General features: G+C 62.5%; 174 protein-coding genes, 1 tRNA gene and 3 riboswitches (1 of these 178 running past the window's edge). Of the genes, 79 read left to right on the top strand and 96 right to left on the bottom strand.

What is annotated here, in order from left to right; all coding sequences use genetic code 11:
• Positions 1-133 precede the first annotated feature (133 nt).
• Positions 134-1,111: an N-acetylmuramic acid 6-phosphate etherase gene (gene murQ / locus CXQ94_RS09890; RefSeq protein WP_104089247.1), complete on the top strand. Its 978-nt coding sequence runs from the start codon at positions 134-136 to the stop codon at positions 1,109-1,111.
• Here the strand turns inward: murQ and CXQ94_RS09885 are convergent.
• Together CXQ94_RS09885 and CXQ94_RS09880 are read right to left on the bottom strand one after the other, a co-directional pair.
• Complete coding sequence (locus tag CXQ94_RS09885) at positions 1,050-2,552, bottom strand: serine hydrolase (protein ID WP_104089243.1); 1,503 nt, start codon at positions 2,550-2,552, stop codon at positions 1,050-1,052. The genes murQ and CXQ94_RS09885 overlap by 62 nt on opposite strands.
• Before the next feature lie 47 nt (positions 2,553-2,599).
• Positions 2,600-3,913 (bottom strand): M20/M25/M40 family metallo-hydrolase, encoded by a 1,314-nt coding sequence (locus CXQ94_RS09880; RefSeq protein ID WP_104089240.1) that lies wholly within the window; start codon positions 3,911-3,913, stop codon positions 2,600-2,602.
• A gap of 167 nt (positions 3,914-4,080) precedes the next feature.
• Here CXQ94_RS09880 and CXQ94_RS09875 point away from each other — a divergent pair, with 167 nt between their 5' ends.
• The 12 genes from CXQ94_RS09875 (at position 4,081) to CXQ94_RS09825 (ending at position 16,023) form a co-directional block, all read left to right on the top strand.
• Complete coding sequence (locus tag CXQ94_RS09875; RefSeq protein ID WP_104089237.1) at positions 4,081-5,943, top strand: ABC transporter substrate-binding protein; 1,863 nt, start codon at positions 4,081-4,083, stop codon at positions 5,941-5,943.
• Positions 5,944-5,946: 3 nt separating this feature from the next.
• The gene (locus CXQ94_RS09870; RefSeq protein ID WP_104089235.1) at positions 5,947-6,981 is read left to right on the top strand and encodes an ABC transporter permease; all 1,035 of its coding nucleotides are present in this window, start codon (positions 5,947-5,949) and stop codon (positions 6,979-6,981) included.
• Complete coding sequence (locus CXQ94_RS09865) at positions 6,978-7,907, top strand: ABC transporter permease (protein ID WP_104089233.1); 930 nt, start codon at positions 6,978-6,980, stop codon at positions 7,905-7,907. The genes CXQ94_RS09870 and CXQ94_RS09865 overlap by 4 nt, the downstream gene beginning before the upstream one ends.
• Complete coding sequence (locus tag CXQ94_RS09860) at positions 7,907-9,589, top strand: ABC transporter ATP-binding protein (RefSeq protein ID WP_104089230.1); 1,683 nt, start codon at positions 7,907-7,909, stop codon at positions 9,587-9,589. Before CXQ94_RS09865 ends, CXQ94_RS09860 begins: the two co-directional genes overlap by 1 nt.
• On the top strand, positions 9,586-10,503 hold the full coding sequence (locus tag CXQ94_RS09855; RefSeq protein ID WP_104089227.1) for an LD-carboxypeptidase: 918 nt from the start codon (positions 9,586-9,588) through the stop codon (positions 10,501-10,503). Before CXQ94_RS09860 ends, CXQ94_RS09855 begins: the two co-directional genes overlap by 4 nt.
• A complete protein-coding gene (locus CXQ94_RS09850; RefSeq protein ID WP_181034158.1) occupies positions 10,500-11,591 on the top strand; it encodes a serine hydrolase in 1,092 nt (363 codons plus the stop codon). Before CXQ94_RS09855 ends, CXQ94_RS09850 begins: the two co-directional genes overlap by 4 nt.
• Before the next feature lie 26 nt (positions 11,592-11,617).
• The gene (locus CXQ94_RS09845; protein ID WP_104089221.1) at positions 11,618-12,430 is read left to right on the top strand and encodes a serine hydrolase; all 813 of its coding nucleotides are present in this window, start codon (positions 11,618-11,620) and stop codon (positions 12,428-12,430) included.
• Positions 12,431-12,563: 133 nt separating this feature from the next.
• The gene (locus tag CXQ94_RS09840) at positions 12,564-13,916 is read left to right on the top strand and encodes an MFS transporter (RefSeq protein ID WP_104089219.1); all 1,353 of its coding nucleotides are present in this window, start codon (positions 12,564-12,566) and stop codon (positions 13,914-13,916) included.
• A gap of 158 nt (positions 13,917-14,074) precedes the next feature.
• A complete protein-coding gene (locus tag CXQ94_RS22595; RefSeq protein ID WP_181034157.1) occupies positions 14,075-14,212 on the top strand; it encodes a hypothetical protein in 138 nt (45 codons plus the stop codon).
• Positions 14,202-14,909: a hypothetical protein gene (locus CXQ94_RS09835; RefSeq protein ID WP_104089216.1), complete on the top strand. Its 708-nt coding sequence runs from the start codon at positions 14,202-14,204 to the stop codon at positions 14,907-14,909. Before CXQ94_RS22595 ends, CXQ94_RS09835 begins: the two co-directional genes overlap by 11 nt.
• Positions 14,910-15,001: 92 nt before the next feature.
• Positions 15,002-15,304: a hypothetical protein gene (locus CXQ94_RS09830; RefSeq protein ID WP_104089213.1), complete on the top strand. Its 303-nt coding sequence runs from the start codon at positions 15,002-15,004 to the stop codon at positions 15,302-15,304.
• Positions 15,305-15,399: 95 nt separating this feature from the next.
• Positions 15,400-16,023 (top strand): DedA family protein, encoded by a 624-nt coding sequence (locus tag CXQ94_RS09825; RefSeq protein WP_181034156.1) that lies wholly within the window; start codon positions 15,400-15,402, stop codon positions 16,021-16,023.
• Here the strand turns inward: CXQ94_RS09825 and purN are convergent.
• The 3 genes from purN to CXQ94_RS09810 all read right to left on the bottom strand — a co-directional run bounded on the left by purN (position 16,020) and on the right by CXQ94_RS09810 (position 18,355).
• Positions 16,020-16,586 carry a phosphoribosylglycinamide formyltransferase gene (gene purN, locus CXQ94_RS09820; protein WP_104089207.1) on the bottom strand — a complete coding sequence of 189 codons (567 nt, stop codon included), beginning with the start codon at positions 16,584-16,586 and terminating at the stop codon, positions 16,020-16,022. The genes CXQ94_RS09825 and purN overlap by 4 nt on opposite strands.
• A gap of 33 nt (positions 16,587-16,619) precedes the next feature.
• Entirely contained in the window at positions 16,620-17,930 is a 1,311-nt protein-coding gene (locus CXQ94_RS09815) for a DUF6350 family protein (protein WP_104089204.1), read from the bottom strand.
• Positions 17,931-18,151: 221 nt separating this feature from the next.
• Positions 18,152-18,355 (bottom strand): cold-shock protein, encoded by a 204-nt coding sequence (locus tag CXQ94_RS09810; protein ID WP_038467205.1) that lies wholly within the window; start codon positions 18,353-18,355, stop codon positions 18,152-18,154.
• A gap of 438 nt (positions 18,356-18,793) precedes the next feature.
• Here CXQ94_RS09810 and CXQ94_RS09805 point away from each other — a divergent pair, with 438 nt between their 5' ends.
• The 3 genes from CXQ94_RS09805 to CXQ94_RS09795 all read left to right on the top strand — a co-directional run bounded on the left by CXQ94_RS09805 (position 18,794) and on the right by CXQ94_RS09795 (position 20,946).
• Positions 18,794-19,180, top strand: a complete 387-nt coding sequence (locus CXQ94_RS09805) for a hypothetical protein (protein ID WP_146070268.1) — start codon at positions 18,794-18,796, stop codon at positions 19,178-19,180.
• A 222-nt stretch (positions 19,181-19,402) separates the two neighbouring features.
• Positions 19,403-20,104, top strand: coding sequence for a DsbA family protein (locus CXQ94_RS09800; RefSeq protein ID WP_104089198.1), 702 nt, complete (start codon positions 19,403-19,405; stop codon positions 20,102-20,104).
• Positions 20,104-20,946, top strand: coding sequence for a cytochrome c biogenesis CcdA family protein (locus tag CXQ94_RS09795; RefSeq protein WP_104089195.1), 843 nt, complete (start codon positions 20,104-20,106; stop codon positions 20,944-20,946). The genes CXQ94_RS09800 and CXQ94_RS09795 overlap by 1 nt, the downstream gene beginning before the upstream one ends.
• A gap of 83 nt (positions 20,947-21,029) precedes the next feature.
• Here the strand turns inward: CXQ94_RS09795 and CXQ94_RS09790 are convergent, their stop codons facing one another.
• From CXQ94_RS09790 to CXQ94_RS09770, 5 genes are all read right to left on the bottom strand, one after another.
• Complete coding sequence (locus CXQ94_RS09790) at positions 21,030-22,694, bottom strand: acyl-CoA dehydrogenase family protein (protein ID WP_104089192.1); 1,665 nt, start codon at positions 22,692-22,694, stop codon at positions 21,030-21,032.
• A gap of 67 nt (positions 22,695-22,761) precedes the next feature.
• Entirely contained in the window at positions 22,762-23,790 is a 1,029-nt protein-coding gene (moaA, locus tag CXQ94_RS09785) for a GTP 3',8-cyclase MoaA (protein WP_104089189.1), read from the bottom strand.
• A gap of 281 nt (positions 23,791-24,071) precedes the next feature.
• Entirely contained in the window at positions 24,072-24,752 is a 681-nt protein-coding gene (locus CXQ94_RS09780; protein ID WP_104089349.1) for an alpha/beta fold hydrolase, read from the bottom strand.
• A 36-nt stretch (positions 24,753-24,788) separates the two neighbouring features.
• On the bottom strand, positions 24,789-25,427 hold the full coding sequence (gene pcp / locus CXQ94_RS09775; RefSeq protein WP_104089186.1) for a pyroglutamyl-peptidase I: 639 nt from the start codon (positions 25,425-25,427) through the stop codon (positions 24,789-24,791).
• Positions 25,428-25,597: 170 nt separating this feature from the next.
• A complete protein-coding gene (locus CXQ94_RS09770) occupies positions 25,598-26,179 on the bottom strand; it encodes a helix-turn-helix domain-containing protein (RefSeq protein ID WP_104089182.1) in 582 nt (193 codons plus the stop codon).
• A gap of 95 nt (positions 26,180-26,274) precedes the next feature.
• Between CXQ94_RS09770 and CXQ94_RS09765 the strand changes: the two genes are divergently transcribed.
• Positions 26,275-27,201, top strand: a complete 927-nt coding sequence (locus CXQ94_RS09765; protein WP_104089345.1) for an NAD(P)/FAD-dependent oxidoreductase — start codon at positions 26,275-26,277, stop codon at positions 27,199-27,201.
• A gap of 189 nt (positions 27,202-27,390) precedes the next feature.
• On the opposite strand, the gene CXQ94_RS09760 is transcribed toward CXQ94_RS09765, so the two are convergent.
• A complete protein-coding gene (locus CXQ94_RS09760) occupies positions 27,391-28,902 on the bottom strand; it encodes an acetyl-CoA hydrolase/transferase family protein (protein WP_104089179.1) in 1,512 nt (503 codons plus the stop codon).
• Between the two features lie 162 nt (positions 28,903-29,064).
• Between CXQ94_RS09760 and CXQ94_RS09755 the strand changes: the two genes are divergently transcribed.
• The 3 genes from CXQ94_RS09755 (at position 29,065) to CXQ94_RS09745 (ending at position 30,332) form a co-directional block, all read left to right on the top strand.
• Complete coding sequence (locus CXQ94_RS09755; protein WP_104089175.1) at positions 29,065-29,427, top strand: hypothetical protein; 363 nt, start codon at positions 29,065-29,067, stop codon at positions 29,425-29,427.
• 26 nt (positions 29,428-29,453) lie between these two features.
• Positions 29,454-29,849 carry a hypothetical protein gene (locus tag CXQ94_RS09750; protein WP_104089172.1) on the top strand — a complete coding sequence of 132 codons (396 nt, stop codon included), beginning with the start codon at positions 29,454-29,456 and terminating at the stop codon, positions 29,847-29,849.
• 207 nt (positions 29,850-30,056) lie between these two features.
• A complete protein-coding gene (locus CXQ94_RS09745; protein WP_104089169.1) occupies positions 30,057-30,332 on the top strand; it encodes a hypothetical protein in 276 nt (91 codons plus the stop codon).
• A gap of 97 nt (positions 30,333-30,429) precedes the next feature.
• Here the strand turns inward: CXQ94_RS09745 and CXQ94_RS09740 are convergent, their stop codons facing one another.
• The 4 genes from CXQ94_RS09740 to CXQ94_RS09725 form a co-directional block, all read right to left on the bottom strand.
• Complete coding sequence (locus CXQ94_RS09740; RefSeq protein WP_104089165.1) at positions 30,430-31,314, bottom strand: hypothetical protein; 885 nt, start codon at positions 31,312-31,314, stop codon at positions 30,430-30,432.
• A gap of 141 nt (positions 31,315-31,455) precedes the next feature.
• Positions 31,456-32,178, bottom strand: coding sequence for a glycosidase (locus CXQ94_RS09735; RefSeq protein ID WP_104089343.1), 723 nt, complete (start codon positions 32,176-32,178; stop codon positions 31,456-31,458).
• 103 nt (positions 32,179-32,281) lie between these two features.
• Entirely contained in the window at positions 32,282-33,133 is an 852-nt protein-coding gene (locus CXQ94_RS09730; protein WP_104089162.1) for an SDR family NAD(P)-dependent oxidoreductase, read from the bottom strand.
• A gap of 59 nt (positions 33,134-33,192) precedes the next feature.
• On the bottom strand, positions 33,193-36,348 hold the full coding sequence (locus CXQ94_RS09725; RefSeq protein WP_258066934.1) for a DUF3427 domain-containing protein: 3,156 nt from the start codon (positions 36,346-36,348) through the stop codon (positions 33,193-33,195).
• Positions 36,349-36,979: 631 nt separating this feature from the next.
• Here CXQ94_RS09725 and CXQ94_RS09720 point away from each other — a divergent pair.
• On the top strand, positions 36,980-40,186 hold the full coding sequence (locus CXQ94_RS09720; protein ID WP_104089159.1) for a glycoside hydrolase N-terminal domain-containing protein: 3,207 nt from the start codon (positions 36,980-36,982) through the stop codon (positions 40,184-40,186).
• A gap of 231 nt (positions 40,187-40,417) precedes the next feature.
• On the opposite strand, the gene CXQ94_RS09715 is transcribed toward CXQ94_RS09720, so the two are convergent.
• The 6 genes from CXQ94_RS09715 to CXQ94_RS09690 are packed head-to-tail and all read right to left on the bottom strand — an operon-like array spanning position 40,418 to position 46,602.
• Positions 40,418-40,747, bottom strand: a complete 330-nt coding sequence (locus tag CXQ94_RS09715; RefSeq protein WP_104089156.1) for an L-rhamnose mutarotase — start codon at positions 40,745-40,747, stop codon at positions 40,418-40,420.
• Between the two features lie 14 nt (positions 40,748-40,761).
• Complete coding sequence (locus CXQ94_RS09710) at positions 40,762-42,282, bottom strand: sugar ABC transporter ATP-binding protein (RefSeq protein WP_104089153.1); 1,521 nt, start codon at positions 42,280-42,282, stop codon at positions 40,762-40,764.
• Positions 42,279-43,325: an ABC transporter permease gene (locus tag CXQ94_RS09705; protein ID WP_104089150.1), complete on the bottom strand. Its 1,047-nt coding sequence runs from the start codon at positions 43,323-43,325 to the stop codon at positions 42,279-42,281. Before CXQ94_RS09705 ends, CXQ94_RS09710 begins: the two co-directional genes overlap by 4 nt.
• Complete coding sequence (locus CXQ94_RS09700; RefSeq protein WP_104089147.1) at positions 43,322-44,440, bottom strand: ABC transporter permease; 1,119 nt, start codon at positions 44,438-44,440, stop codon at positions 43,322-43,324. Before CXQ94_RS09700 ends, CXQ94_RS09705 begins: the two co-directional genes overlap by 4 nt.
• Positions 44,437-45,525, bottom strand: a complete 1,089-nt coding sequence (locus CXQ94_RS09695) for a mandelate racemase/muconate lactonizing enzyme family protein (protein ID WP_104089144.1) — start codon at positions 45,523-45,525, stop codon at positions 44,437-44,439. Before CXQ94_RS09695 ends, CXQ94_RS09700 begins: the two co-directional genes overlap by 4 nt.
• A 30-nt stretch (positions 45,526-45,555) precedes the next feature.
• Positions 45,556-46,602 (bottom strand): substrate-binding domain-containing protein, encoded by a 1,047-nt coding sequence (locus CXQ94_RS09690; RefSeq protein ID WP_104089142.1) that lies wholly within the window; start codon positions 46,600-46,602, stop codon positions 45,556-45,558.
• 101 nt (positions 46,603-46,703) lie between these two features.
• On the opposite strand from CXQ94_RS09690, the gene CXQ94_RS09685 reads away from it, so the two are divergent.
• The 4 genes from CXQ94_RS09685 to CXQ94_RS09675 all read left to right on the top strand — a co-directional run bounded on the left by CXQ94_RS09685 (position 46,704) and on the right by CXQ94_RS09675 (position 49,700).
• Positions 46,704-47,444, top strand: a complete 741-nt coding sequence (locus CXQ94_RS09685) for a GntR family transcriptional regulator (protein WP_219817020.1) — start codon at positions 46,704-46,706, stop codon at positions 47,442-47,444.
• 74 nt (positions 47,445-47,518) lie between these two features.
• Positions 47,519-48,571, top strand: a complete 1,053-nt coding sequence (locus CXQ94_RS09680) for a hypothetical protein (protein WP_104089139.1) — start codon at positions 47,519-47,521, stop codon at positions 48,569-48,571.
• A gap of 32 nt (positions 48,572-48,603) precedes the next feature.
• Positions 48,604-48,768, top strand: a complete 165-nt coding sequence (locus tag CXQ94_RS22590; protein WP_181034155.1) for a hypothetical protein — start codon at positions 48,604-48,606, stop codon at positions 48,766-48,768.
• Between the two features lie 158 nt (positions 48,769-48,926).
• Positions 48,927-49,700: a FadR/GntR family transcriptional regulator gene (locus CXQ94_RS09675; protein WP_181034154.1), complete on the top strand. Its 774-nt coding sequence runs from the start codon at positions 48,927-48,929 to the stop codon at positions 49,698-49,700.
• Between the two features lie 97 nt (positions 49,701-49,797).
• Here CXQ94_RS09675 and CXQ94_RS09670 read toward each other — a convergent pair whose 3' ends face one another.
• Both CXQ94_RS09670 and CXQ94_RS22170 read right to left on the bottom strand, forming a co-directional pair.
• Positions 49,798-50,697, bottom strand: a complete 900-nt coding sequence (locus CXQ94_RS09670; protein ID WP_104089132.1) for a dihydrodipicolinate synthase family protein — start codon at positions 50,695-50,697, stop codon at positions 49,798-49,800.
• Between the two features lie 77 nt (positions 50,698-50,774).
• On the bottom strand, positions 50,775-50,942 hold the full coding sequence (locus CXQ94_RS22170) for an MHS family MFS transporter (RefSeq protein WP_146070267.1): 168 nt from the start codon (positions 50,940-50,942) through the stop codon (positions 50,775-50,777).
• Positions 50,943-51,049: 107 nt separating this feature from the next.
• Between CXQ94_RS22170 and CXQ94_RS09665 the strand changes: the two genes are divergently transcribed.
• Both CXQ94_RS09665 and idi read left to right on the top strand, forming a co-directional pair.
• On the top strand, positions 51,050-52,894 hold the full coding sequence (locus CXQ94_RS09665; RefSeq protein ID WP_104089129.1) for a hypothetical protein: 1,845 nt from the start codon (positions 51,050-51,052) through the stop codon (positions 52,892-52,894).
• Positions 52,895-52,929: 35 nt separating this feature from the next.
• Complete coding sequence (gene idi / locus CXQ94_RS09660) at positions 52,930-53,478, top strand: isopentenyl-diphosphate Delta-isomerase (protein WP_104089126.1); 549 nt, start codon at positions 52,930-52,932, stop codon at positions 53,476-53,478.
• Between the two features lie 21 nt (positions 53,479-53,499).
• Here idi and CXQ94_RS09655 read toward each other — a convergent pair whose 3' ends face one another.
• The 3 genes from CXQ94_RS09655 to CXQ94_RS09645 form a co-directional block, all read right to left on the bottom strand.
• The gene (locus CXQ94_RS09655; RefSeq protein ID WP_104089123.1) at positions 53,500-54,321 is read right to left on the bottom strand and encodes an SDR family NAD(P)-dependent oxidoreductase; all 822 of its coding nucleotides are present in this window, start codon (positions 54,319-54,321) and stop codon (positions 53,500-53,502) included.
• Positions 54,322-54,391: 70 nt separating this feature from the next.
• Entirely contained in the window at positions 54,392-57,334 is a 2,943-nt protein-coding gene (locus CXQ94_RS09650; RefSeq protein WP_104089121.1) for a glycoside hydrolase family 2 TIM barrel-domain containing protein, read from the bottom strand.
• A gap of 42 nt (positions 57,335-57,376) precedes the next feature.
• The gene (locus tag CXQ94_RS09645; RefSeq protein ID WP_258066930.1) at positions 57,377-58,021 is read right to left on the bottom strand and encodes a hypothetical protein; all 645 of its coding nucleotides are present in this window, start codon (positions 58,019-58,021) and stop codon (positions 57,377-57,379) included.
• Positions 58,022-58,335: 314 nt separating this feature from the next.
• On the opposite strand from CXQ94_RS09645, the gene CXQ94_RS09640 reads away from it, so the two are divergent.
• Complete coding sequence (locus CXQ94_RS09640) at positions 58,336-58,905, top strand: NADPH-dependent FMN reductase (protein ID WP_104089112.1); 570 nt, start codon at positions 58,336-58,338, stop codon at positions 58,903-58,905.
• A gap of 9 nt (positions 58,906-58,914) precedes the next feature.
• Here the strand turns inward: CXQ94_RS09640 and CXQ94_RS09635 are convergent, their stop codons facing one another.
• Positions 58,915-59,658 (bottom strand): TetR/AcrR family transcriptional regulator, encoded by a 744-nt coding sequence (locus CXQ94_RS09635; protein WP_104089109.1) that lies wholly within the window; start codon positions 59,656-59,658, stop codon positions 58,915-58,917.
• A 93-nt stretch (positions 59,659-59,751) separates the two neighbouring features.
• Between CXQ94_RS09635 and CXQ94_RS09630 the strand changes: the two genes are divergently transcribed.
• Both CXQ94_RS09630 and CXQ94_RS09625 read left to right on the top strand, forming a co-directional pair.
• Entirely contained in the window at positions 59,752-61,386 is a 1,635-nt protein-coding gene (locus CXQ94_RS09630) for a beta-N-acetylhexosaminidase (protein WP_104089106.1), read from the top strand.
• 69 nt (positions 61,387-61,455) lie between these two features.
• Complete coding sequence (locus CXQ94_RS09625) at positions 61,456-62,523, top strand: hypothetical protein (protein WP_104089103.1); 1,068 nt, start codon at positions 61,456-61,458, stop codon at positions 62,521-62,523.
• A gap of 76 nt (positions 62,524-62,599) precedes the next feature.
• Here the strand turns inward: CXQ94_RS09625 and CXQ94_RS09620 are convergent, their stop codons facing one another.
• From CXQ94_RS09620 to CXQ94_RS09575, 10 genes are all read right to left on the bottom strand, one after another.
• Entirely contained in the window at positions 62,600-63,607 is a 1,008-nt protein-coding gene (locus CXQ94_RS09620; protein ID WP_104089099.1) for a hypothetical protein, read from the bottom strand.
• Positions 63,608-63,834: 227 nt separating this feature from the next.
• Complete coding sequence (locus CXQ94_RS09615) at positions 63,835-64,581, bottom strand: FMN reductase (protein ID WP_104089096.1); 747 nt, start codon at positions 64,579-64,581, stop codon at positions 63,835-63,837.
• Between the two features lie 94 nt (positions 64,582-64,675).
• Positions 64,676-66,217, bottom strand: coding sequence for an amino acid permease (locus CXQ94_RS09610; protein ID WP_104089093.1), 1,542 nt, complete (start codon positions 66,215-66,217; stop codon positions 64,676-64,678).
• 48 nt (positions 66,218-66,265) lie between these two features.
• The gene (gene aspA / locus CXQ94_RS09605) at positions 66,266-67,711 is read right to left on the bottom strand and encodes an aspartate ammonia-lyase (protein WP_104089091.1); all 1,446 of its coding nucleotides are present in this window, start codon (positions 67,709-67,711) and stop codon (positions 66,266-66,268) included.
• 58 nt (positions 67,712-67,769) lie between these two features.
• Entirely contained in the window at positions 67,770-68,732 is a 963-nt protein-coding gene (locus CXQ94_RS09600) for an asparaginase (RefSeq protein WP_104089089.1), read from the bottom strand.
• A complete protein-coding gene (locus CXQ94_RS09595) occupies positions 68,729-69,436 on the bottom strand; it encodes a FadR/GntR family transcriptional regulator (RefSeq protein WP_104089087.1) in 708 nt (235 codons plus the stop codon). Before CXQ94_RS09595 ends, CXQ94_RS09600 begins: the two co-directional genes overlap by 4 nt.
• Positions 69,437-69,586: 150 nt before the next feature.
• Positions 69,587-71,575 carry a DUF5107 domain-containing protein gene (locus CXQ94_RS09590; protein ID WP_258066928.1) on the bottom strand — a complete coding sequence of 663 codons (1,989 nt, stop codon included), beginning with the start codon at positions 71,573-71,575 and terminating at the stop codon, positions 69,587-69,589.
• Positions 71,576-71,702: 127 nt separating this feature from the next.
• Positions 71,703-73,235 (bottom strand): DUF2079 domain-containing protein, encoded by a 1,533-nt coding sequence (locus CXQ94_RS09585; protein ID WP_181034153.1) that lies wholly within the window; start codon positions 73,233-73,235, stop codon positions 71,703-71,705.
• Positions 73,236-73,413: 178 nt separating this feature from the next.
• Positions 73,414-74,100 (bottom strand): response regulator transcription factor, encoded by a 687-nt coding sequence (locus CXQ94_RS09580; protein ID WP_104089083.1) that lies wholly within the window; start codon positions 74,098-74,100, stop codon positions 73,414-73,416.
• The gene (locus CXQ94_RS09575) at positions 74,093-75,313 is read right to left on the bottom strand and encodes a sensor histidine kinase (protein ID WP_258066947.1); all 1,221 of its coding nucleotides are present in this window, start codon (positions 75,311-75,313) and stop codon (positions 74,093-74,095) included. The genes CXQ94_RS09580 and CXQ94_RS09575 overlap by 8 nt, the downstream gene beginning before the upstream one ends.
• Before the next feature lie 267 nt (positions 75,314-75,580).
• Between CXQ94_RS09575 and CXQ94_RS09570 the strand changes: the two genes are divergently transcribed.
• Positions 75,581-76,720, top strand: a complete 1,140-nt coding sequence (locus tag CXQ94_RS09570; RefSeq protein ID WP_258066927.1) for an alanine racemase — start codon at positions 75,581-75,583, stop codon at positions 76,718-76,720.
• A 14-nt stretch (positions 76,721-76,734) separates the two neighbouring features.
• On the opposite strand, the gene CXQ94_RS22585 is transcribed toward CXQ94_RS09570, so the two are convergent.
• The 3 genes from CXQ94_RS22585 to CXQ94_RS09560 all read right to left on the bottom strand — a co-directional run bounded on the left by CXQ94_RS22585 (position 76,735) and on the right by CXQ94_RS09560 (position 78,497).
• Positions 76,735-76,893, bottom strand: coding sequence for a hypothetical protein (locus CXQ94_RS22585; RefSeq protein WP_181034151.1), 159 nt, complete (start codon positions 76,891-76,893; stop codon positions 76,735-76,737).
• A gap of 63 nt (positions 76,894-76,956) precedes the next feature.
• Positions 76,957-77,850, bottom strand: coding sequence for a TIGR01777 family oxidoreductase (locus CXQ94_RS09565; protein WP_104089078.1), 894 nt, complete (start codon positions 77,848-77,850; stop codon positions 76,957-76,959).
• A complete protein-coding gene (locus tag CXQ94_RS09560; RefSeq protein ID WP_104089075.1) occupies positions 77,847-78,497 on the bottom strand; it encodes a TetR/AcrR family transcriptional regulator in 651 nt (216 codons plus the stop codon). Before CXQ94_RS09560 ends, CXQ94_RS09565 begins: the two co-directional genes overlap by 4 nt.
• 162 nt (positions 78,498-78,659) lie before the next feature.
• Between CXQ94_RS09560 and CXQ94_RS09555 the strand changes: the two genes are divergently transcribed.
• Both CXQ94_RS09555 and CXQ94_RS22580 read left to right on the top strand, forming a co-directional pair.
• Positions 78,660-79,124, top strand: a complete 465-nt coding sequence (locus CXQ94_RS09555) for a GNAT family N-acetyltransferase (protein WP_104089072.1) — start codon at positions 78,660-78,662, stop codon at positions 79,122-79,124.
• A 47-nt stretch (positions 79,125-79,171) separates the two neighbouring features.
• The gene (locus CXQ94_RS22580; protein WP_181034150.1) at positions 79,172-79,360 is read left to right on the top strand and encodes a hypothetical protein; all 189 of its coding nucleotides are present in this window, start codon (positions 79,172-79,174) and stop codon (positions 79,358-79,360) included.
• Here CXQ94_RS22580 and CXQ94_RS09550 read toward each other — a convergent pair.
• From CXQ94_RS09550 to speB, 3 genes are all read right to left on the bottom strand, one after another.
• The gene (locus CXQ94_RS09550) at positions 79,350-79,970 is read right to left on the bottom strand and encodes a hypothetical protein (protein WP_104089069.1); all 621 of its coding nucleotides are present in this window, start codon (positions 79,968-79,970) and stop codon (positions 79,350-79,352) included. The genes CXQ94_RS22580 and CXQ94_RS09550 overlap by 11 nt on opposite strands.
• A gap of 110 nt (positions 79,971-80,080) precedes the next feature.
• Entirely contained in the window at positions 80,081-81,739 is a 1,659-nt protein-coding gene (locus CXQ94_RS09545; protein ID WP_104089065.1) for a thiamine pyrophosphate-binding protein, read from the bottom strand.
• On the bottom strand, positions 81,736-82,815 hold the full coding sequence (gene speB / locus CXQ94_RS09540) for an agmatinase (RefSeq protein WP_104089062.1): 1,080 nt from the start codon (positions 82,813-82,815) through the stop codon (positions 81,736-81,738). The genes CXQ94_RS09545 and speB overlap by 4 nt, the downstream gene beginning before the upstream one ends.
• 264 nt (positions 82,816-83,079) lie before the next feature.
• Between speB and CXQ94_RS09535 the strand changes: the two genes are divergently transcribed.
• Positions 83,080-85,059 (top strand): APC family permease, encoded by a 1,980-nt coding sequence (locus CXQ94_RS09535; protein ID WP_104089060.1) that lies wholly within the window; start codon positions 83,080-83,082, stop codon positions 85,057-85,059.
• 72 nt (positions 85,060-85,131) lie between these two features.
• On the opposite strand, the gene CXQ94_RS09530 is transcribed toward CXQ94_RS09535, so the two are convergent.
• Positions 85,132-85,716: a cupin domain-containing protein gene (locus CXQ94_RS09530; protein ID WP_104089057.1), complete on the bottom strand. Its 585-nt coding sequence runs from the start codon at positions 85,714-85,716 to the stop codon at positions 85,132-85,134.
• A gap of 217 nt (positions 85,717-85,933) precedes the next feature.
• On the opposite strand from CXQ94_RS09530, the gene CXQ94_RS09525 reads away from it, so the two are divergent.
• Positions 85,934-87,433: a sodium:solute symporter gene (locus tag CXQ94_RS09525; protein ID WP_104089327.1), complete on the top strand. Its 1,500-nt coding sequence runs from the start codon at positions 85,934-85,936 to the stop codon at positions 87,431-87,433.
• A 115-nt stretch (positions 87,434-87,548) separates the two neighbouring features.
• Here the strand turns inward: CXQ94_RS09525 and CXQ94_RS09520 are convergent, their stop codons facing one another.
• Entirely contained in the window at positions 87,549-88,244 is a 696-nt protein-coding gene (locus CXQ94_RS09520; protein ID WP_104089054.1) for a hypothetical protein, read from the bottom strand.
• 128 nt (positions 88,245-88,372) lie between these two features.
• A riboswitch (SAM riboswitch) is annotated at positions 88,373-88,486 on the top strand.
• Between the two features lie 17 nt (positions 88,487-88,503).
• Between CXQ94_RS09520 and CXQ94_RS09515 the strand changes: the two genes are divergently transcribed.
• Complete coding sequence (locus tag CXQ94_RS09515) at positions 88,504-88,785, top strand: hypothetical protein (RefSeq protein ID WP_146070266.1); 282 nt, start codon at positions 88,504-88,506, stop codon at positions 88,783-88,785.
• Positions 88,786-88,908: 123 nt separating this feature from the next.
• Here CXQ94_RS09515 and CXQ94_RS09510 read toward each other — a convergent pair whose 3' ends face one another.
• The gene (locus CXQ94_RS09510) at positions 88,909-89,139 is read right to left on the bottom strand and encodes a biotin/lipoyl-containing protein (protein WP_104089324.1); all 231 of its coding nucleotides are present in this window, start codon (positions 89,137-89,139) and stop codon (positions 88,909-88,911) included.
• Between the two features lie 186 nt (positions 89,140-89,325).
• Here CXQ94_RS09510 and CXQ94_RS09505 point away from each other — a divergent pair, with 186 nt between their 5' ends.
• A complete protein-coding gene (locus CXQ94_RS09505) occupies positions 89,326-90,420 on the top strand; it encodes a VIT1/CCC1 transporter family protein (protein WP_104089049.1) in 1,095 nt (364 codons plus the stop codon).
• Here the strand turns inward: CXQ94_RS09505 and CXQ94_RS09500 are convergent.
• From CXQ94_RS09500 to CXQ94_RS09490, 3 genes are all read right to left on the bottom strand, one after another.
• Positions 90,417-91,562 carry an LOG family protein gene (locus CXQ94_RS09500; RefSeq protein WP_104089321.1) on the bottom strand — a complete coding sequence of 382 codons (1,146 nt, stop codon included), beginning with the start codon at positions 91,560-91,562 and terminating at the stop codon, positions 90,417-90,419. The two genes, CXQ94_RS09505 and CXQ94_RS09500, sit on opposite strands and share 4 nt — an antisense overlap.
• 149 nt (positions 91,563-91,711) lie before the next feature.
• Positions 91,712-92,539, bottom strand: a complete 828-nt coding sequence (locus CXQ94_RS09495; RefSeq protein WP_104089045.1) for an aldo/keto reductase — start codon at positions 92,537-92,539, stop codon at positions 91,712-91,714.
• A gap of 25 nt (positions 92,540-92,564) precedes the next feature.
• On the bottom strand, positions 92,565-93,761 hold the full coding sequence (locus tag CXQ94_RS09490) for an MFS transporter (RefSeq protein ID WP_104089042.1): 1,197 nt from the start codon (positions 93,759-93,761) through the stop codon (positions 92,565-92,567).
• A 152-nt stretch (positions 93,762-93,913) separates the two neighbouring features.
• Between CXQ94_RS09490 and CXQ94_RS09485 the strand changes: the two genes are divergently transcribed.
• On the top strand, positions 93,914-94,372 hold the full coding sequence (locus tag CXQ94_RS09485; RefSeq protein WP_104089039.1) for a MarR family winged helix-turn-helix transcriptional regulator: 459 nt from the start codon (positions 93,914-93,916) through the stop codon (positions 94,370-94,372).
• Between the two features lie 167 nt (positions 94,373-94,539).
• On the opposite strand, the gene sucD is transcribed toward CXQ94_RS09485, so the two are convergent.
• The 4 genes from sucD to CXQ94_RS09465 all read right to left on the bottom strand — a co-directional run bounded on the left by sucD (position 94,540) and on the right by CXQ94_RS09465 (position 100,392).
• A complete protein-coding gene (gene sucD / locus CXQ94_RS09480; RefSeq protein ID WP_104089036.1) occupies positions 94,540-95,442 on the bottom strand; it encodes a succinate--CoA ligase subunit alpha in 903 nt (300 codons plus the stop codon).
• Positions 95,443-95,455: 13 nt separating this feature from the next.
• Complete coding sequence (gene sucC, locus CXQ94_RS09475; RefSeq protein WP_104089033.1) at positions 95,456-96,625, bottom strand: ADP-forming succinate--CoA ligase subunit beta; 1,170 nt, start codon at positions 96,623-96,625, stop codon at positions 95,456-95,458.
• A 248-nt stretch (positions 96,626-96,873) separates the two neighbouring features.
• Positions 96,874-99,480: a DNA helicase PcrA gene (gene pcrA / locus CXQ94_RS09470; protein WP_258066945.1), complete on the bottom strand. Its 2,607-nt coding sequence runs from the start codon at positions 99,478-99,480 to the stop codon at positions 96,874-96,876.
• A gap of 75 nt (positions 99,481-99,555) precedes the next feature.
• Positions 99,556-100,392: an inositol monophosphatase family protein gene (locus tag CXQ94_RS09465; RefSeq protein ID WP_104089030.1), complete on the bottom strand. Its 837-nt coding sequence runs from the start codon at positions 100,390-100,392 to the stop codon at positions 99,556-99,558.
• A gap of 32 nt (positions 100,393-100,424) precedes the next feature.
• Here CXQ94_RS09465 and CXQ94_RS09460 point away from each other — a divergent pair, with 32 nt between their 5' ends.
• The 5 genes from CXQ94_RS09460 to CXQ94_RS09440 all read left to right on the top strand — a co-directional run bounded on the left by CXQ94_RS09460 (position 100,425) and on the right by CXQ94_RS09440 (position 102,954).
• Positions 100,425-101,051: a hypothetical protein gene (locus tag CXQ94_RS09460; protein ID WP_104089027.1), complete on the top strand. Its 627-nt coding sequence runs from the start codon at positions 100,425-100,427 to the stop codon at positions 101,049-101,051.
• 60 nt (positions 101,052-101,111) lie between these two features.
• Positions 101,112-101,183 (top strand) — tRNA-Arg (locus CXQ94_RS09455).
• Between the two features lie 73 nt (positions 101,184-101,256).
• Positions 101,257-102,150: an EamA family transporter RarD gene (rarD, locus tag CXQ94_RS09450; RefSeq protein ID WP_104089024.1), complete on the top strand. Its 894-nt coding sequence runs from the start codon at positions 101,257-101,259 to the stop codon at positions 102,148-102,150.
• Positions 102,151-102,153: 3 nt separating this feature from the next.
• On the top strand, positions 102,154-102,489 hold the full coding sequence (locus CXQ94_RS09445) for a YnfA family protein (RefSeq protein ID WP_104089021.1): 336 nt from the start codon (positions 102,154-102,156) through the stop codon (positions 102,487-102,489).
• A 51-nt stretch (positions 102,490-102,540) separates the two neighbouring features.
• Positions 102,541-102,954 (top strand): NUDIX domain-containing protein, encoded by a 414-nt coding sequence (locus tag CXQ94_RS09440; RefSeq protein ID WP_104089018.1) that lies wholly within the window; start codon positions 102,541-102,543, stop codon positions 102,952-102,954.
• A gap of 87 nt (positions 102,955-103,041) precedes the next feature.
• On the opposite strand, the gene CXQ94_RS09435 is transcribed toward CXQ94_RS09440, so the two are convergent.
• The 4 genes from CXQ94_RS09435 to CXQ94_RS09420 form a co-directional block, all read right to left on the bottom strand.
• A complete protein-coding gene (locus CXQ94_RS09435; RefSeq protein WP_104089015.1) occupies positions 103,042-104,232 on the bottom strand; it encodes a M20 family metallopeptidase in 1,191 nt (396 codons plus the stop codon).
• Between the two features lie 36 nt (positions 104,233-104,268).
• Complete coding sequence (locus tag CXQ94_RS09430; protein ID WP_146070265.1) at positions 104,269-105,630, bottom strand: MFS transporter; 1,362 nt, start codon at positions 105,628-105,630, stop codon at positions 104,269-104,271.
• A gap of 153 nt (positions 105,631-105,783) precedes the next feature.
• Entirely contained in the window at positions 105,784-106,389 is a 606-nt protein-coding gene (locus tag CXQ94_RS09425; RefSeq protein ID WP_258066924.1) for a TetR/AcrR family transcriptional regulator, read from the bottom strand.
• A gap of 167 nt (positions 106,390-106,556) precedes the next feature.
• Positions 106,557-108,464, bottom strand: a complete 1,908-nt coding sequence (locus tag CXQ94_RS09420) for an ABC transporter ATP-binding protein (RefSeq protein ID WP_104089007.1) — start codon at positions 108,462-108,464, stop codon at positions 106,557-106,559.
• A 316-nt stretch (positions 108,465-108,780) separates the two neighbouring features.
• On the opposite strand from CXQ94_RS09420, the gene CXQ94_RS09415 reads away from it, so the two are divergent.
• The 6 genes from CXQ94_RS09415 (at position 108,781) to CXQ94_RS09390 (ending at position 112,554) form a co-directional block, all read left to right on the top strand.
• Positions 108,781-109,590: an amino acid ABC transporter substrate-binding protein gene (locus CXQ94_RS09415; protein WP_104089004.1), complete on the top strand. Its 810-nt coding sequence runs from the start codon at positions 108,781-108,783 to the stop codon at positions 109,588-109,590.
• Positions 109,591-109,628: 38 nt separating this feature from the next.
• Positions 109,629-110,288 carry an amino acid ABC transporter permease gene (locus CXQ94_RS09410; protein ID WP_104089001.1) on the top strand — a complete coding sequence of 220 codons (660 nt, stop codon included), beginning with the start codon at positions 109,629-109,631 and terminating at the stop codon, positions 110,286-110,288.
• Complete coding sequence (locus CXQ94_RS09405; RefSeq protein ID WP_104088998.1) at positions 110,275-111,090, top strand: amino acid ABC transporter ATP-binding protein; 816 nt, start codon at positions 110,275-110,277, stop codon at positions 111,088-111,090. Before CXQ94_RS09410 ends, CXQ94_RS09405 begins: the two co-directional genes overlap by 14 nt.
• 153 nt (positions 111,091-111,243) lie before the next feature.
• Positions 111,244-111,639, top strand: coding sequence for a hypothetical protein (locus CXQ94_RS09400; RefSeq protein WP_146070264.1), 396 nt, complete (start codon positions 111,244-111,246; stop codon positions 111,637-111,639).
• Positions 111,640-111,689: 50 nt separating this feature from the next.
• The gene (locus tag CXQ94_RS09395; RefSeq protein ID WP_104088992.1) at positions 111,690-112,103 is read left to right on the top strand and encodes a hypothetical protein; all 414 of its coding nucleotides are present in this window, start codon (positions 111,690-111,692) and stop codon (positions 112,101-112,103) included.
• A 46-nt stretch (positions 112,104-112,149) separates the two neighbouring features.
• Positions 112,150-112,554: a hypothetical protein gene (locus CXQ94_RS09390; RefSeq protein WP_104088989.1), complete on the top strand. Its 405-nt coding sequence runs from the start codon at positions 112,150-112,152 to the stop codon at positions 112,552-112,554.
• A gap of 21 nt (positions 112,555-112,575) precedes the next feature.
• Here CXQ94_RS09390 and fdhD read toward each other — a convergent pair whose 3' ends face one another.
• Positions 112,576-113,409, bottom strand: a complete 834-nt coding sequence (gene fdhD, locus CXQ94_RS09385) for a formate dehydrogenase accessory sulfurtransferase FdhD (RefSeq protein WP_104088986.1) — start codon at positions 113,407-113,409, stop codon at positions 112,576-112,578.
• 65 nt (positions 113,410-113,474) lie between these two features.
• Here fdhD and CXQ94_RS09380 point away from each other — a divergent pair, with 65 nt between their 5' ends.
• A complete protein-coding gene (locus tag CXQ94_RS09380) occupies positions 113,475-115,802 on the top strand; it encodes an FdhF/YdeP family oxidoreductase (RefSeq protein WP_104089315.1) in 2,328 nt (775 codons plus the stop codon).
• A 154-nt stretch (positions 115,803-115,956) separates the two neighbouring features.
• On the opposite strand, the gene CXQ94_RS09375 is transcribed toward CXQ94_RS09380, so the two are convergent.
• From CXQ94_RS09375 to CXQ94_RS09365, 4 genes are read right to left on the bottom strand one after another with little or no spacing between them, the layout of a single operon-like run.
• On the bottom strand, positions 115,957-116,811 hold the full coding sequence (locus CXQ94_RS09375; protein WP_258066921.1) for an alpha/beta fold hydrolase: 855 nt from the start codon (positions 116,809-116,811) through the stop codon (positions 115,957-115,959).
• Between the two features lie 2 nt (positions 116,812-116,813).
• Complete coding sequence (locus CXQ94_RS09370) at positions 116,814-118,019, bottom strand: molybdopterin molybdotransferase MoeA (RefSeq protein WP_104088980.1); 1,206 nt, start codon at positions 118,017-118,019, stop codon at positions 116,814-116,816.
• A gap of 6 nt (positions 118,020-118,025) precedes the next feature.
• Complete coding sequence (locus CXQ94_RS22870; protein ID WP_219817019.1) at positions 118,026-118,322, bottom strand: DUF6457 domain-containing protein; 297 nt, start codon at positions 118,320-118,322, stop codon at positions 118,026-118,028.
• 33 nt (positions 118,323-118,355) lie between these two features.
• Complete coding sequence (locus CXQ94_RS09365; RefSeq protein WP_219817018.1) at positions 118,356-119,024, bottom strand: molybdenum cofactor guanylyltransferase; 669 nt, start codon at positions 119,022-119,024, stop codon at positions 118,356-118,358.
• A gap of 182 nt (positions 119,025-119,206) precedes the next feature.
• Between CXQ94_RS09365 and CXQ94_RS09360 the strand changes: the two genes are divergently transcribed.
• Both CXQ94_RS09360 and CXQ94_RS09355 read left to right on the top strand, forming a co-directional pair.
• A complete protein-coding gene (locus tag CXQ94_RS09360) occupies positions 119,207-119,845 on the top strand; it encodes a TetR/AcrR family transcriptional regulator (protein ID WP_181034149.1) in 639 nt (212 codons plus the stop codon).
• Positions 119,846-119,925: 80 nt separating this feature from the next.
• The gene (locus tag CXQ94_RS09355; protein WP_104088975.1) at positions 119,926-121,557 is read left to right on the top strand and encodes an MDR family MFS transporter; all 1,632 of its coding nucleotides are present in this window, start codon (positions 119,926-119,928) and stop codon (positions 121,555-121,557) included.
• A 228-nt stretch (positions 121,558-121,785) separates the two neighbouring features.
• Here CXQ94_RS09355 and CXQ94_RS09350 read toward each other — a convergent pair whose 3' ends face one another.
• The 3 genes from CXQ94_RS09350 to CXQ94_RS09340 all read right to left on the bottom strand — a co-directional run bounded on the left by CXQ94_RS09350 (position 121,786) and on the right by CXQ94_RS09340 (position 124,761).
• Positions 121,786-122,547, bottom strand: coding sequence for an NlpC/P60 family protein (locus tag CXQ94_RS09350; protein ID WP_104088972.1), 762 nt, complete (start codon positions 122,545-122,547; stop codon positions 121,786-121,788).
• A gap of 3 nt (positions 122,548-122,550) precedes the next feature.
• Positions 122,551-122,729: riboswitch (cyclic di-AMP (ydaO/yuaA leader) on the bottom strand.
• Between the two features lie 154 nt (positions 122,730-122,883).
• Positions 122,884-123,693 carry a M23 family metallopeptidase gene (locus tag CXQ94_RS09345; RefSeq protein WP_306418895.1) on the bottom strand — a complete coding sequence of 270 codons (810 nt, stop codon included), beginning with the start codon at positions 123,691-123,693 and terminating at the stop codon, positions 122,884-122,886.
• A 2-nt stretch (positions 123,694-123,695) separates the two neighbouring features.
• Positions 123,696-123,922, bottom strand: a riboswitch (cyclic di-AMP (ydaO/yuaA leader).
• A 143-nt stretch (positions 123,923-124,065) separates the two neighbouring features.
• Positions 124,066-124,761: a metal-dependent transcriptional regulator gene (locus CXQ94_RS09340; protein ID WP_104088970.1), complete on the bottom strand. Its 696-nt coding sequence runs from the start codon at positions 124,759-124,761 to the stop codon at positions 124,066-124,068.
• Between the two features lie 224 nt (positions 124,762-124,985).
• Between CXQ94_RS09340 and serC the strand changes: the two genes are divergently transcribed.
• Positions 124,986-126,113, top strand: coding sequence for a phosphoserine transaminase (serC, locus tag CXQ94_RS09335; RefSeq protein ID WP_104088967.1), 1,128 nt, complete (start codon positions 124,986-124,988; stop codon positions 126,111-126,113).
• A 94-nt stretch (positions 126,114-126,207) separates the two neighbouring features.
• On the opposite strand, the gene CXQ94_RS09330 is transcribed toward serC, so the two are convergent.
• Positions 126,208-126,711 (bottom strand): DUF3027 domain-containing protein, encoded by a 504-nt coding sequence (locus CXQ94_RS09330; RefSeq protein WP_104088963.1) that lies wholly within the window; start codon positions 126,709-126,711, stop codon positions 126,208-126,210.
• An 11-nt stretch (positions 126,712-126,722) separates the two neighbouring features.
• Positions 126,723-127,103 carry a cold-shock protein gene (locus tag CXQ94_RS09325; RefSeq protein ID WP_104089309.1) on the bottom strand — a complete coding sequence of 127 codons (381 nt, stop codon included), beginning with the start codon at positions 127,101-127,103 and terminating at the stop codon, positions 126,723-126,725.
• A gap of 201 nt (positions 127,104-127,304) precedes the next feature.
• Here CXQ94_RS09325 and CXQ94_RS09320 point away from each other — a divergent pair, with 201 nt between their 5' ends.
• Both CXQ94_RS09320 and CXQ94_RS09315 read left to right on the top strand, forming a co-directional pair.
• Entirely contained in the window at positions 127,305-127,544 is a 240-nt protein-coding gene (locus CXQ94_RS09320) for a hypothetical protein (protein WP_104088960.1), read from the top strand.
• Between the two features lie 204 nt (positions 127,545-127,748).
• Positions 127,749-128,558 (top strand): class I SAM-dependent methyltransferase, encoded by an 810-nt coding sequence (locus CXQ94_RS09315; protein ID WP_104088957.1) that lies wholly within the window; start codon positions 127,749-127,751, stop codon positions 128,556-128,558.
• Here the strand turns inward: CXQ94_RS09315 and CXQ94_RS09310 are convergent.
• From CXQ94_RS09310 to CXQ94_RS09300, 3 genes are all read right to left on the bottom strand, one after another.
• The gene (locus CXQ94_RS09310; protein ID WP_146070262.1) at positions 128,555-129,355 is read right to left on the bottom strand and encodes a maleylpyruvate isomerase family mycothiol-dependent enzyme; all 801 of its coding nucleotides are present in this window, start codon (positions 129,353-129,355) and stop codon (positions 128,555-128,557) included. The genes CXQ94_RS09315 and CXQ94_RS09310 overlap by 4 nt on opposite strands.
• An 11-nt stretch (positions 129,356-129,366) precedes the next feature.
• Complete coding sequence (locus CXQ94_RS09305; RefSeq protein ID WP_104088951.1) at positions 129,367-129,993, bottom strand: TetR/AcrR family transcriptional regulator; 627 nt, start codon at positions 129,991-129,993, stop codon at positions 129,367-129,369.
• A gap of 63 nt (positions 129,994-130,056) precedes the next feature.
• Entirely contained in the window at positions 130,057-130,896 is an 840-nt protein-coding gene (locus CXQ94_RS09300) for a sugar phosphate isomerase/epimerase (RefSeq protein ID WP_104088948.1), read from the bottom strand.
• 203 nt (positions 130,897-131,099) lie between these two features.
• Here CXQ94_RS09300 and CXQ94_RS09295 point away from each other — a divergent pair, with 203 nt between their 5' ends.
• Together CXQ94_RS09295 and CXQ94_RS09290 are read left to right on the top strand one after the other, a co-directional pair.
• Complete coding sequence (locus tag CXQ94_RS09295) at positions 131,100-132,575, top strand: sulfatase-like hydrolase/transferase (RefSeq protein WP_104088945.1); 1,476 nt, start codon at positions 131,100-131,102, stop codon at positions 132,573-132,575.
• A 128-nt stretch (positions 132,576-132,703) separates the two neighbouring features.
• Positions 132,704-135,076: a polysaccharide lyase 8 family protein gene (locus CXQ94_RS09290; protein ID WP_104088942.1), complete on the top strand. Its 2,373-nt coding sequence runs from the start codon at positions 132,704-132,706 to the stop codon at positions 135,074-135,076.
• 88 nt (positions 135,077-135,164) lie between these two features.
• Here CXQ94_RS09290 and CXQ94_RS09285 read toward each other — a convergent pair whose 3' ends face one another.
• Together CXQ94_RS09285 and CXQ94_RS09280 are read right to left on the bottom strand one after the other, a co-directional pair.
• Positions 135,165-136,178 carry a Gfo/Idh/MocA family protein gene (locus CXQ94_RS09285; protein ID WP_258066919.1) on the bottom strand — a complete coding sequence of 338 codons (1,014 nt, stop codon included), beginning with the start codon at positions 136,176-136,178 and terminating at the stop codon, positions 135,165-135,167.
• On the bottom strand, positions 136,175-137,326 hold the full coding sequence (locus tag CXQ94_RS09280; RefSeq protein ID WP_258066918.1) for a substrate-binding domain-containing protein: 1,152 nt from the start codon (positions 137,324-137,326) through the stop codon (positions 136,175-136,177). Before CXQ94_RS09280 ends, CXQ94_RS09285 begins: the two co-directional genes overlap by 4 nt.
• Positions 137,327-137,587: 261 nt before the next feature.
• Here CXQ94_RS09280 and CXQ94_RS09275 point away from each other — a divergent pair, with 261 nt between their 5' ends.
• The 7 genes from CXQ94_RS09275 to CXQ94_RS09245 all read left to right on the top strand — a co-directional run bounded on the left by CXQ94_RS09275 (position 137,588) and on the right by CXQ94_RS09245 (position 145,080).
• Positions 137,588-138,895, top strand: a complete 1,308-nt coding sequence (locus CXQ94_RS09275) for an ABC transporter substrate-binding protein (RefSeq protein WP_104088933.1) — start codon at positions 137,588-137,590, stop codon at positions 138,893-138,895.
• Entirely contained in the window at positions 138,896-139,867 is a 972-nt protein-coding gene (locus tag CXQ94_RS09270) for a carbohydrate ABC transporter permease (protein WP_258066917.1), read from the top strand. It begins immediately after the preceding gene.
• Positions 139,868-139,876: 9 nt separating this feature from the next.
• On the top strand, positions 139,877-140,800 hold the full coding sequence (locus tag CXQ94_RS09265) for a carbohydrate ABC transporter permease (protein ID WP_104088930.1): 924 nt from the start codon (positions 139,877-139,879) through the stop codon (positions 140,798-140,800).
• A complete protein-coding gene (locus CXQ94_RS09260; RefSeq protein WP_104088926.1) occupies positions 140,800-142,236 on the top strand; it encodes a sulfatase in 1,437 nt (478 codons plus the stop codon). Before CXQ94_RS09265 ends, CXQ94_RS09260 begins: the two co-directional genes overlap by 1 nt.
• Before the next feature lie 195 nt (positions 142,237-142,431).
• Positions 142,432-143,142 (top strand): response regulator transcription factor, encoded by a 711-nt coding sequence (locus tag CXQ94_RS09255; protein WP_104089306.1) that lies wholly within the window; start codon positions 142,432-142,434, stop codon positions 143,140-143,142.
• Positions 143,143-143,147: 5 nt separating this feature from the next.
• Positions 143,148-144,680 carry a cell wall metabolism sensor histidine kinase WalK gene (locus CXQ94_RS09250; RefSeq protein WP_104088923.1) on the top strand — a complete coding sequence of 511 codons (1,533 nt, stop codon included), beginning with the start codon at positions 143,148-143,150 and terminating at the stop codon, positions 144,678-144,680.
• Between the two features lie 106 nt (positions 144,681-144,786).
• Positions 144,787-145,080, top strand: coding sequence for a WXG100 family type VII secretion target (locus CXQ94_RS09245; protein ID WP_104088920.1), 294 nt, complete (start codon positions 144,787-144,789; stop codon positions 145,078-145,080).
• Positions 145,081-145,096: 16 nt separating this feature from the next.
• Here the strand turns inward: CXQ94_RS09245 and CXQ94_RS09240 are convergent, their stop codons facing one another.
• The 3 genes from CXQ94_RS09240 to CXQ94_RS22575 form a co-directional block, all read right to left on the bottom strand.
• The gene (locus CXQ94_RS09240; protein WP_104088917.1) at positions 145,097-146,068 is read right to left on the bottom strand and encodes a ribonuclease HI family protein; all 972 of its coding nucleotides are present in this window, start codon (positions 146,066-146,068) and stop codon (positions 145,097-145,099) included.
• A gap of 296 nt (positions 146,069-146,364) precedes the next feature.
• A complete protein-coding gene (gene groL, locus CXQ94_RS09235; protein WP_104088914.1) occupies positions 146,365-147,993 on the bottom strand; it encodes a chaperonin GroEL in 1,629 nt (542 codons plus the stop codon).
• 197 nt (positions 147,994-148,190) lie between these two features.
• A complete protein-coding gene (locus CXQ94_RS22575) occupies positions 148,191-148,358 on the bottom strand; it encodes a hypothetical protein (protein WP_181034147.1) in 168 nt (55 codons plus the stop codon).
• 52 nt (positions 148,359-148,410) lie between these two features.
• Between CXQ94_RS22575 and CXQ94_RS09230 the strand changes: the two genes are divergently transcribed.
• Entirely contained in the window at positions 148,411-148,971 is a 561-nt protein-coding gene (locus CXQ94_RS09230; RefSeq protein ID WP_104088911.1) for a TM2 domain-containing protein, read from the top strand.
• A gap of 102 nt (positions 148,972-149,073) precedes the next feature.
• Here the strand turns inward: CXQ94_RS09230 and CXQ94_RS09225 are convergent, their stop codons facing one another.
• Together CXQ94_RS09225 and CXQ94_RS09220 are read right to left on the bottom strand one after the other, a co-directional pair.
• Positions 149,074-149,679, bottom strand: coding sequence for a LytR C-terminal domain-containing protein (locus CXQ94_RS09225; RefSeq protein ID WP_104088908.1), 606 nt, complete (start codon positions 149,677-149,679; stop codon positions 149,074-149,076).
• 43 nt (positions 149,680-149,722) lie between these two features.
• Positions 149,723-150,025: a DUF3263 domain-containing protein gene (locus CXQ94_RS09220; protein WP_258066915.1), complete on the bottom strand. Its 303-nt coding sequence runs from the start codon at positions 150,023-150,025 to the stop codon at positions 149,723-149,725.
• A gap of 242 nt (positions 150,026-150,267) precedes the next feature.
• On the opposite strand from CXQ94_RS09220, the gene CXQ94_RS09215 reads away from it, so the two are divergent.
• Positions 150,268-150,963: a uracil-DNA glycosylase gene (locus CXQ94_RS09215; RefSeq protein ID WP_104089303.1), complete on the top strand. Its 696-nt coding sequence runs from the start codon at positions 150,268-150,270 to the stop codon at positions 150,961-150,963.
• 152 nt (positions 150,964-151,115) lie between these two features.
• Positions 151,116-151,901: a siderophore-interacting protein gene (locus CXQ94_RS09210; protein ID WP_258066943.1), complete on the top strand. Its 786-nt coding sequence runs from the start codon at positions 151,116-151,118 to the stop codon at positions 151,899-151,901.
• 35 nt (positions 151,902-151,936) lie between these two features.
• Here the strand turns inward: CXQ94_RS09210 and CXQ94_RS09205 are convergent, their stop codons facing one another.
• Positions 151,937-153,664 (bottom strand): L-aspartate oxidase, encoded by a 1,728-nt coding sequence (locus CXQ94_RS09205; RefSeq protein ID WP_104089297.1) that lies wholly within the window; start codon positions 153,662-153,664, stop codon positions 151,937-151,939.
• 83 nt (positions 153,665-153,747) lie between these two features.
• Here CXQ94_RS09205 and CXQ94_RS09200 point away from each other — a divergent pair, with 83 nt between their 5' ends.
• A complete protein-coding gene (locus CXQ94_RS09200; protein WP_104088904.1) occupies positions 153,748-154,683 on the top strand; it encodes a LysR family transcriptional regulator in 936 nt (311 codons plus the stop codon).
• A 60-nt stretch (positions 154,684-154,743) separates the two neighbouring features.
• Here the strand turns inward: CXQ94_RS09200 and CXQ94_RS09195 are convergent, their stop codons facing one another.
• Together CXQ94_RS09195 and CXQ94_RS09190 are read right to left on the bottom strand one after the other, a co-directional pair.
• Entirely contained in the window at positions 154,744-156,171 is a 1,428-nt protein-coding gene (locus CXQ94_RS09195) for a threonine/serine exporter ThrE family protein (protein ID WP_104089294.1), read from the bottom strand.
• 161 nt (positions 156,172-156,332) lie between these two features.
• Positions 156,333-157,406 carry a peptidoglycan bridge formation glycyltransferase FemA/FemB family protein gene (locus CXQ94_RS09190; RefSeq protein ID WP_104088900.1) on the bottom strand — a complete coding sequence of 358 codons (1,074 nt, stop codon included), beginning with the start codon at positions 157,404-157,406 and terminating at the stop codon, positions 156,333-156,335.
• Between the two features lie 159 nt (positions 157,407-157,565).
• Between CXQ94_RS09190 and CXQ94_RS09185 the strand changes: the two genes are divergently transcribed.
• Positions 157,566-159,020 carry an ABC transporter permease gene (locus tag CXQ94_RS09185; protein WP_104088898.1) on the top strand — a complete coding sequence of 485 codons (1,455 nt, stop codon included), beginning with the start codon at positions 157,566-157,568 and terminating at the stop codon, positions 159,018-159,020.
• A 3-nt stretch (positions 159,021-159,023) separates the two neighbouring features.
• The gene (locus CXQ94_RS09180) at positions 159,024-159,713 is read left to right on the top strand and encodes an ABC transporter ATP-binding protein (RefSeq protein WP_104088895.1); all 690 of its coding nucleotides are present in this window, start codon (positions 159,024-159,026) and stop codon (positions 159,711-159,713) included.
• On the opposite strand, the gene CXQ94_RS09175 is transcribed toward CXQ94_RS09180, so the two are convergent.
• Together CXQ94_RS09175 and CXQ94_RS09170 are read right to left on the bottom strand one after the other, a co-directional pair.
• Positions 159,710-161,431, bottom strand: a complete 1,722-nt coding sequence (locus CXQ94_RS09175; protein ID WP_104088892.1) for an MDR family MFS transporter — start codon at positions 161,429-161,431, stop codon at positions 159,710-159,712. The genes CXQ94_RS09180 and CXQ94_RS09175 overlap by 4 nt on opposite strands.
• Positions 161,428-162,051, bottom strand: coding sequence for a TetR/AcrR family transcriptional regulator (locus CXQ94_RS09170; protein ID WP_104088889.1), 624 nt, complete (start codon positions 162,049-162,051; stop codon positions 161,428-161,430). The genes CXQ94_RS09175 and CXQ94_RS09170 overlap by 4 nt, the downstream gene beginning before the upstream one ends.
• Positions 162,052-162,269: 218 nt before the next feature.
• Between CXQ94_RS09170 and CXQ94_RS09165 the strand changes: the two genes are divergently transcribed.
• From CXQ94_RS09165 to CXQ94_RS09145, 5 genes are all read left to right on the top strand, one after another.
• Positions 162,270-163,037, top strand: a complete 768-nt coding sequence (locus CXQ94_RS09165; protein WP_181034146.1) for an IclR family transcriptional regulator — start codon at positions 162,270-162,272, stop codon at positions 163,035-163,037.
• Between the two features lie 13 nt (positions 163,038-163,050).
• Positions 163,051-164,046 (top strand): formimidoylglutamase, encoded by a 996-nt coding sequence (gene hutG, locus CXQ94_RS09160; protein ID WP_104088883.1) that lies wholly within the window; start codon positions 163,051-163,053, stop codon positions 164,044-164,046.
• 6 nt (positions 164,047-164,052) lie between these two features.
• Positions 164,053-165,561, top strand: coding sequence for an ABC transporter substrate-binding protein/permease (locus CXQ94_RS09155; protein WP_104088880.1), 1,509 nt, complete (start codon positions 164,053-164,055; stop codon positions 165,559-165,561).
• Entirely contained in the window at positions 165,561-166,292 is a 732-nt protein-coding gene (locus CXQ94_RS09150; RefSeq protein WP_104088877.1) for an amino acid ABC transporter ATP-binding protein, read from the top strand. Before CXQ94_RS09155 ends, CXQ94_RS09150 begins: the two co-directional genes overlap by 1 nt.
• A 276-nt stretch (positions 166,293-166,568) precedes the next feature.
• Positions 166,569-167,051 carry a GNAT family N-acetyltransferase gene (locus CXQ94_RS09145; RefSeq protein ID WP_104088874.1) on the top strand — a complete coding sequence of 161 codons (483 nt, stop codon included), beginning with the start codon at positions 166,569-166,571 and terminating at the stop codon, positions 167,049-167,051.
• A gap of 342 nt (positions 167,052-167,393) precedes the next feature.
• Here CXQ94_RS09145 and CXQ94_RS09140 read toward each other — a convergent pair whose 3' ends face one another.
• Genes CXQ94_RS09140 through mmsB form a run of 4 tightly spaced genes read right to left on the bottom strand, consistent with a single transcriptional unit; the run spans position 167,394 to position 171,894 of the window.
• Positions 167,394-168,239: an enoyl-CoA hydratase/isomerase family protein gene (locus CXQ94_RS09140; RefSeq protein WP_219817017.1), complete on the bottom strand. Its 846-nt coding sequence runs from the start codon at positions 168,237-168,239 to the stop codon at positions 167,394-167,396.
• Positions 168,236-169,480, bottom strand: coding sequence for a CaiB/BaiF CoA-transferase family protein (locus tag CXQ94_RS09135; RefSeq protein WP_104088868.1), 1,245 nt, complete (start codon positions 169,478-169,480; stop codon positions 168,236-168,238). The genes CXQ94_RS09140 and CXQ94_RS09135 overlap by 4 nt, the downstream gene beginning before the upstream one ends.
• A complete protein-coding gene (locus tag CXQ94_RS09130) occupies positions 169,473-170,966 on the bottom strand; it encodes an aldehyde dehydrogenase family protein (RefSeq protein WP_104088865.1) in 1,494 nt (497 codons plus the stop codon). The genes CXQ94_RS09135 and CXQ94_RS09130 overlap by 8 nt, the downstream gene beginning before the upstream one ends.
• A 10-nt stretch (positions 170,967-170,976) precedes the next feature.
• On the bottom strand, positions 170,977-171,894 hold the full coding sequence (gene mmsB / locus CXQ94_RS09125; protein WP_104088862.1) for a 3-hydroxyisobutyrate dehydrogenase: 918 nt from the start codon (positions 171,892-171,894) through the stop codon (positions 170,977-170,979).
• 179 nt (positions 171,895-172,073) lie between these two features.
• On the opposite strand from mmsB, the gene CXQ94_RS09120 reads away from it, so the two are divergent.
• Positions 172,074-172,985 (top strand): LysR family transcriptional regulator, encoded by a 912-nt coding sequence (locus tag CXQ94_RS09120; RefSeq protein WP_104088858.1) that lies wholly within the window; start codon positions 172,074-172,076, stop codon positions 172,983-172,985.
• Positions 172,986-173,252: 267 nt separating this feature from the next.
• Here CXQ94_RS09120 and CXQ94_RS09115 read toward each other — a convergent pair whose 3' ends face one another.
• The 5 genes from CXQ94_RS09115 to CXQ94_RS09095 all read right to left on the bottom strand — a co-directional run bounded on the left by CXQ94_RS09115 (position 173,253) and on the right by CXQ94_RS09095 (position 179,540).
• The gene (locus CXQ94_RS09115; protein WP_104089291.1) at positions 173,253-174,017 is read right to left on the bottom strand and encodes a 3-hydroxybutyrate dehydrogenase; all 765 of its coding nucleotides are present in this window, start codon (positions 174,015-174,017) and stop codon (positions 173,253-173,255) included.
• A 4-nt stretch (positions 174,018-174,021) separates the two neighbouring features.
• Positions 174,022-175,425, bottom strand: a complete 1,404-nt coding sequence (locus CXQ94_RS09110) for an MFS transporter (protein ID WP_258066911.1) — start codon at positions 175,423-175,425, stop codon at positions 174,022-174,024.
• 281 nt (positions 175,426-175,706) lie between these two features.
• Entirely contained in the window at positions 175,707-176,426 is a 720-nt protein-coding gene (locus CXQ94_RS09105; RefSeq protein WP_104088854.1) for an ATPase, read from the bottom strand.
• Positions 176,427-176,429: 3 nt separating this feature from the next.
• On the bottom strand, positions 176,430-177,062 hold the full coding sequence (locus CXQ94_RS09100) for a helix-turn-helix domain-containing protein (protein ID WP_104088851.1): 633 nt from the start codon (positions 177,060-177,062) through the stop codon (positions 176,430-176,432).
• A 207-nt stretch (positions 177,063-177,269) separates the two neighbouring features.
• The gene (locus CXQ94_RS09095) at positions 177,270-179,540 is read right to left on the bottom strand and encodes an alpha-galactosidase (RefSeq protein ID WP_258066909.1); all 2,271 of its coding nucleotides are present in this window, start codon (positions 179,538-179,540) and stop codon (positions 177,270-177,272) included.
• Positions 179,541-179,587: 47 nt separating this feature from the next.
• Between CXQ94_RS09095 and CXQ94_RS09090 the strand changes: the two genes are divergently transcribed.
• Positions 179,588-180,619: a LacI family DNA-binding transcriptional regulator gene (locus CXQ94_RS09090; RefSeq protein WP_104088845.1), complete on the top strand. Its 1,032-nt coding sequence runs from the start codon at positions 179,588-179,590 to the stop codon at positions 180,617-180,619.
• A gap of 26 nt (positions 180,620-180,645) precedes the next feature.
• On the opposite strand, the gene CXQ94_RS09085 is transcribed toward CXQ94_RS09090, so the two are convergent.
• From CXQ94_RS09085 to CXQ94_RS09070, 4 genes are all read right to left on the bottom strand, one after another.
• Positions 180,646-182,403 carry a beta-galactosidase gene (locus tag CXQ94_RS09085; protein WP_104088842.1) on the bottom strand — a complete coding sequence of 586 codons (1,758 nt, stop codon included), beginning with the start codon at positions 182,401-182,403 and terminating at the stop codon, positions 180,646-180,648.
• 77 nt (positions 182,404-182,480) lie between these two features.
• Positions 182,481-183,821: a sugar ABC transporter substrate-binding protein gene (locus tag CXQ94_RS09080; RefSeq protein ID WP_104088840.1), complete on the bottom strand. Its 1,341-nt coding sequence runs from the start codon at positions 183,819-183,821 to the stop codon at positions 182,481-182,483.
• 51 nt (positions 183,822-183,872) lie between these two features.
• Positions 183,873-184,679 (bottom strand): carbohydrate ABC transporter permease, encoded by an 807-nt coding sequence (locus tag CXQ94_RS09075; RefSeq protein ID WP_258066942.1) that lies wholly within the window; start codon positions 184,677-184,679, stop codon positions 183,873-183,875.
• Between the two features lie 158 nt (positions 184,680-184,837).
• Positions 184,838-185,788, bottom strand: coding sequence for a carbohydrate ABC transporter permease (locus CXQ94_RS09070; RefSeq protein ID WP_104088834.1), 951 nt, complete (start codon positions 185,786-185,788; stop codon positions 184,838-184,840).
• A 150-nt stretch (positions 185,789-185,938) separates the two neighbouring features.
• Between CXQ94_RS09070 and CXQ94_RS09065 the strand changes: the two genes are divergently transcribed.
• Complete coding sequence (locus CXQ94_RS09065) at positions 185,939-188,014, top strand: DUF5054 domain-containing protein (RefSeq protein WP_104088832.1); 2,076 nt, start codon at positions 185,939-185,941, stop codon at positions 188,012-188,014.
• A gap of 54 nt (positions 188,015-188,068) precedes the next feature.
• Positions 188,069-189,211: a metallophosphoesterase gene (locus CXQ94_RS09060; RefSeq protein ID WP_181034145.1), complete on the top strand. Its 1,143-nt coding sequence runs from the start codon at positions 188,069-188,071 to the stop codon at positions 189,209-189,211.
• Here the strand turns inward: CXQ94_RS09060 and CXQ94_RS09055 are convergent.
• Positions 189,208-189,232: the end of an alcohol dehydrogenase catalytic domain-containing protein gene (locus tag CXQ94_RS09055; protein ID WP_104089288.1), read on the bottom strand. It continues 1,097 nt past the right edge of the window; only the last 25 of its 1,122 coding nucleotides appear in the window; its start codon lies off the right edge, out of view; its stop codon occupies positions 189,208-189,210. The two genes, CXQ94_RS09060 and CXQ94_RS09055, sit on opposite strands and share 4 nt — an antisense overlap.

Raw genomic sequence — 189,232 nt, 5'->3', positions numbered from 1 at the left:
CGCAAACCAAAGAGAAAAAAAAACAAAAAAAAAAAAATTTTTTTTTTTACAAAAAAAAAGAAAAAAAAAAAAAAAAATAAAAAAAGGGGTCCCCCCAATTCCCCCCCCCCCCCCCCCCCCTCGAAAGGTCTCCGTGAACAACCAAGACGCGACCGCCGCCCTGCGCGCCGAGCTGGAGACTCTGACCACGGAGTCCTCCAACGACCTCTATCCAGACCTTGCGGTCCTTGACACCACGGAACTGGTCGCGGCAATGAACGGCGAAGATGCCCTCGTCCCTGCCGCAATCCAGGGTCATCTGCCCACCATCGCAGCCATCATCGATGAAATTGCCAAGCGGATGCGCGACGGCGGACGCCTCATCTATGTGGGTGCCGGAACCCCCGGCCGGATGGGCATTTTGGACGCCAGCGAATGCCCGCCCACGTTCGGCACGGACCCATCGTTGGTGGTGGGGGTCATTGCCGGAGGGCGCCAGGCCGTGAATCAGGCGGTCGAAAACGCCGAGGACAGCGAGGCCGCCGGGGTAGCCGACATGGATGCCCTGGATCTTACGAACAACGACACAGTGGTCGGCATTGCCGCATCCGGCCGAACCCCCTACGTCATCGCTGCCATCAAGGCCGCCAAGGCCCGTGGCGCCTACACTGTTGGGTTTGCCTGCAACAACGGTTCCCCGCTGGGTGCTGCCGCGGATACCGCCCTGGAAATCGAGGTGGGCCCCGAATTCCTCAGCGGCTCCACCCGGCTGAAGGCGGGCACCTGCCAAAAACTGGTCCTGAACATGATCAGCACCATCGTCATGGTCCGCTTGGGCAAAACCTACAAAAACGTCATGGTTGACCTGCGCGCCACAAACGCCAAGCTCCGGGCCCGCAGCGAACGCACGCTCATGCGCGCAACCGGCTGTGATGCCCCCGCGGCCGCGGCCGCCTTGGCCGCCGCGGACGGCCATGTGAAGGCAGCCGTTCTGGCGATTATGACGGGGTTGCCGGCCCAGGCCGCCGCGACGCTTTTGGCAGAACATGGCGGCTACCTCCAGGAGTCCATCACTGCCGGGAGCCAATCTCAAGCAGCTGCACCCGCGGCGGGTGAACCGGTGTCATCGTAATCCTCAGCGTCAGGGCGCCGTCCCGCGCCGGGAGCTCCCATTCCACGGCCGCTGGCGTCGCCCATTTTGCTTGCAAGTTCCCGGGCTCGGAGCGTTCGGGCTCAAGGAGCGGCCCGACGACGGCGAGCGCAGCATCCAACGCTGCCTGTCGTTCGGGCCATGGCTTGTCCAGCCCGACGTTGGTGCTGAAAACCTCATCGTCCTTGGTCAGCTCAGCGTTCCGGACGAGTGCTTCCACTGCTTCCATGGCCTGTAGGGTTTCCGGCCAGGGCGTGCCGGCCGGCCGCTGGTCCTTGGATGGTTGCGGACTTTCGGAGGCACTGGTTGCGGGGGCGGCACCTGCTTCCCGAGTCAAACGGGCTTCCAAAAGTTCCCGCACAGGGATCCCCACATTCGAGTAGGTGGCGTTCTCAAAGCCGACCACGACTAATTCCTGTCCGGGGTGCCAACGCATATGGGAGCTGAATCCCGGATAGCCACCCGAGTGCCCCACCACCGTCCCATGGACGGCGTGGTGTTGGACAACCAGTCCGTAGCCATAACCGTCTACGGTGCCGTCCGTGTCAGGTTCACCGGCTATCTGGTGCTGGGTTTGCATCTCCCTGCGCGTTGCACGGCTCAACGGACCGTGCCCGGGCTCATCGTCACCGGCGAACGCCTCCGCCAACCAGTCACCCCACCGTCCCAGATCATCCAAGGTGCTAAAGAGCCCGCCGATGGCCGAAAAGGCCCCGGGCTTACTCGTGGCCAGCTCGGTCCATTCGGAATCCAGGCCCGCAGCTATCAAGGCATTCTTGCGGTAGCCAGTGGCTACTCCGGTGGCTGTTGATCGACCGCCGTCAATCCCCGCCAGCACCTCGTCACGGCTGAAGACCGTCCCGGCCATGCCCAGCGGTGCCAAGATTTCTTGCTCGACAAACTCCCTGTAGGGGGATCCGGAGACAACTTCCACCACGCGCCCGAGCATTGCATAGCCCAGGTTGGAATACTCGTAGCCGCTGCCGGGCTGGCGAACCAACCGAACGCCGTCGGCCAGCAACTGACTAAAGTCCGCTTTGGTAGTGCTCTCCTGTCGATCAGCCCAGGGGTCATCGGTGGGGAGCCCCGAAGACATGCTCAGGAGCATGCGCAGCGTGAGTACAGATTCACCAGGTTCTTCACCCCACCCCGTGACCCTGAGCTCGGGCAGGTAGCCTGCTACGTCATCGTCCAGGTCAAGGGCACCACGGTCACGGAGCAGCAGGACCGCTGCGGCGGTGAAGGACTTGGTGCAGGAGGCAATCCTGAAGGCCGTGGTGGTTGCCGGTTCGGTGCCCTCGCCGTCAATCCGCCCCGCCAACCCTTGTCCCACCCTGGTTCCCCGGGAGTACGCGGCTAGTGCTGTGGCGGGGGCACGGCCCTCCCCTGTCCTGGCGCGCGCGCAATCCTGGAGTTCGATCATTGTTTTCACTTACTTTCGTAGTCGGCTAACCCGGAGTGGAATCTCGCTCAGACGGCGCTTAAGAAGTCTGCCAAAATGAGCTGGCCGGTGATCAGGCTGTGCACGGGAACTCGTTCATCAACGCCATGGACGCCAGCCACGGTCCTGCCGTCGGGGTCTGCTCCGAGGGGCGAGAATCCATAGCAAGAGATACCCAAGGGGGCGAACGCCTTGGCGTCGGTGCCCCCTCCCATGCAGAAGGGAACCACTACCGCGGCGGGGTCGTGGCGCTGCAGGGCCGCTGTCATGGCGGTGAACCAGGATGAATCCGGCGAGGATGAGGTGGGCGGCTGGTAGGAGAGGAACTCCCGGGTGATCCCCTCTCCGAGGAGCCCGTCAATGGTGGCGAGCGTTTCTTCCTCCGTACCAGGGAGTGCCCTGATGTCGATGTCGGCCTCTGCTACCCCTGGAATGACATTAACCTTGTAGCCCGCGCGCAGGACCGTGGGCGTTGAGGAGCAGCGCAGGGTCACTGACGCCACGGTTCCGGCCTCTCCCATGGCGTCGACAGCGGCCTGCACGCCCTCTTCGCTGGTGAGGTCGGCGCCGAAGCCAAGTGCCGCCGTCGTGCCTTCAATGTAGGCGCGAACCACGGGGGTGATGGTCAGCGGCCAGCGGTAATTACCCACCCGGTCCAGGGCGGATATCAAGGTCTTGACGGCATTTTTGTCCACGGGCCGCGAGCCGTGTCCCGAGGTTCCGGTGGCGCGCACCCGGATGTGGAGGGTTCCGCGTTCGGCCACAGCCACCGGGTAGAGGTGCACCGGGGAGCCGTCGACGGCGGTCAGAATGGTTGCGCTCCCACCGGATTCACCGATGGCGGCTTCCACCCCGGCAAAGAGTTCCGGATGCTCCGCTGCCAGCCACAGGGCGCCGTAGTCTCCCTTGTCTTCCTCATCGGCCACGAACGCCACAACGATGTCACGCCGGGGCCGTGTGCCGGTGTCCGCCCAGTTCAGCAGCGTCACCAGTGTCATGGCCACCATGTCCTTCATGTCCGAGGCCCCTCGACCGTAGACGTAGCCGTCCTTGACAAGCCCGGCGAAGGGGTCGAAGCTCCATTGCTCCGGTTCGGCAGGAACCACATCCAGGTGCGCATGGACCAAGAGGGCCGGCAGAGACGGCTCGCTGCCAGCTACCCGGACCACCACCGATGACCTTTGCGGATCCGGGCCCAGCAGCACCGGGTCATAGCCGGCATCCCGCAGCAACCCATGGATGAACGCGGCTGCTTCGTTCTCGCCCCGGCTATTGCCTTCACCAAAGTTTGTCGTGTCAAAACGAATGAGCTGGGCACAGAGTGCTGCCACGTCGTGCTTCATGGGTTCTCCTAACGGTTTTGCATCAAGAATGAATCTCCTCTAGGAATCGTAAGTGATTTGCATTACGTTTGGGGAGTTCGTAACTCATTTACATCATTCGCTTGACAAGCTCGGGGCCGTCGCCGCTTTGCGCCGACCCACACGTTGCACAGCTGAGGGGAAAAGTAATGGCATTTCACGAGACCACTGAAAAACTGACGCCGCATTCCGGAGCGAAAGGCAAACCCCGCCGAAGGCTTGCGGCAGCCGTCCTGGCCGTTTCCCTGGCCATGGCCCCTCTTGCGGTGGCCCCAGCAGCCAACGCTGCCACCGAAACCCCGGGCACCGGCACCATCTTGAAGCTGGCCCTGACAGGCGACATCGATTCCTTGAACCCGTTCAAGGCAATCCTGGCCTCTAGCACCAGCATCCTGGGCCTTGAATACCAGAGCCTGGTGGCCTACGGACCCAAGAACAACGAAGAGATTCCGGGCATGGCCGACAAGTGGGAGACCTCTCCTGACGGCAAGGTCTGGACCTTCCACATGCCCAAGGACCGCAAGTGGAGCGACGGCGAGCCCATCACCGCCAAGGACGCCGAATGGACGTTCAAAGCCATTCAGACCAACGACGCATTGAAGCAGGCCAACGGTGGGTTGCTTGAAAGCGTCGCATCCGTCCAGGCGACCGATGACGAAACATTGATCTTGACGCTCAATGAGCCCCAGGCCCCCAACCCGGGCACGCAGCTGCCCATCATGCCCGCCCATATCTGGTCCAAGGTCCCGGATCCGGCCACGTTCACCAACGAAAAGGACAGCGTGGGCTCGGGCCCGTTTGTCATCTCCAACTACGACAAGACCTCCGGTGTCACGCTCAAGGCCAATCCCAACTACTGGCAGGGCAAGGCAAAGATTGCCGGCATCACCTACGTCCCGTACAAGAACACCGACGCTGCCGTCCAGGCACTGAAAACCGGCGAGATTGACATTGTCAGCAGCCTGACACCGGCACAGTACAACGCCCTGAAGAACGTTGACGGCATCACCACCAACGCTGGGGCGGGCCGCCGCTACCAGGCGATCGGCATCAACCCGGGCACCCAAACCCACGATGGAACCCCCATGGGTGACGGCAACCCTGCCCTGCATGACCTCAAGGTTCGCCAGGCAATTGTCATGGCCATCGACAACAAGACGCTGCTGGAAAAAGTCATGCAGGGGCTCGGGCAGCCGGCCACCGGTGAAGTCCCGGCCGCCTACCCCCTCTACCACTGGGACACCAAGGACTTGCCGCTGAAGTACAACGTCACGGCAGCCAACGCACTCCTCGATGAAGCCGGATACGCCAAGGGCAGCGACGGAATCCGCGTCGACAAGCAAGGCGCCCCACTGAAACTTCGCCTCATGGGCCGCAACACCGATCCCACACACCAGCAGATGGCCGACTACATCAAGCCATGGCTGAAAGAAATCGGAATCGATGTCTCCACCGTCATGAAATCCTCCGCCCAGGTCAATGACGATTCAACCGTGGGCAACTTCGATCTGTACTTCACCGGCTGGGGCATGGGCCCGGATCCGGACTTCCAGCTCTCCATCAACACCTGCGCCTCCCGCCCCAATGCCGACGGCACCGGCGCCACCAGTGAGAACAACTTCTGCGATCCTGCCTACGACGCCATTTACAAGGCACAGCACGTGGAACTGGACCAGACCAAGCGCAGCGCCTTGGTCAGCCAGGCCCAGGAAATGATCCACAAATCAGCCGTCAACGACGTCATGTACTACGCCAACTCACTTGAGGCCTACCGCTCGGACAAGTTCGCCCCGTTCACCACACAGCCCGAATTGGGCGGTGTAATCACCAGCCAGAACGGCCCGTGGAGCTTCTACTACGCAACCCCGATGGCGGATGTCTCGTCAACGAATGCGACCTCCGGCGGATTCAACGCAGCCTTTGTAGTGGTTCCCCTGGTGATCGTGCTGCTCGCCGGTGGCGGATTCGTCCTGTACCGTCGCCGTCGCACAACCTCCGACGAGCGCGAGTAGCCCATGTCGGCGTCACAACTGGTAGGGGCTGAGACAGCCAAAGACCTGGATGAGCCGGGCCGCGGAACATCATGGCTGCGTTATGTGGCCATGAAGGCTGGCGGCTCGCTGTTCTCCTTGGTCATGGTGGTGCTGCTGGGCTTCTTTGCCTTCCGAATCTTGCCCGGTGACCCGGTACGGTCACTGGCCGACGGCAGGCAGGTCACAGCCGAACAGATGGACATTCTGCGCAAACAGTACGGTCTTGACCAGCCGGTCATTGCCCAGTTCTGGCGTTACCTGACCGATCTGTTCCGCGGAAACCTCGGCGATTCGTACACCTACAATCGCCCGGTCATGGAACTGATCCTTGACCGGCTCGGCCCCACCCTGTTGTTGACCGGAACCGCAGCCGCGCTGTCCGTTGTGCTGGGCCTTTGGCTTGGCCAGCGGACGGCGTGGCGCCGCGGCAGCATGTTCGACAAGGCACACACCGGCATCGCGCTGACTCTTTGGTCGGTGCCCACGTTTTGGCTTGGCCTGCTCATGCTCCTGATATTTGGTGGAACCCTGCATTGGTTCCCGACCGGGGGCATGGTCACGGCCGGCAGCACCGCCACCGGTTTGGCCTATGTTTGGGACGTTGCCCGGCACCTGACGTTGCCCATGCTGACCATGGTGGCTGTGGTCTATGCCCAATACCTGATGGTGATGCGCGCATCCCTCCTGGAGGAGATGAGCGCAGATTACCTGGTCACGGCCCGAGCCAAGGGCCTGCGTGAGGATCAGGTACGGCGCAAGCACGCGGTCCCCAACGCGCTGCTGCCCACTGTCACCTTGATCTTCCTGACCTTGGGCGGTCTGATCGGCGGCGCCGTGACAGTGGAGACGGTCTTCTCCTGGCCTGGGCTCGGCTACCTGACCTTCCAAGCTCTTTCAGCCCCCGATTTCCCGCTCCTGCAGGGAACCTTCGTCGTCTTTTCATCGATTGTGATCATCATGAACTTCTTCGCAGACATCTTGTACCGAGTCCTTGACCCCCGGCTGCGTACAGCATGAGCGCGCCGTCCGGGCAGGAAACCCTGCCAACAAACAAGGCACCCAAGATCAACGTGGCGGCAGCAAGGCGACGCCAGCGAGCTGGGGAGGTATGGCGCGAGTTTTGCTCCAACCGTTCCGGACTGATTGGCCTGGTAGTCCTGGCAATCGTCATTGGACTCGCCCTGCTGGCACCCATTTTGGCACCGGCAGAAACGCTCGACGTCACCCGGATTACCGCCGGCCAGAACGAGCCCCCGTCCTGGGCCAACCCCCTCGGCACCGATCCCTCCGGGCGCTCGGTGCTGGCCATGCTCATTTGGGGAGCCAGGGTTTCCCTGCTGGTCGGTTTTAGCGCTACCGCCGTATCCATGGTCATTGGCACCGTGGTGGGCATGGCCGCAGGTCACTTCACCGGCTGGACCCAGGCGGCGTTGATGCGGTTGATCGACTTCTTCCTGGTAGTCCCTGGACTGGTGCTAGCAATCGTTCTGTCCTCCATCATCGGCCCCGGTGTCACCACCATCATCGTCGCCATTGGCATCACCTCATGGGCGGGAACGGCACGCATCGTCCGCTCCCAGACACTGACCGTGGAATCCAGGGCCTACATCGAACGCAGTTGGGCCTTGGGCGCCTCCAACGCGCACATCATCCGCAAGCATGTCCTGCCAGCCGTCATGCCTCTGGTCTTGGCCAACACCACCCTGACCGTGGGATCGGCAGTCATCGCCGAATCCACGCTGTCCTTCCTTGGCCTCGGCGATCCCAGCAGCATCTCCTGGGGCTCCATGCTGAAGATGGCCCTGGACACCGGCGCCGCAACAGGCGGTTTCTGGTGGTACGTCCTCTCCCCCGGACTTGCAATCGTCGGCGTCGTGCTTTGCTTCACCCTGGTGGGTCGCGCCCTTGAATCAGTCATCAATCCAACGTTGAGAGGCCGCTAATGCCCCGCCTGGAATTTGTGGATCTGTCAGTCATCTACCGTACTCAGACAACGGTCGGCCCAGGTGAATTAACAGCGGTCGACGGCGTCAACCTAGTAGTGGAGCCCGGCTCCACTCTCGGCCTGGCTGGCGAATCGGGCTGTGGAAAGTCAACCCTGGCCATGTCGGTTCTGCGGCTGTTGCCGGCCAACACCCGCACCACGGGAAAAATCCTGTTGGGCGAGGAAAACGTCCCCGACCTGGGATGGGGCCGCCTGCGGGCGGTGCGGTGGACCGAAGCGGCCATCGTTTTCCAGGGCGCCATGCACTCTCTGAACCCCGTGCGCAAGGTCCGGGACCAGATCGGGGAGGCTTTACTGATCCATGCCTCCGGTGACAGGGCAAAATACAAGGAAGAGAAGGTCCGTGACTCCCGCGTCGCTGAACTGCTCAAACTGGTGGACCTCTCCCCCGCGAAGGGCAACAGCTACCCGCACGAGCTGTCCGGCGGGCAAAAGCAACGCATCATGATCGCCATGGCCCTGGCATGCGAGCCCGAGCTGATTATCGCGGACGAGCCCACAACTGCCCTTGACGTTGTGGTGCAAGCACAGGTCTTGCAGGTCTTGGGCGATCTTGTGGCCTCCCGGGGGCTGTCCTTGATCATGATTAGCCACGACCTCTCGGTTCTTGCGGCAACCTGCGAACGCATTGTTGTCATGCAGCGCGGAAAGATCGTTGAGGACGGCCCGTCCGCCGAGATCATGCGCAACCCCCAGCACCCGCACACCCAGGCCCTGGCCTCCGCCTTTCCGCTGATTGGCGATCCCGCATCCCGGCTGCGCCTGCCCTCATACGCCGCACCCGAGCCCTCGGGCACCACCTCAGGTGGGCAGGCCCAAGGACACGCCAACGACGTGGTCCTTGAGGCCCGCAATCTCACCGTCACCTTTGGCGGGCGGGGCGGCGCCACCAACGCCGTGGACAACGTCAACCTCAGCTGCCGGCGTGGCGAAATTACCGCACTCGTGGGCCAGTCCGGCTCCGGCAAGACCACCTTGGCTCGGACCATGCTGGGTCTGCAACGGCCCACCTCCGGCGCCGTGTACTACGACGGAAATCCGCTCAAGCACCGGCGCAAGGATCTGAAGTCGTACCGGAAGGCAGTGCAGTTTGTGCTGCAGGACCCGTCGGCGGCGCTCAATCCCAAGCACACCGTGTACGAGGCCGTCGCCGAGGGCCCCCGCCTGCACAAATTGCCCGGCGATGAGCGGGAGATCGTGTCCCGGGCGTTGCGCCGGGCAGAACTGAACCCGCCCGAACGCTACCTGGCCACCATCCCGCAGGAACTCTCCGGCGGGCAGCGCCAACGCGTGGTGATCGCCGGGGCCCTGGCACTTGACCCGGAATTCCTGGTCGCGGATGAGCCGGTGGCCAGCCTGGACGCCTCGGTACGCGCAGACATTCTGGCGCTCTTGTTGAAGCTGAAGTGCGAATCCGGGGTTGGCGCCCTGGTTATCACCCACGATTTGGGTCTCGCCTGGAACATTGCCGACCGGGTGGTGGTCATGTATCAGGGAAAGATTGTGGAGGAAGGACCCGTGGAACAGGTTTTGCTTGATCCCCAGCACGAGTACACGAAAAAGCTCCTCAGTGTGGTGCCAACGGCCCAGGTGGCGGCCGATCTGGACGGTGCCAAATGAGCGCCGTTCAGCTCCCCGGTCCCTTGCACGCCGGGGACCGGGTGGCACTGATCTCCACCTCAGGAACTCCCAGCAGCGAAAACCTGGACCGGGCCATTGCCCTCCTGGAATCCTGGGAGCTGGTGCCGGTGCCGGGCGACAACGTCCTGGCCACCCATCCCCGGGCCAAGTACCTGGCCGGAACCGACCAGCAGCGTGCCGCGGACCTGCAGCAGGCGTGGTGTGATGACTCCGTGGCCGGGGTCTTCATTGTGCGCGGCGGCTACGGCACGGTTCGGCTACTGGATCACCTGGACGTCCCGGCGTTGCGCGCCGCACGAGCCAAGCCGTTGTATGGCTCTTCCGATGTCACCGGAGTCCATGAATTCTGGGCTGCCGAGCTGGGCGTACCCACCTGGTTCACCCCGATGATTGCCACCACCTCCCTGCTGGATGACCCCGGCGCCGTGGACAGCCTGAAGCACGCCGTTTTTGAACCGGCCGCAGGCCGCGCCTTCACAGCCGCCACGGCGCAGACACTGGTGCCGGGAACAGCCCACGGGGTGACGGTGGGCGGCAACCTGAGCCTGCTTGCCATGACCATGGGTGCCCACGGCAACAACAAGCCCTCCAACCAAGGCAAAATCGGCCTGTTGGAGGACGTCACCGAGGACATCTACAAACTCGATGGCCTCCTGCACACGCTCCTGCGCGCCGGCTGGTTTGAGGGCCTGACCGGCCTCGCCTTGGGTTCCTGGAAAGACTGCGGCGAACTGGCCGACGTCCGCGAGCTCTGTGAGGAGCTACTGGTCCCCCTGGGCATCCCGCTGGTATGGGAACTGGGTTTTGGCCACGACACGGGCGCCCACAGCATCCCGCTGGGAGTCCCCGCCACGCTCATTGCCGACGAATCCCCACGGCTGGTGCTGCAATGACACCACCTCCAGTTTCCGGCCTTGCCGCTGAATTGCAGGGGATTCTTGAGCGCGCCGTGGTTGGAGGAATCACGCCATCGGCGAGCTGCGCCGTGGTCAGCAACGGCGTCCCCTTGCCGGTCATCACCGCGGGGGACGCCGTACCGTCAACGTATTTTGATTTGGCATCCGTCACCAAGGTCTTCACGGCCATCACCGCCTTGTCACTGGTAGACAGCGGAATCCTGGACCTCGACGAACCGGTGTCCGCCTGGCTGGAACCGTATGCCAACGGTGGAAAATCTGCGGTGACACTGCGCCACCTGCTGACCCACACCTCCGGGCTCCACGGCACCTGGGATGGCTGGCGAACGGCACTTGCCGCCGGCGCGGGCTTCAACCGTGCGGCCCTGCTGGATGACCTTTTGTCCACCGACCTTGCGGCGCCTGCCGGGACGCGCTTTGAATACTCCTGCGTTGGCTACAACACGGTGATGGCCCTAGCAGAACGGGCCACCGGACTGCCCTGGGCCCAGTTAGTGACGGAACGTGTGCTGCACCCGGTGTCTGAACAGCAGCCGGGAACCGGTGTGTTGGAACTGACCGGCACACCGGAGGCTGCACGCTGTGCCCCCACCGAGTTCCAGCCCGAATACGGTCGCGGCATGGTGTGCGGGGTGGTCCATGACGAGGCCGCATGGTCGCTGGGCGGGCTTTGTGGCAATGCTGGCATGTTCGGCACGGCAGAGGCACTGGCAATTTTCGGCGAGGTCGTCCGGACAGGGCTTGCGGATATCCTGAGCCCGGCACTTGCCGCCGAAATGTGGCAGGACCAACTACCCGCTGTCTTGGGCAGCAATCTGGAATCCGGCGGACCCGGCTATGGCCATGGTCTAGGTTTGCGGATCGGGCAGGAGACGTGGATGGGCGCCCATTTCCAGGCCCGCGGCCACAACGGATTTACCGGAACGTCGCTGCTGATGGACAAGGAATCCGGTATCACCGCCGTCCTGCTCACGAACAGGGTTCACCCCAGCCGCACGCTCTCGGATGTCACCGAACTGCGCCACACCATCTCGGATGCGATCTACACCGCCGCCGGCCACTAACTTCATACCGCCAGGAAGGCCCAGCCATGTCCCTCGTCTCTGACTACAGCGACGGCACACCCGCCATGTCCTACCAGCTCATCAATCTAGCCGGTGACGTCCTAGCTCAACGACATGCCGACACAACGTTCTACTCCGCCAGCACCATCAAGCTGGCCGTCCTTGTAGCCGCCATCCAGGCCGTGGAGCAGGGGCAGTTGTCACTGGAGCAGCAGCTTCTTTCCACCCACACCTTCACCAGTGGCGCGCCCGGGCACCGTCCCTTCAGCTTTGAGCCGGAGGAGTACGACGCCGGGCTGCCCCAGGAGGGCAGCGCCATGAGCCTTCGCGAGGTGTTGGGACGGATGATCACCGTTTCCTCCAACGAGGCCACGAACATGGTGGTGGAGCTGGTGGGCTTCCCCGCCGTCAATGCGGCCCTTGCCTTCTGTGGTGCCGGGCATTCGGTCATGGAACGGCTCATCGGCGACATCGAGGCGCTGCATGCCGGACTTTCCCACCGTGTCAGCGCCCGCGACCTGACCCGCATCATGCATGCGATCGTTAGCGGCCGTACAGCCGGAGAAGAATTGACCGAACTCATGATGGGATGGCTGCGGGCCCAGGAATTTCATGTCATTGGGCTAGAAATCCAGGCGGCGGATCCGGGGGCCGATTGGGGAAGTAAGTCCGGCTGGGTCACCGGAATCCAGCACGACGTCGCCTTCGTGGTTCCCCGGGACGGGCACCCCGGAGATGGCTACATTCTGGCTGTCTGCACCCGCGCCTATCCGGACGCGGACGCCACCGAAGCCATTCGGACAGTCACGGCCATGGCCCACGTCCTGGCCGCCAGCTAGGCGGCCGCCAACCCTAGGTGCTGGCCAGGAACTGAACATTTCCTGGCCTCATGTTCTCATGCGACTTGGGCGTGATTGTGGCGGCTACAGCCGCTAGTGTTTACGTCAGAGAATCCCCGCTTCGGAAGGCAGCATGAGCACCACTACGGCAATGAAGACCGGCGATGCGGTGGTCCAGGACTTGCCCTGGCGCTGGCGCGTGCAGGGCAGCATCTTCCTCATTGGCGGACTTGGCTTCATGTTCGATGCCTGGGATGTAACCCTCAATGGCTTCCTCATCCCCTTGCTGTCCAAGGAATGGGGCCTGGAGCCCGGGCAGGCTGCCTGGATTGGCACCGCAAACCTGATTGGCATGGCCGTAGGCGCGTTCGCATGGGGCTCCATCGCCGACGTCATTGGTCGCAAGAAGGCCTTCACCCTGACGTTGCTGATCTTCTCCGTCTTCACGGTGCTCGGCGCCCTCTCCAATGACTTGACCATGTTTAGCGTGTTCCGGTTCCTGGCCGGTTTCGGCTTGGGCGGTTGCATCCCCGTGGACTACGCGCTGGTGGGCGAATTCACCCCGCGTAAACACCGCGGGCGTGTGCTCACGGCCATGGATGCGTGGTGGCCCATTGGGGCCTCCCTGTGCGGGGTAGTCTCGGCCGTTTTGATGGCCACCTTTGGCGACTGGCGGCTCCTGATGCTGGTCATGGTGCTGCCCGCCCTGCTGGTCTTTTGGGTGCGTGTAGGCGTTCCGGAGTCGCCCTTGTTCCTGGTGCGTTCCGGAAAACCGGTGGAGGCCAAGAAGGTCATTGATGATCTCATCCGGCGCACGGGCGCCGTGGTGGGACCGTGGAAACTCCCGGAGCCAGCCGATGTACCCAAGCTGTCGCTGGGCAAGGTCACCGACCAGCTGGCCGGCCTGTGGCGCTTCAACTGGCGAATCACCGGCATTGCTTGGTCCTTGTTCCTGACCATCTTGCTGGTGTACTACGGGGCATTGACGTGGATGCCGTCCATATTGGTGTCCACCGGGTACGTACAAAGCAAAGCGTTCATGGCCACCGCCGCCATGACGGGCATCGGCCTGCTGGGCGTGGTGGCGGCGGCTCTGCTGGTGGAGCGAGTGGGACGGAAATGGATTCTGGCGATCACCGGCCCGCTGGCCGCCCTGTCCCTGGTGATCTTTGCCCTGGTACTGGACGCCCCCGTAGCCGCGCAGATCTGGCTTCTCGTTTTTGGCTTTGTCATCCAGGTAGCCATCCCGGTCCTGTACACCTATGTATCGGAGCTGTACCCGACGCATCTGCGGGCCACCGGCTTCGGCTGGGCCTCGACCATTTCGCGCGTGGGCGCCGGGCTGGTTCCGCTCATCTTCGGCTCCCTGCTGTGGCCGGTATTGGGGCTCCCGCTGACTTTCGCGCTGACAGGCGGGCTGGTCCTGCTGGCCGTGCTGTGGATGGCCGTCTCTGCCCCGGAAACCAAGGGCGCAGCACTGCAGTAGCCTGCTCCCAGCAATCATCCACTTTGGCCCATCCGGCGCCGATTTGGGCCGAACAATGCGAGGTTGCGGGACCGGGCGACGGCACCACGGGGAGTTGTGCCCATTGAGCCAGCCCATGGGGTGCCCCTAGGCTGGGGAACCTACTGACAAGGGGTGACATGTCCGATTTTCCCAGTGCCGACACTGCACCCATGCCGGAGCCGTCCAAGGTGTCCGCGCAGCTCAAGTCCCAGGGATGGGATTCCCCCCTGAAGCAGATCGTGGTGGGCGATGAGAATCCCTTTCATGGCAAGTAACCGCCGCCCACTAGCGTTGATCGTCCTGGCCCTGTCCACCGCGCTGGCCCTTGCATCATGTTCCCTGCCGCTCCCAAAGCATCCCAACACCACAGAGGAGACTTCCGCGGGCACCGGCACCTCCATGATGGACAAGGCCGGAATCAAGAAGATCAAGCACGACGGCGTGGGCCGGTTCGACTTGACCTCCACCTCCGTTCCAAAAGAGTCCGTGGGACTGGCCCCCGGGGTGAACGACGTGGCCTACCTTGCCACGGACATCAACGAGCCCGTGGAGATCACGCTCGAACTCCCACAGGACACGCTGACCGTCAAAACCAGGGACTTCAAGATGTCCACCGCCGCGGCCAACAGCTATGTTGACACGGTCACCTGGTTTGAAGCCGTGGACGGCCTGGTTGCACTGGACGCCGCCGTGGCCGCCGCCCATGAACGGTTTGGCTTCGCAGCAACAAAGCTGGCCGCATGGGACGCCAAGGACTTCATGTCTGGTGGCAGCAAAGGCAAACAGAGCCTTGGTATGGGGGTCAAGAACGGCACCGCCATCTACCTGAAGGTCTATTGGAAAAAGGACTCCCCCGTACAGGTCCTGCAGTTCTCTGCAATGATCGCCCCCGGCTACTACGACACGGATGTCCAGGCAGAGATTGCCCAATACGGCCGCGCACCCATCGGATTCAAGCTCGAGGACAGGTAGGCGCAGCACTGCAGTAGCCTGCTCCCAGCAATCATCCACTTTGGCCAGGTAGTCTGTGGCCGAAACCCGCTTCTCGAACGTCAAGGAAAACCATGAGCGCCCTGCTTCCCACCGTTATGACCACAGCCGGCTTACTTGGCGGCTACCAAACCGCCCGTGCCACCAAGAACCGCCAGTTGGGCGGTGCCGTCCTGGCGGCAGCCGGTGCAGCCGCGTTTGTAGGCTGGAAGAAGAATGCCGGAACGGGGGCGGCCGTAGCCCTGACGGCCACCTATGTGCTGGCTTTTGGTGCCTCCCATCCCCTGGCCAAGAAGATGGGCGCCTGGCCGGCCGTTTACACGGTGACCGGTGCCACGGCACTCGCCTCCTTGGTGTTTGGCCGAGCCCGCAACTAGCCGCCAATTCTTGGGGGTGGCGGGCCTCCCCGTAAGCTGGGGGTGGCGGAAGCATTCAGCTCCGCATGGACTTCACACCCTCAAAAAGGCACTTCATGGACTTAGCGTCCGACTCCTCAGCAATCCTCGGCAGCCTCTGGATCTACCCTGTGGGCGCCGTCTTCGTCATGCTCTCCGCGCTCATCCCGCCCATTCCCAGCACCACGGTGTTCGTTGCCCTGGGCGCTGTGGCCGGGCTCGACGGCGGACCCAAGGCGGTGCTGTTGGTGGCGGCCATGATGGTTGGGGCCTTGGCCGGTGACCTGGCCACGTATTGGTTGACCAAGCTGTTTGGTCACACAAAATGGGGTACCACGCGCGGTCCTCGCCGCCAGCGTGCGGTGGATGCTGCCACCCGGAGGCTGCAACAGCGGCCCTACATGTTCATACTGACGTCCCGGTTCATTCCCCTGGGCCGGCTCTCCTCCAACATCGCCGCCACGGTGGCAGGTTTTCCCTTGCGGAGTTTTGTTGGTTACTCACTGATGTCGGCGCTGGTGTGGTCTTTGTATTCGGTGGGCGTGGGCATCTGCACCAGGTTCTGGCCGGGCATCTCCACCCAGGCGGCGGTGATTGTGGCCATCATCGCCTCCATCATCCTGGGCTGGTTGCTGGGCAAGGTCTCCACCTGGTTCCTGGACCGCAAGAACTCAAAGCAGGCCGCCGCCGTCGCCTCTTAGGAGTTGCGTGCCAGCTCTGCCAAAACCTCGATCAGCAGTTCGCGCTCGGCAACCTTGATGCGCTCGTGGAGGGTTTCCTCGGTGTCCCCGGGCAGTACTGCTACGGGGGTTTGGGCGATGATGGGGCCGGTGTCCACGCCTGCGTCGGCAAAGTGGACGGTGCAGCCGGTCACCTTGACACCGTAGTTCATGGCGTCGCGGACGCCGTGGGCGCCCGGGAAGGACGGAAGTAGCGCCGGGTGCGTGTTGACGTAGCGGCCGGGGAAGGCGTCAATGAAGGATGGGGCAACAATGCGCATGAACCCGCTGGAGACCACGTAGTCGGGCTTATAGGCGGCGACGGCGTCCAGCAAGGCGGCGTCCCACTCGGCCCGGGTGGTGTAGTCCTTGAAATTGACCACGAACGTCTCAAGACCTGCGCTGGAAGACCGCTCGATGCCGAAGGTGCCGGGGCGATCCGCGCCCACAGCGGCGATTTCCACGGGCAGCTCACCGGCGGCAACGGCGTCGATCACTGCTTGCAAATTGGAGCCGGTCCCAGATACTAAAACAACTATGCGCATGGGGACAATTTTAGTAGGAACTTCCCGTGCACCCTATTCGCCGCGTCGCAGCAACGGCACGGCCGCCTTGTCATATTCGATCCAGGGGGCCAGCAGGGCGCCAAGTACGACCCCGATCCCCACCTCCGCGCCCAGCCAGAGTGCAGCAAAGAGTGGGTCCGGCCCGATTTCCGTCAAACGTCCCAGGCCGATGGAACCGCTGGAAAGCCAGAAAAGTATCGCGGCGAAGAACGCGGCAACCGCGCCCACAATTGCCCCCAGGGCCAGTGTGGACAGGGGCAAGGAAAGCCAGCGCAGCCGAACTTTCAGGGAGAGCCACTCATCGAGGTGGTTTTCGCCGGCCCGTACAAACCACCAGCCGGCCAGTGCCCCGCCGATCACCGGAATGATCAGGGCGGCAAAGCCCCAGGTCAGGTTGCCGGCTGGCAGCGCTGCCAGCAGCGGAATGGCAGGAACGGGGGCCACAGCAGTTTCCAACGGGCTGACGGAGGACCCCACACCCAAGACGAAACCGGAACCGCTTGACCAGGCCAGGGACCAGGCTGCCAGATTCGGCATGTAGCCAAGTTGGGCAAGCGTCAGCGCGGCACCGCCCACGGCGCCCGCCTTCAGGCCCTGGTAGACGCTGACGATGTCCGCCCAGCGCACGGCAATGTTGACGGCCAGCAGGAAGGACGACAGGGCCAGTGCCGACACCATGGCAATGAAACCGGAGCGAACCACCGTCCAGGCATACGATCCGGCCCATCGTTGATCCTGGCTTGTCTTGGAGATCCAATCGGCGGCGTTGACACCGATGAGTCTCCCCCAGGAACCTGCCTCGCGCCGTGAACCGATAATCAGCCCCAAGGCTGCAGGTACCAGCGGAATCAACATGCTCGGCAGCAAGGCGGCCTGCACTTCGGGGGTGCTGCAAACAAATCCGGTGGCAAGACCTGCGGCACCGTAAACCACAATGGCACCGAACAGGGGCTGCCACAGCTGGTCGGTGTAGGAGGCGCGCGCCAGCCTTCGCCCCGCCCGCCAGGACAGGAAGAACGGGATGAGAATTAGCCCCAAGGGCAGCAGGTTGAAAACTCCTGTTTGTACGGAGGCGGAGCTGGGGCCCGTGGTCACGCTCAGATGCAGTGGCACCCCGTGTATGGCCAACCAAATCTGACCGGCCAGCCGGGCCATGGCGGACAGATCCTTCTGTGCAAAACCGTTGGAGAGCCAGACGGCGGCCAGTGGAATCAACACCACCAAGGCGGAAATGACGACGACTTGGGCGGCCTCAAAGGCGCCCTGCAGGCCCAGCGGCATGGGAAGTCCGTCGCGTTGGCCGCGGGCAGCTTTGGTATTCATCGTCTTCCATGGTGCCACACCCAACCCATTCCGGCGGTGTGAAGCGCCGGTGCCCTCGGGCACAGGGGCAGGCAAGGGCACATTGCGGGGCCCGAGGACCGGCGTCGTGCCCGGAATATGGCCGTTAACCACAAATAGGGCCCCGGAATCCGGGACCCTATTCGCTCCAGCCTGTAAAGACTAAAGAATTTGCACGGTTACCCGCACGGTTTCTTTAGAAATTAGATAGCCTGGATGTTTACTGCCTGAGGACCCTTCGGACCCTGCTCAACATCGAAAGAGACCTTCTGGTTCTCTTCGAGGGAGCGGTAGCCGGAGGAGTTGATCGCGGAGTAGTGCGCGAAAACATCCTGGCTCTGGTCATCCGGGGAGATGAAGCCGAAGCCCTTTTCAGCGTTGAACCATTTGACGGTACCTGTAGCCATTATTTCTATTTCCTTCTGAAGTTGGAGATTCCGCCCGACCTTCGGGCCTCCGATTTACGGTGTAAGTCCGCTTCTCCAGAAAAGCGACGGTCCCCCGAAAGGGTGTCGTCGCTTCAACTACAAAAAACGCAACACTACAACTACGTCCAAGTATACATACCTATTGCGGGAATGCCAGTATTTTCTGAGAGGTGCGTCACTTTTCTATTCTGCGTTCTCATTTTATTGAAGCAAATCGACTACTTCTGGCGGTTTTACGCGGCAGTTGACGTGACGCGTCACTCAATGAGACCTCAGTGTTCACTACAAGTTTCCTGAACGTTACGTGGTGCTCGGCATTTTTTGGGTCCGGAGGCGGCCCGGCTGGCCGTTGTAGCGCCGACGTATAGTGGAACGGATGTCCGTTGGAGAGCTGGTGCGATGCGTAGCAAGGGTGTGGTGAGGCGATTAGTCGTCCGCGCCGCCATGATGGCGCTTCTGGCGCTGGCCCTTGTTTCCGTGGGCGCACTCACCGCAAGCAACCTCACCACGGCCGCCGTCACAGTTTCTGCCAACGCTTTGAGTGTTGCACCCGCACCGGCCGTTTCGGCTCCTGATGTTGTCGTATTGAGTGCGGAAAAGGGCACCACCTGCAACCCCGGCCGCGGCAATCTGCATATGCAGGCAAGCGCCTCTCCCCCGGGCCCGTCGCTGGCACTGCTGGCACCTGGTACTGGTTCAGGCAGCGCCTATCGATGGTCGCCCTCCGATTTTTCGCTGGTGCAGGCCTTGGACCGGACACCGGCGGCACTGACGCACCTGGATCTCGGGATCTGCAGAACGTAGAACACGGCCGGCCCGGGCCGCCTTCGGCCTGCCACTACCTTCTTCCCTTGCATCACCGTTGCCGGCGCACCATTGCGGTGCCGCGGCTATGGAGACACTGCGGTTCTCAGTGCTGTGCTTCCGCGCGCTGCACGCCCGAGCGCCCCCGTCCTGTGGCCAGCAGTCGTGCCTGTGCCGACGCCTGCCGCTGTGATGCCCCCTTGAACCCGAAAGCACCTTTTCATGACTACGAAAAAATCCCGAGCCATTTGGCTCTCCCTCGTCGCGGGCGCAGTGTTGATTCTGGGCGTGATTGTCATTGGGGCAATGGCCCAGGACAAACGCCTCCAAGCCTCCACCGATTCAGCCCACCCAAGTAGCACCGCGGCATCGCTCAATCTCGAAAGGCGGGTGGAAGCAGACCCCACAGCCATGGGCAAGGTCGATGCCCCTGTTGTCATGGTCGAGTATTCCGACTATCGGTGCCCGTTTTGCGGAGTTTTTGCCAGGGAGACCCTGCCCGAGCTTGTCAAGGAGTATGTCGATTCCGGTCAGCTTCGTATTGAGTGGCGAGACCTTCCTGTCCTCGGCGTGGAATCATTGGGCGCCGCTGTTGCCGGCCGCGCGGCTGGCGAGCAGGGAAAGTTCTGGGAGTTTAACGAAGCCGTCTACGCGGCTGCCCCGGCACGCGGGAAGGCTGCCTTGTCGGAGCCAGATTTACTGAAGATCGCCGAGCAGATCGGCGTCCCTGACATGGCGACGTTCGCCAAGGATCTCCAGAGCCCCGAACTTGCCGCGCGGGTTCAGCAGGACCTGCGGGAGGGGATGCAGCTGGGGATGAACAGCACCCCCGTCTTTGTCATCAACGACCAGCCCATCGCGGGCGCGCAACCCCTAGACGTGTTCCGCTCCACCATTGATGCCGCCTTGGCCAAGGCCAAATAATGGTCGACATTGGTTATGCTGGCGCGTTCATTGGCGGCATTCTGACATTGCTCAGCCCCTGCTCGGTGATGCTTCTGCCAGCGTTCTTTGCCTACGCCTTTGCTAGTCCCACCAAGCTGCTGGGCCGGACTGCGCTGTTTTACGCCGGCCTGCTGACCACCTTGGTGCCTTTGGGATTGTTGGCGGGGACATTGGGGTCGCTGCTGAGTGAGAACCGAGCGGTGATGGTCACCGTGGCCGCCTTGGTGGTCATGGCCATAGGGGTGCTGCAGATTGTCGGCGTTGAATTCCCCGGGTTTAGTAGGGGTGCCAGGGGCGACGGCACCTCAGCCGTTTCGGTGTTTGTTCTGGGCTCCGTTTATGGCGTGGCCGGGGTGTGTGCCGGGCCGATCCTCGGCTCGGTCCTCACGGTGGCCGCAGCCGGAGGCAGTCCACTTTACGGCGGGATCATGCTGGCCATTTTCGCTTTCGGCATGGCCCTGCCGCTCGGGATCCTCTCCCTCTTGTGGTCCCGGCTGAGGCTTGGCGAGCGCGGCTGGCTGAAACCGCGACGCTTCCGGCTAGGCCCGTGGGAAAACTCCATCTGGATGGTGGTCTCGGGCGTGCTTTCCCTGGGAATTGGCGTCTTGTTGCTAACCACCCAGGGAACGTCTTCGCTGGGCGGCATCCTGAGCATCGACGCCCAGTACCAGGCTGAATCGTGGGTGGTCCATGTATCCCGGCAGGTATCCAACGTGTGGTTCGGTGTGGCCGCGCTAGCTGTGCTTCTCGCAGCCGGCGCCCTGTATGCGTGGCGGTCCTCCCGAGTGGCCAAGGAACGTAAAGGTGTGGGAAACCGCTAACCCAGTAATCGTCGCAGACCAGCCAGGCCGTCGTCGTGCCCTAAAGTACGACGGCGGCGGGCCGGGACGGGCGAGGGCTTGCGCTATGTCCGGGCCAGGATTCCTTCGAAATCGGATGCCGCTGGCAGGTTGCCATAGTTAAAGGAACGGTCCTCGCCCAGCCGGGCGGCGGTGAACGCGTCCGCGACAGCTGCCGGGGCGAAGCGGATCAGTAGCGAGGCCTGCAGCGCCAGTGCCATTTTCTCCACCACGTTCCTGGCCTGCCCGGCGTAGTCCAGGGGCTCCTGCCCCATGGCGGAAACCTGTTCGCGCAGCCGCGCTGTGAAGTCGTCAAAGGTGCGACTCTCCCCCGCGGCCAGTCTGAGTTCGGCAAAGAATGCGTCCACCGATTCCGGCTCAGTGGCCATGGCCCGCAGCACATCCAGGGCGATGACGTTGCCCGTTCCCTCCCAAATCGCCATGACCGGCTGCTCCCGGTACCGCATCGCCAAGGGAAAATCTTCGGTGTAGCCGTTGCCGCCCAGGCATTCCATGGCCTCGTAGGCGTGGTTCGGCCCGCGCTTGCAGACCCAGTACTTGGTAACCGCCGTCGCCAACCGGCGGAACGCGCGTTCGGAGGGCCCGGCGTCGTGGTCAAAGGCGCGGGAAAGTCGCATGCTGACCACGGTTGCTGCCTCGGATTCCAGGGACAGGTCGGCCAGCACGTTTGTCATGGCCGGCTGGTCAATCAGTCTGGCACCAAAAGCGCGCCGATGCCGGGCGTGCCAGACGGCCTCGGCCACTGCCTGGCGCATTCCCGCGGCCGAACCCAGGACGCAATCCAGGCGGGTTTGGCCCACCATCCCCATGATGGCCCTCACGCCGCGACCGGGATCGCCGATCCGCCAACCGACAGTGTCAGCGAATTCCACTTCCGAGGACGCGTTGGAGCGGTTGCCCACCTTGTCCTTCAGGCGCTGGAGCAAGAACACATTGCGGCTACCGTCCAGCAATACCCGCGGAACCAGGAAGCAGCCCAGCCCGGCGTCGTCATGGGCCAGGACCAGGAATGCGTCCGACATCGGCGCTGAGCAGAACCATTTGTGACCGGTGAGTTGGAAGTGGTCACCTTGGGCCGCAGCGACCGTGGTGTTGGCCCGCACGTCGGAGCCGCCCTGCTTTTCCGTCATGGCCATGCCAACAAGCGCTCCCGGCTTGTCCGCCACCAAGTCCGGGTTGTAGCTGCGCGAATACAGCCGGGGCAGCCACGTCGCGGCGAGATCCGGTGCCAGCTGCAGGGATTCGACGGCGGCGTGGCTCATGGAGATTGGGCACGCATGGCCCGGCTCTACCTGGGCAAACAGCATGAACGTGGCGGCCCGCCTTGCATTAGCCCCAATGTCCGGCCGCGCCCAGGCCGAAGTGTGTGCGCCGGCGGTCACGGCCTGCCCCATGATCCGGTGGTAGGACGGGTGGTATTCCACCTCGTCGATCCGTTGCCCGTATTTGTTGTGGGTGTGCAGGATGGGCGGGTTTTTGTGTGCCAGCCGGGCGTCCTCCTGGAATTGTGCCGAGCCGACGACGGCGCCCACGGCCTCCAGTTCGCCGGTGGCACTTACGCCGGCCTCACCAACAGAGTGTAGATACTGGAGCAGTGGAATGTTGGCCGTGTACTCGTTGATCCCCACCCGTGGAGGAGGCTGATTCACCACGTGGTGGCTGGGTTGGCTGGCAAGCGATTCGGCGGGTCCGGCGTCGTTGGCGGTCATGGCTACAGGCTACGCCCGCGGTCAAGGGGTCCGGCACCTGGCCCCGCCCTAGCCCGCGCCGCAAGCCTTAGCCGCCGATGTACGACATCTCGATCTTTTTCAACCCCGGAGTATTGGCGCCGCGCAGCTCAGAGTACCTGTCTGAGCGGGCACCCCACAGCGCAGACAGCGCATCAGTGAGTTCCGCGTCCGTGGCACCGCCGCGCAGCAGCGCCCTTAAATCATGGCCCTTTGTGGCGAACAGGCAGGTGAAGAGTTTCCCGTCGGCGGACAGGCGGGCGCGCGTGCACCCGCTGCAGAAGGCCCGGGTGACGCTGGAGATCACACCGAACTCGCCGGCACCGTCGGCATACCGCCACCGCTGCGAGGTCTCACCCCGGTAGTTGGGATCCAGCGGCTCCACGGGGAAAACCCTGTTGATCCGTTCCACCACCTCAGCCGACGGCACCACCTGATCCATCTTCCACCCGTTCGAGGAGCCCACATCCATGTACTCGATGAACCGCAAGATGAAGGGCGTGCCGCGAAAATGACTGGCCATGGACACGATGTCCTGATCGTTGAGCCCGCGCTTGAGTACCATGTTGATTTTGACCGGTCCCAGCCCGGCTGCCTCCGCGGCGTCGAGGGCGTGCAGGACCTTGGCCACGGGGTAGGCGACGTCGTTCATGGCCTGGAAAACGGCGTCGTCCAGGGAATCCAGCGAGACGGTGACCCTGTCCAGGCCAGCAGCCTTGAGTGCCACAGCCTTCTGCGCCAGGGCCGTCCCGTTGGTGGTCATGGCCAGATCCGGCGGTTCACCCTCGGGGGTGCGCAGCGCAGCGAGCATGGCCACCAGGTCCTCGATGCCCTTGCGCAGCAGTGGTTCCCCGCCGGTCAGCCTGATTTTGCGGACGCCGTGGGCCATGGAGATTGCGGCCAGCCGTGTAATTTCCTCAAAGGAAAGTAGTTGGTCCTTGGGCATAAACGCGAAGTCACGGCCAAAGACTTCTTTGGGCATGCAGTAGACGCAGCGGAAGTTGCAGCGGTCGGTGACGGAGATTCGTAGGTCGCGCAACGGCCGCCGTAGTGTGTCAGTCACCTGTTGTGTGGCCATGGGTGAACCCTCTTCATGCGGCCTGGTGAGAACCGGGCCCTTACCTTCCAGCCTAGGCCGGTCCGACGTCGGCGTCGAGGCTTGGGGTGGGCCTGTCCACTTCCCTTATGTTCTGGGACGCCTGCGAGTACTGTGCATGGCCTCATTCCACTTCCTTTATGCGCAACGGCGGACCCCCGAGCCTGCGCCACTGGACAAGTTGCGCAACGCCGAGCCCCTGGGCCTGCGCATAAAGAAAGCCCAGCATCGCCCGCGCCGCGACTCCGCTTGGCACAGGAAATTTAGCCCAGCGCCGCGCACGCCCTATCCAGGAACTGGGCAACTTCGCGTGGGCGCGAGAGCAGGGGCGCGTGGCTGGAGGCGATTTCGGTGATGGTGGCACCCATCCCTTGCGCCATTTCGCGCTGCAGTGCGGGTGGAACGGCACAATCCTCGTTAGCCAGCAGGTAGTGCACGGGTAGGTCCAGCCATGCGGGACGGCCCACCGTGTCACGGTCAAGACCGATCTTGACCATTCTCTGAGCCGCTGCAGCGTTGGCAATATCCTCGGCGGCAGCGTCACCGGCTATGACCTCACCAAAGTGGTCCCTGTTTATGTACGTGTGACCCTCGGAAACCACCACGTGAACCGGAATCAGACTCCCGGAATGCCGTTTGGATAGTTCGCTGACGGATTCACCCTCGGCCGGGGCAAACCCTGCCAGATAGGCCAACGCCTGCACGGCGGGAGTATCGCGGGCGGCCTCGCCGATCACGGCACCGCCATAGGACCACCCTGCAAGCAGGACCGGCCCAGCAACGGTGGCAAGGGTCCGGCGAACGGAGGCAACGTCGTCGGCAAATGACTCCAGCCCCAATTGGGCTGCCACAGGATCATGCCCCAGCGCCCGCAGTTCCGTCATGACCTTGGACCAACTCGATCCGTCCGACCACAGCCCATGAACCAAAACGATTCTCGCCATCATGCCCACCTCACATTGGGGTTTTGCCCCAATGTATCAGTGGGTGGTCCCGGCCCCCAGCTTCAGGTCCTTCTCGGTGGCAAGCGAGGTGCGCACCATGAGTTCCAGTCCGCGCGCCACCTGGGCAACGTCCATGCTGGGGTGCTTTCCGTCGGTGACCTGTTCGGGCGAATACGGAACATGAAGGAACCCGCCACGAACCCCCGGCATATCCGCCAGCGCGTTCATCAAGGCGTAAAAGATGTGGTTGCAGACGTAGGTGCCCGCCGATTGCGACACACGGGCCGGAATTTCCGCATCCTGCAGTGCCTGCAGGCACGCCTTGATAGGCAGCGTGCTGAAATAAGCGGCCGGTGCGCCCGCGACCACCGGTTCATCCACCGGCGAGTGTCCAGCATTGTCGGGGAACAGGGCATCGTCGACGTTGATCGCGACGCGTTCTAGCATCAGTGTGCCGTACCCACCCGCCTGGCCCACGGCAATCACCAAATCAAAGGGATCGGTGGCCAGTGCCCGGCGGAGGACGTCCGCGGAGGTACCAAATTCGACGGGCAGCTGAAGTGCCCTGGCTGGCAGGCCGGACGCCGTGAGGGACGCGGCGGCCTGTTGCGCGGCTGCCCACGATGGATTGAATGATTCGCCGCCAAAGGGCTCGAACCCAGTAAGAAGGATCATGGCCCCACTCTATTCGTCGCGGCTTGGCGGGCTTGGTTATTTGTCGCGGCGTGGCGGTCCGGTAGGACCAGGTTGTTCAGGAAGCTGCACGTGGACGAGGTGGCCATGGACATCGGCCGGGCGCCCACATGGTGGCGGAGCAGGTTCTGAGCGATCTGGAGCAAGCTGCCCTACCTGGCCGGGGCCGCCTTAACGTGCATGCGCTCACCCTGAGGTCCAAAGAGTGTCAGGAATTCCACGCTTTCCGTGGTGGCGCGGCCAAACCAGTGCGGGGTGCGGGTATCGAACTCCGCAGCCTCTCCCTGCTTCAACACGAAGTCCCGTTCCCCAAGCACCACCCGCAGCTGCCCGCGGAGCACGTACATCCACTCGTACCCTTCATGGACTTTGGGCTCAGGTTGAGGCAACGACGTGCCTGCGGGCAGCAAATGCTTAAATGCCTGCAGCCCGCCGGCACCTCTGCTCAGCGGCACAATAGTTTGTCCGTTGCGCTTCATGGGCCGCAGGTGGATGCGCGGATCCCCCGTGGCCGGTGCACCCACCAGCTCATCCAGCGGAACCGCGTAGGCCCTGGCCAACGGCAGCAACAGTTCCAGGTTGGGCCGGCGCAATCCGGACTCCAGCCGCGACAACGTGCTCACGGAAATCCCAGTGGCCTCAGCAAGATCGGCCAGCGTCCGGTTCCGCTGGAGCCGCAAGGCCTTGAGTCGTTGCCCAACGCCGGAAATCACTTCCTCGGTTTCTTCGCCCATAGTCCGAGTTTGCCACTTCGGCAACAAAGATTGCTACCTGGCACTGCCGCGACGCACGCTTGAAGGACAAGGAAATCGAGCAAAAGGTGGAGACAATGCAAGACGTAATTATTATTGGCGGCGGTGCGGCGGGCCTCAGTGCGGCACTCCTATTGGGCAGGTCGCGGCGTTCGGTTCTGGTGATCGATTCCGGACAGCCTCGAAATGCCCCTGCGGCGGGCGTACACGGCTTCTTAACGCGCGACGGCGTTGCTCCCCTTGAGCTGACCCGGCTGGGCAGAGCGGACCTGGAGCCTTACCACGTACGCATCGAAGACGGCACAGTAGTCAGTGCCGAGCGAACGGCCAGCGGGTACCGCCTTTCCCTGGAGAACGGTTCCGTGTTTGAGGCCCCTCGCATCCTTGTAACCACGGGCCTGGAGGATGTACTGCCAGACATTCCGGGGCTGAGCGAACGGTGGGGCAAGGACCTTGCGCACTGCCCGTATTGCCACGGGTGGGAAATTCAGGACCAGGCAATTGGTGTGATTGGCAACGGATCCTTTGCCGTGCACCAGGCGCTGCTGTTCCGGCAGTGGTCGGCGAACATCACCTTGTTCCTCAACGACTCGATGGACCCCTCCGAGGCGGAGCTTACTCAGCTAGCGGCCCGCGGAATTCCGGTGGTCACCGGTCACGTGGCCCGGATTCACAGCACCAATGGTGCGGTGAGCGGCGTCGAGCTGGCGGACGGCACGGAGTATTCGGTGGAGGCGTTGACGGTGCAATCAAGGGTCGTCGCTCAGGCCGGGTTCCTGGCGGGGCTTGGCCTTGAAGCCACTGCCAACGCATTCGGCGCCACAGTCGAAACCGATGAGACGGGCCTGACCGCCATTCCCGGCGTCTGGGCAGCCGGCAATGTCACGGATATGAAAGCCACAGTCCTGGGAGCGGCCCAGGGCGGCGCCAATGCCGCTGTTGCCATCAACATGGACATGATGGCTGAAGAACTGGCGAACGCCGTGGAGGCGCACACCGCATAACCTGCCCGCATCTCCGGGTGCGGCGCTACCCCGGGACGTGAGGACGGCGCCAACTCGCCCTGACGGCGTATCTTTGACGGCACTTGACGAGTTGGCGCCGTCTTCGCGGAATCTGCTTAGCAGGAGCGCAGAAAAGCCCCGTTCTCGCCTCCCATGTGGGCGCGGGAACGGGGCATTTTCGCAACGAAACTACAGACGCATGTCACCGGTTTCGATGTAGCGCTGGTGCCAGGAAAGCGCCTCGCCCATCAGGTGCGGGGTGTGCTTGCCGTAGGAGTCGCGCGACGCACGCGCGAAGTAGTCCTCGAGCATCGGCTTGTAGTCCGGGTGCGCGCAGTTTTCAACGATGACGCGGGCGCGCTGCTTCGGCGCAAGGCCGCGGAGGTCTGCCAGACCCTGCTCGGTGATGATGAGCATGGTGTCGTGCTCGGTGTGGTCAACGTGGCTGGCCATGGGAACGATGCCTGAAATCTTGCCGCCCTTTGCCGTCGACGGGGACATGAACGCGCCGAGGTAGCCGTTGCGGGCGAAGTCGCCGGAGCCGCCGATGCCGTTCATGACGTGCGAGCCGACCACGTGCGTGGAGTTCACGTTGCCGTAGATGTCCGCTTCGATCATGCCGTTCAGGGCAATGCAGCCCAGGCGGCGGATCAGCTCGGGATGGTTGGAGATCTCCTGGGTGCGGAAGACGATGCGCTCACGGTAGAAGTCAACGTTGCGGTTGAACTCCTCGATGCCTGCCTCGGACAGGGAGAAGGAGGTTGCCGAAGCGAACGCCAGAGTGCCGTCCTTGATGAGCTCCAGCATGCCGTCCTGGATGACCTCGGTGTACGCCTTCAGTCCGCGGTATCCGCCGCGGGACAGCCCGGCCAGCACCGCGTTGGCAATGTTGCCCACGCCTGACTGCAGGGGCAGGAGCTTGTCGGTCAGTCGGCCAGCCTTGATCTCGACGTCGAGGAAGTCCAGCAGGTGGTTTGCGATCTGGTTGGAGGCTTCGTCGGGTGCGGCGAAGGCCGAGAGACGGTCGGGTGCGTCCGTTTCCACGACGGCGATGACCTTCTCGGCGTCGACGTGCAGGTACGGGACACCGATCCGGTCTTCAGGCTCGGTCAGCATGATGGGCTTGCGGTGCGGGGGCAGCGCCGTACCGTAGTAAATGTCGTGCATCCCTTCCATGGACGCCGACTGCTGCGTGTTGACCTCGATGATCACGGCGTCAGCCATGTCCAACCAGGTCTTGTTGTTGCCCACCGACGACGACGGAATCAGCGTGCCGTCCTCACGGATGCCAACAACTTCGATGATGGCAATGTTGATGCCACCGTAGAAGCCGAACCAGGTGTGCTGGGCTACATGGCTGAGGTGGATGTCCATGTAGTCGAGTTCGCCGTCGTTGATCCGCTTGCGCAGCGCCGGGTCAGACATGTACGGCAGGCGCAGTTCCATGCCGCCCACCTTTGCCAGGACGCCGTCGAGCTCGGGGGCCGTGGAGGCGCCGGTGAGGACCTTGATCTTGAACGATTCGCCCTTGGCGTGGACTTCCTCCATCTGGACGGCGAGTGCCTGCGGGACAGCCTTGGGGTAGCCGGCACCGGTGAACCCGCTCATGGCCACCGTCATTCCGGGCTTGATGAGTGCCGCAGCAGCTGCCGCTGACATCCTCTTTTCCAACAACCCGGTATGGCGAATTCGATCGTTCACGGTGGCCCTTTCCTTCAAAAATATTGACATTCGTCGCTTGAATGTCATCCAGACCACTATAGACGGTGACGCAGAATACACCCAGTTAAGACTTTCGTCTAGGGTTTTCTGGCTTCTTAAGCACGACGACGGCACCCCAGCGAAGACTGATAGAAATAGAGCATGACTGAACCCACACTGCCGCCGGCAGCCAAATCCGAGCAACTGCTGGCCCCGCGTTCACAGCTGGTTGGAACCGTGGCGGCCCTGGTGGGCTGGATTGTTGTCATAGTCCCCATCATTGCGACGGCGGCGCTGGTGTTCATCCTGGTCATGAACCCCGACACGAGTTTGGCGAACATCGGCAAGATTGGGTTGATCTTCCTTGGTGCCGTCCTCCTGTTTTGCATGATTGCCGCCCCGCACCTCGTGGGCCAGGCCGTCATCCACCGGGAGCGGGCCATGTGGTTGGCGGCGTTGTGGACGGGAATTCCCACGGTAGCGGTCATCATCTTCTTGCTCGTCCTGTGGATCCGCAGTAATTAGTCAGGCATAGCTGCTACAAATAACCCATGACGAAAGCGCACCGCGATACCCCATCCCAACGCTCGGCCCCATCCAAATCCGGTGCCGCGCAAAAGCCGCAACGCTCCGTAGGCTGGGTCGTCAGCATCACGTTGATCGGGTGGATCGTACTGGCAACCCCGGTGGCGGCGATGGGTGTCCTGACCTATCTTCTGTTCTTCTCGGCCAGTGGCGATTCCAATCAGGCGTGGATCATTGTCCAAGGGGTTCTCAGCGCAGCCATGGGGCTTTGCATGATCGCCTTCCCGGTATTATTGGGGTTTGCGGTCATGAAACGACGCCGGGGCCTGTGGATCGGTGCCATCGTCACCGGCGCCCTCAGCGTGGCAACACTCATCTACGTTTCCGGGTCGATTTTCGGACCGCCAACAGTCTCCGGCTAGACGATCAGCCGCTTACGTTTCGAATCAATGTCCGCGCCCGCCGCGACGTGAACTTCGCCTTATGCCTCACGGAGTTACTTGATGTCTATTCCCCCGCCGCCGCCAGTAGGCGGTCCAGTCCATCCTGCGGGATACTACGGACAGCCCCCATATGATCCCGCCAAGCAAGTTCGAAAGCCCCGGTCCATCTGGTGGACAATCGCCGTTATGGCCGTTGGCTGGTCACTTTTGGCCTACCCGGCCTTTTACGTGATAATCCTTTCCACCCTAGGATTCGGCCTCGGTATTGGCCACAATGGGCTTACTTTTGGTGCAATCTTTACGGCGTTACTTACCGTTCTCGCCGCCGGGAGCATGGTGGCGCTCCCCGCATTGCTGGGCCTGGCCATCCGATGGCGAAATAAGATCCTGTGGGTACTCTCTGCTGTCACCGGCATTGTCACTGCCATCACCCTGGTGCGCTATCAGTTTCCGCACTTGTAAAAGGCGCCCCAATTCGGCCCCATCACGGTCCAAAGTTGGAATAGTCAAAGACTGCGGCGGGCCGGTCCCTTAGAACCGACCCGCCACAATTGTGGAACTACTTGATGTTCCAGTACGCCCGCTGGTCTTGCTTCATCGAGAACTGCGGTTCCACGAAAGCCTTGCCGTTGACGACTGCCTCAGCCGGGACATCCATGCAGACCTGGTAATCAGCAGTGGCACCGTTTTCCAGGGTTGGGAGCGATGTTCCTGACTTTTCCAGCACTGCCATGCAGGTGGTGTTGGAGTATTGGCGGGCGTCGCTGCCAACAAACTTTGTGGAGAGGTCAATCCACGGGTTGCCTTCTTTGGCCCCGATGTACTTTACGGAAATGTCCACCAGCACGTATTGACCCGTGGCCGGCTCATTGAATTGGTTGACCGCTGCAATCACATCCCCGGCATTGGGGTTGACGCCTGTGACGGTGACTTCATAGTCACCGCCGACCTTTGCGGCGGTACCCAAGGCTAGGGCGGCGTCGTCGGCCTTCTTTTGATCCTTGGGCGCCGTGTCAACCACGCCGTCGGCACTGTCGCTGATGGACTTGCTGATGCCATCGAGCATCGAGGAGTACATGGCCTGCGAGGCCAGCACGCCCACAAGGGCAACGACGGCAATAATCAAGGCCGCGATGGAAGTGCCCTTGGCTTTGGACCGCTTCTTGATCGAAATAACGAGAGCCGGGATCGCGAAGCCCAGTGCCAGCAAACCCAGGAAGAACACCAGATTGTTCACGATCGGTACCCAGCACAAAACCAGCGAGACAATCGCAAGGATCAGAGCGGTGATGGCCAGCGCCTTGCCGGCTCCCTTGTTTCCAGCCGGGGCAGGCGGCGGAGCAAATTGCCCCGGAGGCGGATACCCTGGGCCGCCGGAAGGCGGCATGTTCGACGGTGGTGCATAGTAGGACCCCTGCTGCTGGTCCGTTGTTTCATTCCCCAATGTGGATCTCCTCATACGTGTGAAGCAGGGAGGCAACTAGTGCCCCCTGCGGCATCGGATTCGAGATGAATTCGATCTAAGACTCACGGTAGGAGGAGGGTCAGACATTCTAGAAAGGGAACGGTGAACACGGGCGGAAAGTCAGCCCCGAAGCACATCCTTCGTGGCATGGTCGTAGTGGAAGGTGACGTTCCCGCCGTCGTGCGAGAACTCGTGATTGGCACCGTCGAACTGCCCGAACGCACCGTAGTTTTCATCCCAAGAACCGTTCACCACGGCCTTGTAGCTGTAGCTTCCTGCGGGCAGATCTGCGGTCAACTTCCACGTGCCGGAGTGGGCATCGAGTTCCATCTGCACCTCGTCATGGGCCGGGTCCCAGTTTTCCACGGCGCCCAGAATCGTGCCAAAGTCGCCGGCCAGGGCAACGGACTGCGGCTGATCCCCGAGTACACCGCCGTTCTCCCCCGGCGCTTTGGCAGCGGCTTTCTTTGGAGTCGCCTTGGCGGAGGACTTAGGCGCCGCTGCCCTCTTAGTGACAGTCTTCTTGGCGGCAGGCTTCTCCGGCAATGATGTGTCAGCTGGAACGGGGGTACCGTTGGCGAGTGCTGCCGTCAACGACTCAGCGTCCTTGAATGCAACCGTTGCCTTCAATCCGTCTTCGGTGATCTCCCAACCGCTGCGGCCCTTGGACATCCAGCCCGCCTTGACGAGTTCCGCCGTGGCCTTCGTGAGGTTTTTGTGTCCGCGGGGAATGCCACCACTGAGCAGTTCGGACTCTTCCTTGGTGAAAGGAATGCGGGCAACCGCCTCAGCAAGGACCGCTCCCCCATTGGGTTTCTCCTCCGCCCACGACCCTGCGGCCATGATGTCCAGAACTTCCTTGAGTCGGCGGTTTGTGTTGTCTCGAATGCTCACGGTGGTCCTCCTAGAGAAGCGGGTACGTTCCTACTCTAGGCATCAAAAAGGGCTACTCCCCAGTAGGTGACGAAGTCCCCAGCCAGGGCCCCACCATGCGTTCGCTGCGCTCCCAAAGATCTGCAGCCAGGAGGGCATCGTTGGCCTGCTGGCTGACTCGAGCAGTTTTTCGCTTGGCGTAGTATCCACCGGATTCCCAATCCAGTCCCGGTTGCCCAACGGCCAGCCACACCAGCGTCTGGGCGCCCTGAGCCGGCGTCAACATGTACGACCGCATGCCACTGCCATAGGCGAATCGCATGAAGCTCGCGGACCCGGCCGAGAAGTTGGTGGCGACCCCGCCCGGGTGGAAGGCTGCCGCCGTCAGCCCTGTTGCCGCAAATCGACGGTGGAGTTCCTTGGTAAATAAGATATTCGCCAGCTTGGCGTTCCCGTACGCTCGGTTTGCCGAGTATTTTTTGCCCGCATCGAGGTCGTCGATGTCCAGCTTCCCGAACAACTTATGGGCGACGCTGGAGGTGTTGATGACTCGCGCTTCGCTCGACACGAGAACATCGAGCAATAGTGTGGTGAGCAAAAACGGTGCCAGATGATTTACCTGAAGAGTCTTCTCAAACCCGTCCATCGTTAACGCCCGCGGTCCCATGATTCCGCCCGCATTGTTCGCCAGCACGTCAATTCGCGGATACCTTGACTTCAGTGCCCGGGCAAGGTCCCTCACCTCATCAAGCCGCTCAAAGTCGGCAATGAAGTAGTCGGCACCGATGTCATCTGCGACAGCTTGCGTTCGTTTTGCCGACCGGCCGACGACGACAATGGTATCGCCAGTCTGTGCCAAAGTCCGGGCAGCGGCTTCACCGATGCCGCTGCTGGCGCCGGTGATGACAATCGTGCGTAAGTCCATAGGTACCCATCTCCTCTCCTACAGTGCCGCCCACGGTAGCAAGCGAAGTTGGGAGCAGGCTATTGCGCGACCGCTGCCGCTTCCGCGTATACGTCGGCAGGCATGGGTCGCTGAAGCCTCCAGGTGATCGAGATGGGCTTCTCTCCGCGATGCTGGACGTAGTCCACTTGTCCAAGGCAGGTGTAGGGCATGGTCAGCCCTGTCTCGTCCTCCGCGGAGTCACGGGTGAACAGGAGGACTTGAGAACCGTGGGCCTTGCGGTTGAGATACCTTTGGCCCGTGGGGCTCGACGGCGACGTCGCATTTTGGGATTCCCAATGAAACAGTTCCGGGCTGAGGGCATAGTCCTTGTACATCGTCGTGGCCGAATGGTTCGCCTCGTCCTTGTTGAGTGTCACGAAAAACGCATCCGTTTTGGTTTGTGGGCACCAGGCAACGCCCTCACGGTGTTTGACGTTCTTGCCCAGACCCAAAGAGCCATACTCCAGGGCTGCGAGGATTTCTTCGCGCCGGTAGGTGGCATGCGAATACAGTGGAATGGCACCAAACTCCATGCCCAGGCTTTTGCCTGCCCGCTTCGAGGCAGCAGCGCCCAAGGCAACAATCTGCTGAATCTCACCACATACGGCTGTGAACCGCCGTATGTGCTCGAAGCCTTCGTCATAGCTACTGAACCCGCCCGTATCGTCCCACAGTGTGTAGAACAGCATCCGGGCCAGGACCTGCTCCCGGGGGCCGAGATCGGCGTAGTTGGGAGCGCCGCTGGACACCAGCATGGAATACGCGTCTGCCCGTTCCAGATCGTCAACATGAATCAGCGCCGCCATCCGGCTCAACAGTTTCTTCTCTTCAGCCGCGAACAAGCCGTCAAGTGTGCCCGTCGCCAAGGCTTCAGCCGGCGACACCGATTCGCCCAGTCCGGCCAAGCGCAGGTATTCGGTCCATGAATTCTTCGTTGTCCTGTAGACCGTCTTAACGCCGTTCCCTGATTTCTCGAGGTAGGACGCTAGTAGCCGTTCACCGTAGGACTTGATATCGGCGGCCAACTTTGGTTTGTTGAGGTTCAGCTGCACTTTCAGGTTCTTCAGTACAACTTCCTTGGCCACCCGGTCAAGCACAATTTGGGATCCCGATGGCAGGAACGGAAATTCCTCTTCTACGGCTTTTTCCAACTGCTTGCGCCCATAGCCCGTCATGGCCCTGAACCGCACATCAAAACGGAATTCGCGGTGCTGCTGACCAATAAAATCGAGCACGGTCAGCACGGACTTCTCCGGCGACCGCCGGAGCCCGCGGCCCAACTGCTGGACAAAGATGGTGGCGCTCTGAGTCGGGCGCAGCAACAGAATCGTGTCCACCTGCGGCATATCAAGGCCTTCATTGAACAGGTCCACGGCGAAGATGCAATTGATTTCCCGCTTGCGCAGGCGATTCAGGGCACGGGCGCGTTCGTCGTCGTCAGTCTGGCCTGAAACGGCAACTGAAACGATGCCTGCCTTGTTGAACACCATCGCCATGTACTCCGCGTGTTGCACCGAGACGCAAAACCCAATGGCCCGCATGCCGGCGGTACTCGTAACCTTGTCCTGAAGCTCTTTGATGACCTTGGCAGCCCGCGCATCGTTGCCCGTGTACAAGGCGCTAAGTTGCTGCAGATCGTATGAGCCACGCTTCCATTCAAGGTGACTCAGGTCGACGTCGTCGGAGACTCCGAAGTAGTGGAATGGAACGAGAAGATCGGCGTCGAGCGCGTCCCAAAGCCGCAGTTCGCTGGCTGTGCGGCCCTCGAAAAACTCCGCGGCAACATGGATGCCATCGCTGCGCTCTGGCGTGGCCGTCAGGCCCAGCAACTCTGCGGGTCTCAGGTGCTCAATGAGCTGGCGGTACGTGGGGGCGGCAGAGTGATGGAATTCGTCAATGACGACGACGTCGAACCGGTCCGCAGGAAACTCAAGGACGCCCCGGGCCGAGAGCGACTGGACACTGGCGAACACATGCTTCCATTGCTCTGGCTTGTGGTCGCCTACGAAAAGCTCGCCGAAGGCGCCATCCTGCATCACGTTGCGGTACGTCGTCATTGACTGCTGCAGAATTTCTTTACGATGCGCGACAAATAGCAGTGACAGCATTCTGCCTGCTTGCTTACACAAGCGCTTGTAGTCCAGTGCGGCGATGACAGTTTTTCCCGTGCCGGTGGCAGCGACAAGAAGGTTTCGGTGGAAACCCTTGCCGCGTTCAGCCTCAAGGTCTTCGAGCATTTCGATCTGGTGCAGGTACGGTTCCACTTCCAGGCCGGTGTAACCCGTGGGGGCCGTGGTTTGAGCGCCACCATTGCGTTTGAGCGCATCATCCAGCTTCGCCGCATCAGTTTCTGGATCATAGGGCTGGAACGCGCGCTGTTCCCAGTAGCTGTCAAAGGTGATGGCGAACTTTTGGAGTAGCGCAGGGGTGCCGATGTTGGACAGCCGAACGTTCCATTCCAAACCGTCAAGCATGGCCGCCTGGCTAAGGTTGGAACTGCCCACATACGCGGTGCTGAAGCCAGTGTGGCGATGAAACAGCCACGCCTTGGCGTGAAGTCGCGTGGACTGAGTCTCGTAGCTGATCTTGACTTCGGCCCCGAACTTGTTGACGAGCTGGTCAATGGCCCGGCGCTCTGTGGCACCCATGTAAGTGGTGGTGATGACCCGGAGCTTGCCACCACGCTCTTTCAATCCTTCAAGCGCAGGTTCCAGCAATCGAACGCCGGTCCAGCGAATGAAAGCACATAAGAGGTCGACGGAGTCTGCTGATTCAATCTCCGCGCGAATTTCCGCGGCCAGGTTCGGGTCGTCCTTGCCATTGGTAAGTAGCGCGCTGTCACTGAGGTTCGTGGTCGGCCTGCGGAGTTGCCGGCGTTTGAGCGCATCAGGCCTATGAAGCGACCTGAGCTGGGCGGGACCTTGGGTGATTTGTTGTCCCGGGTTGATGAGCGAGAGGAGTTGGTTAGTCTTGTCCACCCGATCCTCAACCTTCGTCCGGGTGAGCATCGCTTTGACGGCTTCGGACACGTGATGGGCCAGGGCTTCTGGTGAAGCATCTTGGCCAACGATTTCCACTGTGGGCTGCAAATCCGGCACCGCCGCCAAGCGTCTGCCCAGGTCGTTGGTATGCAGGAGCTCGTAGAGACCTTCGGGCAGGTGCTCCGGTGCGTCATCCCCATCAAATGTGTTCACTTCGCCAGGCTATGCGGTGGGTGCGACAAAGACGAACGGTGACGGTACCCTCGCGGCGAATGGCCGTACTTGACCGGCCAGGTCGATACAACGCATCCAATTCAATTCCGAGTCGTTTGGGGTCGCAAGATGGCATCGGCCCTTCTCTTTTTGACCGCGGCATTTATGGGGCGCCAAGCACTTCCAAGTGCGAGAACCTCACCAGCGCTGATCCGCGCCAGCCAGCCGGTGACCTGGTTATCAAATAGGCCATCAAGGAGTTGGGCTGAAATTCCTTCACGCCCCCAGAAACGTACTGCAGCGTCGGGGATTCCCATCCGGGGTCTGGCCCACCGACCACCCCGCCTTCAAACGAATTACTTCCGGTCTATGGTCTGCGTCCACTGCCAAACTCCGGTTGCAAGGATTCTGGCATCCATGAAAAGACTTTTTGAATCATGCGAAGTCAACTGGTGGTGAGCAAAATATTTGTAGGCGCCCACGTCCCTGACCAATTGGATCAACTCCCCGGAGCACCGTAGACACCAAATATGGGCTGTGTCACACTATTCGGGTGGCGTCTAAATCCTATAGGAATAGAATATAGACATTGGCCACACAGACACCAGACCAATGCAGCTCAGGAGTTTCCATGACCTTTGCACAACCCAGTCGCCGTAATTTCCTCAAACTCGGCGGTGCCCTAGCACTCACTCCGCTTGTCACCCAGCTCATCGCCAAGGGCGCCTACGCAGCGCCAGGTCAGCACGCAGCCACCATCCTTGCCCCGCATCCGGCCCTCTCCACCCACGCACTTTGGTACCAGTTACCCGCCACCGACTGGTCCTCCAGCGCCCTCCCGATCGGCAACGGCCGCCTCGGCGCCATGTTCTTCGGAGACCCCTCCCATGACCGGATCCAGTTCAATGAGCAGAGCCTGTGGGGCGGAGTCAACAACTACGACAACGCATTGGCCGGACAGCCCGAGGGCGCATTCGACACGAGCGTCACTGGCTTCGGCTCGTACCGCAACTTTGGCGATGTAGTAGTCAGCTTCGCCGAACAGCCCGTGGTGACTGCACCCGGCGGCCCCTACGAAACCTCCAGCATCCAGACCGTGGCCGCATCCGCCGACGGGAACACCGCCAGCAAATGGTGCATTGTCGGCCCTCCGGCCAAGGTGACGTGGCAGGTCAGGCTGCCGTCCGCCGTCGCGGTTTCCAAATACTCCCTCACGAGTGCCGAGGATGTCCCCGCCCGCGATCCCCAGGACTGGACATTTTCCGGCTCACAGGACGGCGTCGCATGGACTGTCCTAGACACACAGACGCTTTCCGGCCCGTTCGAAAGCCGCCGCTTGACCAAGGAATTCACCACCGCCAACCAGGCCGCGTATGCGTTTTACAGGTTCGATTTCACTCCCAAGCCCGGCGTCAGTCATTTCCAGGTCTCCGAAATCACCCTGGCCGGGGTGAACCTGAGCGGACAGTCCTCGCTCTACGTCTCCTCGCCCACGGGACATTCCGACGGCGCGGACACCGGTTCCGGCATCCTGGCCAGCGTCGATGGCTCCCCCACCACGGCATGGGTGGCCCCCAATCCAGGGTCCGGCGTCCTCTGGCAGGCTGACCTGGGTATGGCCGTGGCACTGACCTCCTACGCACTAACTTCCTCGACAGGCGATGCAGGCGAAGATCCAACCGCCTGGGTGCTTGAAGGCTCCAACGACCGGCGCAGCTGGGTGTCGCTGGACACCAACAAGCCAGGGGCTCCCTTCGCCTCCCGCGGCCAAGTCGTCAACCGCCCCTTGCCGGGCAGCGCTTCTTACAGTTCCTACCGCCTCACACTGCGCGGCGCTTCCAATGCCAAGTCGCTCCGGATCGCCGATATCGTACTGCTTGGCACCGGCTTCGACTCCCGCACAGCCACCGCCGTGGCCGAATACAAGCGGGCACTGGACCCTACGGTAGGCATTCACATCACGCAGTTCGGCACCGCCGGCAACCGGGTGTTGCGCGAGGCATTCGCCAGCCGGACCGCTGACGTCATCGTCATGCGCTATGAAACGGACCGGGCCGGCGGCCTCACCGGCACCATTGCCCTGACCTCTGCACAGGACACCCCCACCACGGCCGACGCCACCACCGGGTCGCTGAGCTTTGCCGGAGCCATGGCCAACCAGCTCAAGCACGCCGCTACCCTGCGAATTGTGAACACCGACGGCGCAATCTCCAGCGCCGACGGCAAGCTACACGTTGCCGGCGCCTCCACCATGACGCTGATCCTGGACGCGCGGACCGACTACAAGCTCGACGCCGCCGCCGGATGGCGCGGAGCCGACCCCTCACCCGGCATCGCCAAGGCCATCTCCGCCGCCGCTTCCCGCAGCTATGAGCAACTGCGCCAGGATCACAAGGGCGAGTTCTCGCCGCTCATGTCAAGGGTGTCCGTGGACTGGGGCACGACGGCGGACGAAGTCGCAAAGGTGCCCACCGACCTTCGACTGGCGGCCTATGGGACTGGCCAGGATGACCCGAGCCTGGAACAGACCTTGTTTGCCTACGGCCGCTACCTACTACTGGGATCGTCCCGGCCCGGCGGACTACCTGCCAACTTGCAGGGTTTGTGGAACGACAGCAACCAGCCGCCATGGGCATCGGATTACCACACCAACATCAACATCCAAATGAACTACTGGGGCGCCGAAACAGCCAACATGTCCGAAAGCCACGAAGCCCTCGTGGAGTTCGTCAAGCAGGTGGCAGTGCCCAGCCGTGTGGCCACCCGCAACGCCTTCGGCGCGGGAACCCGCGGCTGGACCGCGCGGACCAGCCAGAGCATCTTTGGTGGCAACGCCTGGGAGTGGAACACCGTGGCAAGCGCCTGGTATGGCCTACACATCTACGAACATTGGGCCTTCAACCAGGACGAAAAGTACCTTCGGGAGACGGCCCTGCCCATGCTCAAGGAAATCTGCCAGTTCTGGGAAGATCGCCTCGTCGAGGATGCGGACGGCAGGCTCGTCTCACCCAACGGCTGGTCCCCCGAGCACGGACCCCGCGAAAACGGTGTCATGTACGACCAGCAGATCATCTGGGACCTGTTCCAGAACTACATTGACTGCGAGGATGTGGCCAAGGCGGACCGTGTGTACCGGGCACGGGTGAAGGATCTACAGTCGCGTTTGGCGCCGAACAAGATCGGCAAGTGGGGGCAACTGCAGGAATGGCAGACGGACCGGGACGACCCCAACGACGTCCACCGCCACACATCACACCTGTTCGGAGTCTTCCCGGGACGCCAGATTGACTTGAAAGCAACCCCCGAGCTGGCTGCGGCCGCGCTTGTGTCCCTCAAGGCCCGCTGCAGCGAAAAAGAGGGCCAACCTTTCACAGAAGGCAATGTCACCGGTGACAGCCGCGGTTCCTGGACGTGGCCGTGGCGACTGGCTGTATTTGCCCGGCTCGGCGAAGCCGAGCGTGCCCGCTACATGCTGCGCGGACTCCTGCGCTACAACACGCAGCCCAACCTGTTCTGCAAGGTCCCGCCGTTCCAGATGGACGGAAACTTCGGCATCACCGGTGCCGTGGCCGAGATGCTGATCCAGAGCCACACCGGGCGGATCGAACTGCTCCCGGCCCTGCCTGCTGCTTGGAAGGACGGAGCGTTCACGGGATTGCGCGCCCGTGGCGGCTACGAGCTGAATTGCGCCTGGAAGAACGGAAAAGTCACCCTCGTGGAAGTCATCGGCGACAAGTCCCCCAACCAGGGCAACATCACCGTGCGCATGAACGGGAAGGATTACAAGGTCAAGCCCACCAAGCCGGGTCAGAAGACCAAGCCGTTCTCGCCGAGCTAGGCGCGCACGTTTTCGGCCGGTGACAAGAGTCGACGGGCCGGGCCCCCATGCGAATGGGGGCCCGGCCCGTCGTTTGTCCGCCAGGCAGACAAATCGCCGCCGGCAACGAGCGGTATACCTAGATGGTCGAACACTAACCGGGTCTCAGGTGCTCCCGTGTCGGCGTGGCGGGTCCGACGAGCTGGCCGGGACCGATTGTGGGTGTGCGCGTAGAAGCTTGCGTAGGTCAGCTCATGCCAGATGCCAGAGTTCTACGGCGTCGTCCCACATTTTGCCGGCGGCTGCGGCCGCCGGCAGAGGTTGCTGGCAGGGGTCCGTCAATTTCCACCATTGCTGAGTGATAGGGTCCGCGGCCATTGCAGCCATGTCCGCGGCGTAGTCAATACCGGTGTATTCGAAGTACCCCAGCAGGAGGTCGCCGTGGTTGAAAATAGTGTAGTTTTCAATGTTGCTGGCGCTCAGCCGCGCTTCAACCTCAGGCCACACGATGTGGTGGAGGCGGATGTACTCTTCTTTGGCTTCGGGTTTGAGGCCGATAATCTGAAGGTGCCGTTCTGACATGTCAGGTGCTTCCTCTAGTGGGACGGAGCCTTGGCATGGATCAACCGGATCACGTCTTGGCTCATGGAATCGTAGTGGCGGGTGTTCTCCACTGTTCCAGCCAACGTGAAACTGTCCATGACTGCAATACGGTCCGCCAGGGTGATCATTTCGGCGAGGTCGCTGGAAATCAGCAAGATGGCCAGCCCCTGATCCGCCAGGCCCCAAATCAATTCGTAGAAGGACCGTTTGGTCCGTACGTCGATGCCGATGGTTGGTTCGTCGATGATCAGGATTTTCGGGTCCGCGGCCAGCCATTTCGCCAAACTCACCTTTTGCTGGTTGCCGCCGGAAAGCTGCCCGGCCAGCTGGTCCTGGGAGGAAATCCGGATGCCCAGTTCCTGCACGTACTTTTCCACCAGGGCACGCTCGTCTGAAACCTTCACCACGCCTAGCGGCCCAGCCAGTTTCCCCCACGTTGTGGCCGCGATGTTGCGGGTGATGTTCGCATCAAGAAACACCCCTTCTTCCTTGCGACTTTCGGTGACGTAACCGATCCCGTAGTCGTGCAAGGCGTCCTTGACAGAGCGAATCTTGGCTGGCTTGCCGTTGACAAGCAGCTCGCCCTCGGTGATCCGTTCACGGCCCAGGATGGCATGAGCCAGCTCGGTCCGTCCGGCACCCACCAGGCCGTAGAGGCCCAGGATTTCTCCGGGGCGCACGTCCAAGGAAATGCCGCCGTGACCTGCCGTGGTCGTGACATTTCGCAGTTCAAGGACAGGGTCGACGGCGGTGTTCACGGAGCGTTCGGGCGTCACCAAGGACGCCAGCGAACGGCCCACCATGATATTGACGATCTCATCGTGCGGGTGATCGGCCAGTGCCGCGTCGCTGAGTACTGTCTTGCCGTCCCGAAGCACCGTGACGGTGTCACAGTGCGCGTAGACCTCATCAAGTTTGTGGCTCACAAACAAGATGGCGGCGCCGTCGTCCTTGAGCCGGTGAATGACCTTGAAGAGTTTGGCTGCCTCGGCGTCACTGATGGAGGCCGTGGGTTCGTCGAGGAGCAACACCTTGGTGTCGGTGTAAAGGGCCCGGGCGATTTCGACCAGTTGGATCTGGGCGGAGGACAGCTTGGAGATGGGGGTGCTGGGATCTATATCGAAGTCCAGCATGGCTAGACAGCGCGAAGCCTCGGAGTTCACCTTTTTCCAGTCGATGAATCCGAACTTCTTCGGTGTCCGGCTGAGCACAATGTTCTCGGCAACGGTGAATTCACGAATCACGTTGCGTTCCTGGTGGACCACACCCACCCCTGCCTCCGTGGACTCGGAGGGGTTGCTAAAGGTTTGCTCTGCCCCGCTAATGAGCAGGCTGCCGGAGTCGGCCGTGTGCACGCCGGTGAGGTACTTGATCAGGGTTGATTTTCCGGCACCGTTTTCACCTAGCAGGGCGTGAATTTCGCCGCCGGCCAGTGTCAGATTCACATTGTCCAAAGCCTTGACACCCGGGTACGTCTTGGTGACATTGCGTGCTTGCAGGATGGGGGTGCTCATAGTGATGCCTCTTTAGCTGCTGTTTCTGCCATGTGCGGTGCATTGATGCGATGGGTGGCCACCCTGGCCCGGAGCATCCCTGCCTTGGTGGATTCTCGGTTTTCCCGCAATCGGCCCAGGGCAACCGTGCCCAGGATGACGGCGCCGATAACAAGGTTCACCCAGGCTGGGGCCAGTTGGAATTCGGCGCGTGCACTGTCTACCAGCCTGACCACAAAGGCCGCCAGGACGGTGCCGAACACAGCAACCGTGCCACCTGTCAGGGAGACCCCGCCGATGATCGGCGCGGCAAAGCTGGACAGCAGCCAGTCACCGCCAACGCTCTGGTTCACACCGGGCAGTGAGGCGAACGAGACAAAACCGGCAAATCCTGCAATCAGACCGGAGGCACCGTGGGCAATGGTGAGGCTGCGGTCGTTGGAAATGCCCGCCAAGGTGGCCGCATGCTCGTTGTCACCACTGGCCAGAAGGTGCCGCCCCGTCGTCGTATATTTGAACGCCAGCCCCACGAGCACGGCCACCACTATGGCGATCACGAAGATGGCGGGCAGACCCAGCACGCTGGCCTTGCCCAGAGCGGCAACCGGCTTCCAGTTGTCCGCCGAGATGGTGCGGGTATTGACTAGTGCGTACTGGACGCCGAGAAGGACGGTCATGGTGGCGAGGGTGACGATGAAGCCGTTGATCTTGGTGACTACCACCAAGATGCCGTTGGCCAGTCCCGCCACGGCCCCCACCACCAAGCACACGAGGGCGCCGAGCCAGGGGTTGAAGCCCCAGTCGGCCACCATCACTGCGGCTAGGCAGGCGGAGACCCCGCCAATGGCGCCGATGGCCAGGTTTAGTTGCCCCACAGCAAGGGTGATCATCTGGGCCAATCCGATCAGGATGGGCACTGCGAGGAATTGGAAGAAGGTCTGCATTGAGACCGGGCCGAAGAAGTTGCCACCGGAGGAGATGCCAAGCACTACGGCACCAATGACGATGGTGGCGAGCAGGACCAGGTACTGGGATCCCAGCGATGCGGGCAGTTTCAATTTCATGCTGTTGCTCCGCTCGAAAGGGCTTGCCGGTCTGCTGGCTGGTCAGGGGGTGTCTCGCTTGGTAGTTCGGCAGGCTTGCGACGGCGGACCGTGCGAATCCGCTCTGCCGACAAGGCCACCAGCAGGATCAACCCCAAGAAGACGTTTAGCATTTCGATGCCGGCACCGAACAGTTCCAGCCCGCGCCGGATCAGCAGGGCAAGGGTGATGCCCAGGAATGTCCCGGTCACGGAGATATAGCCACCGGCCAGCAAGGTGCCGCCCAGGATGGGGCCCAGAAAGGACTGGAGCATGAATTCATTACCGATTGCCGGAGTGAACGATCCGGTGCTGGTGGCCAGCAGGATGCCGGCGAAGGCGGCCAGTGCGCCGGAGATGGCGTGGACAAGGACCACACGCTTGTTCGTGGGGATGGCGGAAAGCTCGGCGGCCTTGATATTGGCGCCGGTGAGTAGGATTTCCCGGCCAAGTTTGGTCTTGCTGTACAGACCGCCCACCAGGAGCACCACCAACAGAACGGGGACCACCATGACGGGGATGGCTGCGGGGCCGCAGTAGCCGGCCATACAAACATCAAGGAAGGTGCCGCGGCCTAAAAACTCCATGCCTTCGGGCTTAGCCGTGAAGGCCGATCCGGGGCTGAGCGTTGTATAGACGGTGGGGATCAAGCCTAGGAGCGCGAAACTCATGGCAAGGGTGACAATGAAGGAGTTCACTCCGGTCTTGGCAATAATCCAGCCGGTTAGGGCGCCGATGAGGGCACCGGCAACCAGGCCTACCAACAGCCCGGCAATGAACGGCATCTTCCACAGGTCGAAGGCCAATCCTGTGAACATGGCACCGAAGGCGGCCATGTTTCCCACGGCAATGTTCATCTGGCCAATGGAGAGCACCATCATCTGGGCCAGGCCCACGATGGTGAAGATAGCCACGCTTGTCAGCAGCGGGGCAATGACAAAAGCACCGTTGAAAGCGTTTGGTTTGGCGCTGCCAATAATGCCGACCAGAACCACAATAATCAGAACCAGAAAAAATTGTGGCGAGGTCAAATATCGTTTGAAGTCGATCCCCTGCCGGCGCTTTGCAGCGCCGGCAGGGCTTGTCTCGTTGCTCATGCCACTACCCTTTTCTCGATCTCATCCATGTCCCAGTCGATGCCCAGGCCGGGGGTGTTAGGCGCTAAGGCCCGGCCATCTGCAATGGTCATCTCGCTTCTAGTGATGGCACGCAGCTGCGGGATATGTTCCACATAGCGACCGTTGGGGATTGCCGCGAGCAGGCTGACATGCAGTTCCATGAGGAAATGTGGGCAGACGGCCACATTGAATGCCTCGGCCAAATGCGCCACTTTCAGCCACGGGGTAATACCGCCGATCCGGGCAACATCTACCTGGACAATGCCCGCGGCACCGCGCTGGAGGTACTCACGGAATTGGGCCACGGAATACATGGACTCCCCCACAGCCACAGGGATGGAGGTGGCTTCGGCCAAGCGCACATGACCGGAGATGTCATCGGCCGGCATGGGTTCTTCCAGCCAGAAGATGTCTAGCGGTTCCAGCGCCCTGGCCCGGCGAATCGCCTCGGGTCCGGTCATCGACTGGTTAGCGTCCACCATGATGTCCATGCGCGGGCCCACGGCATTGCGCACTGCCTGTAGCCGTTCCACATCCTCGGAGACGTGCTGTTTGCCAATTTTGACCTTCAACCCGCCCCAGCCCGCCGCCTGCGACGCCTTGGCCGAGTGGACCAGTTCGTCAGTGGTCAGGTGCAGCCATCCGCCTTCGGTGTCATATAGCGGCACATCTTGGCGGAAGCCGCCTGCTACCTGCCACAGAGGCGCCGCCGCCCGGTGGGACTTCAGATCCCACAGAGCGGTGTCGACGGCGGCCAGTGCCAGCGAGGTAATAGCTCCGGTGGTGGTGGCCCGGGTGGAGGCAAAGAGGTCCATCCAGATTTGTTCTATGTTGGCGGCGTCCATGCCAGGCAGCCGGCCCACGAGGTGCTCGCGCAGCATGGCTAGGACGGCTTGACCGCCCGTTCCAATGGTGTACGAGTATCCGAGGCCAGTCAGGCCGTCGTCGGTCTTTATCTCAACAAAGATGGTTTCCTGTTTGAGGAAACTCTGGACAGCGTCCGTTCGCACGGTCTCAACTTCAAGATCAACGAGGTAGGCGCGGGCGTGGGTGATGCGCGGCATGATGGCCTTTCAAACAAGAGGTGGTGGGTGTTACTTGCAGCTGAGGTACTTCGAGTCGAAGTCCTTTTGCAGCTGGGCCGTCTTCTCTGCACGCTCGGTCTCATAGGTGGCGACGTTCTTGCTGTCGACCACGAAGGATCCTGAATCCACGATCTCGCCGGGTTTGGTCATGGTGCACTGCTTGCTAGCAAGCTTGGACAGGGCATAGGTGCCCACGTAGGCCTGACCTGTGGGGTTCTGAACCACGGTTGCAGAGACTGAGCCGTCCTTGATGGCGGAGAGGATTGTGGCGTCGTCGTCGATGGCGACGAGCTTGATCTTTAGCCCGGAGTCTTTGACGGCTGTTGCCGCGGCAACAGCCGGGTTGTAGGCGGTGGAGACAATGCCGTTTAGCTGGCTGCCCTTAGAGGCCAGCAAATCCGAGACCGCCTTCTGGGCCGTGGTGAGGTCCTTGTCAACGTCGGTGAGGTCCGGAAGCAAAGTGACGGCACCATTGGTCTCGGCCACTGCCTGTTTGACGCCGGCAATGCGGCGCTGCGTGTTGGAGTCGACGTTATTGCCGGTCAGGTGGGCAAGAGTACCCTTGCCGCCCATGGCCTCGATGGCGGCCTTGGCTGCTTTGTAGGCAGCCTCTTGAGTGTCTGTGGAGAGGCAGAAATCAGCGGCGTTGCTCTCACCCGCGGGGCAGGAGCCCAAGGCTGCGGTGGCGACGCCATGCTTGGCAAGATTGGCGAAGGTAGAGTTAATATCCGTCGGGGAAACGCCGAAGACACCAAAGGCGTTGTAGCCGTTGGCCACCATGGAGTTGATGACGTCGTTTTGCTTGGTCTGATCCCAGGCCGCCGTCTCGTTGAACGTGACATCTCCGAGCTTGAAATCGACCTTAGCCTTTTCCCCTGCCGGCGCCCACGGCTGGAAGTAGGGGTGTGCGCCGCCAGAAATCAGACCCACCTTGATGGCGTCGGGGGAAACTGCGCTGGCTCCCCCACCCGTGGCATCTTGGGGTGTGCAAGCGGTTATGGCGAGAGTCGATACAGCCAGGAGGGCCATCGTGGTGGTGAGTGTCTTGAGTCTCATCGTTGAGTATCCAGTCTATTTGTCAAGATCCTATAGGATATAGTGATATTTCATTATGTGACCGGATACACTTTCTGTCAAGGAATGGGAATGGAGAGACTTTGGACGAGTCATATTTGACATCGCTGCACGGCATGGCCCCTCGCCAAGAACTTGCGGATGAGGTCTACGAGCTACTCCGCGCCCACATCATGCGCGGAACCATACCGCCTGGCGTCCGCATCAACATCGAGGATGTGGCCCGCCAACTTAATGTTTCCCCCACCCCTGTTAGGGAAACCCTGGCCCGCCTTGAGTCCGAAGGCTTGGTGGACCGTCAGCCCCGCCGCGGCTACACGGCCACCGAGCTGCTGAGTAGGGACGACGTTCGCGAACTCTACGAAATGCGCATGCTCCTGGAGCCCTACGCCGTGGAACGCGCCGCCCTGGGGGCGAATGCAACATTTCTTCGGCAGATCACCGACGAGCTGGAGGCCGGGCGTGAACTGGCCAAGGCAGGGGCGTCTATCCCGCCTGCCGAGCTTTCAGCGCACGACGAGCGCTTCCATGACCTGATCTTCCGGGCGGCGGGCAATGAACTCATCCGCCAGTCTTACGCACGCACCCACTGCCATCTTCACATTTTCAGACTCTCTTTCTCGGACACCTTTGATGACCACACCATTGCCGAGCACGGCCAGATCGTGGAACCCCTGGCGTCCGGGAACATACCGGCGGCGGCGGAGGCCATGCGGGCTCACATCGTCGCCTCGGAAGGGCGTGTACTGAACTACTTCGAGAGCCAGCAATCACAGCCGGCCGGGTGGCGGAATAGTCCCTTGCGTTCCCGTGCAGCGGGGTAGCGGCCGCTTCCGCATAGAGTATTCCTGAGCAAGCTGCACCCCACATGGCTGCGCACCCGACATAGAGGCATGAAATGACGATACTCATTGAGGACGACGGTCCGCTGATAGTCATTTCCTTTCTCGTCATCTGCCTCATTTCCATCACAGTTCAGATTCTGGAAAATGCGCGGCAACGCAGAAAGCTTGCGGTGGTGGCAGGCCCCAACCAGGAGACTCGGGAGAAGGGGCGCCTGTTTTTCTACACGGTGCTCATCCTTGGCTTGCTCACCCTCGTGGCCAACTACGTCGTGGGTATCACCTCAAGCATCGCTGCGACTCACTTCGGCGAGGTCAAGGACCCCATCGGACTGTTCTCGCTGCCCGGATTCAACTTCACACTGCTGACGCTTCTTCTCTACGCCGTCGCGATCCTGGTCATTTCGGGCCTGTTCCTGCGGAGCGAACGCATTGAGCTCCCCGAGCTCCTGGCCGATCTCCACGACGCCCGAAAATTCGGCGCCCTGGACAGTCCCCGGCAAATTGCGCACTACGCCGCCGAACTTGAGCACCTGAACCAAACCCGCCAGGCTGCCCGCGACAGGCAGTTCACCTCCGGCGACTTTGACAGCTACTTCACCTCGCAGGAGTCCCTCGAACGGCCCCGACTGCGCCATCAAATCCGGCACCTGCGGCACCATCCCGCGCACCGCGCAAGGAACAAGTACTTCCACAGGCGCATCTTCCTCAACTACGGTTTGGCCGCCGGGAAATGGCTGCTGCCCTTTGCCCTGATTTCCCTGGGTTCGTTCTACTTTGCCCTCGACGAGCTGGTGAATCCGGACGACGCCGGTGTGGACCATTCCCTGGCGCTCGCCTGGGCAGTCGCCGGTCTTGTGGGGCTCCTGGCCTTCGCCAGCCAATACCGCTGCGAGGTGGGCAAGGTGCTGCTGAAGTCGCGCAAGGAGTTCATCTCCAACCAGACCGAGGCGGAGTGCCGCAGCATTCTGGAACAGGCAACGGCGGATCTCCCCGCACCCACCCCGCCAGTCACCGGCTCTCAGGGCAGCGCAGACGACGACGGCGCAGAACCTTGGCTGCGCATTGGCCCTTGGGAAGCCCGCCGGAGACGGACGAAAAAGCCCTAATATTTTCGCGGCGCCCGGACTATGGTGTAAATATGAGCAAACACCCAGACCGTGACGCCGACTTGATCCTCGACCCCGCAGCACGGGACCCATTGGCCGACGTTTATTCAGAAATGGTCTCCCCGGACATCGCGGAGATCAACGACCACGCCACCACGCTGGAACAGGAAAGCGAAACCGAAACAGACCACATGTAGGGACCATGTGGTCATGAATCGTTGACGCATTCGGGCAGATAGTGGCCAATAGAACACGCGTATGCCGCGTCGTATGCCCGCCCGAGCCACATCTCCCGGATAGAATTAATAGGACCGTGTAGCAGGTCGCTGGCGGTTCAACGGAAAGGATGGGCATCTTGTCACTTTCCCCACTTGACGCCTCACACAGCACGGCAGCCGTCTTCACCCCCATTAAGTCCGGCGGGCTTGTTGAAGAGGTATGTAAGCGCATCGAACTGGCAGTGGAGTCCGGCCTCCTCAAGAGCGGCCAACGCCTGCCCAATGAAATTGAGATGTCCGCGTCCCTTGGCGTTTCCGCCGTCACAGTCCGCGAAGCCCTCGCCCTGCTGCGCGATCAGGGCCTGATCCGCACCACGCGCGGACGCAACGGCGGCAGCTTTGTCACCGAAAATTCTTTCCCCTCGGAAGCCCGGACACGCGAGAAATTGCTGTCCCTGACACCCTATGAGATCGCCGATATAAGTCTTCACCTGCAGGCTATTTCCGTGGCGTGTGCAGGGGCTGCCGCCCTACGCGCGGGGCCCGAGGACATCGCATCTATGCGGTCGCACCTGCGGCCCGAGGAGTCACTTGACGAGGCCGACGCCATGTTTGCCTGGCGCCGGGAGGCATCCGAATTTATGCTGGCGGTAGCCATGGCTGCACGCTCCGCACGGATGGCTCGCGAACTCTGGAACCTGCAGTCCGATGCAGGCACTCTGAGCATGTTGCCCTTTGAGGACCCCAACTTTTGTGAGCTGACGGCAACACTGAATGAGTCGATCACCAACGCCATAGAGGCCCAGGATCCTATCGCTGCGGAAGCCCGCATGCGGGACCTCTGCATGGCGGGCAATGAGTGGCTGTTGGCCGAGTATGCCCGAGAGGCAGACCTGAACCATTCGTTATAAGGGCCGCAACAGAAAATATGTGAGCGTCATGGCAGGAATCAGGCCGAATCTTGGGCTGGTTCCTGCCATGACGTACACACGGTTAGATCCGCACTGACTATTTGTAGCCCATGGCGAGTGCGTTATTGGTGTCGCGGGTGATGGCCGCGATGACGTCATCGCTGAGCACGCCCCGTGGGGGACGGCAGGGGCCACCTTTGCGGCCCACAATGTCCATGGAGAGCTTGATCGCCTGGACAAATTCGGTCTTCGTGTCCCAGCGCAGCAATGCATGCAGGTCGCGGTAGATTTCCCGGGCACGCTCAATGTCTGCCACGTCGCCGGACGTGGAGAGTTTGTAGAGTTCCACAGTGCTTTCCGGGATCGCGTTGGGGTAGCCGGAAACCCAGCCCACAGCCCCGGCGATACCCATTTCCAAGACGGTGTCATCCGTTCCGATGAGCAGATCCATCTCCGGGGCCAGTTCCTTGATCTCATAGGCGCGGCGCACGTCGCCGGTAAATTCCTTCACACCCACAATGAGGCCCTCGCCGTGGAGGCGCGCAATGAGCTTCGGGGTCAGATCCACCTTGGTGTCAATCGGGTTGTTGTACGCAACGATCGGCAGCCCCACCTTGGCAGCGGCACGGTAGTGATCCATAACTTCTTCGTCATTGGCACGGTAGGTGTTCGGCGGCAGCAGCATGACTGACTGAGCGCCGGCCTCGGCGGCCTGCTCGGTCCAACGCTGGGTCTGAAGCGCACCGTAGGCGCCGACGCCGGCCATCACACCGAATCCTGCGGGGGCCGCCTCCACGGCGGTAGTGACCACACGGGCGCGTTCCTCATCTGACAGAGTCTGGTACTCCCCCAAGGACCCGTTGGGGGCAACGCCGTCGCATCCGTGGGCGGCCAGGAACTGCACATGATCGGCGTAGCCGTCGTAGTCAACACTGAGATCGTCGTTGAAGGGAAGCGCCGTTGCCACCTGTACGCCATGCCATGGTTTGCTATTCATTCTTTACTCCTTTGTAAATTTTTGGATCGAGCGGGAGGTTCAATAAGACCAACAGTACAATGTCACATTACACAAAGCTAGTTAATGCCTGTGCGTGCAGCCGATTCCTCGTCAACTTGGCGCAGCGGCAGGGCCGTGTACCGCACACGTGTGGGCGACTTTTCCGCCATGAGCGCCGAATACAGGGCGTAAGTCATAGATTCGATCGCCAACCCCGAAGAGATGGCGTAGACGATGCCGACCATGGCGGCCGCAACAACTCTTGGTCCTGCTATCGCCCTGCACCGGGCTCAAGGTAGTGTGAGCGACACGGTTGCGGCTGTTCGTGGCCGCCTCGCGAAAGGAGACTCCCATGCCGGCGCAAAAGCGGCGCAGGTTCCTCCCCGAGCCCACACCTGAACCGGACCCCGTATACCTCCCCACCACCTACCATTCCGGGTCCTCCCTGGCCAAGCGCTTGATGGCGGTTGAGCGGATCCGCCCGGCCGTCGTCGTCAGTTACACGCACGACGCCGGAAGCCACCGGATCGACGCCGCAGAGTTGGCGCAGATGCTCGGTGATGAGGCTGACGTGTTTGAGATCGCCAATGGCGCCGAGACCCGCAAGCTGGAGGAAGGGTTGCCTCCAGGGCTGCAAATCTTTGGCACGGGCGCCCGCCTCTACCCTGCCGGAGCCGACTTTCCGGCCATCGCCCCCGAACCACACGTGGTGCGCGGGCCCAGCAACCTGGGCCGCCTTGCCGAACAACTCTTGAGTGAAATTCGCTCAGCAGCCCACACCCCGGCGCCTACGGCTGCCACCGCCCCCAAACCGGCAACCGTGACGGCCACCGGCTATGTCAGCGGCTTCGCCTCCGAGGACAACAGCCGGGCCCTGGTCAAGCTGGTCACCACGGGAAAACTGGTCACCGTTCGCGCCGAGGACCTGCTGCCCGGCGTACCCCTTGACTGGCTGTTAAAGCCGGGCCAGTTGGTGACGGGGGTACTCAGCTCGGACACGTGGATCCTGGACATCCACGGATCACTGCTCAAGCAGCCCTCACCGATCACCGTCTACAACAATGGCGACGTAGCGTTGGCCCGGGTCCGCAGCACAAATCCCACCCACGCACTGGTGACCCTGTGGCCCGGGGCCGAATTTCGCATTGGCGTGGAGCGCATCTCCTCCAACGAGCTGGACAGCGCCGAAGACCTACTCACCGAAGGTGAAGTGGTGCGCACCCGGGTCCTGTATGAAAGCGGCACTGTGGTGCTGTCCATGTTGGATGTGGACGACGACGAACCCCTGGCCGGGGCACCGGCCCTCGTGGCGGGTGGGCCTCCCTGGTTGGATCCTGACCGCCCCTATGCCAGCATCTTCGCCCCGCCGGCGCAGCCTGCAGCCCAGGAAACGGGGCCCGGCACCACTGGCGAGGCCGGCGGCACGGCCACCAACGGTGCAAGTGAAGGGCCCGACGTCGCGCTTCCCGGCCAAGAACCTGCACTAACCCCCGCCGAGCGAAAAACGGCGCTCAAATCAACGCAAATGGAGTTGGAAAAGGCCCGGCACACCATCACGGAATTACTGGCCGCCGCCAACAAACGAGGTGCCACCGACAAGATCGCCAGGGCGTTGCAGGACCAGCTGGAGGATGCCCGCAAGGAAGCCAATGAACTGGCCCGGCAGTGGCACGACGCGCAACACCAGGCAGATGTGCTCCGGGCCGAGTTGGCCAAGACGAAGGCAAAATTGGTGGGCGCCAAACAGCAGCGCCGGTCCGTGGCGTCGCGCACCGAGTCAAGTGCGGCAGGACTGTTCATGGCCGCCGACCAGCAGTTTGGCTATGAGCTGACCGCCGAATGGGCCAAGCGGGTTCCTGCCAGTGACAAGGCTGCCGAGCCGCTTGGCGACTATGTGATTGGTCCGCAATTCCTGGCCTCCGTGGCGCTGCTAACCTCGGCCCAACGGACCAAGACCCTGCGTGCCGTGGTGGACTTGGCGGCGGCCCGGCCGGGGCCGCTGCACAACCGAAAACCGCACCTCCTGCGTGAAAACGAAGGCGCCCATGCACCCGCCCGGACCCGTGGCGAGGACATCTGCATGCGACTTGCCGTGGAGCAGGGGACGGCCGGCGCACTGCGATTGCACTACTGGAAACTCAAGGCGGGCGGCATCGAACTGCACGAAGTCGTCACCCACGACGAGGTGAAACCTTAGACTGGAGGGAGGCCGTCGGAAAGGACGTCACCACCATGAATTCACCCATCGAGCTGGTCCGGTTGCTCGACGACGACGGCACCGAGATTGGCACCGCTGACAAGTCGCTGGTCCACGGGACCGACACCCCCTTGCACCTGGCTTTTTCCTGTCATCTGGTTGACAGCGCGGGACGCACGCTGCTCACCCGCCGGGCCCTGTCCAAGCTGACGTGGCCAGGAGTCTGGACCAATTCATTGTGTGGCCACCCGGGACCCGGCGAGTCCTTCGAGGAGGCGATCGTGCGCCGCGCCGCCACCGAACTAAACGTCCGCGTCACGGCGATCCGGATGGCGCTCCCCGACTTTCGCTACCGCGCCGTGGATGCCTCGGGCGTGGTGGAGAATGAAATCTGCCCCGTGTTTACCGCAGTTCTTGTGGACGACGGCGTGATCTCACCCAACGCGAGCGAGGTCATGGAGTGCGCGTGGGCACCCATTGCCGACGTTGAAGCAGCGGTGATCGCGGCACCGTTTGCTTTCAGCCCCTGGCTTGCCCAGCAAATCTCGGAGGGCGTCTACACCGGCGGAGTCCTGCCAAACTAGCGCACGCGCCTCTTTGGCGTCTCAGCCCAGCCCCACCATGGCGGCGCTGCGCTCCCACAATTCCTTGGCCAGGGCGGCATCCTGGGCGGTCTTGCTGGACTTGGCAACCTTGCGCTTGGCGTAATACTCCCCCGGAGTCCAATCCTGGCCGGCAGTGGTGGTGGCCAGCCAGAGCAGGGTGTCCGCCCCTTGTTCGGGCGACAGCATGAACCGTTTTGCGAACCCTGCGTAGGCCAGCCGGTTGGCACCCTTGGCTTCCACCGAGAAGTTGCTGCCCACAACGCCCGGGTGGAAAGCCACGGCCGAAATGCCGTGATCGCCGAACCGACGTTGCAGTTCCTTCGTGAAAAGGATATTGGCCAGTTTGGCGTTTCCGTACGCCGCGTTCGCCGAATAGTGCTTTTTCGCGTCCAGGTCATCGATATCAAACTTGGCCATGAACTTGTGGGCCGCGCTGGAGGTGTTGATGACGGCGGCCCTGCTGGCCACCAGAGTCTCCATCAACAAGTTGGTGAGCAGAAACGGGGCCAGGTGGTTCACCTGGAACGTTTTTTCGTGCCCGTCCACGGTTTCTACACGATCCCCCATGATTCCGCCGGCGTTGTTGGCCAACACCTCGATGCGCGGATACTTCGCGGCAAGGGAAGCTGCCAGTTCCCGCACCTGGGCCAGGTCGGTGAAGTCGGCAAGGAAGTAGTCCGCTTCCAGCTCACTTGCTATGGCCCTGGTCTTCTCCGGCGAGCGCCCCACCACCACCAAAGTGTCCCCGGGGTAGGCCAGCATTTTTGCTGCGGCGGCGCCAATTCCATCACTGGCTCCGGTAATGACGACTGTGCGTGACATCTTTGCATCCTTAGAAATGAATTGCAGCATAACAGCTACGGCTGTTGGGAGACTGGGGCCGGGTTGGGTGCTAGGCGATGACCACCCTGAAGACCGCCGGTCCGGGAGCCAGCATGTACTGTGGCAGCACCCCTGGCCCGCAGGATGCCGTGCCGACGCCGTGCACTGCGGCGTCGAGCGTCAGGTGAGTGATGCCGTCGGCCACAAGTTCCGGGGTGTGTTTTGCCGATGCTAGGGCCTCCTGGGACCATGGTCTCGCTGTGAAGGAAAAATTCTCCCCGGTGAATCCCAAGGCCGGCCCTGTCGTTGCACCCAGCCGCACGGTTGAGACGCCAGCCCGGGCACCGTTCTCTTGGGGGCGCACATACGGCACCTGCAGTTCGGCAACGGTGGCCGTGAACCAGCCACGCTTTTGCCCCATGCCCGTGTCAGGGTACTTTTGCCCCGGACCGAAGCCTGCCCAGGACATCTGGCAGAGTTCTCCTGGCAGTTCAAAGTCGAAACCGATGCGTGGCCAGGTGGGACCCCACCCCGGCCCCGGCTCCACGTGGGCTATCAGTTCCAGCTTCTCCCCGTCGGTCCTCCACAGGTACGTCACCGCCACGTGTTGGCGGGCCGACGGCATACCGTAGCGCACCCGCACTTCCAGCTGACCATCGCGTTCGTTCATGGACACCAATCTGCCCTGCACCAGGCGGAGCCTGTCTGCCTCCCACACGTCGGCGTCGCGGACGGCCTCAGGAACCGTCCAATCCCTGCCGTTGTCGTTGTCTGTGGGGGCGCGCCAAAGATTCAGCCGGGGCCCGTTCACGGCCAGACCCCTAAATTCGCTCAACTCCCCCGTGGCTAGGCTAAACGTCGCCGGCCCCAAGGTCACGCAGTCGTCGTGCTTGCGGGGCACCGCTTTCCCCTGCACCGGGGCGATCGACAACGCCACCGATCCTTGTTGACCCCACGCTATCTCGTGACCGGCTGGCGCCCACGTTTCATTGCGTGCCAGTGCGGCTGTGACTGTAAGCACGCGCTCGCGGGCGTTTTCCACCCGTGCCTCATGGGGAAGTTCGACGACGGTGTGCGCACCGGCCGCCGTCGTCGGCACCTCCAAGGTGCCCGCCGCAACTTCACCGCCCGGCCCGTCCACGCGCCAGGTGAAGACCAGATGCGAGAGGTCGATGAAGTCGTGCTTGTTGTGGATCCGGACGGCATCCCAGCCATTGTCGATGTCCAAGGTCACGGGGGCAATGACCACCTTGTAGTCGAGGAGGCCGGGCCGCGGTTCCAGGTCCGCCGAGACCAACCCATCGATGACAAAGTTGCCGTCGTGGACCTTTTCGCCAAAGTCACCACCGTAGGCAAAGTAGCCTTCGCCGTCCGGGGTGTACTGGCGGATGCCGTGCTCAATCCACTCCCAGACAAAGCCGCCCTGGAGTCGGGGGTACTTTTCAAATAATTCTTGGTATTCCGCCAACCCGCCCGGGCCATTGCCCATGGCGTGCGCATACTCGCACAAGATGAAGGGCAAATTTCGCCGGTGGTCGTCCAGTTCCGCGTCTTCCAGCGGCTCTTCGGCCTGCCGGCCAATAAGTTCAACTTCGGCCGGGGTGGCATACATCCGCGAGTACACGTCCACAAAGGGGCTGGCCCAGTCACCCTCGTAGTGGATTAGCCGCTCCGGATCCCGCGCCTTGGTCCATTCGGCCATGGCGCGCAGGTTCTCCCCCGTACCCGCCTCGTTGCCAAGCGACCACATGATCACGCAAGCGTGGTTTTTGTCGCGTTCCACCAGGCGCTGCATCCTATCCAACAGCGCCTCGCGGTACTGCGGTTCGGCGCTGGGGTTGCCAGCCCAACCACCGGCTTCAAAGCCGTGCGTCTCATAGTCGCATTCGTCGATCACGTAGAAGCCCAACTCGTCGGCCAGGTGCAGCAGATCAGAGTGCGGGGCGTAATGCGAGGTGCGGATGGCGTTGATATTGTGCGCCTTCATCAGATGCAGCTCGCGCAACAGCTGATCCCTCGGTACTACGCGCCCCAGGTCCGGGTTGTGCTCGTGCCGGTTGACGCCGCGGAACAGGATGGGGGTGCCGTTGATGAGGATCTGGGCGTCCTCCACTGTGATCGAGCGGAAGCCGGCGTTCAGGTGCAGCGTTTGGGCCGGCGTCGTAATTTTCAGGCGGTACAGGGTGGGCGATTCGGCACTCCAGCCCGCGACCGGGCCAACCTCGGTCAGCGGGAGTTCGCCGTCGGGGAGTTCGGCGGAAAAGCCGATGCTGGGAATGTCCACGCGTGCGCCTGGCTGGGGCGGGTCGAGCTCGATCCGCAGGGTTCCCTGGCCGTCGGCGGTGTAGCCTGCGTGGATCAAGACGTCGCGGACTGACCTGGCCGGGCTGGCCTCCAGGCGGACGTCGCGGAAGATGCCGGGGAGCCACCAGGCGTCCTGGTCCTCGAGATAGCTTGAGGCGGAGAACTGCGAAACACGGACCACCAGGACGTTGGCGGAGGGGCGTACCAGGCCGGTGACATCGAATTCGTGCGGCAGCTTGGACCCGCGGGTGGTGCCCAGCAGGGTGCCGTTGAGCCAGATAGTGCCGGCGTTATCGATGCCGTCAAAGCGCAAGATGGCGCCGTTCAGGAACCCCTCGGCGGCGTCGAATCTCAGGCGGTGATCGCCGATCGGGTTTGCATCGGGCATGAACGGCGGGTCCAGTGGAAACGGGAACTGCACGTTTGTGTACGCCGGGCGGCCATGCCCATGGAAGTTCCAACTCGACGGGACCACGATGGTGTCCCAGCCCGAATCGTCAAAGTCCTCCTCCTCTATGCCAAGCGGCGCAGCAGCCAGCGTCTGGGCATAGTGGAAGCGCCAGTTGCCGTTGAGCATGAGCACCGGCTGCCCGGAATCCACGTGGGCACGGGGCGCGATGCCGCCGGTGCCCGGACCCGGGTTTCTCAGGTCCATGACCACCGCATAGCGGCTCTGGGCCAGGTTGGTGCCGGGTGTGGCGGTTTCCATGAAAGTCCTTGGCGTTGCGGTGGATATGAGGAAAGCCGGAGACTACTTACCGCGGTCAATCATGGTGGCAACTTTTTGTTCAAGGGCCGCGATCGTGATGTCCGGAAGGACTATCAGGCCCTCCAATTCGTGGCGTGCGCGTTTGTACGCGGTTTGCCGTTCGGCGGGGCTGGCGGCCTCATTCTCGGCAATGTTGACGAGCTTACGGGCCGTGCTGAGCCGTTGGCGCTGCGGCTCGGTGAAGGCGGTGTCCTTGATGCGCTTGGCTTCCTGTTCCGCCACGCCAAAGGCGACGTCAAAGGCGTTGACAGCGTTGCGGTAGTCGTCCCAGCGGGACTTGGCCGTGACTTCGGCGGCAGTCACCGGGCGCAGGGCGTCGGCGTCGCGCTTGGCCCGCAGGAACGCAACGGTCAGGGGTTCGCGCACGTCCGTCATCATGGGAAAGTCAATCAGTTTTCCCACATCGAGTTCGTAGTCGAGCCAACGCCGGTTCACGGCGTCGTGGGCGGCCATGGCCTTGGCTACGTCACTCTCGGTGAACGGCTCGGTTTCCTTAGCCAGCGAGAGGGGTTCGCGGTGCCCGGCAACCTCGGGATGCTTGAGTTTGTACATCTCGATCTTTTGCTTGTGGCGCGTGTCATTGGCCCGGGACAAAGCCCGACCCCAGCCAGCAAATATGCCAGCCATCGGAAATGCCAACCACCAGTAGCGGCCAAGAAAATCGAAGAATTCCTGCACCCCTCAATCGTGCCACTGCTCACACGTGCGGGCCACCTCCGTCCACAGTGTGTCATGGCAGGAAAAAAGTGCCAGCCCGGCCACAGCGACAGGAGATGCTGGTGCCGGCGTTACCGTAACGGGGAAGAACACGGCCGGGCACCCGGCGTCGTCCCTTCGCCTAAACCGAGATTTCCGGTGCCGTGGACGGCTGGCTACGGCGGGTCTACAGTGGGGTTCAGGAACCCGAATTGGCAGCGAACTTCCAAGATTGAGGACTTCTCATGAGCTATAAAGTAGGCGTATTTATCGGCAGCCTTTCCTCCGATTCCATCAATCGGAAACTGGCCATGGCGCTGACCAGGCTGGCGCCACCGGAGTTGGAGTTGGTCGAAATCCCCATCGCCGCACTGCCCCTGTACAACCGCGACTTCGACGCAGATTTCCCACCGGAAGGGCGTGCCTTCAAGGATGCGGTGGCCGCCGTTGATGCGCTAATTTTTGTGACGCCCGAATACAACCGCAGCATCCCCGGCGCGCTGAAGAACGCCATCGACTGGGGGTCCCGGCCGTGGGGCACCAACTCTTTCGCAAAGAAGCCGTCGGCCGTGACAGGTACTTCCATGGGCCTGATCAGCACGGCGGTGGCGCAGCAGCACCTGCGCAGCATCCTGTCGTTCGTGAACTCCCCGGAGATGGCCCAGCCGGAGGCCTACGTCCACTTCACCCCAGGGATGATCGACGACGAAGGCAACGTCGCCGACGCCCACACCGAAGAGTTCCTACGCAATTGGCTGACAGAATTCCACATTTTTGTGGTCAAAGTAGTGGGCGCACAGAGCATCACCCCCTAGGCGGCAACGTCAGCCGGGCGGCAGTGCGGTTCGGGAGTTTTCAAAGAATTCAAAGCACACGTCAATGATCAGGTCCGCGCTGACCTGGTGTCCGGCGATCAACGAATCAACCATTACATGGTTGACGGCACCCACCAGCGCCACCGCGGCAATCCTGACGCGGTCGGCGTGGTCGCTGGCATGGGGTTCAAGGTCTTCGCGCTGCGGCACCGGCTGGGACAGAACCTGGTGGCGGACAATTTCGGCAAAGGCATCAAGTGCCGCGAAGCGTTGATGCTCCAACTTTTCGGATACGCCCACCACTTCAATTAGCGCAATCCGTGCATACCGGGTGTCATCGAGCAGGAATCTCACAAAGGTGGCCAAGCCGTTTCTGGCTCCGGCCACAACGTCGTCGCCAGCTTCCTCAAGGCTGCGCCGGGTAACCTCGAAAATCCGCTCCGTCAGGTCCACATAGACGGCGTACAGCAGGTCCTCGCGGTTCACAAAGGACTCGTAAAAATAGCGCTCGCTCAAGCCCGCGCCCCGGCAAATGTCCTTGACCTTGGCACTGGCGTAGCCGGTGGTCCCGAAGACCTCGATCGCGGCCTCGATCAACCGCCCGCGGCGCTCTTTGACCCGCTCACTGCTCTCTTGGCCCGAGTAGCGGCGACCACCATTGGCCGCGACCGCAGCGAGGTCTGGCATAGGGTCCGCGAGTGGGTTCTTCTGGGCATTCATTTGCACCATCATAAGCCCCTTGTCGTCTCTCATGATGGTCCTTGCACGGTGTGGGGTGGCCGGGTGAAATAGACTCCAATCCACCAGCCCCAAAGCCTGCCTGCCGCGACCACCGAGGAACCCACCATGCCGCACACCTCCTGCCCACTGCCCCTGCTCCCCCGCCCACTCGAAAGCACTGTGGGAGCTGGCGAGTTCACCCTGACCGCCACCACCACCTTGTGGGCCGGGCCCGGACTTGAAGCGGTGGCCGTTTGGTTGCAGGGCGCACTCCGCCCCGCCACTGCTCTGGCCTTGACGTTCGACGCCGAATCCGCGGACATTCAACTCTCCCTTGAGCCGGGGCTGGCACCGGAGGCGTTTACCCTGGAGGTATCGCCGGCCCGGGTGGTCATTGGTGGTGGGGACGCAGCCGGGGTGTTCTACGGTTGTCAGGCACTGCTGCAGTTGCTTCCACCGCAGGTGTTCCGGTCGGCGCCGGTTGCAGGGGTCCGGTGGTCCGTGCCCGCCTGCACTGTCCGTGACGCCCCGCGGTTTGGCTGGCGTGGCACCATGCTGGATGTGGTGCGCCATTTCCTCCCCAAACGCGAGTTGCTGCGCTTCATTGACCTCATGGCCATGCACCGGCTCAACACACTTCACCTGCACCTCACTGATGACCAAGGCTGGCGGGTTGAGATCCTCCGCTACCCCAGACTGACCCAGGTGGGTGGCTGGCGCCGGGAATCCCAGGTGGGCGCCGGCGTCGACGCACCCTCCGATGGGCGCCCGCACGGCGGCTACTACACCCAAGAGGACATCCGCGAAATTGTCGCCTACGCCGGTGCCCGGTTCATTACGGTGGTGCCGGAAATTGAAACGCCCGGCCACGTCCAGGCCGCGTTGGCCGCCTACCCGGAGCTGGGCGTGACGGGGGCTGCCCTGGAAGTATTCACCCGCTGGGGCATCAACAAGAACGTGCTCAACACCGAGGAATCGACAGTTGACTTCTTCCGCAATGTTTTCGATGAGGTCATGGACTTGTTCCCCGGCACCTACATTGGCGTTGGCGGCGACGAGTGCCCCAAGGACCAATGGCGCGCCGATGCCCGGTCGCAGGAGCTCATGAAGGAACGCGGGATCGGTACCGAGGAGGAACTGCAAAACTGGTTCGTCGGTCAGCTCGACACCCACATTTCCGCGCGCGGTCGGCGGATCTTCGGCTGGGATGAGATCCTCGAGGGTGAGCTCTCCAGCACGGCCGCCGTCGCTTCCTGGCGCGGCATGACGGGGGCTCTGGCTGCTGCCCGCCGCGGCCACGACGTGGTGTGTTGCCCGGATAATCTGGCTTACCTGGACTACCGCCAGTCCGATCTGCCCACCGAACCCATTCCGGTCTCCATCCCGCTCACAGTTGCTGACGTTTACGGCTTCGAGCCGGTGCCGGCGGACCTCACTCCTGAGCAGGCCCGCCATATTCTGGGCGGGCAGGCCAATCTTTGGACCGAACACATTGATTCCCCGAGTGGACTGGACTACATGGCCTTTCCCCGGCTGTGCGCCATGGCGGAGGTGCTCTGGAGCGCCGGGGAACGCAGCCTTGCCGATTTCAACACCCGGCTGGAGGCCCATTTGCTGCGATTGGATGCCGTGGGTGTGGAATATAGGCATGCAACGGGGCCGGCGCCCTGGCAGCAGCGACCCGGAGTAGCCGGCCGGCCCGAAACGGTGGAGGCCCGTGCGGCACACATTGCCACCCTCGTGGCCTCGATCAGCAGCTAAGCGACAGGGCCGAAGCCGGCGGGCTGTGTCGTGTGGAAGGGAGGCGTGAAAGAATGAAGACGATTCATCATGGCAGCCAAGAAAGCAGTTCCGCATACGCCCACCACCGGTGGCGGCCAAGAAAAACCGGCTCCCACGCCACCGGAGCGCCACCATCGCACAAAGCACCCACCGGACTACCGCCGTCGAACGTTTCTGGGGATCATGGGCACGGCCGCCGTGGCCACCGCGTTTCGAGCCAACATCGCCGCCGAAAGCCTGGTGACGGAGCGGACCCAATTTCGTGTCACCACCCCGGACAACGCGGAGAACCGGACCGCAACCAACCGTTTCCCGGGAAAAACCTGGTACCTGCTGGGCGGCTTCGACGTCAGCTACCGCGACGTGGGCCGCAAGCTGGCAGCCCTGCAAGCGGCCATGAACGAGCGCGCCCCGGCCTCCTACATCGGGTACTCCAACGGCGGGATCGACATCGCCGCGCTGTTCATCGCCATCCAGCGGGACACCTTCACGCGCAAGATCGACACCGTCTACTTTTACGGTGACAGCTTCGGTGGGATGGCCGCCGTCGTGCTGGCATCCCTGCTGGAGGAAAACGGGATCCACGTCCGGGTGGTGGTGATGGGTTCGAGCCCCAGCAATGTCCGCGACGTGCTGGACCCCGGCAAGGAGTACATTTCCCTGGCTGGGCGTGTGGTGCCGTACCTGGGGTTGGTGGGGCGCCTTGCCGTGGGCGTGTGGAGCGGTCTAGCCAACCCCAACGGTCAGGGCATGTATGCGGCGGCGCGTTCGGGGATCGACAAATCACTGGACCCGGCGAACAACTCCCTGATTCTGAAGACCTCCCAGGCCACGTTCCTGCAGGCCTTCCCCACCCAGTACGACGGCGGCATCCCGCACAGTACCGGGATCGGGCTGATGTACGACCCTGCGGATTTCATTGTCAACGCCCGCACGGCCATTCTGGGATGGGAACAGCTCTTCCCGCATAACCCTGTGTTCGTTTACAACGTTCCGAACACGGGGCATGCAAGCCCGGAAATCCATCCCGCCGTGTACCGGACGGGGCTGCGCGTGGTGCTGGACAAGCTTGATCCGCCACCACTGACCGTCAAACCCGTGCAACCCATCTTCTAAAAGCGCGCCCGCTCCCCGTTCCCGCTACAGGTCTACTTGTAGCGAAAACGGGGAGCGGGCGCGATTCTTATCGCCGCTACCTTTGAGGCAGACCAGCCTGGCGTAAAAGCCACGCAAATCGTTCCCTGTTCTGCATTTCGTCCCACGTCCACCGCACAAATCCAACGCCCTGGGCCCGTATCTGATCCTCGCGGGCCTTTTCGGCAAGCACCCTGTCCTGGATGGATTTCCCGCCGCCCCACCCTGCGCGGAGATACTTCCCCCGGCCATCAAACTCACCAGCCACTTTGTACTCCTCGAACCAGAAATCCACGAACGCGTTGCTGCCATCACGCAAAACGAATCTGCGCTGCAACTGGGGTGCGGGAAATCCCAGCAAGTGCATTTTGGCCCGGCTGATGGACTCACCGGCAGAACCGGAATCCGCGGAACTGAAATCGATCACCGCCTGTGCACGTGCCCGCGCAGCAGCGCTGGGCAGCTCCAGCGCCGCTGCCCTCAATTCCGAAAGTAGCAGCGGTGGGCCTTGGGGAAGTTCGTGCTCCCATGTGGCGTCGCCCAGCCGTTGCGGATTGGCCGAGAGTGATAGAAATTTGTTGTCCGTAGGCCGCGGTTTGGGAGTTCGCAGGCTGGAATCGCAAACAGCGACGGCGTAGGGGAAGGATAGTTTGTTGATCAGCGCCATAGTGGTGGTCAATTTGTCGGTGACTAGAAACTGGCCGCAGCGCAGAACATCTTTAGTCAGGGAGCCGACGTGGCGGGAAACGTCCTTGCGACTGCGCCCACCCACGGTGGTTTCGGTGAGAACGTGGAGCTTGGTGGGTGTCCCCACCATCCATAGGCCCCACAGGAGTCCAGCACTCTGATGGTTAAACACCGGCTCCGTGCCTGCCAGGTGCCCGAATGCGGCAGCTCTCAAGCCATACTTCTGTCCCAGGCTCAGTGCCTGCCATGGCGCGGATTCCACATAAATGCCGCGGCGCACACGGATTAGCTCACCCTTGTTGGATCGGACGGCCAGCTCGCGCGAATTCAGCCCGATGCTTTGTAGTTTGGAGGCCTGGATAAGACGAGGAAGGCTCATCGATCCAGCGTCGCACCAGTTGGGTGCGGGCGAAAGAGGCATTGTTGGGGCTGTGGATAACGCAGCCGTTTTGCCCACGGTTGCCGTGCGCGGGCCACATTGCGGGCGCCGTACCAAGACTCCGGCGAAAAGCGCGCCCGCTCCCCGTTTTCGCTACAGGTCTACTTGTAGCGAAAACGGGGAGCGGGCGCGCTTCCTTGCAAAGGCGGAGGTGGTGGGCGTGGGGGCTAACGACGCTGCGTTTGTGCCAGGAGTTGCTCGAACGGCAGCGACGTCATCTCGGTCCGTACACGGGCGTCGCGCTTGGCCCGATGATCAGGCTGAAATCCCGGAACTGGTGAGAAACCGCCGCCAATTGCGGGGGCAGAACCGGAGTCAAAAGTGTCCCCGGCAGACGGCGTCGTCCCTGCGACGGCGGACGGGAGTGATGCCGAAACCAGCACGGCCGCGAGTTCCCCGGCTCCTTGGCTGATCCGGTATTCCAGTCCGGTGGCGCCGCCGTCGCCCTGTCCCCAATCTTCCGGGGAAGCGTAGACGGCCGTGGGCATGGTGTGTGCGCGGAGGTAGCTGAACAGGGGCCGGATGGCCATGTCCAGCACCAGCGAATGCCGCGAGGAACCGCCGGTGGCGCCGAAAAGGACCGGCATGCCGTCAAGGAATTTCGGGTCAAGCACGTCAAAGAATGACTTGAACAGGCCACTGTAGGAGGCGCTGAACGTCGGCGTCACAGCGATCATGGCGTCGGCCGCGGCCACCCTGTTGATGACATCGCTGAGCGCCGGACCGGCATAACCACTGACCATGTTGTTGGCAATGTCGGTGGCGTAATCACGCAGGTCGACGACGTCGAGCACGGCCTGCGCACCCAGCTCGCCCAGGTGGGTGGAGACGGCCGCGGCCAGCTGGTCCGCAAGCATGCGGGTTGACGACGGTACGCCGAGGCCGGCCGAGATGACAACAATGGTGCGCTTCACTTTGACTCCCTTTTCACTGACGCATTATTCATGCGTTTGCATCTAGTGGAGTCAACTGATGGTCGGCGCCTGTTATTCCCGCGGCAAGCCGGAGTCAGTTCTGATGTGGCTCCTGGCCAGAGTCGGCAGCGGCCGCACCGCCGTGGTGCGCCTCCACAGGATGGGCGTGGAGGTCGGTGTGGCGGGCAGCGGCAATCTCATTGATCCGGCCGCGAGAAAAGTACCAGCCCACAATCAAAGCCGGCACAATGACAACAATGGAGGCCACCGTCCAAGTGCCCACGGGACTGTCGAACGCCATCAGGACAAGGACGGCCAGCAGAAACGCGAGCGTCAGGTACCCGGTGTACGGGGCGCCGAACATCTTGAACGAAGGCCGCACGGCCTCACCCTTCTTCACCAACCGGTGCAACGCCAGCTGGCACAAAATGATCATGCCCCAGCTGGAGAGGATGCCCAGCGCAGCCACGTTGAGCACAATCTCAAACGCGCCCGCAGGGACAATCGCGTTGAGGATGACGCCAAGCACTGCAACCGCGGCCGTCAGCGCAATTCCGCCATAGGGCACACCGTTCTTGTTCAACTTGGCGGCGAACTTGGGCGCGGAGCCGGACAGGGCCATGGAACGCAAGATGCGCCCGGTGGAGTACAGCCCGGCGTTCAACGAGGACATGGCCGCCGTGAGCACCACCATGTTCATGATCGAATCAATGCCGGCCACACCAATGGAGCCAAAGAACGTTACAAACGGGCTCTCCCCTGCCTTGTATGCGGAGTACGGCAAGAGCAATGACAGCAGCACCAGTGAACCAACGTAGAACACGGCGATGCGGATAATGACGGTGTTGATGGCCTTGGGCATGACCTTTTCAGGGTTTTTAGTTTCCCCTGCGGCCGTGCCGATCAGCTCAATGGAAGCGTAGGCAAACACCACACCCTGCATAACAACCACCACCGGAAGCAGCCCGTTGGGGAAGAAGCCGCCGTTGTCGACAATCAGGCTGAAGCCGACTTCCTGCCCGGCCACGGGGGTGCCGAAGATGACAAAGTAGGTACCCACAATGAGGAAGGTAACCAGGGCCACCACCTTGATCAGCGCAAACCAGAACTCCATCTCGCCAAATACCTTTACCGAGACAAGGTTCAGACCCAATACCAGCAGCAGTGCCGACAACGCCCACACCCACTGCGGTACGGAACCAATCCACGGCACGTACTTGGAGAAGAAGTGCATATAGAGGGCGATGGCGGTGATGTCCACAATGGAGGTCATGGCCCAGTTAAGCCAATACAGCCAGCCCGAAACGAAGGCAGCCTTCTCGCCGAAGAACTCGCGGGCGTAGGAGACGAAGGACCCCGACGTCGGCCGGTGAATGACCAACTCGCCCAGCGCTCGCAGGATCAGGAATGCAAAGAACCCACAGATCGCGTAGCTAAACATCAGCCCCGGCCCGGCACTGGCCAAGCGTCCGCCGGCGCCCAGGAACAGCCCAGTGCCGATGGCCCCGCCAATGGCAATCATCTGGATTTGGCGGGATTTCAGGCCCTTGTGCAGCCCGGCGTCCTCGGCGGTGAGGGAAGGGCTGGGTACGTCTTGGACTAGATCTGAGGTGTCCGGCTTTGAATCGTGGTGCATGAGCTTACCTATCGTAAAGTTCGGCCCACCCAGTGGCGGACCGGGCGATTAGTCGCTGAGGTTGGCCAGACGTTCCGGACGCAAAAGCTCGTCCAGTTCCTGCGCCGTGAGGAGTTTGTGCTCCAGAACCAGCTCGGCCACACCGCGGCCGGTGGACAACGCTTCCAGGGCAATCTTGGTCGAGGCCGCATAGCCCAGGACGGGGTTCAGGGCGGTGACCAATCCAATGGAGTGTTCCACTTGGGCCCGCAACTTGTCCTCGTGTGCGGTGATACCGCGTACACATTTGTTGGCCAGGGTCAGGCAGGCGGCTTCTAGGTGGCGCATGCTCTTGGTCAGGCTGTGCACAATGATGGGTTCAAAGGCGTTCAGCTGCAACTGCCCTCCCTCGGCGGCCATGGTGATGGTGACGTCGTTGCCGATGACCTCGTAGGCAACCTGGTTCACCACTTCCGGAATCACCGGATTGACCTTGCCGGGCATGATCGAGGAACCCGACTGGACGGCAGGCAAGGTGATTTCGCCGAATCCGGCTCGGGGGCCCGAGGACAGCAGGCGCAGATCGTTGCAGATCTTGGACAGCTTCACGGCAACCCGCTTCAGGACCCCCGAAAGGTGCACGAAGGCGCCCACATCTTGGGTGGCCTCGATCAGGTCAACGGAGGTGGTCAGCGGCAGGCCCGTGACCTCCACCAGGTGCCGGCAGGCCAGTGCCGAGTAGCCCTTGGGTGCGTTGAGCCCGGTGCCGATGGCGGTGGCACCCAGGTTGATCTCATGCACCAGCTGGACTGATTCGGCCAGCCGAGCCCTGTCCTCGCCGAGGGTGACGGCGTAGGTGTTGAACTCCTGGCCCAGCGTCATGGGGACGGCGTCCTGGAGTTGGGTGCGCCCCATTTTCACGATCGTCCGGAACTCAACGGCCTTCTCGCTGAACGCCTCCCCCAGAACTTCCATGGCCTGAACCAGAGTCTTGGCCGTGAAAATCGTGGCCACGTTCACCGCCGTCGGATACACGTCGTTCGTGGACTGACTCAGGTTCACATGGTCGTTGGGGTGTAGGAACTGGTATTCGCCCTTGGCGTGGCCCAGGATTTCCAGGGCCCTGTTGGCGATGACCTCGTTGGCGTTCATGTTCGACGACGTCCCGGCACCTCCCTGGATGACGTCCACCACAAACTGATCGTGGAGTTCTCCGGCAATGATCTCCTGGCAGGCTGCGATGATGGCACCGGCGCGGGCGTCGTCGAGCAGGCCGAGCTCATGGTTTGCCTGGGCGGCGGCCTGCTTGACCATGGCCAGGCCGACCACCAGGTTGGTGTTGGTGGACAGCGGCTGGCCGGTGATGGGGAAGTTCTCCACGGCGCGCAGTGTGTGTACGCCCCAGTACGCATCGGCAGGAACGTCCCTGTCTCCGATGAGATCGTGTTCGCTGCGCACTGCCGGCAGCTTGGCTCCATCGAGCGGATCCAACGGTTTGGTGGTGGGGATAGTCATGGTTCTCCTTGAAAGGACCGGCGCCTCGTTGCGCCTGGTTTTGCGTGGGGGGATGAAGTTAGTACGGGATTCCTTGGAGCGAGCCCACGGGCCTGCCGCCGCCCAGGACATTAAGGTTGTTGAAGCGGCCCAGAAGCGCGGGGTTCACACCCAAGGCCACCAGCGCCGGAACCGCGGAGGGCATGCGAGCCCGGTCCCCGCCGTCGGAAATCTTCAGCGCCACGGCCGCGCCGTCAGCCAGGGCAATCAGTTGAATGCCTTCAAAGCCGTCCTTGGCCAGCAGGCCGGGCACGGCCTCCATCAGGGCGCTCACGTCCCGGTTCTCGCCCGCCACCATCGCCGGGTAGGCCCGCATGGCGTCAGCAACGCGTCGCTCGGGGGTTCCGGGCGCGGCGGCAACCAGGGTGCTGAATGCCCGGGCCATGCCCGTCAGCGACAGGGCGAAGACCTCGGTGCCGCAGCCGTCGGTGCTGATCTCTGTCAGTTCCTGGCCCGTCAGCTCGGCCACGGTGTCACGGATGAGGGCCGTGAGCGGGTGTGCCGGGTCCAGGTAGGTGTCCAGGGGCCAGCCGTTGACGACGCAGGTGGCGAGCAGCGCCGCGTGCTTGCCGGAACAGTTTTGCGCCAGCTGGGTGGGTCCATGGCCGTTGCGCAGCCACTGCTCCCGCTCGGCAACCCCGTAGGGGAGGTCCGTGGAGTTCCGCAGGTTCTCAGGAACCAGGCCTGCGTCGGAAAGGATTTCGGTGGCCACGCGCTGGTGGTCCGCCGCGCCGGAATGGCTTGCGGAGGCGAGGGCCAGTTGTTCTACGGTGATGTCGAGACCGGCGCGGAGCATGGCCACCGCCATCAGCGGCTTCAGCGCCGAGCGCGGGTAGATGCGGGCGTCGGGCTCACCTCGGGTGACCACGGTTTCGCCGGTGGCGGCGATGGCGACCAGCGACCCGAAATGGACGCTTTCCACCATGTCTCCGCGGGTTTGCACGGCCAGCGGCGCGTGGGCGGGAAATTGGGTGAGTTTCATTCGGTGCTGTCTCCCATAATCAAGGTCAGTGCGTCGTCCACGGCGGAAAGGTGGACGGCCATGGCGTGGCCCGCCTCGGTGGCGAAGCCGTGGGCGATGGCGTTGAGAATGCGCTGGTGTTCGATATCGGACTGGCGCTGGCGGCCCGTCATGAGGTTGATGGTCTCGGATTGTTTGGCCATGGCGCCCCGAATTTCGTGGACCACCTGTTCAAACACGCCGTTGCCGCTGGCCCGGGCGATGGCCGCATGGAAGCTGGCGTCGAGGCTGACCCAAATTTCGGGGTCGTCTTCTTCCTCCATGGTGGCCACAATGCCGCGCAGTTGCTCCAGCTGCTCTGCTGTCCGACGTCGGGCGGCAAGTTCGGCGGCCGGCACCTCAATGTGGGGCCTGGCTTCCATCAGGCTGCGGGCCGAATAGGCTCCGAGCACCAGATCCCCCGTGGCCCGACTGGCGACGACAAAGGTGCCCTTTCCGGTTTGCGTTGCCGTGAGACCCAAGGCCGTGCAGGAGCGCAGCGCCTCACGCACCACAGAACGGCTCACACCGTATTGTTGCGCCAGGGCCGCCTCCGAGCTGAGCTTTGACCCGATGGCCAGCTCCCCGCCCTCAATGGCAGCACGGATGGCTTTGAAGACGGATTCGGCGGCGCTGACCCGAACGATCTGCTGCTGTCCGGCTGTCCAGCTGTCTGACAAGTTCATATGTGAGACTATGACACGGCTCACCTGAGCTGTCAAAAAGTTTTTTTGTGCGCGTCAACCCCGGCGGACTTTGCGGTCCGTATCACTGCTGACTGGGCAGCCATGGCTGCTTAGGGGGTCCAAGCCGCCATGACTACCCAGTCACGGCACTTAGTGCATGCTGAACTGGTACGCCTGCGGGACGTCGTCGTCGGGGCATACTTCCTGCCAGAGTGCCGTGATGGAATTTTCGCCTTCGCGCAGATCGGCCACTTCCAGCCCTGCCCTGAGCATGGCGGCGGCCTTCTCCGGCTCCCCGGAGCGCGCGTGGGCCAGGGCTCGCAGGAACGCAACGCGTCCGACGTCGGACAGGGACTGTGGCGCCCGGCCCGCCAATTCGAGGGCTGCTTCCGGACGGTTCACCGCGATGGCGTGTGTCATGGCCTCGATGAGCAACCAGCGGTTGTTGATGTCGGCGGCGCAGGCGGCCGCCAGCTTGGTCACTCCCCCAGTGGGATCGTTGAGGGCCAGCAGCGTCAGGCCCAGGCCTCGGTGCGCCAGGGCCCTGCTGCTATCGCTCAGTTCGGCGCTGGCCAGTGCTGTGCGGTAAAGCTGCGCAACACCCGACTGATCGGCAAGCTCGGCGGAGGCCCTGGCATGGGCCATCACGGCCAGGTGGAAGGCAGACTCGGCGCCCATGGTGGGCTCCGCCGCCAGCAGTTCTTCCCAGTCAAGTCCACGCACAAAGGAGGCGGAGCCGGCGAACGGGTGCTTCCCAGGTGCGGCGCCGTCCTTCGTCGCCAGCAGTTCCAGCCACGGGGATTGGTCCGCCGTGAGTGTTTCGGGGGAAAACGGGGTCCCGGTTTCATCGATCCAGTTCATGGCCGATGACCGGCGGCGCACGGCCTCCAGCGCGCCCCAACCATTGCCAGCCACCAGCATCTCGTGCGGGGCCAAATCTGCCCAACGGGCGGCGTCGGCGAGCGCGGCATCCACGGCGGCTTCGGGCACAAGGTCCGTAATGCGTTGCGCCCCATGTTCCACGGCTTCGGGCCAGGCGCCGTTGCCAATGGCCGGATCCAGGCCCGCATTGCCGTAGGCCTCAACCCATTGCCACGACGCACCTCCCGGCATGGGCACGTGCTCGAATTGTGTCTGGGCCAGCCCGGACTGGATCTCGGCATAGTGGCGAGGCTGCCCGTCCGCCGGCGTGGGCGTCAGCCATTCCTGCCAGCGGTGGCCGCCGGTGTTCTCGCCCCATACGAACAGTTTCCGGCCCCGCAGGGCGGGTGAGGATACCAGCGCCAGGCCGTCACCGGCGTCGTCCATGGCCACCTCCCAGCGGCGCCCTTCCGGGGCCAGGTCAAAGAAGAAGTCGGCGGCGTGGGGGTTGCGCACCGGGTAGGTGGCGTCGATCCCGTGGAACTCGGTGGGGGCCACAATAGCCATGGACCCGTCGTAGTCGGTGGCGTAGGCCCGGGCCGCGGGGGCAAGCGCGCGGGTGGCGGGGGTTTGCGGCACGGCGGCATTGGTCCACCAGTACATGGGGACCGTTTCCGGGTTCGGGTTCTGGATGCGGACGGCCACAAAAACGACCCTGGAATCGGCGGGCAGCCAGGCATCAATTTGGAATACCACCTCGCGCAGGCGGTCAAATTCCCACATGCGCAGCACGCTTTGCCCCTCGGGAGTTTCGACGATGGCGCTGTGGAGGGGCGAGCACGTGGTGGGCGAATGGCCGCGGGTGCCAATGTTGAACTCGATCCCGCCGGCAAACCAGGCGTTGCGCAGGGCCAGGTTGGCGAACTGGATACGGTCCTGGGTGTGCAGCAATTCCTTGCCCGTGGCCTTGTCGGTCAGCGCCCATAGCCGTCCACCCAGTTGCGGCAGAAAGGTCGCCTTGATGTGATCGTTTTCCAGCACGACGGCGGTCAGCTCAGTGGCGCTGGTTTCCCGCGTGTAGGCGTCCTGCATGGGGTAGGGGTAAATGTTCTTCACCTTGCCCCACCGCGAGCCGGCGGCCACCTCTTCCGGAATGCCCTCGCCCACCAAGTAGGGCGGTTCCAGCAAGGGTTGGACCGAGGGTAGCGGTGAATCGGGTCCCAGCTCGGCCAAGTCGATCGAGCAGGTGGTGACTGTCAGGGTTGAGTCGGCTCTCATGAAGCGTTCCTTTTCGAGGGGTTCACTAGGTGGCGAGCTCCGTTCACGACACCCGCGTCTGATTGAATCTGATCTTACCGGGTTTGTGGGCGTCAAGAACGCGCAATGCCCCGTCAATTCTAATGTGTCAAGACCGGGAGCTAGAGGTGGCCGCTGGCCGCTGGAGCAGAACCACGGCGTCCTCGCGGTGCACCTCGACAAATCCTTTCGACGCCAGCAGTTCTAGAGCCGACTTTGGGGTGAAGTTACCGTCTCCCCCACCTCCGGTGTCCTTCTGCGAGAGGTCGACGATTGCCCAGGTGGCGGTCTCCGGTTGGCGCCCGATCATTCCAACGGTGGCGCGGTTGCTCAAGTGGGGCACCAACCGGTCATCGGCTTCCACCACCACACCCGAGGGGACCATCTGAACAATTCTTTGTTGGGCGCGCATGTGGGCAGTTTCGCTCCATGCCGTTGCGGTAAAGAGTTGGTGGAGCGGGAACAGCGCCGGGAGCAAGAGTGTCCCCGCCACCACCCCAGCCAGAAACACTACAGGGGCTGCCGTCCGCAAGCCCGCCAACCGTCCACCGCGTCGCGTGAGTTTGCCGAGCATATCCACTGCCGCCAGGACAAGGATCGGGGCCAGGATGGCATTGTATTGAAAGGCCGTGCTCCAGGTTCCGGGCCTGTCGCTCAGCAGGCGGCTGAGCAGGATCGGGGCCGCCAGGAGCAGATAAGCCGATCCCAGTGACAGCAGTCCTAGCGGGAACAGCAAGGCACCCCAGAGCAGTTGCTTGGTCTCATTGTTGAAGAGCATCCCCACGGTCCGCAGTGGATGGGCCAGGATGAAGGCGGCGGCCGCCATCAGCGTGGGGCCAAGCTCCGCGTACTGCCAATAGCCAAAGGAATTGTCGGCGTTGAAATGTGGGATGACCACGCCGGTGATGAGAAGATAGCCGCCCAGTCCAAGGGCGAACAGGCTGGCGCCCAGCCGCCAGTGACACCTGGCCAGAATGATCAGGGCAACTGCCATGACCACAAATCCCATGTCCTCACGGACGCACAGAAGGGCCACGCACAGGGCTCCCACTGCACGGTAGCTTCGTTTGTCCAAGGCGTAAATGAGCCAGGCAACCAGCGGGACGCCAAAGGCAATCTCATGAAAGTCAAAGGCCACCAAGCCCTGCACCGGCCACCAAAAGAGGTATCCGGCACCGACCAGGAATGCAGGCCCGCGTCCCAGCCTTGGCTTGGCGAACAAGTAGACGGGGAACACCGACGCGGCCAGCAAGCAGGCCATGGCGATGCCCAGCATGCGGGGGTCGTCCCACACCCAGTACAAGGGCGCCAGGACGGCGATGATCGGATGGAAGTGATCGCCAAAAATGTTGAATCCGGGCCCCTTGATCTGGCTATAGGGCGGAGCAAATTGCGAGTACTGGCGCACGACCTGGTCGAAGATGCCCAGATCGTAACCAGCGGAGCGAAAACGGATGAAGCGCTGAATGGATAGGGCCGAATAGGCCACTGCGGCGACCAGGGCAAGGACTGTCACCCAGCGCAGCTCGGCGGAGAAAGGGCGCCACACAAAGTCCATGACGATCTTGGCTGGCCGCCTCGTCGGGGCCCTTCCCGTGTGGTTGGCAACCGTGCTGGTTGTTTTCAGTTCTTTTATGGACATGGCCATACCCCCCGTCAATTGGTGTTACTTTTCCCGTTTCGGGCAGCACGCATCAACCGGAGCACTTCCGGGCATGGTTGATGGTGTGGTGTCCGATTACGGACAGGACCGGAAGGTCCTGATGTCCCTTTGTGATCAGGCGGTGGGCTGCCGCTGTCTTTCTAGGCCACTATCGGCATCAGCCGAGGAGCCTGTGTTCATAGGCGAAAGCCACCAGTTGGATGCGCGTACGGACCCCCAGCTTGCTCAGGATGCTGCGGACCTGGGACTTCACGGTGGCTTCGGAGGCGAAGACATTGCCAGCGATTTCGGCGTTGCTCAACCCCTTGGCAACCAGCAGGAAGACGTTCTTCTCCCGGGCGGACAGCTCCGCAATCGACTCCAGATCGGGGCCGGCGGAAGCCGCCTGAGCAGGAACACTTTGAAAGAGTTCGTGGGTGGCTCCGGGCGCAATGACTGCGTGGCCTGAATTGACGGTCCTAATGGCCGCTAGAAGGAATTCCGGTTCCACGCTTTTGAGCAGGAAGCCGCTGGCCCCGGCCCGGATCGCACCCACCACCGCCTCGTCGCGGTTGAAGGTGGTCAGGGCAATGATCTTGGGCTTCTCGGACCCTTCGGCGCGGGCGGCCTCAACGATCCGCTGCGTTGCCTCCACCCCGTTCATGACGGGCATTCGCAGGTCCATAAGCATCACATCCGGACTAGCGGAGGCGGCAAGTGCCACCGCTTCCTCGCCGTCCCTGGCCCCGCCACAGAAGATCATGTCGGATTGAGAGTCGATCAACATCTGCAGGCCAGCTCGGAAAAGAATCTGGTCATCCACCAAGGCAACCCGGATTTCCTGTCCGGGAATCGGCTCAGTCATGGGTGGCACCGCCCAAGGCTAGGAGTTCTGATTCTTGCTTTTCGCTGACCAGGGGCGGCGCTGCCGGTGAAGGCAGGGCCTGTCCGTAGGGGATGAAAGCGTTGACGAGGAATTCACCTTCTCCGGGCTCGGCTACCAGCCAACCACCGGCTAGCCGCGCCCGCTCGCTCATACCCGGAATCCCGCGCCCCATTCCTGGGGCGCCCGACGGCGATTGGCCTGCGGACGGTTCCTTGGTGGCGTTGCAGACCTGTACGGCGAGCCCCGGCCCGCTCCAATCGAAATGGACGGAGGCCTGTGCATCGGCGCCACCATGCTTGAGCGCATTGGTTAGGGATTCCTGGACTATCCGGTAGACGGCCAGTTCCTGCCCTGCGGCCAAATCAACAGGGGTACCGGACACGGTCCGGACAACCGCCAAAGGACTTCCGTCCATTTGCTCGATCAGGGTGTCCACGTCGTGCAGGCCTGGCTGCGGTTCAGTCAGCTTGTCATCGTGGCCGCTGTAGATGACCCGCTGGGCGTCAACCAAGGCTTTTCTGGCCGAGCCGGCAATATCTTGAAGGGCCAGCTGGACGGGGCTCGGCAGGTCCTGGCTAATGTAGCGGGAGCCGTCGGCCTGGGCCACGATGACTGCCAGAGAATGTGCCAACACGTCGTGAAGGTCCCGGGAGATACGGGTACGTTCCTGCTCCACTACGAGGTCCACCTCGGCCGCCTGACGGCTACTCTGGGCTTCCTCCCTCTGCTTTGACAGGATGGTTCGTTCCTCATGGTTGCGGATCAGGAACCCGGCCAACCAAAATACGAGCATGACCAGCAAGAACAAGGCCGTACCGGCGGCCCAATAGTTGATCATTGGCTGCCTGCCAGCCCATTGGCTGACCATGATGAAGCCGTAGCCGCCTCCACCATGTTTCCGGGAAAGCAAAAGGAACGCCATGGCGCCAGCATAGAGTGGGGCCAGCCCAAGCCCCGCCCACCGGATCCACCGGCCACCGTTGTAGGCCACGAAGAACAGCGCGAAAGCGAAAGCCAAGTTCACCGTCCAGAGCCCGCTACTCGCAGGTGGAACGAGATCTACCACCTGCCCAGCCAAAAGCAGGGCGACGATCGCCAGCGACACCAATGGCAAACGTGCGGAAACGGCTATGGCCACAGTGAAGACAAGCACGCCGGGAACGACTGACCATCCCCAATAACCGGGGTGCATCACAGTTGGGATGATAAACCAGTACGCAAAATACACTGCCGCCGCTGCCGGTGCTCCCCAATGCTGTGCAAACCCCCGAATTTTGTTCATAAATCCAAGCTATCCCACCGTTTGCACGGACTACGCCTAGAACAGGATCTCCAAGCCCTGCGGCCATGGAAAATGGCCGCAGGGCTGAACTTCCGCGTCCTTCTGCGCCGATAGACTTGCCAGCATCCCGCACTTACCGGCACCCCGGCCCACGCGGCACAGAAACAGGAGACCCTGGTGAACGAATCCGCCTACCCTCAGCTGCGACTCAACGCCTCTGCCGTTGAGAGCAATATCAGCATCATGGCCGCCTGGTGCCGCGAGAAGAACGTGGTCCTTGCCCCGCACGTCAAAACCACCATGTCGGCGCCCATCATTGAACACCAAATCGCAGCCGGCGCCGTCGGAGTCACCGTGGCCACAGTAGACCAGGTGGGCACGCTGATCGACTGGGGCCACCGTAATATTCTGGTTGCCAACCAAGTGGTGGACAGTTTCGGTCTGGGCCGAATCAGTGCCTGGCTGGAGGCGGATCCAGCACTGGCAGTCCGCATCTTCGCCGACTCCACTGCCGGTGTGGCCGTAGCCGCTGCCGTCTTTGCGGACAGCAGCCGGGCCCTGGAAATGTTGGTTGATGTTGGCACCTTGGCCGGGCGGACAGGTGTGCGATCCGCAGCTGAGGCGCGCGAGGTGGCGCTCGCCATCACAGCCGCACCCGGACTTCGCCTGGTGGGTGTGGCCGGATATGAGGGTGTGGCTCCGAACTCCCGCGACGCCATCAACCTGGACGCCGTGGATCACCACTGCAAGCTGGTGCACGACATCTACGTGGATCTGGCCGAGCACTTTGAGACGACGGCACCCATCTTTTCCATGGGCGGCTCCGCATTCCCTGACCGGGTCGTTGAGTTCATGCCGTCACCCGACGCCGTGCCCGGCACCGTCAATGTGATCCGTTCGGGCTGCTATGCGACGCACGACCATGGGACCTACGCAGGCGTCAACCCTATCCCTGGCCTCACGCCCGCGTTGACCGTCCGGGCCTTGGTGGTCTCGGCGCCGGAAGACGGCTTGGTGGTGGCGGGTGCTGGCAAGCGGGATTTGCCGTACGACGCCGGCCTCCCGCCTTTTCTTGCCGCCTACACGGCCGCTGGTGTTCTTAAGCCCGAAGCTGCGGGGAATGTGCACAAGCTCTTTGACCACCACGCCGTCATGCTGGGGGCAGAAGGACTGGCCGTGACAGACATTGTGGAGTTCGGCATCTCCCACCCGTGTTCGGCATTCGACCGCTGGCCGGAATACCTCGTCACCGACGAGTCAGGCACCGTGGTGGACGTCTGGCATACCGACTTCCACCGGGCATCCATCAGCGGCTAAGGTGGCCGATCCGTTCACAGCACCGCGTTGCGCCGGGCCACCATCTTGATGACGGTGGCCCGGCCTACCGCAGCACTGAAGGCGAACAAGCAACCATAAAGAAGACCCGGAACCGCGGCGGCCCATCCCCCGAGTGCTGTCATGACCGTCCAGACGGCAGCCCCAGTGACCACGCCATGTATGCCAACATGGAGCCACTGCGAGTGGACGCGACGAAGTGGCCAAGCAATCACAATTCAGCCACGGTCCGCCGCCACAATGTCCGCCAGCGCACCGCGCAGCTGCGGGAACTTCCAAGTGAAACCGGCATCCGAGAGCTTCTGCGGCAGAACCCAGCGACTCTTGAGTACCAGCTCGGTCTCGGTGCGAATCAAGACAGCACCCATGCCCAGCAGCCAGGCGGGCGTTGGCACACCGAAGGGGATGCGCACTGCGCGGCGGACCTCGGCCATGAGCTCCGCGTTCGCCACAGGGTTTGGGGAGGCAATGTTCACAGGTCCACTAAAACCGGGGGTGTCGTGGATGAAAAGCACCGCCCGCAGCAGGTCTGCTACGTGTATCCAGCTGTATTTCTGTGTGCCGCCGCCCATGCGCCCACCCAGTCCAAGCCGTGCCAAATTGGCGAAGGGGCGCATGACCCCTCCGCCGGGGCCCATAACAATGGTGATCCGCAACGGGATCTTCCGCGTCGCTGGGGTCACTGCCGCGGCTTGGGCTTCTTCCCAGCCCCGCGCCACGTCCACTGAGAATCCTGCGCCAAGTTCGCCGTCGTACTCCGTTTGCGCGCGATCCCTTGCATCACGGTAGATAGTGCCGGTGCTCGCGTTGAACCAATCGTGGGGAGCAACCTGACAGGCGGCGATGGCACGGCCCAACTCGGCGGTCGTGTCCAACCGGGACCGCAGAATTTCGGACTTGTTTGCCGGGGTGTACCGGCAAGACACGGACTTCCCGGCCAGGTTCACGAGCATGTCGGCGCCGTCCAACAGCTTTGTCATGGCTTCCGTGTCACCCCAGCGGGCGTCGCCGGAACGTCCAATTGTGCGGACCCGCCAGCCGGCGTCGGCCAGCTCGCGGCGAAAGTAGGTGCCGATAAAACCCGAGGCTCCTGCGACGACGGCGGTCTTCATGACTGGATCCGGGCCTTGAGTGCCAGCGCTTCCTCCACCAGGGGCTTGACCACCGGCAGACGCGAAAGGGAGACCAGCTTTCCCAGCAGTGGCGCCGAACCGTCGATCAACAGTCGGCTGCGGCGCTGGCCTTCGGAACGGTCATAGACCCAAAACAGCACCACTGCCATGTACCCCAGCCACAGCAACTCCGGCAGTTGGGCGCGCAGGAAGGTGGGAACCTTGGCGCCCTCAACGACCTCTGCAAAGATGGCGATGGCGTCCTCACGCACCTGAGTTGAGGCCTCACCAAAAGGATTCACTGCGGACTGCGGTGGCAAGGCGCTGCCCACGAAAGCCCCGCCGAAGTGGTGGTACGGGGTCAGTGCGTCGATCCCCGAGTGAAGTGCGGCCTTCAGCCGGTCCGCCAGCCCCGTGACGCCTGCCATGGCTGCGGACGCTAACGCCCGCTGCTCCCCCACCGATTCCCGGTACAACTCCAGGACCAGCTCGTCTTTGGACGCAAAGTAGTAATAGGCGCTGCCCAGGGAGACGCCGGCTTCCGCGGCGATGCCCCGCATGGTGGTCTTCGCGAAGCCCTTGGTGCGGAACATGCCGAGCGCCGTTTGCAGCACCAATTCCTTGGTTTGCTTGCCTTTGCTATCCATCGCCAACCCCCATAATTTGAACGTGTTCAAATATGAGTAAAACACTCTTTTTGAACATGTTCAAGAATGCGACAAGATGCCATTTTCCCGGAGGCGAGTTTTGAGGGATGCCGAGATCCTGGTCGATTTCATCGTTGAGGGATTTTCGGCTTCAATAGCAACATGTCTACCAACTGGTCTCTGCGCCAAAGCCTTCCAACCGACGCACCATGGATTGCCGAGCTCCGGGCCGACGTCATGCGTCCCGACCTCGAGCGCCTGGGCCGCTGGGATCCCGTGCGCGTTAGACAGCGCTTCCTGAACGGCTTTCACCCTGAGCACACATTTGTTATCGAGGTTGGCTCCGCCGCAGTGGGCGTCATCGCGATTCGGCCCGAACCCGATGAGCAGTGGATTGAACACTTCTACCTAGCTGCCGAGCACCAAGGACAAGGACTGGGTGCGGCAGTCCTTCACCAGGTCATGACAGCGCAGCGCGATCACCGGCCATTCCGGCTCAACGTCCTCCAAGGCAGCTCCGCGCGGCGTCTATATGAACGCAACGGATTCGTCCACGAACACGAAGACGCTATCGACGTGTTCATGATCGCCGAGACACAACCCAAGGTTGCACCCAAGAAAAGCTGAATCTGGCGCGCCTGTTTCGAATCGGTCCGGTCTGATTGACTGGGCGCATGAGCCCGCTAAGCCTTCGTAGCTCGTGCACCGTAGCGGTCACCGAGTGCAACGACACCAATGGTGTTGCGATGGCCGCCTCCCCCGCAACGGCCTGGATCCTTCTAGCGATCCTGGGTGCCGTCGTCGTTCTTGGCGTTGCCCTATGGCTTCGTCACCGAAAAAATGATCGCCGTCCTAGAGGCTAGCGATAGCAACCGGCGTTGTTTGCCCAGCCCACGTGACACTGAGCGCCGTCGTCGCCGGCACTTCTCCACTCAGCTCCAGTTCCCGCAACACGTACAGCGCCAGTGCACCCACGGGGATGGTGACGATCCCGCCCACCGTGGTGGGAGCGGAAATTTCCAAGGTGGGGACGGCCGTCTCCGGCATCCCAGTGCTGCTCAGCTGAGCCGTTTCAGGAAGGGTTTCAATTTTCCCGCCCGATTCCCGGAATTGCGCGGCCTGAGGCTTGCCCGACAGCAACGCGGCGGCGAGCTCGGCCACGTACACCGGATCCCCGGTGGCATCGTAGACCCAGCGGTGGCCAAGAACTGAATGCTCCATAGTGCCCACCAAGAATTCCTGCGCACCCTCTAGCGGCGCCCCGCGATACGTCAACGGGACGTGATACACCCGGTCGCCAGCGCCCACCAGCTGGGTCTCGATGCCCACTTCACCGGCAGGGTCGTCAAAGCGGAAGGACCCCAGGCGTACCAGCGGCGATCCACCACCGTGAAACCACAGCTGCTGCGGGAGCCATTGAGCGAGAAGTTCCATTTTGCTGGGCCGCAATTCGGCCGCATATACGATCGCCATGGCATCAGTCTATTGCGGCACCCGCCCAGTCCTGAACACCGAACGGGGAGTAGTTGTTGATGTTTTTGTGAAACATCAACAACTACTCCCCGTTCGGCGAAAGGGTGGAGCTAAATGTCCAGGTGAGTGGGGCCGAACATCTTCAACAGCACGTCAACCACGACGACGTTGGGCCCGTCAGCGGCGAACCCTGCCTTCAGCGCGTCCCCGACATCTTCGGGTTTGACGCGCTGGGCGGGAACGCCGAACGCCTCGGCCAGCTTCACAAAGTCGGGCCGTGCCAACTCGGTGTGGGTGGCCTTGCCGAAGGTGTCGATCATGTACTCGCGCAGGATGCCGTATCCGCCATCGTCCACGATCAGCCAGGTGACGGGGGCGTTGTGCTGCTTCGCCGTGGCCAGTTCGGAGATGGAGTACATGGAGGAGCCGTCGCCGGCCACGGCCAGCACACGGGAGGGCTTGCCCTGGCTTTGCAGCCCGAGCGCCCCGCCAATGGCCGCAGGGAAACCGTAGCCGAGCCCGCCGGCCCCCTGGGCGGAGTGGAATTCGCCTTCACGCGCATCCCAGCAGCTCCAGCCCCAGTAGGCGGAAATAGTCATGTCCCAGAAGGTCTGCATGTCCGCCGGGACTGCTTCACGAATGTCGGCCATGAACTTGCGCTCCAGCGCAAGGTCCTGCCCGTCGAGACGTGCCTGCACCTTGGCAAGTGTTTCCGCGACAACGGCCTGCGGCGTGGCACCGTGCCACTGCGCTTTTTCGCCGTGCGGTTCTGTCAGTGCCTCATCCAGGGCACTGAGGGCCTGGCCGGCGTCGGCACGGATGCCCAGCGCCGGGCGGTTGGATTCCAGGACGCGGGGTTCGGCGTCGATCTGGATGATGCGTCCGCGCGGCTCCATGGTGAAGTAGTTGCTGGACACCTCGCCCAGGGAGGAACCGATGACCACCAGGACGTCGGCGTCTTCAAGCACGTCCGTCACGTGGCGGTCTTCCACCCAGGACTGCAGGGAAAGCTCATGGTTCCACGGGAACGCGCCATTGCCTCCGGGGGTGCACACCACGGGGGCGTTGAGCTTCTCCGCGATGGAGAGCAACTGCTGGTGAGCTTTTCCGCGGCGCACGCCACCGCCGGCCACGATCGCCGGGCGTTCGGCGGCGGAAAGCCACTTCACGGCCTCGCGGATGAGTTCCACGCGCGGCGGGTTGTCAAAGGGGTCCGCCAGGGCATCCTCGACGGCTGGCACAAAGATGGGATCGAGCAGCACGTTTTGCGGCACTTCGATCCAGACAGGGCCCTGCGGGGAGGAAACGGCTTCCGTCCACGCGTCCTGAATGGCGGAGGGGATACCCGAGGCGTGCTGGATCAGCCGCTGGCTCTTGGTGACGTTCGCAGCCGATGCCTTCTGGTCATCTAGCTGGTGCAGCATGCCCTTGCGGCGAGCACCCAGGCCCTCCAGCGGAATCTGGCTGGCCACCACAATCATCGGAACGCCCGTTGCGTAGGCTTCCTGCAATCCGGCCAACGCCGTCAGAGCGCCGGGGCCGGTAGACAGGAACAGCACGCCCACTTCGCCGGTGGCGCGGGAGTAACCGTCGGCGGAGAACGCCGAGTTGTTCTCCACGCGGGAAGAAATGAAGTGCAACGGGGAACGGCTCAGGGCGTCAAAGAGCCCCAGCGCGTGCTGTCCGGGGATGCCAAAAACTGTCTTGGCGCCGAGTGCGGCGAGCGTCTCAACAACCAGGTCGCCACCGTTCCGCTGAACGCCCGTCACTTGGAGCCCCCTTCGGTGACAGGTGCACGGAACCCGGCCGGCCGGCGTCGTCCTTCGGCGTCAAGAGCCTGAGCGGCGTATCCGTTGGGGGTGCCGAAGCGGTCCCCTTCAACAAAGTTGTCTGCCATCAGGGTCACCAACTCGTAGCCAACGTGGCTGGCGGCGATGCCAGTGATCTCCGCGTGGTCGTAGGCCGGGGCCACCTCCACGATGTCAGCGCCCACCAGGTTCATGCCGCGGAAGCCTCGAATGATTTCGATCAGTTCACGGCTGGTGATGCCGCCTGCCTCGGGGGTGCCGGTGCCGGGGGCGTGTGCGGGGTCAAGGACGTCGATGTCCACGGAGATGTAGAGCGGGCGGTTGCCGATGCGGTCGCGGATTTTCGCGACCGTTTCCAGCACGCCCTGGTAGTAAACGTCGGCGGCGGTGACGATTCCGAAGCCGAAGCGGTGGTCGTCGTCCAGGTCCTTCTTGCCGTACAGCGGGCCGCGGGTTCCCACGTGGGAGATGGCCTCGGTGTCCAGGATGCCTTCCTCCACAGCGCGGCGGAAGGGGGTGCCGTGCGTGTATTCGGTGCCAAAGTAGGTGTCCCAGGTGTCCAGGTGCGCATCAAAGTGCAGCATGGCCACGGGCTCGCCGGCGCGTTCGGCGGCGGCACGCAGCAGCGGCAGGGCAATGGTGTGGTCGCCACCGATAGTCAGCAGCTTGGCGCCGTCGGCCGTCAGGTCCAGCGCGTTCTGCTGGATGGTCTCAATAGCTTCGTTGATGTTGAACGGGTTCACTGCCATGTCGCCGGCGTCCGCCACCTGGCAGTTCTCAAACGGGGAGACGTCCCAGGCCGGGTTGTACGGGCGCAGCAGACGGGAGGCCTCGCGTACATGGTTGGCACCGAAGCGGGCGCCGGGGCGGTAGGAAACGCCACTGTCGAAAGGGACTCCGACGACGGCGACATCGGCCTTGGCCACCTGATCCAGGCGCGGAAGGCGCGCGTAGGTAGCGGCGCCCGCGTAGCGCGGGATGCGGGAGGAATCGATGGGGCCTAGATTGCCGTTGGCCTCAATGCGGAGTTCTTTCATGGATGTCCTCTTTTTTCATGAGTTGACCTTCGTCACATATTTGTTCACCATCATACAACTGAAGTTGCCTATTGTGAATCAAAAGTTTTCCCGAGATAAATTTCGTGGGCGCCCGGCCACGGCTCGCCCCAGCCGTGCGTAAAGATTTCGTTAAGACCGGCGCCACCGCGCAATGGCGGTGTTAGTCTCACTGAGCAGCCACAGTGCAGTTTGTGAGGTAGTGCGGCTGGATGGCCGTGCATCCTTGCCAGAAAGGACCCTTGCATGACATCCCTCTCCCACGCTCCATCGGAACCCGGGGATCGCCTCAAACCCAAGGGTACGCACGCCCTGCGCCACTGGCTCATGGAAGGCTTGCCCGAAAGCTCCGGCAAGCGGCAGGGCCCCCACGGGAAACCGTCAGCGGCAGACAAACACCATTCCTGGTGGCGCGTCATGTGTCTGACGGGTCTGGACTACTTCTCAACCCTTGGCTACCAGCCGGCCATTGCCGCCCTGGCCGCTGGGGTTCTGGCCCCACTGGCCACCATCGTGTTGGTCCTGGTGACACTGTTTGGCGCGCTTCCTGTGTACAAGCGTGTGGCGCGGGAAAGCCCCCACGGAGCCGGCTCCATTGCCATGCTTGAAAAGCTGCTGCCCAAGTGGTGGGGCAAACTTTTCGTGTTGGCCTTGCTTGGTTTTGCGGCCACCGACTTCATGATCACCATTACCTTGTCGGCGGCCGATGCCACCGCCCACGTGCTGGAAAACCCCTTTGCCCCGAAATTCCTTGACGGCCAAAACGTCATCATCACTCTGGTCCTGATTGCCGCGCTGGCTGCGGTATTCATGCGCGGGTTCAAAGAAGCTATCGGCATCGCCGTGGTCCTGGTAGGGGTCTTCCTCACCCTGAACCTGGTGGTGATCGCCGTTTCACTGGTGCATGTGGTGGGCAGCCCGCTGTTGACCGCCGACTGGTGGACCGCCCTAACCACCCAGCACGGCAGCCCCGTCATGGTGGTGGCCGTAGCACTGCTCGTCTTCCCCCGCCTGGCCCTGGGCCTATCCGGCTTTGAAACCGGCGTAGCTGTCATGCCGCAAATCAAAGGGCGCCCCAGCGACACCGAGGCCAACCCCGAGGGCCGCATCAAGGGGGCCCAAAAGCTCCTGACGACGGCGGCACTGATCATGAGCACGTTCCTGATCACCTCCTCGCTGGCCACCACCATCTTGATCCCGGCCGCGGAATTCCAACCCGGCGGCGCCGCCAATGGCCGCGCCCTGGCATACCTTTCCCACCAGCTTCTGGGCGAGGGTTTCGGCACCGTCTATGACATCAGCACCATCGCGATCCTCTGGTTCGCAGGCGCCTCGGCCATGGCGGGACTGCTGAATCTGGTGCCGCGCTACCTGCCGCGCTTTGGCATGGCCCCCGCCTGGGCCGGCGCCGTGCGCCCACTAGTTCTGGTCTTCACAGCCATCGCCGTCGTCATCACCATCATCTTCAAGGCCGACGTCGACGCTCAGGGCGGCGCGTACGCCACCGGCGTGCTGGTGCTCATCACCTCGGCGGCCATCGCCGTCACGCTCTCCGCCAAACGAAAAAAGGAGCGGGCCAAGACGATTGGCTTTGGCGCCGTGTCCCTGGTGTTCCTCTACACCACGGTGGCGAACTCGATCGAGCGTCCCGACGGCCTGAAGATCGCCCTACTGTTCATCCTGGGCATCGTGGTGGTCAGCCTGCTCTCGCGCATGCGCCGGGCCTTCGAGCTGCGTGCCACGTACATCCGCATGGATGAGGCAGCCATGAGCTTTGTGGCCGCCTTGGATGAGGGTGCCATCAGGATCATTTCCCACGACCCCAAGACCCGCAACGCCGCCGCGTACCGGCGCAAGCTCAACCATGCGGTGACGGTCAACGAGATGGGAGATCCCCACGACGTGCTGTTCATGGAGGTCATTGTGGATGACTCTTCCGACTTTGAAACAGCTCTGGAGGTTCGCGGCGTGATGCGTCACGGCTTCAAGATTCTGGAAGTCCACGGCTCCAACGTGCCCAACACCATTGCCGCAGTTCTGCTGCACGTGCGCGACGCCACTGGCCTGATCCCGCACATTTACTTCCGCTGGAATGAGGGGAACCCCATCTTCAACCTGCTCAAGTTCCTCTTCTTTGGCGAAGGCGAGATTGCCCCCGTCACCCGGGAAGTGCTGCGCGAGGCCGAGCCGGACCTGACCCAGCGCCCCTGGGTCCACGTCGGCTAAGGCTGGCTAGGGCCGGCTAGGGTCGGCTTGGGCTGGCATCTGCCCCGCAAGTGAGCGGTGCCGGTGGAGTTGCTAGCTGGCCGGCCCGGAGGCTGCCGGGACCAAAACCCAGAGCGCCTCAACGGGTGTGGCGGAACGGTTTTCCCAGGTGTGCGGTTCACGCCCGGAGAAGGAAAGGGTATCCCCCGCCTTCAAGTCATAGGATTCTGCCGTCATGACCAAGGTCAGCTCGCCACTGATGATATGCAGCACATCCACGTCGCAGTCGACGGCGTAGAGCTCGGATTCGCCACGTCCAAACGGGGCAATTGTGGCGGAAAGTATTTGCAACCGGCGCTCGGAACGGGCCGTGAGCAGGCGCTCCACGATGCCCTCGCCACCTAAGGAGATGCGCGGGCCCTCTCCACTTCGGGTGAGGTGCGTCTCGGGAACTGCAAACAAGTCCCCTATGGATATTGAGAGAACTTGGCACAATGTCACCAAAGACGCCACACTAGGTGAGGTTAGATCGCGTTCCACCCGGCTAAGAAACCCTTTGGTCAGGCCGGTTGCATCTGCCACATGCTCAATAGTGAGTCGCTGGGACTGGCGTGCTGCCCGAATCCGCGATCCAATGGCCACTGGTGCCGCACTGGGTTCTACGGGCAACGCCTTCATTTTCGCTCCTTTATGGTTGCGGGCCTGATGCGCCCACCGTGACTCTAATGCGGGCATCGCACACACTTTTAATTTTGACTGTTGCCTCAATCACAGTTTAGCCTAATGGACAACACATGTTGCCTGTCAGGCAATTATTTTGGGGAAACCTCCTCACCGCACCCTGGAGCATCACGTGACACTGAACATTGCAATCGTCGTCGCCTATCTGGTGGCCATGCTGGCCTTCGGCTGGTGGGGCAAATCTCGAACCAAAAACAACAGCGATTTCCTCGTAGCCGGGCGACGCCTAGGCCCCTTCCTCTACACCGGCACCATGGCCGCCGTCGTCCTCGGCGGCGCCTCCACAGTGGGCGGCGTGGGCCTTGGCTACAAGTTCGGCATTTCCGGCATGTGGCTGGTGGTCGCGATCGGCGTCGGCGTGCTGTTGCTGAGCCTGCTGTTCGCCCCCACCATCCAAAAGCTGAAGATCTACACCGTCTCGCAAATGCTGAGCCTGCGTTATGGCCGTGAGACCACCAAGATGTCCGGCATCGTCATGCTGGCGTACACGATCATGATCTCGGCGACCTCCACCGGCGCCTACGCCACCATCTTTGTGGTGCTGTTCGGCTGGGACCGCTGGCTGGCCATCGCCGTCGGTGGTGCCATTGTGCTGATCTACTCCACCATTGGTGGCATGTGGTCCATTACCCTGGCCGACCAGGTGCAGTTCGTCATCAAGACCGTGGGCATCTTCTTCCTCATGCTCCCCTTCGCCTGGAACGCCGCCGGCGGCATCGACGGCATCAAGGAGCGCGTTGACGCCAGCTTCTTCCAGTGGGACGGCATCGGCATCCAGACCATCATCACCTACTTTGTGGTCTACACCCTGGGCCTGCTGATCGGCCAGGACATCTGGCAGCGCGTCTTCACCGCCCGCGACCCGAAGGTGGCCCGCTGGGGTGGCGCCACGGCCGGTATCTACTGCATCCTGTACGGCGTGGCAGGCGCACTGATCGGCCTGGCCGCCAAGGTGGCCCTGCCCTCCATCGACGTAGCCAACCTCGGCAAGGACGTTGTCTACGCCGAAGTTGCCACGCTCTTGCTGCCCATCGGCATTGGCGGCATCGTCATGGCCGCCGCCGTGGCCGCCATGATGTCCACTGCGTCCGGTTCATTGATTGCCGCAGCAACCGTGGCCCGCAAGGATGTTGTCCCGTTCGTTGCCAGCTGGTTCGGCAAGAAGATCGACACCTCCGACAGCTCCAACCCCGAGCATGACGTCAACGCCAACCGTTGGTACGTACTGGGTCTGGGCCTGCTGGTGGTTCTGATTTCCATTGTGGTCGACGACGTCGTCTTCGCCCTGACCATCGCCTACGACATCCTGGTGGGCGGGCTCCTGGTGGCCATCATCGGCGGTCTGGTGTGGAAGCGCGGCAACGGTCTGGGCGCAGCCTGGTCCATGGTGGTGGGTTGCGGCCTGACCATCGCGTTGCTGGTTCTCTACGCGACCGGTGTCATCCCCAGTGCCGACGGCATCTACGCCAACGAGCCCATCTACTTTGGCCTCCTCGCCTCACTGGTGGTCTACATTGCGGTCTCCTTGCTGACCCCGGCAACCCCGGCCAACATCCGCAAGGCCTGGGATGATCGCCTCGCAGCGGCCGCCACCGATTCCAACGCCGATGACATCGAAACCGTCGTGACGAACAAAACCAGCAGCACCTCCTAAGCAAAGTACGACTGGGCCCAATAGAGCGAGGGCCCGGCCGAACTTGGGGAGCAGCTGAGGCGGCTGGTGGCGTAATTTATTGCGTCACCAGCCGCCGTGCTTTAACTTTAGGGACTCAAGGTGCACTCTCCACGGCTCGGAGGGCCAACGCCGCCAAGCCGGCCAGGGACTCATGGTCATGGTTTGACCCGAATATGCCCTCCACTAGGGCGTCGTGCGTGGCGCCGCGGGAAACAAGCTTGCCGGGTGAGTAATAACTTTCATAGGGGGCTCCCACGAGCTGGCGAACTGAGGCGTCAAGGAAGTTGTTCTCATGCCGTTGCGCCCCCTGCCGTGTCCTCTGGGAAGCTTCCCGAGCCTTCAAGGCATCGAAATTTGCCATTTCATCCCCCATTGGGAGCAGCCGGACTTTAGCCTGGTGGCCTCCCTCGCAGCTGACGGTCCAAGCATTGGGCTGAGCCTCAGCGGCCGCCGCCACCATTTTAGCCTTCATGGCAGCGCGCAGTTCTGCTTCCTCGGCATCTTCGGCATTGCCCGGCTCAGGCGCGTTCCCTGCCGCCGCCATGGCATCGAGGACCCGCTGCTGAAAGCTCGCCATGAAGCCAGTGCCCACATCCGCCCCGAACTGGGTCAGCGGCTTCACGGCGGCTACCTTTTGGCCAATGTAGGCGCCCATGACATCTACCGGAATATTGGGAAAGTCCAGGCCTGCCGCCTGGACTGGAAACGCCGTGAGATCCGGAAGCGGGGCGTTGACGGTCGCCGCAACGTCTCCGAAGAACTTCTTAAACTGGTCAAACAATTCCCTCACGCCCCTATCATTTGTTGCACCGATGTTGAGATCCTAGTCCTCGCCGCCGCGCCGCGACACCGGTGGGTGACGTAATAAATTACGTCACCCACCGGTGTCGAACTTTAAGCGAGTAATCTGGTGATCAGCTTCAAGAGATGCGATGCCAAGCTCCGACTGGTCGCACGCCAACCCCATGTTCACAGGGTGGCTCGGATGAGGAAGTGACCGGCGGTGACTGGATCCGCGGGTAAGAGCACTCCCGTCAAAGGTTTTGATGATGACAACTATTACCGTCAACCGCGCCCGTCCCGCAGCTCCGCCCGCCACCGGCATCCCCGTCCTTCCGGCGGTGGACGTCAATTTGGGTGCTGTCACCTTTTTCACGCCCTCAGGCCACCACAGCTACTTCTGCGCCAAACCGTCGCTATTGGTGGAGGCGCTGGCCTCGGCGGTGCGGCCCGCGCGTTGGATTCCGGAGATCGGCACCCTCGTGATCACCGTGGCGCACACCGGGTCACGGGCTGGCCGTGGCCTGGGCTTCAAGCTCGAATCGTACTAAGGCTCCCCAGCAGCCCGGATCCGGCGCGCTGAGGTTTCGGACGGCGCTTGCGGTTAAAGCCGGCGGTATAGCGCCAGCCTTAACCGCAAGCGCCGTCCTATCTCGTGGTTCGTCGCGCCGCGGCTACTCGATGGTGGCGATTACGGCGCCTTGAGACACTTCGTCGCCCTCTTGGACCCGCCACTTGAGTGTGCCCGCCGAGGGGGCGTTGATTTCTGCGTCGAATTTGTCGATGGCCACCTCGGCCAGCACCTGATAGGGGTGCACGGTGTCGCCGTCGGGCACCAGCCACAGGGTGAGTACGCCGTGGTCTTCCGGGTCCCCGGTCATCATGGGGAAAAGCACCTCAACCATCGCCACCGACCACCTTTCCGCTCCGTTGCCGCCGACCCGCCATGAGCCCAGCATATGCTCACCCGTTACGCGCCCACCGGCTGGGGGTAAAAGTACGGTTCGCCGAAACTTTTTTTCAAGGATCACCGGCCGAAAATTACCGCCAATTCGCGCTACAGTAATGGCTTACTTGAGGAGTTCTTTACTATGCCCGATCGCGTTCCCACCCCCGCCGAAATCAAGCGGTGGCGCCAATATCTTGCCGATGAACGGGCAGAAGCAGCCGTCTACCGTGACCTGGCCAAACGCCGCGAGGGCGAGGAAAAGGCCATTCTGCTGGCCTTGGCGCATGCTGAAGGCCGCCACGAACAGCATTGGCTGAACCTTCTGGGCGAACACGCCGAGCCTCCAGTGCCTGCCTCTGCCCGCAACCGGCTGCTCGGGTTGCTGGCCCGCCGTTTCGGCTCCGTGTTTGTGCTGGCACTGGCTCAGCGCTCGGAGTCCCGCTCCCCCTACGCCTCCGACGTCGATGCCACCGACGCCATGGCCGCCGATGAAGCCATCCACGAGGAAGTGGTTCGAGGCCTGGCCACCCGCGGCCGCAACCGGCTCTCGGGCTCGTTCCGGGCGGCGGTCTTCGGCGCCAACGACGGCCTGGTCAGCAACCTTTCCCTGGTCATGGGTATGGCCGCCACGGGTGTGGGCAGCCAGGTTGTCCTGTTCAGCGGTGTCGCCGGACTCCTCGCCGGTGCACTGTCCATGGGCGCGGGCGAGTTTGTTTCCGTCAGGTCCCAGCGCGAGCTCCTCGACGCCTCCCAACCCACCCAAATCACGTTGACGGCTGCCCCGTCGCTAGATTTGGAAAACAACGAGCTGGTGCTCGTTTACCTGGCACGTGGCATGAGCCGCGAAGCCGCCGAACACCGCGCGGCAGAACGCATGGGCATTTTCACCTGCGACTGCGACCCCAGCACTTCCCTGCGTCCCGATGAGTTCAAGGCGGCCGACGAGCACGAAACCCTGGGTACGGCGTGGGGGGCAGCCAGCTCCAGTTTCTGTTTCTTCGCCTCGGGCGCCATTATCCCCATCCTGCCATTCGTCTTTGGCATGAGCGGGATCGGCGCCTTGGCCCTGGCCTGTGTACTGGTGGGCCTGACCCTGATGGGGACCGGCGCCGTCGTCGGCCTGCTCTCCGGCGCCTCACCCCTGTGGAGGGGTCTCCGCCAGCTCGGCATCGGCATGGGCGCGGCCGCGGCAACCTACCTGCTGGGACTCGCGTTTGGCGGGGTCGTAGGCGTCTAGACCGCCGCGGTAGCACGCGGGAGATCACCGAGCAGAGCGCACGCCTCCTCGATGGAATCGACCACGTGCACGTGCCCGCTCATGGTGCGCCCGCCAGCCAGGGCCTCAAGCAAGGGCCGCACCGGCAGCTCGCTTTCCCAGTGCTGGCGCCCCACCAAGATCATGGGGGTAACGGCCGCGTCCGCTGCATAGTAGTTCTCGCACGCGTCCTGGAAAATCTCCTGCACCGTTCCGGCGGCGCCCGGCAAGAAGATGATGCCGCCATTGGAGCGCGCCAGCAGCACCGCTTCCCTGATGGAATTCGCAAAGTACTTGGCCGTGTGGGTGGCGAACAAGTTGGGCGGTTCATGGCCATAGAACCAGGTGGGGATGCCGAGGCTGGCGGATCCTGCCGGAAATTGTCTCAGCACTTCCTGTGCGGCGCGGGCCCACGCCGTGATCGAGGGCCGAAAACCGGGGACCGCACCCAAGGTGCGCTGCGCAGAGTCCAGGGCGGCGTCGTCGTACGGGGCAAGGTAGGCACCCAAGTTGGCTGCCTCCATGGCGCCCGGGCCGCCGCCTGTTGCCACCATGAAACCCTGGCGGGTCAGGGCACGGCCCAGTTGGGCGGCCTGGGCAAAGTCGGCGCTGCCGCGCGCCCCGGCATGTCCGCCCATGACTCCCACCACACGCGTTCCCTCGGACGCCGTAAGGAAGTCATCGAGCGCATCCGAGATGGCGTGATCATGCATGGCCATGGCGAGTGTGGCATTGAGTGCGCGGCCCGCCCCGGCTTGCAAGGTCCACTGGTAGATCAGGGCGTCCGGCACCGCCTCATACTCCAACTCGCCAATGCCTGTATAGAGTTCGGCGCCCGTGTAGAGGTGCCCTCGATACGCGTTGAAAGGGATGTGGGGCAGCGTGGGGAAGATCAGCGCCCCACGCGAACGCAACAGATCCTCGATCCCTTCGGCAAAGCTGCACCCCATGAAGATGGCGCCAGAGGCCTTCAGTACGACCAGCTCCTGCGAGCGTCCCCGCAGGTCCACGGACTGGAAATGCCAGCCGTGCATGGATTTTGCGCCCGCCGCCACGAGCGCATCAAAGCGTTCAACGTCCTCGATGTCGACGGTTCGGGCGCGTGGGGCCAGGGGTGCATTCACGTCTTCAGCATAGCCACCCAGCCCTGAGCGGCCGCGTTCCACTAAGCGCAACGCCGGGTGGGTGGCAGTGCGCCACTCGGTGAGTGGCGCACTGCGGGCTAGTTGGCGCTGCGCATAAGCTCAGTGCGCTTGCATCGAACGGCGGCGAATCAGCCGTTGAAGGTGGCCGGGTGCGGGCCCGTGCGCCCATCCCGCTCCAGCGCATCCAAGGACGCCAGCTCCGCCACGGACAGCGTGAAGTCCAGGATGTCCAGGTTTTCCGCGATGCGCGACGGCGTGACCGACTTCGGGATGATGATCCGCCCCTGGTGCAGGTGCCAGCGCAGGATGACCTGGGCCGGGGTGCGCCCATGCGCGGCGGCAATGGCCACCACGGCGGCCTCCGCCAAAACCGCACCCTGTGCCAGCGGGCTCCAGGCTTCCGTGGCGATCCCGCGGACCGCATCGAACGCCTGAATATCGCGCTGTTGCAGGGCCGGGTGCAGCTCCACCTGGTTGACGGCCGGAACGCTCCCGCCCAGGGCAATAATGCGTTCGAGGTGCTCGGGGAGGAAGTTGGAGACGCCAATGGCGCGCACCTTTCCGGCGGCCAGCAGTTGCTCCAGGGCCCGCCACGATTCCAGGTACAGCTCAGTCTCCGGCGCGGGCCAGTGGATGAGGTACAGATCGAGGTAGTCCAGGCCCAGCTTTGCAAGGCTTGCATCGTAGGCGGCAAGGGTGGCTTCGAATCCAAGATCGGCGATCCACACCTTGGAGGTGACAAACAGTTCTTCTCGGGGCAGCCCGGACGCGGCCAGGGCACGACCCACGCCTGCCTCGTTGCCGTAAATGGCGGCGGTGTCGATGCTGCGATACCCGGCAGCCAGTGCCGCCGTCACCGCCTGCTCGGTTTCGGCGTCGGGCACTTGGAACACGCCGTAGCCAATCTGGGGCATGTCCACGCCGTTGTTCAAGGTGATGGTGGGAATGGAAGTCATGGTGTTCTCCTGAGGTTGAAAGGGTTTAGGCGTTGGAAAGTTCGACGGCGTGGGTGGGCTGGAGTTTTTGGGCTGCGGCCAGTTTCCTGCCGTTGGCAGCCGCGTATGCCATGACGATGACGCCCAGGGCGGTCAGCCCGGCACCGGCCCAGATGGGCGAGGTGTAGCCCAGGCCGGCGGAGATGGTGACCCCGCCCAGCCAGGCACCCAGTGCGTTGCCAAGGTTGAAGGCGCCGATGTTTGCACCGGAGGCCAGCGTGGGGGCCGAGTCGGCGTATTTCATGACCCGCATTTGCAGGCCCGGCACTGTGGCAAAGCCGAATCCGCCCATGAGGACCAGGGAAGCGATGGCCATGACTTGGTTCGTTGCCGTCAGGGCGAAGACTGCCAAGATCACAACCAGTACGGACAGGACCACAAGAAGTGTCTTATCGACGTTCTTGTCCGCAGCCTTGCCGCCAACGGTGTTGCCAATGAACAAACCCACGCCGAAGAGGATGAGCAGCCATGGGACGGTACTTGCGGCGAATCCTGTGACCTCGGTCAGTGTGAAGGCGATGTACGTGAACGCGCCAAACATGCCGCCATAGCCGAGGACAGTGACGGCGATGGATAGCCAGACCTGGCGCGATTTGAAGGCACGGAGTTCTCCGCGCAACCCTGCGCCGCGTTCGTGGGCGAGGTTGGGAACCAGGGCCAGGATGCCGATTAGGGCTATCACACCTATGGCGGTGATGGCCCAGAACGTGGAGCGCCAGCCGGCGTGTTGTCCCAGCAGCGTGCCGAACGGCACGCCCAGGACGTTGGCTGCGGTCAGTCCGGTGAACATGATGGCGATGGCTCCGGCCTTCTTGCTCGGGGCCACCATGTCGGCGGCCACCACTGCACCAATGCCAAAGAACGCACCGTGACACAGTGCCGCAATGACGCGCCCCACCATCATCATGGAGTAGTCAGGTGCCAAGGCGGAGACCATGTTGCCCGCTATAAACAGGACCATCAGGGCGGCCAGCACGGGCTTCCGGGGCAGCCTGGTGACGGCGGCCGTCAACAGCAGTGCCCCGACCACCACGCTCAGCGCATACCCGGAGATGAGCCAGCCTGCGGTGGCCTCGCTGACATTGAAATCTGCGGCAACCTCGGGCAGCAAACCCATGATGACGAACTCGGTGAGTCCGATGCCGAACCCCCCGATTGCTAGGGCTATCAAGCCGAGTGGCATGATTCTCCTTCTAGGGACTTGGGACTAAGAAATAAGCGGCGTAAGCTAGTAGTTGCAGACGCTTTATAAATTGTTGCACACGCAACTATAGCGCGCAAGCAACTAAATTGATTTGTGCCGCATCACACGTTTCACGCGAAAGGAAGCTACTCATGGGCATCAGGGACGACGCCATCGAAATTCGCGCCCAGGGGTGGCGGACACTGGCGGCACTGCACGGCCTGATCGAGGCCAGCATGGAGAAGGCGCTGACGAACGCAGCGCAGCTGTCGGTGGTGGAATACACGGTTCTGGATGCCCTTAGCCGCCAGGACGGCTGGCATATGCGGATGCAGCAGCTGGGCCGGGCCACGGCACTGAGCCCCAGCGCCACCACCCGTTTGGTCAACCGCCTGGAGGATCGCGGGCTACTCACGCGCATCCTGTGTCTGGATGACCGCCGCGGAATCTACACGGAGCTGACACCGGCAGGACTGGAACTGCTGGAAAAGGCGCGTCCGGTGCACGACGAGGCCCTGGAGTGCGCGCTGGCCGAGGCCGCGCTGCTGCCAGAGCTGGCACCGCTGGTGGAGGCACTACCCCAGCTCCACGCCGTCGTACCGTCCAGCTAGGCGCCTCGAGGTAGACGGTCCGCAACACTGACCCGCGCCGAGGTAGACGGTAAGCTGCGCGCAGTCAGCAAAACGTCGTCGACCTCGGCACGGCTCCGTCTGTCTCGGCGGGGAAACAAAAAGCGGGGCCCCACAGACAAGTCCGTGGGGCCCCGCTTTCATGGAACCTAGAGGGCTGCGTAAACTTCGCGCAGCAGTGCAGCGGTCTCGGACGGCGTCTTGCCGACCTTTACGCCTGCGGCCTCGAGGGCTTCCTTCTTGGCCTGAGCCGTGCCCGCGGAGCCGGAGACGATGGCGCCGGCGTGGCCCATGGTCTTGCCCTCGGGAGCGGTGAAGCCGGCAACGTAGCCAACAACGGGCTTGGTGACGTGTGCCTTGATGTAATCGGCCGCGCGCTCTTCAGCGTCACCACCGATTTCACCGATCATCACGATGGCGAGCGTCTCGGGGTCAGCCTCGAACGCAGCCAGGGCGTCGATGTGCGTGGTGCCGATGATGGGGTCGCCACCGATGCCGATCGCGGTGGAGAAGCCCAGGTCGCGCAGCTCGTACATCATCTGGTAGGTCAAGGTACCGGACTTGGAGACCAAGCCGATGGGGCCCTTGCCCGTGATGTTGTTCGGGGTGATGCCCACCAGGGACTCGCCCGGGGTGATGATGCCGGGGCAGTTCGGCCCGATGATGCGGGTGATCTGCTTGCCGTCGGCGTCAACCTTGGCCTGGGCCAGTGCCCAGAACTCGGCGGAGTCCTGAACCGGCACGCCTTCGGTGATGACAACTACCAGCGGGATGCCGGCTTCGATGGCCTCAACGACGGCGTCCTTGGTGAATGCCGGGGGGACGAACACGATGGAGACGTCGGCACCGGTGGCTGCAACTGCCTCGGAGACTGCACCGAAGACGGGCAGTTCAACGTCGCCGTGCTTGACGGTGGTGCCAGCCTTGCGTGCGTTGACGCCGCCAACAACCTGGGTACCGGCCTTGAGCATCAGGGCGGTGTGCTTGGTGCCTTCGCCGCCGGTGATGCCCTGGACGATGACCTTGGAATCTTTGTTCAAGAAGATAGACATAGTTTCTGAACCTCTACTTCGAAGCGTTGGCGAGCTCGGCAGCCTTGTCGGCGCCCTCGTCCATCGTGGCGGCCAGGGTGACCAACGGGTGGTTGGCTTCGTTGAGGATGCGGCGGCCTTCTTCAACGTTATTGCCGTCGAGGCGGACTACCAGCGGCTTGTTCGCAGCGGAACCGAGCTCGGCCAGTGCGCCAACAATGCCCTTGGCTACAGCGTCACAGGCGGTGATGCCACCGAAGACGTTGACAAAAACGCTCTTGACCTGGGGGTCGTTGAGGATGACGTCCAAACCAGCGGCCATGACCTCTGCGGATGCTCCACCGCCAATGTCCAGGAAGTTGGCGGGCTTGACGCCGCCGTGGTTTTCGCCTGCGTAAGCAACAACATCCAGCGTGGACATGACCAGGCCGGCACCGTTTCCGATGACACCGACTTCGCCGTCGAGCTTGACGTAGTTCAGGTCCGCAGCCTTGGCCTTGGCCTCCAACGGGTCAGCTGCAGCAGCGTCCTCGAGGTCGGCGTGGTGCGGGTGACGGAAGTCAGCGTTCTCATCCAAGGTGACCTTGCCGTCGAGGGCAACAATGTCGCCGGCGCCGGTGAGGACCAAGGGGTTGACCTCAACCAGGGTTGCGTCTTCTTTAGCGAAGACGTCCCACAGCTTGATGATGGTCGCGGCAACCTTCGGGGCCAGCTCGGCGTTGAAGCCTGCGGCGGCGACGATCTCGTCTGCCTTTGCGGCATCGATTCCGACGGCGGGGTCAACAGCAACGCGAGCCAGAGCCTCGGGACGCTCGACTGCAAGCTCCTCGATCTCCATGCCACCTTCTACCGAGCACATGGCAAGGTAGTTGCGGTTGGCGCGGTCCAGCAGCACGGAGAAGTAGAACTCCTCGGCGATGTCTGCACCCTGGGCGATCATGACCGTGTTGACGGTGTGGCCCTTGATGTCCATGCCGAGAATGTCGGAGGCATACGCAAACGCTTCGTCAGCGGTTTTTGCAACCTTGACGCCGCCAGCCTTGCCTCGGCCACCAACCTTTACCTGTGCCTTGACGACTGTGACGCCGCCAATTTTCTCGGCTGCTGCCTTTGCTTCTTCAGGGGTGTGCGCCACGATGCCGGCCAACACGGGAACGCCGTGAGCCTCAAACATGTCGCGCGCCTGGTATTCAAACAGGTCCACGGATTTGTGTCCTTCTACGTCGAAGTAGTGATCAAGGGGGCCGAAACCCCTTTTCACACATTACCGCTTTAGTGGTAAAGCACATATTTTGGCCTACTGCCACCGTGTCTGGTGGTTATTCCCCTCACAATTGCCGCACTATGGCGCCGCTTTGTGTGCGGTGTTGGGCACACTTTTGAGTACGACGGCGGCGCCCGGCCCGCGCGGCCATCCCCCGGCGCCGTGGCCGGGGGGGTAACGACGGGCCTCTACGCGTCCAGTTTAGTGACGGGTGCGTAGCGGAGCAGCAGCCGCTTTTCGCCAATACTGAACTGCACAGTTGCCACGGTCTTATCCCCGGCACCCTGCACTGCGGTCACTGTTCCGTCACCAAAGGCGGTGTGGTTGACCCGGTCGCCGACGGTGACGGTGATGACTTCCTTTTGCGGCTGAACCCGGCCCGCGGCGGTCCGTGCCGACAGGCTGGCGTGCAGCTGGCCGGCGTCGAGCCCCCCCACTGCGGTTCCGGCACCCCAGGAGGAACCGGAGTAGCGGCTGGTCCCGAAGCCGCCCCCGCCCATGGGCGCCGCCCGCGTGGTTCCCTCGCGTTTCCATTCGATCAGTTCCGCGGGGACCTCGTCGATGAACTGGCTGGCGGGGTTGTATTGGCTCTGCCCCCACAGGCTGCGCACCTCCGAGCGGGTCAGGTACAGGCGTTTACGGGCGCGGGTCAGCCCCACGTACGCCAGCCGGCGTTCCTCGGCGAGCTCCTTGGGGTCCGTGGCGGAGCGTGAATGCGGAAAAATTCCGTGTTCCATGCCCGTCAAGAACACCACCGGGAATTCCAGACCCTTAGCGGTGTGCAACGTCATCAAAGTGACAACACCCAGGCGCTGCGCCTCGGCCACGGCGGCGGCAGCCTCGGCCTCGGAGCCGCCAGGGGCATCAGGGATCTGGTCGGCGTCGGCCACCAGGGACACCTGTTCCAGGAACTCCCCCAGCGTCCCTTCGGGGTTGTCCTTCTCAAACTCACGCACGACGGCGAGAAGCTCGGCCAGGTTTTCCACGCGCGACTCGTCCTGCGGATCACTGGAAGTACGCAGCGCCTCCAGGTAGCCGGTTTGTTCCAACACGGCTTCCAATGCTGTTGCGGGCCCCGAGGTGGCGGCCACCTCACCCAAATCAGCCATCATCTTGGCGAAGGCGTTGACCATGTTCAGCGAGCGGGAGGCGATACCCGGCGCGTCTTCGGCACGTGCCAGCGCTGCGGAGAAGGAGATCCGTTCGCGCTCGGCCAGTGCCGCTACGGCGCCCTCAGCCCTGTCCCCAATCCCGCGCTTGGGTTCGTTGAGGATCCTGCGCAAGTTCACGTCGTCGTCCGGGTTGACCAGCGCGCGCAGGTACGCCAACGCGTCCTTGATTTCCTTGCGCTCGTAGAAGCGGGTGCCGCCCACCACCCGGTAGGGCAGGCCAACGCGGACCAGGATGTCCTCGATGGCGCGGGACTGGGCGTTGGTGCGGTAGAAGATGGCCACGTCGCCGGGGCGGAGGTCGGTCTCGTCCTGGAGCCTGTCGATCTCCTCGGCGATGAAGCGTGCTTCCTCGTGTTCGGATTCGGCCACGTAGCCCACGATCTTCTCGCCGTCACCCTCTGCGGTCCACAGCCGTTTTTCCCGGCGGTTGGGGTTGCGGGAGATTACGGCGTTGGCGGCGCTGAGAATGTTCTGGGTGGAGCGGTAGTTCTGCTCCAACTTGATGGTGTCCGCGCTGGGATAGTCTTTTTCGAACTCCACAATGTTGCGGATGTCGGCCCCGCGGAAGGCGTAAATCGACTGGTCGGAGTCGCCCACCACCGTCAGCTCGGCCGGTTCCAGGGCAACGTTTCCGGTGGCCGATACCGAGCCGGCTTCCTCGCCGACGATCTCGCGCACCAATGCGTACTGGGCGTGGTTGGTGTCCTGGTATTCGTCCACCAAAACGTGCCGGAAGCGCCGGCGGTAGGCGTCGGCAACGCCGGGGAAGGCGCGGAACATGTACACGGTTTGGGCGATGAGGTCATCAAAGTCCATGGCGTTGGCCTGGCGCAGGCGCTGTGTGTAGCCGGAGTAGACTTCGGCCACTGCGGCGGCAAACGGGTCGTTGAAGTTGGTTCCTGCCGAGTTTTCATCGGCGTCGATGAGCTCATTCTTCAGCGCCGAGATCTTGTGCATGATGGCCTTGGGCGCGAACTTCTTCGGATCCAGCTCCAGCCCCTTGGACACCAGCGTGATCAGCCGCAGGGAATCGGCAGAGTCATAGATGGAGAAGTTGGTATTGAGCCCAATGATCTTGGCCTCGCGCCGCAAAATCCGCACGCACGATGAGTGAAAAGTGGAGATCCACATAGTCTTGGCGGGCTCGCCAATAAGTGCCGTGATGCGCTCGCGCATTTCCGCGGCGGCCTTGTTGGTGAAGGTGATGGCCAGGATCTGGCCAGGGTGGGCCCGGCCGGTGGCCAACAGGTATGCGATCCTGTGGCTGAGAACACGGGTCTTTCCAGAACCGGCCCCTGCCACAATGAGCAGCGGTGAGCCGGCATGAACCACCGCGGCTTCCTGTTGCGGGTTCATGCCCTCCAGCAGTTCCTCCGGCTCGGGCCAGCGGCTGGCGCCACGCTCCTGCGCCGGGGCAGTACCGAATAAGTGCTCGCCAAATGCGGGTTCGGCGAATCCGGGCGCACCCAACGAGGTCCCTGCGGATTCGGGCGCGTCCGCTCCGGGGTCCTCGTTGTCCGAGGGCGTCCAGGCGGGTAGCTCGGAGTGCAGGCTCTCGTGGAGACTGTGCTGGGCCCGAACGGCTGCGGGTTTGGGCTTTTTGGCGTAGGGGTCAAACAACATATCCATGGTGCCTACCAGTCTAGTTGGCCGCACTGACAGTAGGCACTGAACCGGGCACGGTTGTGGACAAGTCCGCTAAAGTTCCCCGGACTCCAGGGCGGTTTTGAGTTCGGCGACGGCGCCGGCCGGTCCTGCCACAAACCAGTTGAGGCCGTTGACCAAAACGACGCCGGTGTCCCCGCCCGCCGCACGCACAATCCCCTTACCGGGGAGCCAGTCCCAGGCGGGTGCGCTGTGCTGGAACCAGGCACCCAGTTCCCCTTGGGCAACGCGGCCTAGATCGCAGGAACCGGAGCCGAGCATGCGCAGCGTCGCGGGCTGTTCGGCCGCGTGCTGCCAAGGGCGTGCCGCGCGGGGATCTGCCAGCCAGCTCGGGTGGATGTAGGTGACTGCCGACAGCTGGCTCAGCTGCTGGCGTGAATCCACGACGATGGGGTTGCCGTTCAGGGTAGCGGCCTGCAGGGATCCTCCCAGCCACAGTTTCTCTTCCTGCGGCTGGTAGATGGCGCCGATCAGTACGTGCGCGTCAGCCAACGCCTCGGCCGTGAAGGAACCGGGTGCATCCACCAGGGCCAGTGCCGAACACCAATAGGTGGAGCCGCTGTAAAAGTTGTAGGTGCCATCCACGGGGTCAATCACCCAGACCCGCCCCGAGGTTCCCGTATGCCCGGCACCCTCCTCACCCAGGATGGAATCCTCCGGGCGGCAGTGTCGCAGCTGCTCCACAACGTAGCTTTCGGCGGCCAGATCCGCGGCCGTGACTACGTCGGAGACGGAGGTCTTTTGGGCAGCGGTGTCCCGCAATTCCAGCAAGCCGCGGTCGCGGATGGAAAGGGCAAGCCCTCCAGCGTTGCGCACGAGGGCTGCGGCGAGCTGTGGGTCACTGAGGCGGGGGTCCAGTTGTTCGGCCATGTACCCACACTAATCTGCGCGATAATGGTTTCATGGCTAAAACTCCCGCGCAACGCGCCGCCAAACATGGCGGGCAGGCCACTCCCCCCAGTGCCGCCGCCGTCAATTCCAGCATCCAACGCACCCCGACCGCACCCAAGAGCAACGCAAACATGCTCCTGATTGCAGGGGCGGCGGCGAGTTTGTTCCTCTTTTGGTACCTGCATGTGCTCACGCTGAACCAGATGACAGACCTCTCCGGTGGCCTGTCCATGCCGGATTCGATGGTGTTCGGCTTCGATGTGGCTCATATTGAGGCGTTGCGGGCCGCCATGGATGCCGATGCCAACGGCCAGCTGCAATTTGTCCACAAGACGGCCGGGATGCTGTTTCCGCTGGTTTTTTGCATCACCTCCATGACGCTGGTGGCCATCAACGTGGCCAAGAAGCCGCTGCGCTGGATTTTGTGGGCGTTCCCCATCCTGTTTGCCGTTGCTTCCATCTGGGGAAATTTTGCCATTGACGGCATGCTCGCGGCGAAGACGCTCGACGCCGGTTCTGTGGCCTTGGCCTCTGCCCTGGTGGTTGCCTCGTGGTTCCTTTTGGTGATTTCGCTGGTGGGCCTTGGCATGGCGTGGTTCCTGGGCCGCAAGCGCAAGACCGCCCCGGAAGCCTCCTAGATCTTCGCGCCCGCGGTGCGTTTCTTTTCTCAGATACTGTTCCGCTAGGCTAGTTGACGCGCCTCTGTAGTCCAATGGATAAGACAGCCCTCTCCTAAAGGGCAGATCCGGGTTCGATCCCCGGCGGGGGCACTCCTTTTCACCCCGTGGCCGCACTTTTTGGCCCCGGCATCGTCTTTTTTGCTCGTTAGCGAAGGCCCTTCATATGAGCACTCACAATGCCGGGCGCGGGGCGGCGGTGTCCGTCACAGCATCGGCACTCTTTGCGGCGATCTTCCTCCTTGCCGGAACCCTGCCCGGGTGGACTCCGGAAGAAATATTCGGCTGGCGCGTGGTGCTCACACTTCTCACTCTGGCCTGCATTGTGCCGTTGGTTGCGTGGGGGCGGGCGGAGGTCCGCGCCATTTTCGCTAGGGTTCGCAATCGGCCGGCTTTGTTGCTTCCCGGGGCCTTTGCCGCGTCGCTGGTGGGCGTGCAATTGTGGCTTTTCATGTGGGCGCCGCGCAACGGCATGGCCCTGTCCGTGTCCTTCGGCTACTTCCTGCTCCCCCTCACCATGGTGGTGGCCGGGCGGTTGTTCTTTGCGGATAGGCTCAGTCCCTTGCGAAAACTGGCGGTGGCCGCCGCCAGTCTGGGCGTGCTTCACCAGGCCCTAACGTCAGGCGGCCTGGCCTGGCCCACCCTGCTGGTCTGTCTGGGCTACCCCGTCTACTTTGTGTTGCGCCGCAAACTCGGCTTCGACAACCTGGCCGCGTTTGGGGCGGAACTGCTGGCCATGCTTCCCCTGGGTATCTTCTTGATCGTGACGGGCCCGCACGGCGTGCATGGCGGCGGGTCCGGCGAGGGCCAGTGGGGTGTTTTCGCCATCGGCGTTCTCGGCGGTGTCGCCATGGTGCTGTACCTGCTGGCGAGCAAGTGGCTCCCGCTCTCCCTATTTGGGCTACTCAGCTATGTGGAGCCGGTTCTGCTCGTGGGAGTTTCAGTGTTGCTGGGCGAGGCACTGGGGTGGGCGGCTCTGCTGACCTACATTCCCATTCTTCTTGCCCTGGTTTTCCTGGCTGTCGACGGGCGCAGCTCGTCAAAGGTCTTGGGAGAATAGGGCATGACCATCACCAAAACCGCCATCCTGTTCGTCCTGGCCGCGATTGCCGAAATTGGTGGTGCATGGCTGGTGTGGCAGGCGGTGCGCGAGGACAAGTCCTGGTGGTGGGCCGTCCTGGGCGTGGTTGCTCTGGGCGCCTACGGCTTCATAGCCGCCCTGCAGCCGGACGCCAACTTTGGCCGTGTCCTGGCGGCCTATGGCGGAGTTTTCATTGCCGGTTCACTGGTTTGGGGCATGATCTTCGACAAGTTCGCCCCGGACCGCTGGGACATCATCGGCGCCCTCGTGGCCCTGGTAGGTGTCAGCATCATCATGTTCGCCCCGCGGGCCGCCTGAGCCGAGCGGGGAGTGACGGGATGGAGCGCCGCGTTCGCTAGGATCGAAGGCGTGAAAAACGTGCTGAAAGTGTCCGCAGTCTGCATTTACGACCCCGCCGGAAGGCTGCTGACCGTCCGTAAGTCCGGCACCACCAAGTTCATGCACCCCGGCGGCAAACCGGAGATCGGCGAAAGTGCGGCCCAGGCTGGAGCCCGGGAGCTCGTGGAAGAGGTCGGCATCCGGGTGGATCCCGCAGATCTTGAACTATTGGGCGTGTGGACCGGCACCGCCGCCAATGAATCCAACACCGACATCGAGGCCACCGTGTTCACGGCCCCCGGAACCTGGGATCCCCTGGCAATACGTCCGACGGCGGAAATTGCCGAGCTGCGCTGGATGGACATCGCCGGTGCAACCGATTTTGACGATCTTGCACCATTGCTGACCGAGTTTGTCCTCCCCCGCCTCAACGCGAGCGACTGAACGCGAACGAGTTGAAACGCACACTAGGGGCACCTGACGGCCCGGCAGGTCACTTCCGAACCGCCAGGCACCCCTAGCCAAAGACGACTAGCTGACCGGCGCACCGATGTGGCTGTAGGCCAGCTGGGCCAGGGCCGCCGCCTGATCGCCCAGAACGCCGTCGTCAAAGAGCACCCGCGGGGAATGGTTGAACTCGGCCGTAGCCAAATCCACCCCGTCAGGCGTGCAACCCAGGGACATGAACGTTCCGGGGACTTGCTCCAGCACGAGGGAGAAGTCCTCCGAGCCCATCATGGGGGTGGGCATCTGTAGGACGCGTTCGGCCCCGAACTGTTCGCGGAGCACCTCCAAGGTGCTGGCGGCGGAGTCGGGATCGTTATGGGTCACCGGGTAGCTCACCACAAATTCGACGTCGGCCGTGCAACCGTGAGCCGCGGCGATACCATCAGCCAGCTTCTTAGTTTCGATGGCGAGCTTGTCCGTGGATTCCTTGGACAGGGTGCGCACCGTGGCTCCCAGGGTGGCCCGGTCCGGGATGACATTGATGGCTTCGCCAGCTTGCAACTGTGTCACCGTCAAGATGATCGGGTCAAAGACGTTGAACCTGCGGGTGGCCATAACCTGCAGGGCCGAGGCAATCTCCACCAGTGCCGGCACCGGATCCTTGGTCAGGTGTGGCTGGGAACCGTGCCCACCAAGTCCGTTGACGGTAACGCGCAACTCGTTGGAACCGGCCAGCATAGGGCCGGGTTTGGTCATGAAAGTTCCCTTGGGTCCGGGGCCAACATGGATGGCGTAGGCGGCCACAGGCTTCTGGCCAGTGGCATCCAATAGTCCCTCCTCCAGCATGACTCCAGCGCCGTTGTGGCCTTCTTCGCCGGGCTGGAACATGAAGATGACGTTGCCGTGCAATTCCTCACGACGCGCGGTGAGCAGTTGTGCGGCACCGACCAGTCCTGAGACGTGCAGGTCATGGCCGCAGGCGTGCATGTTTCCGTTGGTAGAGGCGTACTCCAGACCCGTCAGTTCTTTCACGGGCAGGGCATCCATGTCGCCTCGCAACAAGACCGTGGGGCCTGGCTGTGCGCCACGCAGCACGGCCACCACCGAGGTGGTCTTGGTTCCGAGCGTTATTTCCAGGCCCAGACCTTCCAAGGCTTCCAAGATGCGGGCTTGCGTTTTGGGCAGTTCAAGCCCCACTTCTGGTTCTGCGTGGAGTTGACGGCGGAGGGCTACAAGATCGGGCAGCAGTGCTGCCCCTGCTTCTACGAATGACATCTAACTTTTCCTTTCAAGGAGTGATCAAAACAAGGTTCAGGGGACCGAAACGTCTTCCGCCACCAACTCGCTGAGGTCGTGACGCGGCTTGGGCATGAAAATCAGGGTGAACACGCAGACGATGAAGGCCGCCGCGCACATGGCCCAAATGGTTTGGTAACCGCCCAAGCTGGAGGATTTTGTGCCTGAAATGGCGAAGCTGGCCAGAATGACACCAAATATGGCCCCCGCGGCGGAGCCACCCAGGGTCTTGAGTGAGTTGTAGACACCCGTGGCGATGCCGGTTTGATCACTGGGTGATACCTCGGCGACCAGGGCCGGCAGTGCCCCCAGCAAGAATCCGCCGCTCAGACCGCTCAAGACGGTGCTCAGAACAACCAATCCAACAGAATCGTGGCCAAAGATCAGTACGAGGTTTGCAGCGACTCCCAGAAGTGTTGCTGTCACCAGGACCCCGCGCATGCCCAGGGGCTTGGCAAGGTAGGCGAACGTTGAGGCTCCCACGGCTGCCAAGAGCGCCGAACCCGCGCTAAACAGTGCGATGGTCCCCGGCTTGAAGGCAAAGCCGTAGCCCACCAAATCCGGGTTGCCCGCTAAGAATGTGGTGGTGATGGTTTGCGTGCCAAAGAGCACCATGCCGAACAAGAACGACGTGGCATAGGCGGGCCACAACGCCCTTGAGGTCACCAAACGGACGTGAATGGCCGGGACGTCTACGCGGAGTTCGTAGAGAACCCAGGCCACCAGCACGACGGCGGCGATCACTAAAGGTACGATGGCCGCGGCCGAGCCAAAGCCGGTGCCTTGGGCGGAGCGCAGGCCCCACAGCAGTGCCATCATGAAGATCGCCAGTCCCACAAAGCCGATGTAGTCAATCTTGGGGTTGGTGCGAATATCGGACTCGGGCACCTTCGTGTAAACGATGATCACACAGAGAACCGTGATCGCCACGGGGACCAGCAACAAGATGGTCATGCTGGAAACAAGGCTCGCTATCAGACCCGAGGCAAGTGTTCCAAAGACGGCACCAATGGTCAGCGCGGAAACCAACAGGCCGATCGACTTGCGGGCCGTGTCGCCGGTGATCTTGTTGTGGACCAGCGCAATTTCCAGGGGCAGCCAGACGGCCAGTGGCCCTGTCAACACCCGCCCCAGCAAGGCCCACTCGAAGGAGGGTGCCAAGGCCACCAAGAGTCCTCCAATAAGCACCGTGATGATTGAAATTCGCAGCACACGGCGGTGCCCGAAGATGTCACCAAGTTTTGCCAAAATGGGGACACATACTCCGGCCGCCAGGGTCTGGAGCGTGTTGAACCAGGTGATGTCGGCGTCTGAAACGTTGAAGTGTTTGGCGATGGAGCCAAACATAGGGCATGTAGAAGCCCTGAATGAAGCCACTAGTGAATTCTACGAAGACGAGGAATCCGACGATGGCAGCCACTTTGAGCGGAACGCCGGTGGCTCCCGTCGTCTTCGGACTAGATGAGGACATGGTTTTCTCCTGAAGACCTACTCATAAGGAAAGAAAGCACGTGCCAGCGAACCCGCCGTTTACAGTTCGGCGTCGGCCTGTAGTGGCGGATTGGCGACCAGCGCTTCCACGATGGGTTTGAAATCGGATTTGCGCATAGCGACGTTCAGTATGAGGGTGCGCTGCGTGGCGAATCCGGCAATAAGATCGATGATTGCGTTGAGATCGGCGCCAACAGACAACTGTTTTTGCTCGATGCCGCGCTGTAGCGCAAACAGCCACATCGTTCGCCTGTCGGCAAGGAACCCTTGGCCAAAAATCTCCCGTACTTCCGGGACAACAAGGACGGCCCACAAGGCATGAGGTGCGGCTTTTGCCCAAGGCTTGGGCACATGATTTTCGGCGTTTTGCCACGCCAGTTCGATGAGATCCTCAACGAGGCTCCCGGTGTCCGGGATTTCCCCCAGTTTGACGTGAAAGGTGATTGCGGCCGCCGTGAGTTCGGCCTTGGTGGGCCACCGGCGGTAAATGGTGGTTTTGCCACATCCGATCGCAGCGGCCACCTGCTCAATGCGCAGACCCGCGTAGCCGCTCTCTTGGAGTACGCGCACAGTCTCACAGAGGATCTTCTCCGTGAGTTCGTCGTCCTGGGGACGACCCGGGGCTTTAATGGTGTCTTGGGTCACACTGTGAAGTGTGGCATGAAATCGATAATTCCGAAACGATTCGTAGCGTATCGCCGAAATATTACGTCCGCCAAACAAAGAAGGCCCGCGCATCCAAGGGCTCCTCTGCCCGGACAGGAGTGAGGAACACTTGGACCCGCGGGCCCCTTTGCAGCTGGTGTTACAAGCTAGCTCTGGTCGGCCTCGCTGGTTCCAGCCTCGGTCACCGCCGCCACCGCCTGTGCGAACTGGGTATCGTGCAGCTCGGCGTAGCGGCCGGAGGCGGCAATGAGATCCTCGTGCGTCCCGCGCTCCACAATGTTTCCGCCTTCCACCACCAGGATGACGTCCGCGGTGCGAATGGTGGAGAGCCTGTGGGCAACCACCAGCGCCGTGCGGCCTTCCAGCGCCTCACCCAGGGCGGCCTGAACCGCGGCCTCGTTTGTGGAGTCAAGGGCCGCCGTCGCCTCATCCAAGATGACCACGGCAGGCTGCACTAGCAGCAGACGCGCGATGGTCAGGCGCTGGCGTTCGCCGCCGGACAGCCGGTAGCCGCGCTCCCCCACCACGGTGTCCAGGCCGTCCGGCAGGGCCTTGGCAAAGTCCTCCAGGCGCGCTCTTTGAAGCACGTCCCAGATCTCCTCATCCGTTGCGGTGGGCTTGGCCAGGCGCAGATTGGAGCGGATCGATTCGTGGAACAGGTGCCCGTCCTGAGTGACCATGCCCACTCCTGCGCGCAGCCCGTCGAAGGACAGGTCCCGCACATCAACCCCACCAATGCGCACACTGCCGGAATCGACGTCGTACAGCCGGGACAGCAGTTGGGCAATGGTGGACTTGCCAGCACCGGAGGAGCCAACTAGGGCGATGGTCTGGCCCGGCTCGGCCTTGAACGAAATCCCGTGAAGCACCTCTTCCCCGCCGCGGGTGTCCAGCACGGCTACGTCTTCCAGCGACGCCAAGGAGACCTTATCGGCTGACGGGTAGGCGAAACGGACGTCGGAGAACTCGACCGCCAGTGGACCTGGCGGCACCGAAACCGCTGTCGACTTCTCGACAATCAGCGGCTTCAGATCCAGAATTTCGAACACCCTGTCGAAGCTGACCAGGGCGCTCATAATGTCTACGCGGGCGTTGGCCAGCGCGGTCAGTGGGGCGTAGAGGCGGGTCAGCAGCAGGGCCAGGACAACGACGTCGCCGGCGTTGAGCGACCCGCCAATGGCCAGCGCGCCGCCCAGCCCGTAAACCAGCGCGAGGGCCAGGGAGGAGACCAGCATCAGTGCGGTGAAAAAGACGAACTGCATAATGGCGGTGCGCACACCGATGTCACGAACCCTGCTGGCCCGAGCGGCGAACTCGCGTGATTCTTCCGCGGGGCGGCCAAACAGTTTCACCAGCGTGGCGCCGGGGGCGGAGAAGCGCTCGGTCATCTGCGTGCTCATGTCGGCGTTCAGATTGGCCGCCTCGCGGCGCAATCCCGCCAGGCGACGGCCAAAGCGGCGTGCCGGCATCAAGAAGATGGGCAGGAGCACCAGGGCCAGCACGGTCACCAGCCACGACGTGTTCAGCATGACGATCAACGTCAGGACCAGTTGCACCGAGTTGGAGACAATGCCGGAGAGCGTGCCGGAGAACGCCTGCTGGGCACCAATGACGTCGTTGTTCAGGCGGCTAACCAGGGCTCCGGTGCGGGTCCTGGTGAAGAACGCGATGGGCATGCGCTGGACATGGTCGAACACCGCAGTGCGCAGGTCAAGGATGACCCCTTCACCCAGGTTGGCCGAGATCCAGCGGATCACCAGGGACAATCCCGCATCCAGGAGCGCCACCAGCGCAATGAGCCCGGCTAGTTTCACCACCACATCCACGGCGGATTTGGCTACGATCGCGTCCACCACCTGCCCCGCCAATACGGGTGTGGCAACTGCCAGTGCCGCGGATACCACCGAGAGTAGTACGAACACAAGCAGTTTGCGGCTGTACGGCTTGGCGAACTGGATGGTGCGCCGCAGCGTGTCTTTGGAGATGCCTCCGTCGCCCTTGTCTGAGCGCATGGTGCTCCAAAGTGAGCTCCATGCCGCGCCTTCCATACTCATGCGTGTGTTCCTTCAATAGTTGTGCGGGCAAGCTACCAGCTTAAACCTCCAAAGCACCTAGCAAAATTCCCCGTTCCGTCATCATTGCAGCACGGTCAGACACCGGAGCCAGCACCACCTTGAACACGTCATGAACGCGATGGCTAGCTCAGATTAAATGCGTGAGTCAAATCACGCGCTTCACAATTGCGTAACAAAGGGAAATATTGCCTCTTGTTTTGGCGTTTGACAGTGATAGCGTCCAACCATGGGCGGCCCCCACCCCACACAATCAGGCGGGCATCACAAAACCTCCACAACATAAGGATCAGCTGAAATGAATCGTCGTACTTTTGGACTTGTTGGCATGCTCGCGGCGGCGTCGATCGCCCTTGCCGCTTGCGGCGCTACGTCCGGCGCCGGCGATTCCTCCGGCACGGACACCTCCCTGAGCGCCGTAAAGAGCGCAGGGCAGATCGTGTTCGCCACAGAGGGCACCTACAAGCCGTTTAGCTTCCACGCCAACGGGGCCGGCGATCTGACGGGGTACGACGTCGACGTTGCCACCGCGGTTGCCGCAAAGCTAGGCGTCAAGGCCAAGTTCGAAGAAACCCAATTTGATTCGATCTTTGCCGGCCTGGAAGCCAAACGCTTCGACGCCGTCGCCAATCAGGTCACCATCAACCCCGAGCGGCAAAAGAAGTACGATCTTTCCACCCCCTACACGGTCTCCCAGGGCGTCATCATCACCAAGGACAGCACCAATGACATCAAGTCCTTCGATGATTTGAAGGGCAAGACCACCGCGCAGTCGCTGACCAGCAACTGGTACACCCTGGCCACGCAAAGCGGCGCCAACGTGCAGTCGGTGGAGGGGTGGGCTCAGTCCGTTTCGTTGTTGAAGGATGGCCGTGTTGACGCCATTGTCAATGACAAGCTCACTTTCCTTGACTACCAGGTCAGCAACCCGAACTCCGGGCTGAAGGTCGCCGCCACCACCAAGGATTCCTCCGAGTCCGCCTTTGCCTTCCGCAAGGGCTCCACGGCATTGACCGCAGCGGTGGACAAAGCAGTGACCGAACTCAAGGCCGACGGCACCCTGGCGACAATAAGTGAAAAGTACTTTGGCCAAGACGTCAGCAAATAATTTCCGGCATGGCGGGCAGCAGGGGCTAGGGTTCAGCCATGGACTTTAATCTGTTTTGGAGTTCCCTGGGCCCACTGCTGCTCGGCGCCATCAAGGGCACCATTCCCTTGGCACTGGCCTCGTTCGCCCTGGGTTTGGTGCTGGCCTTGCTGGTCGCCATGATGCGAATCAGCGCCAACAAGCTGGCGAACGGCGTCGGCCGGTTCTATGTTTCGATCATCCGCGGCACCCCCCTGTTGGTGCAGCTGTTCGTGATCTTCTATGGGCTGCCGGCCATTGGTGTGAAGATCGATCCCTGGCCCAGCGCCATCATCGCCTTCTCACTTAACGTGGGCGGGTACGCGGCCGAGGTCATCCGCGCAGCCATCCTCTCGGTCCCCCAAGGGCAGTGGGAGGCCGGACACATGATCGGCATGTCCCGCAATCAGACGCTGTTGCGCATCATCTTGCCGCAGGCGGCGCGGGTGTCGGTGCCGCCGCTGTCCAACACGTTCATTTCCTTGGTCAAAGACACCTCGCTGGCGTCTTTGATCCTTGTCACGGAGATGTTCCGGGTAGCCCAGCAGGTGGCGGCTTTCAGCCAGGAATTCATGCTTCTCTACCTTGAAGCGGCGCTCATCTACTGGGTTATCTGCTTGGCGCTGTCCACGGCACAGACCCGTCTGGAAAAGAGGTTGGATCGCTATGTCGCCCACTGAGCCAGTCCTTCAGGTCCGTAACCTGAGCAAGTCCTTCGGCACCAATACGGTGCTGCGCGGCATCGACCTCGACGTGCCCCGGGGCAAAGTGGTGGCATTGATCGGGCCTTCGGGCTCGGGCAAGACCACCATCCTGCGTTCCCTTAATGGTTTGGAGATGCCCGACGCCGGATCGGTCACCGTGGGTGCCCGCGGCACCAACGGCGAGGGCGGACCAGTCGACGTCGAATCCCAGCTGCCTTCGCTGACCCTTGATTTTGAAACAAAGGTCAGCCCCAAAGAGGTGGCTGCACTGCGTGATCGCAGCGCCATGGTATTTCAGCACTACAACCTCTTCCCGCACATGAGCGTGCTGCAAAATGTGGTTGAAGGGCCGGTTCGGGTGCAGAAACGGCCGCGCGCCGAGGTTGTCGCCGAGGCGGAGGCCTTGCTGGCACGCGTCGGCCTGCTGGAGAAACGCGACGCCTACCCCTTTGAGCTATCGGGTGGCCAGCAGCAGCGGGTGGGAATCGTGCGGGCCCTGGCACTCAAACCGCAATTGCTCCTCTTTGACGAGCCCACCTCGGCCCTTGACCCGGAGCTGGTGGACGATGTTTTGGCAGTCATCAAGGAACTGGCCGACGACGGCTGGACCATGGTGATCGTCACCCACGAGCTGGCTTTTGCCCGCCAAACCGCTGATGAGGTGGTGTTCATGGACGGCGGTGTGGTGGTGGAGCGCGGCCCCGCCAGCCAGGTGTTGCGCGAGCCGAAAGAGGAACGCACCCAGCAGTTCGTGCGCCGGCTGCTGCACGAAATCTAGCGCCACCGGCCGCAGGCGCGGCTCTGATCATGGGGTGTTGTGCCCATCGCCGCGGATGCGGTCCTGGCGTAGCGTGGAATCCAAGTTCATATTTGCCGTGGACGGCTGGTCAATTATTGACTAGTTCCCCGGCAACAAACAAGGGATCCCGTGGTGCGACGAATCATTGCAGTTGTTCTTGTTGCGGTGGCGGCCGCCCTCTTGGTCAGCTGCAGTAGCGGCTCCACGCTCGTCAAAAACGTGGATTCAGCGTTGAACCAGATACCCGGCGTAATCAACACTGAGACCAAGTACCTCAACACACCCGGAATGAGTTCCAGCTTTCGCGTGCGAATCACAGCCGCAACGGATGTCGACCTGGAAACCGTGCTGGATGAGTCACTACATGCGTTTGCCAAGGCATCCGGTTCCACCACGGGGACCATTTCCGTGGCGTACTACGTCTTCAGCGAGGGCGATGAGGAAAACGGGATCGGCCCCGACGACTTCGGTCTGAGCGTGACGCCCACCGTGCAGGAAATTCGGGACTATGCCAGCTCAAATAGCTAACCCTCATCTTGCAGAAGAACGGCAACAACTCTTCAGAAGGAACCCAACGCATGGTCAAGAAGACCACCATGTTCATTCTCTTGGGACTGCTCGCATGGACGCTGGCAGCCTGCGGGAGCGGCAAAACAGGCGATTCCGGCACCGTGGCGGAGAGTCTGAAATCGGCGATCTCCCAGGTTTCAGACGTTGTGGACGTGAATGCGAGATACAGCGTCACCACCGGCATGGGGTCCACGGCTCATGTACGCATCACCGCCGCAGCCGGGACCGCATCCTTGGAGACGGTACTGCATGATTCTCTGATCGCCTTTGCCGGCGCCTCCGCAGGCATGAACACTTCCACAGGCGTCTCGTTCCAAGTGACCGAAGAGGGACAGGAGAACACCATCAACCCCACGACAGTCGGCCTGCAGCAATCCCCCACTGTGCAGGAAATTCTGGACTACGCCAGCTCAAATGGCTAGCCTCTGCCTCCCACTAGGCGAAAAATCAATGTCAGGACGTAGCCCCATGATTGCAAGACGAACCATCTTGGCCGCATCCGCCGGAATCCTGGCCGTCATGGCCAGCGGCTGCGCACCCAGCCGCCCCAGTGAGGCCGACATTTCCGCCACGATTGAAAAAGCTGTGGACGGCGTGGACGGCGTTGCCAGTACATTGGTGGAGTACAAGACCATCCAGGGACTGGGTGCCAGCCTTCGCGTTTCAGTGCGAACCAAGCCCGACGCCGGGAGCCCCGAAACCATCATGGAGAATGTCCTGCGGGCGCTGGTGGAGCCGACCGCTGGCATCTTGGGCGCAACCCGGCTCAACTTCTTCCTCGCAGAAGAAGGACAGGAGAAAGGCATCCGGGCCAACGCCATTGGCATGGACTCCCAACCGTCACTGGATGAGATCCGCGCCCGCTTCAGCTAGCCTCAGGCGGTCAGGCTAGTGTCAGCCCACGCGCCCCGGATGCGTGTACACGTTCATGGTGTTTCCACGGCTAAAGCCCACCAAAGTGATCCCGGATTCTTTGGCCAGTTCCACGGCCAACGACGACGGCGCACTCACGGCCACGAGCACCGGCACCCCCGCCATGGCCGCCTTTTGCACGAGCTCAAAGGAGGCCCTGCCCGAAACCTGCAAGATCGTGTTCCCCAGAGGGAGCGCCTTGTCGCGGAATGCGGCCCCGATGACCTTATCCACGGCGTTGTGGCGGCCCACATCCTCCCGCACCGAAAGCAGCTCCCCCTCGGGAGTGAACAAGCCTGCTGCGTGGACGCCACCAGTTTTCTCAAACAGTTTCTGTTGCTCCCGCAAAATATCTGGCAGGCCAGCCAGCACCACTACGTCGATCAGCGAGTCCTCGGGCTGGGCGCTCAGCTCAAAGTGCGAGGATTTGCGCACGGCGTCGATGGACGCCGTGCCACAGATCCCACACGCACTGGTGGTGGTCACGTGACGCTGCGCAGCGGCGAGCGGCAGGGCCACGTCGGGGCGCAGCTGCGCCTCCACCACATTGAAAGTCTGCTGACCGTTCTCGTCCTCGCCGGCGCAAAAGCGCAGCGAAATCAGTTGTTCGGCCTCAAAGACAATGCCCTCGGATACGAGGAACCCTGCCACCAGGTCAAAGTCGTCCCCGGGAGTTCGCATAGTGACACTGAACGACTCATGACCGAGCCGGATCTCCAGCGGCTCCTCGGCGGCCAAAACCTCCTCGCGTAAAACCCTGCGGCCTTCGCGCACATCGATTCTTGTCGCCTTGACCCGTTGAATCAGTCGTCCCATACAATCCTCCAAAAAACGAACACGTCTATGATCAGAGTAGATCCTCAATGGCGAAGGGACCCATCATGGCCGGCAAAGCGCCCCAAGAAAACATCGACGAGCAGCAACTGGCGGTGGGTCGCGTGAAAAAGGTGGCCGTGGGCATCCCCGGCATCCTGCACTCAATGGAAGTCTCCCTTAACCAGATGGGACCACTGCGCACCGCACAGACCCTGCTCAAGGTGAACCAGAAGGACGGTTTCGACTGCCCCGGCTGTGCCTGGCCGGAAGCCGACAAACGGCACACGGCCGAGTTCTGCGAAAACGGGGCCAAAGCGGTAGCCGAAGAAGCCACGAAGAGGCGAGTTCCGCCGTCGTTCTTTACAGAACATTCGCTAAGCGAACTGCGCGACTGGGATGACTTCCGGCTGGGCCAGCAGGGCCGGCTGACCGATCCCATGTTCCTTGCCGAAGGCAGCGACCACTATGTTCCCGTTTCCTGGGAGCGCGCTTTAGGGCTGCTGGCCGACGAACTCAAGGGGCTCAAAGACCCCAATGAGGCCATCTTTTACACCTCCGGGCGCACCTCCAACGAGGCCGCGTTCCTGTACCAGCTCATGGTGCGTGGCCTAGGCACCAACAACCTGCCGGACTGCTCCAACATGTGCCACGAATCCTCCGGCTCCGCACTGACCGAGACCATCGGCATCAGCAAGGGCTCGGTGTCGTTGGAAGACATGTACAAGGCGGAACTGATCATCATCGCCGGGCAAAACCCGGGCACCAATCACCCCCGCATGTTGACCGCGTTGGAGAAGGCCAAGAAAAACGGCGCCGTCATTGTGGCGGTGAATCCGCTGCCGGAAGCCGGGCTGATGCGCTTTGAGAATCCCCAAACCGTCCGCGGACTGGTGGGTGGCGGGACCGCGCTGGCCGACGACTTCCTGCAAATCAAGCTTGGCGGCGACCAGGCCTTGTTCCAGGGGCTGGGCAAATTCCTGCTCGAGGAACAGCGCCGGCCGGGATCCTCACGCGAAGGACGGGTGTTCGATTCGGCCTTCATCGAGGCGCACACCACCGGTCTTGGGGCATATCTGGAGCAGCTTGAACAAGTCACGTGGGCGGAAATCGTCACTGCCAGCGGCCTGAGCGAGGCCCAGATCCGTGCCACGGGAGCCAGGCTTCTGGCGTCCGAGGCCACGGTGGTCTGCTGGGCTATGGGACTGACACAGCACAAACACTCGGTGGCCATGCTACGCGACGTGGTCAATGTCTTGCTCCTACAGGGCAACATCGGCAAGCCCGGCGCCGGAGTGTGTCCGGTCCGCGGCCACTCCAACGTCCAAGGTGACCGCACCATGGGCATCTTCGAACGCATGCCGGCCTCCTTCCATGACGCACTTGACCGCGAATTCTCCTTCACCTCCCCCCGGGCCCACGGCTTCGACACCGTCGCAGCCATCGAGGCCATGCGCGACGGAAAGGCCCGCGTCTTCATGGGCATGGGCGGTAACTTTGTGCGCGCCACCCCTGACTCCGCGGTCACCGAGAAAGCACTCTCCGGCATGGCCCTGACCGTGCAGATCTCCACGAAACTGAACAAATCGCACCTAGTCACCGGCCGCCAGGCACTGATCCTGCCCACCCTGGGCCGGACCGAACGGGACACCCAGGCCGGCGGCGATCAGCGCGTCACCGTCGAGGACTCCATGAGCGCCGTCCATGCATCGCGCGGGCGTCTGGCACCGGCGTCGAGCAACTTACTTTCAGAGGTTGCCATTGTCTGCCGCCTCGCCACGCTCCTGTTTTCCACCGACGACGGCGGCACCCGCCCGGGCGCGCCAGCCGCGGATTGGGCGGCACTGGCCGGGGACTACGGACTGGTGCGCGCCCACATCGCCAAGGTGGTGCCCGGCTTTGCCGACTTCGAAGCGAAAATTGACCGCCCCGGAGGTTTCATCCTCCCTCACGGCCCGCGCGATTCACGATCGTTTCCCACTGAGTCAGGTCTGGCTCACTTCACGGCCAACATCCTGGAGTACCCGAAGGTACCGGCCGGGCGGTTGCTATTGCAGACCCTGCGCTCCCACGACCAGTACAACACCACCATTTACGGCAAAGATGACAGGTACCGCGGCATCAAGGGCGGGCGCCGCGTGGTGTTCGTCAACCAGGCCGACCTGGACTCCCTGGGCATTGCCGACGGCGCCATGGTGGATCTAGTCTCCGAATGGAAGGACGGCGTGGACCGACGGGCGCCGGATTTCCGCGTGGTGGCCTACTCCACCCCCGTGGGCTGCGCCGCCGCCTACTACCCGGAAACCAACGTCCTGGTCCCCCTCGACTCCAAGGCCGACGTCAGCGGCACACCAACGTCCAAGTCAGTCGTCGTCCGGTTAGAGCCCCTCGTCTAGCGCGGGCTGAGTCGCCGGATGCAGTGTGGCCGGCGGCGACACCGACATTTTTTGTAGGCGACGTAAAGGAGATGCCAAAGGCCGCCCGCGGCCGACGCGTCGGATAGTCGCCGGAAAAATGGCGGCGACGCCGCCCAGCACACCGCGCGAGGCTTCAGCGATCGGCCCAGGTGCCGTCGCGGAGCCACTCGAGCGTCTGCTCCCAGAACGTGTCCTTGTACTTGCTGTGGAAGAGGGCGAAGTGGCCCAGGGCGGTTTCGCCGTACTGTTGCGGGCGCAGGTGGATGATGCGGGCGGCGCTGTTTGGGGTATAGGCCACGGCCCTTTCCATAGCGGGGATTGTGGCGTAGGAGTCGTCGTTCGGGGCGATCGCCAGGATCGGCGCCGTGACGCCGGCAAGGCTCGTCAAGAGGGCCTCGCGCTGGGCGCCGCTGGCCGCCGTCGTAAAGTCCTTGCGGCTGCGGGCCCAGTCAACGGCCACGCCGCCTGGGAGGTCTTCCATCAGGCCCAGGCGTTTGGCTGGAAAGTATCCGCAGATGCCCACCAGCGGCACGGCAACCGCCGCCCTGGCCCAGTGGCCCACCTTGTGCCGCAAGCGCAGATCACGCCAATACGCGTGCTGTGCGCCCACCGTCAGGATGCGTTGCACCTGGCTTGCATGGGGAGCCAGGCCTACCCCGAAGCCGCCAAAGCTGTGCCCCACCAGGTGCACGGGCAGCCCGCCCGATCGTTCCAGGGCCCAGGCCAGCACCGCGTCGATGTCCAGGGATCCCCATTCATACCAGCGCACCTTTTGCCTGCGCAGGGAGCCATCGCGTGACTCGCCAATTCCCCGGTAGTCAAAGGTGACGGCGTCGAATCCGTGGTCCGCCAGGAACGCCGCGTAGCGGTGGTAGTAGTTGGCCTTGACCGCTGTGGCGCAGGCGATGACCACGGTGCCAAGTCGTTCCGCGCCGCTGGGCACGGGGAAATGCCGCCCGCCCAGCACCCGGCCGTCGGCGCACGTCATGGCTAGGTCCATGGCAGGGCCATCGCGGTGAGCGTCTCACCCATTTTGGCGCCGTGCGGGGGTACCAGCATGACGCCGTCGGCCGCCGCCAGTCCGCGCAGCATGGCCGAATCCGTGTAGGCCGACGGCGAGGCCAGCCCGTACACCAGCCGGTAGGGCATCAGGCGGGTGGGCCCCTGGTATTCCTTGATGGGTGAGCCGCACGCCACCTCAAAAAGGCCGGGAGCCGGCAGGCTGCCGAGCTTCGCCAGCAGTGGGGCGCCGACGCTCAGCAGCCCGATCATGGCGGCCAGGGGGTTGCCGGGCAGTCCCAGCAGGAACCGGCCGTCGGGCAGTTCGGCCAGCAGGGTGGGGTGGCCGGGGCGCATGGCAATGGAATCGATGTGAAAGGTGGCTCCCATATGGTTGAGGGCCGCGCGCAGGAAATCCGCGCTAGAACGTCCGGTGGCGCCGGTGGTGATGACGACGTCGGCGGGTTCAATGTCGGTGTCCTCAAGCGCTGCGAGCATGGCGGCTAGCTTGTCCGGCGCCCGTTGGAGCCCGACGACGGCGCCTCCCAACATTTCCACCACGCCGCCCAGCTGGGGTGAGAAGGCGTCCCGAACCATGCCGGGGGACGGAATGCCGCTGGGGACTACTTCATCCCCTGTCAGCACCAACGACACGGCGGGCCGGCCCAGGACCGGCAGTTCGTCGTGTCCGCCCAGCGCCGCCAACGCCAGATGGGCGGGGTTGAGTATGACACCGGCTTTGATCAGAAGCTCGGCAGTTGCCGCCTCTTCGCTGGCGGGCCGGATGTGCTGGCCGTTCCGCGGCTCCCCGGGACGGGCGGCACCGCTGCGGACCAACACCGGCAGGCCGTCGTCGTCCGCAGCAAGTTCACCCGATTCACTCCTCAGCACGGCCTTGGCCCCGGCGGGAATGAGACCGCCGGTAAGAATGGGTGCCGCTTGGCCGGGCATCAGGCGCCGGCCGGGATCGGCAAGAATCCACGGCGGGCTCCCCGCAACTGCCCAACCGTCCATGGCGGAGGAGGCATAGTGGGGCATGTCGTGGAGGGCCAGTACGTCTGCGCCCAGCTTTCGACCACGCGCCTGGGCCAACGGCACGCTATGAACCGGCAGCGGCCGTGCCACCTCATAGGCCAACGCCCGGGCTTCCTCCCAAGTGTGGGATAGCACGCGTGAGTCGGTGTTCGCGGAGCCCATGGTGGTCTACTCGGCCGCTGGGGCAGCCGGAACCGTGGGGGCCTGCGCCGCAGCCAGCCGCTTGGCCAGGCCGAGCGCCGCCTTCATGGCACCGGCCTCGGATGTCTGCCCGGAACCTGCGGCAAGGCCGGCGGCCAACCCAGCGACGAAGGTGGTCAGCGGGGCCGCGGGGCGCACGATCGAATGCGCGGCCACACCCGCCACATTCAGCACCGCGTGCACGTCAACGTCAATGTCGGCGATCTCAAAGGCCTCCAGCAGCGTGCCCAGCCATGCTTGCAAGATCTCGTCTTGATTGTCCATTCATAGCCCTCTCGCGGCCCTGTTCGCACAAGGCTATTTCATGTCCTGAACGACGATGCCGTGGATCCGGGCGCCATCCCAGGTGTCAATGTCCGCCGTCATTCCCGCAGGGACGGCGCATTCCTTGATCATCACACTAGCAAGCAGGGAGAAGACGGAGGCGTTCTGGAGCCGGTGCGCCGCCCGCGCCTGCGCGATGGCCGCCCGCAGCGGCGGCCACGGATAGATGGCGGCCAGCGGCTGCCGGCGTCCGCCATCCACCGCCATGACACCCTCCAAGGGACCGCAGCCGGAGAGTCCGGCCACCAGCAACGGAACCAACTCCGCCACATGGACCATGTCACAGGCCAGCACCAGGACATGGCCCTGCGCCCCATCCAACGCCGCTGCCCCGGCGGCAATCCCCGCCGCGGGGCCCGCGAATGGCGGATCTTCCCGGACAAGCTGCACGTGGGGCCCTCGTAGCCCATCCACTGGCCCATCGGGGCCGACGACGACGATCCTGCAGGCTGCGCTTGCGGCTGCAGCGCTTGCGGTTTTCTCCCCGGGGTTCTCCCCGGGAGGCCCTTGCACACCAATCGCCGACGCTGCGGCATCCACCGTGCGAGCCAGCAGCGTTGCCCCGTCGACGAGCAAGTTGGCCTTTGCTACCCCGCCCAGCCGTTTGGAGCGCCCTCCGGCAAGGATCACAGCCTGCATCATTGCTCTCTCCACGGATACATGGCACCCATCGTAGCGGGCGGATTCCGTGCGTGTTGGCGGGGCCATGGCCTCACAGAAAAATAATTATGCATTCACTGCATATTTACAGGAACTGCAAATATGCTGATGCTGTCGCGGGAAAGCAGCAAGGCGAACCGCACACCACAGGAGATGAAATCAGCATGAGCGTCCCGGTACAAGAAGAGACACTGCGGGCAAGAAAGCGCACCGCAACACTCCTTACCATCCGGACCGCCGCCATTGAGCTTGGCCTGGAAAAGGGCTATGAAAATGTCACCGTTGAGATGATCTGCGAGGCCAGCATGGTCTCCCAACGCACCTTCTTCAACTACTTCGGGTCCAAGGAAGGCGTGTTTGTCACCGCTGGCAAGAACATGCCCTCCCCCGAACAAGTCCACGGATTTGTTGAGGGCACGGGGTCCAGTGTGTTTGGCGATCTGTTTAGTTTGATCGCCGATACCATGGTGGACGGCGATCCGAACCTGAAACTCTTCCGCTCCCGCCACCAGCTGATCGCGCAAACCCCCGAGTTGCTGAACCGGGAAAAAGCCCGCATCAGCGAGACAGAAGAAGCGTTCGTTGGCTATGTGATGGCTCGCTACCATTTCCAGGGCCGGGACGTCTCAAGCACGCCGGACCTTGAAGACGAGGCCCGCATGGTGGTGGCCCTCGTGTCGGGTGCCATGCGCTACGCCATGCAAAAGTGGGTGGCCGGCAATTTCACCGCCACCCGGACGGAGCTGGTGCGCAGCGTCTCCGCACTCATCCAACGCGTCACCGCCAACGAGCACTGGCCGTAAGGTTCCCCGCGCGGACTGCGGCGCCAGAACGCCGCCCGCACTCCGGACCTCGTTAGCGACCATCCACCCTAGGAACCCTCATGTCTGCAACAACACAATCACCGATCGCTGCCGGTGCGGCCAAGAAACGCAGTATCTTGCTGCTATTCGCCGGGCTGATGGTGACCATGCTTCTTGCCTCGCTCGACCAAACGATCTTCAGCACAGCATTGCCCACCATTGTTGGTGAGCTCCACGGCGTGGATGAGATGCTCTGGGTCATCACCATTTACATTTTGGCCTCAACCATCATGCTGCCCATCTACGGAAAACTCGGCGACCTCATAGGGCGCAAGGGCATCTTCATCACCGCCATCGCCGTCTTCATCTTCGGTTCCATTATTGGTGGGCTGGCCCAGGACATGACCTGGCTGATCATTGGCCGTGGCGTCCAAGGGTTGGGTGGTGGCGGTTTGATGCTGCTCTCCCAAGCCATCATCGCCGACGTCGTCCCCGCCAGGGAGCGCGGACGGTACATGGGCGTCATGGGCGGCGTGTTTGCCCTTTCCTCCGTGGCGGGCCCGCTGCTGGGCGGCTGGTTCACCGACGGTATTGGCTGGCGGTGGGGCCTGTGGATGAACGTTCCACTGGGCATCCTGGCCATCATCTCGGCAGTATTCTTCCTGAAACTGCCCAAGCATCCGCGGCCGCAAGGTCGTGTGGATGTTGCCGGCATGGCGTTGCTGGGTATCACCTCAACCCTGCTGGTGCTGGTCACCACCTGGGGCGGTACAAAGTACGACTGGAACTCCCCCACCATCTTGCTCATGTCCGTAGGAACCCTGGCTAGCGCCGCCGCATTCATCTGGGTTGAACACAGGGCCGACCTTCCCATCATGTCCTTGCACCTGTTCAAGGACCGCAACTTCAACCTGACCACCGCGGCCGGCCTCATCACCGGAATCGCCATGTTTGGCACGCTGGCCTACTTGCCCACATACCTGCAAATGGTGGCTGGCGCCAATGCCACCCAAGCAGGGCTGCTCATGATCCCGATGATGGCGGGCCTGCTTGTCACTTCCATCGCCTCGGGCCAGCTGGTCAGCCGGACGGGGCGTTACAAGTGGCTTCCTATCACCGGCATGTTCATTGTGGCCATCGCCCTGGTGCTGCTGTCGTCCATGACGGCCACCATGCCCATCTGGGTCATTTGCGCCTACCTTGCCGTCATGGGCATCGGGCTGGGCATGAGCATGCAAATCCTGGTGCTCATAGTGCAGAACCAGTTCCCCAATTCGCAGGTGGGCATGGCCACCGCCTCAAGCAACTACTTCCGCCAGATCGGCGCCTCACTGGGCGCCGCCGTGGTCGGCAGCCTCTTTGCTACACGGCTGACCACCCTGCTGACCGAACGGTTGCCATCCACCGGCGCATCCGGTTCCGGCGGCGCCAACTCACTGACCCCAGAGCTGGTGCGCAATCTGCCCACCGCCGTGCGGCAGATCGTGGTAGGCGCCTACAACGACGCCCTGACCCCGATCTTCGTCTACATGGTCCCGTTGCTGCTGCTGGCAGGAATCCTGCTCTTCTTCATCAAGGAGATCCCGCTGGCCACATCCATCGACTCGGCCGGCGCCGCAGAGCAGAAGTCACACGAAGGTGCTGCCGATCATGAGGATGTAGATTCGGGGGCCCTGGCGACTACCGATGGCGTAACCACCCGGACCACCTAGGCCCACCGAGAGACATGTATGGCCCGGTAGCTTTCGCTACCGGGCCATCCGTTTCTCTGCAGACCTCTGTTTGTGCCGAGGTAGCCGCTCCCCACCAAACCCACCCCGCCTATGCGGCGGCCTCGGTGCGAACAGGCTAGCTCAGAGAGCTGGCGTCTCTCGCTCAGGGGTTAAATACCGAGGACCCCGTTCAAGAACGGGGTCCTCGGTAATGGAGATCTTGCTTAGTTAGTGACCGATCGCAATGAAAACCGGACCGGAGCCAACGTTGACTGAGAACAGCGCAGTGGTGCCGCCGCCCCATCCGCCGTGGACGGCCTGGCCGCCACCAACGTAAACAGCGATGTGAGCCATGCCCATGCCGCCATCTGCGTAGTAGATCAAGTCGCCGGGCTGAGCTTCAGCCTGGGAAACCGTACGGCCCAAGGACAAGTAACCTGCCGGCCAGCCATGGTAGTTGATGCCTGCAGCTGCCAACGAGTTGGTAGCCAAGGCGGTGCAGTCCTGTGCAACACCGAGCTGTGCGTAAGCAGCAGCTGCGATGGTGGCACCGACACCACTCTGGATTGCGGGGGCCGCAGCCGGAGCGTCAACAGTGGTGATCTTCGGGGCAGCTGCCTTAGCGGCAGGAGCCGCGACAACTTCGTTGCTCTTAGCTGCAACTACAGGTTCCTCAACAACAGGAGCCGGCGTAGAAGAGACGACGGGAGTGGCGAAGGAGATCGTCACCGTGGATGCTGCCGTAACGGCGGAAGCAAGTTCCGTCTTCTGGCTGAGCATGGTTCCACCGTCGGAGGCGCGCTCCACGGTGGGGGTTGCTGCATTTGCTGCAATACCTGATGTAAGTACGAGCCCTGACGCTGCGGCAATTACTGCTGCTTGACGACCGACACCACCGACGTTGGAACTGACGGCTTTTGCGATGACGGAGATCGGGCTGGTCCGAACAACCTCGGCGCGGTGGCGCCCAAGGGTAGTGTTTGAAGACAAGAAGGATCCTCTCCCAAAGCCTGCGAGGTAAGCTGTCGGATTCGGATGGGAGTCACCCGGCCGCTCTGCGTTTGCCTGAAGAAAATACTCTTCCTGCACGCTTTGCGGCTTCACCCCAAGGACTTCAAAATTCGAAGCCCGATATTGGTTCCCCCGTCTCTGCCAGACGATTGTTACGAACGGACCATGAGCAGTGGCAGAGCTAAGCAATCTACTCGTGGGCGCCAGCTTGATTCGAAGTTGGCGCGATTACGACGGTACAACAGTTTTTTGCCAATGTCACGTTCAGGTCACGGTCAAGTGGCCTATTTGTGACCAACTACCCCTGTGGAGGAATTAAAGCCAGCCCTTGGGGTCCACGGTTGCATCATCGACTATTACCTCAAAGTGCAGGTGGCAGCCGGTAGAGGCGCCCGTAGTGCCGCTGAGGGCCACCTGGTCTCCGCGTTCGAGCTTCTGCCCAACCTTGACGCCGATTGAGCTCAGGTGGTTGTAGGAAGTGGAAAGGCCGTTGCCGTGGTCAATGACCACGCGGTTGCCGCCGCCATATTGGTGCCAACCGGCGAAGGTCACGGTTCCTCCGGCGGCGGCAAAGACGGCGGTGGAGCACTGGACAGCAAAGTCTTGTCCGGTGTGGACCTCGCCAGCGGCGCCCGTCAGCGGGTTGATGCGGGCACCAAACGGTGAGCTCTCATCAAGGGTCTTCAGGGGGGCGGACAGCGTGCCTTTGGCGGCCTGGGCGGTGACGTTGGAGGCCTTGACCTTGAGGGTCTCGCGCAGCTGCCCGTCCTGGTTAAGGGCAGTGCCAAGAACCGGGGTGGCGAAAGTGATGGGGATGTTGGCAGCCGCAGTGACCACCGATTCCGAGGCAGCCGGAGATTCTAGATCTGCACTGGCCAGGGACATGCTGGTACCGGAGGGGACCGTCACGGCCAAGGCGAGGCCGGTTGCTGCCAGCGCAATGCCGACTTTCTGCCCTGCCCCGTTGGCGATCCCGGTTCGCAGGAGGTGACTAAGACCGCCCTGGGAACTGGCGCCTGCCCGTTCCGCTGCAAGGGCGTCGCGGCGACTTCCCGCGGACGGGGCGAACTCGTGACTACTCGGCCCGGTCGCCCGACGGCGCCCGTGCTGCTTAACCTCTGACACTCAAAACCTCTCTTTGGGACACCTGCGGAGTTAGCTGTCGGATTCGGATCAGAGAGTGTAACTTTTGATCCGGCCCGGGCTTTTGGCACGCAGCTGCCCCACAACGCTCACGCTAGTAAGCGCCTCTGGGCAACGAGTGATTCGAGACCGGGCTTCACCCCAAGGCGAACTGCTTAGTTCGCCGGTGATGGTTCCCCCGTCCTTGCCTGAATTTCTATCAATCCATCTTCCGAAGGCAAGGCTCGGTGTCGAAAGATGGTAACGCTTTGGTTACAGCGCCAGCTTGTTACTATACGGTAAAAATCGTCACCGTAATAATTCCGTTACATTTGAAAACGATGCGGGCGGTTCAAAACCGCCCCAATGCGGCGTCTACTCCATGGAGACAAAAACATGAGATGCCACTTCCGGAGGTAGCTCAAGAGCACCTTCGATTCCGGGAACCCTGACGGAAATGTACTCGCCCACCTGGGCCAGGGAGATCTTCGCACCGGGGCGCAGACCGCCTTCATCCAGCTGGGTCAGCAATTCCGGCTCCACCTGGATTCGCTCCGACAAACGGTGAATGGTCACCGATTGATCCGGGGCGTACGTCCCCATGGCATCAACCAGTGTGAGAAGTCCCTCGGCAAAAACGGGAGCAACCTCACCGCCTAGTTCTTCCAAGCCGGGGATGGGGTTTCCGTACGGCGATTCCGCCGGGCGGCCCAGCAGGTCAAAGAGGCGTTGTTCCACGCGCTCACTCATGACGTGTTCCCACCGGCAGGCCTCTTCATGGACATAGGCCCAATCCAAGCCGATAACGTCCGAGAGTAGGCGTTCGGCCAGGCGGTGCTTGCGCATCACCCGTGTGGCCTTGTCACGGCCAGCCGGCGTGAGTTCCAGGTGGCGGTCGCCGGAAACGATGACGAGGCCGTCGCGTTCCATCCTGCCAATGGTCTGGGAGACGGTGGGGCCGGAGTGGTGCAAACGCTCTGCGATGCGCGCACGCAGCGCAACAATGTTCTCCTCTTCCAACTCCAGAATGGTTCGCAAATACATTTCCGTCGTGTCGATAAGATCTGTCACGGCAGATTCCTCCTGATGTTGAGCGAGATTCCGGTGTGGACTTTACCTCTACGCTACCGTGCTTAATACAAGGGATGAAAACGCGTCCTTGTTCCCCAGCTGTCTGATCGGGGCCGGAATGTTTCACCATGCGGCCCACATTTTTAGATGATTGCCGGTTTGCGGCAGAATTGGCAACAGCCATTGGCGCATTAACTTCCATCGCTTAATTTTTGGAGATACTTGTGAGCGAATCCACGCCCCTCACCATCCCTGCCAATCTTCGCCCGGCCGACGGCCGATTCGGAGCAGGGCCGTCCAAGGTTCGCCCGGAGCAGGTGGCTGCCTTGTCCGCCGCGGGTGCATCCTTGCTGGGCACCTCGCACCGCCAGGCACCGGTGAAGAACTTGGTGGGTGAGGTCCGCAGCGGCCTCTCCGACTTCTTTGCGGCTCCGGACGGCTACGAGGTCATCATGGGTGTTGGCGGCTCCACGGCATTCTGGGATGTGGCCTCCTTTGGCCTTGTAGAGAAGAAGGCCCAACACCTCTCCTTTGGCGAGTTTGGCTCCAAGTTTGCCTCCGCGACGAACAATGCCCCGTTCCTTGAGGCATCCTCCATCATCAGCTCCACCCCCGGCACGCGCCCCACATCCGCAGCCGAGGCCGGCGTCGACGTCTACGCCTGGCCGCAGAACGAGACCTCCACCGGTGTGGCCGCCCCTGTCAAGCGTGTTGCCGGGGCCGACGACGGCGCCCTGGTTCTGGTCGATGCCACGTCAGCCGCTGGCGGCCTGCACGTAGACGTCAGCGAGGCCGACGTTTACTACTTCGCACCCCAGAAAAATTTCGCCTCCGACGGCGGCCTCTGGCTCGGGCTGTTCTCCCCGGCTGCGCTTGAACGGGCTGCCCGGATCGCGGCCAGTGACCGTTGGGTGCCTGACTTCCTGAACCTGAAGACGGCCATCGACAACTCGCTGCTGAACCAGACGTACAACACCCCGGCGCTCTCTACGCTTGTCACGCTCAATGAGCAGGTTAAGTGGCTCAACGCCAACGGCGGCATGGACTTCGCCTCCAAGCGCACCGCCGACTCCGCCGGGCGCCTGTACTCCTGGGCCGAGGCCTCACCGCTGGCCAGCCCGTTTGTGGTGAACGTCGAGGACCGCTCCAACGTGATTGTCACCATCGACTTCGACGAGTCTGTGGATGCTGCCGCCGTCGCCAAGGTGTTGCGCGCCAACGGGATTGTCGACACCGAGCCGTACCGCAAGCTGGGCCGTAACCAGCTGCGTATCGCCACGTTCGTCGCCATCGAGCCCGATGACGTGAGCGCGCTGATCAAGTGCATCGATTACGTCATCGAAAACCTCTAGCCGTCCCCTTGAACGCATAGAAGAGGCGACTCCCATTTCTGGGAGTCGCCTTTTCTATGCGTTGGCTGCCGTCATCACTACGGCCGGGCAGACATCAGGCCTCGCTTGGCTCGGACTCCGTCTCCGGGGTCTCGTGTTCGTGCTCCAGGGCTTCCTCGTCGTCGTGCCCTTCAACGGGAGCCTCGGGCACCTGCTCCTCTTCGGCCTTGGCGTCCTCGGGGCGGACGCGCTCAGCCCAGGGAACCCACGGCGGGGCAAGCACCGAGTCGTTGGTGGGCAGCATGCCCACCTCGTTGACCGTGGCTTCCTTGGAGCGGGAAACGCGTGCCAGCGTGGCAAACCACTGCCAGCCCACGTAGCCGGGGAGCTTGCACTCGAAGAGGTGAGTGACGCATCGTACGCCTTCGCTGCGGACAGCCACATGCTTGCCGATGTTCTCATCGGTGGCAATACTCTGCACGGCGGCAAGGGCAGTGGCGGTGGCGTCCGCCAGGAACGCGTCAGGTTTGCCTACGCGCCATACGGGCACGCCCGGGCGCGGTGCGGTTACTGCAACGGATGTGCCAGAGGTGGCAGGCTCCAGGGGAAGTTCGGTCATAGTGGGCACCGTTACGCGTCGAAGTTGTCGGCTACCTTGCGCAACGCAGCGGCAATCTTGCTCGCGTCGCCATCCGGGTATTTGCCGTTGGTCAAAGAACCTATGGAGTGTTCCAGCAAGGACACCAGATCCTGCACGATGGGGGCAAGGTCGCGGGCCGGCATCCGCTTGGCCTTGGCTACCGAGGCGCCACGGTCAAGGATCTTCGCGGCCATTGCCTGGGCGCCCTTGCGGCCGTCGGCCACCCCAAACTCCATGCGTGTGCCGGGCTTGATGTCGCCGGCGTCAGCTGGCAGGGCGTTGGCGCGCAGGAAGACTTCACGGCCGTCGTCGGCAGTCAAAATGCCGAAGCCTTTTTCGTTGTCGTACCACTTAACTTTGCCGATCGGCACTTGCTCTACCTCGTCTACTTCATCCGTGGGGAACCGCACCTGGCGCCTGTGCGAGGAAAAATCGCGGTACCGGCGCGCTGTGAAAGGGGCTGCAGGTACGTCTCAGGCACATGGCGTGCGGCTCTATTAGCTTCTAGGTTAGCTTGTTTGTGAAACTTCCCGCCGCTTTGTGGCGCCCCTGTCCCCTGTTAGCGTTATGGTATGAGTCATCAACGCCGCACAACCTCTGCCAGCGACCGCTTCTGGGCACTGTTTAACTACGCGGCCATGGCGTTGGCATTGATAGCGCTCGTGGCCTTGATCGTGGTTTTGATCAGCAAATGGGCTGGCGGCGCGCCATGGCCGGGGTTCAACTGGGTTGCCATGATCGCCCTGCCCACAGCGTTCTTGATGATGGGCGGCAGCGTGCTTCATTCGGTCGCCCGCCGCCGTCGGCTCTAGTCCGCCTTCTTCACGCACGACGCCGGGACTTCCCTTTAAGTTCCTGCCCGTCACCTTCCCCGAAGTTCTAGGTGGCACAGCTGTGCCATTTTGTGGCGTCGGCGACCGAAGGAGTTATGGAAACGAAGAATTTTCCGGCCACCTAGGGCCACCCGGAGTAGGATCAAGAGCCACGGTCAACCGCAGAATCAGCGTGGAGGCGTCATGGTTTTCGAAGAGTCAGTGGCAGCACATTACGGGCGCATCGACGCCGAGGCACAGTTTCTGGCGATGCTGCGGCGCGACGGCAAGGACCCGGAACATTTTGCGCCGGCCGATCTCCACGGCGCCGACCAACTCCACATTGGCGGCGCTGCCGCCACCTCCCGGCTGGCCGGGCGGGCAGGACTGGACTCCGGAACCAAGGTGCTGGACATCGGCTCCGGGATGGGTGGAGTGGCCCGGCACCTGGCCCACGAGCATGGCGTCCACGTTCATGGCGTTGATCTGACCCCCGAATTTGTAACGCTTGCGCGGTCCCTAACTCAGCGCACCGCCCTGAACGGGTCTGTGACCTTCAGCCAGGGAAGCGCCCTGGCCTTGCCCTTGGATGCAAAAACCTTTGACGCCGCCGTCATGGTTCATGTGGGCATGAATATCCGCGACAAGGACAAGGTTTTCGCCGAAGCCGCCCGGGTGCTGCGCCCCGGCGGGGTCTTTGCCGTGTACGACATCATGGTGGTGGGCGGGGAGACAGAGGAGTACCCGCTACCGTGGGCCGACACCGGCGAGACGTCTTTTGTGCAGCCACCGTTGGCCTACAGCGATGCGCTGACTCAGGCCGGCTTCGAGGTGGATCTGGAAGCGAAGACTGTACAAGAAGGCATTGATTTCCTGGACCATGCACTGACGTCCGTCGCGGCCGGCACCGGAGGCCCCATGGGTGTGGGCGCCGCGGCCCTGACAAACCTTCGTGCCGCATTCCAGGATGGCATCCTTGCCCCCGTGGAGATCTACGCGCATCTCCCCGGCTAGAACAGAATCCTCAGGCCCGCCAGCTTGTCCACATCGGCTGGGTTTGCGGAGAGCGCCATGACCTCCGTTTCTGGTCGCCGACCGGATAGCCTGCGGCACAGATCGAGCCCCGCGGCGGTAACCCTGGCAGGCTGACCGGGGCGCCCCAGCTGCCAGGTGCCGGAAATTTCTCCGGAGAGCACCACCTCAGGCCCGGCTTCGGCACCCCACTGGTAGGCGGCGTCGTCCATAATCTGCCCCACCACCATGGCTTCCACCCCGCATGCGGGGCGTGGGACGCCCGTGGCACGGGCCAAATCAATCCCGTGCATCCACGCGTCACGCAGGTAAATCACGTTGTACAGGTATCCCAGGCGCAGCGGTGAATTCCTTGGCGCCATGGTCTTGTCCACGGAAATTCCGCTCAGCATTCGGGGAAACCGGCTCACGTACCGGGCTACCTTGGGAATGTTGGCCCGGTAACTTCGGGCCAGTTCGGCCGTCGATTCGCTGGCATGGCTGTCAATTTGCACCTGGTTGGCGGCGTCCAACAGCGAAAGTCCCGGGTAACGCCGTCGGCCGGTCCAACGCCGCCCAAGGACGCCGGGAACACTCATCAAGTCTTCCTGGGCACCGAGCAAGTGGGATGCCATGTCCCGAACGTTCCAGCCGGCGCAGTCGGTGGGCCGTTCCCAGTCCTGTCCCTCAAAGGTGTCGAAGAGATCGGCCACGCCCGTCATGACGGCAACGTAGCCCGCCGCCGCGCTCTGGCGGTCAGTGTAGTGAAAGGAAGTTGGGGAATCATGCACGTTTTTCATGGTGTTCTCGCTTAGGACGCGTAGTACCGAAGCCACATGTTCACGGCCGGCTCCAGCAGCCGGGCGTAGCGCCCCGACTGTGTTCCAGCCAGTGGTTCATTGGCCATTTGTTGGGAAACGACGCCGCTAATCACACACGTGAGCAGAAGCAGGGCATCGCTGCTCGCGGCAGCCGGCGCCAGCCTGCCGGTCTCGACGGCGGCCCCCAATAGCGTGGCCAAATCGGCCACCAAGCCCAGGCTTGGGGCATAGGCATTCTCGGACGGCTCAAAACCGGGCACCGGCCGCCACATCAGCAACTGTGCGGTAACCCGGTTCTCCAGCGACCACCGCACATAGGCGCTGGTGCCCGCAGTCAGCGACTCGATGGGATCGCTAGCGTGGGCGGGGTGGTTTGCGGCCACTCGAACGGCCGTCCGCAAGGACGTGGCCCCTTGTTCGAAGAGCGCATCATAAAGTGCATTCTTGGAGGGAAAGTACTCGTACAGTGATGGTGGTTTCATGCCCACAGCGCGGGCCACGGCAGACAGCGACATGCCCGCCACCCCGTCCCGCTCCATCAACCCAAGGGCTGCTGCGAGGATCTCCTCCACTGTGGCTTGCCGACGCACTGCGCGCCGGTCTGGCACCGCACTCATACCTTCAGTGTGCGCCTAATGCCATTAGGAAAACAAGAGGGTGTTAGGTGATTCTTTTTGCAGCTAGGCGAGCAGTTCCTTCAGTGAGTCCAGAGCCTGGCGCAGGGGCGGCAACTCGGGGTGCCAGGCGCGCTCCCATTCCAAGGAGATCCAGGGATTGAGGTCACCGTGGGCGCGGGCAATCCCGCCCACCAGCGCCTGCATCGCGAGCAGCGGCAGCTCCCCTTGTCCTGGCAATAACAGCTCCACGGTGTTGGTGCCGGGGACCCGCACACCGTCCTTGTACTGGGCATAAGCCAGCGAATCCGCGAGCAGCGCCGCCGTCGTCTCGGGTGCCTCGTCGTGGCGCCAGGGGTGCATAAGGTCCCAAATGACCTTTACAGGTGCCCCGGGGTCCACATGGGCGAGGATGCGCTTAATGTCTGCTGCGCGGGGGTGCGAGTCATGGGTCTCCAGCGCCAGGACCACTCCGCGGTCGCGGGCCAGGCCTGCCGCGGCGTTGAGCCTTGCAGCGCCGAGTTGGTCTGCGGCGATCAGTTCGGCGCTCAGGGGAGTCCCGGGGGTATGGGGCGGCAGCCCCGCACCAGGGAAGACCCTCACATGAGTGGCCCCGAGGTCCGCGGCAAGATCAACGGCGGCCAGCAGCTCAGCGAGCACGGAATCGTTCCCGTCGGCCTCGGGTGCGCAAACCCGGACGTAGCTGGCCAGGGCCAGCACACTCACACCCCCGGCGGTCAGCTCACTGCGCACACGACCACGCTGGTCGGCGTTCATGCCCGCGTGGACGATCTCCGCATCCCCTGCCCGCAACTCCACGCCCGAGGAACCGGTGACGCGCGCCAATTCAAGGACTTGGCGCAGGGTATCCCCGGGGCATCCCAGGGTGGAAAATGCCAAGCGCATGGTGTTGCCTTTCCTCGTCCATCAATTTCCGTCAACACTAGTGCGGAAAACGCTTTCCAGCAATGTGTGGCCCACAATGACTACTCCTTTATTCCTCCCCTGCCAAGATGGTATTTGTAGAGACTAATCCCCACCCGGATCCAAAGCCCGCGTCCGGTTTCGGGCCCCTCACGGGAGCGGGCCCACACTTTCAAGGAGCATCTATGGCCAGCGATTCCGCCCAGCGTCCCAACATCGTGTTCATCCTCAGCGACGATCAGGGACCCTGGGCGCTCGGATGCGCCGGCAACGACGAGATCAAGACACCCCACCTTGACGGGCTGGCCGCCGAGGGCACCCGCCTGGAGAACTTCTTTTGCGTCTCCCCCGTCTGCTCGCCCGCCCGGGCGAGCCTGATGACCGGGCAGATCCCCTCCAGGCACGGCGTGCACGACTACCTGACCGGCGTCGAGGTTGGCCCGCAAGCTCCCGACTACCTGGCCGGGCAGCAAATCTTTACCGATGTGCTCGCCCAGAACGGCTACCGGTTGGGGCTCTCGGGCAAATGGCATCTGGGCACCAACGACGCCGCCCGAGAAGGGTTCGTCCACTGGTACGGGCTGGCGGGCGGCGGCAGCCCGTACACACTCGCAACCATGTACCGCAACGGCGCGCGCGAGGAAACCACCACCTACCTGACCGACGCCATCACCGCCGACGCGCACGCCTTTCTTGACCGGGAAGCCGCCCAGGAAGCGCCGTTCTTTCTGGCTGTCAATTACACGGCCCCACACAAGCCGTGGAAGGGCCAGCACCCCAAGGAATTTGAGGATCTCTACGCGGACTGCGAATTTGCCAGCTGCCCTCAGGAGGAACCGCACCCCTGGCAGCCCACCGTGGACGGGGTGGCAATTGGTGGGGAACCTGACGTTCGTGCCGCTTTGGTGGGCTATTTTGCCGCCGTCAGCGCCATGGACTCCGCCATCGGCGGGCTCATGGATCATCTGGAACGGCTGGGTATCCGTGAGGACACGCTGGTCATTTTCAGCAGCGACAACGGCTTCAATTGCGGCCACCACGGCGTCTGGGGCAAGGGCAACGGCACGTTCCCGCAAAACATGTACGACTCCTCGGTCAAGGTCCCGGCCATCTTCCACTGGCCCGGACGCATTACCGCCGGGCAGGTGCGCGGCGAACTGCTCTCCGCCTATGACGTGGCAGCCACCATCTTGGAGCTTGCCGGGCTGAACCCGGCCCCCTTCGAGACGGGCCCGGGCGCATCCTTCGCCTCGCTCCTGAGCGCCTCTCGAGACGGCGAACCCGCAGCGGACCAAGCTGCCAGGACTCAGGACGCCGTGGTGGTCTACGACGAATACGGCCCGGTACGCATGATCCGCACCCACGACTTCAAATACGTCCACCGCTACCCTCACGGCCCCCACGAGCTCTACGAGCTGACCACGGATCCCGGCGAGCGCACCAACCTGATTTCCGGAGCGCTGAACGACGCCGCCCCTCACCCTGCGCTGGCTGGCTTGCGATCCCGCATGGCTGGCTGGTTTGCCCGCCACGGCGTGCCGGAGTTCGACGGTGCCTCCCTGCCGGTAGCCGGGGCCGGGCAGCACAGCCCCCTGCGCCCGGGAACCGCCATGTCAGACCCGCTGGGCGCATTTACCGGGCCAAATTGGGACGGAGTCTAGGTGCCACTGGCCATTGGGGCCATCTTGGAAATTAGTCCTTTATTCCTCTTCTTTGGATGTCCTTGACTGCAAGGTACCTCAGGGCCCCGGCATTGATGCGGGGGCCCGTGAACAAAAGGACTTCTGCAATGACGCACGGACTTTCTCGACGGCATCTGCTCCAAGGCGCGGGCGCCTTGACGTTGGCCGGACTACTTACCACCGGGTTCGCACCGCTGGCACAGGCGGCCGGCAATGCCACAGCCGACCAGCTTGATGCCCTGCGTGAACGGTGGGTGGACCAGATCACCGGGCGCAAGCTCATCACAGCTGGCGACGCCGACTTTGCCGCCGCAATGACCGGCTTGGACACGGCCGTCAACGCTTCCGTGGCGCTACTGTTGCCCGAAGGCGGCCGGACGCAGGTCTTCAGCGATGCCCCGTTCACGGCCGATGCTCAGGTGGTCACCACCTACAAACGGCTGGCCCAGATGGCCACGGCCTGGGCCACCCCTGGTTCCTCCCACGAAAACAGCACTACCCTTTTGGCGCAAATCCTGGCCGCGTTGACCGACGGAAACCGGCTCGTGTACAACGCTGAGCAGAAAGAGTTCGGCAACTGGTGGTCCTGGGAGATTGGTACGCCCAAGGCTTTGACGGACGCCCTGGCCATACTAGGGAACAATGTCAGTGAGGAACTGCGCGGCAAGTACGCGGCCGCCGTCGACCATTTCATCCCGGACCCCACCAAGCAATTCTCTGACGAGCGCGGAAAGATTCTCTCGGAGGGCGCCAACCGGGTGGATATCTGCCAGGCGATCATCGTGCGCTCCATCGTCGGCAACGACCCCGCACGGTTGGCCGCCGCCATCACCGCGCTGAGCCCCGTCTGGCAGTACGTCACCGAGGGCAACGGCTTCTTCGCCGACGGCTCATTTGTCCAGCACTCCACCATTGCCTACACCGGAACCTACGGCTTGGTCCTGCTGAGCGGCTTGGCGAAGCTGTTCTCCCTGCTGGGCGAATCCAGCTACACCGTTGCGGACCCCAGCAAGGACATCCTGTTCAAAACCGTGGAGGATTCCTTCGCCCCTTTCCTGTACAACGGGCAAATGCTCGATTCCGTGCGCGGGCGGGCCGTTTCTCGCACCCAGGAGCGCAGCTACGACGACGGCAACATGGCAGTCGAGGCCATTCTGTGGCTGGCCCGGGCCGTGGACCCTGCAACGGGCAACCGCTGGCGGGGCCTGTGCCGGGGCTGGATTGAGCGGAACAGCTTCGAAAACCCGATGGTTGGGGCCTCCATCCCCCGGACCGCCCTGTTGAAGGACTTGATGAAATCCGGCATTGCCGCCGTGCCGGAGAAGACCGGGCACAGCTATTTCCCCGGCATGGACCGTTCGGTGTTCCGAGGCGATGGCTGGGCGGTGGCCCTGGGACTGTGCAGCAACCGGATCGCCTGGTACGAATGCGGCAACGGCGAAAACAACCTCGGCGCCCAGACCGGCTCCGGCATGAGCTACCTCTACACCGGCAAGGCCGACCACTTCGACGACGACTTCTGGCCCACCGCCGACCTCAGCCGTCTCCCCGGGATCACAGCCGACACCACTGTTCTACCGCCCAAAGTTGAAGGCGAGTGGGGTGCCAAGACGCCGCAAAACGAATGGACCGGCGGGGTTTCGCTGGAGGGTAGCGGCGCCGTCGGCATGCACCTGATCGGGCCCGGCGGCACGGGCCTTCGTGCCCGCAAGTCCTGGTTCTATTCCGAAGGCATGGCGGTGGCATTGGGTGCGGACATCCATACCGGTAGCAAAGCCCGTGTGGAGACTGTGGTTGAACACCGCAACCTTGGTGCCCAGGGCGGGGCCCGCATCACCGTCAACGGCACCGCCCACACCGCCGCCACCGGCACCCCGGCCACCTACCCCAGCCCCACCTGGGCACATCTTGAGGGAACGGGCGGCTACCTGTTGTTGGGCAGCGAACCCCTGACGGTGCTGCGCGAACAACGCGAGGGGTCCTGGAATAAGATCAACACCGGTGGGCCCGCCACGACCACCAGCCGTCAGTACGCCACCCTGGTCATCGATCACGGGACAACCCCCAACGCCGCTTCCTACGCCTATGCCCTACTCCCGGGCGCGTCCGCGAAGGACACCGAAAAGGCTGCTAAGAAAGCGCCGCGCGTCGTACGCAACGACGCTGTCGGCCAAGGCGTGGAGTTCGGCAACCAGGATACAGCCGCCGTGTTCTGGCGTGCCGGCACCGTCGGGTCCATCTCCGCCGACCGCGCGGCGTGCGTGCTCTATTGCGGGAACCCGGGGCAGGGCGTGCTAGCAGTGTCCGATCCTACCCAAGGCGCGGATTCTGTTTCCGTGACCATTACTGGCACCAAGTACCGGCGCATCACCTCAGGTGAGGGTGCCACCCTGGCTCTTGATGCCAAGGGCGACACCGTGGTCACCGTCCGCACGGCCGGCCTGCTGGGCGCCACCGTGGAGATAGGGCTGCACCGCTAAGAGCCAGTGCATCACTTTCGCTATGCGCACCCTCCGTCTTGGCTGGTGCGCATAGCGAAAGTCGCCGTCCCTTATGCGCAAAGCAAAATCAGGCCTGGTTAACCAGCGACCCGGCGGCATCCAGGCGCACCGGCTCCCCAAGCTCCGCTGCTGTGTAGGCGGCAAGTACCAGTTCCACCACGTGTTTGGCGTGATCCCCACTCACACTGGGGGCAGCACCCCCCACGGCGGCCACAAAATCAGCCAGCTGTGCCGTGAAAGCGTTCTGGATGTCATGACTGGCCGAGGCGTGTAGCTGGGTTCGTACGCCGTCAACCTCCATGAAAGTCCCCTTGCGCGGGTCAACGGTGACAGTGCCCAACTCGCAGACGACCAACATTTCGTCGATGTGCTCGGGTGTGTCCGAGACGATGGCGATCCGGACTTCGACCCCGTTGGCGAGCGTTAGCTCCATGACGCCATCGGTTTCTACAGGCGCGCCGAAACGGTGCAGCGTGCTGGCAGCTATCCGAACGGCCGGGGCACCACCCACCCACAGGCTTCGGTCAAGACAGTGTGCGCCAATATTGATCAACGCCCCTCCACCAGAAATGTCCTTGTCAAAGAACCAGGCGGGCCGGGTTCCGGGGCGGTAGTCGGTACTGCGGTAGTCGTGGATCATAAGCACCCTGCCCAGCTCCCCCGAGGCCAAGGCCGCCTGAGCTGCCAGCTTTTCGGCCATGAAGTGTTGGATCATTCCCACCACCATGACCACGTCCGCGTCAGCGCACGCCTGCTCCATGAGCAGGCAGTCGGCCATGGTGGTGGCCATGGGCTTCTCCACCAGCACGTGGACCCCGTGCGCGGCAGCGGCCAGCACCATGTCCTTGTGCAAACTGTGCGGAGTGTTAATCACGACGGCGTCCACCACCCCCGCTTCAAGCATGGCTTGGTAGTCGGTAAATACGGCAGCACCCCAGGGCGCCGCCACGGCCGTTGCCACCTCTTCCCGCAGGTCACAAACAGCACTCAGTTCCAGCCCGTCCAGATCGGCTGCACCTTGGGCATGAAATCCGGCAACAGCTCCCGCCCCAATAATTCCCAGCCTCATCTGCGCTCTCATTTCTTCTCGTTGTTCACAGTCATCATGGAATTGCGGGCCTTGGCACCGCAAGAATCCCTGACCACCAGTCGCGGACGCAATCGCACCTGATGGATAGGACAGTCGTCGCCTTCAATCAAGCGCCGCATCAGAATTTCCGCCGCCATCCGCCCCATCCGGTGCTTGGCGGGCGACACCGCTGTCAAGGGAACCTCGGCCAAATCAGCCAGTTCGTCGTCGTACGAGACAAGAGCCAGATCCTGCGGAATTCGAACCCCGGCACGACGTGCGGCACCTTCTAGCAACGTCGCCTCCCTGTCACCAAAAACCAGCGCAGCCGTTGATCCCGAATCCATCAACCCGGCCAGCAGAGTTTCCGCAGCCCCGTTTTCCCACTCGAACTTGGGCGCCTTGACGGTGAACGGCGCAAAACCCAGGTCCGCAGCGGCCCGCTCATAACCGGCCACAATGGCCGGCTCCGTGGGCGTGTTGGTTCGTGTCAGCAGGCCCACCCGGGCGTGACCTAACGAGTGCAGGTGCGCGACGGCGTCGTACGCCCCTCCCTGATGGTCGGAACAGACATGCTCGGTGCGGTCCCCGGGCCCCAAATCCGTCAGGCTGCGCTCCAACAACACCACCGGAACGTTGAGGGCGTTGAGCTCATTGACCCGACGCTGCGGATCGGGAATTCCCGTCAACGTCGGGACCAGGATCAGCCCGTCTACGCCGGAGTCAATCAGAAATTCGATGCTCTGATCTTCCCTCTCCGGCTGGTAGTTGTAGGTAGCCAGTTGCAGGCTCACGTCATGGGCGGACAATGTCTCCTCAATCCCCTGCAGCACCCGAGGGTAGTAGAGCTGGGTGTCCGGCAGGAGCACGCCCACCGCAAACCGGGACCTCCGGCGGGCAGGCTGCCGTTCCGCGACGAAGCTTCCGGCACCTTGCCGCCGCACCACAATTTCCGCCTGCACCAGTTCATCGAAAGCCCGGCGCACTGTGGTCAGGGAAAGACCCGTTTCCGCGGCAAGCTGGGCCTCCGTGGGCAGTTTTGCACCAGCGGCCCAGGTGCCGGCCAAGATTCCGCGGCGGAGGTCATCGGCAAGGGACTGGAATTTCAGGCCCCTGGAATCGGTGTCACGAATGTGCCCGCTTGCTGTTTTTCGTTTCACGGCGCCCTTTCTACGTAGCCCACCAAGGACGAGCCTGCCAGAGATAAAAGAAATGAATAAAGGTGTATTCGAACCGCACTTCGCAGATTCATCTTTTAGTATCACCCCGTCCGCCACGGAATGCTCAGGAGCATCCCAAAGGGCGCGCAAACACCGGGGAAAGTTGTTCCAAAGTACTCCTTGATTCCTATCTTTGGGCACTGTTTGAGTCATATCACTGAGTCGTGACCTACGGCACAACAACTTCACGAGGTGTCTTCCATGAGTACTAAATCCCGTTTCATACGGACGCTGGCAGTCCTGGCTGGTGCGTCATTGGCCCTGACGGCCTGCGGCGGCGGCACAGACAGCCCGAAAGCAGCACAAGAGGGCGGTACATTGACGTACTGGTCCATGTGGAAAGAAGGCGAGCCGCAGCAAAAAGTCATCGCCGGTGCCATCGCCGACTTTGAAAAGGAAACCGGTGCCACCGTCAAGGTGCAGTGGCAGGGCCGTTCCAACATCCAAAAGCTTGTCCCGGCACTGAACACCAACAATGTCCCGGACATTGTTGACGGCCCCTACGCCAAACTGGCCCCCGTGGTGGGTGACACCGGACAGGCGCTGCCGCTGACCGATGCGTACGCCACCGAAGTTGACGGCAAAAAAGTCTCCGATCTGATCCCTGCAAAGTACATGCAGGTCACCAACATCAAGGACAAGGACGGGCAGCCCTGGATGCTGCCGTACAGCTTGAGTTCCGATGGTTTCTGGTTCGACGCCGCTACGCACCCCGAGCTTGAAAGCGCCCCGCCTGCCTCGTGGAACGACTTCATCAAGGTGCTGGATAAGTACAAGGCCGACGGCAAGACGCCTCTGGCCGCCGATGGCGACATTGCAGGCTACAACTCGATGTGGTTTACCACGGCATTGATTCGCACTGACGGGCCGGGCTCCTTCGCAAAGGTGGCAGCGGATAAGACCGGTGCGGCGTGGGATTCCCCCGCCGTCCTGGCGGCAGCCAAAAAGGTTGAACAGATCGCCCAGGGCGGATACTTAATCAAGGGTTACAATGCCAGCAAGTGGCCGGCCCAGCAGCAAGTTTGGGCCAACGGTGGAGCCGAGCTGCTGTACAACGGTTCCTGGATTCCCACAGAGACAGGCACCTACGCCGCGGCAGGCTTCAAGTATTCCTCGTTCCCGTTCCCTGCCGTGGCAGGGCAGCCGACGTCGGTGCGCGCAGACTTTGTGGGTTGGGCCATCCCCAAGAAGGCTGAAAACCCCAAGCTCGCCCAAAAACTGGCTACCTTCATGCTGGGTAAGAAGTACCAGGATGCCTACGGCGTCGACGCCAAGGTGCTCCCCATCCGTGCCGATGCTGCCACCGCCCCGGAGATCGCCTCCGTAAAGAAGGCCCTGGATAGCTCCGAGAAGGTCTACCTCCAAAATGACGGGGTCACAGCCCCGGGCTATGTGGAAAAGATCCTCTGGCCCATCGACGACGAACTCTTCCTGGGCAAGATCAAGGCCGAAGAATTTGTCTCCAAGATGAAAGCCGCCCAAATCGGGTACTGGAAGGACAACAGCTAAATGTCCACCACCACTGGACGCCGCACTGCTGCTGCCGCCGCCCCTGCACCGAGTAAGAAATCGGGGCAGGGGCAAGGCGGCAGCAGTATAGATCGGCAACGCCGCAAGCTGCTGGTCCCGTTTGTTGGGCCCGCCTTCATCTTTTACACGGTCTTGTTCATCGTCCCGGCCATTGGTGCCGCCTGGATCAGCCTGCACGTGTGGGCGGGGTCCGGCCCCATGAAATTTGTTGGCTTGGACAACTACGTCCGGGTCTTCAAGGACGATTTGTTCCTGAAGTCCTTCGGTAACACCTTGTTGTTGCTGTTCGTGGTGGGCGCCGCAATCTTCATCTTGGCCTTCGCCATGACCCTGGTGCTGCGTGACATGGCCGGAAAGAAGATTGTCCGCAATGTCATCTTCTTCCCACACCTCATCAATGCTTTGGTCTTTGGCGTGCTGGCCGGCTTCATCTTCAACCCCGGCGGCATGGTCAACACCTTGCTCAAGCCCTTCGGCGTCACGGAGCCGCCGGCCTGGCTGGCGCAGGAAAACATCTTCCCGCTGATCATGGCAACCCTGGTGGCCACCACCACCGGCTATTTCACCACCATCTTGATGGCAGGCGTGGACCGCATCCCGCCCTACTTCTACGAGGACTGCGCCTTGGCCGGCGCCACCGCCTTCCAGCGCCTGCGCTATGTCATTTTGCCCCTGACTTGGGACGTTTTTGGCACCTGCGCGGTGCTGTGGACCATCTCCTCCATCAAGATCTTTGAGATCATCTGGGTCTTTGGCGGCAGCAGCGGTGCCGGCATTCCACCCACACAAAGCTGGACCACCGCCGTCTACACCTACGTCACAGCGTTTTCCGGCCAGTCCACACCCGCCTACGGTGCCGCCACGGCGTCGGCCATCATCTCGCTGGCCCTAGTCTCGGTGCTCGTTGTGCTGCTGCGCCGTGCCATGCGCCGTGACGCCGTTGAATTCTAAGGAACACTCATGAGCACCCTCACCGCACCCAAACCAACACAAGAGCAACCACCAGCCATCCGACGGGCCAAGAACCACCATGGCGTAAGCCCTGCCTTGCGGGCAGACCACAACGCGGTCCGCAGTGTAGGCGTCTTCATCTTGTGGGCCGTCGTGGCCATCAGCGTCGCCATGCTCCTGTGGATGGTTCTGCAGGCCTTCCGCGACACCCGCAACATCCTCAGCGACCCGTGGGGCGTACCCACCAGCTTCGACTTCAGCAACTTTGTTCAGGCCTGGACCGTAAGCGACTTCGCCACCGCCACGTTCAACAGCGTCATCACCACTGGTGTCTCCTCGTTCCTGACGGTTGCCATCGCCGCCCCGGCCGCCTACTACCTGGGCCGGGTGGAAAGCAGACTCACCGGCGGGCTGAGCCTGTACTTCATCCTGGGTCTGGGCATCCCGGCACAGGTCATCCTCATCCCCTTGTTCATCATGCTCAACGAGGTGGACCTGACAGATAGCCTGATCGGTTTGAACCTGGTCTACATCGCCATGTCCATGCCGTTCACGGTGTTTTTGCTGACCGCTTTCTTCCGCAGCTTGCCCTTGGAGATGGAGGAGGCTGCCGCGCTCGACGGCGCCTCCGCCCTGCGCACCTTCGTCCAGATCACCCTCCCCCTGGCCAAGGGCGGAATCCTGACCGCTTTCGTGCTCCAGGTTGTTTCGCACTGGAATGAGACACTGCTGGCACTGACCTTGATCCAGTCCACCGAGAAGTACACGCTGCCAGTTGCCCTGATTTCCTTTGTGCAGCAGCAGACCTATTCCGGTGCCGACTGGGGCGGGCTGTTTGCCGGCTTGTGCATTGTGGTGCTGCCGATGCTGATCATTTACATCTGGCTGGGCCGGCGCCTCACCGAAGGGTTGACCCTGGGTATGGGCAAGTAATGTCCGCCCCCAACCTACTGTTCATCGTCGCCGACCAGTTCCGGGCCATGTGCCTGGAGCCGGGCGGCGACCCTGTTTCCACCCCGTTTTTGGATGCCCTGGCGGCCGACGGCGTATCCCTGGCCCATGCCGTCAGCAACTACCCGGTGTGCAGCCCGCACCGGGCCATGATGATGAGCGGGCAATACCCCAACATGAACGGCGTCACCCACAACGTAAACTCCGAAACCGCCCAACGTGGCGTTGGATTGCGCCCGGACGCCCCATCCTGGGCCCGTGTTCTGCGGGATGCCGGCTATGACACCGGCTACATCGGGAAGTGGCATTTGGAGGCCCCCGTGCCGGAGGACGCCATCCACGGTGCTGGCGTGCTGGGGGACGGCCGCTACTGGGATGCCTACTCGCCCCTGGACCGGCGGCACGGCTTTGATTATTGGTATTCCTACGGTTGCTGCGACCGCCACCTAAAACCGCACTACTGGACGGGCGACGCCGGCCGACATCAGCGCATCAACGTCACCGGGTGGTCCGCAGCCCATGAGACGGACGTGGCCCTGGACTATCTGACCCATGAAGTTGCCCGCTCCGAGGCAGAAAGCGTTGCCCGGCCGTTTGCCCTTGCCGTCTCATACAACCCACCCCACCAGCCATTCCATGAACTGCCGCCGGACCATGACTCCAGCTACCAGCGGCTGCCGCCGGAGGAGCTCCTGAACCGGCCCAACGTTGACATGGACTCGGAAGTGGCCCGTGAAGCCGCCGCCATCGCCCCTCTGTACTATGCGGCGGTCACGGCCATCGACCACCAGGTGGGCAGGCTCCTGACCGCGCTGGATGATCTCGATCTGACCGGGAATACCCTAGTGGTGTTTACCTCCGATCACGGACAGCAGATGGGCAGCCACGGGCAGCTGTACAAAAATGTGCCGTTTGAGGAATCCATGCGCATTCCTTTTGTGCTGCGCTTCCCTGGCCGGCTTCGCAGCGCTGCACGAGCAGCTGGAATCGGGCTTTCCAGCGTGGACATCGCTCCCACACTGCTGGGACTTCTCGGTCTCGGTGCCCGGGTTCCGGCCAGCATGCAAGGACGGGACGTCTCCGCCTCGCTCCTTCTCCCCACCCACCCCGCTGCGGCACCACCGGATCCTCCCGTCGCGCCGCCGTCGAGCCTGTATTTTTACTACCCGCGCGACGCCGACGACGTGAGTATCCGTGGACTCCGCACCGCAGCCAGCAAGTTCGTGGCCCGATTCCGTCCGATGAAGGAGTTGTCCATCTCCTTGTATGACCTCGTCAACGACCCCTTTGAACAGTTCAATATCGCCGACCCGGCGCTCATCCGTGCCCACGCCGCTGTGTTGCGCAACGCCCTAGCCGACGCCGGACAGCTATGGGAGGGCGACGTCGCCCTGAGTGAATTGATCGACTCCGCATGAACATCTTGCTCGTCGTGGCGGACCAGTCTGGCATTTTGGCGGAACCTGGTGCTGCCCCAAAGCGCCACTGTGTACCAGCGGGAGAAAAACTTTTCGGTCCCCTACTAGCCGCTGTGAGCTGCCTGAGCGTAAGCTGACAGTACTTACCCACGGAATAGTCAGCTTATTCCCAGCAAATGGTCGGAGACTCAAATGGTGAAGAAGACCGGACCCGAAGCTAAGCTGCTCGTTGTTGACGACGAGCCCAATATCCGTGAACTGCTCTCTACCTCTCTCCGGTTCGCCGGATTTGAAGTGATTGCCGCAGCCAATGGGCGCGAGGCCTTGGCCGCTGCGGAAGAGCACAACCCCGACCTGGCCGTGCTCGATGTCATGCTGCCGGACATGGACGGCTTCACAGTGACCCGCCGCCTGCGCGCCGCTGGAAGGCACTTTCCTGTTCTGTTCCTGACTGCACGCGATGACACCGAGGACAAGGTCACCGGCCTGACGGTTGGCGGCGACGACTACGTGACGAAGCCGTTCAGTCTGGATGAGGTGGTGGCCCGCATCCGTGCCGTGCTGCGCCGCACTCAGCCCACCGAGGACGACGACGCTGTCTTGCGTGTTGCCGACCTGGAGCTCGACGACGACGCCCACGAGGTGCGCCGAGCTGGCAAGACCGTGGAACTGTCCCCCACCGAGTTCAAGTTGCTGCGCTACTTGATGCTCAATCCCAACCGGGTGCTATCCAAGGCCCAAATTCTGGACCATGTCTGGGAGTACGATTTCAATGGTGACGCCTCCATTGTGGAGTCCTACATTTCCTATCTGCGCCGCAAGGTGGACACCGATGCCTCGCTCCCTGCCCTGATCCAAACCAAGCGCGGCGTGGGCTACGTGCTCCGAACGGCAGATAAGCGCTAAAACCATTGATTACGTTGTGGAAGAACGCCTCACTGCGCTCACAGCTGGTGGCGATTATCAGTGCACTGCTCACGGTGTCGCTGCTGGCGCTGGGCGCCACAACGTTTCTTTTGCTGCATTCCTTTCTGGAAGACCAGATGGATTCGCAGCTGACAACCTTCCAGAAGTCCATCGCGGTCTTCGGCACCGTCGACTCCCAAAGCACGGGCTCGTCACCGTTCGGCTTTGATTACTATGTGGGTTTCCACTACGACAACTCGACCCTGGCAGCCCAAAACCGCTCAGGCAAGGACAAACCCGTTTATCCTAGCTACACCATGGCGCAAGCCACGGCACTGAACGGCCAGAAATTCACGGTTCCCAGCAGCGACGGCGGTGCCCCGTGGCGAGTTACCGTCATTGCGCCGCTGTCGTTTTCGATGGGCGACACAGGTGCCCCGAGCGCTTCCGGTGACTACGTGGGTTACGTGGTGGTTGGTCTGCCTTACGAAAACCTCAACGTGACCATGGAACGGCTTGCCGTTGTCATTGCCGGCGTCGCCATTCTGACCATCACACTGGGCACCATGATTGCGTATTGGACCGTGACCCGGTCCTTCCGGCCTCTTGGGCGGGTGGAAAAGACCGCGGCCGCGATCGCCGCAGGGGATCTGTCCCGTCGTGTGGAGATCGAGAATCCCTCCACCGAGGTGGGGCGGCTTTCCGGATCCCTGAACACCATGTTGGCCCATATTGAGCAAGCGTTTGCTGCGCGGACGGCCTCTGAGAAGCGCATGCGCCGCTTTGTGGCCGACGCCTCCCACGAACTTCGCACCCCTTTGGTCACCATTCGCGGCTTCTCCGAGCTCTACCGCCACGGCGCCTTGCAAAAGCCGGAGGATGTGGGGATGGCCATGGGGCGGATTGAAAGCGAAGCCAAACGTATGGGCTCACTGGTGGAGGATCTGCTAATGCTGGCCCGGATCGACGAGCAGCGCCCCCTTCAACTCAAGCCTGTTGACCTGTTGCTCATTGGCCACGACGCCGTCTTGGACGCCCGTGCCAGCGCACGCGACAGGACCTTTACCGTCGTCGGCCTGGACGGCGGCATGGGATCGCCCGCACCCACCGTGGGCGATGAGGCGAAACTTCGCCAGGTGGTGGCAAACCTTATGGGCAACGCTCTGCGGTACACCCCAGAAGGCAGCCCCGTGGAAATCATGGTGGGCACCCAGGAGAAAGCCGGGCAAAAGTCCTCGGTCATCAAGATCCGCGACCACGGCCCCGGCATCTCCGAAGAGGACGCCGCCCGCGTCTTTGAACGCTTCTACCGAGCCGACACCTCCCGTGACCGAAACACCGGCGGCAGCGGACTGGGACTGGCCATTGTCGCCGCCATTGTCTCCTCCCACGGCGGCACCGTGCGGGTGGAGGCGACGCCGGGCGGTGGCGCCACCCTTGCGATCGAGCTGCCCTTCAAGGAACTTGACGACGCCGTCGCCGAGGATTCCGTTGACGAAGCAGCCGTTGTCCCCTCCACAGATGCTGCCAACGACTGATTCACCCACAATCCCCCGGGCCGCCCTTATGGCTCGCCCGCTCGGGATCTACGCTGGAATTTCCAACACATTCCGCATGTAGGGACCACAGCTAGGGAGGCCACTCATGGCCGTTTTCAACGTCAATAGCGACGATCTTGCCATCAAAAGTACTGCCGTGAAGGGTTCGGTTGACCGCATCCGAATGGAAGTGGACGCCATGAAACGCAACCTCCTGGACCTGCAGGGCACATGGACGGGGACGGCGGCCACCAACTTCCAGGGGTTGCTGCAGGAATGGCACGCCACGCAAATCAAGGTGGAGGCCTCACTGGAGAGCATCAATTCTGCCCTGTCCATGGCCGCCACCCAATATTCGCAGGCCGAGGAGGCCAACACCCGAATGTTTACCGCCCGCTGAGCGCTGTGTGGGCATCCTATGCCTCGGGGGTGCCCTGGTGGAAACGTATCTGCCAGCGGCCGTTGTCGCGGCGCCACAGCGAACTGCGCAGCACGCTGCCGCGGGGCTCCGTACTCCGATAAGTGAGCAGGGCCGTTTCCGCATCTACCTGATCCAGCGTCAGCACCTCCAGGGTGGCGCGGCCAGGCTCTTCCCCGCCAAGGGCGGTAATGGTCTCCTCACGGGACCAAATACGCCCGGAAGCTCCTACCTCCGCGAAGTCCTTGTGCAGCAGCATGGCGACCTTGGCGGCGTCCGCCCTAACGTTGGGGTCCATCAACTCCCGCTCCAGGGCAACCAGGATCTTCAGGGCGTCGTTTGCACCCGTGCTGTAGGCAGGATCCGGCTCGTCCTCCAGGGCGGAGAACAGGTCCAGTTGCTCGGCTTCATCGATGAGCGCGGCCTGTGCTGGGGCGGGAACGGTGGCTGGAGCTGGTGCGGCTACTGGCGTCTCGCTCGGATTCTTTGCGTTGTCTGTACCGGCGCCGGGGAATCCGGGGCCGGCATTCGGCTCACGCTTGGCCTGGTATGCGGTGGCAGCGGCGCGTGCGCGGTCATCGGCTGCCTCATTCAAGTCATGGCCGGCGTGGCCCTTGACCCATTCAAAGGTGTATTTGCGGCCTACCAGGGCTGCGTCAATCTCCTTGAGCAGCTCAAGGTTCAGGACGGGCTTGCCGTCTGATTTCTTCCAACCTTTGCGTTTCCAGCCTGGCATCCATTTGGTGACCGAATTGATGACGTACTGGCTGTCACACAGAATATGCAGCGGCTCGTCGGGCATGTGGGCTGTGGAAACGAATAGGTCAAGGACAGCCATGAGCTCGCCCATGTTGTTGGTGCCGTGCGGCCACCCTCCGGCTCGCCAGCAGTTTTCATCTACGTACCATGCCCAACCGGCCGGGCCGGGATTTCCTAAAGCTGAACCATCGGCAGCCGCAACAATTGTCATGAGTCCATACTTTCAGATCCCACCGACACTCTTCGCCAAGTGGACGGCCCCGAGGAACGCCGCCGGGGCAAGCAAAAGGCGCCCCCGCCGGATTGGCAAGGGCGCCTAGCGCAAAAACAAGGGTGCGTGGACGAGTGTCAGCAAAAAGCCAACCACCCACAAGGAGCCTAGGCACTCAAGCCAATCACCCACCTATGGGCCGACAGCGAAAGCCAACAACCCACATAGGGGCCCACGCGCCCGAGGGCCCCATTGATGGCTCGCTCTAGCGAGCCATCAATGGGAGGGCGTGGGGACTAGAAGCCGCCCATGCCGCCCATGTCGTCGCCGCCGCCACCGGCGGGAGCAGCCTTCTCGGGCTTGTCGGCGACTACTGCTTCGGTGGTGAGGAACAAGCCAGCAATGGAAGCCGCGTTCTGAAGTGCCGAACGGGTTACCTTTACCGGGTCGCTGACGCCAGCGGCCAGCAGGTCCTCGTAAACGCCAGTTGCAGCGTTGAGGCCGTGGCCTACGGGCAAGCCGCGAACCTTGTCGACAACTACGCCGGGCTCCATGCCTGCGTTGAAGGCGATCTGCTTCAACGGTGCATCGATGGCAACCTTGACGATGTTCGCGCCAGTGGCCTCATCGCCGGTCAGGTTCAGTGTGTCGAATGCCTTGACGCCGGCCTGGATCAGAGCAACGCCACCGCCGGGGACGATGCCTTCTTCAACGGCAGCCTTGGCGTTGCGCACTGCGTCTTCGATGCGGTGCTTGCGTTCCTTGAGCTCAACTTCGGTTGCGGCACCGGCCTTGATGACTGCAACGCCGCCGGCCAGCTTGGCCAGACGTTCCTGCAGCTTCTCGCGGTCGTAGTCGGAATCGGAGTTTTCGATTTCGGCACGGATCTGAGCAACACGGCCTGCGATGGCTTCGGCGTCGCCGGCACCTTCAACAATGGTGGTCTCGTCCTTGGTGACAACAACCTTGCGGGCCTTGCCCAGGAGATCAAGGGTGGTGTTTTCCAGCTTGAGGCCAACTTCCTCGGCGATGACCTGGCCACCGGTGAGGATGGCAATGTCGGCCAGCTGGGCCTTGCGACGGTCGCCGAAGCCCGGAGCCTTGACGGCGACGGACTTGAACAGGCCGCGGATCTTGTTCACGATCAGCGTGGCAAGAGCCTCGCCTTCGATGTCCTCGGCGATGATCAGCAACGGCTTGTTCGAAGCCATGACCTTTTCCAGAACTGCAACGAGGTCCTTGACGCTGGAGATCTTGGAGTTCACGATCAGGATGTACGGGTCTTCAAGAACCGTTTCCTGACGCTCGGTGTCGGTGACGAAGTATGCGGAGATGTAACCCTTGTCGAAGCGCATGCCTTCGGTGAGTTCCAGTTCCAGGCCGAAGGTGTTGGACTCCTCGACGGTGATAACACCTTCCTTGCCAACCTTGTCCAGAGCTTCGGCAATGAGTGCACCGATCTCGGGGTCACCGGCTGAGATGGAAGCCGTAGCTGCGATCTCTTCCTTGGTTTCGATTTCCTTGGCGGAAGCAAGAAGCTGCTCGATGACGGCTGCAACAGCCTTCTCGATGCCGCGCTTCAAGGACAGCGGGTCGGCTCCGGCTGCGACGTTGCGCAGGCCTTCCTTGACCAGTGCCTGTGCCAAAACGGTGGCCGTGGTGGTGCCGTCGCCAGCGATGTCGTCAGTCTTCTTGGCGACTTCCTTGACGAGCTCGGCGCCGATCTTCTCGTAGGGATCGTCGAGTTCGATCTCCTTGGCGATGGATACACCATCGTTGGTGATCGTGGGGGCGCCCCACTTCTTTTCAAGAACAACGTTGCGACCGCGCGGGCCCAAGGTGACCTTGACGGCGTCGGCGAGGATATTCAACCCACGCTCAAGGCCGCGGCGTGCCTCTTCATCAAATGCAATGATCTTGGCCATGTAGGCTTCAGTCCTTTCGGGACAGTCATTTTGGACTCAGCTTCCTGCGTGTGGCGCCCGCGACGGACGGATCTGGTGCCGGCGATCTCTTTACGCCTGCACCGAAAATCCTCGCCACTCGAGGAAAGTATTGACCTCCGACGGCGGCGAACCGGCTAGGAACTAGCAGTCACCACCTCAGAGTGCTAAGTCAATAATTAGCACTCGGCACCCGAGAGTGCAAGCGCGCGGGCCGTGGATGTGCTGCGGGCGAACTCCCCCGCAGCATTTGCGGGGATGACTTCTTCGTAATGTTCTCGGTGCGAGACTTCCACTGCCGGGTGGAAGCGGCTAGCGTTGGGCTCATAGTATTCCAACCGGGGCATATGCCCTCCGCTTTGCGGAAGGGCCGCCGGGCGCACTAGTCAAGGAGCCAGCATGAGTGAGAACCAGAACCCCGGGCAGCCCGTGGATCCCTACGGAACGCCCGCACCCAAACCACAGCAGGGTCCGGAAACCCCGGGCGTGCCAGAAGGCTACGACCAGCCGGCGCAGGCTCCTTTCCAGCCGACGGCCTACCAGGCGCCCGCGGAGCAGGCTCCCCCGGGCTATCAGGTTCCGCCGGCATATCAGGCGCCCGTAGAACAGGCGCCGCCTTACCAGGGGCAGCCATATCCGCAGCAGCAGGGCTACCAGCAGCCTGCCCCCTACCAGGGTCAGCCCGGGTATGGCCAGGCTCCCTATGCCGTGCCGTACGGTGTTGAGCAGAAGTCAAAGGTGGCCGCCGGCATTCTGGGAATTCTGTTGGGCGGCCTTGGCATCCACAACTTCTATCTCGGGTACACGCAGAAGGCCTTGATTCAGCTCCTGGTCTCGGTGCTCAGTCTCGGCATCTTGTACGTTTTCATGGCCATTTGGGGGCTCGTCGAAGGCATCTTGATCCTGGTCGGCAATGAGGGCTTCCGCACCGACGCTGCCGGTGTTCCGCTCAAGGATTGACAAGTTCATTTCCTGGGGCACAGATTAGGCCGGCAACCCCGTGGGTTGCCGGCCTAATCTGTGCCCTGACGCCTGCGCCCCGACGGTGGGAAGTTCTTGAGGCTAGGAAGCTCCGGGGCCCAAAACAACTGCCAGCGGAATGTTCAGTTCGGCGGTGTCCACCAGGCTCGCAATGCCCAGCAGTTTGCCCAGTGCTTCGGCGTTGGCCTTCTGCACCACGCCGTTGTAAAAGACCACCGACGTGGGCTGGGGCAGGCCTGCCCAGTTGGCCGATTGTGACACCGTCCAGCCCCCAGCGGTAACCATACCGGCGTACTTCGCTGCCAGCCCGCCAATTCCCGTCGCGTTGTAGACGGCCACGGGGATGCTCTTATCCACCACCGACTCCGGGACGGGAGGGGTAGTTGGCGTTGGGGTCGGTGAGGGAGCCGCGGTGGTCGGCGGCACCGTGGTGGGGGGCGCCGAACTGGCGGGGGGCGTGGTCGCCGTCGTGCTGTGAACCACGGCGGCAGGAGGTACGGCAGTGTCATTGCCGGTGAGCTTGGGCACGATGAAGAACGCCAAAAGACCTATGCACAGGGCCGCAACGCCAAAGATCATCAACGGCAGCAGGCTCCGCGTGGGGCTTTCCAGCGAGGCTCGGTGAACGCCGTGGCGTGCCGAATTTTCCGGTACACGGTCGAATTCATCGCGCGGGTAATTGCTCATTGTGCGGGGCTGTCCTTCAGGGGTGAGGCAGGGTGAGTGGGCGTCAGTTTCCGAGCCGGCGTGCGGTTCGTGCTTTTTGGCGCGTCATACGTAGTCTACGCAACCGCTTGACCAGCATGGGGTCATGCAGCAGTGCCGCGTCCGTGTCGATCAAGGCGTTGAGAATTTGGTAGTAGTGCGTGGCGGACAGGTCAAACATGTCCCTGATGGCCTGTTCCTTGGCCCCGGCATACTTCCACCACTGCCGTTCAAGATCGAGCATCGCGGTGTCGCGTTCACTCAAACCGGCGACGGCGTCTACCTCTGGGTCCGGCGCATGCGGCACCTGCCCGGATGCTTCAGCCACAAGAGACTCCATTTCACCACTCAAGTTCTCAGCAGTTCCTCATGGACACTGCTCCCCCTTCCATAGTAAGGGCGAACCACAAGCCTGTCATTTGCACTCGTGTGGAGAAGCTGGCCCCGTGTCCCGCCTGTGGAGGGAACACGATCTCTGGCCGATGCCGCGAGAATGGAACTATGGATTCCACACCCAGCCTGTTCGAGCTCCCCTCCCCGCATTCGCCCAAGACCTGGGATGCCGCCCAGATGAAGGCTTTGGAGGCACTTGCCAGCGACCCCTTGTCGCTGATGGCACCAGATTGGGCGCAGACCTTGCATCCGCAGGAGGCCATGTTGCGTTCCCTGGGCCATATGCTGCAACAAGAGTTCGACGCCGGGGCCTCCTTCCTGCCCCGGCCCACCCAGGTGTTGCGTTCCCTAGCCACGCCGCTGGCGGACGTCAAGGTCCTGATCGTGGGCCAGGACCCCTACCCAACGCCGGGACATTCGGTGGGGCTTGCGTTCTCCGTGGACAAGGCCACCCGTCCGCTGCCACGGAGCCTGAACAACATTTACAAGGAACTTCAAAGCGATTTGGGCATCCCCCCGGCCGCCCACGGCGATCTCAGCGCATGGGCGGAGCAGGGCGTGATGCTGTTAAACAGGGTCCTGACCGTGGCGCCGGGCGCGGCAGGTTCTCACCGCGGGCGAGGCTGGGAGGAGGTCACCGATGCTGTCATCGCGGCCTTGGCGGCGCGGAACACTCCACTGGTCAGCGTCCTGTGGGGGCGGGATGCACAAAAGCTGGCACCCCTTCTGGAGGGTACGAACATCATCGAATCGGCCCACCCGAGCCCCTTGTCGGCTTCACGCGGCTTCTTTGGTTCCCGGCCTTTCAGCCGTGCCAACACATCCCTTGCCGGGCAGGGCGCTCCCCCCATCGACTGGACCCTCCGGGCCTAGCCGCCCCAGCAAACTGGTATTGTTAGGCCGTCCTAACTTTCCTTATCTTTTTGATTCGTCCCGCCGCCATTCAGGAGTACGAAGTGAACCCCGTCGACCCCAGCACCGAACCGTTTGTAGCCCCAGCGGTCAAGCCCCGCACCCAATTCGCCCTGCAGGTGCTGCGCAAGGAAACACTCAGCCCGCACATGGTGCGAATCGTGGCCGGCGGGCCGGCGCTGTCCGAGTTTCTCGCCAAGGACGCCACGGACATGTATGTGAAGATTCATTTCCTGCAGCCCGGGGTCAACTACAGCGAACCGGTGGATGTATTCGCCCTTCGTGACACCCTGTCCCGTGAGCAGTGGCCGGCCACGCGCACCTACACGCTGCGATGGGTGGACTTGGCCGCGCAGGAAGTGGCAATCGACTTTGTCTTACATGGGGATACCGGCCTCGCCGGGCCCTGGGCCGGCGCCTGCGTTCCCGGCGATCGCATCATTTTTTCGGGCCCGGGTGGGGCCTACCGGCCCAACCCGGACGCCGCCTGGTACTTGTTCGCCGGCGACGAGGCAGCCCTGCCCGCCATTGCAGCTGCCATCGAGTCCTTGCCCCCGGAAGCCCTGGGGCACGCGTTCTTGGAGGTTGACACGGCCGCTGACATCCAGCCGATCAACGCGCCGGCAGGATTGGCCTTGACGTGGCTTTATCGAGACGGTGCCACCCCTGCCGAAAGTACCGCACTGATCGACGCCGTGGCGTCCTGCCGCTGGCTGGAGGGGCCAGTGGATGCGTTTGTTCACGGTGAGCGGGAATACATGAAGAAGCTGCGCGATGTCCTCTTCAAGCAGCGCGGGCTGGACCGTTCCCAGGTTTCACTCTCCGGCTACTGGGCTTACGGGCGCACCGAGGACTACTTCCAGGCGGAGAAGAAGCAGCCGATCGGTCAGATCCTCTAGCGCTCCGTACCGGCAGGGCCCGCAGTCGTCAACGCCTATTCCACGAGCTTGCCCACCGTTGAAACGTCCTGGATGAGCTCGCGAATCTCATCGGAAATCGGCGGGATTTCCTCACGGACCACCCCGGCCGAAGGCGACCAGACCAGGTTGACTTCAAGCTCCGGATCCATCGCCGGGTAGTCGCTGCGATTGTGACATCCGCGGGTTTCCCGCCGTTCAAGGGCCGTTTCCAGGGTGGCCCGCGCGGCCAGGGCTGAACCCATCAGATCGAAGGCATGGGCCAGATCCTGGTAGCCGGCAATGTCGGGGTGGATTCCCACGGACGCCATGCGTTCCTCGATGCCGGCCAGCTTGGCCAGGCCCGCTTTCAGGCCCTCCTCATCGCGCACCACGCCCGCATGTTCGGTCATCATGTCGCGAATGGCCCGCTGCAAGGCGCGCACGTTCTCCTGGCCGTCGGCAGCCAACAGCTCATCGATTTCCCTGCGCGCCTGCGCAATGGCCTCGGCTGAGCGTGGCTGCGAGTCCAGGGACGCGGAGTATGCTGCGGCGGCCTGGCCTACGATCCGACCGAAGACGAGCAATTCGATCAGCGAGTTACCGCCCAAACGATTGGCGCCGTGCAGGCCGCTTGACGCCTCCCCGATGGCGTACAGCCCGGCCACATCGGTGCTGTGATCCTCGGGCTTCACCCATACCCCGCCCATCGAGTAGTGGGCCGTCGGTGCGATCTCGATTGGTTCGCGGGTGATATCTAGCATCTGGACTTCCATCATGGTCTGGTAGACCCGCGGCAGGCGCTCCATGATGGTCTGGCGAGGAAGATGGGAAACATCCAACCACACGCCGCCCTTCTGCGTTCCGCGCCCTTCCTTGATTTCTGTGTAGGCTGCCAACGCCACCCGGTCGCGGGTGGAGAGTTCCTTGCGAATCGGGTCGTAGCGTTCCATGAAGCGCTCTCCCAGCGCGTTGCGCAGTACCCCGCCCTCGCCACGGGCCGCCTCGGATATCAGCGTTCCGGCTGCACTTTCGGGTTCGATGATGCCCGAGGGGTGGAACTGCACCAGCTCCGGATCGCGAAGTCGGGCACCGGCGTCGACGGCCAGGCGGAAGGAGTCCCCGGTGTTTTCGTCGCGCCGTGAGGAGGTGCGGCGCCAGATCCGGTTGTGGCCGCCCGCGGCGAGGATGACGGCGTCGGCGTGGATCAGGTAGCGGGTACCCGAGTTGATGTCGAAGCCGTAAGCGCCGAACACCTGGTTGTCTTTGACCAGCAGCCGGGTCACATAGAAGGAGTCCATGATGGGGATTTCGAGTTGTTCGCTGCGGCGAACCAGGGTGCGTTGGATTTCCAGGCCCGTGTAGTCGCCGGCAAATGCGGTGCGCCGGAATGTGTGGGCGCCAAAGAACCGTTGGGAGATGCGGCCGTCTTCTTCCCGGGCGAAGCCCATGCCGTAGCGCTCCAGGTCCTCGATTCCGCGGGCTGCCCCGCGCGCCACGATTTCCACGGTATTCGGGTTGGCAAGGAAGTAGCTTTCCTTGATGGTGTCTGCGGCGTGCTGCTGCCAGCTGTCTTCCTCATCCATGGTGCCTAGGGCTGCGTTGATGCCCCCTGCCGCCAGGGAGGTGTGTGCGTCGTTGCGGGGTCGCTTGCCCACCGCGAGCACGTCGACTCCCTGTTCGGCGAGTTCGATGGCCGCACGCAGTCCGGACCCGCCGGTGCCGATCACGAGGACCGAAGTGGAGATTTTCTTTTCTTTGATCATGTTCTTTGCCATGGTTCCAACGCTAGAAACCGCCCGACGATTAGTCCAATGAATTGTTTGACTCGTTTCGATGCATATACGCTATGGAAATGAATCTGGAACAGCTGCAAAGTTTTGTTGAAGTTGCCCGCATCGGCCATTTCACGCGAGCTGCCGCGCATCTTCACCTGGCGCAGCCCTCACTGAGCCGGCAGATTTCAACCCTTGAACAGGACCTTGGATCCGAACTTTTTCACCGGGCCCGGGGCAACATCACACTCACCGCGGCCGGTGAAGCACTTCTTCCACTGGCACACCGGATGCTCGCGGACGCCGAAACCGTTCGCCACGAGATGCAGGAGCTGGCCGGATTGCGCAAGGGGCGGGTACGGCTTGGCGCTCCCCCGACGCTCTGCATCAGCCTGGTTCCCGAAGTCTTGGGCGCCTATCACCGAAGCCACCCGGGGATCGACCTTCACCTGCGCGAGGCTGGCTCCCGCGACCTCTTGAATCGGCTAGCAGGGGGAACCCTGGATCTGGCGCTGGTGGTGACCTCCGATCACGGCGCCCCCATGACAAACAGCCTCGAGAGCATTCCGCTGCTGCAGGAGGACTTGGTGGTGATCGCAGCGACCAACGATGCCCATTTTGCCGGCAAGAACGCCGTCACACTCACCGAACTTGCGGACGTTCCGCAAATAGTTTTCGATCAAAGCTATGACCTGCGCCGGACCACCATGGATGCCTACCGGGCTGGTGGACTGAACCCCAATATTGTTCTCGAGGGAGCCGAAATGGATGCGGTGCTTCGCCTTGTTGAACGCGGATTGGGCGCCGCCGTAGTACCCGCAATGGTGCTCGTGGATCGTCCCGGCCTGCGGTCCGTCCCCTTGACCGAACCAGAGCTGACGCGAACACTTGCCCTGGCTCATCGCAAAGACGTCAGCCTGACCCGGGCGGCCGGGGCCATGCAGGAAATGATCGTGAGCACAGCTGCAGGGTTTGCCGCGCGCGGATTGGGCATCACGTCCTTGGCGTAACGGGGCCAGTGAATGCCGCTGTGCAGCCAGAAATTGATGGGTACCGGACTACAGGGAACTCTAGCGGCGGCGGTTCCTGCGCTTGTCTTTGAGTCCGTTGCTGCGTGTGAAAGGGCGGGCGATGTTGTCGCCAAGAACCACGCCGGCCGCCACAGCCAAGATGACAACGAGTGCGTTGAACAGCCCCACGGCGCCGGCACCGGAATCCTCAGGGGTAAGGGTCAGGACAAACATGGCCCGGAAGATGGACAGCCCCACGAGCAGGAAAATGATGGATGGCACGGCCACCACCAGCTGTGGTGAGCGCAGCCGCAGTGCCACAACGCGGGCCAGTACGCCTACGATAACGGCCGCCAAGGCCGGTGCAAACCTGTCCCCCAGCCCCAGTTCCAGGCCGTAGTAATAGGCCACGTAGCCCAGCAGTGCCACACCCATGGTGGGCAACAGCAGCCTGACGGCGGTTTGTTCGGCGATGCAAATGGCCACGGTGGCCAGCGCCACCAGGGGAAGCACCAGAATTAGCGGCTGGGAGCCTGCGATACGTTCGGCCACATTGAGCCGTTCGGCACCAAAAAGCGTACTGGTGACAAGGGCGACGGCGATGCCGCCAATGATGGCACCAAACGTCAGGAACGCCGAGAGAAAACGGCCGGCGGCCGTGACAGGGAAACCATTGATCGCATCCTGGACGGCCGAGACAAGCCGCCCCGAGGGCAGCATCAACAAGATTCCACCCGCAACTACCAAAGACGGGCTGAGCGGCACGTGGAACATGAAACACGTGACCGCCACCATGGTGACAATGAAGGAGCTGACAGCCGTGACAAAGAAGTCCGGGACCAGCCACTTCCCCAGAATTCGCGCAACTTGGCTGGAGAGCAGGACGGCCAGCAATGCCACGATCATGCCAAATATGGAGCCACCAATGACACCCACTACGGAGGCCACAAACACCGCTTCGGCGACAGCCACCATCCATCGCGGAAACGGTTTGGGGCGTTTGATGATGACGTCCAGGCGCTGGTGGGCCTCGGGGACGGCAACTCCACCGCTGACAATCTCACTCACCAGCTCGTGCACCTGCACCAGCCCGGCATAGTTATTGGTCCAGGAGCGCACCACGCGCAGCACCGTGATGGGGACGCCGTCGCGCCGGGCATAGTTGATGATGACCGATTGGTTGGTGATATCCACTTCGATCCCGCGCAACCCGAAGGCGGCGGTGACGGCGATGATGGAGGTTTCCACTTCCAGGGCACCTGCCCCGTAGCGGAACATTGTTTCGGCCAGGCGTAGGGCAAAATCGATGCTCTTACGTGCGGATTCCTCCACCTTGCCCACCTGGATCATGGGGTTGGCGTACGGGCTTCCGGCCAGGCGTTGGACAATGTTCATGGGCGCCGTGGGCGGCGTTTCGCCCTGGACTAGGCGGCGAAGCACGTTGCGTGCGGCCTTGTTGGGCCGTGGCAGGGGCACCAGCGGGATCATCCCGGCGGCCGGGGCCGTGCTGGATTTCGGTGTCGCGCTATCTGGGTGGTGCCGGTTTTGTTGTTCCCGGTCGTTGGAGCTCTCGCTCATCAGCTCTCCTTGAGGCCAGGACCCGCCGTGTTCGACGGCGACGGGTGTCGCCGTCGAACATCACAAAAGGTTTAGTAAAACTGTTGTCCCGTCCGCCGGGTGTACAGCTGACGGAACACACGTTCGGCGAAACTCGTAAACAATTTATACCGCAGCGGGCTGAGCACCAGGTCGTAGCAGCCCACAAAATCGGTGACAGTCTTGGTGAAACTTGTCTTGAACAAGCCCAGACCGTGGTGGGGGTGGGTGGGGTCCTTGAGCCTGTCCGACGGCGGTGTCCCGCAGAAGTCGTACTCCCGGGCGCCCAGTTCCTTCATGTCGTTGATGGCAACCCACTGCACCAGGTGGGAATCGCCGTACTGCTTGCGCTGTTGCAGCGATCCGCCGTCCTTGTAGGTGGCCTTGGCCCCATAGTTGATGACGAACGCGCCCAACGACGGGACACCATCTTCGAAGACAAAGTAGAAGCGGCCCTGACCCCGGTTGACGAATTCGCTCCAAAACTGACGGTAGTACTCAAAGTCACGGGCTTTGCTGTTCGATTTGACGGTAATGGTTCCCACCATGAGCTCGTACATGGTGCGCATGGTTTCCTCGGTGGGCTCCATCCGGACCACCTCCACCTCTTCGCGGATGGCCCGGCGGACGGCGTTGCGCCCCCGTGAGTGCAGCTTGCGCAGCAGCTCGTTGGGTTCGGGGGAAATGTCCAGCAGGGCAGTGTGGTCGTTGGGCTGCAGATCGGGGACCTTGATAAGCCCGGCTCCTTCGAGCACGGCCTTTGCCTCGTCGGAGGCCACAACGTCAGGTTCGATCTTCACGGCAAAAACGTTCAGCTTGGCGGCCTTGGTGAAGACGCGCAGAGCGTCCATCATCGCCGGGATCTCCGTCACGGCGGCCGCGTCGGGGCCCTTGATGAGGTACCACAGCTTGCCCAGCAGCGGGAAGGACTTCTCCAAGACCAGGTTGTAGCTGGTGTAGCTGGGGCCGTCGAAGGCGATGAACTGGGTATCCCAGCCGTAGTTCCTCTTGACTGCCGCGAAGGCGGCTGACTGCAGCAGATTGCCACCATTGGGGTTCGCGGTGACCAGGGTGTCCCACTGGTCAATCTCGGCGGCGGTGGCAAATCGGGCGGTAAATTCCAGCAAGTGACCCTCAATTACGTCGGCATGTATTCGCTGCCCCCAGTCTACCGGCCATCGATCTCACAGCCCACTCACAGCCCGCACCTAATGAACGCCACACAGGTACCCAGATGATGGAAATAACGGCTGCCGCGAGGGTGGTCACAGTGGTAGGAGCAGGTCATGGGTGTGGTTTCCCGAAGCGTGGGTAACGCGTTTCGCAACAAGGTGCGCAGCGGCGCCGTCGTGGTTATTTTGGCGGTGGCCATTGGCCTAGCCCTGGCCATGTTGGTGGCCAACCAGGCGGTCGGCAGCAAGGTCGACTCCCTTAAGGCTTCGGTGGGAAACAACCTCACCGTGAATCCGGCGGGCTCGCGAGGAGGGCTGGGCGGCGGTAACCCGCTTACCACGGCCGATCTGACCAAGGCGGCCGCAGTTCAAAACGTCACGTCAGCAACAGGGACGTTGAGTGTGCGGCTCAGCAATTCTGCCGCAACAACAACTTCCGGGACCACCCCTGATTCTGGGCGTGGTGAGCCCGGTGGCCGATTTGGCGCCAGCGGCACCACCAGCCTGGAATCCGCAGTGGCACCGGGGACCCTGGGGCAGAGGAACAACAGCAACGGCGGTTCCAGCAGCTCGGGAAGCACTGGTGGTTCAACCACCACCCCGACCTTTAGCATTCCGATTCAGGCCACTGGCGTTTCCACCTCCACCACCGCCACCGGAACGGCCATCAATCTCACCAGCGGGACGGCGCTGACAGACTTTGCAGACACCTCAACCCAGGCTCTGGTAGGCAGCACGTTGGCCACCAAGAACAACCTCAAGGTGGGCTCAACATTTACCGTGCAGGACCGGACCATGACGGTCACCGGCATCTTCGACGCCGGTGACGCCTTCGATAACAACGGCATCTACCTGCCGCTGGCAGCCACACAAACCCTGACCAACCAGGCCGGCCAGCTCAGCAGCCTCACCGTAGTGGTCAACAGCATCGACAACGTCGCCAGCACCCAAACTGCACTGACATCAGCACTCGGGGCCAGCAATGTGGATGTCACCGCGGGTTCGGCAAATCTGCAGTCCGCCATCAGCTCCCTGGGGAGCGTGCAAAGCATCTCCCTGATCGCCTTCATCGCCTCCCTGGTAACGGCCGGGCTGATTGTGCTGCTGATCATGATCATGGTGGTCCGTGAACGCCGCCGCGAAATTGGTGTCCTGAAAGCCATTGGCGCCTCCAACCGCACCATCGGCGTCCAGTTCGTTCTTGAAGCCATGGTTCTGGTGGTTCTCGGCACGGTGGTGGGCGCCGTGGTGGCAGCCTTCAGCAGCAACCCGATTGTTAGCGCCCTGGTTGCCGGAAACACCTCCTCCGGCAACTCCGCCTCTTCTCGTGCTGGCGGAGGCGGCTTCGGCGCAGGCGGCGGGGCAGGTGGCGGCGGAGGCGGCTTCACCCGTACCCGTGGCGCACTGTCCGGCGCCAACCAGCTAATCGGCACCATCAGCACCTCAGTCGGCTGGCAAACCCTGGTCCTTGGCATTGTGGGGATCTTGCTCATCGCCGCCATCGGCGCTCTCATTCCGGCCCTGCTAACCGCCAAGGTTCGCCCCATCGAAGTTCTGCGAGGAGAATAAGCCATGCTGACAGTGACAGACGTCGTGAAGACATTCAAGACTGGCGATCAGACCATCAAGCCCGTCAACGGGGTGAGTTTCACCGTTGAGCAAGGTACGTTTGCGGCAATCCTGGGCAAGAGCGGCAGCGGTAAGAGCACCCTGCTTTCCCTCCTGGGAGCGCTGGATAAGGCAACTTCCGGGGACGTCATTGTGGACGGGGTGAACATCTCCAAGCTGCCCGACGGCAAACTTACCGCCTACCGCAGGGACGACATCGGCTTTGTGTTTCAGGCGTACAACCTGATCCCCAATCTCTCCGCCCAGGAAAACGTCATGCTGCCCATGGAGTTTGCCGGCCTCTCGCATGCCAAGCGCAGCGAACGCGCCGCCGAACTACTCAACCAGGTGGGCCTGACCGAGGAAATGCACCAGCGCAAAGCCAACCGGCTCTCCGGTGGCATGCAGCAGCGTGTGGCCATTGCCCGGGCTCTGGCCAACAACCCCAAGCTGATCCTGGCCGATGAGCCCACCGGCAACCTGGACGACGAGACCGGGGAGCTGATCATCGAGCTGTTGCGCCACCTGGCCCACGAGAAGAAAACCACCATCCTGGTGGTCACCCACGACCAGGCACTGGCCAGCCAAACGGACCGGAAGTTCCGTCTGGCCCGGGGCAAGATCACCGAGGACACGCCAAAAGTTCCGGCTTAAACGACGCTGACGCGGTGGTGGCCACGAATCTGTTGATTCGTGGCCACCACCGCGTCAGTATGTAGCTTTGGGGTTGTCTCCTTCGCTGCCGGGGAAGCCGAGGATTTGAGCTCATCCCGCGGATCGGCGACGTCCGCCACCATGGCCTGCTCGAATTCCTCGATGGTCGCGCTGCTGATATCCACAGCCTTTTCGCGATCCAGCTTGGTCTCCAACGGCACTTCCTTCACGAAGCACAGCACGGCGGCAGCCAGCAGTGCCAGCGGCACCATCAGCAGGAACAGCGGAATCAGTGCCTCATTGTAGGACTCGATCACAGCGGTCTTGATGGGTGCCGGGAGCGAGTTGACCAGGCTGGGGGTGAAGGAGTTGCCGCTTCCGGAACTAGCGCCTGCGGGCATCTTCTCGGCAATGAGTTCCTTGAGCCGGCTGGCAAACATGGCACCAACGACGGCGGAGCCCAGGGTGGCGCCGACCTGACGGAAGTAGTTCTGGCCAGCGGTGGCGGTGCCCACAAACTTCATGGGGAAGGAGTTTTGCGCCACCAGGGTCAGGATCTGCATGCTGGATCCCAGGCCGATGCCCATGATGCCCAGGTAGATGCAGATCAGGTAGATCGGGGAATCGGCGTGAATGGTGGACATGAGCAGCAGCGAGCCGGCCAGGATGACGGAACCAACAATCGGGGCAACCTTGTAGCGTCCGGTGGTGGATACCCGGCGACCAATAATGACCGAGACAACCAGCAGGCAGGCCATCATCGGGATCATGAGCAGCCCCGCCTGGGTGGCGGAGTAGCCCGTGGCCATCTGCATGTAGGTGGGCATGTAGCCGATGGCACCAAACATGGCGATACCCGTCAGGAGACCGGCGATGGTGGTGAGGTTGAAGTTGCGGTTCTTGAACAGCATCATCGGCATGACGGGCTCGGAGGCCCGGTTTTCCACGATGACGAACAAGATGCCAGTGACAACGGCAGCGGCGATCAGGCCCAGAATTTCAGGTGAATTCCAGGCGTATTCGGAACCGCCCCAGGTGCCGACCAAAACGAGGGCCGTGGTGGCCAGGGCAATGAGCATCATGCCCAGGTAGTCGATCTTCGGGCGAACATCAAAGGTTTTGCGCGGCACATGCAGCAGGAAAACTGTTGCCAGGATGGCCAGCACAGCCAATGGCACATTCATCCAAAACGTCCAGCGCCAGCCCGGACCCTCGGTGAGTCCTCCGCCAATCAGCGGTCCTGCAACCGAGGAGAAGGCAAACACGCCACCCATGATGCCCATGTACTTACCGCGTTCACGGGCGGGGACGACGTCGGCAATGGTTGCCTGCGAGAGAATCATCAAGCCACCGCCACCGAGGCCCTGAATGACACGGGCAACGATCAAGGTTCCCATGTCAGGTGCAAGGGCGCCGATGACCGAGCCCACGGTGAAGATGCTGATAGCGGCCAGCAGCATGGGCTTGCGGCCCAAGAGGTCACCCAATTTGCCGTAGACGGGCATCATGATGGTCGAGGCCAGGATGAAGGCAGTGATGACCCAAGCCATGTGCTCGACGCCGTTGAGCTCGCCAACAATAGTCGGCAGGGCACTAGAAAGTACTGTCTGGTTCAATGACGCCAGGAGCATCGTGACCATCAGGCCGGAGAAAAGAAGGACTATTTTGCGTTTGGCGCCGGGATCTGCCGGAGCCTCAACTGTTGTTTGAGTGCTCATAGGGTTGCTGGGATTACCTCTCTAAAAATTTCAATGGCTTTATCGACGGAAGCCGACTCATCCGAAAACGCTGCACCGGGATCACGTCGATAGGTAAAGCGCATAACCGTGCCGGCCAGCATGAGCAGTGCCATGGCGCTGTCGCGGCCGGCGGGCAGCCCCGCACGGACGGCGTCGTCGTCGTTGTAGCGCTCCATCAGCACCGATTCCACGAGCTGTTCGGCCGCGCCCACATGCTCAAACATGCGCTTGCGCAACTCAGGGAACGCCTTTGTCAGTTCCTTGCGCTGCGTAGTGAAGGAATCATCCGGGAACATGGAGCGGATCACGGCCACCATCAGGTGCACGGTCCGGCCAAATAATTCGGCACCCTCATCAGCTCGGAACGCGATTTCTGCGTCGGCGCTAAGGGTGGGTGCCTGGATGCCCAGTACGGCGTCTTCCTTCGTGGCGAAGTAATTGAAGAACGTGCGCTTGGATACCCCGGCGGATTCGGCAATGGCTTCCACTGTTGCGTGGGTCAATCCACTCTCGAGGGCCAGGGACGAGGCCGCGTTGTGGATCAACGCCCAGGTGTCCAGCCGGTTCCGCTCACGCAGGGGCACGGTTGTTTTTTGCATGACTACATTCTATGCACCAGCGCATTTATTGCACAAGTGCAAAGTTTATATCGGTGCATGTTTTGACTCACACGACCCCTGCACTGGAGCGCGAACCGCACCTCAATCGAGAAGGGTCCGCGCCACGACCACGCCAAACCCACTGCGTGACAACATCATTCCCAGTCAGTGGGAACAATGGCTTTCTGACTGTGATTCCAGACACTAATGTCGTCGCTATGGTTGAAACAGCAAACGAGTCTGCGCATGGCTTGGCTTCTCAGGAAGCCGGGCGCCAAGGCGCACATTCGCGCGCACTGGATATCCTGCTGCAGTTTGCTTCCACCCCTGTTCTGACGGCAGCACAGATCTCCTCCGGGACGGGTATCCCCGCCAGCGCCGTCTACCGTCACCTCTCGGCCCTACTCAAGGCGGGCCTGGTGGCCCCGGCAAATCATCGTGGCCAGTTCAGCGCGGGTCCTACCGCGTTGCGTTTGGCGGCGAACTTTCGGCAGGAAGCGGTGGTCAAGAACCATATCAGTGCCCAACTTCAACAGTTGTCCAACGAAACCGAAGAACTGGCCGCCTACTTGGTTGTCAGCGACGCCCGGGCCCTGTGTGTTGAGGCCGTCGAGGGACCGCAGCTGCTGCGTTGCAGCTACTCCGCGGGCCTGTCCCAGCCCCTGCACCACGGTGCCAGCGCCTTAGCGCTGTTGGCCAACCTCACGGACACCGAGCAGTCCGCCATCATCGCGGGCCTGGCCCTTGAACCGGACGAATCCACTTCCCTGCGCCGTGAGCTTGTGCTGGTTTCCGCCCGAGGCTTCGCACTGAGCCAAGGCGCGGTGGACTCTGGGGTCTGGGGTGTCAGCTTCCCCGTCTTTGGCGCCGACGGCGTCCTGGCCGGAGCCATCAGCACCATGGCGCCGTCCTTCCGCGCCATCCGCAATGAGAAACGACTCATCGCCTCCACCCGGGCGGCCGCCCTTATCCTCAACGCATCGTAGGAACGGAACCCTCATGACTGAAGAACTCACCCCACTCCCGTGGTCCGGCCGGGACGACGGCGCCGAGGCCAAGCACCGCCGCTGGCACCACGCCGTCAACCAATCGCTGGCTCATACCGGCTCGAACGCGGCCGGCATTGCCCTGATTGGTTTCCAAAGCGATGAAGGAGTGCGCCGTAACAAGGGCCGGATAGGTGCCGCCGCCGCACCCGCCGTCATCCGCGCCGCACTGGCCTCACTATCAGCCCCGGAGGATCTGACGCTCCACGATTTGGGAGACGTCTCTGTCACGGACGCGAACATGGAATCCGGACAACGCCGTCTGGGACAGGCCGTAAGCGCCGCCCTAGGCAACGGGCATCTGCCGATTGTGCTCGGCGGCGGCCATGAAACGGCATACGGAAGCTATCTGGGGCTCGACGCAGCCGGGGTCACCGCCACCAAGCGCTTGGGTATCATCAATCTTGACGCCCATTTTGACCTGCGCGCCGATCCCCTACCCTCCAGTGGCACGCCCTTTTTGCAGATTGCCACCCGGGAGCAAGCGGCCGGCCGCGACTTCACGTATTCCATCATCGGCATCAGTGAACCCAACAACACCTTGGCCCTGGCCCAAACCGCCGCGGACCTCGGCGTGGAGTACCTACGTGACGAAGAATGCGGCAACGTTGCCGACGTCGCCGCCTTTGTGGAGAATTTCTTGGCCAGGGTCGACGCCGTCTACCTCACCATCGATCTGGACGTCCTGCCCGGCTACGTTGCCCCAGGCGTCAGCGCCCCGGCAGCCCTGGGCGTCCCCTTTGACATCATCCTTGCGGTCTGCCGACAGCTGGCCCTTTCGCCAAAGCTGGTACACGTGGACGTCGTTGAGCTGAACCCGCGCTTCGACATTGACAACCGCACCGCACGTTCGGCAGCCCGTCTCATCCATGCCATTGCCACCTGCCATGCTCCGCTGTTGCAGGCACCCACCGCCATTCAGGCATCCGACGAACCACTCTGGAAGTGAGCTCTCGTGAAGAATCTTTTCACCCGCTACCGTTTTTGGGCGGCCCTGCTGGCCGTCATTCTGTGCACCACCGGCGTCGCGGCGCAGGCCGCCACGGCGGACACCACACCAGCACCGGCAGCCACCTCCGCGAAGCTGACCGAGCTGCAATCGGGCAAAACCACGCTGCGTGTGGGCACCGACGCCACCTTCCCGCCGTTCGAGTTCACCGACGCCAACGGCCAGAAGATGGGCTTCGACGTCGACCTGGTGAAGGCACTTGCCAACAAGGCCGGCATCAAAAACGTCGACTTCATCCAGATGCCGTTTGGCAACATCGTCCCGGCTCTTCAGGCCAACCAGATCGACGTCGGCGCCTCCGCCATCTACATCAGCGCCGAACGCGCCAAGGCAATCGACTTCTCCGACGTTTACTACCCGGGCGGATTAGGCATCTTCGTAGCCGAGAACAACACCGCCATCTCCTCACTGGCGGACTTGGCCGGCAAGAAGGTGGCCGTGCAGGTGGGCACCAAATCCGTTGAGTGGCTGGAGCAAAACCAGCCCAAGGCGCAGCTGGTACAGGTCCAAACCAATGACCAAATGTTCTCGTCCGTGAAGCTTGGCCAGGCCGACGCCGTCGTCACCGGGCAGCCGGGCGGGCGCTATTTCATCCACGAACAAGGCGGCCTCAAGCAGGTTGGCGAACGTCTCACCTCCGAGAATTATGGGTATGCGTTCCAAAAGTCAGACACCGCCGTCCGGGACAGTTTCAACACAGCCCTGGCGGAGCTGAAGGCCAACGGCGAGTATGACAAGCTGACGGCACAATGGTTTGGCGACGTCACCTCAGCTGTCACGGGACCGGCAAAAGCGCACGGGTTGATCAATATTTCCTCCATCACCAACTCGGCGGGACCCCTCTGGGCAGGGTTCGTCACCACCATGGAAATCATTGGAATGTCACTGGTCTTGAGCATGTGCTTTGGCCTGTTGGGCGGTTTTGCAAAGCTCTCCAAGATCACCCCGATCCGCTGGCTGGGCACCGCCTACGTCTCTGTCATCCGCGGCACCCCGTTCATTGTCCAGCTGTTCCTGATCTACTTCGGCCTGCCGCAGCTGGGCATTCAATTGCATCCCCTGGTGGCCGGCGTCTTTGCCTTGGGCCTGTACAGCGGTTCCTACGTGACGGAGATTGTTCGCGGTGCCATCAACTCCGTGGACAAGGGCCAGATGGAGGCCGCCCGATCCTGCGGCATGAGTTCCGGGGCCGCGTTGCGGCACATCATTGTCCCCCAGGCGTTTCTGCGCATGCTCCCGCCCCTGGGCAACGAGTTCGTCTCCTTGACCAAGAACTCCGCGCTGGTCTCCTTTGTGACCATCAGCGAACTGTTCTTGGTGGGGCAGACCATCATCTCGCGCACGTTTGACGCGCTGACCGTCTACCTCTTCATCGGATTGGTCTACTACGTGATTACCAACATCATCGGCTTCATTGCCAACACCCTGGAAAAGAAACTGGCGGTCTACATCTAATGGCACTTCTTTCGACCACAGCGATTACCAAGACCTTTGGCCCCGTCCACGTCCTGAAGGGCATCGACTTCACCATTGAACCGGGCGAAGTGGTGGCGGTCATCGGCCCCAGCGGCGGCGGAAAGTCAACGTTTCTGCGCTGCCTGAATCTGCTGGAAACCCCAACTTCCGGCCATGTGATCTTTGACGGCGAGGACCTGCTGGCCCCCGACGTCGACCTGGACCGGCTGCGTTCGCGCATGGGCATGGTGTTTCAGCAGTTCAACCTCTTCCACAACCTCACCGCGCTGCGCAACGTCATGTTGCCGCAGATAAACGTCCTGGGTAAGAGCAAGGAGGAGGCCAAGGCTCACGCCATGGAATTGCTGGAGAAGGTGGGCATGACGCACCGCGCCAACGCCTATCCCAGCCAGCTTTCCGGTGGTCAAAAGCAGCGCATCGCCATTGCCCGGGCTGTGGCCATGAACCCGAAGCTGATGCTCTTCGACGAGCCCACCAGCGCCCTCGATCCCGAGGTGGTCAAAGATGTCCTGGACGTTATGACGGACCTGGCAAAGCAGGGCATGACGATGATCGTTGTCACGCACGAGATGGGTTTTGCCCGCAGGGTGGCCGACCGTGTGGTGTTCATTGACGGGGGCGTCATCGCCGCCGACATGCCTCCGGAGGAATTCTTCTCCGACGACAACACCAACCCGCGGGTAAGGGACTTTTTGAACAAGGTGCTCTAGAGCGTCTTCCCCAGCCATCTGGGCCTTGGTTGTAGGGTCAAAGCCCTGCAGCCAGGGGTCTAAAGCCGGCGGGTCAGCCCGTCGGATCCTCGGTGGCAGCACCCCCGCACAGGCCATGGAACAGCAGCTACTATCGGAACCAGAGAAACCGCCTGGTGCTGCGACCGGTTGAATTCGCCAAGGTCTACTGGACGTGTTTGTGCAAGTGGGTTGATGGTCGGCAGGATACTTCCCGTGCTTAACATCCCTGATACATAGAGTTGATAATTTGTCGCTATGACGCTGAACATTCAACTCGCAGACTTCGACGATCCCGCTTTGAGCACCTTCCTTCAAGAACACCTTGCCGACATGGCGCCACACTCTCCTCTGGAGTCTCAACACGCGTTGGATCTGGCCGCACTGCGGCAGCCCACCGTTCAACTCTGGGTAGCGTGGAAGGAGCAACGAATAGCGGGTACCTGCGCGTTGGCGGAACTAACACCGGGACACGAGGAGCTCAAGAGCATGCGTACAGATCCGGACTTCCGCGGGCAAGGGGTGGCTTCGCAGTTGCTAGGCCATATGCTGGCCAACGCAAGAGAGCGCAAGGTGGCTCGCATATCCCTGGAGACAGGATCTATGGAATTCTTCGCACCAGCCCGGGCACTGTACAAAAAACATGGTTTCGATCAATGTCAGCCATTCGGGTCCTACATTGAAGATCCTCACAGCTACTACATGACTCGAACCCTGCAACCCGAGCCAACTTCTCGATAAAACAAATTGTCACAGACCGGAAATTCTTGCCTCTTTCAAGACCCGCGCATCGCGTATGGTCATCCCAACCCGGTGAGCTGACCGGCGCACGCTCGCTCGACGCCGCACTACTCACATGGTCATGAGAGCTTTGTCATCGCGCTGGGAATACCGGGGGTGAACTTGTGAAACGGTGATGCGCAGCTTAAGAAACGACCCGAATGTAAGCAAGGCCGTGCCGTCTTGCACCGAACAACGCCGCTGGTCACAGCAATCCCCGGGTGACGGACCGCCTGAAATCCCAGACTCGGAGGGGAAGGGACTCCCCTCCGGGCCGCGGCCGCCGCGAAGCCCCGACGCGGCTCAGCCCTCGTGCGGCCGCAGCCAGGTGAACCTGGGTGTCTCCTTGGCCAGGAACGCAGCAACACCAATGGCGGCATCCTCACTGACCGCCATCTGGCCCTGCCAGTAAGCACTGAGTTCATCCACTTCGACGTCGGCAGCCCCGGAACTCATCGCGTTAATTAGGGCCTTGTGGCCTTGGGCGGAGAACTGCGAGCGTGCGGCCACATGGCTGGCAAACGCCGCAACGTCTTCCCAGAAGGCCTCCAGGGCGAGAACCTTCGTGGCCAGGCCCAGTCTCAGCGCTTCCTGGGCGCCCACAAAATCGCCGCTGAGAAGCAGGTATTTTGCCGTCGCCGGGCCCGCCAGCTGCACCAGGCGCCTGATCCCGGACAACGGGTACACGATGCCGATCTTGGCAGGGGTGATGCCATAGACGGCGCGCTCGGAGGCCAAGCGAATATCGCAGGCGCCGGCGATCTGCCAGCCGCCGCCCACACAGTAACCGTCTATGGCAGCAATGGTGGGCTTGCGAAAACGGGCCAGGGCATTCTCCGCTACCGTGATGTCTCCCCCGTCGCTTTGCCCGGTGGCGGGGTCGTGCAGGATTCTTTGCACGGAGGCGATGTCGGCGCCGGCGGAAAAGTGCTCTCCTACCCCGCGCACCACTACGACCTTCACGGAGTCGTCGGCATCCAGTTGCGCCAGCAGGTCCTCAAATTGTTGCCACATGTCCTGTGTGATGGCGTTTCGCATGCCTGGATTGTCCATGATGAGCGTGGCCACCGGCCCGGTCTGTTCAATGCGCAACACGCCCATCGTCTCCCCTGCCCCAATCGTCAAAGCGTCTACCGTGGCCGCACTCACAACACGAGGCCCGCCTGCACAGGCGGCGCGGCCAGCACAATGCCGGCCTCCACCAGCCCGGCGATCTGCTCCTGCGTCAGCGACAGGTCAGCCAACACTGCCAGCGTATCCTCACCCAACGACGGCGGGGCCTTGCGGATGCGCGGCGCCGCCCTGTTGACAGAAATGGGGCCGCGCACCAGCGGCAGTTCCGTGCCGTCGGCGCGGTGCACGGTTTCCACCATGTCCAGCGCCTTGACCTGGTCGTCGGCAAAGGCCTGCTCATAGTTGTAGATGGGACCTGCCGGAATGGCGGCCGCGCGCAGCACGGGCAGCCATTCGTTGGCGGTGCGGTGTGCCAGCAAATTCTCCAACTCAACTTTCAGTGCGGCCTCTTTGGCGTGGCGCAGCTTGCCAGTAGCGTATTCGGGGCGCTCCACCAGTTCCGGGGCCCCCAGCAGGGTGCAGAGCTGCTGCCACTGCTTTTCGTTGCCCACGGCGATGATCACGGGGATGTCCGCCGTCGCAAACACCCCGTAGGGAGTCAGCGCGGGGTGGGTGTTGCCCAGCGGCACGGGAACCTCGCCCGTGCTCAGGTACTTTTGCGCTTGGAAGGCGCCCAGCCCCAACCCCGTTTCCAGCAGCGAGGTGGAGACCTCCATTCCCACGCCGGTGCGGGCCCTGCCCACCAGCGCCGCGGCGATGGCCAGCGCGGTGTTGATGCCCGAGACCAAGTCCACGATGGGCACCCCTACCCGGTACATGTTCCCGGCGTCGGGCCCCGTCACTGACATGAGCCCGCTCATGCCCTGGGCTACCTGGTCCAGGCCGGGCGCCTGGGCCAGCGGGCCGACGGCGCCAAATCCGCTCACGGAAGCGATGATGATGGACGGCTTGGCGGCTCGCAGCTTTTCCGGGTCAAGGCCCGTGGTGGCCAGCACGCCGGGGCGGAAGTTCTCCACCACGACGTCGGCGCTCATGGCCAGCTCCCACAACAAGTCCCGCCCGGCCGGGGTGTAGAAGTCGATCGCGATGGACTCCTTTCCCCGGTTGGCGGAGTCAAAGTACAGGCTGTGCTCGTCCTCAAACGGGGGCCAGGATCGGCTTGAGTCCCCGCCCTTGATGCTTTCGGCCTTGACGATGGTGGCGCCAAGGTCGGACAGCAACGCCGTGGCATAGGGGCCGGCCAGTGCGCGGCTAAGATCCAGGATCCGGATTCCCGCCAGCGGCAGCGCCTGCGGCAGCGCGGATTCCTCACCCATTGGGCACCCCGCGCAGCCTGACGTTGATCTGCTTGGTCTGCGTAAACCCTTCCAGCATGCCCTCCAGCGAGACTTCCCTGCCCATGCCGCTCTGCTTGTAGCCGCCATAGGACTGCCCGGCCACTTGGCCGCCACCTTGGTTGACCTGAACCCAGCCGGCATCGACTTGGTGGGCGGTATTCAAGGCGTCGTCCAGGTTGTGGCTCCACACATAGGCAGCCAGGCCGTAGTTGGTGTCGTTGGCCATGCGGATCACCTCGGCGGTGTCCTTCCACGGGATCGCCACCAGGACTGGGCCGAAGATCTCCTCCTGGGCCAGGCGGAATTCGTTCTTGACGCCGCTGAACACTGTGGGTAGATGGTAGTAGCCCTCGGTCAACGCTCCTTCCAAGGGGGCGCTGCCACCGAGAACGGCCTTCATTCCGGGGGTGGCGCGTCCTTCGTCGAGGTAGCCTGTGATCGCCGAGTGCTGCTTGGCGTTGATGACCGCACCCATGTCGGTGGCCTCGTCCAGCGGGTCCCCCACCTTCAGGGCGCCGAGCTTGGCACTGAGCCGCGTCAGCACGTCGTCGTAAATGTCCTCATGCAGGAACAGGCGTGAGCCGGCGGTGCAACTCTGGCCCTGACGGGTGAAGCGGGAAGCCAGGAGCAGGCCGTCGATGAGTTCCTCGTCCACGGCGTCGGGGAACACGATGGAGGGGTTTTTCCCGCCCAGTTCCATGGACATGTGGGCCAGGCGCGCGCCGGCCTTCGCCGCCACACCTTGCCCCACCTCGGTGGAACCGGTGAAGGAGACCTTGTCCACGCCAGGGTGGTTGGCCAGCGCCTCACCAATGACGGAGCCGCGCCCCGTCATGGCATTGACCACCCCGGCCGGCAGGTGCCGGTTGCACACCTGGGCCAGCAGCAAGATGGTCAGGGGTGCGTCGTCGGCGGCCTTCATAATAACGGTGTTGCCGGCCGCGAGTGCGGCGGGGATCTTGAAGGCGGCGATCATAAGCGGCGAGTTCCACGGCAGGATCGCCGCGACCACCCCGAGGGGTTCAAGGCGCGTGTACTGCAACTGGTTCTCGCCGGCCGGAAGTGTGGTGCCCTTGACCTCACCGGCAACGCCAGCGAAGTAACGGAACATGGACACCATGGTGGTGGCCTCGGGGCGGGCCTGCGTTCGCAGGGCGTTGCCGGTGTCCAGTGCCGTCAGGGTGGCGAATTCCTCGGTGCGTGCCTCCAACTCGTCGGCAATCGCCAACAGAGCCTTGGACCGGCCGCTGAAGTGCTGGGCACGCCAGGCGGGGAATGCCGCCCGGGCGGCGGCGACGGCACGGTCGACGTCGGCGGCGTTGCCGGCCGGAACGCGGGCTATGACGGTTTCGCGACGGGCAGGGTTCTCCACGGTGCGCCACTCCCCGCTAGCCGAGGCCACTTCCTGACCATCGATCCACATGGGCCAGTCGCGGACCGCTTCAGTTGTTCGAACGTCTGTCATGGCATTTTCCTTAGGCGGTGGTAGCGGAAGCGGTGGTTTTCAGGGACCCATCCATCAGGGTCACGATCTTGGTGCAATCCTTGCCGCCCTCGCCTTGGTCGATGAGGCGTTGGAACAGCTGCTGGACGTGCTCGCCAATTTCCAGCGGGGTGTCGGTGCTGCGGGCTGCGGCGATGGCCAGCCCGATGTCCTTGTTGGCAAGCTCGGCTGTGAACGTGGGGGCAAAGTCGTGGTTGGCGGCCGAGGTCGGCACGACGCCGGGCAACGGGTACCAGGTGCGCAGCGCCCAGCTGTCGCCGGAGGAAACGGAGGCGATGTCCCAGAAAACCTGCTTGTCCAGGCCCAGGCGGTCGGCCAGCACGGCGCCCTCGGAGGTGGAGGCAAGATTGATGAACAGCATCAAGTTGTTGCAGATCTTGGCGGCCTGGCCGGTGGTGGCACCGCCCGTGGGAATGATGTTTGCGGCCATCGGCTCGATCACAGCGGTGGCGTCGGCCACGGCGCCGCTTTCCCCGCCGATCATGAAGGTCAGTGTGCCGGCACTTGCGCCGCTCATGCCGCCCGAAACGGGGGCGTCAACAAAGCGGAAGCCGGCGGCAGCAGCGGCGTCGTGCACTGCCTGCGCGGACTCAATGTCAATGGTGGAGGAGTCAATGAGAAGGGTTTCCTTGGCGGCGTTGGCCAAGATTCCGGCTTCACCGAAGTACACGCTGCGCACATGGTCGCCCTTGGGGAGCATAGTGAACACCACGTCGGCTCCCCGTACGGCGTCCGCGATCGAAGACGCGGCGGTGACGCCGTTTGCGACCGCCGCAGCAAGTGCTTGCCCGCTCAGGTCAAAGCCGCGAACGGCGTGCCCGGCCTTGACCATGTTTGATGTCATGGGTCCGCCCATGTTGCCCAAACCAATCCACGCCACAACTGCCATGATGAAAGCTCCCTTGCTCCACGTTTGTCCATTATGTCCCGGTCCACCAACACCGGCCGATATGACCAGCATCACACCCTGTTAGAGTGCAAACAAGACCGAAAAAAGCAGAGCGTATGTGTATTTGTGCACATAAGTTGGCACGCTGCCCTCCCCACCCACCCGGAAGGAACCCATCCATGGTGGAATTCAAGCGGTTTCCCAGTCCCGATGACCTGCTGATCCTGCTCACGGTGGCCCGGCTTGGCCGTTTCACCGCGGTGGCTGATGCGCTGGAGACAACCCACACCACCGTCTCCCGCCGGATCCTAGCCCTGGACAAGCAGCTCGGTGGGCGCACGCTAGAACGCACGCCCCACGGATGGGAGTTGACGGAGCTGGGCCGGGCCGCGGTTAGCGCCGCCGAAGGCATCGAAGAGAGCCTTCGCGCCCTGTCTTCGGGCATTCAAGATGGCGTGGACACCGTTTCCGGGGTAGTGCGGGTGAGCGCCTCCGACGGATTTGGCGCACTCATCGCTGCACCGGCCCTGGCCCGGCTACAAGCCAAACACCCCCTTTTGCGAGTGGAATTGCTCAGTGGCACGCGCCGGTTGAGCCAAAACCGCTCCGGTGTTGACGTTGAGGTGGTGGCGGGAAGCGTCGAGGCCGGGAGGGCGCAGACCATCCTGCTCTCCGACTACACCTTGCGGCTATACGCGGGCGCCGGCTATGTCGTCGAGCACGGCATGCCGGACTCGGTGGAGTCTCTGGCCTCCCACAGCTTTGTTTCCTATGTGGAATCAACCCTGCAAGTGGCTGAGCTGGCCCAACAGCACCGGACGGTGACCGCCAAGCCAGCGGATTTCCAGGCCACCAGCGTGTTCGCCCAAGTCGAGGCGGTGCGGGCGAACGCCGGGATTGGCATGTTGCCTGCGTTCATGGTGGACGGGCAGGAGGGGTTTGTTCGGGTTCTGCCCGACGACGTGGCGCAAAAGGTGCAGTTCTGGGCGGCTGCACGGCCCGAGTCACTGCGCTCCCCTGCCGTGCAGGCGGTGGTGGCGGCGTTCCTGCAGGAAACCCGCCAGCGCCGCCAGCAGCTCCTCCCCGACTGACAAACGCCGTATCACCTTTGGCAGGATTTCAGGCAACGCCGTATCACCATTGGCAGGATTTCAAGCAACGCCGTATCACCCCGCGTGCAAACAAGGCCCCACAATTTCAGATGGTGATACCGCGTCTCAGATTTCTCGACCAAAGCTGATACCGCGTTGGAGAATTCTCGACCAAAACTGATACGGCGTTGCAAGGGGACGACGGCGGAAGGCTGGCTGCCGCCGCGAGGTGCGCCCCGCCGTCGTTCCTTATGGCGGGTCGTCACCTTAGGCCGACCAACCACCGTCCATGACGTGGGCGGCGCCGGTGACCATGGCTGCCTGGTCGGAGGCAAGCCAGGTGACGAGTCCGGCAATCTCCTCCGGTTCAATCAGACGCTTGATGGCGTTCTTGGCCAGCATGACCTCGGCCAGCACCCGGTCCTCGGGGATGCCGTGGGTGGCAGCCTGCCCGGCGATCTGCCCCTCCACCAGTGGCGTCCGCACATAGCCGGGGTTGACGCAGTTGCTGGTAACCCCATGGGCGCCACCTTCCAAGGCGGTCACCTTGGACAGCCCCTCCAAACCGTGCTTGGCTGCCACATATGCGGACTTGAAGGCGGATGCGCGCAGGCCGTGGATGGAGGACATGTTGATGATCCGCCCATATCCCTGGGCATACATGTGCGGCAGTGCGGCGCGGATCAGCAGGAACGGCGCCTCCAGCATGATGGCCAGGATGCGCCGGAACGCGGCCGGGTCAAAGTCCTCGATGGGGCTGATGGTTTGGATGCCTGCGTTGTTGACAAGGATGTCTACCTGCAAGGTCAGCGATTCCAACGCCGCGGTGTCCAGCAGATCTACCTCCCAGAACTCACCGCCTATCTCAGCCGCCACGGCGGCGGCCCCTGCCCCGTCGCGGTCGGCCACGATGACGTGGGCTCCCTGGGCTGCCAGCGCCCGGGCGCAGGCTGCCCCCAATCCGCCAGCGCCCCCGGTCACAAGTGCGCGCCGCCCGGCCAATGGACCGGTCCCCGCTTCACTTTCAGGCATCAACCTAACCCACCTTGGCTTCGGACTTGGCCGCGGCGGCACGGCCCAGAGCCAGCGTTCCGGCAGCATCGGCGTCGTCAATCTCCTGCAGGGAAACACCCTTGGTCTCCTTCAGGAAAAGCACCGCAACGGCTGTCACCATGCAGGCGCCGAGCAGGTACAGGGCCACGGGGACGGAGGACTTGTAGTGTTCCACCAGCCCGGTGGCGATAAAGGGAGCCAAGGATCCGGCCACAATCGAGGTGACCTGGTAGCCCAACGACACACCGGAGTAACGCATCCGGGTCGGGAACATCTCGGCCATGATGGAGGGCTGCCCGGCGTACATGAGTGCATGGAATATCAAGCCGATGGTGACGGATGCCAGGATCATGAAGTCGTCCTTGGTATCCATCATGGGGAAGGCGAAGAAGCCCCAGGTGGCACCCGTCAGCGCGCCAAGCATGTACGTGGGCTTGCGGCCGATCCTGTCCGAGAGCTTGCCAACCAGCGGGACCACACAGAAGTGGACGCCATGGGCCACCAGGAGCAGCAACAGGATCCGGGAGGTGTCGACGTGAAGAATGACTTTCAGGTACGTGATGGAGAACGTGACTACCAGGTAGTACAGGATGTTCTCGGCGAAGCGCAGCCCCATGGCGGTGAAAACTCCACGCGGGTAGCGGCGCAGCACCTCAAAAACGCCATAGCCAGCATCGGGGTTGTCAGCCATTTCCTCATGGGCCTTCAGGAAAATGGGGGCATCGCTAACCTTGGTCCGAATGTAGTACCCGATCAGCACAATGACGGCTGAGAGCCAGAAGGCAACGCGCCATCCCCAGCCCAGGAATGCGGCCTCACTGAGCACGGAGGACAAGGTCAGCAGGACGCCGGTGGCGAGGAGGTTGCCCAACGGCACGGCCGACTGCGGCCAGGACGACCAGAATCCACGGGAGCTGTTGGGGCTATGCTCGGCCACCAGCAGTACGGCGCCGCCCCATTCGCCGCCGACGGCGAAGCCCTGGATGAAGCGCAGCCCCACCAAAAGTGCCGGCGCCCAGTAGCCCACCTGGCCAAAGCTGGGCAGGCAGCCCATCAAGAAAGTGGACACACCAACCAGGATGATGCTCAGCTGCAGCAGCTTCTTGCGGCCGAATTTGTCACCGAAATGGCCAAAGACGATTCCCCCAATGGGCCGGGCAACGAAGCCGACGGCGTAGGTCAGGAACCCTGCCATGATCCCGTCAAGCTCGGAGCCGGCGTTAGGGAAGAACATCTTGCCGAACACCAGACTGACAGCCGTGGCGTACAGGAAAAATTCGTACCATTCCACCACTGTCCCGGCCATGGAGGCGGCAACGACCTTCCGCAACCCTGAATTCTTTACCGACTGTGTCGGGGTTTGAGACGGTTCAGCATGTTCACTCATTTTTCTCCTCCGCACCATGGGCGCGCTTGTCGACATTGACAAAGGGCAACAACAATCCCGCCCGCATTTGTGATGCGGGACACGTCTTGGTTGTTTCCTGTGAGTATCGCAGGGTTCGCGAGTGAACATCAACGCCCAAAAGCGCAGAGGTGGTGCGCAAAAATACACACGAAGAAAGGCCGCCCCCGGCTGTCCGCATGCCGCTATGCTTCCCGCACACCCGTTGATGAACAACGCCGGGTATGCGGAAAAGCTAAGGTTTTGGCGGGCCAGGCCGGCGCCTAGGAGTACAGCCCGTTCAGCCACGCACCCCAGGCGGCCCCGGCAGCATCGGCGTCGGCACCGTCGGCAAACAGGTGCACGGTCATGCCCACCACCGCGCCGAAGGCGTTGCGTCCGAAGAAGCGGAACATGGCGTCCTCGGTGCGCAGGCCCACAAAGTTCGGATCCTGATAATCCACCACGGCGTCGATGATGCCGAGCCCGGGAACCTCGACGCTGACGCTGCGGCCAGCTCCGGCGTCGTCTATCCCCAACGCCTTCTTCACCACCATGAACGCGTCGGCCGCTGAGGAAGTCTCCGGGCCTTGCACATCGGCGAAGGCCGCCTGCTTCCCGGCGAAGTACTTCACGTACTGGCCCAGTGTGTGGACATAGAAGGCCGTGTGCTTGGTAGCGCCGTCGTACTGGTTATCCCAGTCCTCAAAGAGGATACCGCTGTGAACGTACCGCAGCCAGGACTTCCCGTCCGGCCGTTGGGAAATCTCAAATTCCAGTTCGTTGTAGAACCCGTTGGGCCCCTCCATCCGGCTGGCATAGTGGTGCGGCGGGTCCCAGGCCGTGACGGTGCTGCCCATGGGACCGGCCCCGCCCAGCTTCTTCTCCAATTCGCCAGGCAAGGGCCATAGCCAGCCCGAGTTGCCTTCCGTCGCCGCAAAAAACACCGCATCGGGCGTTCCGTCGATCTCCGATTCATGGACGATCTTAAAGTCCTTGGCCATCTCTTACTCCTCAATGCGGCCGGCGGTCCCGGCGGGGTTGTGTAGATCTATTGCATGCTTTTTGACACTGGGGTGAAGGGCGACGACGAGCCTATGTTGGCGCCCCGAATCCGCCTCTGCGCTGTGGTACTTTTCCACCAGCTGCGCGGTGCAGGCCGACAGTTCCGCGACGAACGCGGCCCGGTCCGCCGCCGTCGCGAAGGTCAGTTCACCGTCCAGGGCAAAGGTTGCCAACCGTTTGTTGGCGGCATCCGCCCCGGTGATGAGAGCGCCGACGTCGTTGACCAGGCGGGCGGCCACTGCCAGCATCCAGCGGGCCGAGAGCCGGTTGGGGGCAAGTCCGGGATCGGGGGCCACGCCGGGCAGGGCAGCCGGTGAAATCACGTAGGAACGCGCCGTGGCGCCCATGACTCTTTCGGTCACATTGCCGCGGCGGTGCTCCTGAACCAGTGTCACCAGCCCATACTTTTCGAGCATTTTCAGGTGGTAGTTCACTTTTTGGCGTGGCAGTCCGATGCGGGCAGCCACGGTGGCCGCCGAGGCCGGCTGGCGAAGTTCAGCCAGCAGCCTGGCCCGCATGGGATCCAGCGACGCCTCGGCTGCGGCCGCATCCTCTATCACTGCAACATCGAACATGACACCAGTCTCCCACCGACAAATAAATTTGTCCAGAGCGTGGGGTCAAGTCTCGCACATAGTGCCCGACGCCGACAGTGGCGGACCGGGAACGACGTCGGATCCGCAAAAGCGCTACCGCTGCCCACTTTCGCGCCCGGTATCCGAGGCGCGAAAGTGGGGAACGGTAGCGATGGTCCTGACCCGAGCGCTCCGGGAAGTCCGGGCTTAAATCCGGGTGGCCAGAAACAGCACTCCCTGTTCCGGATGAATCACCGGCATGACGATTCCCACTGACCCCAGCAGGGCCCCGCTGAGCTCGAGGCTGCCAAACGACGGCGCCGTTTCCGCAGCGGAGCACGCCCCCGCGGAGTCGTCTGCCGGGGTCGCATCCTGCGCAAGGGGGGTCTCCCACCATGGCGGCGCGCCTTGTATGTGGTCAACGAATCCGTCCACCAGCAGCGGCTCTACCCGGTAAGTCCCCTCGGGATCGAGCCCTGGAAACCTGATTCGGCCAGGACTTGAGACCACGCCACGGGCCAGCGAGACGTAGGAGAAGACCGCCCGTGAACCGTCTGCGGCGATGACTCCGTGGACGGCCAGGGATTCGTCCGGGTGATCTAGGCGAACAAGGTCACCATGGTGCAGGACGTCCCGGAGCTGCTTGTGCAGGCCGATCCAGGCTCCGATTTGGGCGAGTTCAGCGTCTTCCGACTTGCGCAGGTCTAGCTCCACCCCCAGGTGCCCGAAGAGTGCGGTCTGCGCCCGGAAGGAGAGGGAGTGAGTGCGCCCCGTGGTGTGGGAGGTGCGCGAGGCGATGTGGGTGCCCATGAGTTCCGGGGGTACCAGCTGGGTGGTCCACCGGTTGATCAGCTGCCGGTCAAGGGGGTCGTTGTTGTCGGAGACCCAAATCCGGTCGGTACGTGCCAGCGCACCCAGGTCCACCCGGCCACCACCGGAGGAACACGATTCAATTTCAAGCCCCGGGTAGCGTTGCTTCAATTCATCCACGAGCCGGTAGAAAGCGAGTGTTTGGGTGTGCACGCCCGGCTGGCCGGAGGGCTGGGTTCCGGCGTCGACTAAGTCCCTGTTGTGATCCCACTTGATGTAGGCGATCTGGTAGTCATCCAGAATGGCGCACATGGCATCCCGGATGTGTTCGTAGCATTCGGGGATGCCCAGGTTGAGAACCTGCTGGTGGCGTGATTCAACCGGGAGCCTGCCACCGGTGGCCATGATCCATTCCGGATGTGCCCGGGCAAGCTCGGAGTCCATGTTCACCATTTCGGGTTCAAACCACAGACCAAATTGCATTCCAAGGGAGTTCACATGGTCAACTAGCTGGTGCATGCCATGGGGCCAGACGTCCTGTGACACCACCCAGTCTCCCAATCCGGCTTGGTCGTTGCGCCGCCCACCAAACCAGCCGTCGTCTAGCACGAACCGTTCCACACCGACCCCGGCGGCCTTGTCAGCGAGATCCACCAGCGTCTGCAGATCATGGGCAAAATACACAGCTTCCCACACGTTCAAGGTAACGGGGCGTGGCGTGTTCGGGTGATTGACACGCGCCCGCAGGTGCCGGTGCATACGGCGGGCGGCGTCGTCTAGGCCGTTGCCGTAGATGCCGTACACCCACGGACTTTCGTAGCGCTCCCCCTGCTCCAGCCGCACTTCCCCGGGCAGCAGCAGTTCGCCACCGCCGAGTAGCTGCACGCCGCTGAGTCCACGCTCCACCTGGTGCAAATGATTGCCGGACCAGGCCGTATGGATGCCCCACAGCTCGCCACTGGCGAAGCCAAATCCGGGGGTGCCGACTGTCAAGATCATGGCTGAATCCAGCCCGGTGCGGCCGTGGCGCCCCTCCCGGCGGTGAGCCCCAATGGTCACGGGACGGCGCTGCGGCGCCCGCTCCCCTCCCCAACGCCCGGCAAAGTCCAATATTTCGCTGGCAATGGCCGGCGTGGGCAGACACAGCACAAGTTCGTCCAGCTGATACGGCTGCGCGGCCTGATTTTGGATCACGGCCCGCGTTCGAAGAATGCCCTCGGCCGAAAACTCGACAGTGAGCACCAGCCCCAGTTCCGCCGCGGGATCACTGGCCTCTACCTCTAGAGTGCCGGCACCGCAGTTCATCAGCGAAATACCTCCGTGACTCCCGGCCGTGGGGGCGCCAAGATCTGCGCCATTGAGGGTGAGCTTGCTGGTGCGCCAGCGTGGGGACCAGCCGAGCCCGCCCCGTGAACCACTCACTCCTGGCCGTCCCAACCATCCCCGGGTGTGCTCGGGCAGTATGGAGACCCGCACCGGCTCATCAACCTCACTGGCGCCCAAGGGCAAAATCCCGGAGGTCCGCAAGGCAACAAGGGCGTCCTCACTCAGGAGGCCGGGGTCTGCACCCCAATGCAGCACCTGCGGCAGATCCCCGTCGCTAAGGTCCACAATCAGGGCGACGCCCCCGGCACGCATCACCACGGCCATATCAGTTAATTCAGTCACGATGGAAGTTCCTTTCATAGCGGTATTCAGATAGTGTTTACGTCACCATGACGAATGATTTGAGCACTCCACCTCGGTCCCGCGCCTCGATCAAGGACGTGGCGGCACATGCAGGCGTGTCGGCCCAGACAGTGTCCCGGGTCGCCAACAGTCAGAGCAACGTGCGCCCAGACACCCGCGATCGGGTCATGGCATCGATGAAGGTACTGGGCTACCGCCCTAACAGTGCCGCCCGAAACCTGAAATCCGGACGATTCCGCAGCATCGGCGTGGTCACCTTTAACCTCACCACCCTTGGCAATGAGCGGACCCTGGACGCTGTGGCCGAGTCGGCGGCAGAAGCCGGGTACACCACCACGCTGCTGCCGGTTCTGGACCCCACCCAGCTTGACGTTGCCGGTGCCTTTGGCCGCCTGGAGGAACAGGCTGTTGACGGCATCATTTTGATCATGTCGGCCCAGGTGGAGGCACCGGAAAAGTTGCAGCTCACGGCCGGGCTGCCCCTGGTCATCGTGGACTCCGACGGATCGCAGCCCTACAACATTGTTGACACCAACCAGGAACAGGGCGCCCGGTTGGCCACCCAGCACCTGATCGATCTGGGTCACCAGAAGATTGTTCACGTTTCCGGGCCCGAGTCGTCCTTTTCTGCCAAGCGTCGCCGGGAAGCGTTCTTGCACACCATGAAGGCCGCCAACCTTCAGGCGCCACCGGTCCTGCTCGGAGACTGGACGGCGGCTTCGGGCATAGTGTTGGGCCGGCAAATTGCGGCCTCGTCGCAGCCGCCCACCGCCGTCTTTGCCGCCAACGACCAAATGGCCTTGGGCGTTATGCACGCTTTCCATGAAAAGGGTTGGCAGATACCCGGCTACGTCAGCGTGGTGGGGTTCGACGACGCCGAGGACGCCGCCGCGTATTGGCCGGCCCTGACCAGTGTTCACCAGAATTTTGGCGAAGTGGGCAAACGGGCCACGGCCCTGTTGTTGTCCATGATCGACGGCCAGGATGCTCCTCCGAACGAACTCATCCCCACCAACTTGGTGGTTAGAGACAGCACGGCCCCGGCCCGCACCAGCTGATGCCTGGCCGGGCCGGCCGGCGCCGCTCACTCTTCCGTGGGGCCAAGGTCGGGCCTGGCAACGAACCGCGCCACGGCCGATTCGGCCGCCACCGTTTCCAGCACAATGATGTCGTTGTGCCCTGCATTTAGCAGCGGAGCGGGGACATAGAGGGTGGTTTGAGGTCCCCGGTTCCAGTACCTGCCCAGGTTGAAGCCGTTCACCCAGACCACGCCCTTGCTCCACCTGCTGGTGTCCAGGAAAAGGTCAGCAGCTTCCGCGAGCTCGAAGCTCCCGGCAATGAACACCGGCCCACACAGCCCTGAGGCGGTGGCTGCTGAGGGGGCGGCGTCGAGGGCAGCACGGATGACCCCAACGTCGTGGAGGTTCAGGGCACCGGCGGACCACTGGTCCAGGGGCACCCCGCCCAAGGTGGCCGGCCTCAACAGGCCCTTAGCCTCCCCCAGACGCTGCCCATAGTTCACCCCACCCTGATCCTCCACGAGCACGGTCAACTCACCCTCCGCTTCAACGGGCAACGGAAGCATCCGCTCGTGGTGGTCACGGCTGAGTGTGCCTACGGGTACGCCGTTAAGGAACACCTGGGCCCTGTCCCGCACTTCCCCGAAGGCCAGCAGGCCGCCATGGTCAATCGTGGTCGAATAGCAGCTGTATCCACCGTCCGCACCGAAGTCGCCCGCAGCGGGCAGGGGCCCAAACTGTTCGGCTTCCACGAGCGGCACCTGCCAGAGGGGGATGCTGCGCAGCAGTGGCACCTGAAGAGTCGGCGCGTCTTGGCGGCGTGCCGGAACGTCCGCCGGCACGGGCGCGTACTTGGCGATGACCTCACGGAAGCGCCAAAATTTTTCGGTGGGGGTGCCATCCTCGGCCAGGGGCGCATCATAGTCATAGGAGGTGGCGATGGGGCGATAGGTGCCCTTGTCGTTGGCACCGGAGGTGAACCCGAAGTTGGTGCCGCCATGAAACATATAGATGTTCACGGAGGCCCCCTGAGCCAGCAGCTCGTCAAGTTCGCGGGCGGATTCCTCGGCGTCGGTGGTGTGATGGGCCTCCCCCCAGCTATCGAACCAGCCGCACCAGAATTCCGAGCACATCAGCGGCCCGGTGGGTTGGTGTTCGCGCAGCACGGCAAGACGCTGGAGGGCACGTGAGCCGAACGACCCCGTGCGGTGAAGTTCGGCAAGGCTGCCGTCGGCCAGCATGGCCGGCGTTGGCTGGTCCACCGTGGTCAGCGGGACGCTGATTCCCCGGGACCGGGTCATGGTGGTGAGGGCACGCAGATAGTCCTTGTCATCACCGTAGGCTCCGTACTCGTTTTCAATCTGTACCAGAATCACCGGCCCGCCGTGCTGGATCTGGCGTGGCGCCAGGATCTGGTAGACGGCGTCAAAGTAGTCGGCGATCGCCGCAAGATAGCCGGGGTCGCTGCTGCGCAGCTTCACCGAGGAGTCCCTGAGCAACCAGCCCGGCAGCCCGCCGTCGTGCCATTCTCCGCAAATGTAGGGGCCGGGTCGCACAATCGCGTGCATGCCTTCGGCCTGGATCAGGTCCAGGAAACGAGCCAAATCCAGCTGCCCGACGGCGTCAAACTCGCCCCGGTGGGGTGCGTGCGCGTTCCACGGGACGTAGGTTTCTATGGTGTTCAGCCCCATCAAGCGGGCCTTGCGGATGCGGTCGGCCCATAGTTCGGGATGGACCCGAAAGTAGTGCAATGCGCCCGACAACACACGGAACGGTTGGTTGTCCATGAGGAAGTCGGTCTCGCCGATGGCAAAGGAAGGCATGTACTCTCCTGGTATGTCAGTGCGCGCGGGGCGCCCACCATGCTGGCAGGCGCCCCGCGTGCTCTTGAAAAGGTGTGCTACTTGTTGACGGTGAAGCCCTGGGTGTTCCCGTAGTCCACCAGCGTCTTCTGCCAGTCGATCAGGGCTGCGTTGAGGTCGCCCTTGTTGCCCAGCGCCTTGCCCACGGAGTCAGCGAAAACATTGTTCGCGTAGCCCTGGTACGGCAGGTACTGCCAGCCCGGAACAACGGCCTTAGCCGCGGCTGCGCCTACCTGGTTGGCCTTCTGGTCGCCGGCGTAGGCCGGGAAGGTCATGTTCAGCCAGGTGGGGTCATCCATGGCGGCCGTGTTGGAAGGGAATCCGTTGGCGTTAATAACGTCGCGACCTTCGCCTTCTGCGGCGAACTGGAGCAGGGCCGCACCGACTGCCTTGTTGGTGCTTTGTTCGGTTACGGCCAGCGAGCTGCCGCCATTTTCGGCCGTTGCACCCTTGCCATCCCAGGAGGGCATGGGGGCAACCTGCCACTTGCCCAGTCCGTAGTCCTTCATGCCGGAGATCATCCAGGAACCGATGAGCAGCGAGCCGAGCTTGTCCTGGGTCAGGGCCTTGGTCCACTCATCGGACCAGGTCGGGACGGGGGAAAGTTCGCTGGCGTTGAGCAGCGTATTCCAGTAGCTGGCAAACTTCTTGGAGCCGGCATCCTGGACGTTGATGGTGATCTTTTCGCCGTCGGACTTGAACGGCTGGCCGCCCGAGGCCCACATCATGCTGGTGAAGAATCCGGCATCGCCGCTGTTGGCAATGTATGCCTCAGGATCGGCAGCGTGGATCTTCTTGGAGGCTGCGGCAAAATCATCCCAGGTTTTGGGTGCCTCGGTGACGCCTGACTTGGCGAACAGGTCCTTGTTGTAGATCATGACCATGGGGCCGGAGTCCAGGGGCAGGCCCACCAGCTTGCCGCCCACGTTGACCGCGTTCCAGGTGGATGCGGTGAAATTGTCCTTGTACTTGTCGATGCCATACGGGGTCATGTCGGCCAGTGCCTTGCCCATGGTGAGCTGTGGCAGTGTCTGGTATTCAACGGGGACAATGTCGGGGGCACCCTTGCCCGCCTTGACAGCGTTTTGCAACTTGGTGACCACGGCGTCGGGGTTTTCCAGCTTGACCATGTCGATCTTGATCTTGGGGTATTTCTTCATGAACGCGTCGGCGATGGGCTGATTACCGTCGCTCCAGGTCCACCACGTCAACGTGGTTTCCTTCTGCACTGCCGCGTCAATATCCGCCTGGCTGGTTCCGCCAGCCCCTGCTCCGGCGTCGTTGCCGGTGCCGCAACCGAACAGCGTTCCTGCCAGCACAACTGACGCAGTTGCTGCGGCACCAAATCGAAGCCATCGGTTATTTTTTGCAATTTTCATGGTGGTTCCTTTCGTTTGGGATAACTTGTTCCATGGGCCGAAGGTTTCGGCTCATTTCACGCTTCCGGCGCTCAGCCCTGATTGCCAGTAACGCTGCAAGTACAGGAAGGCTGCGGAGATCGGGATGACGGTCAGCAGGGACCCGGTGATGACCAGGTTCGGGATTGCCTGACCGCCGATTGAACTGGCTTGTGCCGCCCACTGATTCAGGCCCAGGGTGAGTGGGTACCATTTCGGGTCACTGAGCATGATCAGCGGGAGGAAGTAGTTGTTCCAGGTCGCCACGACGGCGAACATCAGCACGGTGATCAGTGCCGGTGCGAGTTGACGCAGTGAAATGGAGAAGAAGATGCGGATCTCGCCGGCGCCGTCAATCCGTGCCGCCTCCATCAATTCATCCGGGATGGACTGGGCCGCGTAAGCCCACACCAGGTACAGGCCGAAGGCGCTGACCATGGAGGGGATGATGACGGACCACGGCGTGTTCGTGATGCCGATTCCGCTGAAGAGCAGGAACTGCGGCACGGCCAGCACCGAGCCGGGGATGGCCAGGGCGCCTAAGATGATGGCGAACACCGCCCGCCGGCCCGGGAACTTGTACTTTGCCAAGCCGTAGCCTGCCAGGGCTGCCAGAATGGTTGCCCCGCCGGCTCCCACCACCACATACATCAGCGTGTTCAGCAACCAGCGGACGAAGATCCCGTCGTCGTGGACCAAAACCTGGCCAATGTTGTCGAACAGTGCGAACGGGCCGCTGAACCAGAACGCGAACGAGTTGTACAGGTTGTCTTGGGTCTTGCTGGCATTGACCACCAGCCAGAACAGTGGGACCAGGCAGTACAGCAGCATGGCTGTCATCAACAGGGTCAAGGTAATGGAGGCCCGCTTGTGCCGTGGGCTCACCGTCTTGGACGTCCGACGGCGGGGCTTGCCGCCGTGGGCGATTCTTCCGCTGGCAAGGCGGCTGGCTGGGCGGCGTGGTGTGTCTGCCGACTGTTGGGCTGTCATTGTGTCACTCACTTTTTGTTCCCCGCAATCTGGGCCGCGTAGGCAACCACCATGGTGATCAGCCCCGAGACAATGGCGATCGCTGCGGCGTAGTTGAACTGTGAGCCGGCGAAGGACAGGTTGAAGGCGTACATGTTGGGGGTGAAGTAGCTGGAGATGGCGTTGGGCGCAAGGGCCTGCATGATGGAGGGCTCATTGAACAACTGGAAACTGCCAATGATGGAGAACAGTGTGGCGATCAGAATTGCCCCGCGAATCTGGGGAAGCTTGATGCTCCAGATCGTGCGGAAGGTGCCGGCCCCGTCAATTTCGGCCGCCTCGTAAAGCTCCTGCGGAACCGCCTTCAGCGCCGAGAAGAAGATCAGCATGTTGTAGCCCACGAACTCCCAGGTAACGATGTTGCCGATGGAGATCATGATCAGGTTTTCCGCCAACGGCGACGGAAGCGTGATGCCCAGGAAGTGATTCAAGTCCGCCACCAGCCCGAATTGGGAGCCGTACATATAGGCCCAGATCATGACGGCCACAACGCCCGGCACCGCGTAGGGCAAGAAGATCGAGAGCCGGTAAAACGGCACCCACCGCAGCCGGGCGCTGTCCAGGGCCAGGGCCGCGAACATGGCCAGAAAAAGCATGATGGGAACCTGGATGACCAGGAAGAGGCTAACCCGAAGCGTTGCCTCCCAGAACTTGGGGTCGCTCAGCGCCGTCAGATAATTTTCGAAGCCCACAAAGGCGTTGCCACCAATGAGTGTTTCGCGGAAGAGGCTGAGGTAGATGGCGTAGGCAAGGGGGGCCACAAATACCAGCGTGAACACGATCATGAATGGGCCAACAAACCACCAGCCACCCCATTTGCGCTTGTTCTTGCGCAGCTTGGGCTCACCGGCGGCCGTGGTGGGAACCGCGGCCGGCAGACCTGCTGCCCGCCGGCTGGACTGAATGGTCGCGTCAGTCATTTGCAGCCTTCACCAGGTAAATTTCTGATGACTTCTTCGTCATGAGCGTCTCTTCTGTAGGAAAATGTTTGCGTTACCACCGACTATACGACAAGATAATGTTTGCGTAAACAGCATTCTTTGGAAACTTTTATAACGAAAGAGTTACGGATGATCAGCACAGTTCACGTCGTCTTCAAGACCCACCTTGACCTGGGTTTCACCGACTACGCCAACAATGTTACCGACCGGTACGTTCGGGAGTATCTGCCTGGCGCCATCGCCCTGGCCGCAGAGCTCGAGCGCCGCGGTGGCAATGCTGGATTTGTTTGGACCACGGGCTCTTGGCTCATCCATGAGGCCCTGAGGCTGGGTACCGCATCGGAGCATGCCGCCTTGGAGACAGCGATCCGCGCCGGCCATGTCAGCTGGCATGGACTGCCACTGACTACCCACACCGAGCTCATGGATCCGGGCCTGGTTCGCCACGGCATCTCCATTGGCAGGGCTCTGGACGCGCGCTTTGGCAGGCACACCATCGCCGCGAAGATGACCGACGTGCCCGGTCACACCATCGGGTTGGTGCCGTTCCTGGCGGAGGCCGGACTGGAGTTTTTGCACCTGGGCGTCAACGGGGCATCGGCGGTTCCCGATGTCCCCGAGTTCTTCATCTGGCGAGCCCCCGACGGCAGCGAGGTGGTGGTCAATTATGCCCGGAGCTATGGCGCCACCGAATTGGGTGTTGCCGTGGCGCCTGGCGGTACGCATGCACTGCACCTGGCGCACACCGGCGACAACCTCGGCCCACCACCCATCGAGGAGATCGAGGAACTTTTCCTCGCCCTCCAAGCCAAGTACCCACAAGCTCGCATTGTCGCCTCAACCCTGGACGCCTTTGCCCAAGCTGTCCTTGAGAATCGCGGCGAACTTCCGGTACTCGAGTCGGAGATTGGTGATTCCTGGATCCACGGGGTAGCCAGCGACCCGCTCCAGACAGCACGGTTGCGGGCTCTGCTGCGCCTTCGCACCCGGTGGGTCGAGAAAGGAGAACTGGTTCCGGGGACCCTCGAGTGTGATCGATTCAGCGACGGGCTCCTGCTTGTCCCCGAACATACCTGGGGCGAAGACCTCAAAACGTACCTTCCGGACTACGTCAATTACACCAAGGCCGACTTCACCGCGGCGCGGGCGGCGGACGCCATCGATCCCGGCATGAACCCTGCTGACTTCGAGGAGTTCGCCTGGGCCTACACCGAAAACACCTCCGCCCAGGGGCTGGGATATGCCGCCTTTGAACGGTCCTGGGCCGAACAGCGCGCCCATCTGGACCGCGCCATTGCCGCGCTCTCTCCCGCACATGCCGCCGAGGCGCTCACAGTAATAGCAGAATGCTCCCCACCCCCCGCGGAGCCTGCAGACGCCACCGGCAGGTCATTCGATCCGACCAATGAGCTTGCTGTAGGGGACTACGTGGTGAAATTTGGCGACGACGGCGCCCTCATCTCTTTGCTGGACGGGGACCGGACACAATGGGCCGGGCCGTCCAACACCCTCGCCGCCTACCGATACCAGACCTTTGACGAGCGTGACGAGGCCCGCTGGATTAACGAATACTGCCGCGACATCAAGGAAACCGGCGTGTGGGCCATCCCCGACCAGAGCAAGCCGGGACTATCCATCGCTGCCACGCAGCCGGCCACCATCTTCGCCCCGAGAGTGGTGTCGGCGGAAGTGTTCGACGTCGATGCAGACCCGGTTGTCGTTCTGCGCTTGGTGCTCCCCCCGGAAGCTAGCGAGTTGTGGGGCGCCCCCAGGGAGATCAGGCTCAGTTACCGCTTTGCCGCAGCTCGCGGCCGGATCGAAATCTGTCTTGAATTGTGCAAGAAGGACGCTTCGCGGCTGCCCGAAGCCGGCTGGTTGGGCTTCCGCCCGGTCACCGGGCCGGGCGAGTGGACGTTTGAGAAACTCGGAACGCGCATTGACCCGCGCGACGTTGTCCGCAACGGCAACAGGAACATGCACGCCGTCACCGAGGTAGCCCATTCGGGGAACCGTAGTCTTCGTCTGCGGCCGCTGGATGCGGCCCTGGTGGCGGTGGGGTCACCAGCCCTGCTGCGGTACGAAAACATTATTCCGGACCCCTCTGACGGCTTCCATGTGAACCTGCACAACAATGTGTGGGGAACCAACTTCACGATGTGGGTCGAGGAAGATCTGCGCTTTAGATTTGTTCTTGAGCTGGGCTGATCGCCGGGCACCGTCAAGGCAATGAGGACTTCAGAAGAAAGTAAAGGGAACGGCATGCAAGAGAACCTAGTGACCAGCCCGCCCGTCGTCATGGCGCCACGCGTTGACGGTTTTGAGGTGCTTTGGGGTGTGGCCCGGCTCAGCCGCGGCTGGCTCGAATGGGAGTCACCCGATGGCTCCACGGGCAGGTATTGCGCTGACGCTTTTGGCATGGTGCCCCAGGATGAGAAGGTATTGCGTGTCCGGGTCGACGGCTGGGCCGGCGGTGAAACCCGGCGCGTGCGGGCTGTTACCGAAGCGGTCATGGGTCCGGAAACCCGGCACGAAAGCCCATGGAAGTCCGTGCGAACCCTGGATCCCACCGCAGACACCGCCCACTTTGCCGTCTGGAACGATACCCACCAAAACAACTCCACGGTGAGGGCCCTTCACGCGGCTACCCCGGAGGTGGACCTGTTGGTGTGGAACGGGGACCTGTGCAATGACTGGAAGGATCAGCACGCGTTCGTCTCCACCATCCTCAGCCCGGCCGGCCAGGATGTCAGTGCCGGACGCCCGTTGTCGATTGTGGTTGGAAATCACGACGTCCGGGGTACCTGGGCTTTCCAGCTTGAGGACTACGTTGCCGCGCCGCAGGGACGCCCCTTTTCCGCGTTCCGCTGCGGACCGGTTGCCGTCGTCGTCCTGCACACCGGGGAGGACAAGCCGGACAGCCATCCAAGTTTCGAAGGGCGGGTGGCGTTTGAGCCGCTCCGTGCAGAACAAGCCCACTGGCTGCGTGAGGTGACTGCCCGCCCGGAGATCCGGGACGCCCCTTACAAGGTGGTGTTCTGCCACATCCCCCTGCGCTGGATCGAGGAGGAAGAGGTGGATTACGCATCTGGCGGCTATGACTGGTTCAGCCGCATGAGCCGCGATGCCTGGCATGAGGCTCTGACAGAATGGGGCGCCCAGATCGTCATTTCCGGACACACCCACCTGCCGGCGTGGCTGCCCCCGTCACCGGATTTCCCCTACGGCCAGCTCGTGGCTGGCGGCCCGGACGACGATCCTGACGCCGAGGAGGCTGCCACCTGGGTCGAGGGAACCGCCACGCCCCAAGCCTTGCACCTCACCATGCGCACGCTCGACGGCGGTGTCCTCCACGATCTGAGGATCGAACCGTCCAACGGCCCAACGGAAGTGAACGCCGTCTAGGATTCGAAGCTGAAAAGCCGG

This window comes from Arthrobacter sp. GMC3, assembly GCF_002929305.1.
In the GTDB taxonomy this organism is placed as follows: Bacteria; Actinomycetota; Actinomycetes; order Actinomycetales; family Micrococcaceae; genus Specibacter.
The sequence above is the reverse complement of the archived record's forward strand: the minus strand, read 5'-3'. Positions and strand labels throughout refer to the sequence as shown.

Coding starts and splice junctions, on each gene's coding strand:
- CXQ94_RS09885 (WP_104089243.1), bottom strand. CDS start 2,552: ATGATCGAACTCCAGGATTGCGCGCGCGCCAGGACAGGGGAGGGCCGT.
- CXQ94_RS09880 (WP_104089240.1), bottom strand. CDS start 3,913: ATGAAGCACGACGTGGCAGCACTCTGTGCCCAGCTCATTCGTTTTGAC.
- CXQ94_RS09875 (WP_104089237.1), top strand. CDS start 4,081: ATGGCATTTCACGAGACCACTGAAAAACTGACGCCGCATTCCGGAGCG.
- CXQ94_RS09870 (WP_104089235.1), top strand. CDS start 5,947: ATGTCGGCGTCACAACTGGTAGGGGCTGAGACAGCCAAAGACCTGGAT.
- CXQ94_RS09865 (WP_104089233.1), top strand. CDS start 6,978: ATGAGCGCGCCGTCCGGGCAGGAAACCCTGCCAACAAACAAGGCACCC.
- CXQ94_RS09860 (WP_104089230.1), top strand. CDS start 7,907: ATGCCCCGCCTGGAATTTGTGGATCTGTCAGTCATCTACCGTACTCAG.
- CXQ94_RS09855 (WP_104089227.1), top strand. CDS start 9,586: ATGAGCGCCGTTCAGCTCCCCGGTCCCTTGCACGCCGGGGACCGGGTG.
- CXQ94_RS09850 (WP_181034158.1), top strand. CDS start 10,500: ATGACACCACCTCCAGTTTCCGGCCTTGCCGCTGAATTGCAGGGGATT.
- CXQ94_RS09845 (WP_104089221.1), top strand. CDS start 11,618: ATGTCCCTCGTCTCTGACTACAGCGACGGCACACCCGCCATGTCCTAC.
- CXQ94_RS09840 (WP_104089219.1), top strand. CDS start 12,564: ATGAGCACCACTACGGCAATGAAGACCGGCGATGCGGTGGTCCAGGAC.
- CXQ94_RS22595 (WP_181034157.1), top strand. CDS start 14,075: ATGTCCGATTTTCCCAGTGCCGACACTGCACCCATGCCGGAGCCGTCC.
- CXQ94_RS09835 (WP_104089216.1), top strand. CDS start 14,202: ATGGCAAGTAACCGCCGCCCACTAGCGTTGATCGTCCTGGCCCTGTCC.
- CXQ94_RS09830 (WP_104089213.1), top strand. CDS start 15,002: ATGAGCGCCCTGCTTCCCACCGTTATGACCACAGCCGGCTTACTTGGC.
- CXQ94_RS09825 (WP_181034156.1), top strand. CDS start 15,400: ATGGACTTAGCGTCCGACTCCTCAGCAATCCTCGGCAGCCTCTGGATC.
- purN (WP_104089207.1), bottom strand. CDS start 16,586: ATGCGCATAGTTGTTTTAGTATCTGGGACCGGCTCCAATTTGCAAGCA.
- CXQ94_RS09815 (WP_104089204.1), bottom strand. CDS start 17,930: ATGAATACCAAAGCTGCCCGCGGCCAACGCGACGGACTTCCCATGCCG.
- CXQ94_RS09810 (WP_038467205.1), bottom strand. CDS start 18,355: ATGGCTACAGGTACCGTCAAATGGTTCAACGCTGAAAAGGGCTTCGGC.
- CXQ94_RS09800 (WP_104089198.1), top strand. CDS start 19,403: ATGACTACGAAAAAATCCCGAGCCATTTGGCTCTCCCTCGTCGCGGGC.
- CXQ94_RS09795 (WP_104089195.1), top strand. CDS start 20,104: ATGGTCGACATTGGTTATGCTGGCGCGTTCATTGGCGGCATTCTGACA.
- CXQ94_RS09790 (WP_104089192.1), bottom strand. CDS start 22,694: ATGACCGCCAACGACGCCGGACCCGCCGAATCGCTTGCCAGCCAACCC.
- moaA (WP_104089189.1), bottom strand. CDS start 23,790: ATGGCCACACAACAGGTGACTGACACACTACGGCGGCCGTTGCGCGAC.
- CXQ94_RS09780 (WP_104089349.1), bottom strand. CDS start 24,752: ATGGCGAGAATCGTTTTGGTTCATGGGCTGTGGTCGGACGGATCGAGT.
- pcp (WP_104089186.1), bottom strand. CDS start 25,427: ATGATCCTTCTTACTGGGTTCGAGCCCTTTGGCGGCGAATCATTCAAT.
- CXQ94_RS09770 (WP_104089182.1), bottom strand. CDS start 26,179: ATGGGCGAAGAAACCGAGGAAGTGATTTCCGGCGTTGGGCAACGACTC.
- CXQ94_RS09765 (WP_104089345.1), top strand. CDS start 26,275: ATGCAAGACGTAATTATTATTGGCGGCGGTGCGGCGGGCCTCAGTGCG.
- CXQ94_RS09755 (WP_104089175.1), top strand. CDS start 29,065: ATGACTGAACCCACACTGCCGCCGGCAGCCAAATCCGAGCAACTGCTG.
- CXQ94_RS09750 (WP_104089172.1), top strand. CDS start 29,454: ATGACGAAAGCGCACCGCGATACCCCATCCCAACGCTCGGCCCCATCC.
- CXQ94_RS09745 (WP_104089169.1), top strand. CDS start 30,057: ATGGCCGTTGGCTGGTCACTTTTGGCCTACCCGGCCTTTTACGTGATA.
- CXQ94_RS09735 (WP_104089343.1), bottom strand. CDS start 32,178: ATGGCCGCAGGGTCGTGGGCGGAGGAGAAACCCAATGGGGGAGCGGTC.
- CXQ94_RS09730 (WP_104089162.1), bottom strand. CDS start 33,133: ATGGACTTACGCACGATTGTCATCACCGGCGCCAGCAGCGGCATCGGT.
- CXQ94_RS09720 (WP_104089159.1), top strand. CDS start 36,980: ATGACCTTTGCACAACCCAGTCGCCGTAATTTCCTCAAACTCGGCGGT.
- CXQ94_RS09715 (WP_104089156.1), bottom strand. CDS start 40,747: ATGTCAGAACGGCACCTTCAGATTATCGGCCTCAAACCCGAAGCCAAA.
- CXQ94_RS09710 (WP_104089153.1), bottom strand. CDS start 42,282: ATGAGCACCCCCATCCTGCAAGCACGCAATGTCACCAAGACGTACCCG.
- CXQ94_RS09705 (WP_104089150.1), bottom strand. CDS start 43,325: ATGAAATTGAAACTGCCCGCATCGCTGGGATCCCAGTACCTGGTCCTG.
- CXQ94_RS09700 (WP_104089147.1), bottom strand. CDS start 44,440: ATGAGCAACGAGACAAGCCCTGCCGGCGCTGCAAAGCGCCGGCAGGGG.
- CXQ94_RS09695 (WP_104089144.1), bottom strand. CDS start 45,525: ATGCCGCGCATCACCCACGCCCGCGCCTACCTCGTTGATCTTGAAGTT.
- CXQ94_RS09690 (WP_104089142.1), bottom strand. CDS start 46,602: ATGAGACTCAAGACACTCACCACCACGATGGCCCTCCTGGCTGTATCG.
- CXQ94_RS09680 (WP_104089139.1), top strand. CDS start 47,519: ATGACGATACTCATTGAGGACGACGGTCCGCTGATAGTCATTTCCTTT.
- CXQ94_RS22590 (WP_181034155.1), top strand. CDS start 48,604: ATGAGCAAACACCCAGACCGTGACGCCGACTTGATCCTCGACCCCGCA.
- CXQ94_RS09670 (WP_104089132.1), bottom strand. CDS start 50,697: ATGAATAGCAAACCATGGCATGGCGTACAGGTGGCAACGGCGCTTCCC.
- CXQ94_RS22170 (WP_146070267.1), bottom strand. CDS start 50,942: ATGGTCGGCATCGTCTACGCCATCTCTTCGGGGTTGGCGATCGAATCT.
- CXQ94_RS09665 (WP_104089129.1), top strand. CDS start 51,050: ATGCCGGCGCAAAAGCGGCGCAGGTTCCTCCCCGAGCCCACACCTGAA.
- idi (WP_104089126.1), top strand. CDS start 52,930: ATGAATTCACCCATCGAGCTGGTCCGGTTGCTCGACGACGACGGCACC.
- CXQ94_RS09655 (WP_104089123.1), bottom strand. CDS start 54,321: ATGTCACGCACAGTCGTCATTACCGGAGCCAGTGATGGAATTGGCGCC.
- CXQ94_RS09650 (WP_104089121.1), bottom strand. CDS start 57,334: ATGGAAACCGCCACACCCGGCACCAACCTGGCCCAGAGCCGCTATGCG.
- CXQ94_RS09645 (WP_258066930.1), bottom strand. CDS start 58,021: ATGGCTGGCATATTTGCTGGCTGGGGTCGGGCTTTGTCCCGGGCCAAT.
- CXQ94_RS09640 (WP_104089112.1), top strand. CDS start 58,336: ATGAGCTATAAAGTAGGCGTATTTATCGGCAGCCTTTCCTCCGATTCC.
- CXQ94_RS09635 (WP_104089109.1), bottom strand. CDS start 59,658: ATGAGAGACGACAAGGGGCTTATGATGGTGCAAATGAATGCCCAGAAG.
- CXQ94_RS09630 (WP_104089106.1), top strand. CDS start 59,752: ATGCCGCACACCTCCTGCCCACTGCCCCTGCTCCCCCGCCCACTCGAA.
- CXQ94_RS09625 (WP_104089103.1), top strand. CDS start 61,456: ATGGCAGCCAAGAAAGCAGTTCCGCATACGCCCACCACCGGTGGCGGC.
- CXQ94_RS09620 (WP_104089099.1), bottom strand. CDS start 63,607: ATGAGCCTTCCTCGTCTTATCCAGGCCTCCAAACTACAAAGCATCGGG.
- CXQ94_RS09610 (WP_104089093.1), bottom strand. CDS start 66,217: ATGCACCACGATTCAAAGCCGGACACCTCAGATCTAGTCCAAGACGTA.
- aspA (WP_104089091.1), bottom strand. CDS start 67,711: ATGACTATCCCCACCACCAAACCGTTGGATCCGCTCGATGGAGCCAAG.
- CXQ94_RS09600 (WP_104089089.1), bottom strand. CDS start 68,732: ATGAAACTCACCCAATTTCCCGCCCACGCGCCGCTGGCCGTGCAAACC.
- CXQ94_RS09595 (WP_104089087.1), bottom strand. CDS start 69,436: ATGAACTTGTCAGACAGCTGGACAGCCGGACAGCAGCAGATCGTTCGG.
- CXQ94_RS09590 (WP_258066928.1), bottom strand. CDS start 71,575: ATGAGAGCCGACTCAACCCTGACAGTCACCACCTGCTCGATCGACTTG.
- CXQ94_RS09585 (WP_181034153.1), bottom strand. CDS start 73,235: ATGTCCATAAAAGAACTGAAAACAACCAGCACGGTTGCCAACCACACG.
- CXQ94_RS09580 (WP_104089083.1), bottom strand. CDS start 74,100: ATGACTGAGCCGATTCCCGGACAGGAAATCCGGGTTGCCTTGGTGGAT.
- CXQ94_RS09575 (WP_258066947.1), bottom strand. CDS start 75,313: ATGCACCCCGGTTATTGGGGATGGTCAGTCGTTCCCGGCGTGCTTGTC.
- CXQ94_RS09565 (WP_104089078.1), bottom strand. CDS start 77,850: ATGAAGACCGCCGTCGTCGCAGGAGCCTCGGGTTTTATCGGCACCTAC.
- CXQ94_RS09560 (WP_104089075.1), bottom strand. CDS start 78,497: ATGGATAGCAAAGGCAAGCAAACCAAGGAATTGGTGCTGCAAACGGCG.
- CXQ94_RS09555 (WP_104089072.1), top strand. CDS start 78,660: ATGTCTACCAACTGGTCTCTGCGCCAAAGCCTTCCAACCGACGCACCA.
- CXQ94_RS22580 (WP_181034150.1), top strand. CDS start 79,172: ATGAGCCCGCTAAGCCTTCGTAGCTCGTGCACCGTAGCGGTCACCGAG.
- CXQ94_RS09550 (WP_104089069.1), bottom strand. CDS start 79,970: ATGGCGATCGTATATGCGGCCGAATTGCGGCCCAGCAAAATGGAACTT.
- speB (WP_104089062.1), bottom strand. CDS start 82,815: ATGAAAGAACTCCGCATTGAGGCCAACGGCAATCTAGGCCCCATCGAT.
- CXQ94_RS09535 (WP_104089060.1), top strand. CDS start 83,080: ATGACATCCCTCTCCCACGCTCCATCGGAACCCGGGGATCGCCTCAAA.
- CXQ94_RS09530 (WP_104089057.1), bottom strand. CDS start 85,716: ATGAAGGCGTTGCCCGTAGAACCCAGTGCGGCACCAGTGGCCATTGGA.
- CXQ94_RS09525 (WP_104089327.1), top strand. CDS start 85,934: ATGCTGGCCTTCGGCTGGTGGGGCAAATCTCGAACCAAAAACAACAGC.
- CXQ94_RS09515 (WP_146070266.1), top strand. CDS start 88,504: ATGACAACTATTACCGTCAACCGCGCCCGTCCCGCAGCTCCGCCCGCC.
- CXQ94_RS09510 (WP_104089324.1), bottom strand. CDS start 89,139: ATGGTTGAGGTGCTTTTCCCCATGATGACCGGGGACCCGGAAGACCAC.
- CXQ94_RS09505 (WP_104089049.1), top strand. CDS start 89,326: ATGCCCGATCGCGTTCCCACCCCCGCCGAAATCAAGCGGTGGCGCCAA.
- CXQ94_RS09495 (WP_104089045.1), bottom strand. CDS start 92,539: ATGACTTCCATTCCCACCATCACCTTGAACAACGGCGTGGACATGCCC.
- CXQ94_RS09490 (WP_104089042.1), bottom strand. CDS start 93,761: ATGCCACTCGGCTTGATAGCCCTAGCAATCGGGGGGTTCGGCATCGGA.
- CXQ94_RS09485 (WP_104089039.1), top strand. CDS start 93,914: ATGGGCATCAGGGACGACGCCATCGAAATTCGCGCCCAGGGGTGGCGG.
- sucD (WP_104089036.1), bottom strand. CDS start 95,442: ATGTCTATCTTCTTGAACAAAGATTCCAAGGTCATCGTCCAGGGCATC.
- pcrA (WP_258066945.1), bottom strand. CDS start 99,480: ATGTTGTTTGACCCCTACGCCAAAAAGCCCAAACCCGCAGCCGTTCGG.
- CXQ94_RS09465 (WP_104089030.1), bottom strand. CDS start 100,392: ATGGCCGAACAACTGGACCCCCGCCTCAGTGACCCACAGCTCGCCGCA.
- CXQ94_RS09460 (WP_104089027.1), top strand. CDS start 100,425: ATGGCTAAAACTCCCGCGCAACGCGCCGCCAAACATGGCGGGCAGGCC.
- rarD (WP_104089024.1), top strand. CDS start 101,257: ATGAGCACTCACAATGCCGGGCGCGGGGCGGCGGTGTCCGTCACAGCA.
- CXQ94_RS09445 (WP_104089021.1), top strand. CDS start 102,154: ATGACCATCACCAAAACCGCCATCCTGTTCGTCCTGGCCGCGATTGCC.
- CXQ94_RS09435 (WP_104089015.1), bottom strand. CDS start 104,232: ATGTCATTCGTAGAAGCAGGGGCAGCACTGCTGCCCGATCTTGTAGCC.
- CXQ94_RS09420 (WP_104089007.1), bottom strand. CDS start 108,464: ATGAGTATGGAAGGCGCGGCATGGAGCTCACTTTGGAGCACCATGCGC.
- CXQ94_RS09415 (WP_104089004.1), top strand. CDS start 108,781: ATGAATCGTCGTACTTTTGGACTTGTTGGCATGCTCGCGGCGGCGTCG.
- CXQ94_RS09410 (WP_104089001.1), top strand. CDS start 109,629: ATGGACTTTAATCTGTTTTGGAGTTCCCTGGGCCCACTGCTGCTCGGC.
- CXQ94_RS09405 (WP_104088998.1), top strand. CDS start 110,275: ATGTCGCCCACTGAGCCAGTCCTTCAGGTCCGTAACCTGAGCAAGTCC.
- CXQ94_RS09395 (WP_104088992.1), top strand. CDS start 111,690: ATGGTCAAGAAGACCACCATGTTCATTCTCTTGGGACTGCTCGCATGG.
- CXQ94_RS09390 (WP_104088989.1), top strand. CDS start 112,150: ATGATTGCAAGACGAACCATCTTGGCCGCATCCGCCGGAATCCTGGCC.
- fdhD (WP_104088986.1), bottom strand. CDS start 113,409: ATGGGACGACTGATTCAACGGGTCAAGGCGACAAGAATCGATGTGCGC.
- CXQ94_RS09380 (WP_104089315.1), top strand. CDS start 113,475: ATGGCCGGCAAAGCGCCCCAAGAAAACATCGACGAGCAGCAACTGGCG.
- CXQ94_RS09375 (WP_258066921.1), bottom strand. CDS start 116,811: ATGACGTGCGCCGACGGCCGGGTGCTGGGCGGGCGGCATTTCCCCGTG.
- CXQ94_RS09370 (WP_104088980.1), bottom strand. CDS start 118,019: ATGGGCTCCGCGAACACCGACTCACGCGTGCTATCCCACACTTGGGAG.
- CXQ94_RS22870 (WP_219817019.1), bottom strand. CDS start 118,322: ATGGACAATCAAGACGAGATCTTGCAAGCATGGCTGGGCACGCTGCTG.
- CXQ94_RS09365 (WP_219817018.1), bottom strand. CDS start 119,024: ATGATGCAGGCTGTGATCCTTGCCGGAGGGCGCTCCAAACGGCTGGGC.
- CXQ94_RS09360 (WP_181034149.1), top strand. CDS start 119,207: ATGAGCGTCCCGGTACAAGAAGAGACACTGCGGGCAAGAAAGCGCACC.
- CXQ94_RS09355 (WP_104088975.1), top strand. CDS start 119,926: ATGTCTGCAACAACACAATCACCGATCGCTGCCGGTGCGGCCAAGAAA.
- CXQ94_RS09330 (WP_104088963.1), bottom strand. CDS start 126,711: ATGACCGAACTTCCCCTGGAGCCTGCCACCTCTGGCACATCCGTTGCA.
- CXQ94_RS09320 (WP_104088960.1), top strand. CDS start 127,305: ATGAGTCATCAACGCCGCACAACCTCTGCCAGCGACCGCTTCTGGGCA.
- CXQ94_RS09315 (WP_104088957.1), top strand. CDS start 127,749: ATGGTTTTCGAAGAGTCAGTGGCAGCACATTACGGGCGCATCGACGCC.
- CXQ94_RS09310 (WP_146070262.1), bottom strand. CDS start 129,355: ATGAAAAACGTGCATGATTCCCCAACTTCCTTTCACTACACTGACCGC.
- CXQ94_RS09305 (WP_104088951.1), bottom strand. CDS start 129,993: ATGAGTGCGGTGCCAGACCGGCGCGCAGTGCGTCGGCAAGCCACAGTG.
- CXQ94_RS09300 (WP_104088948.1), bottom strand. CDS start 130,896: ATGCGCTTGGCATTTTCCACCCTGGGATGCCCCGGGGATACCCTGCGC.
- CXQ94_RS09295 (WP_104088945.1), top strand. CDS start 131,100: ATGGCCAGCGATTCCGCCCAGCGTCCCAACATCGTGTTCATCCTCAGC.
- CXQ94_RS09290 (WP_104088942.1), top strand. CDS start 132,704: ATGACGCACGGACTTTCTCGACGGCATCTGCTCCAAGGCGCGGGCGCC.
- CXQ94_RS09285 (WP_258066919.1), bottom strand. CDS start 136,178: ATGAGAGCGCAGATGAGGCTGGGAATTATTGGGGCGGGAGCTGTTGCC.
- CXQ94_RS09275 (WP_104088933.1), top strand. CDS start 137,588: ATGAGTACTAAATCCCGTTTCATACGGACGCTGGCAGTCCTGGCTGGT.
- CXQ94_RS09270 (WP_258066917.1), top strand. CDS start 138,896: ATGTCCACCACCACTGGACGCCGCACTGCTGCTGCCGCCGCCCCTGCA.
- CXQ94_RS09265 (WP_104088930.1), top strand. CDS start 139,877: ATGAGCACCCTCACCGCACCCAAACCAACACAAGAGCAACCACCAGCC.
- CXQ94_RS09260 (WP_104088926.1), top strand. CDS start 140,800: ATGTCCGCCCCCAACCTACTGTTCATCGTCGCCGACCAGTTCCGGGCC.
- CXQ94_RS09245 (WP_104088920.1), top strand. CDS start 144,787: ATGGCCGTTTTCAACGTCAATAGCGACGATCTTGCCATCAAAAGTACT.
- CXQ94_RS09240 (WP_104088917.1), bottom strand. CDS start 146,068: ATGACAATTGTTGCGGCTGCCGATGGTTCAGCTTTAGGAAATCCCGGC.
- groL (WP_104088914.1), bottom strand. CDS start 147,993: ATGGCCAAGATCATTGCATTTGATGAAGAGGCACGCCGCGGCCTTGAG.
- CXQ94_RS22575 (WP_181034147.1), bottom strand. CDS start 148,358: ATGCCCCGGTTGGAATACTATGAGCCCAACGCTAGCCGCTTCCACCCG.
- CXQ94_RS09230 (WP_104088911.1), top strand. CDS start 148,411: ATGAGTGAGAACCAGAACCCCGGGCAGCCCGTGGATCCCTACGGAACG.
- CXQ94_RS09225 (WP_104088908.1), bottom strand. CDS start 149,679: ATGAGCAATTACCCGCGCGATGAATTCGACCGTGTACCGGAAAATTCG.
- CXQ94_RS09215 (WP_104089303.1), top strand. CDS start 150,268: ATGAAGGCTTTGGAGGCACTTGCCAGCGACCCCTTGTCGCTGATGGCA.
- CXQ94_RS09205 (WP_104089297.1), bottom strand. CDS start 153,664: ATGATCAAAGAAAAGAAAATCTCCACTTCGGTCCTCGTGATCGGCACC.
- CXQ94_RS09200 (WP_104088904.1), top strand. CDS start 153,748: ATGGAAATGAATCTGGAACAGCTGCAAAGTTTTGTTGAAGTTGCCCGC.
- CXQ94_RS09195 (WP_104089294.1), bottom strand. CDS start 156,171: ATGATCCCGCTGGTGCCCCTGCCACGGCCCAACAAGGCCGCACGCAAC.
- CXQ94_RS09185 (WP_104088898.1), top strand. CDS start 157,566: ATGGGTGTGGTTTCCCGAAGCGTGGGTAACGCGTTTCGCAACAAGGTG.
- CXQ94_RS09180 (WP_104088895.1), top strand. CDS start 159,024: ATGCTGACAGTGACAGACGTCGTGAAGACATTCAAGACTGGCGATCAG.
- CXQ94_RS09175 (WP_104088892.1), bottom strand. CDS start 161,431: ATGAGCACTCAAACAACAGTTGAGGCTCCGGCAGATCCCGGCGCCAAA.
- CXQ94_RS09170 (WP_104088889.1), bottom strand. CDS start 162,051: ATGCAAAAAACAACCGTGCCCCTGCGTGAGCGGAACCGGCTGGACACC.
- CXQ94_RS09165 (WP_181034146.1), top strand. CDS start 162,270: ATGGTTGAAACAGCAAACGAGTCTGCGCATGGCTTGGCTTCTCAGGAA.
- hutG (WP_104088883.1), top strand. CDS start 163,051: ATGACTGAAGAACTCACCCCACTCCCGTGGTCCGGCCGGGACGACGGC.
- CXQ94_RS09150 (WP_104088877.1), top strand. CDS start 165,561: ATGGCACTTCTTTCGACCACAGCGATTACCAAGACCTTTGGCCCCGTC.
- CXQ94_RS09145 (WP_104088874.1), top strand. CDS start 166,569: ATGACGCTGAACATTCAACTCGCAGACTTCGACGATCCCGCTTTGAGC.
- CXQ94_RS09135 (WP_104088868.1), bottom strand. CDS start 169,480: ATGGGTGAGGAATCCGCGCTGCCGCAGGCGCTGCCGCTGGCGGGAATC.
- CXQ94_RS09130 (WP_104088865.1), bottom strand. CDS start 170,966: ATGACAGACGTTCGAACAACTGAAGCGGTCCGCGACTGGCCCATGTGG.
- mmsB (WP_104088862.1), bottom strand. CDS start 171,894: ATGGCAGTTGTGGCGTGGATTGGTTTGGGCAACATGGGCGGACCCATG.
- CXQ94_RS09120 (WP_104088858.1), top strand. CDS start 172,074: ATGGTGGAATTCAAGCGGTTTCCCAGTCCCGATGACCTGCTGATCCTG.
- CXQ94_RS09115 (WP_104089291.1), bottom strand. CDS start 174,017: ATGCCTGAAAGTGAAGCGGGGACCGGTCCATTGGCCGGGCGGCGCGCA.
- CXQ94_RS09110 (WP_258066911.1), bottom strand. CDS start 175,425: ATGAGTGAACATGCTGAACCGTCTCAAACCCCGACACAGTCGGTAAAG.
- CXQ94_RS09105 (WP_104088854.1), bottom strand. CDS start 176,426: ATGGCCAAGGACTTTAAGATCGTCCATGAATCGGAGATCGACGGAACG.
- CXQ94_RS09100 (WP_104088851.1), bottom strand. CDS start 177,062: ATGTTCGATGTTGCAGTGATAGAGGATGCGGCCGCAGCCGAGGCGTCG.
- CXQ94_RS09090 (WP_104088845.1), top strand. CDS start 179,588: ATGACGAATGATTTGAGCACTCCACCTCGGTCCCGCGCCTCGATCAAG.
- CXQ94_RS09085 (WP_104088842.1), bottom strand. CDS start 182,403: ATGCCTTCCTTTGCCATCGGCGAGACCGACTTCCTCATGGACAACCAA.
- CXQ94_RS09080 (WP_104088840.1), bottom strand. CDS start 183,821: ATGAAAATTGCAAAAAATAACCGATGGCTTCGATTTGGTGCCGCAGCA.
- CXQ94_RS09075 (WP_258066942.1), bottom strand. CDS start 184,679: ATGACAGCCATGCTGCTGTACTGCCTGGTCCCACTGTTCTGGCTGGTG.
- CXQ94_RS09070 (WP_104088834.1), bottom strand. CDS start 185,788: ATGACTGACGCGACCATTCAGTCCAGCCGGCGGGCAGCAGGTCTGCCG.
- CXQ94_RS09065 (WP_104088832.1), top strand. CDS start 185,939: ATGATCAGCACAGTTCACGTCGTCTTCAAGACCCACCTTGACCTGGGT.
- CXQ94_RS09060 (WP_181034145.1), top strand. CDS start 188,069: ATGCAAGAGAACCTAGTGACCAGCCCGCCCGTCGTCATGGCGCCACGC.